Origin of the sequence: Arthrobacter oryzae (assembly GCF_003634095.1) — a bacterium.
GTDB classification, from domain to species: Bacteria; Actinomycetota; Actinomycetes; order Actinomycetales; family Micrococcaceae; genus Arthrobacter; species Arthrobacter oryzae.
The window spans coordinates 737,955-936,214 of sequence record NZ_RBIR01000001.1; the positions used below are offsets into that span (position 1 = coordinate 737,955).

Sequence of the window (198,260 nt, forward strand, 5' to 3'; positions counted from 1 at the left end):
CGCTGCAGGCGCCGAAGGGGTTGTTGAAGGAGAAGGAGCGCGGCTCGATCTCATCGATGGCCAGCGGGTGCTCGTTGGGGCAGGCGAGGTGTTCGGAGAACGCCCTGATCCGTTCGGGGTCATCTGCGTCGAGGTCGACGAATTCGGCGAGGACGCGGCCCTCGGCCAGGCCCAGCGCTGTTTCCACGGAGTCGGTCAGACGCTGGCTGATGCCCTCCTTGACCACCAGACGGTCCACCACCACTTCGATGGTGTGCTTGAACTGCTTTCCCAGCTTCGGCGGATCGCTCAGCTGGACGAGGTCGCCGTCCACGCGGGCCCGCGAGTAGCCCTTGGCAGTGAGTTCCTTGAAGAGGTCCACGAATTCGCCCTTGCGGCCGCGGACCACGGGCGCCAGCACCTGGAAGCGGGTGCCATCCTGAAGCTCAAGCAGTTGGTCCACGATCTGCTGCGGGGTCTGCTTCGCAACGAGCTCCCCGCACACCGGGCAGTACGGCCGGCCCACACGGGCCCAGAGCAGGCGCATGTAGTCATAAATCTCGGTGATGGTTCCCACGGTGGACCGCGGGTTTTTGCTGGTGGACTTCTGGTCGATTGATACCGCCGGCGACAGGCCCTCGATGAAGTCGACGTCTGGCTTGTCCACCTGGCCGAGGAACTGCCGGGCGTAGGCGGAGAGCGATTCGACGTAGCGGCGCTGGCCTTCGGCGAAGATGGTGTCGAACGCAAGGGACGACTTGCCGGAGCCGGACAGGCCGGTGAACACGATCATGGCATCGCGCGGCAGGTCCAGGTCCACGTTGCGCAGGTTGTGCTCGCGCGCGCCCTTGACCACGAGGCGTGTCATGTCCGGGCGTTTCAGCTCGGGGCGCGACGGGGCCGGGTCCCGGACTGCCTGCGGTTCGACGGCGGACTGGACTTCAACGGCTGGATCTTCAGCTACAGCTTTAGGCACGAATCTAATGCTAATCGAAAACTTCTTCGAAAAACTATTCCGCGCGCCGCGGGCATCCCGCGGAGCTGCTACTGGCGGTCGTAGGCCGCGGCGAGCAGCTGCACGGCCTCCGCGAAGCTCGCGCCCTGGGCTTTCGCGGCCGCGGCGAACTCGGCGGCGGCGGCGGACAGCGAGCTCCAGGCGGCGTCGCGGGCACAGACCACGGTGCCGTTCCGGCCCCGCGTCACCACCACGCCGGCGGACTCGAGTTCCTTGTAGGCGCGCGCCACGGTGTGGGGTGCCACGCCCAGTTCGCCGGCAAGGCTCCGCACGGCCGGCAGCCTGGTGCCCGGCGCGAGCGAACCGTTGTCGGCGCGTTCGATCACGTACAGCCGAAGCTGTTCGAAGAGCGGGACGGAGCTGGCCGGGTTGGTCCGCCAGGCACCGGGAAACCGTTCCCCCGCGGTGTCTGCGGGACTCACAGCTCCTGCTCCCGTACGGCCGTGATCTGTTCGCGACCGGCGAACTGTGCCTCGTACAAATCCGTGTAGAGCCCGCTCCTGGCCATCAGCTGCTGATGGGTCCCGTGTTCAACGATTCGTCCGTGGTCCATGACAAGAATTAGATCAGCGTCCCGGACCGTGGACAAACGGTGCGCGATGACGAAGCTCGTATGTCCCTGCCGGAGCTTCTCCATGGCGTGACGGATCTGCACCTCCGTACGGCTGTCTACGGAACTCGTCGCCTCGTCCAGCACCAGGATGCTGCGGCCGGCGAGTTGGGCCCGCGCGATCGAGATGAGTTGCCGCTGCCCCCTGCTCAGGGAGTCGCCGTCGTTGCCCAGCAAGGTGGCGTAGCCGGCCGGCAGCGACCGGACGAAATGGTCCACGTGGCTGGCGCGGGCCGCCTCGACGATCTCGGCGTCGGTGGCGCCGGGCCGTCCGTACTCGATGTTTTCCCTGATGCTGCCGGTGAAGAGCCAGGCATCCTGTAGGACCATCCCGAAGGTGGATCGCAGCTCGTCCCGGGGAATTCCGGCGACGTCGGTTGAATCCACCAGGATCCGTCCTGAGTCGAGCTCATAGAAGCGCATCAGGAGATTCACTACCGTGGTCTTGCCTGCCCCGGTGTGTCCCACGATTGCCACGGTCTGTCCTGGTTCCACAGTGAAGGACAGGTCCTTCACGACCGGCGTGCCGGGGCTGTAACTGAAGCTGACGTGCTCGAAGGTGACGCGGCCTGCCACGACGTCCGGATTAAACGGGATCTGGTCGACCTGGCCGGCCGGGACTTTGCGCCCGTTGGGTGATTGCCCCCGGGCAGATGACCTGCGCCGGACATGGATCCTTCGCGGAGCGTCGGCGCCCCGATGCTTCCCCGCGCCGTTGGCCGCCGCGGCCGGCACCGCGTTGTCCGGCGGGATCTCCGGGGCGTCAAGCAGGTCAAACACCCGCTCCGCGGAGGCGAGGCAGGACTGCAGGAGGGTCAACATGCCGCCGATTTGGCCCATCGGCTGGCTGAAGAGGCGCGAGAACTGGATGAAGGCCTGGATGCCGCCGATCGTCATGACACCGGCGGTAACCTGCAGGGCCCCCACGACAGCCACCGCCACGTAGTTGAGGTTGGCGACAAAGACCATCAGCGGTTGGACGATGCCCGACAGGTACTGCGCCCGGGCGCTGGAACGCGTCAGTTTGTCGTTGCAGTCCCGGAAGCTCTCCGCCGACGCCTCCTGACGGCCGAAGGCTTTGACCACCTCGTGCCCCGTGAAGAGCTCTTCGAGTTGGGCATGCAGGGCCCCCGTGCTGGCCCACTGCTGCGTGAAGTGCGCCTGGGAATGCCGGGCCACCACGACGGTAATGGCTGTGGAGAGCGGCACGGACAGGACCGCGATCAGTGCCAGCAGGGGCGAGATCCACAGCATCATGGCGAGGGCGGCCGTGAGCATCAGGACGGACATGATCAGCTGGTTGAGGAGCTGGTTGAGGGCCTGGGAGATGTTGTCGACGTCGTTCGTCGCGCGGCTGAGCACCTCGCCGCGGCGCTGTTCCTCGAAATGGCTGGACGGCAGGACATGGAGTTTTGTCTCCACGGCTCCGCGGAGCCCGTAGCTCACCCGTTGCACGGCGGTGGCCGTCAAGGCGCCCTGGATCCAGCTGAAAAGTGACGCCCCGGCGTACATGGCGGAAACCGCCAGCAGCAGGGACGCCAGCTTCTGCTCGTCGAGGGAACCGCCGACGAATCCGGCAACGACGACGTCGGTGGCGTCACCGAGGAGTTTAGGGGCGGCCACGTTGAGGGTCACGAAGGCACACGTGGCCGCGATGACACCGGCCATGCGCCACTTCAGCGGACGCAGCAGGCCCAGCAGCCGGCCGGCGGCCCTCCACTTGGTAGGTGTCGCGTCCTTCGGTCCGGCAGCGGTCCCGGCCGCCGCCGCGGTCGCAGCAGTCCCCGCGGCCGCAGCAGTCCCCGCGGTCTTGGCCCGGAACGCTCCGAAGCGGCTCACGGGGTTTCCTCCAGGACCAACTGGGATGAGGCAATTTCCCGGTAGCTTGGCGAGGACTCCATGAGCTCACTGTGCGTGCCCTGCGCAACGAGGCAGCCGTCTTCCAGGACTAGGATCAGCCCGGCGTCCAGGATGGTGGCCACCCGTTCGGCCACGATCAGCACGGTGGCCGAACGTAACAGCGGCTCGATCGCCGCCCGGAGCCTGGCATCAGTCCCGTAGTCCAGGGCCGAGAAACTGTCGTCGAACAGGTAGACGGGAGCATCTTTGAGCAGTGCCCGTGCTATGCACAGGCGCTGGCGTTCACCGCCGGAAAAGTTGGTGCCGCCCTGGCTTACGGGCGCGCCGAGCCCGAGGGGCAGGGCACGGATAAAGTCGCCGGCTTGGGCGGCCTCGAGCGCCTGCCACAAGTCGTGGTCGGTGGCCGTGGGCGAGCCGAACCGGAGGTTCTCCGCGACCGTGCCCGCAAACAGGTAGGACTGTTGCGGAACAATGGCGATGAGGCTGCGCAAGGCATCCAGCGGCATGGCCCGCACGTCGCGTCCGCCGATGCTGATCTGCCCGGCCGTCGCGTCGAGGAATCTGGGCAGCAGGTTCATCAGAGTGGTCTTGCCGCTGCCGGTCGCCCCAATGATCGCCGTCGTCGTCCCCGGGACCGCGGTGAAGGAGACGCCATCGAGAACAGGCGCCTCCGCGCCGGGATAGGCGAAACCCACGTTCCGGAACTCGACAGCATGCCCGGAGCGTGCGGCGCCGCGGGGAAGAGCGCCGCCGGGCCGCGCGGTGACGTTGCCGTCTCCCGCCGGAGCAGCCGGGTCCGTGATGGCCGGCTCGGTGTCCAGCACCTCGCGGATCCGCTCCGCGCACGCAGTAGCCCTGGGAGCCGTCATGAACACGTACATCGCCATCATGATGGCGATCAGGATTTGCAGGATGTAGGACATGAACGCGGTGAGGGCGCCCAACCGCATTTCGCCGGCATCGATCCGGTGGCCGCCGAACCAGACGACGCAGACGGAGGAGAGGTTGACCACCAGCATGATCATCGGCATCATCCCCGCCACCAGCAGGGCAGACTGCAGGTTGTTCCGGGTGAGGTCCTTGTTGGCCTCGTCGAAGCGGCGTTCTTCGTGCCCTTGGCGGACGAAGCCGCGGATGACATTCGCGCCGATGATTTGCTCGCGCAGCACCCTGCCGATCCGGTCGAGAAGCCCCTGGCCCTCGCGGTAAAGCGGTATCAGGCGGCGCACGATCACGGTCATGATCAGCGTGAGGATAGGGATGACCGCGACCACGATCCAGGACAGCGCGACGTCCTGGTGCACGGCCAGCGCGATGCCGCCAATGAAGATGGCGGGGGCGGCGATCAGCATGGTGAAAATCAGGACGGCGAGGTTTTGGATCTGGGCGACGTCGTTGGTGGCCCGGGTGACGAGGCTGGGGGCGCCGAAGTTGCCCACCTCTTGGGAGGAAAACGACTGCACCTTGGCGAAAAGCTCCCGGCGCAGCTGGCCGCCCAGCTCCATGGCGACGCCGGCGCCCAGGTAACCTGCCGCGATGGCGGTTGCCACCTGGACGGCGGCGATTCCGGCCATCCAGCCGCCGAGATAGAGGATCTCCCCCGTGTCGCCGGCGATGATGCCGTCGTCGATGATGGCGGCATTCAGGGTGGGCAGGAGCAGGTTGGCGGTGGTCTGCACAAGCTGGAGCACAACTATTGCCAGCACGCTCCCCTTATGCGCGGACAGCAGCCGCACCATCAGGCCTGTAAGCACCGAACCTCCATCGCTAGCCAGGGCCCGGAATAGGAATCAGCCTAACGGCCGCCCCCATGCCGCCACGTCATTGTAAGCCCCAATCCGGAGTGCTTCGTGTCAAGCGCAAACACGCAGATCACCCGTGTTTTTGCGCCACCGCAAACGTGCGCCGGAACGGGAACACCGTCCCGTGCCGGCCCCCGGGATATGCGGTGTCCAGGAGTGCCGAATACTCGGACTCGAACTCCCGCGCCGCGTCCTCCGGCAGCGCGGCCAGCACGGGTCTGAGGCCGGTGCCGCGGACCCACTCCAGCACCGGGTGCGCGCCGGGGAGCAATTGCAGGTACGTGGTTTCCCAAGCATCGGCCGCGCAGCCGGCGTCGAGCATGATCTGCAGGTATTCCGCAGCATCCCCGACGACATCGTCGTGGCGCAGGACCCCGGCGAGCCGCCCTGCCCAGGCCGGGGACTCCGCCAGCTCCCGCATCAGGGTGTGGGACGGGGCGTTGAAGTTCCCCGGCACCTGCAGCGCAAACCAGGCGCCCGGTTTGAGGGCATCAAGCCATGCCGGCAACAGCTTCCGGTGGCCGGGGACCCACTGCAGGGCGGCGTTGGTGACCACCACGTCCGTGTCTCCGGACGGGAGCCAGTGCGCGATGTCGGCGAGCTCATAGGAGAGATTTGGCGTCCCGCCCGCGTACTCCTTTGACGCGACCAGCATCTCCGGTGACGAGTCCAGGCCCACTACCTGCGCCCCGGGCCACCGGGCCGCGAGAGTGGCAGTGAGGTTTCCGGGACCGCAGCCGAGGTCGACGACGTGCCGCGGGGCCTCGGCATGAATGCGCCCCGTCAGGTCAAAGAAGGGCCTGTCCCGGTAATCCCCGAACTGCACATATTTTTCGGGATCCCATTTCACGGCTACCTCCAGTCCCCGGCACTGTTGTCCTCCTCGAAGCCTAGCCCCGGCCCGAAGGCCAGCCAAGGAGGCAGGCCTCCGGCTTGCGCGCCGCGCTTTCCGGGCGGTGCCGCGGGCACCGCCCGGGCACTAAGCTGGAAAGCGATGAAACTCGTTGATCAGCTCCCCGCCCCGGCCGCCCGAATTCCCGGCAGGACGGCCCTGGACCCGGATGAGCTTTACACGCGTTTTGTCGAGTGGACCGAGACACGCGGCCTGGCCCTCTACACCGCCCAGGACGAGGCGATCATGGAGCTGGCCGCCGGCTCCAACGTCATCCTGGCCACACCCACCGGGTCAGGGAAGTCCCTCGTGGCCATCGCCGCGCACTTCCAGGCCATGGCCCGCGGGGCGCGGAGCTATTACACGGCCCCGATCAAAGCCCTGGTCTCGGAGAAGTTCTTCGCCCTTTGCGAGATCTTCGGGGCCGAAAACGTCGGCATGATCACCGGTGACTCCGGCGTCAACCAGGATGCCCCGATCATCTGCTGCACGGCTGAGATCCTGGCCAACATCGCCCTCCGCGAGGGAGCCGCTGCCGAGCTCGGTTCGGTCATCATGGACGAATTCCACTTCTACTCGGACCCGCAGCGCGGCTGGGCCTGGCAGGTGCCGTTGCTGGAGCTGCCCCAGGCGCAGTTCCTGTTGATGTCCGCGACCCTCGGCGATGTCAGCCGTTTCGAAGCCGGAATCACGGAGCTGACCGGCCGCCCGACGACCACGGTCAGTTCCGCCGAACGTCCCATCCCGCTGCACTACTACTACGAGCAGACTCCGGTCCACGAGACCCTCGAAGAGCTTCTCGCCACCAAGCAGGTCCCGGTCTACGTGGTCCATTTCAGCCAGGTCGAGGCAATCGACCGGGCCCAGAACCTGATGAGCATCAATGTCTGCACCCGCGAGGAAAAGGACAAGATTGCCGAGCTCATCGCCGGGTTCCGCTTCGCCGCGGGCTTCGGGAAAACCCTCAACAGGCTGGTCCGGCACGGGATCGGCGTCCACCATGCCGGCATGCTGCCGAAGTACCGCCGGCTTGTCGAGCAGCTCGCCCAGGCCGGGCTCCTGAAGGTCATCTGCGGCACGGACACCCTCGGGGTGGGCATCAACGTGCCTATCCGCACCGTCCTGCTGACGGCCCTGAGCAAGTACGACGGCGTCCGCACCCGGCTGCTGAACTCCCGCGAGTTTCACCAGATCGCCGGAAGGGCCGGACGCGCCGGCTATGACACGGCCGGCACCGTGGTGGTCCAGGCCCCGGAGCACGTGACCGAGAACGTGAAGGCGATGGCCAAGGCCACGGCCAAGTTCGGCGATGACCAAAAGAAGCTGCGCCAGGTGGTGAAGAAGAAGCCCCCGGAGGGCTTCGTCTCCTGGGGCGAACCGACGTACAAACGGCTCGTGGAGTCCGTGCCCGATCCTCTCACGTCGAGTTTCACCGTGACGCACGCGATGCTGATGAACCTCATGGAACGCCCCGGGGACCCGTTCCAGGCCGCCCGCCGCCTGCTCACCGAGAACCACGAGACCCGGTCCTCGCAGCTGCAGCTCATGAAGAAGGCGCTGGGCATCTACCGGGAACTGCTCGCGGCCGGCGTCGTGGAGCGGATCCCGCCCGAGGAACAGGGTGCGGATGGCCGCACGGTGCGGCTCACGGTCCACCTGCAGGCGAACTTCGCGCTCAACCAGCCCCTGTCCCCGTTTGCCCTTGCGGCCCTGGAGCTGCTGGATCCGGAGTCGCCGTCCTACGCCCTGGACGTCGTGTCCGTGATCGAAGCGACCCTGGAGAAGCCGCGCCAGATCCTGTCCGCCCAGCAGAAGAAGGCGCGCGGCGAAGCAATCGCCGCCATGAAGGCCGACGGCATCGAGTACGACCAGCGGATGGCGATGCTCGAGGAGGTCACCTACCCGCAGCCGCTCGCAGAAATCCTCGGCGAGGCCTTCGACGTCTACCGCAAGGCCGCGCCGTGGGTGGGCGATTTTGAGCTCGCACCCAAATCCGTGGTCCGGGACATGTACGAGCGCGCCATGAACTTCGGCGAATTCGTCCAGTTCTACGGCCTGGCCCGCTCCGAGGGGATCGTGCTGCGCTACCTCGCCGACGGTTTCAAGGCGCTCCGCCAGACCGTCCCGCAGGACGCACTCCGGGAGGACCTGGAAGACCTCATCGCGTGGCTGGGCGAACTGGTCCGTCAGGTGGACTCGAGCCTCCTTGACGAGTGGGAAGAACTCACGTCGGGCGCCGCGCCCACCCCGCACGATGCTCCCCCGCCCCCGCCGCCGTCGCTGACCTCCAACATCCGGGCCTTCCGGGTGATGGTGCGCAACGAGATGTTCCGACGCGTGGAGCTGTTCGCGGACGAGGCCGCCACCGCCCTGGGTGAGCTCGACGCCGGTTCCGGCTGGGACGCGGAGCGCTGGGAGGATGCCCTGGATGACTACTTCGACGAACACAATGACATCGGCACCGGCCCGGACGCCCGCGGCCCCGGGCTGCTGATCATCACCGAGGAGCCCGGGGTGTGGAAGGTCCGGCAGATCTTCGCGGACCCGGCCGGCCACCACGACTGGGGCATCTCCGCCGAGGTGGATCTGGAGGCTTCGGACGAGTCCGGGACCGCCGTCGTCCGCGTCACGGACGTCAACCGGCTCTAGACTGCCGGCCGGGTGGCGGCCTGCCGGGGCCGGGGCCGGACCCGCACCCGGCGTGGGCCCCCGGACCGGGGCCAGTGCGCGCCGCGAGTAAACTCGAATAATGAGTGTAATCCGGCCTGCCGCAGCGCAAGACGTCCCAGCCATCCTGCAGATGATCCACGACCTCGCCCTCTACGAGAAGGAACCGGACGCCGTCCGGAACACCCCCGAAATGCTCACCGAGGTCCTCTTCGGAGAGAACCCCCGGGTCTTCGCCACCATGGCGGAGAACGCGGCCGGCGAGGTGCGGGGCTTCGCGCTCTGGTTCCTGAACTACTCCACGTGGGAAGGGGTCCACGGGATCTACCTGGAGGACCTTTACGTCAGGCCCGAGGCCCGTGGCGAAGGCCACGGCAAGGCCCTGCTGCAGCACCTGGCGGCGACCGCCGTCGACCGCGGCTATGCCCGCGTCGAGTGGAGCGTGCTGGACTGGAATGAGCCCTCCATCAACTTCTACAAGAAGCTCGGCGCAGCCCCGATGGAGGAATGGTCCACCTTCCGCCTCGCCGGTCCGGCGCTGACGGCCTTTGGCCGCGCCCGCTCCGACTCCCGCGCGGAGGCCGGACGTGGCTGACCTTCCCCTGACGGGGCTCATGGGGGCCGCACTCCTGGAGGCGTCCGGCGCCCGGAACACCGTCCGGCATAGCGTCCGGGCACGCCACACCTACCGTGGAATGCACACCGCGGAGCACTTCTTCCAGGTGCCGCTGGACCACTTCAGCGAGGCCGGTCGCCGCGGCGAGTCCGTCACGGTGTTCGCCCGCGAGTATGTGTCCACGGAGCACAGCGAGGCAGACGCCGCCGGGCTGCCCTGGCTGCTCTTCCTGCAGGGCGGTCCCGGCGGAAGGGGCAACCGCTTCCCGTCCCTCGGCGGCTGGAGCAAGGCCGCCGCGCGGAACTTCCGGATCCTCATGCTGGACCAGCGCGGCACGGGCCTGTCCTCGCCAATCGACCGCAACACCCTGCCCCTGCGCGGCAGCTGCGAGGCACAGGCCCGCTACCTGACGCACTTCCGCGCCGACTCAATCGTCGCGGATGCCGAGGCCATCAGGGCGGCCCTGGGATCCGCCCCCTGGACCGTGTACGGCCAAAGTTATGGCGGATTCTGTTCGCTGAGCTACCTGTCGTTCGCCCCCGAAGGGCTCCGCGAAGTGCTCGTGACCGGCGGCCTCGCCCCGCTCGGCGGCTCCGCGGAGCGGGTCTACCGGGCGACCTTCCAGCGGGTCGCGGCACGCAACGCCGAATACTTCGCCTGGTACCCGGAAGACCGTGCCGCCGTCACCCGGATCGCCCGGCACCTGAGGGCCACGGAGGAATTCCTGCCCGACGGCGGCCGGCTCACCGTGGAGCGGTTCCAGATGGTGGGCTCGTTCCTGGGCGGCAACACCCGGGTGGACGCGCTGCACCACCTTCTGGAGGATGCCTTCGTGGCCACGCCCGACGGCGACCGCCTCTCGGATGCCTTCCTGGAACAGGTCCGCGGCCTCGTCTCCAGGGCCGCAAACCCCTTGTACGCCCTGATGCACGAGTCCATCTACGGCCAGTCCGGGGCCACCGACTGGGCCGCCTGGCGGGTCCTGGCGGACTTCCCGGAGTTCAGCCCCGACGCCGCCGAACCACTCCTGACCGGGGAAATGGTCTACCCCTGGTACTTCGAGCAGGACCCGGCCCTGCGCCCGCTCAGGGACGTGGCCCGGTTGCTCGCCGAGAAGGATGACTGGGCGCCGCTCTACGATCCGGAACAGCTGGCGCAGAACCGCGTGCCCGTCGCCGCGGCCGTCTACACCGACGACATCTACGTGGACCGCGACCTCTCCCTGGAAACGGCCGCGTCTGTCCGGGGCCTGCAGGTGTGGGAGTCCGGTGAATTCCACCACGACGGGATCGCGGACGACGGCGAGGCGATCTTCGGCCGCCTGCTGGGCATGGCCCGGTCAGACGGCCGCTGAGCCGGCACAGGGCCCGTTGCCGGCAGTCTGCCAACGAGTACGGCGCTGGACCCTTGGAGGTCCAGCGCCGTACTGTTATGCGCCGTACTGTTATGCGGCCGGGAACCCGGCAGTGCGCTGCTAGTCGACGTCGCTCAGGCTCTTCCGGGCGTCCTCTTCCAGCCGGGCATCCAGCTTGGCTTTGGTCGCCTTGGAACTGATCAGGCTCGCGATCACCGCGACGATGATGGTGCCGATGATCACGCCAAGCGAAACGTAGGTGGGGATCTCGGGGGCCCATTCAATGTGCTGGCCGCCGTTGATGAACGGCAGTTCGTTGACGTGCATGGCGTGCAGGACCAGTTTGACGCCGATGAACGCCAGGATGACGGACAGCGCGTGCTTGAGATAGATGAGCCGGTTCATGAGCCCGCCCAGCAGGAAGTACAGCTGGCGCAGGCCCATGAGCGCGAAGATGTTCGCGGTGAAGACGATGAAGGCGCTCTGGGTGAGGCCGAAGATGGCCGGGATGGAATCGACGGCGAAGAGCAGGTCCGTCATGCCGATGGTCACGAAGACGATGAGCATCGGGGTGAAGACCTTCTTGCCCTCCACCACCGTGCGGAGCTTGCCGCCGTCGAACTTCTCGGACATCGGCAGGACCTTGCGGATCCGCGCGATCAGCGGGTTTTCCTTGTCTTCCTCGTCCTCGCCCTCGTCCTGCGCCTGCTTCCAGGCGGTCCAGAGCAGGAAGGCGCCGAAGATGTAGAAGACCCAGCTGAACTGCTCGATCACGATTGCGCCGAGCATGATGAAAATGCCGCGGAGGATCAGGGCAATGATGATGCCCACCATGAGCACTTCCTGCTGGTACTTACGCGGTACCGAGAAGCGGGCCATGATGATGATGAAGACGAACAGGTTGTCGATGCTGAGGCTGTATTCCGTCACCCAGCCGGCGATGAACTGGCCGCCGTATTCCGGCCCGGTGAAGGCGAACATGGCTCCGGCGAACACCAGGGCCAGGGCCACGTAGAACGTGACCCACAGTCCGGCTTCTTTCATGGAGGGTTCGTGAGGGCGTTTGAGGACCATCAGCAGGTCGATGGCGAGGATGACGCCGAGGACGACAAATGAGCCGATCTCGAACCACAGGGGAAGTTCGGGCACGGGAGGCCTTTCGTAGGGTACAGCTAAGCGGTGTAAGTCTCTCCGACCGCCGGCACATGGTGTTGGCCTGGCTGCCCGCTACGCCCGGCGCGGCATCGTAGCCGTGCGTGTTGACGATCGTAGCGCTGGGATACTCCCCTACGTTTGATCGAGTTTACCCTAGGCGTGCCCCGCCGACTGCATCTGGCGCAGCTCCTTCTTCAAGTCGCCCACCTCGTCGCGGAGCCTGGCGGCGAGCTCGAACTGCAGCTCACCGGCCGCGGCGTGCATCTGTTCCGTCAGCTGTTCGATCAGGCCCACAAGATCCTCGGCCGGGGCAGCTGCCAGCCCGTCGTGCCTGATGGTGGAAGCGCCCTTGCCCTTGCCGCGGTTCTTGCCCGCAGCGGCCAGCAGCTCGCGGGTGTCCGCGTCTTCCTTGGCGAGCTGGTCCGTGATGTCCGCGATCTTCTTCCGCAGCGGCTGGGGATCGATCCCCCGCTCGGTGTTGTAGGCAACCTGGATGGCGCGCCGGCGGTTCGTTTCGTCGATGGCGTGGGCCATCGAGTCGGTGATCCGGTCCCCGTACATGTGCACCTGTCCGGACACGTTACGGGCGGCACGTCCGATCGTCTGGATCAGGGAGGTCGAGGAGCGCAGGAAGCCCTCCTTGTCCGCGTCCAGGATGCTGACCAGCGATACCTCGGGGAGGTCGAGGCCTTCCCGCAGGAGATTGATGCCGACAAGGACATCGAAGACGCCCATCCGCAGCTCGCGCAGGAGTTCCACGCGGCGCAAGGTGTCGACGTCGGAGTGCAGGTACTCGACCTTCACGCCGTGGCCCAGCAAATAGTCGGTGAGGTCCTCCGCCATCCGCTTGGTCAGCGTGGTGACCAGGACACGCTCGTTCTTCGCGGTTCGCGTGCGGATCTCGCCCAGCAGGTCATCGATCTGCCCCTTCGTGGGCTTGACGATGACCTCGGGGTCGATCAGCCCGGTCGGCCGGATGATCTGCTGGACAAAGCCGTCGGACTTGCCGAGCTCGTACTTGCCAGGGGTGGCGGAGAGGTAGACCGTCTGGCCCACGCGCTCTTGGAACTCGTCCCATTTCAGCGGGCGGTTGTCCATCGCCGAGGGCAACCGGAAGCCGTGGTCCACCAGGTTCCGCTTGCGGGACATGTCGCCCTCGTACATGGCGCCGATCTGGGGGACCGTGACGTGCGACTCGTCGATCACCAGGAGGAAGTCGTCCGGGAAGTAATCGATGAGGCAGTGCGGCGCGGTCCCGCGGGCGCGGCCGTCGATGTGCGAGGAGTAGTTCTCGATGCCGTTGCAGAAGCCCATCTGCTGCATCATTTCCAGGTCATAGGTGGTGCGCATCCGCAGCCGCTGTGCCTCGACGAGCTTGTTCTGGCTTTCCAGGACCTTGAGCCGCTCCGCCAGTTCGTCCTCGATCCGGGTGATCGCGCGGGCCATGCGTTCCGGGCCGGCCACGTAGTGCGACGCCGGGAAGACGTACATTTCGGTCTCGTCCCGGAGGACCTCTCCGGTGAGCGGGTGCAGCGTGTAGATGTTTTCGATCTCGTCACCGAAGAACTCGATCCGGATGGCCAGTTCCTCGTACATCGGGATAATTTCCACGGTGTCGCCGCGGACCCGGAATGTGCCGCGGTGGAAGTCCATGTCGTTTCGGGTGTACTGCATGGCCACGAATTTCCGGAGGAGGTCGTCACGGTTCATTTCCGCACCCTTGCGGAGGGTCACCATGCCGGCAATGTACTCTTCAGGGGTGCCGAGGCCGTAGATGCAGGACACGGTGGCAACCACGATCACGTCGCGACGGGTCAGCAGCGCGTTCGTGGCCGAGTGCCGGAGCCGTTCGACTTCCTCGTTCACGGAGGAGTCCTTCTCGATGAAGGTGTCCGTCTGCGCCACGTAGGCCTCGGGCTGGTAGTAGTCGTAATAGGAGACGAAGTACTCCACCGCGTTGTTGGGCAGCAGCTCGCGGAATTCGTTCGCCAGCTGCGCGGCCAGCGTCTTGTTCTGCACCATCACCAGGGTGGGGCGCTGAACCTGCTCGATCAGCCACGCCGTGGTGGCGCTCTTACCGGTGCCGGTGGCGCCCAGCAGCACCACGTCCTTCTCGCCGTTGCGGATCCTCTCGGTGAGTTCGGCGATCGCCGCCGGCTGGTCGCCAGCGGGCTGGAACTCGCTAATGACCTTGAAGGGTGCCACGACACGATTGATTTCCTGGGCAAGGCTCATGCATCTAATCTACCGCCGGCCTCCGACAGGATGTCCTGATTCAGCTTTGGGCAGTACCAGGGCCGATTCCGGTGTCCGCGGGGCGTTTGGCGCCGGTGGCGCCGGCATGGGCGCCAGTGGCCGCAGGCTTGTCCGAGGCGGTGTCCGCGGGGCGTTCGGCGCCCGTGGTTCCGACGTCGTCGGCATGCGACGGCGGCTGCCAACCCGTGCGCTGGACCCAGGCTTCCATCCGCGGCCAGGCATAGTCGGTAAACCAGCCCTCCTTGTCCGCCGCGTACCCGGCGGTAGACTTGTCGACGTCATGAAGCCCGGCCACCCGCTTCTTCTCCGCGACATAGTCAGCCCGCGCCCCGGCATCGGCGCGGAGCCAGTCACGGAAGCACAGCGCGTACCGCCAGCCCGGCGACCCGGCGACGCGGATGTGCAGGTTTGCCGGCCGGCCGGGATCGGCGTTGCCGTGCAGCCGCTTGCCCCAGTCGGCCGGATCCGGATGCGAGGGTTTGGGGTTGTCCGAAATAATGCCGGGCCAGCGCGGAAAACCGGCCCCCGCCAGCAGCGGCGCGATCCGGTCGGCGGCGTCGAGGTCGCGGACACTCAACTGCAGGTCGATCACGTCCTTGGCGTCCAGCCCCGGCACCGCCGTCGACCCGATGTGGTCCACGGCAAGAACGTCCTGCGCAACGGCGGCGCGGAGCCTGCCGATCAGCCGGCCGGCCTGGGCTGCCCAGGTCGGATCGGCGGGGGCCAGGACGGGCCCTTCCGTCCGCGGGGCAATCCTGTGCCCCTCAAGGTTCAGCGCGAACGGCGCCAGCCGTCCGGCCCACAGGGCGTCGATTGCGTCCCGAAGCGCCTCCGGGGTCCCCGAGTTGTCCAGCACGACGTCCGCGGCGGCCAACCGCGCTTCGCGGCTCGCCTGCGCGGCCATCCTGGCGTGGGCCTCCTCGACGCTCATCTTGCGGTGTTCGGCCATGCGCCGGACCCGGACGTCATCCGGGGCGTCCACCACGATCACCAGGTGGAAGTTCTGCCCTTGTCCGGTTTCCACCAGCAGCGGGATGTCCTGCACCACCACGGCACCGGCCGGGGCGGCGGCGACCAGCGCCGCGGCCCGCTCCCTCACCAGGGGGTGGATGATGCCGTTGAGCACGGCCAGGCGTTCGGGATTGCCGAAAACGAGGGCGCCCAACCGGGGGCGGTCCAGCCGGCCGTCCGGGGTCAGGACGGCGGCGCTGAAAGCTTCGACCACCTTGGCCAGCCCGGGCGTGCCCGCTTCTACGACCTCGCGGGCAAGCGCGTCGGCGTCGATAAGTACCGCGCCGAGCTCGCGGAGGCGCGCAGCCGCCAGGGACTTCCCCGAAGCGATCCCGCCGGTCAACCCGATCTTCAACACGACACCAGCCTAAACTGAACCGGTGGCAGATGAGACGGATTACCCCCGGAGCAGGAATTCCGCCTACACCACCCTTGCCGCGGGCCCCGGGTTCCGGCACGAAATCGAGGTCAAGAGGTCCCGGTTCATTACCGTCCTGGCGCGCGTGTCGGACGACGACGCCGCCCGCACCGTCTTGGCCGGCCTGCGCCGGGAATTCCATGACGCGCGGCACCACTGCTTCGCCTACGTGCTCGGTCCCGACCGGGACGTGCAGCGCTCCAACGACGACGGCGAACCGTCAGGAACGGCCGGCATCCCGATGCTGGAGGCGCTGCTGAAGCGTGAGACTGCGCCCGGCGTCGCCGACCTGAGCGATGTCGCCGCGGTGGTGGTGCGGTACTTCGGCGGCATCCTGCTGGGCGCCGGCGGCCTGGTGCGCGCCTATTCGGAATCGGTGTCCGGCGCGCTGGAGCTCGCCCCGCTTGTGCGTCGCCGCCGGCTGCGGATCTGCTCGGTGCGGGTGCGGCATGCCGTGGCCGGTCGGCTGGAGAACGACCTGCGCGCCGCGGGGTATGTCATGGCCGAAACCGCCTACGAGGCGCAGACTACTGTCCTGAGGCTTGCGCTGCCGGATGATCCGGAGGCGCTGGCCCGCGCCGCGGAACGCGTGGCCGCCATGACTGCCGGCAGCGCTTCGCTGCGGCCCGGAGAAACGGAGTGGATCGATGTCCCCATCAGCTGATCCGGCCCCCGCTGTCGCCCTGCTTGACGTCACCGAGTCCGTGCTTGAACAGCTCCTGGAGCTTGCGCTCCGGGACGCCGACGCCGACGAGGTCACCCCGCCTTTGGGCACTGCCGCCGGCTGGAACACCGATCGGATCAGCTGGTTCCGCGAGTTCCACCGCGCGGCTGCGGCCGGCTTGGACGGCCCCGCACGGCAGAAGAGCTGGGCCATCAGTTGCGACGGTCAGCTGGCCGGGTCCATCCGGCTGATGCGGGCCGGAGCGGAGGCTGCGGGTTCTGTTCCAGCGGTTCGGGCGGCTGCCGGAGAGGCCGGGGCGGCAGTGCCGGCGGAGGGCGCCGGGGAAGGCAGCGCGGGCGGCGCGGTGCTGGAAACCGGCATCTGGCTCGCCCGGGGCTTCCGCGGCCGCGGCGTCGGCCGCGAGGCGCTGCGGCTGGTGAAGGCCCGGGCTGCGTCCGACGGAGCGACCGCCCTGGTGGCCGAGACTACTGCCGGCAACGTCGCAGCCCTCGCGTTGCTGAAGTCCGCGGGCGCCGAACTGGTCACCGGTGCCGCCTCAGACACAGAGACCGTGCCGGTCAAGGGCCGCATCCCGCTAACCTGAAGGTTCAGCTCCCGGGCCGGCTTGCATTCCCGCCACTGGCTGACCGTACTGCCCGCGTGACCAGGTGCCGAGACCAGAACTGGACATGTCCCAAAAGTGCGCACCCGAGGAATGGACATGTCCCGTGCCCAGGGTCAGTCCTGAGCAGAATACCCAAATGCCCCTCGGCCGACCCCAGGAATGAGCATGTCCCCAACAGCCAGCCCCCGGAATGAGCATGCCCCAAGTGCTGGGCCCGAGGAATGAGCATGCTCCCGGGGAGAGCGGCCGAGGAATGGACATGTCCCGTGCCCGGGGCCAGTGCTGAGCAGAATACCCAAATGCCCCTCGGCCAGCCCAAGGAATGAGCATGTCCCCAAGGGGTGGGCGCCACGGCTGAGCATGTCCAGTGGAGCCCGCAGCCACGGAGCATGTCCCGACAACGCAAAAGTGGCCGCCCCCGAGGGGACGGCCACTTTCACTGAATTACTGGAGCTGCAGCGCACGGGGAAACCGGTGCGCTGCATTCCTGAGCACCGTGACGGTGCTGCTTCAAGCTACGAACTGCCTAGACCCCGGGGAGCGGACTCCCCGGGGCACAAGGGCAATTAGTTGCCGGTCAGCTTTTCGCGCAGAGCTGCAAGAGCCTCGTCCGAAGCAAGCGTGCCTGCACCGGTCTCGGTTGCAGCCGGCTCGGAGGAGTAGCTCGTGGTGCCGGAGTCGCTGTCACCGGACGTTGCAGCAGCAGCGTCGTCGGCAGCGTGCTGGGCAACCTGCTTCTTGTGGGCTTCCCAGCGGGTCTGGGCGTCAGCGTACTGCTGCTCCCAGGCGGCGCGCTGGTTCTCGTAGCCTTCAAGCCACTCGTTGGACTCCGGATCGAAGCCCTCCGGGTACTTGTAGTTGCCCTCTTCGTCGTACTCGGCGGCCATGCCGTAGAGTGCCGGATCGAATTCGGTGGACTCGGCGTCGACGCCCTCGTTGGCCTGCTTGAGGGACAGCGAGATGCGGCGGCGTTCGAGGTCGATGTCGATGACCTTGACGAACAGCTCGTCGCCAACGGAGACAACCTGCTCGGCCAGCTCAACGTGGCGCACGGCGAGCTCGGAGATGTGGACCAGGCCTTCGATGCCGTCTTCAACGCGAACGAACGCGCCGAACGGAACCAGCTTGGTGACCTTACCCGGGACAACCTGGCCGAGGGCGTGGGTGCGGGCGAAGGTCTGCCACGGATCTTCCTGCGTAGCCTTGAGCGACAGGGAGACGCGCTCGCGGTCCAGGTCGACCTCGAGAACCTCGACGGTGACTTCCTGGCCAACTTCGACAACCTCGGACGGGTGGTCGATGTGCTTCCAGGACAGCTCGGAAACGTGAACCAGGCCGTCTACGCCGCCCAGGTCCACGAAGGCACCGAAGTTGACGATGGAGGAAACGACGCCCGGACGAACCTGGCCCTTTTCCAGTTTGTTGAGGAACGTGGAGCGGACCTCGGACTGGGTCTGCTCGAGCCATGCACGGCGGGAGAGCACAACGTTGTTGCGGTTCTTGTCCAGCTCGATGATCTTGGCTTCGATCTGCTGACCGATGTACGGAGCGAGGTCGCGCACACGGCGCATCTCGACCAGGGATGCGGGCAGGAAGCCGCGCAGACCGATGTCGAGGATAAGACCACCCTTGACAACCTCGATGACGGTACCGGTGACAACACCGTCTTCTTCCTTGACCTTCTCGATGTCGCCCCAGGCGCGCTCGTACTGAGCACGCTTCTTGGAGAGGATCAGGCGGCCTTCTTTGTCTTCCTTGGTGAGCACCAGGGCTTCGACCTGATCGCCAACGGAGACGACGTCTCCGGGGTCAACGTCGTGCTTGATGGAAAGCTCGCGGGAGGGAATGACACCTTCGGTCTTGTAACCGATGTCGAGCAGAACTTCGTCGCGGTCGACCTTGACGACGGTACCTTCGACGAGGTCTCCGTCGTTGAAGTACTTGATGGTGGCGTCGACAGCTGCGAGGAAGTCCTCAGCGGTACCGATGTCGTTAATGGCGACTACGGGGGTACCGGGCTTCTCGGTGGAGGTGATGGTCATGTAGTAGGGGCTCCGTTGTGGATAGTTAGTCGGTCAGGCAAACCGCTTCGCCCGCATTATGGAATGCAGGCAAAGAATGCGGCTTCTCAGCAAGTGATCCGCCGGGTCATCCTGATTTTGTGAAATGGTGATGCGGGCACGTAGTACACGCCCGTTTAGTCTAGTCGTTTCCGCCAACGCGGGTCAAAGCGCACGGGCCCCCGCGCGGCGGCCGCACCCCGGAAACGCAGGAGGCGTAGCCGCCGACGGCGGGCAGGCCGGCTAGAAGTGCGTGGGGCAGTGCGGTGAGCGTTCGACGGCGAACATGAGACGCGCCGTCAGCGCCGCCCCGGCGGTGTGCTCGGTGATCCTGCCTGCGGCCTTCAGGGTCACCGGACACACGGCACCCAGATAAATGGAGCCGAGGTCCGCGACATCCAGTGACAGGTCCGGCGCCGCCTCCGGAGCCGGCGTCACCGAGGCCTCTCCCCCGCTGACGCTGAGGGCGAAGGTGCCGGCGGCGTGGCCGAGGCTGTCCCGCACGGCGAGAACCAAGGTTCCGTCGGCCGAATAGCGCCGGGCACCCAGAACCCGCACGGTGTCCAGGATGCGCAGCCACAGCATGTCCCGGTGGTCGGAGGACTCGACGCAGCGTGGGTCCTCCAGCGCCCAGGTCAGGGGATCATCCACCGGCGCTTCCTGCCAGCTGATCCGTTCCACGAGGTCCATGCTTCCGAGGAACTGCCATAGCTCCAGGTAGGCGGCGTCGGTCGCCGCCACGAGGTCCACGACCTCCACGGTGTACGGCTTGGTGTCCCAGCCGGCGAACTTATAGGAGACGTACCCGTCCACGGTGCCCGCGGCGTCGTAGTGCAGCGCGCATCGAATTGCCTCGTCCTCGCTGCCGTCGCGGCCGAGCACGCCCGAGGACCGCAGCCGGTAGGCCTCCTGCCGCGAGATCGATCCGGGCAGGGTGCCGTGGAGCCGGGCGAAGACCTTCGGGGCGAGTTCCAGCAGGACCTTCCGGTCCGCGATCTCCACGGAGCCGGAAGGTTCGTGGTGCAGGCGGAAACGCGGCCCGGTATCGACCTTGATGCTCCGCTCGAAGGTGGCCACACCGTACCCGAACCGGCCGTAGATGGATGCTTCCGAGGCCGTGAGGGCCGCCAGCGCGACGCCGTCCGCCTTGGCCGCCGCGAGGTCACCGGTCATCATTCGCCGGAGGAGTCCCTGCCGGCGGTGGGTTCCGCGCACCGTGACGGCGGTGATCAGCTGGGCTTCTAGCTGGCGGCCGTAGCCGATGTTCAGGTCCTTGCGCAGGGTGGCAAAGGTGGCCACGGGGACGTCCGCCGCCAACGCGTGGGCCGCGACGGCGCCGGTCTGGTAGATGCCGGTCATCTCGCGGTTGTCCACCAGATACATGGCCATGATCTTGTCCATGAAGTCGTCTTTGCGAGGCTCGTCGTAGAAGCCGATCCCGACACCCCGCAGCCACGCTGTACCCTGCGCATAGTCCGCCGAGTCCTTATCGGACACGCGGAACCGCCTGAGCTCGTACTTTTCTGCCATGTGTTTCTCCCCCTGAGAATCCTGCCAATCCTGTGGCGCCGGCGGCGCCGGAACCGGTATACCGTTAGTGCCCCGCCTCGTACCAGCTGGAGCCGACGCCGATCTGGACGTCCAGCGGGACGCTCAGGTCCGCGGCCGAGCCCATTTGCTCGATCACGAGCTTCTCGACAACCTCGCGCTCGCCCTTGGCGACTTCGAGGACCAGTTCATCATGGACCTGCAGGAGCATCCTGGATTTGAGGCCCTGCGCCGCCAGGGCGCCGGAAACGCCGAGCATGGCGCGTTTGATGATATCCGCGGCGGACCCCTGGATCGGCGAGTTCAACGCCACCCGCTCCGCATTCTCGCGCAGCTGGCGGTCAGTGCTGGTGAGGTCCGGAAGGTAGCGCCGGCGGCCCTCGATCGTGGCGGTGTAACCGTCGATCCGCGCCTGGTCCACCACGCCGCGAAGGTAGTCGCGGACGGCGCCGAACCGGTCGAAATAGTCCTTCATCAGGGTCCGCGCCTCGTCAACGGAGATCTCCAGCTGCTTCGACAGACCGAAGGAGGTCAGACCGTATGCGAGGCCATAGGACATCGCCTTGACCTTCGAACGCATGGCACTGGTCACCTGGTCGGTGGGCACGTGGAAGATGTTGGAGCCCACGAACCGGTGGAGGTCCTCCCCGTCCTTGTAGGCCTGGATGAGTCCGGCGTCCCCCGACAGGTGGGCCATGATGCGCATTTCGATCTGCGAGTAGTCGGCGGACAGCAGGCACTCGTACCCCTCGCTGACCACGAAGATGCCGCGGACGCGCCGTCCCTCCTCGCTGCGGATGGGAATGTTCTGCAGGTTGGGATTGTTGGAGGAGATCCGGCCCGTGGCGGCGACGTTCTGCGCGTAGGTGGTGTGGATCCGGCCGTCCTCCGCGACGGACTTCTTGAGCGACTCCAGCATCTGGCGCAGCTTGGATGACTCCCGGTGCGCCATCAGCTGGACCAGGAACTCGTGCCCGGTCTTCTCCAGCAGGTTCTTGAGGGAGGCGGCATCGGTGGTGTAACCGGACTTGATTTTCTTGGTTTTTGGCAACTGGAGTTCGTCGAACAGCACGGTCTGGAGCTGCTTCGGGGACCCAAGGTTGACCTCGTGGCCGATCGCGGCGAACGCGAGCTCCTGGGCGTTGTCGATCACCTTGGCGAGGTCCGAGAGCTGCTCGTCCATCCGCGGCATATCAATGGCTATTCCCGCGAGTTCCATATCGGCGAGAACGCGGCTGACCGGCAGCTCCAGGGTGGTCAGCAGGTCCTGGGCCCCGCGTTCAGTCAGTTCCGACTCGAAGTAGCGGCTCAGGGCCTGGACCACTGCGGCCACGTGGACCAGCGCGCCCGCCGCGGCGGCATCGTCGCCGTCGAACGCCAGCTCAAGCTGGCCTGCCTTCGCCGCCTCCGTGGACACGGCGATGTTGAGGTGATGCTGCGCCAGCTCCGCGAGCTCGTAGCTGCGGCGGTCGGGCTGGATCAGGTAGCCGGAAATCGAGGTGTCATCCACGACGCCCTCCAGTTCCAACCCGCGCGCTCGCAGGGCCTTCAGGGCGGCCTTGAATCCGTGCATCACTTTGGGTGCCTGGGCGTCCCGCAGCCACGCTGCCAGAACGTTCTCGGCGGCTGCGTCCTGGCTGGCCAGGTCGATGTAGACGGCGGCGCCGTCGCGGACGATCGCGACCGCGGCCGCGTCCTCGCCGATGCGGCCGGGTACGACGTCGACTGCCACAGCGGAGCGCGTGCCGGCACCGGCCGCGAGGAAGTCGGCCAGCTCGGCGGCGTCCGCTGGGATCAGGAAGTCCGGGGTTTCGAGGCTTTCCCGCTCGGATTCGGTAACTTCGCTGCCATACAGGGCAAAGAGCCGGGTGCGGATGGTCTTGAATTCGAGGGCGTCGAACAGCTCCTCAAGGGCGTCCTGGTCAGGCCGGGGGTCGGCGAGCTCGTCGAGTGTGACGGGCAGGTCCAGGTCAGTGTGGAGCCTGTTGAGCCGCCGGTTGCGCTTGACGTCCTCAACGTATTCGCGGAGGGAGTCACCCACCTTTCCGCCGATCGCGTCGATGTTCTCCAGGACTCCCTCAAGACCGCCGTAGAGGTTGATCCATTTGGCTGCCGTCTTGGGGCCGACGCCGGGAACACCGGGGAGGTTGTCGGCGCTCTCGCCCACCAGGGCGGCGAGGTCCGAGTACTGCGCGGGGCTGACGAAATACTTCTCCTGGATGGCGTCCGCGTCCATCCGGGGAATGTCGCTGACCCCCTTCCTGGGATACAGCACGAAGACGTTGTCCGTGATGAGCTGGAAGGCATCGCGGTCGCCCGATACCAGCAGCACCTCGTAGCCGGCCTTTTCGCCCATGGCTGCCAGGGTGGCCAGGATGTCGTCAGCTTCCCAGCCGGGCATCTTGATGGTCTTGATGCCCCACGCGCCCATGACCTTGTCGATGAGGTCGATCTGGCCGCTCATTTCCCGGGGGGTCTCGTTGCGTCCGCCCTTGTACTCGCTGTATTCGGCCTTGCGGTGCGTCGTGTCGTCGGAGACGTCGAAAGCCACGGCCACGTGGGTGGGCTTTTGCTCCTTGATCAGGTTGATCAGCATGGACGTGAAGCCGTGGACGGCATTCGTGTGCTGCCCGGTGGCGGTGGAGAATTTGTCCGCGGGCAGGGCGAAGAACGCCCGGAACGCCATGGAGTGCCCATCCAGCACCAGAAGCCGCGGCTGGTCCGTAATGGGTATCACAGGGGCCTCGGTGGCGGAAACCGACGCAAAGGCCCGACTCGATTTTCCGGCGGCCTTGGCCGCAGGCACTGATTCCTGCGCCGTTGCAGGAAGCATGTCTGCTGCACTGCCTGCCGATAGGGGGGCAGCTGTAGCAAAGGGGGCAGTGGCAATTGGGGCTGTGGCAATTGGGGCAGTGGCCGGTTTGGTAGTTTCACTCACAGGTGCCAGCCTAGTTCCCATGATGGACAATTTCACGCCCGCCCCCTACGCCGCCGAGCTCGCGGCGGCCGGAGTTCCCGAAGAGATGCACGACTGGCTGGGTGAGTACGGCATTGGCGCCCTGGTGGTGAAGATGGGAATCCACTTCCTTGAACTGAGCCCGGAGCGCACCGTGGCCACCATGCCGGTGGAAGGCAACACCCAGGTTGCGGGCATTCTCCACGGCGGCGCGCACGTGGTCCTGGCCGAAACCCTTGGCTCCTTCGCGGCCGGAATGCACGCGGGTCCCCACCGGCAGGCGCTGGGGATCGAGGTCGGCGCGACGCACCACCGGGCGGTTTCGCAGGGAACAGTAACCGGCACGTGCACGGCCATCCACCTCGGCCGGACCCTCACGACTCACGAGATCGTCATGACGGACGAGCAGGGCCGCAGGCTCTCCACGGCCCGGATCACGAACCTTATCCGCGACATCGCGCGTTAGGAAACGCTAGGTGGCCCTGCCGGGAAACCGGTAGCGCAACTCCACGATGCCGCGTCCCATGGTGCGGGAAGTTACCAGCTCCAGTGGCGGCGTCGGACCTGTCATGGGCAGCAGCGGCTTTCCGCTGCCCAGCACCACGGGAATGACGGAGAGAATGAGTTCATCCAGCAGCCCGGCGTCAGCGAATTGCGCCGCGAGGACTCCCCCGCCCACCACCCAGACATTCCGGCCGGCAGCCTCGTCCTTGAGGTCTTGGACGAACTCACGGACGTCGCCACGCACGAACGTGACGTTGGCGCCCTTCGGGGCGGAGTGTTCGTGGCGGGTGAAGACCCAGCAGGGCGTGCCGGGGTAGGGCCAGTTGCCGGGTTCGTGGTCGCGGAGCCAGGCGTAAGTCTCCCCGCCCATGACGATGCAGCCGACGTCGGCGAAGAACGCGTCGTAGCTGTCCTGGCCGCCGTCAAAGCCGTCAAACTGCATCAGCCACGTCAGGTCGTCATCGTCGGTAGCGATAAAGCCGTCGAGTGAGGATGCCACGAAGTACTGGAAGCTCGCCATGGCCCCAGCCTAGCCAATGCATCCCGGGGTTCCCATCCCCGGGGGCGCCCAAATGCCCGCCGCAGCAGGCGGGAGGCCGCCACCTTGGACGCCCCGCGACGGGGCGCGTGTGGCCGCGGCCTACTTGTGGTGGAAGTAGGGAATGATCAGGTACAGCCCGAAGAGGATCGCGGCGGCGCACACGGCGAAGCACGTGTAGGCGAGTGGACGGGTCCAAGACGGCGCGGGGCTCCGGGTGTCCCCCGCGATGGCGGTGAGCCGGACGCCGAGGGAGTAGAGGACCACCACGGTTAGCGCGGACACGAGCGTGGTACCGGCCACGCTGAACAGTTCCAGCCATTTCATCGCTGGACACCCCCGTTCTTGATCGCCTTGGCGGCGGACTTCTTCTTGCGGAACTGCACGGCCTGGCCGACTTCCTCGATCTGGACGGCGTTGTGGTGGCCCACATGGGACTTCCGCGAACGGACGAACATGTACGCCACGGCGGCGGTGCCGGCCATGGCAGCGATGACCACTCCAATAACGCCGGTCTGCACGAGCAGGGCGGTCAGGGCGCCGACGATTCCGGCAGCCGGCAGCGTGAACAGCCAGCCCAGGGCAATCCGGCCGGCGGTCCCCCACCGCACCGTGGTCCCGCGGCGTCCCATACCGGATCCGATGACCGAGCCGGAGGCCACCTGCGTGGTGGACAGGGCGAAGCCGAGGTTGGACGACGCGAGGATGGCTGTGGCGGTGCTTGTCTCGGCGGAGAATCCCTGGGCGGGCTTCACTTCGGTCAGTCCCGAGCCCATGGTGCGGATGATCCGCCAGCCGCCCGCGTAGGTGCCGATTGCAATCGCGAGGGCACAGGCCGTGATAACCCACCACTGGGGGCCGGAACCGGCGGCCTGGGTGCCGGCGGAGATCAGGACGAGGGTGATGATGCCCATGGTCTTCTGGGCGTCGTTGGTGCCGTGGGCCAGTGCCACGAGGCTGGACGTGAAGACTTGTCCGGTCCGGAATCCGCCCCGCTTCTGCGTGAGCTTATCCCCGGTTTCCGGATCATGGCGGGAAGTCAGGGCGTAGGCCAGGCGGGTGCACAGGTACGCTACGCCGCCCGCGATGATCGGGGCGAACACCGCCGGAAGAATGACCTTCTGCAGGATGGACTCGAAGTTGATCGAGTGGATGCCGATGCCGGCGATCGCGGCGCCGATGAGGCCTCCGAAGAGCGCGTGGGAGGAACTGGAGGGCAGGCCCTTAAGCCACGTGATCATGTTCCACAGGATGGCGCCCATGAGGCCGGCGAAGATGATGTCCGGGGTGATCTGGACGCCGTCCGCGCCCTCCTTGATGATGCCGCCCGAGACGGTCTTGGCGACTTCGGTGGAGAGGAACGCGCCCACAAGGTTCAGCACCGCCGCCAGGGCGACAGCCGTCTTTGGTTTGATGGCGCCGGTCGCGATGGGAGTTGCCATGGCGTTCGCAGTGTCATGAAATCCGTTGGTGAAGTCGAAGAACAGCGCCAGCGATATTACTAGCGCCACCATTACGGTGGTTTCCACCTGTTGCCCAATCTGCAGTGTCCATGGTCAGCAGTTCCATCCCCCGATGCCGCGTAACCACAAAATAATCATCCCATGCCTATCCGGATGAATGCTCAGTGGCCACGAACGCAGCTTGAAACCTTATCGATGGTACGTGGGAAAGACGGCAGTGCAAAACATGCCAGAAGACCCTAAATCCCGGCACCCCCGCCGGGGACCGGCTTTCCCGGAGACGGCGCGATACTCGTCACAGCGCGCTAGACCGCCCGGCGCACGTCCGGGGCCGGACCGGCGTCGAGCATGGAGGCAATCTTGTCCTCCAGTGCGGCGAGCGTAGCCTCCGGCAGGACGATGAGCCCGTCGAGCTCACGGCGGGCGCGGCGGTAGGCTGTCTGGCGTTCGGCCGGCGTCGCCGCAGCGTCCGACGCGATCCTCAGGAGCTTTCGCGCGGTCTCCAGGCGCTGGCGTTCCGGGCCGCTGAATTTGCTGTCCCTGATCCGCTTCGCTTCCCGTTCGGCCACGTCGAAGGCAAGCTCGAAGCTGGTGACCGCCGCCCGGTACTCCGCGAGCCTTCCGACCGTCCTGATGTCCCCTGGTGCGGCGGGGCACAGGCCGTCGGCCTCACGCTTGGCCCGCAGGAAAGCCACGGTGAGGGGCTCCCGGACGTCGGTCATGACGGGAAAGTCGATCAGCTTCCCCACGTCCAGTTCGTAGTCCAGCCAGCGCCTGTTGACGGCATCGTGCGCCTTCATGAGCCCCAGCACCTCGGTCTGGCTGGCCTGCTCCGCCTGCGCCGCCTGGTTTTTGAGCGTGTAGAGCTCAATCCGACGGCGGTGCCGGCGCTCCGCGGCTTTGGACCAGGACCGAGCCCACCCGCCGATCAGCCCGCTCATGGGGAAAACGAGCCACCAGGAATGGCTGAGAAAGTTAAAGAACGGGTCCACGGCAACATCCTCCCATCCGTCGGCGGCGGCGGAAAGCCCCCTCGGCGGAGGGGGCTTCCCAGCCTAATGCGGCCGGTCCGTTGCGACGGTCCGTTGCGGGCCGTGCCGCGGCGACGGACTGCTTGCCGGCGTCAGTCCTCGTGCTTGACCTTGTGCACCCGGGTGACGATGGTGGGGCACGGCACGTTCAACAGCACGGCGTGGGCCGTGGAGCCGAGCACCGTCCGGGACAGCCCGCCGCGCCCGCGGCTGCCGATCACCAGCAGCCTGGCGTCCCCGGCGATATCAACGAGCGCCTTCGCCGGTTCGGTGTTTGTCTCGAGCCGTTGATGGACCACGAGGTCGGGGTATTTGTCGCCGAGACCGGCCACCGATTCGGCGAGCACAATCCGGTTCTCTTCGACAATGCTCTCGGCCAGCCCGCTGGAGGGCAGTTGTTTCTCGAGCCACCGGGCCGGGCTCTTGAACGCCAGGACCACGCTGAGTTCATCTCCGCCCAGGTCAGCCTCTGCGGCCGCGAAGGCAACCGCCTGTAGCGACTCCTCGGAACCGTCCACCCCAACCACCACGCCGGTGCCCCCGGCGCCAGGTTTCGCCGGCACCACCGCTACCGGGCATTCCGACGCGGCGACAACCTGCAGCGCGCGGTCCGTCATGGGACCGCCGTCGACCCGGCGCTTCTCATGCCCGCCAACCACGATCATGGCTGCCTCCTTGGAGACCTCCCGGAGGACGGAGCCGCCGCTGCCATGGCGCAACTGGATGTCCACCTTGACGTCCGGGGCTTGCTCGCCGGCGCTGGCTTGCGCCTTTTGCAGAAGCTCCATCCCGGATTCCTTGATGAGCTCGTGGTACTGGAAATCCGGGGACATCCAGCGGTCATCCACCGCATGGACCGCGATGACCGGAAGCTTGTCCCGGCCCGCACGCTGAAGGGCCCAGGTCAGTGCGGCGTCGCTTCCCGCGGACCCGTTGATACCGACGACGATTGCTTTACTCATTCTGAACCCTGCTCTTCTGAAGTGGAGTGATGGTTGCACACCGCGTAACCCGGCAAGTCTCCTGACACTTCAGTGTGCTCCGCCTGCCAAAACCCGGCTTAGGGCCTTAAGCCCCCCACTTGGCGCGCTTCGCCGCGCCGCCGGCTCCGCCGGAACCCGCCGGCGCCCCACCCGGCGCCTCGCCCGGCAACGCCTAGAATCCCGTGGGCTCCGTCTCAAACTCGGGTTCCCGGGGCGGCCCCTCATGGTGGACCGGGCGCAGCGCCGCGGCATGTTCGAGCCAGATGAGCGCGTCGTAGCGCTCCCCCATTCGGGTCGGAACGTAATTACCCGCTTCCCGTTCCGGGTGGTACACGACGCCGATCGCGCGGTGCCCGAGCCATGTCGAAAGCCAGGGCCCCGACCTGTCGTCCCCGAACTCCAGCACGGACGGCACGCCCAGCGCCTGGTGCAGGAAGTCCTCGTGGCTGCCCGGACGGGCCTCCGGGACCGTGAAGACCCGCTCCGGCCGGCCCCACGCGTCCGCGGCGATCACGGTCCCCCGGTGCGCTGCGAAGCCGACCAGCAGGACTCCTTCGTCCGCGTGGCGTTCCCGCAGCAGCTGGCCGACATTGACCAGGCCGTCCTGGGCCATGTCGGTGGCCCGCGCGTCCCCGACATGCGTGTTGTGCTCCCAGACCAGGCCCTTCGACGCCGGGCCGAGGTGCTTGCTGACCCGGTCGATGGTGTCCGCCATGTGGTGGTCGCGGACGTTCCAGGACTGCCGGTCCCCGCGGACCATGATGCGGTAGTAGTGCTCCGCGTTGGCGGCGACTTCGGCGTTTTGGACGGCGTCGAAGGCGTCCTCGTCGTGGGGGCCGGGGCTGAAGGCCCGGTTCCTGACCTCGGCCAGGAGGGCCACGACGTCGGCCTCGCAGGACTGCGGCACCAGCCGCGTGCTCCACGCGTACTGGTGCGGATCCTCGTGATGCGGCAGGAAGCACTGCCAGGCCCGCATGGCCGCGGGCACGGCGTCGGGGACGTTCTCCTGCAGCCAGCCGATGATTTCCCGCAGCGAATCCCAGAGCGAGTAAACGTCCAGCCCGTAGAAGCCCACGCGCTTGTCCATGGGCCGTCCCAAGTTCCAGGTGCGCAGCCAGTCCAGGAACGCCGCGATTTCCTCGTTGGCCCACATCCAGGTCGGCCAGCGTTCGAATCCGGCCAGCATCGCGTGGACACCCTGGTCCTTTCCGTCCTTGCCGCGGACCCACCGGTTGATGCGCCAGCAGTCCGGCCAGTCGCCTTCGACCCCGATCCAGTTGTAGCCCTCCTCCGCGATCAGCCGCCGGCTGAGGGTGTCCCGCCAGGTGTAAAACTCGTGGGTTCCGTGGGACGCCTCGCCGATCGCGACAAACCGGCAGTCCGCAGCCCGCCGCACCAGGCCGTTGAGGTCGCGATCGCTTTTCAGCGGCCGGGCGAGGTCATGGATCTCCCTCAGCACGGTTGTCCGGGTGACGGCGCCGGGATTCATCGCGGATCCTCGATGTCAATCGACTCCAGGTGCTCAGGGACCCGGGCGTGCCAGCCGAGTTCGTGTTTGATCCGGAGACGCAGGGCATCGGACGCGTCGGGTTCGCCGTGCGTGATGTAGGTCATGCGGGGCTCCTTCGTTGCCGCTTTCATCCACGCGATGATGCCGTCGGAATCGGCATGCGCGGAAAGGCTTTCCATCTGGATCACTTCGGCCCGCACCTTGATGTCTTCGCCGTAGATGCGCAGCTCGCGTTCGCCGGCCGCCAGGGTGGCCCCGCGCGTGCCGCCGGCCTGGTAACCGCTGAGGATGATGGCGTTTTTCGGGTCGGGGCCGTAGGCCGCGACGTGGTGCAGGATCCGGCCGCCGGTCAGCATGCCGCTGGCCGAGATGATGATCATGGGCCCGCCGCGCAGGTTCAGTAGCTTGGACTCATCCACAGTGCGCGTGAGCTTGGCCAGCTTGTACATTCCCGTGTACTCCTCCCGTTTGAGCCGGTGTTCCTCGGGATGGCGCTGGTACATTGCCGATGCATCGATGGCCATGGGGCTGTTCAGGTACACCGGGATGTTCGGAATCGCCTGCTTTCGGAGGAGCCGTGAGAGATACAGCATGAGCGTCTCGGCACGGCCGACGGCGAAGGCGGCGAACATGATGACCCCTCCGCGTTTCGCGACACGGTTGATAATCTCCCCCAATTGCTGCTCCGGATCCTCCGCGGAGTGTTTCCGGTTGCCGTACGTCGACTCCGTCACGAGGACGCCCGTTTCACCAAGGGGGCGTGGCGGGTACATGAAGGGGTCATCGGCGCGGCCCAGGTCCCCCGTGAAGTGCACGGAATGGGCGCCGAGCCGCACGTGGACCTGGGCGGCCCCAAGGATGTGCCCGGCCGGCATGAACGTCAATTCCAGCCCGCCCCCGAGGTCAAGGGGCTCGTCAAACCCGCGGATCCTGAAGCTGTTGAGGGACGCCACGGCGTCGGCGGCCGTATAGAGCGGCAGCGCAGGATCGTGTGCGGCAGATCCCCGGTGCGAGGCATACCGGGCCTCCTCCTCCTGCAAGTGGCCGCTATCCGGCAGGAGGAGTTTGCACAGATCCGTGGTGCCGTCCGTGGCGTAGACGGGCCCGTCGAACCCGTCCCTGACGAGGGCGGGGACGTAGCCGGTGTGGTCCAGGTGCGCATGGGTCAACACGACGGCATCAATGGACCGGGGCGGCACCGGGAACGGCGACCGGTTGCGCTCGCGGCTGCGCTTATAGCCTTGGAAGAGGCCGCAGTCCACCAGCACGCGCCTGCCGCCGGCGTCGATCAGGTAGCGGGAGCCGGTGACGGTGTCGGTAGCGCCCAGAAATTTCAGGCTCGGATGCTGGTCTTTCATGGCGCTCCCGTGGACCTCCACCCAGTAGATCTGTACATTGCGCGGACCTGTGACGTGCGCAGACCTGCAGCTGGCGGTGCATGCCCCAGCTTCCGCCCGGGCCCGGTGGGTGCCAAGGGCCGAAAGTCACGTCCGGGCCGGCACCCAAGGCCCAGCGGTTCCGGGCGAAGCGCCCGGGCCGGGACCGCCCCGGTAGGATTTCCTGACGGGTCCTGCCGGGCCCGAGGCCGGAAGCCCGGCGCAGCCCAGTGGCAAGGACACACCATGAGCAACAGATCCGCGGGGCACCAGCATCCCGACCGCCCGTGGACGCGCCACTACAGCCTCGGAGTTCCCGCCGACCTCAAGCTCCCCACAGGATCCCTTGTGGACCTCATCGACGCGTCCGTCCGGCGCTACGGGTCAAAGACAGCACTGGAGTTCTTCGGGGCGCGTACCAGCTACCGCGAGCTCGGGTCCGCCATCAGCAAGGCGGCCGCGGGTCTGAAGAAGCTTGGCGTGCGGGCCGGCGACCGGGTGGCGCTGGTTTTGCCGAACTGTCCGCAGCACATCATCGCGTTCCATGCGGTGCTGCGGCTGGGCGCCGTCGTCGTCGAACATAATCCCCTCTATACCGACCGGGAGCTCCGGCATCAGTTCGAGGACCACGGCGCCACCGTGGCCGTGGTGTGGGACAAAGTCGCGGACAAGGTCCGGCAGTTGCCGTCCGACGTCGGGCTGACGGGCATTGTCTCCGTTGAGTTGATACCCGCGATGCCCCTGCTGCAGCGGCTGGCGCTGCGGCTCCCGGTGCCCGCAGCACGCAAGGCCCGCGCCGCACTGGCCGCCGGCAAGCACCGGCCCCGGCCCGCGTCGGCGCCGGACGGCCGTCAACTGCTGCCCTGGAAGGAACTCCTTGCCGCCGGCGAGCTGAAGAAGAGGCACCCTCGTCCGGCCGCAAGTGATCTGGCCGTCATCCAATACACCAGCGGCACCACCGGCCAGCCCAAAGGCGCCATGCTCACCCATGCCAATCTGCAGGCCAACGCCGCACAGGGCCGGGCTTGGGTGCCCGGGCTCAAAGAGGGCAGGGAAACGGTCTACGCGGTGCTGCCGATGTTCCACGCCTACGGGCTGACCCTCTGCATGACGTTTGCCCTGAGCATCGGCGCGAAGCTTGTGCTGTTCCCGAAGTTCGATGTTGACCTCGTGCTGAAGGCACACCGGAAATCGCCGGCCACGTTCCTGCCGGCGGTGCCACCGATCTACGACCGCATCGCCGCCGCCGCGGCCGAACGGGGCATTGCGCTGGAGGGCATCCGGTTTTCGATTTCGGGGGCGATGAACCTGCCGACGGCGACAGTGGAGACCTGGGAGAACGCCACGGGAGGCTATCTGATCGAGGGCTACGGGCTGACGGAGACCTCGCCCATCGCCCTGGGCAACCCTTTCGGTCCCAGCCGCAAGCCCGGAACCGTGGGGGTCCCTTTTCCGCTGACCGACATCCGGGTGGTGGACCCGCGGAACGTCCTCCTGGACCGCGCTCCGGGGGAGGAAGGCGAGCTGCTGATCAGGGGGCCGCAGGTGTTTGCCGGTTATTGGAACCGGCCGCAGGAGACCGAGGAAGCCCTGCTGGAAGGGGGCTGGTTCCGCACGGGTGACATCGTCTCGGTGGACAAGGACGACTTCGTGACCGTCCGGGACCGGATCAAGGAGCTGATCATCACGGGAGGCTTCAACGTCTCCCCCACGGAGGTGGAAGACGTCCTCAGCGAATACCCCGGCGTCCTGGAGGTGTGCGTGGTGGGCCTGCCCCGCCCGGGCGGCGGCGAAGACGTGGTGGCCGCCGTCGTCCCGGCTGCTGGTTCCGGCGCCGACGTCGACCCGCAGTCGCTGCTGGCATTCGCCCGGGAGAACCTGGCCGCCTACAAGGTTCCGCGCCGCGTCGCGGTGGTGGATCAGCTGCCGCGCTCGCTGATCGGCAAGGTCCTGCGCCGCGAGGTCCGTAACTCGCTCGCGGCCGGCCGCTAATCCGGCGGTCTACTGCCGCGGGCCCACTCCGGGATTGAGTCTCGCGATGGCTGCCGACAAGACCGTGGCGAATCCGCACCACACGGCGTAGGGTGCCAGGGACGCCCCGGCGGCGGGGTTCAACCGGTGCGTCCGCCGGACCAGGTCGGCGCTGCTTACCGTCAGCACGGCGCACTCAGCCGCCGCGAGCCACGGCTTGCGGGTACGCCAGAAAAGCCAGCTCCACGTTGCATTCAGGAGGAGGTTGGCGGCCAATGCGCCCCGGTAGGCGGTGAGATCCCGGCGCGTGGCCCCGGCACCGGAGGTCCCTGCCGCAGCTGGGCTGTCCAGGGCGGCGGCGGAGCTCACGGCAAGGTCCGCGTAGAGTGCTGTCCACACCACGGGAAAAGCTATGGCGGGCGGCTGCCATCCGGGTTTGCGGAGCTCCCGGTACCAGCGGCTGCCAGGATCGGTCGCAATCCCGCCTGCCGCCGCCGTTGCGGCGGTGGCCGCCGCAGTCCACACGAGCGTCTTCAGTTTCATGGCCGGTCCTCAATTCCCCTGATTCGTGTCCGTTTCGCCGTGTCAGGGTGCAGGCGCGCGCTAATGAACCACATGCTACTGAACCGCGGCGCCGCCGTCGACGGCGGATCGCTTGCGGCACTCCGGGCAAGCTGGTAGGCCTGAAGGTAGGGTGCATAGTGGCACATAAGCGCGCCGTCCTCTCCGGACCGCGGTTGCAGAAGGGAAGTACACGTGACTCGCAAGACTCCTCGCATCGAGGAACCGTCCGAGAAAGAGCTTGTTGTCGAGAACGGGCCGAAGAGCTGGGCCGCCGGCGTCCCGGGCGTGTACCACTCCATGAAGCCGGCCATCGAGCAAATGGGCCTGAACCGGACCCGCAAGACCGTCATGGCCATGAACCAGAAGGACGGCTTCGACTGTCCGAGCTGCGCCTGGCCGGACCCGCACCACCGCAAGGCGTTCGAGTTCTGTGAGAACGGGGCCAAGGCCGTTACATGGGAAGCCACCCCCATCACGATTCCCTCGAGCTTCTGGGCAGAACACCCGGTCAGCGAGCTACGGGGCCGCTCCGAGTATTGGCTGGGCATGCAGGGCCGGCTCATCGAGCCCGTCTACAAGCCCGCCGGAGAGGACCACTACAAGCCGGTCAGCTGGGACGAAGCCCTCCGGATTGTCGCGGACAAACTCAAGGGGCTGGACTCCCCCGACCACGCTGCGTTCTACACGAGCGGCCGCACCTCGAACGAGGCGGCCTTCCTCTACCAGCTGCTGGTCCGCGGCTACGGCACCAACAATCTGCCGGACTGCTCCAACATGTGCCACGAATCCTCGGGCTGGGCCATGGGCCAGACCATCGGCATCGGCAAGGCCACCGTCAGTTTCGACGATTACGCCAACGCGGACCTGATCATCATCATGGGCCAGAATCCGGGCACCAACCACCCCCGGATGATGACTGAGCTTGAGAACTGCAAGCACAACGGCGGCGAGATCGTCGCCGTCAACCCCCTTCCCGAGGCGGGGTTGCGCCGCTACAAGAATCCGCAGCAGGTCAATGGAGTCGTCGGTCACGGCGTCCAGATTGCGGACCAGTTTTTGCAGATCCGGATCGGCGGGGACATGGCCCTGCTGCAGGCCGTGTCCAAGCGCGTGCTCGACGCCGAGGCCAAGAACCCGGGCACCGTCCTGGACCACGCATTCCTGGCCGAACACTGCGAGGGGCTTGAGGAACTCAAAGCACACCTGTCCCGGCTGGATGAACAAGCCGTGCTTCAGGCCACCGGGCTGCGCAGCGAGGACATCGACGAGCTCGCCGCCCGCTACCTCAAGGCCGAGAAAGTCATCATCACCTGGGCCATGGGCATCACGCAGCAGAAGAAGGGCGTGGCCACGATCAAGGAGATCATCAACCTCCTGCTGCTGCGCGGGAATATGGGCAAGCCCGGCGCCGGAGCCTCGCCCATCCGCGGGCACAGCAATGTCCAGGGCGACCGCACCATGGGCATCTGGGAACAGATGCCGCAGTCCTTCATGGAAGCCCTCGGCAAGGAGTTCGACTTCGAGCCGCCCCGCGACCACGGCACGGACGCCGTCGAAACCATCAACCAGATGCGCGCCGGCCAGATCAAGGCCTTCGTCGCCCTCGGCGGCAACCTTGTGGCGGCCATCTCGGACACCAATGCCGCCGAGGCCGCAATGGAAAACACCGAGATGACGGTCCAGATCTCGACCAAACTGAATCGGTCCCATACCGTGACCGGCCTCGAGGCCCTGATCCTGCCGACCATGGGCCGGACCGAGATTGATATACAGGAATCGGGCCCGCAGTTCGTGTCCGTCGAGGACACCGTCTGCGCCGTGCACCCGTCCTGGGGCAGCGTCGAGCCGGTGTCACATCATTTGCTCTCGGAGCCGGCCATCCTCAGCCGGCTGGGCAAACTCCTGGTCGGCGACAAGATCAAGGCCGACTGGGACGGCTACGAAAAGAACTACGACCTCATCCGCGACCACATCTCGCGGGTCGTGGGCGGCTGCGAAGACTACAACGAACGGATCCGGCAAGAGGGCGGCTTTGTCCTCGCGAACGGTCCCCGCGACTCGCGCACGTTCCCCACACCGACCGGCAAGGCCGTGCTGACCGTCAACGACCTCGAACATGTCCAACGGCCGGCGGGGACCCTGATCCTGCAGAGCATGCGCTCCCACGATCAGTTCAACACCACCATCTACTCGCACAACGACCGGTACCGGGGCATCAAGAAGGGCCGCCACGTGGTGTTCGTGAACCCGGACGACCTCGCCGAACTCGGCCTGTCGGACGGGCTGTACGTGGACATCCACGGGGTGCACGAAGACGGCGAGGAGCGCGTGGTCCGCAAGTTCCGTGTTGTGTCCTACCCGACGGCCCGGGGCTGCGCGGCCGCGTACTACCCCGAGGCCAACGTGCTCGTGCCCCTGAACCACACGGCCGAAGGCAGCAACACCCCGATCTCGAAGGCCGTAATTGTCCGGCTCGAGCCGAGCCGGGACCAGACCCCGGAGGGCACGGCTGAAGTCCCCGCAGACGTGGCGTCGCACTAGGCACCCGCTTGCACAGGCCGGGGCCACGGGACATGCCCAGTCCCCGCCCCGGCCACCGGACATGACACCACCATGCCCACCCCTGCACCCCAGCAATGAGCATGTCCCGTGGAATGGGACCCGGACGCGAAAGGCCGCGTTCCCTTTTTCGGGAACGCGGCCTTTCCACATAAGCGGCCTCTCCTGCCACCGCGGCGGGCTACCGGGGCCAGCTGCCCGCAGCTGTGCGCGGCGCCGTCGGCGGCCTATCGCCGGCAGGCGCCCGCATCAGACGCCAGCCCGACGCCCGAGGCAGGCGCCCGCGTTATTGGGCCCGTTTGCTCCAGCCGCCTTCATCCGGACCGCCCGACTCGCCATGCTCACAGAGCTCAATGACTTTGTTCGAGGCGGCGTGCACGGCCTCTTGCGTGCCCTTGCGGCCGTTGGTGGACGCGGTGCCCGCAGCGTAGCCAACGATGAATGCACTGATGGCGTCTGCGTGCGGCCCGACGGCTTTGACCGATTCCTCGGCGACCTGGACGATCTTGTCGTGGTCGACTTCCAGGTCAAGGATCTGCAGCGCCTGGATGAGCCGACTGCTCCAATGCCGCAGCGAGCTGTCTTCGTCTCGGGACAACGTCATTGCTACTCCTTCTCGCGGGTGAATGGATCGTCTAACCCTCAAGGGTTAGCATCCGGCCCGGCGTTGCGCAACGCGACTCAGCGCCCGGCGAACGAGTGGACCTGCTCAACTCCAGAGGGCCACATGGAACTTGGGCCCCCGCCGCTCCAGCCCCCGCGAGCCGCCCGGGGCGACCATGGCCGCGGTGGCATCGGCCGTTGCGGCGAACTTTTGCAGGGCCCGGGCCATGGAGGTGGCCCGGCGGCGGTTCAGGGTGCTGGCCCACCAAAGTCCCGGGACCGGTGTCCCGGCCACGGGCACGCGGATCAGGGCTCCGCTGCGGATTTCGGGCTGGACAATGTGGCCGAGCGCCATCATGGTTCCTTCACCGGCCCGGACGGCGGCGAGGGCCTCCGTTTCGCTGCTTAACCGGATGATCTCCGGCGCCACTCCTTGCGACGCCAGCCAGCGGCCCTCTTCGCTGGCCGCCTGGACGCCGGCGGGACCGGCAAACCACGGCCTGCCCAGCAGCTCGGACAGCGCCACCGGCCCGGGGAGCGAGGCGAGGGGGTCCCGGGCGGCCGCCACAACCACCCGCTGGTAGCGCAGGAACGGGGCCGAATCGAGGCCGACGTCGGCAGCCCCGTTGGGTGCCGGGGGCCGGGCTCCCAGGGCGACGTCGTAGACACGCTCCAGCATGAGCGGGGCAATATCCTCCGCGTCCTCGACCACCACATCGACGGAGGCGCCGGGAACCCGGCGGGTGAAAAGGTCCAGCAGGCGCCCTGCCGCGTGCTCCGCGAAGGGCGCCGTCGCCACGATTTTCAGCCGCCCGGTCTCGGTCTGGGCGTGCGCCACCTCCCACCGGGCCTTGTCCGCGAGGCCCACAATGTCCTGGGCGTACTCGGCAAGGGCACGGCCGCCTGGGGTCAGCGCGATCCCGCCGTGGGCGCGGACAAAGAGCGGGTCACCGAGGTCCTGCCTCAGCGCGGTGAGCGCCGCAGATACGGCCGGTTCGCTGACTCCGAGCTGCGATGCGGCGGCATGAAGTGAGCCCAGCTTGGCCACCAGGGCGAAGGTCCGCAACTGTCCCAATGTCATCGCCACGGCATCATAACCTTTCGCTTATGACGATATTGACACTCCTGTTCGGCCGGGGCAAGACTGACCTCAATCCGGCGCTCGACAGGCGCTACACCATGCCGACGGCGGCCATTCGGAGTGTGAGGTAGGGACTATGCAGATTCCGGCTCCATTTGACTACGTGCGTGCCACCACAGTGGACAACGCCCTGGAACTTCTCGCCCGCTACGGTCCGGAATCCCGCGTCGTGGCCGGCGGCCACAGCCTCCTGCCGATGATGAAGCTGCGCCTGTCACGGCCCGAATGGCTGATCGACATCAACGACCTCTACGAACTGGACTTCATCCTCCGGGACGGCAACAAGCTCAGGGTCGGCGCCCTGACCCGCCACACCACCTTGCTGGAGTCGGAGGAAGTCGCCGCGCTGTTCCCGATTGTCCGGGACGCGGAACAGGTGATCGCCGACCCCGTCGTGCGCAACCGCGGCACTATTGGCGGCTCGCTCTGCCAGGCTGACCCGGCCGAGGACCTGTCCACCGTTTGTGATGTCCTGGCAGCCGAGGCAGTGATCCGCGGGACAGGCGGCGAGCGCATCTTGCCGATGGCAGAGTTCCACCGGGGCCCCTATGAAACGGCGGTCGGGCCGGATGAGCTGCTCTGCGAACTCAGGTTCCCGGTCCGTCCCCGTTCCGGCAGCGCGTATGAAAAGGTCGAACGCCGGGTCGGGGACTGGGCCGTCGGCGCCGCCGGCGCCGCCGTCTTCCTCGCCGAGGACGGGACCGTTGAGGACGCCGCCGTCGGGCTCACGGCCTTGGGGCTTGACCACCCGGTGGCCGAGGCCGCGGGCGTGCTCCGCGGCAAGCGTCCGGACGAGGGATTGTTCGCTGAAGCCGGCAGGGCGGCGGCGGCGGCCTGCAATCCCGTCGCGGACCAGCGCGGCCCGGTCGACTACAAGCGGCATCTCGCCGATGAGCTTACGCGGCGGGTATTGCGGCGGGCCTGCGCCCGCGCCGCCGCCCAGATGCAGGAAGGCTGAACCCGATGCAGATCAGCATGACCGTCAACGGCACCGAGGTCACAAGTGAGATTGAGCCCCGAGTGCTGCTGGTCCACTACATCCGGGAGGTCCTGGGCCTCACGGGGACGCACTGGGGCTGCGACACGAGCAACTGCGGGACGTGTGTGGTCCTGATGGACGGGCAGCCCGTCAAGTCCTGCACCGTCCTGGCCGCCATGGCCGCGGGGCACGACATCCGCACCGTGGAGGGGCTGGCCACCGGCGGCACCCTCGACCCCGTCCAGCAGGGCTTCATGGAGGAGCACGGGCTGCAGTGCGGCTTCTGCACCCCGGGGATGATGCTGACGGCCCGAGCGCTGCTGGATAAGAACCCGCACCCCGGCGACTCCGAGATCCGGCAGGCCATTTCCGGTCAGATCTGCCGGTGCACGGGGTACGCAACGATCGTCCGCTCGGTGCAGTGGGCAGCCGCCCACCCGGCCGGCGGCGCCGGCGAGGACACAGCCGCAGGGGACGCCGTCGAAGGCACGGACACCGCCCTTGAGGACACTGCGCAAGACACAGAGGTGAAAGCATGACCGTCATCCATGACCGGCCGTCCAACCCGGCCGCCGGCGACGCGGACCGCCCGATCGGCTACGGCCGCATCCAGCGCAAGGAAGACCCGCGCTTCGTGCGCGGCAAGGGCCACTACGTCGATGACATCGTGCTGCCCGGAATGCTTCACGGTGCCATCCTGCGTGCTCCCGTGGCTCACGCCCGGCTCGTCTCCATTGACACCACCAACGCGTTGGCCCATCCGAAAGTGGTGGCCGTCATCACGGGCAACGACCTGCTGGGCCTCAAGCTCGCATGGGCTCCGACGCTTTCCGCGGATGTCCAGGCCGTCCTGGTCACCGACAAGGTCCGGTTCCAGGGGCAAGAGGTCGCTTTCGTCGTGGCCGAGGACCGGTACGCCGCCCGTGACGCCCTGGAACTGATCGACGTCGAATACGACGTCCTTCCCCCGCTGGTGGACGCCCGCAAGGCGCTGGACCCGGACGCGCCGGTGATCCGCGACGAGATCGAGGGCCGGACGGACAACCGGATCTTCGACTGGGAGATGGGCGACAAAGCCGCGACCGATGCGGTGTTCGCCTCCGCTGACGTCGTGGTCGGCCAGGAGATGGTGTACCCGCGGGTCCATCCCGCGCCGATGGAGACCTGCGGCGCCGTCGCCGATTTCGACGCCGTAAGCGGCAAACTGACGCTCTATGAGACCACCCAGGCCCCGCACGCGCACCGGACCCTGTTCGCGATCGTCGCCGGCATCCCCGAGCACAAGATCCGGATCGTCTCCCCCGACATCGGCGGCGGCTTCGGCAACAAGGTCGGGATCTATCCCGGCTACATCCTCGCCGTCGTCGGCTCGATCGTCACCGGCCGGCCGGTCAAATGGGTGGAGGACCGCTCGGAGAACCTGATGTCGACCTCGTTCGCCCGCGACTACATCATGCAGGGCGAAATAGCGGCGACCAAGGAGGGCAAGATCCTGGCACTGCGCACCCACGTTCTGGCCGACCACGGCGCGTTCAACGCCACCGCCCAGCCCACCAAGAACCCTGCCGGCTTCTTCTCCATCTTCACCGGCAGCTATGACCTTCAGGCAGCCCACTGCTCGGTCACCGGCGTCTACACCAACAAGGCGCCCGGCGGTGTGGCCTACGCGTGTTCCTTCCGCGTCACCGAGGCCGTCTACCTGGTCGAGCGGATGGTGGACGTCCTGGCCCGCAAGCTGAACATGGACCCGGCGGAGCTGCGGCTGAAGAACTTCATCAAGCCGGAGCAGTTCCCTTACGCCAACAAGACCGGCTGGGTCTACGACTCCGGCAACTACGAGGCCGCGATGCGGCTCTCGATGCAGCTGGCCGGGTATGAGGACCTGCGGCGGGAGCAGGCCGAAAAGCGCGAACGCGGGGAACTCATGGGCATCGGGGTGTCCTTCTTCACGGAGGTCGTGGGCGCGGGTCCACGCAAGCACTTCGACATCGTGGGCCTCGGCATGGCCGACGGCGCCGAGCTGCGCGTCCACCCCACCGGCAAGGCCGTGGTGCGCCTCTCGGTGCAAAGCCAGGGCCAGGGCCACGAGACCACGTTCGCCCAGATCGTCGCCGAGGAACTGGGCATCCCGCCTGAGGACATCGACATCGTGCACGGGGACACGGACCAGACCCCGTTCGGCCTCGGCACGTACGGCAGCCGTTCGACGCCGGTCAGCGGCGCCGCCGTCGCCCTCGTGGCACGGAAGGTGCGCGAGAAGGCGAAGCTGATCGCCGGTGCCATGCTCGAGACCCGTCCGGAAGACCTCGAGTGGGAGAAGGGACGCTGGTTCGTCAAGGGCGACCCCAGCGCGGGAAAGACCATCGCCGAGATCGCCATGGGCGCCCACGGCACTGTGGCGCTGCCCGAGGGCGTGGACGGAAACCTCGACGCCGAGGTCACCTACGACCCGCCCAACCTGACGTTCCCGTTCGGCGCCTACATCTGCGTCGTCGACGTCGACCCCGGCACGGGACAGGTGAAAGTCCGGCGCTTCATCGCGGTGGACGACTGCGGGACGAGAATCAACCCGATGATCATCGAAGGCCAGGTGCACGGCGGACTGACCGACGGTGTGGGCATGGCCCTGATGGAGATCATCGAGTTCGACGAGGCCGGCAACTGCCTGGGCGGGTCCTTCATGGACTACCTGATCCCCACGGCCATGGAGGTGCCGGACTGGGAGACCGGCTTCACTGTCACACCGTCCCCGCACCACCCGATCGGGGCGAAGGGAATCGGCGAGTCCGCCACCGTCGGCTCACCGCCGGCGATCGTCAACGCCGTCGTGGACGCCCTGGCACCCTACGGCGTGACGCACATGGACATGCCTTGCACCCCGGCCCGGGTCTGGGCGGCCATGCAGGGCCGGGCGAGGCCGCCGATCTGATGGCCGCCACCTCCGAGGCCCTGGCCGCCAGGGCGGAAGAACTCGCCGCCCGCCGTGAACCGTTCGTCCACGCCACGGTGGTCCGCGCCCAGCGTCCCACGAGCACCCATGCCGGGGACACCGCATTGGTGCTGCCCACCGGGGAGATCCAGGGCTTTGTGGGCGGACACTGCGTCGAGGCGTCGGTGCGCGAGTACAGCCTGCAGGTTCTGGCCGCCCAGGAGCCGCTCCTGCTACGGGTATTGCCCGGAGAACCCTCCCGCACCGTCGAGGAAGGCGCCGTCGAGGTCTCCAACCCGTGCCTGAGCGGCGGCGCGATCGAGATTTTCCTCCAGCCGCGAATTCCGGCGCCCCGGGTCCTGGTGGTAGGCACGACGCCGGTGGCACAGGCCCTAGCGACGCTCGGCCCCGGCGTAGGCCTCGACGTCGAACTCACGGACGGCGAATCCGCGAACCCCGGCGGCGACGATGCGGCATTGATTGTCGCCTCGCACGGCAATGCAGAAGAGGGCGCCCTGGAGGCGGCCCTGCGCGCGGGTGTCCCCTACGTTGCCCTGGTGGCCAGCGAAACGCGCGGTGCCGCCGTGCTCGGATCCCTCGACGTCGACGACGCCCTGCGGCGGCGGGTTTTCACGCCGGCCGGTCTGCAGCTTGGTGCCCGGACCCCCGGGGAGATCGCGCTGTCCATCCTGGCCCAGCTGATAGGCGAGCGGTCCAAGGCCAGACGCCCCGGCCCGGCGTCGGCTGGAAGCGCCACGGCGGCTTCCCGGCCCTCGGCGCCCGCCGAGACAGGTCCAGAAACGGCTTCCGGGCCATCGGCGCCCACGGAGGCAGAACCGGCGGCAGTACCGGGGATCGCGACCGATCCGGTGTGCGGCATGTCCGTACCGGCCGTCGAGTCGTCCCTGCATCTGGACTACAACGGGGTGACCGTGTACTTCTGCTCTCCCGGTTGCCGGGCCGCCTTCCGCAAGGATCCGGAGCGCTATGCCCTCACGAGCTGAACTCCTGGGCGCCACCGGAGACCCCGGGACCCGGACCGCAGGCATCATCCTCGCCGCTGGCGCGTCCCGGCGTCTTGGCCGGCCCAAGCATCTCCTGCCTTACGGCCCGGGGGTGCTGCTGGACGCCGTCCTGGCGACCGTCCGGGACTGCGCCCTGAGCCAGACCCTGCTGGTCCTGGGCGGCGCGGCGGCCGAAGTACAGCGCACTGTGGACACCGGCGGCTGCGACGTGGTGCTCAACCCGGATTACGGCGAAGGGTGCGCGTCCTCGATCGCCACGGCCCTGGCTGCCGTCCGCCCGGACGTGGATGCCGTGGTCCTGCTGCTTGGCGATCAGCCCGGTATCCGCGCCGCCAGTGTCCGCGCCGTGCTCCGCGCCCTCCAGCCGGCAGGGGTCGGCGCCGCAGCGGCCGCGGTGGCCGCGGTGGCCGCGGGCACTGTCCCAACGGCCCAACCTGTCCGGCCTGTCCAAGCCGGCATCGCGGTGTGCCGCTACGACGACGGCGTGGGCCACCCGCTGGGGTTTGCCCGCCGCCTGTTCCCGGACGTGGCCGCCCTGCACGGAGACAAAGCGATCTGGAAACTCCTCGACCAGCGGGCGGACGACGTCGTAGAGGTCCGCGTTCCGGGTCCCGTCCCCCCGGACGTGGACACGGAGGAAGACTACCGGCACCTCCTGGCAGGGCTGCGGGGGGTCACATGAGCACTGCGGCACGGGCCGGCGCTGAGGAGGACGTGCAGCGCCGGGTCCCGGATGTCCCGTCGCTGATGACCGCGCTGGACCGCAAGAACTACCTTGCCGACGTCGGGCTGGCGACGGCGTTGTTCCTGGCTGTCCGCCTGCCGCAGCCCATTCTGCTGGAGGGCGAGGCGGGGGTCGGGAAGACGGAGGCCGCAAAGGCGCTGGCCGAGCTCCTCGACACCCCGCTGTACCGGCTGCAGTGCTACGAGGGAATCGATGCCGGTGAAGCGCTTTACGAATGGAACCACCAGCGCCAGCTCCTCGGCATCCGGCTGGCCGAGGTCCGCGACGCGGCGGTCACGGAGACGGACCTCTTCGCTCCCCAGTACCTGCTCCGGCGGCCGCTGCTGCAGGCGCTGGAGCATCCCGGCCCGCGGCCGGCAGTGCTTCTTCTCGATGAGATCGACCGCGCCGACGCCGAATTCGAGGCTTTCACGTTTGAGCTTCTGGCAGAGTCCGCGGTTACCATCCCGGAGCTGGGCACCATCCGGGCCACGCATCCGCCCATCGTGGTCCTGACGTCCAACCGGACCCGGGACCTTCATGACGCCCTGACCCGCCGCTGCCTGTACCACTGGATCGACTACCCCGGCCCGGCCCGCATCGCCGAGATTGTGCGCCGCCGGGTGCCGGCGAGCAGCGGCCCGCTGGCACTCCAGGCGGCGGCCGTGATCACCCGGCTGCGGACCCTGGACCTCGCCAAACCGCCCGGCATTTCCGAGGCCATCGACTGGGTGTCCGCGCTGGCCGTGCTGGGAGTCGAACGCATCGATCCCGGGACGGCCGAACAAACGTGGGGCTCCATCGTCAAGAACCGCGACGACCTCGAACTCGTCGGCTCCCGCGGGGCAGCCTGGCTTGTGGAGGGCACCGATGGGTGAAGACATCAGCGCCGCCGCGCCCCCGCCTCCGCCGCGGATCGAGGCAGCGGCCTTGTCCGCCGCGTTCGTCACGGCTGCCCGGCGGGCCGGCCTGTCCGCATCGCCGGACCGGGCCGCGCGGCTTGCCGAGGCACTGCACCTAATTCCGCCGCTCCAGCTTGAACAGCTCTACTGGACCTGCCGCGCGGTGCTCGTGTCCGCGCACGAGCAGGTGCCCCTGTTCGACGCCGTCTTCGCAGCCGTGTTCCGCGGCGCGGCCGTCGCCGCCCAACCCGGGTTGACGGCAGTCCCGGCCGTCCCGCCGCCCGGGCCGGATGTCCGGAGCCGGCCCTCAGCGCCGGACGCCCGGACGCCGGGGACCGCCGCCGGCAAGACCCCGCACCCGCGCGTGGCACTGCCGGGCCAGGAACCTTCAGAACCCGGGGGCGCCGATCGGAACGCCGTCCTTGCCATGGCGTCCGCGGACGAACACCTGCACGAAACTTCCTTCGCCGAACTCTCTGCCGACGAAGTGCTGGAGGTTCGGCGCCTGGCAGCGGCGCTGCGGCTGGCTACGCCGCTCCGGCTGAGCCGCCGCACGCGGGCATCGGCGCACAGCAGCGCGAGGCTGGACGTGCGGGCGACGGTCCGCGCCGCGCGCAGGTCCGGTTCGGATGCGCCGCGGCTGCTGTATTCCCGCCGCCGCCAGCAGCGCCGCAAACTGGTGTTGCTGTGCGACGTGTCCGGGTCCATGGAGCCCTACACCCGGGTCTTCGTGTCCCTGTTGCAGGGCGCCGTCACCGGCGCAGGTGCCGAAGCGTTTGTTTTCTCCACCCGGCTGACCCGGCTGACCAGGCAGCTCGCCCGGCGCGATCCCGACGAAGCCCTGGCCCGCGCCGCTGTCTCCGCGCCGGACTGGGCCGGCGGGACACTGATCGCGGAGAGCCTCCGCCGCTTCGTCGATGAGCACGGCCGCCGCGGACTCGCGCGCGGAGCTGTGGTGGTGGTGATTTCGGACGGCTGGGCCGGCGAAGATCCTGAGCAGGTGGCAACGCAGATGGCCCGCCTGCGGCGGCTCGCCCATCGGATCATCTGGGTGAATCCCCGCAAAGCGGCACCGAATTACCAGCCCCTCGTGGGCGGCATGGCGGCGGCACTCCCCTACTGCGACGCTTTCGTCAGCGGCCACAGTTACAGCGCTTTGGCTGATGTGGCTGCCGCCATCCGCGGCAGCGGCCAGGTTTCGGAGGAATTGCACGTATGAGCGAGAGGCAAGGGAGCAGCTAATGCAGATTGACAGCACGTTTTCAGTGGTGGCACCGATAGACCGGGTGTGGGACACCCTCATGGACTTTGAACGGGTGGCCGGCTGCCTTCCAGGCGCCAAGATCCTGAACAAGCTCTCCGACGACGCCTACCAAGTGGGCATGACGGTGAAGCTCGGCCCCGTCACGATGCAGTACAGGGGTCTGCTGAACGTCCTCGAACGAGACCCCGCCGGACACCGCGCCGTACTCGGCGGCAAGGCCCAGGAGACCCGCGGACAGGGCACCGCCGAGGCAACCGTGACCTTGGAGCTGGCCGCGGACGGTGCGGCCACGCGGGGATCCGTCAGCGCCGACCTCGCGCTGTCCGGCAAGGCCGCAGCCATGGGCAAGGGCGTGATCGGCAGTGTCACGGAGCAGATGATGTCCCTCTTCGCCGGCAACCTGCAGGCCATGCTGGCCGAGGAAGCTCCCCCGGCGCCGGGGGGCGTTCCGGAACCGGAAGCAGTTCCGGAACCCGTACCGGCGTCGGCCGCGATTCCGGCCCGGGTCCCTGCCGCAGGGACTACGACGACGACGGCCCCTGCCGCTGGACCCGCGGCCCCGCGCCCACCGGCCGAACACGCCGCACCGGCCGGCAGTCTTGATGCCCTGAGCCTGGCCAAGGGCATCGCCGCGGATCAACTCTCCAGCCCGGCGAAGGTCCTGGGCATCGTCGCCGTGGTGGCGGTCATCGCCTACTGGGCCGGCCGGCGTTCAGCGTTCCGGCTGCTCCGGCTGTGCGGCAGGCTCTAAGGGGCGTCGATGCGCGACGTCCTGTCGGCCATCTTGCCGGACTGGCGGAGGGGCGCCACCGCCGGGCTGGCCACGGTGGTGAACACCTTCAAATCCGCGCCACGGCTCCCCGGTGCGGCCATGCTGGTGACGGCCGGCGGCGACGCTGTGGGCTCCGTCTCCGGCGGCTGTGTCGAGGGTGCCGTCTACGAGCTGGCCAGCCAGGTCAAGGACGACGGCCAGCCCGCCCTGGTGCGCTACGGGATCAGCGACGACGACGCCTTCGCGGTGGGTCTGACCTGCGGCGGGATCATCGACATCTTCGTAGAGCCTGTCTCCCGGCAGCACTTTGCCGAACTCGATGACGTCGCGCAGGACATCGCGGCCGGGCGGCGGATCGGCGTCGCCACAGTCATCGAACACCCTGAAGCCGGCCGCGTGGGGCGGCACCTGATCGTCAGGCCGGGCGGGTGGGAGGGAGACCTCGGCTCGGAGCGTACCAATCACGCGGTGGGCGATGACACCCAGGGCCTGCTCGCTGCCGGGCGGACGACCATCCTGACTTACGGTGTTGACGGCCAGCGGCTCGACACCGGCATGCGCGTCTTCTTCGCAAGCTACGCGCCGCCGCCACGCATGGTCGTCTTCGGCGCCATCGACTTCGCGGCGGCACTGTCGCGGCAGGGCGCCTTCCTGGGGTACCGGGTGACAGTCTGCGACGCGCGTCCCGTCTTTGCCACGCCCGCGAGGTTCCCCGACGCCGCCGAGGTGGTCAACGCGTGGCCGCACCGCTATCTGAAGGACCAGTTTGACCAGGGACTGCTGGATGCCAGGACCGTGCTGTGCGTCCTCACCCACGATCCGAAGTTCGATATCCCCGTCCTGGAGGTGGCCCTGAGGGGCGGTCCCGTGGCGTTTGTCGGCGCTATGGGATCCAGGCGCACGCACGAGGACAGGATGGCACGGCTCCGGGAGGCGGGACTGAGCGAGGCCGAACTGTCCCGGCTCCACAGTCCCGTGGGCTTGGATCTGGGCGCCCGCACACCCGAGGAGACGGCTGTATCCATCGCCGCGGAGTTCATCGCCCAGCAGTGGAACGGCAGCGGGGAGCCGTTGCGGGAAATCGATGAACGGATCCACCATGACGAACAGCTGTGACGGGGCAGCTTCGGCCAACAGCGCCTGAGCAGGCAAGCCTGCGCCGAAGAGCCCCATCCAGAGAAACGATCAAGGGGGAAACGATCCGGAGCGCCCGTGACCGCGGACGAGGCAGCCCGGCGCTAGTCCCCGGGCCCGGACGCGTGCCGCGCCGCCTGGCCCGGATTCCGGCCAGCGCCCGGATTCTTGTCAGCCCACGGATTCCCGTCAGCGCCCGGCGGCGGCAGGGACGGCCGAGAGCAGCTCACGGTACCGGGCTGCGTGCCGGTCAAGTTCATCGGCGTCCGCCCCGTGCGCCGAGTGCAGGATGAGGGGCTCGGCCATGTCCAGCCCGCACAGGTGTGCGGTGGCATGGAGCGGGCGCAGGAGCTCGTCCATCGTGAAGCGGTTGTGCCCCGACGGCGCGTAGGACGATTCCGGGCCTCCGGTGGACAGGGCGAGCTGGAGTCGCTTGCCGTGGAGGGCGTCTCCTCCCGTGCCGTACGCAAAGCCGTACGTGAGAACCTGGTCCATCCATTCCTTCAGCACTCCAGGCACCGAGTACCAGTGCCAGGGGAAGGCCCAGACGATGGTGTCGTGCCCGCGCAGCAGCTCCTGCTCCCGGGCCGCATCGATCCGGCGATCCGGATACGCGGCGGAGAGATCGTGGACGGTGACGTGTTCCATGTCCTTGACGGCTGCGGTGAGATGCGCAGTGATCCGTGAGCTCCCGAGGTCAGGGTGGGCAACGAGGACGAGCGTGCGGTGGAGGGTCATGGAAGATTCGTGCTTCTTTCAGAATCGGGTTCGAGTCCTACCAAGGCCGCGCTGACCCGCCAGAGGCGGTCGGCATCGACTTGGCTGTAACTGCGCTTTGAGGATTTCTTCGGTGTGCTGTTGGCAAAATACTGGCCGGACACGTTTTCCAGCCCAGGCGCCGAGGCGAGATAGAGCGAGGTTTGAGCGCCCTGCTCGGGAGTTTTCATCCACCGCTGCACCAGCGGGGTCAGGAACTCCTGGAGCGGGCCCGGGTCCTCGGCTCCGAACGCCGTAGCCACCACTCCGGGGTGGAGCGCGTTGGCGGTGACGCCGGTACCGCGGAGCCGGGCGGCAAGTGCGTAGGTGAACAGGACGTTGGCCAGTTTCGACTGGTTGTACGCCCGTTGCCCGGAATAGGACCGCTCGGCCTGCAGGTCAGCGAAGTCCATGCGTCCCATGGCCTGGGCGCCGGATGAAACCGTCACGATGCGCGCCGGGCCGCCCTCGCCCAACCGCTCAAGGAGAAGGTTGGTGAGCAGGAACGGCGCCAGGTGGTTAAGGGCAAAAGTGTATTCAAGCCCGTCAACGGTCACGCGCCGGGTGTTCCAGAATCCCCCCACGTTGTTGACCAGCACATCCAGGCTGTCGAAGGTGCGCAGCACCTTGCCGGCCAGGCTTCGGACCTCCTGCTGGGAGGAGAGGTCGGCTATGAACACCTCGACGGGTGCCGTGGCCACGGCGCGGATCTGCTCCGCTGCCTGGGCGGCCCTGCCTGCATCGCGTCCCGTGATGGCAACCCGCGCTCCCCGGGCGGCCAGGCCCAGGGCCGTCGCTTTGCCGATCCCGCCGGTGCCGCCGGTGATCAGAACAGTCTTTCCAGCCATTGATGGCATTCCGGCCCCCGCTCTTTGGACACTTCGGTGAATAGGCATAGACAGAAGTGTCTACGCCCGAACGAAGTTATCAGACAGAACTGTCTGTGCACAATCGGGCCCGGGTCTGCGCACTAGCCGGACTCAAGGCTGGCGGCCGGGCTGTACGGTAGGGGCCCCGGCCCGCCGTCGGGCGTAAGCTCGTCCCATGGCGAGATACTTCGATGTGCATCCCGAAAACCCCCAGCAGCGTTCGATCCACCAGGCGGTGGAGATTGTGCGCTCAGGCGGCCTGATCGCCTACCCCACCGATTCCTGCTATGCCCTGGGCGCGCAGGTGGGCAACCGGGAGGCCCTGGACCGGATTAGGAGCATCCGTCAGCTCGATAGCAAGCATCACTTCACCCTGGTCTGCAAGGACTTCGCGCAGCTGGGCCAGTTTGTCCAGATCGATAATGACGTCTTCCGGAGCATCAAGGCCGTCACGCCCGGCAGTTACACGTTCATCCTGCCGGCCACCCGGGAGGTCCCCAAGCGGCTGCTGCACCCGAAAAAGAAAACAGTTGGCGTGCGCATCCCGGACAACCACGTGGTCCAGGCACTGCTGGCCGAACTCGGCGAACCGCTGTTGTCCAGCACCTTGCTTCTTCCGGATGAGGAGGAGCCGCTGACCCAGGGCTGGGAGATCAAGGAGCGGCTGGATCACGTGGTGGATGCCGTGATCGATTCCGGCGACTGCGGTGCAGAGCCGACCACCGTGATCGACTTCTCCAGCGGCGTCGCAGAAGTTGTCAGGCGCGGCATGGGCGATCCTTCCCGCTTCGAATAGGCCGGAAGTTAGGTGCCGCCCGGGTGGTGCCGGCTAGGCCAATTCCGCCGCACGCGCTTTCCGGTTCCGTAGCCACCGGCGGACCAGATCGATGGCTGCGACGAGTCCTGCGAGGGGCGACAGCACCGCTACGGCGTAGACGAACAGCAGCCACGTCAAAGTGGTCACCGGCGTCTGGCGGGAGCTCAGCAGCGATAGTCCGCCGAAGAGGCCAAGGACCCAGAACAGAATGACCCCCGACAACACTGCTGCCGCGGGGAAGTACTCGTTCGTGACGACTTTCTTCAAAGTTTCCATGGGCCCTCCTCACACCCGGCGGTCGGACTGCCCGCCAGGGTCCTTCCAAGTATGAGGCCCGGGATGGCGGATTTTCCCGAGAATCCCGGCCACGTGACGAAGCTAACGCCCTGCTCTTCGCGCCCGCTCCCGGCCCTTCAAGCGGCGGTCACCCGTGCCGTCAGAGCCGGGCCGCCGGAACAGGTGACTCGGTGCGCATGAAGCCCCCGGCAGGCATGGCCGAACCGGCCGCCTCCGTCCTGCAGGCCGCACGGGCCAGGGCCCGGCAACAGAGGAAACGGTAGGCCCAAAAGACGGCGTAGTACCGTCTGTCCGGTCGACAGCGTCAGACCGCCGCGCGGACGCGCTGGAGGAACGAATCCAACACGCGCCCGGCGTTTTCATGCATACGCCGCGACTCGGCGGCCGGCAGTTGCCGGTTCTTGGGCCCGTTCAACCGCTCGCCCAGATACAGCAGCGCCGCCAGCACCTCGGAGAGCTCGGAGTTGCCTTCGGCACGCTGCCGCAGCAGCCTCAGATGGGCCTCTTGCAAGGCCGGACCGGGCGTGCAGCCAAGGTCGCGGTCAAACAGCCGTCGGCAGCGGTCGTAGGCCGCCAGGCCCTCCGCTGGCAGGCCCGCCTGTTCGTAGGCTGTTACCAGCACCGTCCACGCCCGTTCGTTGAGGGGCTCAGCCCTGATGGCCGCCTGAACGAGGTTGACGGCGTCGTCCGGCTTGTCCAGAAGGGCCGCCGTCTCGGCGGCAAGGATCTGCAGCGCGACCCTTTCGGCCATATGGCGGGTGCGCGCCTCGTCGGCCCAGTCGGAGGAAAGCTCAAAACCGAGCAGCGGCGCGGCGGACATCTCGAGGGCCTCAAGCAGCAGCGGATAGGCCTCATCGGGGGGCAGCTCGCCGGCATCCCGGACCATTCCACGGAACCGGAACAGGTCCAGGTCCACAAGGGTCGGATCCAGGACGTACCCGCTGTTTGCGGTGCGCAGCGGACCGGTTTTGGTCTGGCCAGGCTGAATGGCCCGCCGGATACCACTGATATAGCTCTCGAGCGTCGCCACCGAGCCGTCACTGGCACCCGCGCCCCACAGCAGATCGATGAGGCGGGTTTTAGACACGGGCGTTCCAAGGTTCAGCAGCAGAATTTCCAGAATATGCCGGGGTTTGCAACCCCCCATGTCGGCAGCGGTGAGCGCCACGCCGTCCCGGCGCACTTCAAAGGATCCAAATAAGCGGACCGAAATGGAGGGGGCACTTTCCAATAGGCTTTCCACGATATTCTCCGATTTCCCCAGATCAAACGTCCTCAACCGTCTGCGGATAGCCGGACCAACCGAAACCAGGCCGTACTGAGACTCTGTTCCCACCGGCTTTCCATTGACACCGTGACATGCCGCACGTGGCGCAACAAGGCATGCTGCTACCCGATCTTTCGCCCGGAGAAAGACGCGTACAGGCGTCAGTACCGCTGGGTGAATCGGCGGAGCCGCAAACAGGTATTTGCAGCGGTAAACAAGTAATCCTCCGCGGCGGCCGCAGCCAAACGCAAGTAGTCCAGGTGTCGGCGAGAACCCGCTCCCGAACGATTTTCCGGCGCATTTTTCGGCGCACGGAACCGGCTTTTGCGGCGGAAGATTTCGCTATTGGTTGTCTGTCATCTCCGCCGGCACTGCCACCAAATTCACTTCCGCGCCGTCGCGGAGCACGGCAAGATCCAGGGGCTCCCCGATCGCTTCGGCAAAGAGGAGTTTCTGCAGGCTTTCGGCGTTGGAAACATACATCTGGCCGACCTTCAGGAGGATGTCGCCGGCCCTCAGTCCGGCGCGTTCGGCGGGTGAGTCGGGGAGGACTTCGACCACCAGCAGGCCCTCCCTGCGGCCCGTCCGGACCACGGCCCGGGGCTGGAGCTGGACGGGGGTGTTCACCAGGCCAAGATAGGCCCGGCGGACGCGGCCGTCTTTGAGCAGGGAAGCGATGATGCGCCGGGACGTGGCGTTGATGGGGACCGCCAGGCCGAGCCCCACCCCGGCAACGGCCGTATTGATGCCTACGATCCGGCCGCGGGCGTCCGCCAGCGCACCTCCGGAGCTGCCCGGGTTGAGCGCCGCGTCGGTCTGGATGACGTCCTCGATCACGCGTCGGTTCCGTCCGGACCAGACGGGAATGGACCGGCCCAGCCCGCTGACGACGCCGGCCGTGACGGAGCCTGAGAGCCCGAGCGGATTGCCCACGGCGATGACCAGCTGGCCGACCCGGAGCAATTCGGCGTCGCCCATGTCGGCAGGGGCCGCGGTGGGAGCCCTTCCATGGACCACGGCAAGATCGGAAAGCGGGTCGGCCCCGACCACCTCCACAGCCGAAGCGGTACCGTCAGCGAAGGCCGCATGGCCGGACTCCGCACCACCCACCACATGGGCGTTGGTGAGCAAGTACCCGTCCGTGGTGAAGAGCACGGCCGACCCGGCGCCTACCCTGCGCCGGCCGGAGCGACCGCTGCCGGACATTTCGAGCGCGGCGACATGCGGTGTGACAGCTGCGGCCACGCGGATGACGGTCGCGGAATAGGAATCCAGCGGGTCCTCGGACACGTCGGATCCCGATGCCCTGCTGATAGCTTTCGCCACTGCGCACCTCCTGCGATCCGGTACTCATCCAAGTCAACCACCGACGCACCGGCAGTAGTCCTGGCGCGCCTACGCCGTCAGAGAAATACCCCGGATGGGGCTCCGGTGTTTCAGGGAGCTCAGTTCAGGGTCTCAGTTCAGGGGCCGCAGTTCAGGGGTCACCGCGCCATACTCACGGCGCAACACTCACCGCGCACGGGCTGCAATAGTTCAGCCGGGCGAGGATCCGCGGCTAGGCTCGGACGTAGATCCGCACAACAGCCCAGGAGACCCTCCGTGTATCCAGCGTCCGCTTCCTCTGCTCCGCTGCCCCCGCAGGGTCTGACCTGGGGCATCAAGCGCAGCTTCATGGAATACATCGCCGGACTCCCGGACGGTGCAGTCTCCGCGTCCGGCGGCGCGAGCCTGACTGACTCCGGGCAGTTTTGCTTCGCCCCCGCAAGCTCCGAGTTTGACCCTGCCCGGGGCACGGGTGTGCTGCGCTTTCGCGGCGACGTCCGCGTCGCCGGCCATCATGGAATGATGTTTGTCCGCTTGTTGGATCCATGGGTCGAGTTCACGGCGGGCCACGGAGTCCTTTCCATCAGCACCGGCGACGGCGGCGCCAACGAACGCACGGACGTCGGCACCCTTCGCACTGCCGCGCCCCGCAACATGGACGGGTTCCTGGTCTGGGAGCACGTCGACGTCGCCGTGTCCGAGGCCGGTTCGGAACTGTTCGACGGCCAGTACGCTGCCGGCCAGGCGATGGATCCGCTCGTCATCCGGGTTCCGGCCTAGTTACGGCAGACCCCGCGCCGGCCTCAGCGGGGCCGGGCAGGACGCACTCTCACCGGCGCAAGAACCTGGATGAGCGCGACGGCCGTGATGGAACCGGCCGCCATGATGGATGCGAGCACGACTATCTGGAAACGACCCGCTTCCAAGGGCGAAAGTCCGCCGAAGATGGCACCGACGAAGGCCCCCGGCAGCGTGACCAGGCCGGTGGTTTTCGTCTGGTCGGTCGAGGGGATGAGTGACGAATAGACGGCGCGCCGGGCCAGCTCCAGGGTCGACTCCCGCCGGGTCGCGCCCAAGGCCAGCCAGGCCTCAACCTCGTCCCAGTGTTCGTGAACTGCCTCGGCGAAGTGCCGCCCGGCCAGCGTGGCAATCGTCATCGCATTGCCAATGACGATCCCTCCGATGGCCAGCGCGTACCGGGGGGTGAACGCAATTGCACCCGTGCCGAAATCGATTGCCAGGGTCACCACGATGCCTGCGGCCATCGCGCCGCCCACCAGCCCCAGCCGGCTCCAGGCCCAGCCGAGGCGCCGTGCCGCGGTCACCGCCGCCACCATGAACATCACGAGAAGGGCGGCTCCCACCCACACGGGGCTGGTGATGACTCCGCCGAGGATCAGGCTGATGCCGGCCAGCTGCGCGGCTCCGCGCAGGATCGCCAACGCAGGCGCAGCGCGGTGCGGGATCCGGAAAGCCGCCAGCAGCGCGACGGTCACCGCCACGAGAAGCCCGACGCACAGCAACGTCGGCAGGTAGTCGGTGGCCCGGGTCATCAGCCCAGCCTATAGACCACCCGCGGGCGGCACTCCCAACCGGACAGACCCGCGTGCCGCACCTGGCCCCGGATGCTGGGCACCGGACCGTCCGTCTGCAAGGATGTGAACTGCCGCGGCGCTGCCGGGGCGGAAATTTCGTCGAAGGAGACCGTCCATGGTGGAACTCGTGGTCACGGAGCAGTCTGCCCGCCAGCACGTGCTCAGTGCCCTGGCGGCAGACCACGGAATTGCCTGGGATGCCCGCTGCCGGGAGGCCTTCGCAGAACGCTTCGACCGCCACTTCCCGTCCTTGTTCCGGCTCTTCCACGACCTTTACGGGGCTCGGCCCGACTGGCTGGACCAGCTGACGGAACTCGTGGGGCAGTCCGCCCGGTCGTGGGCGCAGAGGCCGGCGGATCTCAAGGCCCTCGACGCCGAACGTGAACACAACAGCGGCTGGTTCCAGGCCGGCACCATGCTCGGCGGCGTCTGTTATGTCGACCGGTACGCGGAGGACCTCACGGGCGTCCGGGCCCGGATTCCCTACTTTAAGGAATTAGGCCTCACCTATCTGCACCTGATGCCGCTGTTCCTGGCCCCGGAACCGCATTCCGACGGCGGGTATGCCGTCTCGAGCTACCGGGAGGTCAGCCCCGGACTGGGCACCATGGCGCAGCTTCGCGACCTTGCCGCCGAGCTGCGGGCGAACGGCATCAGCCTGGTGGTCGATTTCATCTTCAACCACACCTCCGACGAACATGAGTGGGCCCGGAAAGCGGCCGCCGCGGACCCGGCGTTCAGCGGCTACTACTGGATCTTCCCGGACCGGTCGATGCCGGACGCCTTCGAGCAAACCGTGCGCGAGATCTTCCCGGACGACCACCCCGGCTCCTTCGTCGAAATGCCCGACGGCCGCTGGGTCTGGGCCACGTTCCACAGCTTCCAGTGGGACCTGAACTACGCCAACCCGGCCGTCTTCCGGGCCATGGCCGGCGAGATGCTCTTCCTGGCCAACCAGGGCGTGGAAATTCTGCGGATGGATGCCGTCGCCTTCATCTGGAAGCAGTTGGGCACGCCGTGCGAAAACCTGCCGGAGGCCCACACCCTGCTGCAGGCGTTCAACGCCGTGTGCCGGCTGGCCGCGCCATCGCTGCTTTTCAAGTCCGAGGCGATCGTCCATCCCGATGAAGTGGCCCGCTATATCGACCCCGCGGAGTGCCAGCTTTCCTACAATCCCCTGCAAATGGCGCTGATCTGGGAGGCGCTGGCAACCCGTGATGTGTCGCTGCTCTCGCAGGCCCTGGGGCGACGGCACAATATCCCGGCCGGCACGTCCTGGGTGAACTATGTCCGCAGCCACGACGACATCGGCTGGACATTTGCCGATGAGGACGCCGCGGAGTTCGGCATCAATGCCTTCGACCATCGCCGGTTCCTGAATTCCTTTTACGTTGGACGCTTCCCCGGAAGCTTTGCCAACGGCGTGCCCTTCCAGGACAACCCCCGCACCGGGGACTGCCGGATTTCGGGCACGACGGCATCCCTTTGCGGGATGGAGGGCGCACCCGCCGCCGCGGTGAACCGGATCCTGCTGGCTCACTCGGTGGCCTTGAGCACCGGGGGCATACCCCTGCTGTACCTCGGCGACGAGGTCGGCCAGCTCAACGACTCAGGGTATGCCTTGGAGGAGGGCCACGGAACGGACAGCCGCTGGGTGCACCGGCCGCACTACCCGGCAGCAGACTACGCGCTGCGCGAAGACCTGGAATCGCCCGCAGGGGCGGTCTACGCCGGACTGCGCCGGATGATTTCCGTGCGCGCCGCGACGCCGGAATTTGCCGGCACCCGGCTGATCGGTTTCACCACGAACAACCCGGCAGTCCTGGGCTACCAGCGCCCGGGAGACGGAACACTGATCCTGGCGCTGGCCAACTTCAGTGACGGCCCGCAGGAAGTGTCGGCGCTGACGCTCTCCGGCTTCGCGGCCGACGCCGTCGACATTCTCACCGGCGCCGGCGTGCGTCTGGGCGCCGGAGTAGTCCTGAACCCCCAGCAGTTCGTCTGGCTCAAGGTGACGCCGCTGTTGTAGAGTCCCTGCTTGCCGACGCGAGCCGGGTATCAGGTCGCCGGGTAACAGCCGCGGCGCGGCTGGGAAGGCGCTAAGTGGGAGGTCGTGCCCGGCCGCACGCTGGTTGAGGAGAGCGTGCGGCCGAAATCTGGGGACTAACGGCTGCCAGGGTGCCCGGCTGTCCGTATCCGGATCCTTCGTCAACTTTCCCGCATCCCGCTGAGAACAGACTGAGAGCGTCCCGCCCCGGAGCGGACCATACTGCCGCCACCTGCCTGGGACCGGCCGGGCAGGGCAGTGGGCGGGAGCCGCCGGCAATGCGAGCCGGAATGGTTGTCCGTTGCCATGCATTGCAGCATCCTTGGAGCATGGCACTGCGCAGGTGGACCACGCTGGGACGCCCCGGCCGGGGCGGGACCCGTTGGGGCGTACGGAAACGCTCGACGGCGGTCGCCGTCGCAGTCGTGGCCATGGCATTAATGCTTGGCGGCGTCGTCCTGCTGGTGCTGCTGCAAGCGTCCCTGGTCAGGGCGACCGACGCGGCGGCCCGGCAGAGGACCTTGGACGTGATGGCCGAAATGGAGGATCTGAACGTCGCGGATCTCAGGGCTTACGTCGTTGAAACTGCGCATGCGGGCCAATTCGTCCAGGTACTGGACGCCGGGGGGTCCGTCATAGCCGCCTCGGATCCCGAAATCGCCAACGCCCCGCTCTCCGCCCAGCGGCCCGCCCCGGGCCAGACCATCACCCAGGACGTCTCGAGCCTTCCGAGCATCGGGGACAACGACGATTACCACATCGTCTCGGTCGGAACGCGGACCGGAACAGGGAACCACACCGTGGTTGTGGCCCAGGCAGAACAGATACAGGCGGACACCATTTCCACGGTCGCGTGGTTCATGCTCGGAGCAACCCCGCTGCTGCTGCTCACGGTGGCAATTTCGGTGTGGCTGCTGGTGGGCCGGTCCCTCCGCCAGGTGGAACGAATCCGGGGCCAGGTGGCCAGGATCAACGCGGAGCGGCTGGACGGACGCGTCGACGTGCCACCAACCAACGACGAACTCCATGCCCTGGCACTGACCATGAACACCATGCTGGACCGGTTGCAGGCCTCGGACAGTGAACAGCGGAGGTTTGTCTCCGACGCCAGCCATGAGCTCCGCAGCCCGCTGGCCACGCTCAAGGCCGGAGTGGAGATCGCGGCCGCGGACCCCACAGGGGCGATGTGGCTGCAAATGAAGGACGTCCTTGCCGAAGAGACGGCCCGGATGAGCTTCCTCGTGGAGGACCTGTTGACGCTGGCGAAGGCAAACGACGGCGGCCTGAAAATTGAGCAGAAGGACGTCGACCTAGACGACGTCCTGGACCAGGAAATTCGCCGGCTGCGGTCCACCAGCCGGAAACAGATTTCGGTGGATCTCGTGCCGGCCCGGATGCGCGGCGACGCCCGCCGGCTGGCGCAGGTCCTTCGGAACGTCCTGGATAACGCCGAGCGCCACGCCCTGACCCGGATCGCCGTTGACCTCCATACCTCCGGGGACCAAGTCGTCATCACGGTCGATAACGACGGCGACCCCATTCCGGTGGTGGACCGGGACCGGATTTTTGAACGTTTTGTCCGGCTCGACGGAAGCCGCTCCCGTGAAGGCGGCGGAAGCGGACTGGGCTTGGCCATAGCGTCGGGGATTGTGGCCGCCCATCACGGGACCATCCGTGCCACGGATGCCCCGGAAGGGCTCTGCAGGTTTGAGATTGCCTTTCCCGCTCCCGATGCGGCAGCGCAGACTGCTGCGCTCAGCCCCGGCGGTGCCCGGCGTCACGGGAACCAGACGTCGGGTCGGCGCTGAGCAAATAGCCCATGCCGCGGACCGTGGTCAGGGTGCGGAGTCCAAAGGGGACATCGATCTTGCGCCGAAGGTAGCCGATGTAGACCTCCACAACGTTGTCCGCACCCTCAAATGCCGGGTCCCAGACGTTCTGCAGGATCTCCGTTTTTGAGACGATCTGGCCATGCCGGCGCATCAGGTAGAGCAGCAGTCCGTACTCCCGGGCAGTGAGGCTGATGGCTGTCTCCCCGCGCCGCACACTGTGGCTGCCGGGGTCCAATGACAGGGTGCCGAGAGTCATGATCACGGGCCTGGCCGGCGCGCCTCGCCGGATCAGCGCCCTGATCCGTGCCACCAGCACCAGGAAGCTGAAAGGTTTCGTGAGGTAGTCATCGGCTCCCAGGTCGAAGGCATCGGTCTGGTCGTATTCACCATCCTTGGCCGTGAGCATCAGCACCGGCGTCCAGACTTTGCGCCGCCGGAGTTCCTTCAGCACGTCATAACCGTTCATCCGCGGCAGCATGAGGTCCAGCAGGATCGCGTCATAGGCATTCTCGACCGCCGCCGAGAGTCCGCTCACGCCGTCATGGGCGACGTCGACGACGAACCCTTCGTTCCTCAGGCCACGGCGGACTGTTTCCGCCAAGGCCTGTTCATCCTCAACCAAAAGAATCCGCAATCCGGGACCCCTCTCCTTGAGAGAAGTATGGCCCTTTCCGGGCCGGTCCGGGAGGATTCCACCGTGTCCCGGCGCGTGCAGGGCGCTTCCCGGGCCAGCCCCGCCATGCCCCGGTGAGCACGTGCGGGCGGTGCAGGTCCGGCGGCGCCGCCGGCGGCCCCCACGAGGTGTCATGAGAGTCACTGGCACGACTCCCCCGGTCCCCAGCATTTACCCGGCGTCATGCTGTACGGTTCAATTCCGAAGAGCCGGAGAGACTGCCGGACGAGATACCCAGCTATGGAAATGAGTACCACCAGGTGGCAACCGATTATGACGAAGTACGCTCCGACGTCGCGGAATCCCGCAACGCTTCCCTGGAGGCCCTTCGTTCTGCGAACGCGCCCGACGCCCGCAGCGTTGTCCGGGAGCTCGACGAAGCCGATACCTCCGAAGGCGTGGAGCTTCCGGGAGCGGACCTGTCCGGGGAGGAACTGACCGTCACGGTCATCCCGCAAAAAGAGGATGAGTTCACCTGCTTTTCCTGCTTCCTGGTGCGCCACCGGTCCCAGCTCGCCAAGGAGAAGGGCGGCCACGCGTACTGCGCGGACTGCCTTAGCTAAACCCTGGAGCCGGAGTTCAGCCGGCGGGCCCCCAAACCGTCCCCCCGAATTCACTCCTGTCACAGGCTTCACAATCGTGTCGGGAAGGCGCCGGACATGGCCCGCCGGTACAGGGTCGGCTACGCTCCTGATTGACGATGCGGCGAGTGCCGGCACGTGGCCGGAGGCTGATCCATGCGTAACCCCAACAGTAAGTTGGCGGACCCGGCTGCTCCGTGGCCGTCACGCACTTCCGCCACCGCTGGAGAGTCTGTCCAGGAACCTTCCGAGGGCGTGTCCGCGTTGCCGGCTGAGCGGCAGTCCTTCCCGCCCGCACGGGGCGAAACGCAGCCCCGCCCGGGGAGCCTAAAGCGCGAATGGTCCAAGGCGTTCACGCTGATGCTCCTGGCCCTCCTCGCCGGGGCTGCGGCGACCGTTGTTGGCGTGCGCGTTGTCACGGAACAGATCCAGCGGGCCACCTTCCAGCACCGGCTCGAGTCCCAAGCTGTCACCGAACTGCAGTCCGGCCTCGATGCCCACGAACAGGCCGGCCTGCAACTGCTGTCCGCGGCGCCCGCCGACACCTCGGCCTTTTTGCGGCAGCAAGAGGACATCTCCGCCCGGTTCGATGCCGCCGCCGGAATCCTGCCGGACGATCACGGCATGCGTGCCACAGCCGGCGAGGCACGGGCAGCGTGGCAGGAGGGCCTGTCAGCGCACGGCCTTTGGGGCGAACAGGTTGCCAGGCTGCGCGGCAACCACCTGGCTGAGGCCCCCGCGTTCGCGGCCTCCGGCGCCCGGACCCGCGCCTTGCTGGCCGACGTCCGCCGCGCCTCCCTCGACGCGCTCGACGGCGACATCGCCTACGGGGCGCAAGTCCAGCAAATGGTGGTGGGCGGCCGAGTGGCCCTCTTTGCACTGGCCGGGGCCGGCGTGTTCTTTTTCCGCCGCAGGATGACCAAACACCTCATGCGCCCCGTGGAGGAGCTGTACCGCGGGGTCCAGAAACTGCAGTCCGGCGATTACAGCCACCGGATCGACGTCGTCCGCAATGACGAGCTGGGCCAGCTGGCCGCGGCGTTCAATTCCATGGCGGCCACGGTCCATGACAACCATCTGGAACTGACCTTCCGGGCCACTCACGACCCCCTCACGGGTCTGGCCAACAGGGCGGTCCTCACCGAACGCCTCTCGGCCGCGTTTGGCACGGGTCCAAGCCATCCTTCTGGCACCGCGAACGGGGCGTCCCGCCGCGAGGGCCTGTTGATCATCGATGTCGACGATTTCAAGGACGTCAACGACTCGCTCGGCCATGAAGGCGGCGACGCCTTGCTTATCCAGCTGGCCCAGCGCCTGCGGGGCTGCGTTCGGGCCGGCGACCTCGTCGCCAGGCTGGGCGGGGATGAATTCGCGATTGTCGTGATGGACGATCGCGGCAGCGCCACGGGCGACGTCGCAGGCCGCGTCCAGAGTGCCCTGCGGGATCCGTTCTCCATCGATGAAGTCCGGCTCAAGGTCACCGTCAGCATGGGTGCCGCCCAGCGCAGCGCCGAAACGGCGGATCCGGCCGAGCTGATGCGCCAGGCGGACTTTGCGATGTATATGGCCAAGCATGGCGGCAAGGGGCGCTACCAGCTCTTCGATGCCCGGGGCTATGACGAAATGACTTACCGTGCCGCGCTGCGGGCCGATCTCGCCGCGGCGGTGCAGTCCGGCCAGCTGCGCCTCGACTACCAGCCCGTGGTCGAACTCGAGACAGGGGCAATTGTCGGGGTGGAGGCCCTGGTCCGCTGGGAACACCCCACCCTCGGCCGGCTGGGGCCCGCGGACTTCATTCCCCTGGCCGAGGAAACCGGAGAGATCGGCGCTATCGGCTGCTGGGTGCTCGACACCGCGAGCCGCCACGTCGCGGGCTGGCGCCGCTCCCCCGGCACGGCCGCAGACATCTGGGTCTCGGTCAATCTCTCCACGCTGCAATTGTCCAGCGACCGGAATCTCGCCGCCCTGGAGCGCATCCTGGCAAATCCCGCGGCGCAAGCCCACAAGGTAATTCTCGAAGTCACCGAATCTGCCCTGGCCACAAGCTCCGACGGCGGCGTCGGCGCCCTCAACCGGCTGAAGAGCTTCGGCGTCCGCATCGCAATCGACGACTTCGGGACCGGTTTCTCGTCGCTGAGCACTCTGGCGGCGCTACCGGCGGATATCCTCAAGATCGACCGTGCCTTCCTGGCCGGCCTGCCCGGGGACGCGCCGGCCGCAGCCATGCTCGAGGGCATCCTGGAAGTGGCCCGGAAGCTGAACCTCGACGTCATAGCCGAGGGCATCGAGGAGACCGGGCAGCTGGACCTCCTGCGCTCCCTCGGCTGCGAAATGGGGCAAGGATTCCTCCTCGCCGCCCCGAGCCCGTCCCCGGTTCTCGAAGCGCTCCTTGCCTCGGGGGCAGCTCTCCATCCACCAGTGGACACGGACGCGCGGGCGGAGGGCGCCTAAGGCTGCGGGGCCCTCAGACGGCGGGGAAGACCAGCGAGGGCTCGTCCGCTGTGGCAAGGGTCAGTACGGCCTCTTCGACCGTTTCGTGGTCCTCGAGTTCCCGCTCCACGCGGCGCAACGCCACGGCGACATCATGCTCCCGGCGATCGCCCTGCATGTCCACTGCCGCCACAAGGTAGAGCTTGCGCGGTCCTACGAACTCTAGATGCAGGTACGTGACGCGCTCGATCTCCGGGTGCTCCAGCAGGCGCCGGGCCATGGTGGTTTCGATGTCGCTGGTGACCGCCTGGCCTACAAGGAAGCGCCGGTTCCGCTCGATCAGTACCACCGCGACTACCGCCAGGAGGATGCCCACCAGAATCGACCCTACGGCGTCCGGCACGGAGGATCCTGTGATCTGGTGCAGGAACATTCCGGCGAAGGCGATGAGCAGGCCCAGCAGCGCGGCCGAGTCCTCGGCGAAGACGGCACGCAGCGTGGGGTCTGAACCCTTGAGAACCTGCTCGAGGGTGTTCCGGTCAAGCTCGCGCGCCGCCTTCCGGCTCTGCCGGAACGCTTGGTTGAAGGACACGCCCTCCAAGACAAAGGCGACCGCCAGGACCATGTAGGCGACCGTGTAGTCACCCGCCGGTTCCGGTGTGATGAGCTGCTGGACGCCATGCATCACCGAGACCACCGCCCCGGCCGTAAACAGGCCGAAGGCCGCGATCATGGACCACACATATGCCTCGCGCCCGTAGCCCATGGGGTGGGTCTTGTCCCGCTTCCGCGCGGCCTTCCGTTCCGCGACCAGCAGGAAGACCTGGTCGCCCGTATCGGCCCAGGAATGCGCTGCCTCGGCCGTCATGGAAGCCGAGCCGGAGATGAGTGCGGCCGCGGTTTTGGCCGCCGCGACGAGTACGTTCGCGGCAAAGGCGATCAGCACCGTCAGCGATGCGGGCTTGGATTTGTCATGCTTCACGCGGTCTTCCCTTCTGCGGCCGTTCGAACACATGCCAGAGACCACGCTACAGGCCCGGCCCGGCACCTGCTCCCGCGGCGGCGCAACAGCGTCGAGCACCCGGCGGCGATTGCGGCCGCCGCTGCGTTGACGGGCACCGGATCCATTCGTGCCATTCCTGCCGGATCCATTGACGCCGGGCAGGCGCACAATGAAATGAGTACGATCCATTGCTCGTTGTTCCGTGGTTCTTTAGGGAATCGTTGTTGAGGGCATGCCTCTCAAGGGAACAGTCTGATAGGGGTGTGCGCCATGAATGCCGGCCGGAAGCTCTCATCGCTGGGGTTTGTTCTGATCTTGCTGGGAACCGCCGGGTGTGCGGGCGGAACCGGAACCCCGCCGCCGGCGCCCGGGTCGGCGTCCGCATCCGGTTCCGGTTCCGGAATCAGCCCGACGGCGGGCCCCGGCACCATCACGATCAAGGACTTCACCTATGGAGACCCGCTCACAGCGGCGCCCGGCGCGACGGTCACCATAACCAACATGGATAGCGCTGCGCACACGGTCACGGCGGACGACGGCGCGGCGTTTAACACTGAGGTCAAGGGCGGCGGCGGCACGGCCACCTTCATGGCCCCGACGAAGCCCGGCACCTATGCCTATCACTGCACCTTCCATCCCGGAATGCACGGGACGCTGATCGTCAAATGAGCACCCAACGCCAGCCCGCACAGTCTGCGAAGGTTCGCGGCTCCGGCATGACCCTGCGCATCCTCACGGCCGTTGCCCTGTTCATCGACGCCGGCATCCACATCCACCTTGCCCCGGGCTACCAGGCGGGAAACCCCGGAGGGATCGGCCAGGGCAACCTCTTTCTGCTCGAATCAGCCGCGGCCTTGTTCGCAGGGTTGTACGTCCTGATCCGCGGCAGCCGCGCCGCCTACGCCGTCGCATTCGTGGTTGCGCTGAGCGCCTTCGCCGCCGTCGTTTCGTACCGCTACGTCAACATTCCCGCGTTCGGGCCCTTCCCGCCCATGTACGAGCCAATATGGTTCTTCGAGAAGTCCCTCAGCGCGGTGGCCGAGGGCGCCGGAGCCGTTCTGGCAGCTATCGGCTTCGTCCGGGCCGGACGAGCCACTCCCCGCCGGCGCGCCGCCTCCCACCGGTGAGCGGACCGGACGGCGGCAGGTGCCGGCACTGTCCGGTCGGCCGGTGCGTCGCCCGCGAAATTGCTAGCATGTCGGGGGAGGTTCAGGCTGAAATCGTTCGCAGAAGGTACGAAGCTGAGGGGCGCGTCGCCCGCGGGCACATGGCCCGAAGACGCGGCCCCCGGGGCCGCTGGTCAAAGGCGCATGGGGTCAGCGGGCGCGGGCGCCACGCGGGCCGTGGCCGACGCCGTGGTTGCCGTCGCCGCCTATCTGGCGGGCTGGATCTGGCTGGGCTGGATCTGGCTGGGCGCGGCGGCGGCCGATCCCGGGCCCTGGTTCCTGGCCCTGGCGGCGGGTGCCGTCGTGGTGCTGCGGGCGGCCGGATCCGTGTTGCGGCGCAAGCCCCGGTTTTCAAGCCCCGCGGACCGCGTCACCCTGGGCCGGGCGGCCGTTGTGGCCTGTTGTGCAGCGGTGACGACCGACGGTCTGCTGGCCGGAGCCCTGCCCGGCGGGCTGGTCGTTGTGCTCGGCACGGCGGCGTTCCTGCTCGATGCCGTGGACGGACGGGTTGCCCGGCTTACGGGGTGGGCAACGGCCGAGGGCTCTCGGCTGGATTCGGATACTGACGGCGCGCTTGTCCTGGTGTTGTCCTGCGCCGCAGCGGGAGTTTTCGGTCCATGGCCGTTGGCTATCGGCCTGATGTACTACGTGTTCCTTGCGGCGGCGTGGTTCCGGCCCTCCCTGAAGACGCCGCTGCCGCCCAGCACCGTCCGCAGGGTGATCGGGGCCGGCCAGCCCTCGGCCCTATTGTTTGCTTTGTTGCCCGGCGTCCCAACCTGGCTGGGCGCTACGGTGCTGGGCCCGGCGTTGGGGCTGCTGGCCTATTCGTTCGGCCGGGACGTCATCGAGTTAGAACGGCTCCGCGGCGTGGGCCCCGCAGCCGCGGCTGTCTCCCCCGGACTCTCCGGCGGGACTCCGCCCGGCGCATGACGCGCTCCGGACTGTCCGCCCTAGCAGGCAGGTCCAGGCATCCGGTGGTCCGGCTGGAATTCAGGAGTTAGCCGGTCACGGGTCCGTCCGGCCGTCGGGAGTAGGCTTCGGCTCGAGGTTCATTGTCGCCGGACCCTGGATGACCGCGCCGTCGGCGGCAAACCGCGAGCCGTGGCAGGGACAGTCCCAGGTCGTGTCCTCTGCGTTGAACTCGACCGTGCAGCCCAGGTGCGTGCAGATGGCCGAGACCGCGTGGAGGTCTCCTGCGGCGTCGGCATAGACGGCGGTCTTGTGAGCGCCGATCTCCACGACGGTACCGTCGCCAGGACGCAGGCCCGCGAGGGCCGATTCGTCGCTTCTCACGGATTGTTCAGGTTGTTCAGGTTGTTTGCGCTGTTCCGGTTGCGCCTGCTTCCCGGCAGCGTGGCTTTCCGGAGCCGTCCGGGTGGTATCAAAGGCTGCCGCCCACGGATTGAACTTCCCGCAGATGGTGTCCGTCAGGATCAGCGCCCCCGCCGTTCCGTTGGTCAGCCCCCATTTCCGGAGGCCGGTGATGACGTGAAGGTGCGCCGACGTCGCGGACAATTTCCCCGCATAGGGAAGCCCGTCGAGCGGCATCGTATCCTGCGTTGACCAGCGGAAGCTGGTCTGCCCGGCGCCGAGGCGATCCCGGGCAAATGCCGCGAGCCGGCGGTACCGGTCGGCGGCGTCGCCGGTCTGCGAGGCCAGGTGCCCCTCACCGCCGGTGAGAACGTAACTGGAGCCGTCGACGTCGATCGCCAGGATCGAGCGCATGGGCTCGTCGACGCTGATGAAGGTCCCCGCCAGTGGCGCGGCGTTCGCCTGGCTGGCGATGAGATAGGAACGGTGAAAGTAGCACCGTTCGGCGAAGATGCCCGGATCGCCGATGGGAAAGTTGGCGGCCACGATCACCTCGGCAGCCCTGACCGTCCCGCGCCCGGTCTCAACGACGGCGGGCGTGCCGTCGCGGACCGAGGTGACCGGCGAGTTTTCAAAGACGTGGCTTGCGTTTCCGTCGATGGCCCGGGCAAGGCCCTGGAGGTATCTGACCGCGTGAAACTGTGCCTGGTCGCTGAACCGGACCGCACCGCTGACGGCGAACGGCAGCGGCACATCGGAGGTGAAAACTGAAGGCAGGCCGAGGCGCGCGGCCAGGGCGGCCTCCTCGCGGACCGTGGCAACGGCGTCGTCGGATTCCGCGTACGTGTAATTGGACACCCTGCGGAAGTCGCAGTCGATGCGCTCCTCCGTCACGAGGCGCGCGATGTGCTCGATGGCGGCCTGGTTGGCCTGTCCGTAGCTGCCCGCGGCCTTCGTCCCGTGCCTGTCAGCAAGCTCGGTGTAGGCCAGCCGATGCAGGGAAGTGATCTTTCCCGTGGTGTGCCCGGTGACGCCGGTACCGACGCGGGCCGCCTCAAGCACCGCGACGTTGTGCCCGGCACGTTTGAGGGCCAGCGCCGCAGTCAGGCCGGCAATCCCTCCCCCAACCACCGCCACGTCGACTTCCAGGTCCTCCGCCAGCGAGGGGTACGCGGTGGTGCCGGCGGTGGCGATCCAGAGGGAAAGCTGTCGGCCTTCGAGCCGCTCACTCACGGCACAACCGTTCGCCGGACATGCTTTGCCGCGGCCGGCATCCGGACGCGTGCCAGCACCAACGCCGGAGAGGGACGGAAGGCGACACCCCGGTGTTCATTCGGAATCTAGAGGCCGTCGAGTGCTTCGAGGCGGCCGGAACGAACCGCGTCGGTGAAAGCCTGATAGTCCTGCTCGTTCTGCTCGGCGTAACGCTCGGAGAAATCGGTGATGGAGACGTCGAATTTGTCGCTCTTGCCCAGGTACGCCGCGATCGCGATCGGGTCGCCTGAGCGGGCGTGTGCCCGCGCCAGTGTCCAGCCGCATGCGGTGGCATAGAAGCCCATGCCGAGCGGTTTCATCGCTTCCACAACGGCGGAGCCCTTCATGTCGCGCAGTTGGCGCCAGTACAGGTACCGGTTGTCCTGCGCGCCCCGGGTCCAGCCCAGGAAGATGTCACTCGCTGCCTGCATCATCCGCTGCCCCTGCACCACGCGCTCGCCGGGCTGTTTGAACTTGCTCTTGGGCAGGTGATCCTCGAGCACTGACCTCGTGGCTTCCTTGACCTGCAGGAATAGCGGATCCTCTTGATCGCGCCCCTGGAGCAACGCGATGAACGCCCGCGTGCCGACGCTGCCGACGCCCACCACCTTGCGGGCGACGTCGATGATTTCGAAGCGCTCCAGCAGGTGGCGACGGTCATCCGGCAACGACGCCCGGTAGGACCGCAGCTGCTCATGAATCACCTGCTGAATCTCATCGGCAGACATGTCGAAGGACTCACCCAATTCCCTGGCGGGGATGACGATGGGCGGCTGGCTGACGATGCGGTATTTCCCGTCCACGAGCTCGCCTAGCTTGGAGAGTGCCTGCAGACTGTCCCGGGTGTGGGCCTTTGCGACGTTTGCCCGGGCAGTCTTTTCCATGCCTTGTGCCGCCTTCTTGAGGGCTTTCCCCTTCTGGGTGGACACGGCCAGATCGATGGTTTCCAGCAACTGTTCCTCGGACAGCTTCGCGTACCAGATGTCCAGGGTGCGCATCTGCGCGAATTGGGCCATCGCTTCGCGGTAGGACCGAACCGCCGTCAGGGTCACGTCGCGGGTCTCCTCCTTCGTGAAGGCGTTGTTCCGCGCCGCGATCGTGAAACTTGCTGACATGCGCTTGACGTCATATTCAAACGGTCCGGGAAGCGTCTCATCGAAGTCGTTCAAGTCGAACAGCAGCGTCCGCTCCGGCGAGGCAAACACGCCGAAATTGGACAGGTGCGCGTCCCCGCACAACTGGGACACGAGGCCGGCCCGCGGCGTGTCCTTCAGGTCGGCCGCCATGATTTTGGCGGCACCCCGGTAGAACGTGAAGGGCGAGACCATCATCCGGCCGTGCCGCACCGGCACGAGGTCCTGTTCGCGGGTGAGGTTCTGTTCCTCCAGAAGCGCGACCGGATCAGGACGGTCCGGGGCCGGAGTCCAGCCGGTGTGGCTGGAGACCGGAGTCTTCTTCCGGTACCCCTTGCCCTTCTCCGCCCGTTCCTCCACGCTCAGGTGCTTGACTTTGGTCTCGGCCATGCTCGGTGACCTCCCTTTGACGTCAGGAGCCGCCACCGGCACGAATTGCCTGGGTCAGCCCTGTTGTGCGCGCGAACGCGCCTTGGGTCGAGCTAATGCGATTGTGGCCCCGAACCGGCTCCTCGTCAACGCGTTGGCGGTGTCCTTCAGGCGCCCGCTAACGGATGCCCGCGGCCGTCCGTTCCGACGGCCCATGGCTGGCGATCGGTTCATCCCGTTCGGGTGATGTCTCCCCGGGCGGTGTCGGGCTACGTTGCAGAAGAGTCCTGGTGATCCGTTCGCGACGCCCGCTCGAGATACAAACCCCGCAACCAGATGGAGACACGACCATGGCCGAAGAAGAAGCACCCGTCCTTGACGCCCTCGCCGACATCACAGCGGTATCACTCGAACGCTCCATGTTGGAACCCCGCGAATTGATGCTGGCCCGCATCGCGGCGCTCGCAGCCGTTGATGCTCCGGCCGCCTCCTACCTGCTGAACGCCGGTACCGCCGTGGACGTCGGGATCACTCTGGAAGATGTTCAGGGGGTTCTCATCGCCGTGGCTCCCATAGTCGGCACTCCCCGGATCGTGGCGGCGGCCGGCAACCTCGCCAGCGCGCTGGGATTCGCCCTCGAGATGGCCGAGGCGGAACTCGAAGCGGAAGCCGAAGGCTGAGCGAGCGGTCGCCCGGAGTGGCGGAGTCGCTTGGAGTGGGCGGGAGTCGCCTGGGGTGGCGTCCGGCCGCGGCGGGACAGGCACAGTTCCTAACTGCCTCTGGTAGCTGCCTCCGGCCCGGCTCCCGCCGCGGGTTGCTCGCGGAAAGGCGGAGCGGGCGGTAGCGTTTGCATGGAACCGCGCGTGACGGCGTCGGCAGCCCGCTGCATCGAACACGATGCTCTGATCAGAGGCGACCATGAACAAAAACCGCCTGGAGGCGTTCAGCGATGGCGTGCTGGCCATCGTGATCACCATTATGGTGCTTGAACTTCATGTTCCGGCCGAACCCACGTGGGCGGCACTGCTCCATGAGCTTCCGACGTTGCTCAGTTACGTGCTGAGCTTCGTCTACGTCGGGATCTACTGGAACAACCATCACCACATGCTGCATTTGGCGGGCAGGATCAACGGCAGTGTTCTGTGGGCCAACCTGCATCTGCTGTTCTGGCTGTCCCTCATCCCTTTCACGACGCGGTGGATCAACGACACGGGCCTGGCGGAAGTGCCCGTCCTGGTTTACGGCCTGGACCTGCTGCTCGCCGCAATTGCCTATTACATCCTCAAGCTGGCCCTGATCCGCCAGCAGGGCCGGGGCGGCGCACTGGATGCGGCCATGGGGCAGGACTGGAAGGGCAAGGGCTCCCCCGTCCTGTACATCGCCGGGATGGGGCTGAGCCTGGTGAACCCGTTTCTGGGCATCGCCGCGTATACAGTGGTCGCGGCGATCTGGCTCATCCCTGACCGGCGCGTGGAACGCTTCATCGCCCACACCTGAGCACCACCAGCGGTCACTGCGCGCCGCTTTGGTCCAGTCCTGCCTTCAGGAACTCCAAACGGGCCGGGACTCGTTGGCGGGGCTCATTCCCGCAGATAGGTGGCGCAGATAGGTGGCGCAGATAGGTGGCGCTGTTCGTTGACGCGGTTCGTTGACGCTGTTCAGCCGCGCGGCCGCAGACGGGCATTGGGCAGCGCCGGGGCCGGGAGGGCCGCAGGCTCCCCGGTAGGAAACGGGCCGAACCACAGGTCCGGGCCGTCACCGGCCGCGTCGGTGGCTCGCGACGCCGGGCCTGAGACGTCCGCCCCGCCGTCCGCCCCGCCGTCGTCGGCGCCGATTTCGGCCTGCCACCTGGTCCGGTACGCGACGATCTCATCGTGGCTGCGCCCCACGAAGTTCCACCACATCACGATTTTTTCGCCCAGGGGCTCTCCGCCGATCAGGAGGACACGTGCACCGGTGCTGCCCGCGACCAGAGTCAGGGACCCGTGGCCGACCGGCAGGTACGCGAGGTTATTCTGCGGGACGGGATGTTCGTCCAGGATCAGGGTGCCCGAGTCCAGCAGCAGCCCATGTTCAAAGGACGCATCCGTTGCGAGCGTCAGTTCCGCCCCTGCCTCAAGGAGGAGTTCTGCCCCCAGCAGGGGCGTGTGGGTGGTGACCGGGGAGACGGACCCGGCGAGCGTGCCCAGGAAGACGCGCATCGTCCATCCGTTTCCGCTGACCGGTTCCGGACGGTAGTGCTCGAAGGTGGGCGCCATGTGCCGGGCGGTGTCCGGCAGCGCCACCCACAGCTGCGCGCCGTGCAGGACGGTCGTGTCCGGGGTGGAGAATTCCGAGTGGCTGATGCCGCGGCCGGCGGTCATGAGGTTCACTTCCCCGGGCCGCACCGCGGCATGGAAACCGGCCGAGTCCCGGTGCTCGATCTCCCCCGTGAACAGCCAGCTCACGGTCTGCAGCCCCGTGTGCGGGTGGCGCGGGACTTTCATGCCGCCGGATTCGCCGACCCGGTCCGGTCCGTAGTGGTCAAGGAAGCACCAGGCGCCGATGAGGCTTCGCTGGCGCTGCGGAAGGGTGCGCCGCACGTCCATCGCGCGCGGACCGCCCAGCGGGACCTGACGCGGAACCAGGAGTTCGACGCCGGTGCAGGTTCCGTCCGTTTCACAGAGGATTTCCTCGGGGGCAACTTCGGTATTGCTCATGATGACAGCCTAGTATCGTGCGCCCCGCGGGTCAGCTGCCGGAGCCGTCGGGCAGCGTGGCAACTCAGAGCCGGGGCCGCCGGTCAGAGCCATGCCGAGCGCCGCAACGGCGGTTCCTCGCCGCCCGGACGTTGGACCAGGACCTGGTTCACGCCCGTGATGCCCGATTCGAAGCCGAGGGCGCTCGCGGCCATGTAGAGCCGCCAGACCCGGGCGCGTCCAACGCCGGCGAGGCGCACTGCCTCGTCCCAGTGCTCCTCAAGGTTCCGCACCCAGGCCCGGAGCGTCAGCGCATAGTGGCGCCGCAAGGCCTCGACGTCCAGGACTTCCAGGTCCGCCGCTTCGAGTGCCGCGACCATGTCGGCGAGGCTGAGCATCTCGCCGTCCGGGAAGACATATCGGGGTATGAAGGAATCCGGATCCGGTGCGGTGGTTCCGGCGTTCCAGGAGATCGCGTGGTTGAGCAGCCGGCCTCCCGGACGGAGCAATCCCTGCAGCCGGGCAGTGTAGTGCTGGATCTGCTCGCGTCCCACGTGCTCGGACATGCCGATGGAACTGATCGCGTCATACGGACCGTCGTCCACGTCGCGGTAGTCCTGCACCCGGATTTCCACCCGATCGGTCAGTCCGGCATCTGCCGCGCGTTTGCGGGCCAGGGCGGCCTGTTCGACCGACAGCGTCACCCCGACGACGTCGGCCCCATAGTTCCGCGCGGCGTGCAGGGCAAAGCTGCCCCAGCCGCACCCCACGTCCAGCACGCGCATGCCGGGCTTGAGCCCGAGCTTGCGGCAGACCAGATCGAGTTTGGCTGTCTGGGCCGCGTCAAGCCCCGTCTCCTCCGACTCCCAGACCGCGCAGGAGTAAACCATGGACGGCCCCAGGACGAGCGCGTAGAAGTCGTTCCCGACGTCGTAATGATGGGAGATGGCCGCGGCGTCGCGCCCCTTGGAATGGCGCCGCCCGTGCCGGCCGACGCGGGCCTCCTCCGGCGGCGGCGCAGGATTCGGTCCCAGCGCGCCGAGCCGGACGGCGGTCCTGAGCAGAGCAAACACTTCGCCGGCAGTCGGCGGCCGGAACGGGCCGGGCTCGGCGAATTTCCCGGCCGAGCTGAGTGCCGAGAAGGCGTCGAAAATGTCACCGGGCGCGTCAACCTCGCCGGCCACGTAGGCGCGGCTGAGTCCGAGCTGCCCGGGCGACCACAGCATCCGGCGAAGGGCCCGCCGGGACCGGAAAACAACAACCGGTGCATCTGCCGGGCCCGCTTCCGTGCCGTCCCACGCCCGCAGCCGCAGGGGAATCCCGTCGGTGCCAAGAACGACTGCCAATGCGTCGGCAAGCCGTGATGCCGCTGTCGCGGATTTTGCCATGTCCCGTGCCTCGTTTCCGGTGTCTCGTTTCCGGTGGTGCGGGCCGCGCGCCCGCCAGCACAAATCTAAGGGCTAGGCGTGCCCTGAAACCAGAGCGGAGGCCCTGTTTACCCGTTGTTGACTGCCCGGAGGCGGACGACTCTGGCGCTCCAGGGCTCCCGTGCCTATCGTGTGTCCTATGTCTGAGTCTTTCTCGTCCCTCGTGGACACGTTCAAGAATGTGGGAGTGTCCAGGGCGTACGGACCCGCCGTGATGGTCGCCGGGGAAGAGATCATCCCCGTGGCGGTGGTGTCGTTCGGATTCGGCGGGGGCAGCGCCCCCGAAGACGGCCAGCCCGGCGCCGGCGGAAGCGGCGGAGGCGGCGGGGGTTTCGTGCTGCCCCTCGGTGTCTATGCCAAGGGTCCCTCCGGGCGCATGATGTTCCGGCCTAATGCTGTGGTGGCGCTTGTAGCCCTGGCTCCGCTGGTGTGTGCCGTAGGCGTGTCGATCCGCGGCATCCTTCGGGCTGTTCACTCCCGCGGCTAGCCGCAATCAGTCAGCCGGTGCTTCGGGCACGGCTGGGCTGCACCCGCGAGGGCTCTCCCGGCATCTTCGGGAAGTCCGGCGGGAACGGCAGCTCCCCCAGCCCTGCCTCGAGGTCCCTCTCCCACCATTCCAGGAGGAGATCGACGGAGCCGGCACTCGCATGCATTTCGGCCCACGGATCACCGGCCGCTTTGAGCCGCTCGGGCACGGTGCGGATGGTGAAGGTGTTCGGATCGGCGGTCCCGAGCTCGTCCCAGCGGATCGGGCACGAGACGGTCGCGTTCGCGAGGGCCCTCGGGCTGTAGGCCCCGGCCATCGTGCGGTCACGGTTCGCCTGGTTGAAGTCGACGAAGATACGGGCACCGCGTTCTTCCTTCCACCAGGCCGTGGTGACCTTCTCTGGCATGCGGCGTTCGAGTTCACGCGCTGCGGCAATGACTGCGTGGCGCACGTCCAGGAACTCCCGGGCGGGCTCAACCGGGGCAAAGACGTGCAGTCCCCGGCTGCCCGAGGTTTTGATGAAGGATTCAAGGCCGGCCTCGGCGAGTACGCGCCGCAGCTCCCGCGCAACCGGGACGGCGTCCGCGAATCCGGTTCCGGGCTGCGGGTCGAGGTCAATCCTGAGCTCATCCGGATTGTCCGGATTGTCGGCCCGGGACGCCCAGGGGTGGAACACGACGGTATTCATCTGGACCGCCCACACGGCGGCGGCGATTTCGTCGATGACCAGCTGCGGATGCGAGCGCCCGCTGGGGTAGACGACGGCGACCGAGCGGACAAAGTCCGGAGCACCTTTGGGCGGGTTCTTGGAGAAGAACTGCTCCCCGTCCACCGTGTCCTTGAACCGCTGGAGCGTCACCGGCCGCCCGCCATTCGCGGCCAGGAAGGCGTCGCCCACATCCACGATGTACCGGGCCAGGTCCAGCTTGGTCAGTCCCTGAGCGGGCCAGATGACCCTTCCCGGACTCGACACCCTCAACTCCCGGTCGCCCTGCGGACCGCTGACGGTGAGGTGCGTTTCTTCCCTGGCCATGGGGACAACGTACTCCCGTGTCCCGGGCAATTGAAGAGCGCGGGCGCACAGCAACCGCCGGACGGACTCGTCGGCGTAACGCAGAAGCGGAACAATCCGTGACCCGGCATGATGGATGCATGACCACCTCCGAGTCCCCGATCACCATCGACGTCGGTGATGCTGCGGTCTCCGGCGCGTTCGCCGAACCCGACGGCGCATTTGCCACCTTGGTTGTTGCCCACGGTGCCGGCGCGGGCATGGACCACCAGTTCCTGACGGGCTTCACCCGGGCCCTGAATGCTCTGGGCGTGGCCACCCTGCGGTTCAATTTCCCCTATCGGGAGGCCGGGAAGAAGTTCCCGGACCGGCCCCCGGCCGCAATTGCCGCCTGGCGGGCCGCACTGGATGCCGCCGCGGCCCGGTCCGGCGGAAGGCCGCTGTGGGCCGCCGGAAAGTCGTTCGGCGGCCGCATGGCCTCAATGGCGGTGGCGGAGGGCATGCCGGCCGCCGGCCTGGTCTATCTGGGCTATCCGCTGCACCCGCCGGGGAAACCCGAGAAAATTCGTGATGCGCACCTCTACGGACTGACCGTGCCGATGCTTTTCCTGCAGGGCACGCGGGACCCGTTTGCCACACCGGACCTGCTGGAGGCTGTGGCGGCCAGGATCGGGCCGGCCGCGACCGTCCAGTGGCGCGAGGGCGGCGACCATTCCTTTGCGGTCGCCGGCCTCAAGCGTGACGCCGACGAGGTGGGCGCGTCTCTGGCGGCCAGTGTTGCCGAGTTCCTCAAAACGCATGGCAAAAGTCCCGCCGGGCTGGCCTCCTAGCCTCCTAGCCTCCTAGCCTCCTAGCCAACGTTCCCGAACCGCCCGGCCCCGTGGCGCACATGCGCTTCAATGGCGTCGGCGGCAGCCGCGGACCCTCCCGCGTTGCGGACGATGTCGCTCATCGCGGCCACGTTCCGCCGGACCTGCGCGTCGGCATGGAGGGCGTCCACTCCGGCCCGCAGGGCTTCCGGTGTGACTTCCTCTGCGGCCAGGCGCCGGCCCAGGCCCAGTTCTTCGAGCCGGCGGGCGGTGGCCGCCTGCTCCGGCTGCTGCGGCACAGCCAGCATGGGGACGGCGAAATAGAGCGCCTCCATGGTCGAATTCATGCCCGCGTGGGTGATGAACACAGCTGCCTGGCGGAGGACCTGCAGTTGGGGAAAGAAGGGCCGGATCCTGACGTTCGGCGCGATGGTCCCCAGGTCTGCCACGCTGGTCTGTTCGCCGACCGCCATGGCAACGTCCCAGCCGCCCCCGCCGAAGGCGTCCAGGCACATCTTGAAGAAGTCCGGCTGGCAGTTCAGCGGAGTGGTTCCCAGCGAAATGAAGAGCAGCGGGCCCGTTCCCTCACGAATCCACTCGCCGTCGTCGTCCCGGCCGCCCACGCTCGGCCCGACAAACCGGAACCGGTCATCGAATGTCTCCCCCATGGGCTGGAACTCGCGGGGAATGAACACGATGTTGAACGGTGCCGGCGGACCGTCGAACATCCGCGGCGTCCGCACACCCTGCTCGGCCGCGAACTCCGCGAGCAGCCGGCCCATGGCCATCCTGACCTTGGCCATCTCATCGGCGCTCCCGGGTGGCGGGGCAGGCATGAGTGTCCGCAGCGAGAAATGTTCATTCGTGGCGTAGGTGGGCAGGAGGGCAATGGCCGGGGCGCCGATCTTCTCGGCCGCCATGCTGCCGCTGAGCGTCATCGCGTCGAAGCAGACAGCATCCGGCGGGTCCTGCCGCAGCAGCTCGACCAGGGCGGGAAAGCTGGACCTGATGTCCTCGAACACCTTGGTCATGATCGGCAGCATCACGTGCGCCGGCGGCCGCTGGCCGCCCCCCAGTCCTGGCAGTGACGCCAGCCAGTTGCCGCCGGACGCTCGAAAAGCAGCGCCGGCGCGGCGGATCCGCGGTTCGAAGTCCGTCGAGGTGAAGTAGGTGACCCGGTGCCCCCGGCTGACAAGTTCCGCCACCAGCGGCAGGGTCGGGTTGACGTGTCCGTAGGCCGGAATGGAGACGAACGCAAAGTGCATGGCCATCACTCTTCATCGCTGGGCTATGTCCCGCTTGGCCGGCGTCCAGGGGTCCCCGGCGGTCCGCCGGCGTCGTCCATCTTCATCATGCCCCCGTTGCCCGGGCGGCGCGAGTGCCAGTCGGTGGTATCAGCTCCGGGGCTTGGTCCGGGCTGTCGCGGGCGCCGTCCAGGGGTCTTCGGGCCAGGGGTGCTTGGGATAACGGCCGCGCATTTCGGCCCGGACCTGAGCGTAGGGTCCGGACCAGAATGAGGCGAGGTCGTCCGTCACAGCGAGGGGGCGGCGCGCCGGGGAGAGCAGGTGGAACAGGACTGGCACGCGTCCGTCTGCCAGCCGAGGCGTGTCGGCCCAGCCGAAGCACTCCTGCAGTTTGACGGCAACGACGGGCCGTCCGCCGGCGTCGGCGGCGTCCGGGTAGTCGATCCGGATTCTGGATCCGCTGGGGACCGCGAGGTGCTCCGGCGCCAGTTCGCCCAGCCTGGCCGCCTCGGGCCAAGGCAACAGCCGGCTCAGCGGGCCGGCGAGGTCGATCCCGCCGGTGGAAGCACCGCCGGCCAGGGTGCCGAGCTCCGGGGCCAGCCATTCGTCGAGCCGGGCCAGCAGCGCCGCTTCGGAGACGTCCGGCCAGGGCGCACCCAGTTCCCGGTGCAGGAGCGCCAGACGGCGGCGCAGGGCCTCCGCCGGCGTCGACCATCCGATGGTCGCCAGCCCCTCGCTTGCCAGGGCGCGTGCCACCGCGGCACGGCCCTCCTCCGCCGGAGGCCGTACGGGGGTGGACGAGAGCACGATCGCGCCGAGGCGGCGCTCCTGCCGGGCCGAGACGCGGCCTTGGCTGAACCGCGCCTCCAGCGTTTCGCTCAGGAGGTGCCGGGCGGCGGCTTCGGCGGTGTCCGCCATCAGCGGTGCGGCAGAGCGGATGACGGCGCCGGTCCCGGCGGCGTCGCGGCCCCGGGCGCGCGATACTTCGGCCACGCCCAGCCACTCGTGCCCGGACAGGGGGCTGCCGGCCGGTAACCCGGCCCGCGTTCCGGATGTGAGCAGATACTGGGCCGGGCCCTCGCCGGGAACCCGGCGCGCCACACGGTCCGGGAAAGCCAGTGCGACGACGAAGCCGATCGCCTCTGCGGCGCGCACGGTTCCGGCGGTCTTGGACGGCGCGACGCCGGACGCCTCCTGGCGGGCGATCCCCTCCATCCGCCGGACATCCTCCGTCCAGCGCCGGGACCCGGGATCCCGCCCGGTCCTCAACGCGGCCACCAGGCGCGTGAGGTCCGCGCCGGGGGCACGCTGGTCTCCCGAGACCAGCGCCACGGCCTCGGCCGCGGTGCGGTGCCCCACGGTCGCGGCCCCGTCAAGCAGGGCGCGGGCCAGCCGCGGGTCCGTCGGGACCCGGGCCAGGATCTTGCCCAGTTCCGTGGCGTGGCCGTCCGGCGTTACGGCGCCAAGATCGCGCAGCACTTCAACGGCTTCCTCCATGGCGGCGGCCGGCGGCGCGTCCGGCAGGCTGAGCCCCCGGCCGGCGGGAGCTCCCCAACACGCCAGGATCAAGGCGGCGCCGGTCAGGTCCGCCGCCGCAATCTCCGGAGTCTGGTGGGCCGGAGCGGCACCGAAGGCCCTCTGGTCATAGCAGCGAATCACCCTGCCCGGGCCCTGGCGTGCGGCCCGGCCTGCCCGCTGGTCCGCGGACGCCCGGGAGCAGGACACCGTGACGAGTCCGGACATGCCGCGGCTGGAATCGCGTCGCGGCTCGCGCGATAGCCCGGAGTCGATGACCAGCCGGACGCCCGGCACCGTGAGGGAGGACTCGGCGAGCGCCGTCGAAACGATGATCCGCGCCGTTGCGCCGGGCTGGCGCCCGGAGATGGCGCGGTCCTGCTCCGCCGGGCTGACCTGGCCGTGGAGCTCCAGGACGTCGGCCTGGCTCCGGCCCCGTAGCCTTGCGGCAACGTAGGAGACCTCCCACGCGCCGGGGACGAACACCAGGGCATCGAGATCCTGCCCGGCGGCCAGAGCGGCGGCGTGCCCCGCCGCTGCAGTGTCGGCCACGTGGTCCAGGAAGGCCCGGGTCACGCCGCGTTCATCGAGCCGCGGAGCCGCCGCGGGGGTCCACTCCAGGTCCAGGGGGAACAGTGCTGAGGGGCAGTCGATTACCGGCGCCGGGCTGCCGGCGTCGTCAATTCCAGCCGCGTCCCCGATCAGCGCGGCAAATCGGGGTGCATCGAGGGTCGCCGACATGGCGACGAGCCTCAGGTCCCCGCGAAGTTGGCGGACTTCGGCGAGCATGCCGACGAGGAGATCGGTCTCCAGACCGCGTTCGTGAACCTCATCGAGGATCACGGCATCGGTGCCTTCAAGCCCCGGGTCCGCGAGGAGGCGGCGCAGCAGGATCCCCGGGGTCACGAACTCGACCACGGTACCGGGGCCGCTCTGGCGTTCGCCGCGGACCGTGTAGCCCACGCGGTCCCCGACCCGGCTGGAGTCGAGGGCGGCCAGGCGACGCGCGGCCGAGCGGACGGCGACGCGGCGCGGCTGGGTGACGACAATGCTCGGACGTCCGGAACTCCCGCCCGCAGCGATGTTCGCGAGCAGCGGAGGCACCAGGGTCGTCTTGCCCGTCCCCGGCGGAGCCTGCACCACTGTTGAGGCCCCGGCGCCCCGCTGCAGTGCCGCCGCCAGGTCCGTCAGGGAGTCCGCAAACGTCAGGCCGGCGCCGATGGCGCGGAGGTCGAAGAGTCCTTTGGCGCAGGCAGGGTCCAGGGGTGTGGTCGCGGAAGTCACGCCTCCATTGTCTCCGGTATTCGATCCCGGCTGCGTCCGCCGGTGCATCGGGTGCCCGGATGCCCCGGACGGGTGCCGTCCCGTCTTCTTTCGCGGGGCGTGCCCGGGTCTACACGCGCGCGCGAAGGAGCGTCTGCCCGCTGGCGACAGCGCGGATTTCGACCCGGCGGATGTCAGCCACCGGGACATCTGTGGTCGCAGTCGGCGCGGCCACCGTGCCTGGTGTCGCCGTCCACGTGGCCACCTGCGTGGCGACCCCTGTGGAGTCAACAACCACCAATCCATACGCCTCCGCGGTCCGGGGACCGCCCGGCGCCGCCTGGGGCGGGAGCTCAACCGGGGACACGGTGTAGGTGCACTCCCAGTCGATGCGCGTTCCCCACGGCTGCCGGGTCAGGGAACCCTTGGCAACCAGTGCGCTGTCGACTACTGGGGTGAAGTTCAGCATCACCTCTGATGCCGGCTGCGTCTGCGCAGCCGGCGGGGCGGGGGATGTGACCGCAACTGCGACAGCACCCGACGCGGCAGCGGCTCCCAGCACCAGTCCGGTGACGGCCAGGCGCGCACGGCGCCGCCCCCGCTGGGCCCTTTTCGCAAGCCCCGGGAGCAGTCCTTGCGGCGGCCTCCCCGCGTCGGAGCGGCCGAGGGCCTGTGCCTCCTCGGGTGAAAGAACGGCCAGCAACGACGGGAGTCCGGCAAGCTCGCCCACGGCTGCCCTGCAGGCGGCGCAACCGGAGAGGTGTTCCTCGAACTCATGACGCTCGGAGGACACCAGGGACCCCAGCACATAGGCGGCATCCCAGCTGCGGTATCGATCGATTCCGGTGTGGCTCATGGAGTTACGCCTCCTTCCTGCAAGGCCAGCCGCAGAGCTCGCAGCGCGTAGTGCAGGCGGGACTTCACCGTTCCCTCCGCCAGTTGCAGGCTTTGCGCGATCTCGGCCGTTGTTTCCCGGCGGTAGTACGAGTGGATAATGACGGCTCGGTGTTCGGCCGATAGTCCGGCCAGGGCGTCCGCTACGAGCCACTCATCGAGGATCCTGTCGACCCGGTCCGCCTCTGGAATCTCCGGGAGCTCGTCGCCCCGGGTCTCGTGCCGGCGACGGGCGCTGCGCCGGTCATCAATGACCAGGTTGCGGGCCACCGTATAAAGCCAGGCCTTCACCGCAGCGTCCGGGCGTTGCAGAATCGCCGGGTGTTGCCAGGCGCGGATCAGTGTTTCCTGCACGACGTCGTCGGCCACTGTGCTGTCACCGGTCATTCTCATGACGAACCGCCATAGCGCCGGACCGTAGGCCTGGTGCAGCGAGCGCAACAGTTCGGCCTCCTGATCGGACATGTCCGCCTCCTTGCATGTACTACGACGCCGGCCGGTTTTCAGTTCACTGCCCTCAAACCCTTGCGTGCGGAAACCGGGGTCCGGGTTGAACCTCTGGGCGGCCGGGACCGTTCTAGGAACAGCCCGGCCGCGGAAGGCCGGCCTTCCCCCAGGAGCCCCCTATGAAGATTTCCCGCCGGGCGTATGCTGCCGCCGCGCTGGGCACGACGCTATTGCTCGGGGCCTGCTTTGCCGGGCACCCGGCAGTGCCGGCCTCTCCCCCTCTCCCTGCCCTTGTGACGCCGGCGAAGGCGAAGGCCGGCCCGTCGACGTCGCCTTCGACGCCACCCACGGGCACCGTCCGCCATAACGCCAACGGAGCCCGGCAGCCCGTGCCGGCACCGGCGGTGCCCGCCCAGCGGCTCGTGCCGGCAGCGCCCGCGCCGGCTCCCATCGTGCGGGCCCCGGCGCACAATGCTCCAGCCCCGGCGGTCCGACCGGTGCCTCCGGCGCCGCGCCGCGTCCTTCCGCTGGCGGTCCCGGCTCCACAACCCATGGTCCCGCCGCCCGCCCGGGTATCTCGCGGAAACGATCATGATGCCGACAACAACGGAGGGCCGGACGACGGTGACGGCAACAGGTAGGACTACACGGTCCCTTCGATGCCGCAGACAGGCGATGGTGCTCGCCGGGCTGCTGGGAGCCACGGCCGTGATGGTCAGCGGCGGCTGCGCCCGGCCCGTGAACCGCACACCAGCGGTGTCTCCGTCCGGCGCAGTGCCGTTCGGCTGGTTTCGCGCCGGCCCGGCTCCGGCAGGGTGGCAGTCCTTGGAACTTCCCGGTGGGACAGCAGTGCTATCCGTCCCGCCCGATGCAGCTCCAATTCCCGGGGACCCTGGCACCGTGTCCGCACGGGTCACTGGCCCGAGAAGTGAACTCAGGATCTATTTCAACGCCACACCGCAAGAAGGCGGGGAGTCGCTGTCCAACTGGGCCGGGTTTCGGCTCGCCCACCTCACCGGCGAGCACGCCGCATCCGCCACCCGACTGGCGAACCGTTCCGGAATGCCGTTCCGGGGCGGCACCGGTTCCTGCGTCGAGGACACGTACGTAACGCGCATAGGCGCGCACAAGTACCGCGAAATGGCCTGCCTTGTGACGGGAAGCAGGGGTGGCAGCGTGGTGGTGGTCGCCGCGCCCGCCGATTCCTGGGACCGTATCGGTGCCGAAGTGGAGCAAGCCGTGGACGCCTACGTGGCCGAATAGGGTGGCCGCCTTCGACGGCCGCTCGGCACTCGGATTCGGCCGCATAAATTCTGTCGGTTGGATTCGCGGTTGGATAAGACGGGTTGGACAAGACGGGTTGGATAAGACTCAGCGAAGACGGGAGACTGGATCATCTCGATCACGAAAGTGGGAACCACATGATCAACCTCAAGCAGGATGCCGACGGCTTCATCCGCATGCCCCGGCATTTTCCCGACACGGCGCTCATCACCATCACGTTCACCGACGGCTCTGCGCAGGTGTTTTCCGGACGCCGGCTCAACGGCATCTATGACGAGGCGCTTGCCGCTTTCCGGGCGCAGAATCATTTGGACGCCAAGGGATATTCGCGGGCCCCCAGGAAGACGGTTCACGCGGCGAACAAAATCGACTTTGTTCCGGTGCAGGCAGGAATGGCCCCTTAGGCCGGCCTCCTGCGCGAGTCCGTCCGGCGCTAAGCGCCGGACGGTTCAGGCGGACGGTTCAGGCGACGCCGATCGCGCCTGCCGCGTGCGCCGGGCGCCGGAGGGCTCTGGCGCGGATGCGCAGATCATTGTCATGGACTCGGCGGTCGACGCCGGGCACCGGAGTGGCGGCTGCTTTGGGCCGCGGTGCTGCCGGGGTGGCTGTGGAGGACGCCGGGCACAGGTCACTGATCAGCCCCATTCCGGCGTATTCACGCACGGCGGTGATGCCGGCCACGGCCGCGGGCTTGTCCGCAAAAGCCTTGGATACTGCAAGGACTGCCCCGTCCGGAGCCCTAAGCCGGAACCTGAAGCAGGCGTCGGCGTCAACAAATAATTCAAACGTGCCGGCCATGACGATCCTCCCGAAATGCAGGCTGCCCTCCCGGACATCGTTGCCCGGAATGGCTGGGCAAGTGTCGCCGCCGCCCGCTGGTTTGGTCCTAATGGACTGACGAGACGCCGTCAGCCCATGGTAAAAGTTTCGCCGTGGCCTTGAAACGCTCACAAGGCCACGCACGTAAATCCTGGGTAAACAGCAACCAACCAGGCTGCAAGCGGACGCGTGGTTGCGCCCGCATGGACTGGTGGCTGTGCTTTTTTGGCGCGTATGCCGCGCCGGTGATCCGTCTGCCTCGCGCCCAGCACAGTGCCGTGCGCGGGGGCGTCACGGTACCGCCTACAAGGGCGGCCAATGGTCGCGGCAGTAGTCAACTCGGCTGGCGCCCGGGGATGCCGGCGGGATGGGCCGGTCCCAAGTGAGCGCGCCGGCGTCACTGCGATCGAAAGGCTCCTTCGACGTGATGCGGCCTGCATCGTCGGGTCGCCAGGTCGTGCTTGAATCGTTGGACAACGTACCCCCCATTGTTCTTTGCTGGAGACGCACCGGCTCGAATCACGGACCGCCATGCGCCTTACGCAACACTAGCCGTGGGGACCGACACGGAAACAGGGACTTAGGACCGTATTCAGGATCGTCGACCCCATCTAGCAGGAGCGCCGCCCCGGCTCGTCGGCGGGGCAGGACCATCCCACCCTTGACATGCCCCGCGGCGGAGTCTACGACTGGCCTTGTCCAGTACATCCACCAGCCTAGGAGTAACCATGCCCTATGGAGTCGTGCACTTCTTCCCGGGAGGCACTAAGGAGCAATACGAAGCGTCGCTTGCGGCGGTCCATCCAGGCGAGGGGCGCCTGCCGGAAGGCCAGATCTTCCACGCCGGCGGGTCGTCCGCGGGCGGGTGGACCATCATGGCCGTCCATGACTCGAAGGAGAGTTGGGAAAAGTTCCGGGACACGATCCTCATGCCCCGGATGCAGCAGGGAATTGAGGGCGGCTTCGCCTCGCCGCCCGAAGAGACGGTCATCGACCTCTACAAGGTCCTGCCGTAACGCCCCGCACTTCACGAAGGGCCTTCATACGGGTCCAGGACGCGCGGCGCACGGAGCAGGCCACCCGCCTTCGTCGAGCTGGTGGCTGAGGAGCCCGGAGAGGGTCCCGTCGGCCCGCGCGGGCAAGTAGGCGCACCCGTCCCATTGGCCGTCCCGGCCTCGCAACGCCAGCGAGGTGGCAGCAAGGCCGGGACGGCGGAGGGTGCAACCCCCGCCGTCCCCGGACAGGACCGTCTTGGGCCCGTCAGCGGCCTCCGTCACCCCTCCTCCGTCAGCCGGCCCCCGTCAGCGGGCTTCCGTCAGCCGGCTTGGGAGGAGGCTTTGGGACGGACCACCAGGACGGGGCACGGTGAGTGGCTGGCCACCTGGGCGGAGACCGAGCCGATGTGCAGGCCTGCGAAGCCGCCGTGGCCCCGGGAGCCGACCACCACCAGATCGGCTTCCCGCGCGGCCTTAAGAATGGCCGAGGCCGCCGAGTCGTTCCGGACGGTTAACTTCACCACGTTTACACCGGCCGCGGCCTGCGCGGCGTCCGCGCTGAGGGCTTCAGCCTGCTGTTCCGGAGAGTCCTCGGCCACGATTTCGCCGGCCGCCGTCTCCAGCAGCGCCGGATACCACGACATCGGCGCTTTGTTCCAGACCGTTACCACCCGAAGCTCGGCATCACGGTACTTGGACTCTTGAATGGCCCATTCCAGGGCGTCGCGCGATTGCTTCGAACCGTCAAATCCAACCACAATCACAAAGGGATCCGCATTTGTCATGGTTACAGAATTTCACCGCCGCATTGTGGCGCCTAGAGGCCTCTGGCCCCGTCCCCAAAAGAAACCCCCGGACTCAATTCGGTCCCCTGCCGGGTCCACCTGTGTCGGATAACCTCCGTCATGGACGACGTCGACAGGCTCCGGTTAGACAATTCCCCGCTTGGCGGCCGTCTTGAGGGCATCACGCCTGCTACCCGCTCCGAGTTTGCGATAGATTGACCGCTCGTGCGTCTTGACCGTGTTTACGGAGATGTACAGGGCATCGGCAATTTCAGCCGCGGTCATGATGGATCGCATGTAGGCAAGGACTTCGCGCTCCCGCTCCGTCAGGCTCCAGTAGGACTGTGTTCGAAGTCCGCTCCCGCCCTGCGCATCGCGCGCCATGAGCGCCGCGATAAAGGACTCGTAGGCGGTTCCCCAGACGGCGTGCTGCACGAGCAAATCAGCGAGTTCGTCTCTCCGCTCGGCGAACGGCCGCAGGATTGATGCCGGCTCGGCCCGGTGGACTGCGTGTTCAAGCCGCTCGTGTGCCGCGGCCGTGTCGCCGGTCCGGTGAGCCACCAGCGCCTCGGTCAGGCTCAGGCAGACGTCGATATAGGCGTTCGACCGACGATCGGTCATCGACTCCGCACAGTGCTGGGCGCCGTCGATGTCCCCTCCCCGGCGCAACAGCTCTGCCAGCAGCGCATCCGCCAAGGCTCCGTGCCCTCCGGGGGCCAGCGGTTGAACGATCGCCAGCGCAGCGGCGGGATCGCCCTGAGCCTCCGTAACCGTTGCCACGGCGATGGAATGCAGGGCATCCGAGGACACGGCGAACAGTCCGCGTCCATGAAACGACTCCAGCGCCGCGAACGAGTCGGCGAGCCGGGCCGGATCACCAGAGGCACAGTCAACCAGCACCCGGTATGTGGCGGTGAGCGGGCCGGCCGGGAAGAGCTCGCCGCCTGCCCGCTGGGCCTTGGTGAGGCACGTCCGCGCGGCTGTCAGATCGTCCCGCCAGTAGCATGCGATGCCGCGTGCCAGCCAGGCCGGAGCGATCCGCTCTTTCGAAGTCCAGCCCAGCGCGTCTGCCCGTCCCAACACTTGCGTGGCATATTCGTCGGCGCTCGCCAGGTCCCCGGCCGCTGCGAAAGCCAACGCGAGATCCGCCTGGGCGCAGACTTCGATCGCTTCCAGTTTTTCGGGCTTACGGGTGCCCCTGGCTGCTGCGAGCAAGGCGGTCGCAAGATCGCCCCTGCGATGCAGTCGGAACTCGGCCTGGGCAAGCAGATACATGCCGGTCGAACAGTCGGCGGAACGGCCGTCATCCGGGGTGTCGATAGTTGACCGGCCATCCTCCGCCTTGGTGGCGTGAAGGCCCAGCCGGCCCCCGTCCGGCAACGGCTCGAAGAGTGCCCGGTAACCGTCCAGCCGTCGACGTCGACTGTCGTCAAGGACAAAAGTCCGCGATAGCGCACGCTCCGTCAGCTCGGACGCGGCGGCGGCGTCGCCGGCAAGGACTCGGCAGACAGCTCGGATCATCAGGATTTCGGGGTCCTCGCTCCATGGCGCCGGCAAGTCCTCGCAGAGCTGTTCGAGGGTCCGGGCGTCATTGCCGAGCACGAACTCAAGCCAATGGGCTCCGAGGGATATCACGGCCTCCCGGGGTGCGCGCCCCTGCAGTGCCTGGGCCACGCACTCAACGACGTCGGCGTCCTGGTAATACCGCGCCGCGACGCGGTGCAAACGCTCCGCCAGGAGGGGATCCCGCCGCTGAAGGATGCGCCGGCACTGAGCCGCGAAGAGTGATTGCCACTGGTACATTGATTCGCCGCCGCGGTAGTCATGCTCCGCAATGAAAAGGCCGTTGCGGAGGCATTCCTCGAGCAGCACACCGCCCTGGGGCCGGCCGGAGAGTTCGACGGCGAGACGACGGCCCAGCCAGTCGCTTGTAGTGGCCCGCAGGATGAACTCCGCCAGAGACGGCTCGAGCTGGTCGAGGATCTCCTCCGCGACGTAGTCGGCGAGGGGGATTTGAGTGGGGAAGGCGTTCGGCGTCGTGACCGGCACGTGGCGGGACTGCGCCAGCGAGACGAGCCTGGCGTGGACGGCGACGGGCCAGCCGGCCGTGACTGCCCATAGCGATCCCGCGTCAAAGGCCGCGCCCTGTCCAAACGAAAACGCGTAATGGCCGACTTCCTCCCGGGTGAAGGCGAGCTCCGGGGCGCGAAGTTCGCCAAGTCCCTCGCCATACCGGAACCTCTCCAGCTGGATGGGCGCATGCCCGCGTCCCGAGAGGACCAGCCGCAGTGAAGGGGGCGCCGAGGCCGCGAGCACCCCGACAATTCCGTTGGCGAGTTCGGGCCCGGCCAGATGAACGTCGTCGATCACCAGCACGATCGGCTCGGTGAGGTGTTCGAGCGCTCCGAGGAGGAGGTCGTAGGAGGCAGCCCGGTCGTGGGTCAGGCCTTGGTCAAGCGCCAGAAGTGCATCATTTCCAGGTAGCGGCAGCCTGCCCGCCGCCGATTGAATCGCCCCGACGACGCCGTGAAACAGTCGTGCGGGTTGGGTATCGAAGCGGTCAAGCGACAGCCACGCGCACGGCAGGGCACAGTTGCGGACCCAGTCGCCCAGAAATGTCGTCTTGCCGTAGCCGGCTGGTGCTGTGACGAGCGTCAGGCGGTGCGAGTCTGTGGACACGGACAACGCGTCTTCCAGGCGCGGGCGCTCCAGCGCTCCGAGGCCTCGCACAGGTGGCCGGATCTTGAACTGCGGACCAGGCACCCATTCGGGGTTTAGCATCTCTCCCACGTTGCACATGCTAGGCGGACGCGAAAGGGCTCCAACAGGGCGCAAAGACCCCTTGTGCGCTCCGGAGTAGCGCGACTTTTCTGCGGCCGTACAGGCCCAAATGCCGTGCGGCATGAATTGTGTGCCTCGGGGTATCATCAGTCATGGCTACGACGGACGGCCCCCCGGGTAATCCGATTTTCCTCCGCGACCTCGATAAGTCCAGCCGGCGGCGTGTCCTTATTCAGGCCGTTTCACGTATGGCCGCATTTACGGTAATCATCCTCGCCCTTTACTTCTTTATTCCGGTGGGCGGATTCAATGACGCCAATCCTGCGGCGGCCTGGATCCGTCTGGCAGGAGTTGTATTGATTTTTTTGGCAGCCTTGGCTGTCCAACTGCGGATGATCCTCGCGGCACATATCCCGCAAGTCCGGGCGGCCGAGGCAGTGGTCGAAACTGTTCTAATGTTCCTGTGCCTTTTCGGGCTGCTATACCTGTCACTGTCCCTAACGGACCCGTCGTCCTTTAGTGAGCACCTAACCCGGACAGACGCCCTTTACTTCACAACGTCCACGTTTGCCACGGTCGGGTTCGGCGATATTACTCCTGTAAGTCAATTGGCCCGCGCAGTCGTATCGGTGCAAATGGTTGCTGATCTGGGCGCTCTCCTCCTCGTCGCAAAAGTGGCATTTTTCGCGGCGGGCCGACGCCTGGGCCGTTAGCCCCTGTACCGCCCCCGTGATCATCCGGAGGAGGTGATGCCCGGTGTGCATGCTGGCGGATGGCGCACCAGGCAGAGCAAATGGGCTGGCGAACCGGGCTGCCGGGACGGGCTCTTATTCACCATCATCGGGACGTTCCCCACCCTGGCCCCGCGGCCCCCGGCATGGCCGGCCATTCTTCAGGCAGCCAGATCACCCGATGTGGGTGGGGTTGGAGCAGTCCGCCGAGTGGACAATGAAAATTGTCATGAGTGCCCAACCGCGGAACAGGAACAGTGCTTGTCTTACCTGCTTCCGGCTTAGTCAGGCGTCGACGGACGACCCGTTAGGGTCACCGCGGAGCCTGCCGCCATCGACTCATAGTTGGAGGTTGTTCCCGTGCCGGTATTCAGCAGCCTGGCCTTGGTGGATGCTCTGCTGACGGCCCTGACTCATCCGAATGCAGCCGCCCGTGGCCATGGGCCGGCGCGAAGTGTTGCTACTTAGGCGGAGCACCTCATGTCCCTCCACGAACAGTCACCGGGCGCAGACAGCCCGGAACAGGAAGAAATACTGCGCCTACGGGCGGAGGTCGCCCGGCTGCAGCGCGAACGGGACGACGCCAGGACGGCGCATCCGAGGCCTCCCAGGCAGCGTTCGGGCATGGGTCGGCACATAGTGGCAATCGTGTTGGTGGTCTTGACTGCGGTTTTGGCACTCGCCGCAGTCCCTGCCCTCTATCTGCGCAGTGAACTCATCGACACCGATCACTATGTGGCCACCGTGGCGCCCTTGGCCTCGGACCCAGCGATCCAGGCCGAGATTGCGAACAAGGTCACGCAACAGATCAGCGACTCCGTGGACTTCGAGGCCATCACCCGCGACGCACTCAACGAACTCAGCAAGACGGCGCCGCGCGCGGCTGCGGTGATCACCGGTCTGGCGCCGGTGATTGCGGAGCAGACCAGGAACCTCGTTCACTCCGCCGTGTCCAAATTCGTGGCCACGCCGCAGTTCCAGGATCTTTGGATCCAGGTGAACCGGGTGGCACATCAGGGCCTGGTGAACCTCGCCACCGGAAACACAGGCGGCACCGTCAGCATTGACCAGAACGGTACGGTGACGATCTCCACGAAGGAGATCATCGCCCGGGTCAAGACGCTCCTGGTCCAGCAAGGTGTCGGCATCGCTTCCAGGATCCCCGAGGTTGACGCGCAGATCGCCCTGTTCCAGTCACCCGAACTGGTCCGGGCCACGACCGCGATCAGGACGTTGAACCAGACCGCCCCAATATTGGGATGGCTGACGGTGATCAGTGCCGTGGGCGCCGTAGCCGTGGCCCCGCGTGGCCGGAAGCGGAGCACCACCAGCGGGGTCGGGTTGGCCGTGGCCATAGCCATGGCGGTGTTGGCCCTGGGCCTCGTGATCGGGCGCAGCATCCTCCTGAACTCGATTCCGCCGGACGCTGTCTCCCCCGCAGCCGCACAAAGCCTGGTGGAGACACTGCTGGTGCCACTGCGCACCAGCGTGCGCCTCGTATTTGTGGTGGGACTCATCATTGCGCTGGCCGCATTCCTGGGCGGCCACTCGCGTCCCGCGGAGTTTGTCCGGCACGGGCTGGCGACTGCCGGCGACTATATCAACGGCAAGGTCGGCGCGGGCCAGGCCAAACCATGGCAGCTCTGGCTGGCCCGCTACCGGCGGATACTGGAAGCCGTCGTCGTTGGAATCGCCGTGCTGGTGCTGATCTTTTGGCAGGACCCGACGGCGGCCGTCGCAATCTGGACGGCGGTCCTTGCGGTCCTGGCTATCCTCGTGGTTGAACTGCTTTGCCGCCCTGCCATTGCCCTGGGCACGGACGTCGAATCCACCGCGGTGACGGCCCCCGAGTCCGCAACCTCACCGGCGGCCGCCGGGCCGGCCGCCGCGCCTACTACCAGTACTACCGGCTCTGCCGCCTCTACCGGCTCTACCGGCTCAACCGGCAAGGATTCCGCCACGGCCGGTGGGGCCCCGGACAAGCCGAATCCCACGATTCCGCTCCCCTAACCGCCTTTAGGCAATAGCGGGCGAGAACGGAACCAGGTCTTCCCCGCCGCCGTGTACGACGACGCACGTGGACTCCGGCACTTCCCGCCAAGCGCCGCGCAGGTCCCCCAAGGGCTCGGATACAACCAGTCGCGCGTTGTCAGAGAGGACATGCAGCATGGGATTGTCCGGGTACTGCTCGCGGAGTGTCGCGACGTCGGTGCTGTGGAACAGCGACCGTGAACGGCCTTCGCTCGAGTAGCGGAACGCCCAAGTCGTCTCGCCGTCGGTGGTTGCCACCGTCATCTGAATCGGAAAGTCGACGCCGTGCCGCCTGCCGACGTCTTCAATCAATCCCACGGCAGCAGCGACAGCGCTGATCGGATCCTGTTCCAGGCCGAAGGTGAGCGCGAGGAAGAAGAACAGTTCCGAGTCCGTGGCTCCCTCGATCTGCGGAAAGAGCGAGGGTTCCACGGTCATGGCGAGATCGCGCTTCACCGCCGGGAAGTCCGCGATGAGCCCGTTGTGCATCCACAGCCAACGGCGATGGCGAAACGGATGGCAGTTAGTCTGTTGGACCGCCGAGCCGGTCGAGGCGCGGATATGTGCGAAGACGCGCCCGGATGACGCCTGGCCGGACAACTCGCGGAGGTTGCGGTCGTGCCAGGCCGGCTCCGTGCTGTGGAACAAACCTGGATACGGCGCCGATCCGTACCAGCCAACACCGAAGCCGTCCCCGTTGGTGGTTTCGACTCCCAACCGCGCGTGTCTGCTCTGCATCACGAGCGAGTTAGCGGGTTTGTACAAAAGCTCCTCGAGGTTGATCGGCGAACCCGAATACGCGAGCCAACGACACATGGCGTCCTCCCTCTCCTGTGGACTGAAGTCCATCACGGGTGCGCGGCCCGCACATCATCACCCCGGGGTGATTCGACGAGGCCCGGGCAGCCGCCGACGGCGAGTCTCCCGCCGTCGCGTGCAGCCCCGAGGATCACCCCCGGCGGGTGAGGCGCCCGCACGGCGCGAAGCCAACACTGGTGATACCTGCGGTGTTTGACCTGCCCAGGCGCAGGCCTATGAAGAGCGTCAAACCAAGGAGAGAGGGGCCTCCAATGTCGAGACCACTACCAGTCCTCGCGCGGATGATTACGCTCGTCGCAGCCATAGGGTTACTTGCCGGCTGCGGTAGCACAGGTACCAGCACCAGTCCCAGCCAGACCCCGAGCGTTTCGCCCGTTTGCGCTGCCGCCTCTGCCTACGAGTCTGCCTTGACGAATTTCAAGGACACCCTGAAACCAAGCTCCACCATTGAGCAGATCCAAACAGCTCGGAATCAGGTCGTGAAAGCCTTTGACGATATGGTCAGCGCTGCAGGGGACGCTGCCAAAGATCGGGTGGACGCAGTTAAGACGGCGGAACAAAAGTTCGCCGCCGCAGTGAAGGCCGTTCCCGACAGCGCAACCCTGACCCAGGCAATCGATTCCCTGCGGGCCGAAGCTGCGAACGTGCAAGGCGCGGTCGCCGACCTCACCAGCGAGGTCAAGTGCTAGCCCGGGCTGCACGCCGATCTGCGCAATACCCGTCCCCCGCCCCGGGCCGCGTTCACAAACAACACCGCGCCGAGTGAAAGTAGGGAAGCCACAATGAGTTTCTTCGAAGATTTCTGGAATATTTTCTGGTGGCTCTTCTGTGTATATGCGATCTTCGCTTTCCTGTGGGCGTTGTTCATGGTCATCGGTGACCTCTTCCGTGACCACGAACTCAGCGGCTGGTGGAAGGCCGTATGGATCTTCTTTCTCGCCTTCGTACCTTTCCTGTCGCTGCTGGTCTACATGATCGCCCGCGGCAAGGGAATGACGAAGCGGTCGATGGAACAAGCCCGTAAGAGCCAGGCGGAGACGGATGCGTATATTCGCCAGGTTGCCGCCGCGAGCCCGAGCGAGGAGATCGCCAAAGCCAAGACACTCATGGACGCCGGAACCATCAGCGCGGAAGAATTCGAAAGGATCAAGAGCAAGGCAGTCGCCTGACGCGGCGCACGCCTTCTCACCCCTAAACCAGGGCCAGACTGAACCAAGGAGGGCTCAATGGAGCCGGCATCATCGGAGTCCGAGCCACGCCCAGCCCTCCCCCGCAGCGTCACCATATTGCTGGCCCTGGCCAGCGCCTCCGTCGTGGCTTTCGGCCTGGGTGCGATGAGGGGAATCATCACACCGGTATTCTTTGCGTTCGTGCTCACTCTGTGTGTCCATCCGATCCGCCGCTGGATGCAGGCTCGGGGAATCTCCCGGGGCATCGCGACGGGCACCACGATTGCGGCCGTCTTCGGATTGCTCATCGCCTTCGCCGCCATCTTTTTGGCCTCCCTCGCCCAGTTCTCCGCGCTGCTACCGCAATACGCCCCCCAAGTGGCCCAGCTCGGCGCCAACATCGCCACAGCCCTGGAATCCATAGGCTTCGGCCCGGAGCAAACCCAGGCGGTCCTAAACGGCTTCACCCCGGGCAGTATCATCGGCTTCCTCGGCAGTCTGCTGGGGAACATCGCGAGCCTGGCGGGCAGCCTCGTTATCATCCTGACGATGCTCATCCTCATGGCCATCGACGGCTCGCGCGTACCCGTGATCCTGACCCATTTGAACTTCCACCGCCCGGCAGTCGTCTCCGCCTTCGTCGAGTTCGGGACCGGCGTGCGCCGTTATATGGTCGCCACCACGATCCTTGGGCTCGCCCAGGGCTTGTTCAACTTCCTTGTCCTGGTCATCCTCCAGGTCCCCGGAGCCCTGCTCTGGGGTTTGCTGTCCTTCATCTGCAGTTTCATCCCCAACATTGGCTACTTCATCGCGATCGTCCCGCCGCTGTTCTTCGGATTCCTCACGGGTGGCTGGCAGACCGTTGTGGCCATCATCGTCATCTATGGTGGAATCAACGGCCTGATCCAGTCCGTCATCCAGCCGAAGTACGTGGGCAACGCAGTGTCGCTCAGCGAGACTCTGACCTTTGTCTCCGTCCTTTTCTGGGCAGTGGTGCTGGGGCCGGTCGGAGCGATCCTCGCGGTTCCCCTGACCCTTTTTGCCCGCGCCCTCCTGCTCGATTCAGACCCGTCCATTTCATTGTGGCGGCCCTTGACGGGCGACAGAAGGGACGTGGCCCTGCTCCTCAAGCAAGAAGACGATGCGATCCGCGCCCGCCGCGGCCGGCCACGACCAGGCCGGCCGGACACGGGCAGTGTCCCGAAGGCATGACATGCTGTCGGGAGGCCGTCCGGGGCAGGTGAAAGCCACATGCTGAACACCATCACCAGCCTCCTGCTCTTCGCCGTCGCCGGGGCGATGAGCACCGTGCCCGTCAGTGTGACGATCATGATTCTGCTCTCGCCCAATCCACGCCGCGGCGCCCTTCCCTTCCTGATCGGCAGCCTCGTTGGTTCGATTCTGCTCGTGGGCCTGTCGGCGGTCGGGCTGCAGTCCCTGCCCGTCAGGCCACGCCTGCGCAGGGACGAACTAATGGCCCAGTTTGGCGTTCTGATCGGTGTACTTCTCATTGGCTACGCCGTATACCTCCTCGTGAGCAAAGGCGGGCGGGACAACGCCATGCTGGGCAAGGTGAAGTCGCGGTTCATCTCCGCCCGGCCTTGGGAATTCGTCGCCCTGGGCCTGGGCTTGAACCTGCGTCCCAAGGCAATCCTGCTGGCCGTCACGGCGGGCGCCGTGATCGGTGTCCAGGAACTGCCGCCGCTTGAAGGAAGCGTGCTGGTCCTCGCTTACGCCGCCGTGGCCCAGTCCGCCGTCGTCATTCCGGTCCTCGTGTGGCTGCGCTCTCCGGAACGCGCCCAGGCACCTTTGACCACGCTCTACAACTGGTTGCAGCGCCACGGCCGCAGGATCGCGGCGATCGTCACGCTGGCGATTGGGCTTTTCCTTGTGGGCTACAGCGTCCTCCAGCTCTGACCGGGAAGTCCGCACAGGCCGGCGGTCCGGACCTCGCACACCGGCTGCGGCGCTCAATCCAGAAACGCGCCTTCCCCGGCGCCGGATGGTCGAGGATCGGGGATCCGCATCATGCGGAAGGAGAGAAGGAGGCCGGCGAGGCTGGCCAGGATCGGAATCAGCAAGCCGATCTGGAGTGAGATGGGCCGCGCTTCGGTGTTGATGCGGACAATTTCTTCCTGGATCGGCACCGGCTGAGTGGCGAGGAGTTCATAGAGTTGGGTATTGCTGAGCACCTGCGCGTCCTCCTCCAGCACTTGGGCGACCTGCTGCTTTTCCGCGGGTGGGAGGACGGAGCTTGAGTTTGCCATGCTGGTGAAAATCAAGGAGAGCGACGCGAGCATAATGGCTCCGGCGAAGGCGAGGCCAAACGACAACCCGAAGGACCCTGCCGCTGAGTTCACGCCGGCGGCCTCGCTGACTCGTTCGTCCGAGATTGGCGACAAGGTGTAGTTGTTCAACTGCGAGACCAGCAGCCCGAGGCCACAACCGGCAATGATCAACGGGATCAGGAGCCACCAGCCGGAGTCCGCGCGCGGCACAACGGGGAGGACCGCGAGCAAGCCCACCATCAGGAGCATGAAGCCCCACCTGATGATGCCTGCCGGTCGCCGCGTTCCTGCCCTCTTGCCAGCGAGCAGGGCGATGCCGAACATGCTGAGCGAGAGCGGTGCAATGGACAATCCTGCTTGCATTGCGTTGTATTCGAGGACCATTTGAAGGTAGATCGGCAACACGATCATGGTGCCGCCGAGGGCGATCTGTTGGAGCATTTGCTGCGTGGCGCCGAACCGGAAGCCTTTCGACCGGAACAGTGTCGGGTCGAGCAGCATTGCCTTGTTGAGTCGCTCCCGCCGCTTGAGCCAGTAGTACAGCCCGGCCAGTCCGGCCGCCCCGATGATCAACACGGCTCCGACGGCCTCGCCGCCCTCCTGCCAGACCAGGATGCCGAGGACAATGCCTCCCATACCAACGACCGAAAGCACCGATCCAACGACGTCGAACTCCCGGGGTCCGGTATAAGGCACATCGTGAACGAGCTTGATTCCGGAGAGCACGACGGCGATGATGACGGCCTCGAGCAGGAAGGCGACCCGCCAGGAGAGAAAGGTGGTGATGAAGCCGCCGAGCAGGGGGCCGACGGCGGCGGCGATCGCCGCCGACGCTCCCACGAGGGCATAGACGCGTTTGCGGGCGTCGCCGTCGAAGTTTCCGTGGATGAGCGACTGCATGGCGGGAAGCAGGAGCGACGCGCCGAGCCCGCCGATCAGGGCCCAGAAGATCAGGATCGGCACGATGCTCTGGGCCAGTGTCATCGCCACGGCACCGACCGCATACCCGCACAGGCCCATGACGTAGGCGCGTTTGCGCCCGATCAGGTCGCCCACTTTGCCGCCAATGAGGATGAAGGCCGCGGACACCAGCGCCTCGATGGCGATCGTCGCCTGAAGGTCGCTGACCGTGCTGTTGATGTCCCTGACCACTGCGGAGATGGAGACGTTCATGATCGACGTGTCGACGACAAGCACGAACATCGCCATCGCCAACAGCAGGGCCAGCCTTTGGTTGAACGGCACCGGCTGGTCCCCCGAATTACTGGAAGCGGTCATCGGTGGCCTTCTCCCCGGTTCGCAGCGTCCGTGAACGTTTCACCACCGGACATGTCGCCTCCTCTGGCGTGGCCGGACAGCATCACGCGCGCGCGTGGTACCGCCAGATCACATCCCGCCAGAGCCCGCCGTGGTGTGATGCTGATGCAAAGCTAGCCGCCCGGCACCTGGACCGGATCATTCCTGGCGGGTGAGGTTTCAGCCCGAACAGCCCGTGGAAACCACGCAAGCACGTGATCCGCCCGGAATGGCCTAACGTAGAAGACTGCCCTGGCTTTGTTGCGGGCACATTTGTCCCGTCCCGCTCAAGAGTCCGATGCCCGGAGGCACCCCATGGTCCAACAGCTAACCGCCTTCGTGCTGACCTGCCTGGTGGTAGTCCTCGTGCCTGGACCGGACTTTGCGCTGGTCCTTCGGAACGCGACGCGCGGCCCTCGATCGGCAGCAACAGCGGCAGCCGGAATCATGGTGGGCAACACGATTCTTGCGCTGCTGGCCGTGCTCGGTATCACCGCGCTGCTGGGGGCCTCGGAGGTTCTTGGGACCGGGATCAGGATCGCCGGGGCGGCGTACCTGCTTTATCTGGGTGTCCGCGCCCTCGCGGAGGCGTTCGACAGGAAACCCAAAATACCCAATCAGCCCGCGGCCCGGGCGGCGGGACGCCAACTCGGTGGGCGATCGCCCTTCGTGCAGGGAATGGTGAGCAACCTGCTCAATCCGAAGGTCGCTGTGTTCTACCTTTCGCTGTTCCCGCAGTTCAATTTTGCCCCGCTACCACCCCTGGCCCAGCACGCCGCGATGGCCTGCATTTTCCTGCTGATAGCTCTGGCCTGGTACGTGTTGCTGCTATGTGGGCTCAAGAGGGTGACCGGTTTTCTCGCCCGGCCCCGGACCAGCCGGATGATCGTTGGGGGTTCAGGCGCGGTCCTGGTCGGCGTTGGTGGCACGATCCTGACGAAGACGCTAATCTCCGCCTAGCCGCGCGGGCACGGGCACGAGCACGAGCACGAGGGTCACCCACAACGGGTGAGGGGCCTATTGATTCGAACCGGGTTCTGGCGGCCGGTGGTCCGTTGGCCGGCGCACCGGATGCGGGCGGGCGCCGGGCGGTTCAGGATGCGGTCGCGGGGGCACAGGACGCGGGCCCGGCGGCACGGCGTGCAGGCCCGGCGGCACATGTTTGCGCAGATGAGGTAGCGGGGGCGGGTGTGCCGGCCCGGCATCCGGGGGGCCGGGCGGCAGGGGGCGGGGCATCTGTCCCGCGGGCCGTGCCCCGGCGACGTCAGGCGGTCTATCGTTTGGCGTGAGATCGGCAGTCGAGCGTGTCTCCACGGACTCTCCAGCTGCCTCTGGGGCATCGTCACGGCTCGATAAGGCGTCGGATTCCTTGCTGCTTGAGTCGGCCGCCAGGCCGTAATAGCGGTAGAGCTCCTGCTCCTGCGCTGCCGTGATCACCCCGCGGTTGCTGTCGATCCGGGGCCCGTTCTTGATCTTGTCCTTGCCGAAGGCCACCCTGATCACGGATTCCGCCAGGCTGGCCCCGGAGAGCGGGGCGAAGGACTCTGACATGCCGAACAGGCCGGTCCGCACGGTGACAAATGCCGGATCACCGGACTCGCCGTTGGTGAAGATCTGTTCCACGGAGCCGACTTTCTCGCCGTCGGCATCCACAACGATGCCTCCGTTGAGGACTATGTTGTCGATGTCCTCCAGGCTGAGCATGCAAGCACCTCCCTCGCCGATAGTGCAGCTCCGGATGCCCGGCCGGCCGCACTTCATTTTTGCCTGTTTGTCCGGATTCGGTAAGAGCCGACGAGGAAACGGGCGTTGACCACGGCCACGGCCGGACTCATGGCTGGCGGGGATGATTCACTAACGGGTCAATTTACGTCTGGGTCAATTTCTATCTGGGACGATTCACGGCTGGGACGATTCACGAGTGGGATGCCGCCAGTGCCAGTACCGCGGCCAGCACCGTCACTGGTGCGATGATGAGGCCGAACAGCGCGTACCCCTTCCACGTGATGAGGACATTCATTCGCACGAGCCGCTCGTGCCAGAGCAAGGTTGCCAGCGAGGCCCACGGGGTGATGAGCGGGCCCGCATTGACCCCGATCAGCAAGGCAGCCATTCGCTGCGGTGTCTGGGCCAATGGCTCCGCCAGCAGGTAGGCGGGCAAATTGTTCAGCAGATTTGAACCGGCGGCCCCCGTCGCGGCCAGCCGAAGCAAGTCCGGGAGGCTTTGGCGTTGCCCGGCCAGCCGGCCCAGCAGCACCGGAGCGCCCAGTTGCCGGGCGGTTTCCATCACCAGGAAGAGGCCGGAAGCGAACAGCAGCAAGGACCAGGGAACCAGGGAGATCCTCAGGACCCGGGGCCGCCGCAGCGCGAACACCAGCGCCAGCACCACGGCGGCAGCCACGGCAGGGATCCAGACCGGCATCCCTGACACCAGAGCCGGAAGCAGCAATGCCAGTACAGAGGCGCTCACCCCGAGTAGGACCCGGTCCGTCGCCGCGGCGTCCGATCCTCCGCCGGCAGGCTGATCCGGTCTGATCCGCCCCACCGGTATCCGTGAATACCGCTTGCGGAGGTCGCGCCGGAAGACGATGCCGATAAACACCAGGGGCACCAGAATGGCTGCGAGCGACGGGGCCCACATCAGGGCCGCAAAGCCGGCCGGGCTGATGCTGCCCAGGCTGTGCTGGGCCAGGAGGTTGGTCAGATTGGAAATCGGCAGCAGCAGGCTGGCCGTGTTGGCAAGCCACACCGTGGTCAGCGCGAAAGGAAGCGCCGGAAGCCCGGCCTGCCGGGTCACGCTGACCACCACCGGGGTCAGAAGCACCGCCGTCGTATCCAGGGACAGGAAGATGGTGCTCAGCGTCGCGAACACCGCCAGGAAGAGCCACAGGAGAATGCTGCGTCCCCGGCCCCAGTGCCGGAGCCGGCGGGCAGTCCACAGGAAGACCCCGGCCTCGCTGGCCAGTTCCGTCACAATGGTCATCGCGACGACGAAGAGCAGAATCGGCGCCACCCGGTCGATCAGAGCCGCGAGCTCGTCCAAGGGCAGGGCCCCGGCGGCCACCGCCACGGTCCCGGCAAAAAGTAGCACCGCTCCAATGATCGCCAGACGCATGAACGGATTCTATTCCCCGGCATAGGCCGCCAGCGCGGGAAACTCCCCTGGTCGCAAGGGCACGAGTTGTTGCGGAAACGTCTGGCGGTTCTTCGCGGATCAGATCAGGCGCAGACCTGCCGGTCAGAGCTCACGGTTCGGCCGCGGTGTCATCGCTTGCGGCTGGAACAGGCTGGTCCTTGATGTCCGCTGGCCCTGCCTGCGGCCGGCCCGGACGGTCGACGTCGGGAAGGCGGTCGACGTCGGGAAGGCGGTCGGCGGCGAGGTGGTCGGCGTCGACGGCGGCGAGGTTACGGATCAGGACAATGAGCCAGGTGAAGATCAGTGACGCGGCGATGAGCTCCACTGCGGTCAGGTTGTAGTAGCCGACGGGGAACCAGAGCACCGCGGCGACGATGATGGCTGCCAGGAACAGCCAACCAAGCGCGGCGAAGGCCGCCGGGAGGGAAGGGACGAGGGCGCGGATGCGGACAGCGAGGGACGCGAACACCACCACCATGCCGGAGGCAACCAGGGTGTGGAGCCCGAAACGATCGTCGACGGGGAACAGGCCGACGCAGGCGAGGAATACGCCCATAAGGATGATGCCGCCTTCGAGCAGCCTCACCCGATGACGTGCAGGCGGGGTAGTCGCCGTCGTCGCGAGAGTCATGGTGGCATATCCGGCGAGCGTGGTGACAACGACGCCGGCGATGATCAGGGTGATGTTGAATGCCGCGCCCGAGACGTCGGAGCTCGTGCCGAGGGCGCTCAGGTTCTCCTGCCACCACTGAGGGTCCTGTGCAGTGAGCATGCTGGCGAGGACACCGGTGACGAGGAACCCGGCCAGGAGTGCGGCGAGCCGGTAGGCAGTCATGCTGAGCGCCGAGAGGTACGCGATGTAGACACTGACGGCCCCAGTGGTCCCTACAAGGACTGCGGCTGCCACGGGATACAGGACCGCACCGATGAACGCCTGCTGGAAGATCGAGAAGAGCGCCAGCCAGCCGACCAGGAAAATACTCCCGTGAGCCAGCGCGAGCGCCGCGATGTCGATGGTATTGCGCGTCCGGCCGCCCCCGTGTCCCTGCGGTGACACGGCCGGCTGCCGCTGCAGGCACCCGGCCACCACAGCTCCGGCGCCAAGTATGGCCGTGCCGAGCGCGGCAATGTCACCGGCCGAACCGCGCCCGGACAACGACACGGGTTCCCGTCCGACGAGCAGAAACGCGACGCCGCCGAGGACCACAAAGCCCACGCACCCGATGAAGAGCGCCCGCGACTCCGCCGTGACGGCTGTGTGTCCATTCCGGCCTGGCATCACTCACTTCGATTCGCTGGCTATGTGGTAGACCAACGCTAGGACTACTTGGGCTCGGGGCCGTCACCCTGAAGGGGTGAAACCCATATCAGCGGATCACGGGCCTGGGCCGGGAAGGACATGCGGAACGATCAGCACCGGCCTGGCCTGCAGGCGGGTCAGGGAAACACTGACGGAGCCTTCCAGGAGCCGGGCCATCCTCGCGATCCGCCCGGGCCGCTGGCCGCCGACTATCAGCGCCGCCGCATCCGCGCTTTCGGCCAGGCGGCCCAGGGCCTGGGCTACTTCTCCGTTCAACACCCGGAAGGACCATGCTCCGCCGGGAGGGCCGAGGATGCCCTCGATGCTGGCCAGCATTTGCCCGGAGGGAAATTCGGCGTCGACATTGACGACGGGATCGAGCGAGATGCCCGGCCGCGAACCGGCGGGCTCCCACTCCGTGAGGTAGCTAGCCGGGTCCACGAAGGCGCAGATCAGGTGCGTGCCCATGATGACGGAGAGCCCCGCGGCGGCCCGGACTAGCCGTTCGTCGAAATCCCAGGGCACGCCGAGAACCAGCGGGCCGTCCGACCACACTCCGGCACCGGCCTGGCCGAAATCACCCAACGATTCCACGGGGACCATTCCTCCTGTCCCGCACCCGCTGGCCCGTTATGCCTTGAGGGCTTGCAGAGAATCCACGCCTTTCATTATGCCCATTCCCCGCCCCGCGGCGAAGGGTAATGGGACGCCGGATCATGCGGTCCGCGGGCGGCCGTCGGTTTCCCGGCCCGGCCGGACGCGGGACCTAACTCGCGGCCGCGGCCGCGGACCGCAGGGCCTGCAGCAGCGGCGTCGTCGGCCGTCCGATCAGTCCGGAGAGATCGCCCGTGACGGTGGCCAGCAGACCGGCTTGGGTGTCCGAGTCCAAGGCGGCGAGGAATCCCGCGGTGCCCTGGTCTAGCCCGGCTGACGTCAGGACCTCCACGAGCTCGGCGGCGGTGACGGGCTGGTAGACAACCTCCCGGCCCGCGATCTCGGTGAGCGCCGTCGCAAGTTCCTTGAAGTCCCAGGCGTAGTCGCCGGAGAGTTCATAAACGCGGCCCTCGTGCCCGGCGGAGCTGAGCACCACGGCGGCGGCGGCCGCGTAGTCGGCACGCGCGGCACTGGCCACGCGGCCGTCACCCGCAGCTGCCACGACGGCACCCGTCTGCCGGGCCGTGGCCACGGTCTGGACATAGTTTTCGGTATACCAGCCGTTGCGCAGGATCGTATTTTCCAGTCCCGACGCGCGGATGAGCTCCTCTGTGGCCTTGTGCTCAGGGGCCAGGATCAGGTCAGTGGTGTCCGCGGCCAGGACACTTGTGTAGGCGATGAAATTGACGCCTGCCGCCTTGGCCGCGTTGATCACGTTGGCGTGCTGCGCCACGCGGGAGCCCACTTCGCTGCCGGAGATCAAGAGGAGTCTGTCGACGCCCGTGAGCGCGACCTCCAGCGAGGCGGGATCGGAATAATCCGCGACGCGCACCTGGACACCCCGGGCCCGCAACTCCCCGGCCTTGCCGGCGTCACGCACCACCGCCACCAGCGCGGCGGGTTCGTGATTTGTGAGCAGTTCGTCGAGGACCAGCCGGCCCAGCTGTCCTGTGGCACCTGTTACTGCAATCGTCATGCTGCGCTCCTGGAATCCGCGGTGAAAGTTCATGAAGTTCTTGGCGGGCCGGGGAACCGGCTCCGCGCTGCACAACCGGTCCCGGGCCCGGGGCATTCCGGTGTTACGTTGTGCGACGCCGGTGGTTGCCCGACGTCAGCCGTGTGCGGCGATTGTGCCTAGGTCAACGTCCATGAGCGCTTGGAGAGCCCGAACCAGAACCCGTCGATCGCCGTCTTGGCCTGGATGTCACCGGAGCCGTAGGCCGCCCCGAGGGCAACATACAGGGGAGCCCAGTGCTCGCTCCGGGGGTGTGCTTCGCGGGCGACCGGGGCCTTATTCAGGAAGTCCAGGATGGAGTCGACGTCGCCGCGGGCCATGGCTTCCTCGGCCCAGTGGTCAAATTCGCTGGAGGCCGCCGGCGGGGTGGTGTCCGGTCCCCCGGCCGGGTTGAACCAACGCAGGTTGTGCGTGGTGAACCCTGATCCGACGATCAGCGTGCCCCGGTCGCGAAGCGGTCCGAGGGACTTGCCGAGGTCGAACAACCCCTGCGGATCGAGCGTCGGCATCGACATCTGCACCACCGGCACATCGGACGCGGGGTACATCTCTTTGAGCGGAACGTATGCACCGTGGTCCAAGCCGCGGCTTTCGTCGCGCTCAACGTGATGGCCGTGGCTGGCCACAAGCTTCTCCACTTCGGCGGCGAGTTCAGGAGCCTGCGGGGCGTCATAGGCCACCTCGTAGTACTTCTGGGGGAAGCCCCAGAAGTCGTAGACCAGGCCCGGATCACGGCCGGTGGCGCTGAGCGTCACCGGGGCGTTCTCCCAGTGGGCAGACACCATAAGGATGTCCTTGGGCTTGCCGAACGTGCCGGACCAGGCGTTGAGTTCGCGGGTCCACGTGGAGTCATCGGCCAGCGGCGGGGCACCGTGGCTAAGGAAGAGCACCGGAGGGCGGTCAGTGGTCTGAGTCATGGCACCATCGTAACGTATTTTGATTGAAGCTTCAAGCTTCTCGTTCACGGCCGGCCCTCGCCGGACACGGGTACACGGGTACGCGGGACCGGCCCGGCCGGCCCGGGCCCGGGTGCCCGGTCCGGGCGCAGCGCCACCGTCCGGCCGACCCGAAAGCGTCGCCGGCCCGTCCGGTGCCATTATGGGGGGCGTGACTATCGCAAAAACGATCCTGCTCTTCATTCTGGCCGCCGCCGCGGAAATCGGAGGGGCCTGGCTCGTCTGGCAGTCCGTCCGGGAGGGCCGGGACTGGTGGTGGGCGGGACTGGGCGTCGTCGCCCTAGGCATCTACGGCTTCGTCGCGACACTGCAGCCCGATGCGCACTTCGGCCGGATCCTCGCCGCGTACGGCGGCGTATTCGTCGCCGGCTCCCTAGTCTGGGGAATGGTCTTCGACGGCTTCCGGCCAGACCGATGGGACATCCTGGGTTCGGCGGTCTGCCTGCTCGGGGTCGCCGTCATCATGTTTGCACCCCGCGACGCCGGATAGCGGGCACACCGGAAGCTCAAAAGTCCCGCATGGTTGGCGCTCGCCGCCATTGGGCAAGAACTCCCCCGCCTTCGGCGCCCGCGCGGAACGGCGGCTCCGTGCCCTGTACGCCTAGCGGCCTGCCGTCTGTCCGAGTACCTGCCCGAGGATCCGGGCGCCTTCCCGGAAGGCGCCCGGATTGGGTCCGGCGTAGTTGAGCCGGATGAACGGCCCGGCCGGTTCGGCGGGAAACCAGTCGGCGCCGGCAGCGATGATCACCCCGGCGGCTTCACAGTCGCGAACGAGCTGGCCGACGTCGGTGCCGTCGGGCAAGCGCGCCCACAGGTTTAGTCCGCCCGTGGGCACGTGTGCAACGTGGGCCAGCGGGGCGTGCTCCCGCAGGCTGCTGACCAGCAGGTCCCGGCGCCCCTGGAGCTGGTGGCGCAGCCCCCGCAGGTGCGTGTGCCACGCCGGCTGCGTCACGACGTCGAGGGCGGCCGCCTGGAGCACTCCGCTGACGTACATCGACTCGGCTCCCCGGTCGGCCAGAATGCGCTCACGCGCCGGCCCGCGGGCTATCACAGCGGCCACCCGAATGGCCGGGGACACGCTCTTGGTCAGCGAACGCAGATAGACCACATGGCCGGAATCGTCGCGGGCGGCAACAGGTGTGGCCTCGGTGGTGATGCCGAAATCGTGCGCCCAGTCGTCCTCGACGAGGAATGCGCCGTGGGCGCGCACCACGTCCAGCACCTGCTCGGCCACTCGGGCCGGCCACTGCGCGCCGGTGGGATTGGCATAGTTCGGCTGCGCATAGAACAACCGGGCGCCTGTCTCATCAAAGGCCCGAGCCAGTTCTTGCGGGTCCGGGCCCCCGGGACCGCTGGGCACCGGAACCACGCGGACGCCGGCCTGCGCTGCGGCCAGAATGGCCCCCCAGTACGTCGGCGACTCCACCAGCAGCGGCTGTCCGCTGCCGACCAGCGCCCGGAAGACGGAACTGAGCCCGCTCTGGCTGCCGGGAAGCACGATCACATCGCCCGGTGTTGGCGGGGTGACTCCGGCCGGGGTGGCAGACCGGAGTTCGTGCGCGAACCACGACTGCAATTCAGGCATCCCCGCGGCGGGCGGCCGGGACAGGGCAGCGTCTCCCCGGGCCGCCCGGGTCAGGGCGGCCCGGACCAGGCGCTCGGGCAGCAGCTCGCGGTCCGGATAGCCGGAGTGGAAGGCGATGACATCGTTCGGCGCACTGCGCATCGCGGTAGAGACGGCCCGGAGCGGGGCGCGGGGCGTGCCCAGCGCGGCCGTCTGCCAGCCGTAGTCCGCGGGCCGCGCTGAACGGACGGCGCGCACAAACGTTCCCACCCCGGGGCGGCTCTCGATCAGGCCCTGCCCGGCGAGCGCGCGGAGCGCTTTCTGCACGGTCACGGGACTGGCCTGGTATTCGGCAACAAGGGACCGCGTCGACGGAAGCCGGGCGCCCGGCGCGGCCGTGGCAATCCACTCCCGGAGCCGTGCCACAATCCGGGCAGTGCTATCGTTGGACATGAGACACAATAGTAGCGCTACTCTGAGAATTGGCCAACCGATATCGGCCGGACCGGCCACCGGACTGTGGTGGGGCCTGGTCGGCGTCGCGGCCTTTTCCTTCACGGTTCCGTTTACCAGGGTGGCGGTGGCGGCCCTGCCGCCGTTGTTCATTGGATCGGGCCGGGCCGTCGTCGCCGCCATCCTCGCCGCGTGCGCCCTCGCGATAACCCGGCAGCGCCGGCCCCAGGGGGCCCAGTGGGCGCGGGTTGCCGTCGTCGCCGGCGGGGTCGTAGTGGGTTTCCCGCTGCTGACCTCCTTCGCCCTTGCCTCCGTTCCCGCCAGCCACGGCGCCGTCGTTATCGCCCTGCTCCCCGCTGCAACAGCCACGATGGCGGTGCTTCGCGGCCACGAACGCCCGCCAACCAGGTTCTGGATCATCACCGGTGCCGGCGCGGTCGCGGCGGTTGTGTTCGCGTCCGCACAGTCCGGGGGCCTCGGGCAACTGCATCTTGCGGACCTGCTGCTCTTCGGTGCCGTCGTGTGCGCGGCCATTGGATACGCGGAAGGCGGCAAACTGGCCCGGGAACTCGGCTCGTGGCAGACCGTCTCCTGGGCCCTCGTCCTGATCTCGCCGCTTATGGTGTGCATGGCGGTCGCCTCTATGGCCGGACAACCTCCGTCCGCTACCCCGGTACAGTGGGCCGCTTTCGCGTACCTTGGAGTCGTGAGCATGTTTCTAGGCTTCTTCGCCTGGTACCACGGCCTGGCGATTGGCCCCATGGCGCAGGTCAGCCAGATCCAACTGGTCCAGCCCGTGTTGAGCATCTGCTGGGCCGGGCTCATCCTGGGCGAGGACCTGACCTGGACCACCATCGTTGGCGGCGCGATCGTCATATTCTGCGCCGGACTGGCCGTCCGCTCCCGGCCCGGGACGGGCCGGCCGGTGGGGTCAGGGAAGCAGGTGCTGGCCGCGGCGAGTCGGTCCCGGTGACCAGGCCACCTCCTCCCCCGGCTCCTTCAAAGTCACCCTCGTCCCAAACCCCGCACCCGTTCCGCTACCGGTCCACGAACCGAAGGGAAGATCTCCGTGTACATCCCCGCACATTTCGCTGTCAGTCCCGATGCCATCAAGCACCTGCTCACCCGCCCGGCCGCGGCAAACCTGATTACCGCCACCGCAGGCGGCATACTTGCCACACTGTTGCCCTTTGTTTACGATCCCGAGGCCGGTGAACACGGCGCCCTCCACGGACACCTCGCCCGCAACAACCCGCAGTGGTCCGAACCCGCCCTCGGCGAATCTCTCTTCATCATCCAGGGCGCCGACGCCTACATCTCACCGTCGTGGTACGCATCCAAGGCCGAGCACGGCCGCGTCGTTCCCACCTGGAATTACTCCACGGCCCATGTTTACGGCAACCTCGTCATCCACGACGATCCGACGTGGCTCGCCAGCCATGTCCGTCGCTTGAGCGACCACAACGAGGCCGGCGCCGAGCGGCCGTGGACGGTCGACGATGCCCCCGAGCGCTACATCGCCGGCCAGCTGCGCGCAATCGTCGGCGTCGAGCTTCTCATCACCCGGATCGAGGCGAAGCACAAACTCAGCCAGAACCGGTCCGACGCCGACATTGACGGCGTGGTAGCGGGGCTGCGGGCCCGCGGGCAGATGGAAAGCGCCGCCGACGTCGAGACGGCCCGCGAGGGCCGCGAGGCCCGCGACGAGCCACGATGCCCCCACTCCGGCGCTCCGGCCGGCCCTGTTGCCTAAGCTGAGCAGCGGCCTGAGCAGCGGCGCCCGCTCAAGTGCGGGTCTGGAGCGCTCACAGGCGCCTAAGAGATAGGATCCGCCACGGAAACGCATTCCGGGGACCCTCACGCGGGACGTTTTCGCCGTGCTTTCGGATGGGCGCTACGCGGGAGGTCCTGCGCTACGGGGATCTCCGTAGCGCAGGACCTTTTCCGCGTCACGCGTCCGTTTCCCTAGCGAATTCCCCGGCTAGTGAGTGCGAGGAGCCCCTCCCGGGCCGTGGATTCCACGGTCCGTGCTCCACGGCCCCGGACGCTGGACCGGAGATGTTCGTTTTCTAGGCTTGGCGCAGCCCGAGGGTGTTGCCGTCAGGATCGAGGAACCAAGCAGCCCGGGCGGGGCCGAGCTGAGCGATGTGGCCCGTCGTCACCAAGGGACCTTCGGAATAGTCCAGGAATTCGACGCCCTTGGCGCCCAGGTCCTGGACCACGGCCTCGATATCCTCCACTTCGAAGTGCGCGAGGGTGTGCTCAGTGGCGACGGGCGGGCGCTTGAAGACGGAGATCTCGCTGGCGGCTCCGCAGCGGAATCGTGCGCCGGCAGGGGTCTCCCACAAAAATGTCAGGCCGAGGGTATCGCCGTAGAAGGACTTCGCCCGTTCCAAGTCCGTGACGGGGATCGTGGCTACAACCATCGTGGCAGTGATCATCAGTAACCTCCTCGGTAGACCCACCCGACCGACGTGATCGAACTGTCGCCGGGCGGGGGGAAATACAGGGTCCTAGTGCTTACCCCCGGATCGTCCCACTGTTCGGGGCCACGGGACAGGGCCCTCGGACCCGGCACCCGCCACCCGCCACCCGCCACCCTCGCTGCCCTGGGATCGGCATCCGGTATCCCGGCGGGTCCTTGCGCATGCGTGGGCGCTCACGACGCGGACGGGACGTCGGCGAGCGGATTCGGTCGCCGCCTAGCAGTCCTTTTCGCAACCCTTTCGGACAGGCGACACGCAACGAGTCAAGCGCTACGGTCATCCCCGTAGCGCATGACCTTTTCCGCATCCGGAGTCCGTTTCCGTAGCGGAATCCGAGAATGCGGCGGACGGACATGTTGACCCTCGTCAACGCGTACCAGCCCGGTCGCCGGAGTCCAGAAGGGCCCGCAACGGCAATGCACTCTTGCGCGCCGGATGAACGCAAACACGCGGCCGACAGGCGTGGGCACTGCTGGAGAACGAAAAACTCACCTGATTTGCCCCCTTGTGATCGATTCTGAAAACGTTTACAGTATTCAGATGCCGACGTGATTGGATTCACAGACGGCGCCTCAGGACGGTCCCGCAAGGGCCGGCACAACGGACCCGGCAGACTCAAAGGAGAGCACATCCATGGCAACCATCCATGACGTGGCCAAGCTCGCCGGCGTTTCAATCGCCAGCGTGTCCCGCATGCTGGCGGGCGAAAACGTCCGCAGCGCCGAGGCCATCCGGCAGGCCATCAGCGATCTCGGCTACCGGCCCAACGCCAGCGCCCGCGGGCTCCGCCTAGGCAAACATCACTGCATCGCGGTCATCGTCCCCGACATCGCCAACCCGTACTTCGCCGCCCTGGTCCGCGGCATCGAGGAACGCTTCATGACCCAAGGCTTCCGCATCATCGTCGCCAGCAGCGATGAGCAGTTCAGTGCGGAATCAGAACTGCTGGGCAACCTCGTCGATGCTGTCGACGCCATCGCAATTGTTCCTGCCGAGGAAGGAGAGCGGACCCGCAGGCTGCTGGCTGCTCTGAACAAGCCCGTGGTCCTGATCGACCGGTCCGTGGGCGATGAACCCGGCTTCGACCTCGTCAACGTGGACAACACCAGCGGGGCCAAGGCTGCCGCGGACTACCTGCTGTCCCTCGGCCACCGCCGAATTGGCATCATCAGCGGCCGCCAGGACACGGTTCCCGGCCGCGCCCGGCATCAGGCGTTCCTGGCGACCCTCGCCGCCGCAGGCGTCGACGTCCCGGTCGAAGCCATCAAAATCGGCGAATTCAGCCGTGACTTCGGCCGCCGCGCCGCCCAGGAACTGATCCAGCAGGGCCAGATCGGGGCGGCCCCGGGTGCCGGGGCCGCCGGTATCACGGCATTGTTTGTCGCCAACAACACGATGGCCCAGGGCGCCCTGCTGGCATTGCACGCAGCAGGGGTGTCAATCCCCCGGGAACTCTCCTTCATCTGCTTTGACGACTTCGACCTTGCCGAACTGCTCCCCGCACCGGTCACCGTCATCTCACGGCCCGCCATCGCCGAGGGCCATGCCGCTGCGGACCTTCTCCTGAGGCGCATTGAACATTTCGGCAGCACCAACCAGCCCCCGCTGGAGCACAAAGTATTGCCGGTCAGCCTGACCATCCGGCAATCCTGCGCCGCTCCTCCCTTCAACTGACCCCATCTCAACTCCGTCCCCTAAGGAACCCCCATGACTACAGCTGTGCCCGGAAACGGGAAAGTACTGGTGATCGGCAGCATCACCTGTGACCTGACCAGTTTCAGCGATCGCCTGCCGCAGCGGGGCGAAACTGTGCTCGGCAATGCGTTCACAATGGTCCTTGGCGGCAAAGGCGCCAACCAAGCGCTGGCCGCGGCACGTGCCGGCAGCCACGTATCCCTCGTCGGCTGCGTGGGCGATGACGCGTTCAGCGAGCTCGTGCTCGGAACCCTGGCCGAGGAAAAGATCGACACCCAGCACGTGCTGAAGACCGAGGGACCCACCGGCATCGCCCACATCCGGGTCGACGCCTCGGCGGAAAACGACATCGTCATGATCCCCCTGGCCAATTCCCGCCTCAGCCCGGGACACATCCGGCGGTCCTTGGGCAGCATTGCGCATCCTGCGGGTGTCGCCCTCATCCAGCTGGAGATCCCGCACGAATCGGCGCTCGAAGCGGCGCGCCAATGCAAGGCACGCGGCATCACTGTCATCCTCGACCCGGCCCCGGCACCGGCCGAGGCCCTGGACGCGGACTTCTGGCCCCATGTGGACATCGTCACTCCCAACGAGACCGAAGCGAGACTCATTACCGGGATCGCCGTCACTGACCGGGAATCCGCAATCGCCGCCGGGCGCTGGTTCACCGACCGCGGTGTGCAGCGGGCCGTCGTCACCCTCGCCGCCGCGGGCGCCGTCGTCGTCGAACGGACTTCCGCGGACAGCACGGCGGTGACCATGCAGGAGCCCTTCAGTGTGACCGCGGTAGACACCACGGCCGCGGGCGATGCCTTCGCCGGCGTCCTGGGCAGCGCGCTGGCCGAAGGCCTCGACTGGGACCAGTCCCTGCGCCGTGCCATGGCCGGCGGTGCGCTGGCCGTCACCGTGGCCGGCGCCAGCCCGAGTCTCCCCCAACGCCACGCCATCGACATTTTTCTCCAACGGCAGGCCGTCACGCGTTAGCCGCGGTCCCCCACCCACTCCACAAACATCGGTCCCATCCCTCCTCAACGCAGCGGAGCAACAATGCGCAAGAACAGCGGTACCCTCAACGCGGCCCTCTCCCGGGTCATCTCAGAACTCGGCCACACCGACGAGCTTGTCGTAACCGACGCAGGCCTGCCGATCCCGGCCGGCGTCGAACGAATCGACCTCGCCCTGAGCCCGAACGTCCCGCGCTTCCTGGAGTGCCTGGACGTCGTCCTCGCCGAAGTCCAGGCCGAGGGCGCCATCGCGGCGTCGGAAATCGCCGAACAGAGTCCGGAACTCCTCGAGGCCCTCAAAGCTCGACTCGGCAGCCACGGCATCCCGCTCGAACTCGTCCCGCACACTGAATTCAAGCAGCGGAGCAGGTCGTCCAAGGCGGCCGTCCGTTCCGGTGAATTCACCCCCTACGCGAATGTGATCCTCGTGGCCGGGGTGGTGTACTGACATGACGGTCACCCTCAGTGGCATCACCAAGTCCTTCGGGCCGAACCGCGTGCTCCGCGGCGTCGACCTCAGCATCGCCCCCGGCGAAATTGTCTCCCTCGTCGGCGAAAATGGGGCCGGCAAATCCACCCTGACCCGGATCATCGCGGGAGCCTACCAGCCCGATTCCGGGGAACTCTCCATCGACGGCAAGGTCCGGAAGTTCAGCGGCCCGCAGGACGCCATGGCGGCCGGCATCCAGGTCATCTACCAGGAGCTGAAGAACAACCTCTTCCCGCAGCTGGACGTCGCATCCAACATCTTTGCCCACGACGGCACCGGCGAGTTCGGCAAACTGTTCGTCAACAAGGACAGGATGCACGCCCGCGCCGCAGAGCTGCTGAGCCAGGTGGGGATCGACGTCGACACCCGCCTTCCCGTGGGGAAGCTCAGTTTCGGCCAGCAGCAGCTGGTCCAGCTGGCACGCTGCCTCAACCACTCGGTGAAACTGCTGATCCTCGATGAGCCCACTGCGGCCCTGGACGACCGGGAATCCGAGCTCTTGTTCGCCCAGGTGCGCAAGATCCAGGCCGCAGGCGTCGCGGTCATCTACATCAGCCACCGGCTCCCCGAAGTCTTCGCCCTGTCCGACCGCATCGTCGTGATGCGCGACGGCCGCGTCTCCACGACCGGAACCGCGGCCGAACTGACCGAGGCCGGCGTCGTCGCCGCCATGGTGGGCGGCGAGGTGGAAAACTTCTACCCCAAGGAACACCACGCCACTGACCGCGTCCGGCTCGACGTCCAGGACCTCGCATCGACCGGCGTCAACGGCGTGTCCTTCAAAGTCCACGCCGGCGAAGTGCTCGGCATCGGCGGCGTCATGGGCAGCGGCAAGGGCGAGGTGCTGCGGGCCCTTTTCGGACTCGAGAACGCGGCCGGCTCCGTCAGCATCGACGGCAAACCGCTGGCCCTGAAATCCCCGCAGCACGCCATCAACGCCGGAGTCGCCTACCTGACCCCGGACCGTCAGGCGGAGGGCCTCACCCTGGCCCAGCCCATCTCGCACAACGAATCCCTGGCCACCCTCGGCGCCATCACCCGGAACGGGATCGTCGCCCTGAAGCGCGAGCGGGACCGGTGCCAGGAAATCTCCACCCGGCTCAGCGTCAAATGCACCAGCGTTGACGACGCCGTGGGAACCCTGTCCGGCGGCAACCAGCAGAAAGTCCTCCTGGCCCGCTGCCTGCTGAGCAACCCCGCGATCCTGCTGATGGAAGAACCCACCCGCGGCGTAGACGTGGGCGCCAAGGCAGAGATCTATTCCATCATCAACGACGTCGCCGCCCAAGGCGTCGCCGTCGTCCTGGTCTCTTCAGACCTCCCCGAACTAGTCGAAATGTCGGACCGGGTGCTGGTCATGCGCGGAGGCAGCATCAACGCTGAACTGACCTCCGACGCCTTGACCCAGCAGTCAGTCCTGGAACACGCAATGGAGACCGTAACCCGATGAAAAAAATATCCCTGTTCAACGACCAGCTTCGGGCCGTCTGGATGCTCGCGTTCGTGGCGATAGCGCTCGTCTTCGCCACGCCGCTCTTCCTGCAGCCTTCCAACATGCTCAATGTACTGCTCACTGCCGCCGTCGTCGCCCTCATCGCCGCCGGACAAACCTACGTGATCATCCTCGCCGAGATCGATCTCTCCGTCGGCGCGGTGCTGGGCTTCAGCGCGATCACCACTGCCAGCGTCACCAGCCAGTCCGGCCCGGTGGCCGGGCTGGCCGCGGGCCTCGCCGTCGGCGCGCTGGCAGGCCTGATCAACGGTGTACTCGTCACCAAGGCCAAGATGCCCTCATTCATCGCGACTTTGGCCACGATGTCCATCTTTGCCGGGCTGACGCTGCAGTTCTCCCAGGGCAACCCGGTGAAGGTCACCGACGGAATGTTCCTGGCCCTGGGCCAGGGCAATCTCCTCGGCATCCCCACCCCCATCTGGATCATGTTGGTCCTCGGCGTGCTGTTCGGCTACGTCCTGGCCCGCACCCGGTATGGCCGTGAGCTCTACGCCACCGGCGACAACGCCGACGCCGCACGCCTCGCCGGCATCAGCACGGACCGGGTCAAGATCGTGGCCTTCATGATCTCCGGCGTCCTCGCCGCCACCGCAGGCTTCATCCTGACGGCACGGCTCGGCACCGCCCAGCCCACCGCGGGCACCGGCCTCGAGCTCGCCGCCATTGCCGCCGTGATCATCGGCGGCACCAGCCTCTCCGGCGGACGCGGCGCGTTGCTCGGCACTCTGGTAGGCGCCGTCCTGCTGGCAATGATCGACAACGGCCTCAACCTGCTCAACGTCTCCCCGTTCCTGCAAAGCGTCGTCAAGGGCGCCGTCATCCTGCTGGCCGTCTTCGTGGACCGGAACTCCGGGGTCCTGATGCGCATCTTCCGCGCCGGTCCGGCCAAGGTGGCGGCACCGGCAGCAGGACCGTCGACGGCGTCCGCCACCGGGGCGGACGCACCGGCACCGCTCCTCCCGAAGGTTGCCATGCTCTCCGTGGTGGGCCTGCTCGTGGTCGGTGCCGGCATCACCACGGCCGTCCGCGGCGCCGACGGCGGAAGCGCCGCAGCCCAGCAAAAGTCGGCCACCTTGGTCATTTCCACGCTCAACAACCCGTTCTTCGTCTCCGTCGGTGGCGGCGCCAAGGACCAGGCGGCCAAGCTGGGCGTGAGCCTGGACGTGCAGAACGCCAACAACAACGACACCTCCTCGCTGAACCAGGCCACCACCGCACTGGTCAAGAAGCCCGGCGTTCTGCTCCTGGACCCGACTTCGAGCGAGGCCGGCGGATCGATTACCGTCAAGGCCAACCAGGCCAACGTCCCCGTGGTTGCGTTCGACCGCGTCCCGGACCAGGGCAAGCTGGCCGCCTTCATCGGCTATGACGCCGTCCAGGCCGGCAAGAACGGCGCCAAGGCGCTCTGCGAGGCGGTCGGCGGCTCCGGCAAGGTGGCTGAACTCCAGGGACTGCTCGGCACCAGCGTGGCCCGGGACCGCTCCAAGGGCTTCAAGGCCGGAATGAAGGAATGCCCGGGCGTCGATGTTGTGGCCGTGCAGTCCGCGGACTTCGACCGTGGCAAGGCCCTGGACGTCACCACCAACATCCTGCAGGCGAATCCGGGCATCACCGGTATCTATGGCGCCAACGATGAAATGGCGCTCGGCGCGGTAGCGGCCGTGAAGTCGCGGGGCCTGCTGTCCACGATCAAGATCGTCGGAAACGACGGCATCGGCGACGCTTTGGCCGCAGTGAAGAGCGGCGAGATGTACGCCACGAACGCCGAGTCCCCGTTTGCCCTGGGCCAGGAAGTCGCCAAGATCGGCCATGCCGTCGCCACCGGCCAGAAGGTCGAAGAGTCACGGGTGCTACAGGGCCAGCTGGTTACCGGGAGCGGCGTCGACAAGTTCTGCTCGTACCTGCGCGGCATCGGCGACCTCGCCACCTGCAAGTAACCCCACGGATCCAAGGAGAACCATGACTGAACTGACTGCGGCCGGCCTGGCCGCGATGGTGGACCATACGTTCCTGCAATCCACGGGAACCCGCGCCGAAGCCGAAGACGCTGCCGTCGAAGCTGCCCGGCTTGGCGCCTACTCGGTGTGCGTCTCGCCGTCGATGCTTCCACTGTCCGCCACCAGTACACGGGTCACCGCCGTGTGCGGTTTCCCGTCGGGCAAACACCACAGCAGCGTCAAAGCGGCCGAGGCCCGTGATGCGGTGCGCAACAGGGCCGACGAGATCGACATGGTCATCGACGTCGGCGCGGCCCGCGCGGGTGACTTCGACGCCGTCGAACGGGACATCGCGGCCGTCCGAGAGGCCGTCCCGGCCCCCACCGTGCTCAAGGTCATCCTCGAGACCGCGGCGCTGACCGATGAGCAGATCGTGCGCTGCTGCGCGGCCGCCGAAAGCGCCGGAGCCGATTTCGTGAAGACGTCCACGGGCTTCCACCCGGATGGCGGCGCCACGGTGCACGCAGTGGAGCTAATGGCACGGACTGTTGCCCCGCGCCTCGGCGTCAAGGCGTCCGGCGGAATCCGTGACTGGGCTACCGCGCAGGCGATGATCACCGCCGGCGCCACCCGGCTGGGGCTCTCCGGCACCGCTGAGGTCCTCAGCGGCGGACGCAGCACCGGCTACTGAGCGTAGATCGCACTCGACCGTTCTGAATCGTGTGACTTCGCGGCGTTTTCGGACCGGCGACGCGTAAAAGGTCCGGCACTACGGGGATTCCCCCAGCGCCGGACCTTTTCCGCGTCACGAGTCCGTTGCCGGCGCGGAATCCCGGGGTTCAACGGCGGGCGAGGCAGGCGCCCGGATCGTGGACCGCCGCCGGTGCTCAGGAAGGAACCGCCAGGGACGCCCGGCGGAAGTCGGTGCGCCACACGTCAATGCCCTGGCCGCCCCCGTCCGTGACGACGTACTCGGGCCAGCGATCAAACGCGGAACAGGGATGGGATATCCCGAGATCCACGGTATCGGTGACCTCCAGAGCGGTCACGCCGGTAAGGACTGCGTGGTGGTCGAAGAGATTTCGCACCGCTGCGGTTGCACCATGCTTTGTGTGGCCGTCCGCCGTGCGGGCAGACAAGAGGGTCGGCAGTCCGGCGTCGTACGGAAGATCCCGTTTGCCCGCACCGACGACGGCGATGCCCTCTTCAGGGATGGACAGGACGACGGCGCGCACGGAAAGCGCCGGAATGAGGCCCGGAACGGGGCTGACGGCGGCGTACGTGCCGTGATCGTGGGTAACGTAGCACCCTGATCGGAGAATAGTCCTGGTTCCAGGGACCTGGCCACCGCCAGGAAGGAACTCCACGACGCGGTCCGGGAATGCAGACCCGCCCATTGAATAGATGGGGGCGGCTGTCTCAAAGAACTGCGCCGTTTCCAGATACACGTCCCGGACCAGCCGGCAATGCCGGTCAACCGCTGCCACCGTGTCCTCGGCCCTGCTGTTGGGCACGACGCCTTCGTACCCGGCAACGCCGGCAAGCTTCACGCCCGGCGTGGCCTGGACCAACCCGGCCAGGTGCAGGCCCTCGCGCACGCTGCGCACTCCCGTACGTCCGCCGGGCGTTCCGACGTCGATCAGCACCTCAAGGGCCACCGGCCCGCCGTCGAACGCCGCCGCCGCGGCCTTGATTCCGGCCTCCGAATCGACGAAACAACGGATTTCCCGGTCCGGATCTTCCTCCAGCCACGCGCGGATGCGCAGCAGTCCGAACGTGTCCACGATCTCATTGGCGACGAGAACGCGGTCATGTCCCCACGCCAGTACTGAGGCAACTTGATCCACGGTGGCGACGGTGAGGCCCACCGCACCGGCAGCCAGCTGACGCTCGATGATCGGTGCCGACATGGTCGTCTTGACATGCGGGGCGAGATCCACGCCCCGCTCACGGCACCAGACCGCCATGACCCGGATATTGTTCTCGAGGGCAACACTGTTGAGCCGCAGCTGCGGATACGCCGGGCCGGCGGGGAGCTTTGGCGTTGTCAGTGGCACTCGTCGGCCTCCGGGGCCGGCTCGACGTCCAGCGCCGGGTTCCGGTCGAAGAAACCCACGGGCTTGAGCCAGAATGCGACAGTGTCGACCGGCATGACCGGCCACTCCTCCGGCCGCGGGATGTGATGAATGCCGAAGACGTACCAAACGACGACGTCGGTATTTTCCACGGACCGGCCCTGCCGTACCCATTCGGGCATGCCCAGTCCGCCCGCCCCTTGATTCACGAACTCACCCGCCGGCCAGCGTTCGTCGGGATCGTTGGGCGTCACCCACACCGTGTGGCCGACCACTTCCGCGCGTTGGAACACCGGGGATGCCGGATCGAAAAACGAGGGGAACGACGCGCCGGGCACCAGCTTGTACGACACCCGGGTCCCAAGTCCGTTAGCCGAATTGTCGTTCGTCACGGCCCAGGTGCGCTGGGTCTCCCAGGAATAGTCATCGTGGCCCTCGGTGGTGATGGGGGTCTTCTTCTGGTGCAGGGCGAGCCCGTAGGGATTATCCGGACCCATCGGGACCATCTCGGTTTCCGAGCGGTAGACCGTGTTGGCGGTGCCGTCGATGTCCAGATCGAGCCGGGCCACCAGGAAGTGCTGGTGGAAGGGCGCGTAGGTCCGGTTGTCCACAAGCGTTCCGCTCGGGTGCTCCTGGCCTTCGGCGAAGTAGCTGACCACCATGATGCCCGTGGCCCTCACCTCGCACTCAATGTTCCCGTCCTGGTAGAAGCGCCAGTAGACGAGGTATTCGTAGTTGGCCACCGTGACGTGGAACGAGACCACCAGCCGACGCATGCGGCGCACCTCAACACTGCCATCGTGGTCCATGTGCTTCCACAACACCGCGGCGTCCTCTTCGTGGACGCAGATGGCGTTCTTAATGGTGTACGGCTCCCCCGCCGAATTGTGCATGACCGCGTCCAGATACCGCACTTCCCCGAGACAGTCGCAGCCCAGTTCCAGCGACGTCGTCATGAACCCCAGGCCCCATTCGCCGACGTCGAACGCTGTGCGGCGGTAGTGGTCCTCGCTCGGATCCCGGTAGGGAACGGCCATTTCGGCGAAGGACAGCCGGTTGGCGATCGGCCGCTCGCGGCCCGCGTCCCGGTAGCTGACCCGGTGAAGGGTCAGGCCTTCGCGATAATTGAACCCGATTCTCATGGACCAGTTCTGCCAGCTGATCCTGTTGCCGTCGAAACGGAAGGAAACGCCGTCGGGCTGGGCAATCTCCAGCGGCTTCACCGGCTCACGGGTGCTTGCGTTTCGAAGCCGCTCCGGGATCATGGCGGGGACATATTCGCCCATGATCTCTGGAGGGTCGACCGCAAAGGTGTCCTCAACGTCCAGTAGCTCCATCGTGGCCAGGTCAATGATGCAATGGAAGCCGTTGACCGGCCCGGCATAGGGGTTTGCGCCCGAACGCGCACGGACCCAGGTATCGGACCAGCCGATCCTGCGGCCCTGGTACCGTTCCGGGATCATCATCAGGCCGTAGGTCCAAACATCCATGAACACCAGAGACAAATCGGTGATGCCGCGCTTGGCAAGCGCAGCGATCACCCGCGGGTGGCTGCGCAGCGCTTCGTCAGCTTCTTCCCACTCGTCGACGGTCATGTTCGCCTGCACTCCAGGGATATGGGTGAAAGAGATGACAACCCCGCGGGTCAGGGATAGCCGTGCCTGGTAGGTGTTGTTTGAGGACCGTTCGAAGCAGTTCACGCCCACGATGCGATCGGGAGCGGCTCCATCGGGAGCGGCTTCGAAGGCCTCGACGGCGGCCTTGTCCGGCTCGATCAGCTCGATGGCTGCCAGCCGCCACGCCGGAAACGTGACGCCCTTCGCATCGGCGAGCAACGTTGCCGCTGCACGGAACTCGTCCGCGCCTAGCGGATCCAAGGGATGAAACTGGGCCGGAATTCTCATGGCGCTCTCCTTTGGGAATCTGGACGAAATCCGGATCAGCCGGGAAAAGGGCCCGGCCGTTTAGTACTGAAATTCTCGGGAAGCAACGGTCCGCGGGGCTTAGTTTGGTTCCTCCCGGATATGCCACGGTGAGCCATAGCCTTCGGGCTCGGGGGCGGCCATCAAATCCAGGAAGGGCTTGGACGGAAAGGCTTCAGGTCCCAGGACGCCTGCCCCTGCCCAGGTCCCGGCGGCGAGCAGCTCGAGAGCAATGACGGGATTGATGGCCGTTTGCCAAACTACACATTGGCTGGAGTAATTCGCCATGGTCCACGCGTTGTCGGCCACATGGTAGAGATACGAACTTCGTGGGCGGCCCTCCTTGTCCGTGCCCCGTACCAGGACCCCGGCGCACGTCTTGCCCGTGATGTTGGGGCCGAGGGTGGCAGGGTCCGGCAGGCACGCTGCAACAACGTCCCGCGGACTGACCAGCGCTCCTTTAACGTTCACCGGTTTGGTGGAGTCGAGGCCAAGCTTGTGAAGAACCTTGAGCACGTCGATAAATTCGTTGCCGAGGCCGTACTTGAAGTTCACCCTTTTCGCATCGATCCATCGCGGCATGAGGAGGACTTCCTCGTGCTCCACATTGACGCATTCGACTGGCCCAATCCCTTCAGGGAAGTCGAACAATTCAGGTTCGCTAAACGGTTCCGTGGTCCGCCAGCCATGCTCGGCCGAGTATATGACTGGCGGATTCAGGCATTCTTCAATTGTGGTCCAAATCGAGAACGAAGGGGCAAAGCCATATCCTTCAACCTGCAGGTTTGCCCCGTCCCGAACGGCCAATTCCTCAATCTCTGAGAACAGGAATTCCTTGGCATAGGCCGCAAACACATCCGACAAGCCCGGTTCGACACCCATTCCCACCAAAGCAAGGCGGCCGGCGGCTTCCCATTCGCCCGCCCGTTCAAATTGGAGGTCACCCAGCTTCACGCCTGGGAGTTGATACGGCAGCTCTGGATGCGGCGTCGAGAGCGACATGGCCATATCCAGGTACGATGCCCCGGCCTTCGCGGCGCCTTCAAAGATTGGCATTACGAAGCGGGGATCAACGGCGTTGAAGACGTGCGTGATGCCGTGCTGTCGAACGGCATCCGCAACGGCCGCCGCACTCGAGGCGTCCAACGACACCGCCTTGAAGCGCTGCCTCAATTCAAGAGGAACGGTCTGCACCACAGATTCCGCTCGCGCCGGATCGTAGTCGGCGACGACAAATGCCTCGAAGAAACTCCGCCGTGCCGCGATGCCGGCCGCTGCTCCGCCCACCCCGCCGGCGCCTATGCAGAGGATTCTCATTTGTCTGCACGCCGGGGCAGCGTCCAGCCGCGGAAGAAGTCCGGCTTCCGGATCCACCAGATCCCCATGAGCACGGCGCCAATCAGCAGGCCGCCGATGCCCACGACGGCCTCGGCCCCGATACCGAAGATCGTCACATTGTTGCCGCTTGCGTCTTTCAGCCAATCAGGCTGGGCGAAGTTGGACAGACCGTAGATAAAGACGGCCGCCAGCATGACGCTGCCGGCCAACGGGAAGAGTCCGCGCATGATGAAATTCCGGAACGACGACGTGAGTGTCTTGCGATAGAACCATACGCAGGCAAGGCCTGTCAGGCCGTAGTAGAACGCGATCATCAACCCGATCGATCCGATCAGGGCGAGAAGAAGCGACGGGCTGATGAACGTGAAAACGAGGAAGAAGAACGCGGAAATGACGCCCATACCGATGGTGGACCACGTCGGCGTCAGGTACTGCGTATGGATCCGCGCGAACCTTTCCGGGATCGCCTTGTGGACCGCCATCGAGAGCGACGTGCGCGCTGTCGGAAGGATGGTGGTCTGCGTCGAGGCGGACGCCGATGTCAGGATGGAGAACCCGAGAAGTGTCATGAGGATCGATCCCACCGGTCCCTCGCCGAACAGTGTCGGTCCGATGGCCGAAAATACGTCGGCCGAGTTGTCCGGGTTGGCCAGCCCGATGCCGGAGTCGCCGACGCCGGCGAAGGCCACGGCGGCGACCGTCACGATGGCATAGGTGGCCAACAGGAGAAACGTGCTGATGATCGCCGCGCGCCCTGGGGTCTTGTCGGGGTCCTTCGTCTCCTCATTCACCGAGACCGCGCTGTCCCAACCCCAATAGATGAAAATCGCGGTCAACATTGCCGGGGCAATAGTCTGGCCAAAGTCGAGCGTGAACGGATTGAACCAGTCCCATTGCGGGACGAGGGAGTACGGCTCGGCGGTTCCCGAATAGACCTTGACCAGCGCGAAGACCGCGAAAAATATCAGGATGATGATCTCAAAGGAGAGCAGCACGTACTGCACCCGGGCCGTGATCTCGATGCCCCGGTAGCAGATCCAGGTCATCACGGCGATCCACGCCAGGCCCGCAATCGTTGTGGCAACGACGTTGTTAGCCAGTTCCGCGATTCCCGGCAGCCCGAATCCGCCCACAAAAGTGAACGAATACGCGCCGGCGATCTGAGCCAGGTTGGACATGACGATCACGTCGGCGATGATAATTCCCCAGCCACCCATCCAGCCGGCGACCGGGCCAAACGCACGTGCCGCCCACGTAAAGGTTGTGCCGCAGTCCGGCTCCGCCTTATTCAGTTCCTGGTAAGCAACCGCGATGAGGTACATGGGGATGAAGGCCAACAGGACGATGCCGGGCGCCTTCACCCCTGCGAAGAGAGTGCCGCCGACGACGATGAATCCCAGGCTGGCCGCGAGGCTGTAGGCCGGGGCCGTGGATGCGACACCGACGACCACGCTCGATAGGAGCCCGAGCGCGCCGCCTTTCAGCCCCTTGCTGTCGACTTCCTTGGCCCCAGAATGAACGGTGCTTGCCATATTTTCTCCCTACCGAGGAAACCGGCAGCGCCGGCATAGCTGGAGTTAAGCACTTACCCAAAGAGGAACGGGATACCCCCGGGTAACAATGCACATAATCCAGCCTCAAGAGATTCCCCGCAAGAGGGCGGACTACTCCTTTTCCTTGGCGGCTTCCGTGAAGAGTGCTCCCTGTGCTGCTCCGGAACCCGACCTGCCGCCGCCCGCGCCACGCAGGAGGAACGCGATGCCGACGGCGACTACTGCGCCGGCCAGCGGCCCGGCGACGTACACCCAGTAGTCGGTGAAATTGCCGCTGGCGAGATCGGGCCCGAACGTTCGTGCCGGATTCATCGAAGTGCCGGAAATCGGACTGCCCCACAGGCCCGCGACGGCAATGTACGCGCCCACCCCGAACGCGCCCAGCAACCCGACATTCTGCGCCCCGGACGCGGTTCCCAGGATGACGCTGACCAGCACCAGCGTCAGCAGGGCCTCCATCCAGAACGCGGCGCCGGCCGTATACTCCGCCGCCGGATAGTTGGAACCATAAGTGGCGGACACGCCGATCACGGCCTGCAGCAACAGACAGGCCAGGGTTGCCCCGATCAGCTGAACGACGATATAGCCCGGCACCCGGCGCCACGGGAAGTCTCCGCGAAGCGCGAACGCGATGCTCACGGCAGGGTTCAGGTGCGCGCCCGAGATCTTGCCCATGAACAGGATGATGCCCATCACCATCAGGCCAGGGGCAACCACCGCCGCCGTGCGGCTGATGACACCAGGGAATGCCTGGCTCATCATCCCGCCCCCGGCGGCGACGATGACGAGCAGGAATGTGCCATAAAGCTCCGAAAACAGGCGCCGCCATTCCTGCCGCGGATCGTTGAAGTCCTGGATTCGCAGCAGGATGTTCTGCTCGACATTTCCTAGTTCGCTGGCGAGGTTGTGGTTGTGCGCCCGGTCATCGCCCGAGCCAACGCTTCCGCTTCCGTCTTTGCCCTGATTTTCCGCCATGGCGTGTCGCCTCCGCCGGTTCTGGAATCGTGCCGCGCCAATCTGTCAGCACAGAGCGGGCCGCACCTGAGAACCTTAATGTACCGCTGCCGGGGCCGGTTGTCAGCGGTGCGCGGGCGGCCGGCCACGAGCTGCTGGGCCGCCGGCCCGCGTCCTCAACTGTGGCCCTCCCAGCCTTCAAATTCGTGCGGACATCCGCCGGACAAAGTCCTACGATTCAGCCATGACGCAAGAAACGTGGCAAAAGTACTCGGAGTGGCCCCTGGTGGGCGCGGCCTTTCTTTTCCTTGCCGCCTACTCCGTTCTGGTCATTGTCGATCCCCCTGACCCCTACGCCGCCGCGCTGACGCTAGTCATCTGGGCAACGTGGATTGCATTCGGCATCGACTACATCGTGAAGCTGCTGCTGGCACCCCAGCGGGGCAGATGGTTCATCCGCCATCCCATGGACCTGCTCATGGTGGCGCTCCCTGTCGCCCGGCCCTTGCGGCTCCTGCGTCCCTTCACTTTGCGCAGGGTCATGGAACGGGCCCCGGGCACTGCCATCAGGACGCGCGTCATGGCCTACGTCATTGTCTCCGCCATTTTGTTGATCTATACCGTCGCGCTGAGCGTCCTCAGTTTCGAAAAGGGCGCCCCGAACGCGAACATCACCACAATGGGCGACTCCCTGTGGTGGGCGGTGGTCACGATCACAACGATCGGCTATGGCGATTATTACCCCGTAACCGTTCCGGGCCGATGGGCTGCGGCCGCGCTGATGGTCGGCGGGTTTGCAGTACTGAGCATGGTGACAGCAGCGGTGTCCTCATGGCTGGTTGAGAGCGTGACAGCCGCAACCAGCGGACGTAGCAAGGCCAACAACCTCAGCAGGGACGAAGAGATTGCCCGCCTCACAGCCCAGATCACCAGGCTCCATGACCAGCTGGCCCGGAGCACGAACGCAGTCGACAGTAATCCGGAGGATGGAACGGCCGGCCAGGAACCGCGCTAGGAACGGCACCGGCCACCGGGTGCGCCCGACGCCGACTCGCGGCGCGGCTTAGGGACCCACCTTTTCGATGGACACCGTTTCTATGATTCTGGTCGATGGCTCGCCGACCAACGACGGCGCCGTCACGCCGGTTTTCCACGTGTCGTTCTGCAGCCGGCCCAGGAAGTTTACGGCCGCCTCCTGCGTCTCGAAATCCATCTCCAGCATCACATAATCCTGCTGGTCCAGCGGACGCGAGATCCGGTATGACCGGACCCCTGACGCGGCACGGTTGAGCGGATCACTGTCAAACGCCCTCCTCCACATGTCGAAGTCCCGGACCTGGTGCTCGATCTGCAAGGTAATCACTGGGCGCTCCTGTCGACGGTGTTACACGCCTAACTCTAGGGCCGGAAGGCCCCGCAAAGTAAGGCTCGCGCAGCAGGGACAGTCCGACGGCGCCTACGCCGGCTGGGAGTCGGTGTTCGTCGTGCTGGTCGGGGCGCTGGCAGCATCGGCCTGGTGGCGCTGCCGGCGGCTCGCCAGCAGGAAGGGCACCGCGATCAACTCGATTCCGCCCCCGATCGCCAGCGATGCCGGGTAGCCGTACAGATCCGCGGCCCGGCCGAGCACCGGCTGCACCACCACACCGCCGCTCGATCCCATGAGGGAGTCGAAGCTGAGCACCGTGGCCCGTTGCTTCGAGGCAATCATGTCGTTCAGGTAGGCCTGCCGCACCGGGATTCCCGCCGAAGAAACAAGGGCCCAGAGCGCCAGCAGCACCAGGGCAGCCCAGAACACCTGGGTGAATCCGAGCACGGCCAGGATTGCCGCGTCCAGCACGCTGCTCACAATCAACACGGTGGTCCGTTTACGCACAAGGCGCCGGACCCGGGGCGCCATCCAGCCGCCGAAAACCTGCGCCCCGGCCACGATCGCCGCCGCGAGCCCCGCGACCGAATAGGCGTGAGGGTCCCCGAACAGCTCGAGCAGATACGGTTGCAGGGCGTAGAACACGTAGATCCCGACGCCGGCGGTGAAGGGCGCGGCCAGCATCACATAACGTACCGGCGGATTCTTCAAGCCGTTTTCGATCGAGGCAGCCAGCACGGCCCGGGTCGCCTGAACGGGATGGGTGGAGCCTTCCGGAGTGAACCCGACGTCGTGCATGAGCCCGAAGGCCACCGCGAACATGGCCAACAGCACGCCCACGCGGAGCAGGAACGGCACGCCCAGATTGGTCGCTTGCGCGATCACACCGCCGGCCACCGAGCCGACGAGCATCGCGAAGCCGGAGACCATCTGCCCCCGCCCCAGTACCGTCTCCATCCCGCCGTCATAGCCCGAGAAGCGCAAGGCATCGACCAGCCAGGCCTCGACCGCACCGGAGAAGAAGGTGAAGCCCAGGCCGAGCAGGACCGATACCACCGCCCACCACCAGAACGGGGCGGAAAATTGCCACAGCAGGTAGTAGAGGTAAGTCGATCCGGCCAGAGTCAAGGTGCCCAGCAGGAAAGAAACGCGGCGCCCCCAGGCGTCGGCAACCACCCCGGTAGGCACCTCGAACAGCACCATACCGGCCGTGAAGAAGGCATTCGCGGCAAAGGCTTCAAGGTTGCTCAGTCCGGCGTCGAGCAGGAAGAGGGTGTTGATCCCCCAGATGAACGAGGCCGCAAGGGTATTGCCCAGCGTCAACGTCAGATAGATGCGCTGAATCTTTCGGGCGGAGGCGTTCATCACGTCGCCGCCCCCGCCAGAGCGAGGGGGAAGCACGAGCCCATTCTCGTCTGCCGCGTCTGCGCGCGCCAGATGACGTTGACGTCTTCCGGCCGGGATGGTGCTTGAACGGAAGGCGGCTCCTCTCATCCCCGCATCATCGGGCACGGCCTGGCCGGGGCCGCCGGGCGTGCAGGACGAGCAGGACGGCAAGCCCTGCCAGGGTGACGGCGCCGAACGCGATGACCGCGGCCGAGATTCCAAACGCTTCGGCGCCCAGTCCCAGAAGTGCCGAACCGAACGGGGTGGTGCCGGCAAGCAGCAGCACGAACAGGCTCATCACCCGGCCGCGGAGCCGGTCCGGCGTGAGTCCCTGAAGACGGGTGTTGACCGTCGTTGTGAACACCGTGCCGCTGAGGCCCGCCAGCATCATGAGCCCCAGACTCACCGGGTACACGCGGGAGACGCCGAGGAGGACCAGTGTCAGGGCAAGAACAGCCCCGGAGGTGATCATGCGACGTTCGCTGCTGCCGCCGACGACCACCAGGCCAACACCGGCCACCAGCGAGCCGGCACCGAACGCGGACATCAGCGCACCGAAGCCTACCGACTCAACATTGAGCACATCGCGGGCCAGCAGCGGCGCCGCGACCGGCCAGTTGTAGCCGAAGGTGCCCACCACGGCCAGTGCGCCGAGGACAAAGAGAACGGCCGGGGTGTGGGCAACATAGCGGAAGCCCTCGCGCAGGGCGCCGTGGCGGGCCGGTCTGCTGCGGGAGAGGCGAAGCTCGCCGGTGCGGAGGGCCAGCAAGGCGGCAAGAGCCGCCGTGAAGCTCGCGGCGTTAATGAAAAACACGGCCGCGGCCGAAAGCCTTGCCACGGCCAGCCCACCCAGCGCGAAGCCGATCATCCGGCTGGAATTGAACTGCACGCTGTTCATCGCCACGGCCTCGGGCACCAGCGCGGAGCCCACCAGCTCCGGGACAAACGCCTGCTGAGCGGGGTAATTGAATGCGTTGGACACTCCGAGGGTGAAGGCCAGGAGGGCCAGCTGCCAGATCTGAGGGGATCCGGTCAGAGCCAGGAAGCCGAGCACAACCGCCTGCAGCGCGGCCAGGGTCTGGGCGGTGAGCATGATTGTCCGCTTCGGGAAACGGTCCGCCAGGACGCCGGCAGGCAGCACGAACATCAACAGCGGCAGAAATTGCAGTGTCGTGACCATACCCAGGACAGCTGCCGACCCGCTGATCTCCAGCACGATCCAGGCCATCGCCACCATCTGCATCCATGTGCCGGTGCCGGAGATCAACTGGCCCGTCCAGAAGAGGGCAAAGTTGCGCACCCGCAGCGCACGCAGGAGGTCAGCCGCGCGCTTGGGCTGCGGCGCCCCGGGCGCTATCCCGTCCGCCGAAGTGCCGGTCCTGTCAGGGGGCATCACGGAACCGCCTTTCCGCGGCGTCTTGGCCGGCAGCGCTCCCCGGAATCGAGGCTGGAAACTTTGGCTCCCGACGCTCCGCTAGGGCCAAGTCTAGGTAGAAATCGCCCACGAATGTCCAGACGGAAATCGTCTCGGCGCCCCGTCATTGGCGCCCCGGTTCCGCTACGTCCGCAGCCTCCCCGGCTTCCCGTCCGCCACGCCGCCGTCACGAAAAAGGGCTTAGTTCCCTGTCCTGATTACCCGGCCAAAGAATTCACTGGATACAGAGCAGACGTTGAGTTCAAGGTACGGCGGAGGGAACGTGATCCACGTGGGCGGTCTGATGGGCCGGTTGATGCAATGGGCATTGCTGGCAGGAGGCGACGCGGGCAACCCTCCCCCCGCCGGCGGCCAACGGGACGACGGCGCGAAAGTGCGGGTCCGCGACGCCGCCGTCGCCCATTTCGCGTCCGTCGGGTTCAGCAGGCCTGGCCTCGACGAGATTGCACGCGCTGCCGCGGTCACCGCCGATGACGTCGTGGCGCTGTTCGGAAGCGAGGAGGGACTCCGGCAGGCATGCGACGAGTACGTGCTCCAGGCCTTGGTCGGGTGGGCACATGAAAAAGCCACGTTGGAGGGCATGAGGCAGGTCATGATGTCCTACCAGGCCAATCCCGGCAGCTACCAGGCCCAAATCAGCTACCTTGGACGCGCCGTGGCCGAAAACACCCCGGCCGCGGCCCGGCTTGTCGACGTCCTGGTCGATGAGAGTGAATCGATAATCAGGGACAACATCAGGGATGGCACGATGCGCCCCTCCGATGACCCGCGCGCGCTGGCGGTCCTGATCGCCACCACGATGCTGGGCCTTGTCACCATGGCCCCGCACATCGAACGCGCCCTCGGATTGCCCGCCTCGCAGCAGCAGATGCTGCTCCGCCTGGCGTTGCCTGCCGGGGAGATCTACACCCACGGTCTGTACACCAACGACGCCTACCTGACACTTGTCCGCGATGCGCTCGCCGGGTCCCACCCGCCGCAACAGCAGGGGAACACCGGCTCGGGATCCGAGGGGACAGGATCCTAGGTCACGAAATCCCGACAGGACGGCGGGCGGGCGCCGCCCGCGGACGACCCCGGCCTTGAGCCGCGGGCTTCCCAGCTTTCTTTCAACTGGATACCGTACGTTTGGCGTGCACTTACCGGCCGGTTAGTTATCCGGCGCGCTGACTGGCGAAATCCCCGAGGAATGAAGGTTGTGGTGGCAAAGATCGAAGACGCGGCGGAGCGTGCGCCGGACGGCTTGGGCGGGACGCGGGCAAGGATCCAGTCGGTTGCCCTGCGCCTGTTTGCGGACCAGGGATACGAGTCGACGTCGATGCGGCAGATCTCCGAACAGCTGGGGATCACCAAGGCGGCCCTGTACTACCACTTCACCAGCAAGGAAGCCATTGTCCGGGCGCTGATCGAGACCATGCTGGCCGAGGTCACCGCCCTGGTGGAATGGGCCCGCGCGCAGGAGCCTGGCCCGGCCCTGCGCCGGGAGGTGCTTGCACGGTGGACCGCCATCATGCACAACCAGGGGCTGCGGATGTTCCGCTTCCTCGGCGCCAACTACCGCCTGGTCCGTGACATCCGGGGCGAACCTGGGCAGCCCGGCGGGATGGCCGCCGTCGTCGGCGAGTTGTTCGCCGTCCTGACCCCGCCGGACGCCAGCGTCGAAGACCAGCTCCGGGTACGTTTTTCCCTGCTCATCATCAACATGACCGGCATGGCGGCCCGCGACCTCGATGCCGCCGAAGAAGACATCCTCGACGCCGCGGCGCGGATCGCCACCGGGCTGCTGCCACCCGGATTTTGACCGCCGCACCCCGGAGTGCTGCCGGCCCGGCTGCCCCTGCCCACGCCCATGACCCATTTATGTTCCGAGTTACATTCCGATTTTCATTCCGACTCCTGATTGGAACCCCATGTCTGTGCCAATCCTGTCCGCCCGCGACCTGACCAAGACCTACGGGCGCGGGCCCGACCGCTTCGATGCCCTCAAAGGCGTCACTCTGGAGATCGATCGCGGTGATTCCGTGGCGATCGTGGGTAAGAGCGGCTCGGGCAAATCGACCCTGATGCATCTTCTCGCTCTGTTGGACTCCCCCGGCGGCGGCCAGATCCACGTGGACGGGACCGACGCGAAAACCCTGAACGGGCGTCGGCTCAATGCACTGCGGAACTCGATGTTCGGTTTCGTGTTCCAGCAGTTTTTCCTCAACCCGGCGTCCAATGTCCTGGAAAACGTTGTGCTGCCCCTCAAGATCGCCGGCGTCGGCGCCCGCGAGCGCCGGACCCGCGGAATGACCGTCCTCGAACAGCTCGAACTGACGGACAAAGCGCGCAATAAGGCCGGCGACCTCTCGGGCGGCCAGAAACAGCGGGTCGTGATCGCCCGGGCCCTGGTCAACAACCCCCAGGTCCTGTTCGCTGACGAGCCCACCGGGAACCTGGACACCGCCACCGGGCGCATCGTCGAGGACATCCTTTTCGACCTCAATGCCAACCACGGCATCACCCTGATCACGGTCACCCACGACCACGACCTGGCCGCCCGCTTCAACCGCCGTCTCTATATCCGCGACGGCCTGCTGATCACCACCGACGAGGAGCACGCGGCATGAAACCGCTCGAAATCCTGAAGACCGCCATGACCAACAGCCTCCGCAGCAAACTGCGCACGTTCCTGACCATTCTGGCCATCTTCGTCGGAGCGTTCACCCTGACCATCACCAACGGCCTCGGCACCGGTATCTCGAACTACATCGACAGCCAGATCGCCGCCGTAGGCTCCAACAACTCCTTCACCGTCGGCAAGACCGACACCAGCGGCAATCCCGGCTCCGGACCAAAGAAATACGACGCCAGCACCAGGGTCCTTGCGGCCGGCGGCCGGCCCGGCTCAACCCAGCTCGCCCTGGGCCAGTCCGATCTGAATGCCATCGGGGCCATCCCCGGCATCACCGGCGTCACACCGGTTACCCGACTCAACCCGGACTACATCCAGTGGAAGGGCCACGACAAGTACCAGCTGACCGTCAGTCCCCTGGCCGGGGCGCAGCCCCAACTCGCCGCAGGCACAGGCCTGGACGACTCCGGAACTCAGCCACAGTTGATCCTTCCCGCCAGCTACGTGGCGCCCCTGGGCTTCGCGGACAACAACCAGGCCGTCGGCCAGGACACCACGATCGGCATCACCGACGCGACCGGGACCAGGCACCCGATCACCGCCCGCATCACCGGCGTCGAACAGAGCGCCCTGCTGGGCGGCGGCGGCGCCTTCATCAACAAGGCCCTCTCCACCGCCCTCGCCGATGCGCAGGGCACCGGTGCACCGGCCGCGACAAAGACCGCCTGGGCAAACGCAACCGCCACTTTCGCCCCCTCGTCCGCCGCCCAGATTAACGACATGAAGGCCGGGCTCGCCGCCGCCGGCTACACCGCCCAGACCCTCGACGACCGGATCGGCACCGTCAAAACCGTCATCAACGGCATCATCGGGGTCCTGGATGCCTTCGCCGTCATCGCCCTGGTCGCCGCGGGCTTCGGGATCGTGAACACCCTGCTGATGTCCGTGCAGGAACGCACCCGGGAAATCGGGCTCATGAAGGCCATGGGCATGGGCAGCGGATCCGTCTTCGCGCTCTTCAGCACCGAAGCGGCTTTCATCGGCTTCCTCGGAAGCGCCATCGGCTCCGCCGCCGCCATCGGACTCGGCACCGCGGTCAGCGGCGCCCTCGCCCGAGGACCCCTCAGCGATCTGGCCGGCCTACACATCCTCGCCTTCGCTCCGGTCCCGGTGGCCAGCGTCATCCTCCTGGTCATGGCCATCGCCTTCGTCGCCGGAACCCTGCCGGCCTGGCGGGCCGCACGGCAGAACCCCATCGACTCCCTCCGCTACGAATAGGCCGCACGGCTGACGTTCTTTCGCCGGCACAGACCGCCGCACGGGCCGTGCGGCGGTCTGCCGGGGAGAGCGGCACCCCCGGCGGAGGGCCATCCCCTGAACGGACCCGCCGCCGTCCCCTGCGGCGGAAGTGATCAAAGGGGGTAACTGAAGCAAATAGACTCGGGCTGGAAAGCCGATGCCTGCCAGGATGTTTTCGGGCAGACTGGTGGCGTGAGCGCAATCCGGTGGGTGCTGCACGTCGATCTCGACCAGTTCATCGCGGCGGTCGAAGTGCTCCGGCGCCCGGAGCTCGCGGGCAGGCCGATCATTGTGGGCGGCCGGGGCGACCCAATGGAACGGGCTGTGGTATCGACCGCGTCCTACGAGGCCAGGGCCTTCGGTGTCGGTTCCGGAATGCCCTTACGCATTGCGGCCCGGAAAGTCCCTGACGCTGTGGTCCTGCCCGTAGATCACGAGGCTTACCTGACGGCGTCTGAAGCGGTGATGGCTACCCTGCGCGAGCAGCCCGGCGCGACGGTGCAGGTGCTGGGTTGGGATGAAGCCTTTGTGGGGATTGAGACTGAGGATCCGGAGGCCTACGCCCGGCAGGTGCAGGCCGCTGTCCTGGCGCGAACGCGCCTGCATTGCAGCGTGGGAATCGGCGACACCCTGGTCCGGGCCAAGGTCGCCACCGGATTCGGCAAGCCGGCCGGCGTCTTTCGTCTCACGGCCGGGAACTGGCTTAACGTCATGGGCGGCCGACCCACCAAGGAACTGTGGGGCATCGGGACCAAGGTGTCGGCCCGGCTGGCCAAACTCGGCATCAACACCGTCGCAGCGCTCGCCGCGGCCGACCCCCAGGACCTGGTCCCGGAGTTCGGCCCCCGGATGGGTCCCTGGTACGCGGAGCTCGGCCGCGGGGACGGCGCCAGCGTCGTGGACGACACCCCGTGGGTTGCCCGCGGGCACAGCCGGGAGACCACCTTCCAGAGGGACCTGACCGACCCCGCCCAGGTGGACGACGCCCTACGGGAGCTGACAGCCCGTGTCCTTGAGGATGTTCTGGCCGAAGGACGGCCCGTTATTGGGCTCACCCTGAAGGTGCGCTACGCGCCGTTCCTCACCACGACCCATGCCAGGAAGATTCCCGAGACATTCGACCGGAACGAAATCCTGGCGCGGGCCCTGGACCTCGCAGCCGGAATCGAAGCGGGCCGGCCCATCCGGCTCCTGGGCCTGCGGGCCGAGATGGCAATGCCCGACGATGCCCGGAAGGGGCACACGCCGACGCGCGGCGGCTGGTGACGGAGGATTGGCCGACGACGCCGAGCCCCTTCCCTCACATGCCTGCGGCCATGTGGAGCCCGGGCAGCAGCTCCGGGTGCGCCGGGACAAAGAGCCCGAAAACTATCAGCGCGACTCCGGCGATCCGGCTGAGGGCCGGCCCGTATTTCCACGTCTTCTCCAGGAAGATAACCGCAGTGAGCGCCGCCATCCACGCCAGGTTCATCACGCCAACTGCAATCAGGACCACCATGAGCCCCCAACAGCAGCCCACGCAGTACACGCCGTGGTACATGCCGACGCGAACATCGCGCAGGCGGCCCTTGTACCCGGACACGTGCAACAGGAAGGCGACGGGCGACCGGCAATGCCTGAGGCAGAAATCCTTCAGCGGGGTCAACTGATAGGCGCCGGCCGCCACCAGCACCCCGGCCCCCACCCAGGGAGCGATATCTGCCGCGTCTTCAGCCAGCAGGGCAGAGAGCTGCGCGGCCGCGTAAGCCACCACTCCGAATCCGATCCACGTCAGGAGGTAGCCGCTCACCAGGGCGGTGGTTCGGATGGCCCTGACCCGGCGGCTGCGGACGGCACGGATGGACCTGAGGTACGTGGACGTGAGGGGCGCCAGCGCCGGCAACATCATGGCAGCCATCATCAGCGTCCACACGCCCAGGAAACCCCAGAGCTCCAGTCCCATGGTTCCCGGGCCTGCGGACATGTCGGCTAGGCCTGCGAAAGTGAGGTACCACGCCAGCGCGGCGCACCCGATCAACGCCCATTCTGCGGCATGGCGGCTGGCTGTCAGGCCGCTGCTGCCCGGCACCTAATCGGACCAGGCGAAGGGGGCCGAGAAGGAGTTCTTCCCGGCGTTGTCCCAGGTCATCCCAAACACGTCTACGCTGGCGGCGCTGGACGTGCCGGCCGCCAGAGTATCGGCTGGGAATCCGACCCCGCTGATTTTCACGCCTAGCCCTGTGGAGTCCAGTGGAGACACAAAGTCCTCGACCTCCATGTGGACGGCGCTGCCAATGCGGACCCGGTGGGTTCGTCCGTCGTCGGCGTAGGCCATTTCGAGCGATTCCATGCCCGCCATTTCACCGATCAAGGGGGCGAGGCCAGCCATCGGGCCGCCGAGCTGTCCGCCGAAGACTCCACCGAGAGCTTCGGCCTGCTCAGCCGAGGCGGCGGCGTCCATCAGGACAGCGACCTTCCAGCCGCCGTCACCCATCAGGGCCGGAGTGTCGGCGACGACGCAGACTGTCAGGCCGCCGACGTCGACGCCGTTCACTTCGCCGGTGTCGACGTGGAAGGCCAGGGCCACGTTGCAGCGTTCGTTATCGGCCGGTGCGGTCAGCCCTGACGCCGAACACGGGCAGACCATATCGCAATTGCAATTCTCAAAATATGTGCCCTCGACATGCCACGGCATTTTGGGGCTCCTTTCAAAGAGGCCCCCCAAAAAATAAGTCTCCTCGCGGCCCTGAGCAGTGTCAACGGCTGGCGGCAACCCACGGTCAGGGCCCCGCCCGGCCCGCCCGGCGCTTCCAATCGAGGGTGCGCGACGGGCCGCAGGCATGCTGTGGTGTCAGCTCCAAAGATGCGTGACGGCGGTTAGGTGGCCGGCGTCACGACGTCCTCCAGCACTGACCTGTCGAAGAAGCGGACCTCGCCGGTTGCCTGGAAAAACACCGGAACTACTGAGGTGTTCGCGTCTTGCGCGGTTTCGTAGATCTCGGGCGCGCCGCCGTGCTTTCGCGCAATGGTTCCAATCAACTCAGTGCCGCGAACCCGAACGGTTCGATACTTGTAGCTCATTTGACCCCTTTCGCCTGCCAAGGCAAACCCTACTCCTGAACGGCGGACCCCGGGGGTGATCCGGCAGTTCTCCTGGCCTCCGCCGGGGTTCGCGTCATGAGCTGGCGGTCACGCGATCCGCTCGACGCCGGAGCCGCGCCTGTGGCCGGCAGCGTGGCTCGCCGTGGACCGCACGAGCGGCCCGGATGGCCGCTTCCACCCCGGCGTCGTGGTTCCCGCCCTCCACGTCCCCGTGGCCGGCTGCGGTTTCGGGGCGACCAGGGGCCGGCCCGTACCGGCGGTCAGACGCCCCATCAGCCAGTCCATGTTGTTGTAGACGCCGTATTTCCAGGCCGGCCAGGCGTGACCGCCGGGAGCCTCCTGCAGCTGAACGTCCATTCCCGCCTGCTTCATCGCTTCGTACACTTCAATGCCCTGCGGTCGATAGAAGCTGTCCGAGGCGCCAACAGTGACCACCCCGGCAGAGGTTGTGTAGCGGCGGGTTTTGAGCACATCCAGAGCGTTCTGTTTGGCGAACGCCGCCTCGTTGCCGCCGAAATACGCCCTGACGAGTTCGCTCCGGCCCTGATTGATCGTGGGTTCGTTTTCGCCCGAGCTGTCGATGAAGGTGGGGTAGACATTGGGGTAATTGGTGGCCAGCTGCATGGCGCAGGTCCCCCCGTAGGAGAAGCCGCCAATGGCCCATTGTCCGGGTGAGTAGGTTCCGGCACCGAAGGTCTTCTTGATCCAGTTCGGCACATCCTGGGTCAGGTACGTCGCACCCTTGCCTTGTCTGGAGTCGAGGCAGAGCGGCGGATACTTCGCGTTGATGGCCCCGGCGTCGGGCATGACGACCACGGGCGCCAGGCCCTTGTGATCTTGGGCGTAACCGTTCATGAACTGCGCAATCTGGGGACCCCGGAGCCAGTCGAACGATCCGCCTGGCACCCCGTGGATCAGGACAAGGACGGGCAGATTCGCCCTCGGGGATCCCAGGAAAGCCGGGGGAAGGTAGACGTAACCGGGCGCCTCGGGCAGATGCGAGATCGTGGCCGGGATGGAGGTTCGGATCACGACGCCGTCGCGTGGCATGTCGGCCGGCGGAGTCCAGGTCGCCTCCCGTGTGGGGGTGGGCGACATTCTCACGGCCGAAGGTTGTTGAAGTTTGAGTTGCGCGAGGGACTCGATTGCGACGCCTGAATCCTCAAAGAGGGACCCCAGGGTGGGGTAATACTGGAAGTCCTGGTTCACCAGGGACGCAGAAGCGAGAACAACGACGGCGGCAACCACCGGGGTAGAGATCCGGACCCAAAGACTCCGTTGGACCATCACTTTAGGAATGACGAGAATCATGGCCAGAATGCCTATGGCGATGAAGCAATAGACAGCAAGGGGCAGCGGTGCGCCCCAGAGATTCCAAAGCAGTTCTGAGACGAACCAGAGCCCGACTGTGAGCGCGAACGTCGAAGCAACTGCTATGGGAACTGCCCGCTGCAGGTGTCGGCGGGGTCCCACCAGCAGCCAAATCAGTGCCGCCAGCGCCAACACGTCGAGAACGACGGGAGCGGCACCGCTGGTCAGCGGCAGGCTATTGACATTGATCACCACGCCATATTACGAATCCGAACTGGGAAATTGCCGAAAGACCAGACAGGTTCCTCGTAGCCGCGGGACGGGACCGCGAACTTCATGCCGGCGGGCAAGACAGGAAAAGCGCGGCCTTGGGCCCGCACTGGCGCCCTCCAGCAGTCATTCGGGGAGATTAGCCAGGATGATTTTTTCCATGGTTTCCTGCAAGTAGTGCTGGCCATCCGCGCTGGGGTGGTCTCCGTCCGGCCCGATCAGTTCCTCAGCGTGCCCCATAATCCATTGCTCCTGGATGGGATCGACGAACACGGCGCCCGCCTCGGTTGCCGCGGCTCGGTCCTCATCACGGACTTGAAGGCGGGCCGGCTCGGGCGCGTTGGTGTACGACGGCGGTCCGACCACGACGATCTTGGCGTCGGGGGCTTTGGCGCTAATCTCAGCGAGAGTTTTGGAGACGGCCTCTTTCAGCACCGAACCGTCGGTGCCCATGTCATTTTCGGACCCGAAAACCAGCACCATTTGCGTCGTCTTTTGAACGCTTCCGTCGACCTGGGACAGGAATGTGGATCCGCCGTCACCTTGGCTGACGTAGCCGCTGCCGTTGACTGCCGCATCGACAATGGCGAGGGGACGCTTGCCTCCGCTGGTGCCGTTCCGGACCAGATTAGGCCATGCCATATCCGGGCTCGTTCCTAATCCCGTGCTGAGCGAGTCACCGATCACCACTATCCGCGCTGCGGGCGGAGGTACGGTACTCGACACCGACACCGTCGGCGTCGGCGTCGGCGTCGGCGTCGGCTGCCTGGAGTCGGGCGGGTGGCCCAGCAGTTGGGACGCGACGGGGGCGGCGGCCGCGGCCCCAACGGACAGGGCAGCGACGCCTGTGAGTACAAGAAGACTGCGGGCGTATCGCCGCAAGCGTGTTTTCAAGAGGCTGACCCAACGGACGTGAGGTGGTCGATAACGTGGTGTCCACCATAACAGGACCCAAAAAAGGACCCGCCAGCCTTTGCCAGCCTGTTCCATTCCCGCACCCAGTGAACTCCAAGTTCCCGCCGGTAGTATCGGGGAGTTTGTCGGGGATATTCGGAGGATTCGGTTGCGTCATTGGTTCTACGGGCTCAGCCTGCTGGAGGGCTGGCTTCCCGTCACTCTCTTTGCTCTGGGAGCCGCTTCGATCGTTTTCCTGCTGTGGCGCCGCCGCCGCCGCTGGTGGATCTTCGTTGCCGCTGCGCTGGCGGCTTCGGCGGCGGTGTGCCTGCTCCTGGCGTGGCTGCTGGTGCATGTCTTCTACGTGTGGCCGGAGGATCTTCCCATTGAGGTGGTGGGTTGGGCTGCCCTTGGGGTCTTCGGCGTTGTAGCCACAATCGCCACTTTTTCCTTGAGCGGCCGTTGGCGCCGCGTTCTTGCCCCGCTTGCGGGCCTGCTGGTGATCGCCGTCTGCGGTCTCCAAATCAACGCTTATTTCGGGCTGTTGCCCACCGTAGGGGACCTGCTCGGCGTTCCGTCGTCGACGCTCCTGCCCCTGGAGTCGGCCCTGGAAAAACACGGCGACCGGATCTCCGTGGAAACTGCACCGTTGTATGAGCACTGGCATGAGCCGGCGCATCTCGCGGCGAACGGAGCCCTGCGGTTCGCGCCGATCCCCGGGACCGTTTCCGGCTGGCACGGACGCGACGCCCTCGTCTTCCTGCCGCCGGCGTACCTGCTGAAGAATCGGCCCAAGCTGCCCGTCCTTGTCCTGGTGGGAAGCCAGCCCGGATGGCCGGGCGTGTGGACCGTCAGCGGTGGCCTCGTGGCGGCGATGTCCCATTTCGCGGCCCAGCATCACGGGCTGGCGCCCGTCGTCGTCATCCCTGACCCCAACGGCACGGAAGACGGCAACACGATGTGCATGGACACGACATTTGCCAAGACGGACACCTATATGAGCGTCGACGTGCCGGAGTGGATCCGTCACAACCTGGATGTCGATTCGAATCCGAAGCATTGGGCGATCGGCGGGTTTTCCTTTGGTGGTACATGTGCGGTGCAGATGGCAACCCGCCATCCGCAGATCTACCCAAACTTCATGAGCTTCTCCGGGGAGCGCGAACCCGCACTCGCCGTTTCCCGCCAGCAGACGGCCGATCAGGCATTCGCAGGAAATCTGGCCGCCTTCACGGCACAGGTTCCGCTGACGTTATTGGGTCAGCATCGGTACCCCAATATCCATGGTTTTTTCGCCGCGGGCGCCGACGACCCGGAATTCAGCGCCAACGCCACCGTCCTTGCCGCGGCGGCCACCAAGGCGGAGATGCATGTCCAATCCGACATCGTGCCCGGCGCTGGCCATTCGTGGGCAGTGGTGTTGGGTTCCATGCAGACCGCGATGGACTTCATGGCCGGCCCGCTCGGGTTGGCACCGTGAGCGTACTCCCCGGCCCCCGGCGGTGGCTGAGGGCTGCGGGGCGGCTGGCGCGCAAAGTCCCGCTGGCCCTAGCTCTCACCACGCTGCTCTGGGCCGCAGCCATCGCTACGGGGTCCATGCTTTCCGGTCCCCCGCCGGCCATCGAGCACGAGGTGCCGGTCAGCCTCCAGTCGCTGGCTCAGGGCAGGTGGTGGACAGTTTTCTCCTCGGCGTTCTTCTCCGGAAACCTTGCCTCCCATCTGCTTGCCAGCGCGGTGCTCTTAGGCTTCGTGGGCCTCGCCGAGGCGACCATGGGCACGCGGCGGACGGCCGTGGCCTTCATGGCAGGTCACCTTGGCGCGTTGGTCCTCTATTTCTCAGTGGTTCCGCTCGGAGTGGCGCTGGGAAGCGAATGGCTGGCCGGAATGCTGCACGCCCCGCTCGCCGGACCGTACGCGGCCTCGTTGGCCGCTGTCATCGCGGCCAGCCCGTTGATCAGTGCCCTGTGGCGCCGCCGGCTGCGTTCTCTGATCCTCGCAGTGACTCTGATGCTGCTGCTGTATATCGGGCACCCGCAGAACCTGCTGGCTTTCCTCGGCGTCCTCTGCGGATTCGGGTTGGCCGCCGTGATGAGCCCACGCCCGGCCGAGGCGCATTTCATGCGTTCGACCAGCCGCGAGACCCGGGCGCTGCTGTCGATGATAGTTGCCGTCTTCGCCGCGGGCCCGGTGATGGCCGGCCTGGCGCAGGCGCCGTCGGGTCCCCTGGCCATCCTGCGGAATCTCATTGTCAATCCGGTTCCCACCATCAACCAGCTGCAGGCCAATTGTCCTGCAGCCGTGGACCTGAGCTGCGCCCAGGTCATTCACAGCCCCGGCCTGGACGGCCCCGGAGGGGTAGCGCTGTCGCTGGTGCCACTGGTGTTGCTGCTCGTCTGCGCCGAAGGGCTTCGCCGCGGGAACAGGATCGCCCTCTGGGCGGCCATATCCGCTCACCTGGTGATCGGCGTGCTCTCGGCGGTGTACCTGCAGCTCTTTTCCCTGTTCGGTCTCTATACCCGCAGCGGCGGGCGGGTGCTCCCCGTCGGCCCGGGGGTGGTCGAGGTGCTGCCTGTGGTGCTCGTGCCCTTTGTGATTGCGGGTCTCCTCTACGCCAACCGCCGGCATTTCATCGTCGACACGGACCCGGTGCTGCGCAGGCGCACGCTCATTCTGCTCCCGTCCGTCTTCGCGGTGTTCGCCGGCGGCTACGTGGCCGCATGGTTTGCGGAGGACAACTATTACCGAAGGGCGGGGCTGCTGGCGCTGCTGACCACCCTGCCGCGGATGTTCCTGCCGTACCCGTTCTCCTTCCGATATTCCGTGTCGGTTTACCCGCATGGTTTCTTCTCTCCGTTGTTGTTCAGCTATGGAGGCGCAGCTTTTTGGCTCGTCTGCCTGGTCAGCGCCTTGCTCCTTTTCCTGAGCCGCCGGATAAGGAGCCACCGCCCCGAGAGCGATCTGGCAAGGGCCGGAGAGTTGGTGCGCCGGGGCGGAAACTCGCTGTCCTGGATGGCCTTGTGGCCGAACAATCGATACTGGTTCAACGCCGCCGGAACCGTCGGGATCGCCTACCAGATGCATTACAACGTTGCCCTCACCGTGGGTGGCCCGTTCGGAAATCCTGAGGACTTCGAGGCGGCCTCCCAGGAGTTCATTCTCTTCTGCACCGCCCAGTCCCTGACTCCGTGTTGGTATTCGGTCACCGACGCCAACTGGGACGCGCTGAGGAGCCTGGGATTTCGACGCGTGTCAGTGGCGGAGGAGACCATGCTGCCGATCCGGGGAATTGAGTTCAAGGGAAAGGAATGGCAGAACGTCCGAACTGCCCTCAACAAGGCGCAAAAGCTTGGGATCACGGCCCGATGGGACGTCTACAGCGCCCTCAGCGTCGGCCTGCGGACGCAAATTAATGAAATCTCCGAGGACTGGGTTTCCGAAAAAGCGCTGCCCGAAATGGGATTCACGCTCGGAAGCGTCGAGGAACTCAAGGACGACAACGTCCTCCTCTGCCTGGCCGTGGACGAGGAGGGAAAAGTGCATGGAGTCACCAGCTGGTTGCCCGTTTTCCGCGACCAGGAAGTGGTCAGCTGGACCCTTGATTTCATGCGCCGCAACAGCCAGGGGTTCAACGGGGTCATGGAATTCCTCATCGCCTCGGCCGTGCTCCGTTTCAAGGAAACGGTGGACACCATCTCGCTCTCCGGATCGCCCCTGACCCGCTCCGAAAAGGGGCCCTCCGCGCCCGGACCCGGGGAAGATCCGTTGGCCGCGGCGGACGGGACCCTGGTCGAACGTTTCCTGAAGCTGCTGGGAAATGCACTTGAGCCCGTGTACGGATTCCAGTCCCTCGCGGCCTTCAAGCAGCGGTTCCAGCCCCAGCACCGGGCGCTATACATGATGTATCAGGACCCCTTGCGGCTGCCATCGATCGGCAGGGCCGTCACCGAGGCCTACATGCCAAACCTGTCCGTGCGGCAGACCGCCCGGCTCCTGCGCGGCATCATGGGCTGACATCCGCCAGAACCACTCTGCAGCGGAGCCAAGCCGGCGAATCGACTTTGGAAGAATGTCAGGACAAACTCTTGACGTTGCCGTTAGAGCGCTCTAACGTTGAAGACACGTGATCCAGCCCACTGCCTGGAACGCTCCCAATTCAAAGTCCGCCAGTCCGGCCGGCCGAATCGAGGAAGTCAACAATGTCGTTGCACACAGCAAGCTCGCCCGTATCGGGCTCAAAACATCGCGGGTATCTTGCCCGCCTCACTGTCATCTCCACGCTGGGCGGGCTCCTGTTCGGCTACGACACCGGCGTTATCTCCGGCGCGTTGCTCTACATGCAGGATTCCCTCAGCATGAGCCCCGTTGAAGAGGCCACAGTCGTCAGCGCCCTGCTGTTTCCGGGTGCCGCGGTCGGCGCGCTGAGCGGGGGGCGGCTGGCGGATAAACTCGGCCGGCGCGGCACGTTGCTTGTCTGTGCGCTGCTCTTCCTCATCGGAGCCATAGGCTGCGCCATCGCGCCGACGGTTGGATTCATGGTCGTGGCCCGCGTCATCCTGGGCCTCGGCGTCGGGGCCGCCGCCGTGACGTGCCCCCTCTACCTTGCCGAAATGGCCCCGGCGCATCTGCGCGGACGCATGGTGACCATCAACGAACTGATGATCGTTACCGGCCAGATGCTCGCTTTTGCCATCAACGCGTTGCTCGATGCCGTCATCCACGACTCGGAGGTCTGGCGCATCATGCTTGGCGTTGCGTCCATCCCCGCCATCGCGCTCTTGATTGGAATGTACGTTCTGCCCGAGTCGCCGCGCTGGTTCGCCATCCGTGACAGGTTCGACGAGAGCCGCCGCATTCTTGACCTCAGCCGCAGCCCGGAGGAAGCCGACTTCGAGTACAGGGAAATTGTCGAGTCCGCGAATGGGGCCCGCGATGAGCGCTCCAGTGCCTGGCGCGATTTGAAGAACAATCCGTGGATGCGCCGGCTCCTCTGGGTGGGCATCGGCCTCGCCGCTGCCCAGCAGGCAACGGGCATTAATACCGTGAACTATTACGCGCCGACCATCCTCGAGCGCAGCGGCCTCGGCGTGAGCGCCTCGCTGGTGGCAACCATCGCCGTCGGGGTGACGTCGGTGCTGATGACCGTCCTGGGTATCTGGCTGCTGGGCTTCATCGGGCGCCGCCGCATGCTCGTCATTGGCTTCTCCGGGGTGGTGGCCTCGCAGGCTCTCCTCGCCGTCGTTTTCACGCTTCCCCAGTCGGACTTCGTCAGCTACACCATCCTGGCGGCGATGATGCTGTTCGTGGCCTTCGTCCAGTGCTTCATCGGAACCTGTGTATGGCTGCTGCTCTCCGAGATCTTCCCGCTCGCCATTCGAGGCTTCGCGATGGGCATTGCGGTGTTCGCCCTCTGGACCGTGAACGCGGCCATCTCCTTCCTGTTCCCGATCCTGGTCGTCGCTCTGGGCTCTACCGGGACGTTTACCGTGTTCGTGCTGGTGAACGTCGTTTCCCTCATCTTCGTGGCCAGGTTTGTGCCGGAGACGAAGGGACAATCGCTTGAAGAGCTGGAGGTGCACTTCCGCACCGGAGGCATTCCGGTCATCGTTCCCCCCGCCGCCCCCGGGGAAAAGGCGGTGGCTCTGTGAGCCCGGCGGCACCTGCGCGGGGGTTCTCCCCCGCCGGTCACTAGCCGCGGCTGGAGCGGTCCGAGGCCATCGCCGGCCCTACGCCGAACGCCGCCCGCATTGCTGCGGGCGGTTTTCGGCCGCTGGCGTGGGGGGCCGGAGGCCACCGTCCCTGCCGCGATACCCTTGCTGGCAGGAGGTTACTTGTCAAGGAGTGCTGTGAATCATCAGGGAAGGGCCAAGCGGGCCACCATTGAGGACGTGGCGCGCGAAGCGGGCGTATCCCGGGCGCTCGTATCCCTCGTGCTTCAGGGCTCACCAAAGGTAAGTCAACAAAAAAGAGAAGCCGTCGCCGTCGCCATGACCGCACTCGACTACCGGCCAAGCAACGCGGCCCGCTCGCTTGCCAGCGGACGGACGCGAACCGTGGGGGTGCTGCTGGACGACCTTGCCAATCCCTGGTTCGTGGAACTGCTTGACGGCATGCAGGGCATCTTCAGGGAACAACAGCTGCGGATGGTCCTCGGCGACTCCCGATACCTGTCCCGCCCGGGCGAAAGCCCGGTGTCGGCGTTCATGGAACTTCGCGTTGATGGGCTGATCATCGCAGGAGACATCGATGCCGATGAAGATCTCACACGCGCCACGCTGACCACGCCGGCCGTCGTGGTCGGAACCCGCGCCTTCGACCTCCCGGCAGCAGACCGTGTCACCAATGATGACGCCGCCGGCGCCCGCCTGGCCGTCGAACACTTGATTGGCCTCGGCCACGACGACATCGCTTTCCTCACCGCTCCCACCGGATCCGCCAGGGTGCGGGCCGACGCCTACCGGGAGACGATGACCCGGCACGGCCTGCAGGAGTGCATCCGGGTGATACCAACGGACATGAGCGAAGACGCGGGCTTTGCGGCCATGAGCAGCCTCGTCGACAGCGGCCGGATGCCCACGGCAGTCTTTGCCGCCAACGATATCCTCGCCGTGGGCGCGCTTTCGGCCGCCGACAATTACGGCATTCGTGTCCCTTCTCAACTCTCGCTCGTCGGATACGACAACACCTACCTGGCCGGGATCCGGCACGTCTCGCTGACCACAGTCGACCCCGTCAGCCGGGAAGTAGGCGTCCGCGCCGCCGCGTTTCTCCTCTCACGCATTGCCGACCCCTCGCTGCCGCAACGTACCGAGGTGCTGCCCCCACGCCTGGTCGTGCGCAACAGCACCGCTCACGCCACCCGCGCCTGACACCCCCGGCGCCCTGTGCTTGGCCGGCTCCGCCAGGGGTGTCCCGGTCAGCGGTCGTGGCCCGTCCCCGGGCGCCGTGCTGTCAGTTTGCCTCGGCGCCGACCCCTGCCTGGACGGCACCGCCGGCGAGCCGCAGCCAGGTATCCACCACGGTGTCGGGGTTCAAGGAGACGGAATCGATGCCTTCCTCGACCAGCCACTCGGCGAAGTCCTCGTGGTCGCTGGGACCCTGGCCGCAGATGCCCACATATTTGCCGCGCGCCTTGCAGGCCTTGATGGCCATGCTCAGGAGCTTCTTGACCGCAGGGTCGCGTTCATCGAAGCCGCCCGAGACGATTGCGGAATCCCGGTCCAGGCCCAGGGCCAGCTGAGTCATGTCATTGGAGCCGATGGAGAATCCGTCGAAGTGGTCCAGGAACTCGTTGGCCAGCAGGGCGTTGGACGGAATCTCGCACATCATGATCACCTCGAGGCCGTTCTCGCCGCGGACGAGGCCGTTCTCCGCCAACAAATCGATGACGCCGCGGGCCTCGTCCAGGGTCCGCACGAAGGGGATCATCAGCTTGACGTTGGTCAGCCCCATCTCGTTGCGGACAAATGACAGGGCCTCGCACTCCAGATCGAAGCAGTCCCGGAAGGACGGCTCCAGGTACCGCGAGGCGCCGCGGAAGCCGATCATCGGGTTCTCTTCGTGCGGCTCGTAGGCTGGCCCGCCAATCAGGTTGGCGTACTCGTTGGACTTGAAGTCGGACATGCGCACAATCACCGGTTCCGGCGCAAAGGCGGCCGCGATGGTGGACACGCCTTCGGCCAGGCGCCTGATGTAGTAGTCGCGCGGGCTGTCGTACGCGGCGATCCGGTCGCGGATTTCAGCGGCGACATCCGCCTGCTGCTCGTCCAGGTTCAGCAGTGCCTTGGGGTGGATGCCGATCTGGCGGTTGATGATGAATTCGAGCCGGGCCAGGCCCACTCCATGGTTGGGCAGCTGCGCAAAGGTGAAGGCCTGCTCCGGGGTGCCAACATTCATCATGACCTTGACGGGTGCCTCGGGCAGCTGGGTGATCTCGGTTTCCTCGACGCTGAACTCCAGGAGTCCTTCGTAGATCACGCCGGTCTCGCCGTCGGCGCAGGAGACGGTCACGTCGAGACCGTCGGAGAGCGCGTCCGTGGCGTCACCCGTGCCGACGACGGCGGGAATCCCCAGTTCCCGGGCGATGATGGCCGCGTGGCAGGTGCGCCCGCCGCGGTTGGTCACGATGGCGGAGGCGCGCTTCATGATCGGTTCCCAGTCCGGGTCGGTCATGTCCGCGACGAGGACGTCGCCGGTCTTGAAGGCGGCCATCTGGTCGATCGAGGTGAGGATGCGGACGCTGCCGGCGCCGATGCGCTGGCCGATGGCCCGGCCTTCGACCAGCACCCGGCCGGTCCCGTTGAGGCGGAAGCGGCTCAGGCTGCCGGCGGCCCGGCGGGACTGCACGGTCTCGGGGCGCGCCTGCAGGATGTAGAGGCCGCCGTCGATCCCGTCCTTGCCCCATTCGATGTCCATGGGGCGGCCGTAGTGGTTCTCGATGGCGACGGCGTGCCGGGCGAGCTGCTCGACGTCGTCGTCAGTGAGGCTGAAGCGGTTCCGCAGGGACGCCTCAACCGGCACGAAGTCGATGGTGCGGCCGATCTCGCGGCTGTTCGTGTAGGTCATCTGGAGGGCCTTCTCGCCCAGTCCACGTTTGAGGATGGCGGGCCGCCCGGCCTGCAGCGCGGGTTTGTACACGTAGAACTCGTCCGGGTTCACGGCGCCCTGAACGACAGCCTCGCCGAGGCCGTAGGAGGACGTGACGAACACGGCGTCCTGGAACCCGGATTCGGTGTCCATGGTGAACATGACGCCGGAGGCCCCGACGTCGGAGCGCACCATGCGCTGGATGCCGGCCGAGAGGGCGACCTCGGCGTGCTCGAATTTGTGGTGCACGCGGTACGCGATGGCACGGTCGTTGTAGAGCGAGGCGAAGACATCCTTGATGGCGAGCAGGATGTTCTCGATCCCCCGGACGTTCAGGAACGTCTCCTGTTGCCCGGCGAAGGAGGCATCGGGGAGGTCTTCCGCCGTGGCGCTGGAGCGGACGGCCCAGGAGAGGTCCTCCGAGCCGCCGTGTTTGTCCACCAACCGCTGGTAGGAGTCCCGGATCTGCGCCTCGAAGTCCGGCAAGAAGGGCGTGGCGCGCATCAGGGAACGGATCTCCTGCCCCGCCGTGGCCAGGGCCGTCACATCGTCAGTGTCCAGGCCGACCAGCCGGTCGGCGATCTTCTGGTCCAGGCCGGAATCGGCCAGGAAGGCGCGGTAGGCATCCGCGGTGGTAGCGAAGCCGTCCGGGACCTGGACGCCGGCAGATGTCAGGTTCTGCACCATTTCGCCGAGGGAGGCGTTCTTGCCGCCCACCCGGTCCAGGTCCTTGAGTCCGAGTTCTGAGAACCACAGGATGTCTGTCGTCATAGTTGCTGCTCCTTTGCAGATGATGCCATGCAGATGTGCCGCCCAGTTCACCGGGATGGCCGGTGAACTGGGCGCAAGTCCTGTCCACAGTGACAGGTCTTTGGCGCTCTTTCCACATGACGTGCGCCACACCAAGCTTGTGAAACTTTTCCCTAATGTTTGAGGTTCATCCGCTGCAAGATCGTGGCCGCCATTTCCTCGACGGACACGGTGGCTGAATTCAGGTACGGAATCCTGTGGGAGACGTACAACTGCTCGGCGCTGCGCAACTCGAAGCCGCACTGCCGCAGCGACGCATACGGTGAGCCTCGGCGCCGTTCGGTGCGGATCTGGCTCAGGCGCAGGGGGTTGGAGGACAGGCCGAAACATTTCTCAACGAAAGGCCGCAACGGTTTGGGGAGCCCTTCCCGTTCAAAGTCCTCGTCCACCAGCGGGAAGTTCGCGGCGAAGATGCCGTGTTGCAGCGCCAAATACATGGTGGTGGGCGTCTTGCCGCAGCGGGACGGCGCCACCAGGATGACCTGGGCCTTTTCCAGCGCCCGCAGGCTCTGGCCGTCGTCGTGTTCCATGGCATACTCGACGGCGGCCATCCGGGATTGATACCGCTCCGCGTTCCCGAGGCCGTGCGCCCGCCCCGGCTCTCCGCTAGCCGGCGTGCCCAGGGCCTGCTCCAGCTGACCGACGTGTGTCCCGATGAGATCCACGATGATTCCCTTGCACGTCGCCAAGGCCTGACGGATATCGCTGCTGACCGCGGTGGAAAAGACGATCGGCTGCAGGCCGGTCGCGGCGAGGCTGTCAATGGTCTTGACCACGGACCTCGCCTGCTCGGCCGTGGTGATGAACGGGACCGTGATGCGGTCAAAATTGTTCGCAGGGAACTGCGTCAGCAAGGTATTGCCGAGGGTTTCAGCGGTGATGCCCGTACTGTCCGAAAGGAAGTAGACAGGCCGACGATCGTCATTGGTCATGAACGCATTCTCCACCAGAGTGGCCCCGGCCCGGAATCGGGCCTCTTTGATGGGTCGACACGGTCCCTACCCGGCTTCCGGTCACGCACGTAGACTGCTCGCGTAAACACACCAACTGTCTCAGGAGATGGACATGAGCTACACAGGCACCGGTAACGAGAAGGCCGTTGCGGCAAGTGACCTCAACCGGACACATGTCGGACTGACCGTGAGCTTCCAGCCGGACGAATTTACCGTGGTCTTCGGCCGGATCGGCGCCATTGCACGCAAGGAGGGCGGGGTGACCATCGCGCTGGAGGGCGTGGACGGCACGGGGGCCCTTCCATCCCACTACAGCCTGCCTCCGGCCCAACAGGTCTACGTCCAGCCGGACATGCTCACCAACACGGAGTCGACCATCAAGGATATGTTCGGCAAGCTGCAGGAGAATCTACGGAGCCACAAGGGCGACCAGCGAACGGACACCGTTTAGGCCGCTACTCACGAGTGGCGTCGCCGCGCCAGGTCCGGGAGTGGGTGAGTCCTATCCCTCGCACTCCTTGCAGTAGAAATGGCCGTCCTTTTCGCGTGCGAGCTGGGAGCGGTGCCGGACCAGGAAACAGGAGGAGCAGGTGAACTCGTCTGCGGCCTGGGGAATTACCTGAACAATCAGTTCCTCGGCGACAAATTCCCCGCCGGGGGTCATGGCGTCATCCAGCGCGTCGGATTCGTCCAGCTCGCTGACGACGCTGCGGGCGTCCGGGGCGTTGGCGGACTGCAACGCCTCGAGGGAGCGGTCCTGTGATTCCTTGACGTCGGAACGTACTTCGTCGTAATCGGTTGCCACTGAGGTGCTTCTCTTTTCTTGCGTTCTTAGCTGACGCTAATGCAACGTAGCCCGGGGGTCCGGTATTCCGTGTTCCTGCGACTCCGGCCGGCGTCGCCCGGGAACGGACGGCGTCCCTCATGGCCGCGAAAACCGGGGCCGACGAAAAGCTACAAGCGGCTCCCAGCCGAATGCTAGGGCTCCTCACGGAACTGACGTACTCTGGCGGCAGCTCGGCGGCCCATAAAAGAGCTGTGCCGCCGAGCTCCAGAAGGGGATGAGATGAACGAGATCAGAGTCTTAATCGATGCCGAGCGAACCCGGATGCTCGGTGTGCTGGAAGAGTTGGACAACGAGCAGTGGAACGCGCCCAGCCTGTGCGCCGGCTGGCGGGTGCGGGACGTCGTCGTACACCTGCTGATGCCCTACCAACTGACGGTGCCGCGCTTCCTGGGCAACATGGCGGCCGCCGGATTCAAGTTCGACAAAATGGCTGACCGGTGGGCGAGGAGGGATGGCCGGCCGAACGGGCACATCGTGGATGCCCTTCGCCAGACCGCCCACGGCCGTTTCCGCATTCCCGGCGCCCAGCCCGAGGCGCCCCTATGCCACCTGGTCATCCATGCCCAAGACATCTATCGGCCCCTCGGCGTCGATCACATCATTGACAAGCAAAGTGCGAACATCGTCCTGGATCAGCTGACCAGTCCGCAGGCTCGGAGGGCACTCAAGCCCGGCCTGCTCGACGGGCTCGCCTTCACCGCCAATGACTCGGGCTGGAACTACGGCACCGGCGCCGCAGTGATAGGAAGCGCATCGGCATTGGTTACAACCCTCGCAGGCAGGCCGGCAGCCATCCACGAACTCAGCGGCAGCGGAACGGCCCAAGTCCGGCGGCGGCTCCTGACGGCATCATCCTAAACCGGCGAGTCCACGACGTGATCTCGGCCTTGAAAGCCTCGGGTCTCCTAGAGTATTGACCGTGGCGTCCTTTGGCGGCCGTCCCCTCAACACGCGAGACGGTTCCTGACCCCGGATGACCGTCGCCGAGCAGTGGCGGACCATAATGAGGGAGCGGTCCGCTGCCGCGACCAACTTGAAGAGATCGGAAGATATACCGTGACACGGACCCCGGACCGGCGGTCATTTCTCCTGGCCGCCGCCATGGCACTGGCCGGCTGCGCGCCCGGCCGCCAGGGACCCGGGCCCGCGGCGCACCCGCTTGCCGCTGGCGCGCGGGATCCCGCCAGACGGCCCTCCGCGGGGCTTACCGCGCACACAGGGGCAGCGCCGGGGCCGGTGCCGACCCGGAACCAGGTGACGGCGATGTATGCCGGACGCACCACGAAGTACTGGGGCTTGGAGGCGCCCGGCGTATTGACCCGCCTGCCCCCGGGAACCACCGGGGTGGCGCTGACGTTTGATTTTTGCGGTGGGGTAAACGGCAACGGAGCCGACCTGGCCCTCCTGTCCGTCCTGCGGCAGCAGCACGTCCCTGCCACCTTGTTCCTGAGCTCCCGTTGGATCACCGCCAACCCTGCCCTGGCCATGAACCTGGCCGGGGACCCGCTCTTCGAACTTGCCAACCACGGAACATCCCACCGCCCCCTCTCCGTCACGGGCCGGAGCGCGTACGGGATCCGGGGCACTCGAAACCCCGCCGAGGTCTACGACGAGATCATGACCAACGACGCCTGCCTCACCCAGCTCACCGGACGACGCTCCCGCTACTTCCGACCCGGCACGGCCTACCTTGATGACGTCTCCGCCGCAATCGTCCGTTCCCTTGGCCTCATACCGGTCGGATTCTCCATCAACGGCGACGCCGGCGCTACGTTCCCCGCCGCGACGGTCACCCGCGAGATCTCCCTGGCCCGGGCGGGAGACATCGTCATTGCCCACGGCAACCACCCCGGCGGCGGGACAGCCCCCGGCGTCGAGCACGCCCTGAAAGTCATGAAGGCCCGTGGCGACACGTTCCTCCCGCTCCCCCGGACCACCAATGCCTAAACACTGATGGCCGGAGGATGAATCTTCCTATACCTGGCCCTCACGAAACGCGACGGATCTAGGCCCTCCCGCCCCGGAGCGGTCCGTTATCGTCGGGGCTGCTGATCGGGTCAGCGTGCCGGAGCGCGACGTGCCACGTTCCGTCTTCCCTCCGGAAGACCGTCGTGACCCGAAGGATAAACGGACTTGCCTCCGCGCGCCCCGAAACCTTGGCCTTCCAGTGTTCGACTTCGTGGATGACGGCTGTGTCGGCCGATACCAGGCGGTACAAGCTATCGAAGGACCGGCACTCCCCGTCACGGAAGTGCGCTACGGCGAAATCCGTTCGCTCCTCAACATCGGCCCAGCCCCGGACGGCAGGGCCGAACGGGTTTGCGAGGACGATGTCCCTACCGTGGGAGTACAACCGTTTGATGTCCCGGGCGTCGCCTCTGGCGAAGGTGTCCAGCGCCTCATGGTACTGCGCGAGGACGGTGTCGAAATCCATGGCGTGCCTCCTGCCGGGATTTTTGGGAACGCCTCAATTCTAAGCCCGTGAAGCGTGGATGCGGCCGGGCGCAGGCGGACACTGCAGCGCAGCCGGACACTGCAGACATGCCCCTGACACTACATAATGGGGCTGGACCACTACTTCAGGGGCCCGAACACCAAGCGATCGCGGTAGAGAAGGAGGAGCGATGGCACGCATTTTCATCACCGGCTCAACGGACGGCCTCGGACGGGCCGCCGCGCAGTCCCTGATTGACAACGGCCACGAGGTCATCGTGCATGCACGCACCACCGACCGCCTGGCCGCGGTGAAGGACCTCCTGGACCGCGGCGCCACAAGTGTGGTGGGCGACCTGTCGGACATCGAGCAAACACGCGACGTCGCCGACCAAGTGAACCGAAGCGGCCCCTTGGATTCCGTGGTCCACAACGCGGGTGTGCTCAGCGGGGCACATATCTTTCAGGTCAACGTCTTGGCCCCGTACCTTCTGACCGCACTCGTTCACCGCCCGCGCCGCCTCATTTACCTCAGCAGCGGCATGCACCGCGGCGGCCGCGCCACGCTTTCCGGCATCGACTGGAGCGGACAGGCGCCACAAGTGTCCTACTCGGACAGCAAACTCTATGTCACTGCCCTCGCCGTCGCCGTCGCCCGGCTGTGGCCGGACGTTCTCAGCAACGCCGTCGATCCCGGCTGGGTACCCACCAAGATGGGTGGCCCCAGCGCCCCGGACGACCTGCGGCTCGGCCACCTCACCCAGGCATGGCTCGCCACCAGTAACGACCCGGAAGCGCAAACGAGCGGTGGCTACTGGCACCATCAGCAGCGGACGAAAGCGCACCCCGCCGTCTACGACCACGAATTCCAGAACGACCTCCTGAGCCGCCTGGCCAGTGTCACCGGAGAGCGCATCGCGTAGCGGCGGTGAGCCGCTTGAAGTGACCGGCCGGGAGCTGCCGCGAGCTGCCTGGGTCATCCTGGGCCGCCTTGGGCCCGGCTGGAAGACCTACGACGGCGCAGTGGGCTGGGAGGGAATCGAACCCCCGTGTGGCCAAAGACGCAGAATCCTGGCATAAACCGTTCAGCCCTTGGACCGAGGATACGAACGGAAGCTTGGATTTTCCTTGGGCCCTTCCACGACGCCCCAGCGTAGACAGGGTGACGGCAACCGCGACAGGCCCTGCGAGGGAAGAAGAGGGATCCCGGGCCGAAGGCAGGGCACTCACCCGCCAACCGGATCATTCGTCGTGCCTCAACCTGTTCCCGGAGCTCAGGTTCCGCAGAAGGTCCGGTATGGGCCGAAGCTGTCCGGGGCTGGTGCGGCGTAACGTTCGAGGCCGGGCCGCTCGTCGAAGGGTGAGGCTACTGCGTCCATCAGCTGCTTCAGCGGGCCCGTGTTTCCGGCAGTGGCGGCCGTCAGGGCCTCCTCCACGAGGTGGTTCCGCGGGATGTAGACGGGATTCACCCCGTCCATGGAGTCGGCATCCGGGGCCAAGGCACGCCAGCGCGCAACCCAGTCATCGAACGCCGCGGGGTCAGAAACCTGGCTCCGTGCGGTCTCAGCCTGGCCGCGCGCGGCCTTGCCGAGATGCCGGAAAAACGATGTGTAGTCGGCCCGTGATTCCTGAAGCAGAGCCACAAGTTCGTCCACGAGAGGCGAGGTCACTTCGTCGTCAAGCCCTTCATGTAACCCCAGCTTGGCCTTCATGCCGGCCGACCAGGTGCCACTGTACTGCCGCCGGAACTCGCCGAGCGCTTCCACCGCGAGATCCACCGCCTGCTCCTGGTCATCGTGGAGCAGCGGCAGGAGAGACTCCGCGAGCCGGGCAAGGTTCCACTCCGCCACCAGCGGCTGATTGCGGTAAGCGTAGCGTCCGGTCTCGTCGATCGAACTGTAGACGACGGCTGGGTCGAAGCCTTCCATGAAGGCACACGGCCCGTAGTCGAGGGTTTCGCCTGAGATCGTCATGTTGTCGGTGTTCATGACCCCGTGAACGAACCCTACGAGCATCCACTGGGCTACCAGTGCGGCCTGGGCTGATATGACCCCTTGCAACAGTGCGAGATAGCGGTTCTCCGCCTCCACGGCGGTCGGGTAGTGACGGTCCAGTGCATAGTCGGCCAGGCGGCGAAGAAGGCCGGTGTCACCCGTGGACCCGGCGTACTGGAAGCTGCCCACACGCAGGTGGCTGCTCGCAACCCGGGTAAGTATGGCGCCGGGTAGGAGCGTCTCACGCTGCACCGAACGGCCCGTCGCGACGACGGCGAGGGATCGAGTGGTGGGGATGTTCAGCGCGTGCATGGACTCGCTCACGATAAATTCGCGCAGCATGGGACCGACCACCGCCTGGCCGTCACCGTTGCGCGCAAACGGCGTGCGTCCCGATCCCTTGAGGTGGAGGTCCCGGAGCTGCCCGTCCGCGTGCCTGATCTCGCCGAGGAGGAGTGCGCGCCCGTCCCCCAGGCGGGATGCGTACCAGCCAAACTGGTGCCCGGCGTAGGCCTGCGCCACGGGGCTTGCTTCCGCCGGGAGGGCGTTTCCGATCAGCAGAAGCAGCCCCTCAGGGCTCCGGAGAAAGGCCGGATCGAGACTTAGCTCGGCGGCGAGGGGCTCGTTGAGCACCAGAAGGTCCGGGTCGGGAGCCTCCTCAGCACGCCAAGGAATGGCCATCTCCTTGAACTCCCGGGCGAAGTGGCCATCAAGTGTGACTGTTGAATGCGCGATGTCACTCATTCAATAAGGATACGGGCGGCCCTCCGGCACCGGTCCCGCCGGCCGTTCGCCGCGGCCGGCCACGGCCACAGTGCTACGTGCTGAGATCCCAGTGGACGCGGATTGCCTCTGCCACCGGCCCAGCGGTGACCTCGACCCGGAAAGCAACGGGCGCGGTGCCCGTCTCTTCGATCACCACGTCGTGGTAGGCGCGGCCGCACGCGGGGCACAGCGTGTAGAGATCCTCGTCCTCCGGCCACGCGGCCAGCCCCGCGGGCACAGGCTCGTTTCCGCCGATGTGAACGGGGATGCCTTGTGAGTTGGCCTGAATCAATCCCTCCTTGCTGACGGTATTGCCGCACACGCAGGTGATGGTGGTGACGTCGTGATCGATGACCTCGGCGAATTCGGTGTCCATGATGAGCTCCCCGGCGTTGGAAGAAAGCCTTCTGTTCGTAGATTACGCCTGCAGCGCCTCCGTGCCCTCCCCCCTCCTGCAGAAGGCTGATAGCGGTATTATGGCTCCTTCGGGGCCGGAACAGGGACCCGACCTCGGGCCGGAAGAAGCCGCATCGCGTCGAGCCTCGGCGGATGCTGCAGGTGCGGCGGGCCCCAACCTAAGGTGGGACAGCATTGGCGCAAGGCTCAAATTTCGGAAGTTTCGAAAAGAAGCGCGGCGTGCTTTTCGATGTGGACGGGACCTTGATCGACTCCAGCTATTTCCACGCCCTGGCGTGGTGGCAGGCGTTCCGGCGGGAGGGGCTGGACATCCAGATCTCCGCCATCCACCGCTGTGTCGGCATGGGCGGCGACAAGCTTTTAGATCACTTGGTCCCCGGCTGCACCCCGGCCATGCGGGAAGACCTGAAATCCGCGCACGGGGCCGTGTTCTCCACGTTCTGGCCTTCCCTGCGGCCCTTCGCCGCTGCCAGGGACCTCCTGGCCGCCTGCTCCGACGCGGGGCTTGCCGTGGGGTTGGCATCATCAGCGCAGGAGCGCGACCTGGACGTCACCCGCGGCCTCCTGGACGCCGGCCAGTTCATTGATGCCTGGACCAGCTCCAACGACGCCGACGAGGGCAAGCCCGCCCCCGACATCCTCCTTGCATGCCTGGAAAGGCTTAAACTCAGCCCGGCGGACGTCGTCTTCGTTGGTGATGCCGTCTGGGACATCAAGGCGGCTGCGGCGATTGGGGTTCCCGCCATTGCCCTGACCTGCGGCGGAATCAGCGAAGCCGAACTCCGGGATGCTGGCGCCGTGGAGGTGTACGACAACCCGCGGCACCTGTTGGAGAATCTGGAGAGCAGCAGCATCGCAAGGCTGGGCACCGGAGGGGTGAGGACCTGATCCCACGGCGCATGCGGCCGTGCCGCGGCTTGCGCCGCGGCACATTCGGACAGGACGTTGCCGGCAACCTCCCGCCGCCCGCCTGGTCTGGCAGGGACACCCGATCATTGCTAGCGTGGCGGAATGAGCGCGTCGAAGGCCGCCGCCGAGGTCCTGGACATTGCCGGTAACGAGGTTCGCATCTCGAGTCCGGACAAGGTGGTGTTCCCCGGGCCCGGGCTAACCAAGCTCGACTTGGTTCGCTACTACCTGGCCGTTGCGGATGGTGCGCTGCGGGGCGCGGGCGGAAGGCCCATGGTGCTCAAGCGCTTCCCGAAGGGGATCGGCGCCGAGCCTTTCTTCCAGAAACGTGTGCCTGAAAACCACCCCGACTTCATCGACACGGCAACGTTGCACTACGCATCGGGGACGTCGGCCGAAGAGGCCGTCATCCGGGATCCTGCGGGCTTGGCATGGGTGGTGAATCTTGGATGCCTGGACCTCAACCCGCACCCGGTGCGCGCCGAGGACCTCGAGCACCCCGATGAACTCCGGGTCGACCTGGACCCGATGCCGGGGGTCGACTGGCCGCAGATCGTTGACGTCGCCTATGTCGCGCGGGAGGTGCTCGACGACGTCGGACTGGTGGGGTGGCCGAAGACGAGCGGTTCGCGGGGGCTCCATATCCTGGTGCGCATCGCGCCCCAGTGGTCCTATCGCGACGTGCGGCTCGCCGCCGAGACCCTCGCCCGCGAAGTTGAGAACCGCGCTCCGGGCCTCGCCACGGCGCGGTGGTGGAAGGAGGAGCGCGGCGAGAGTGTGTTCGTTGACTTCAACCAGAACGCCAAGGACCGCACCGTGGCATCAGCGTACTCGATCCGGCCCCTGCCCGACGCCCGGGTCTCGACCCCGCTCACCTGGAACGAGGTTACCTCCACCCGGCCGGAACAATTCACGGTGCCCACGGTGCTTGAGCGCTTCGCAATGATGGGCGACCCCCACGCCGGGATCGACGAGGCGGTGGGGACACTCAACGGGCTCATCGCCTTGGCTACCGAGCTCGGTCCCGCCGAAAAGCCGCCGCGAGGGGGCGACGGTGCGGGCCACCGGCAGTCGGCGATGCCGCTTATCGAGGTGGCACGTACCAAGACCAAGCCCGAGGCGCTTGAGGCGCTAGACGAATGGAAGGCCCGGCATGCGGACCTGGTCCCGGCCCTGCATCCAGCCGACATACTCCTCGATGGAATGCGCGGATCGAGTTCACTCTGGTACCGGGTGCGGGTGAACCTTCAGCATGTCCCGGAAGATGAGCGTCCGCCGCAAGAGGATCTCATCTCTGACTACGACCCGTGGGCGGGCAAAGAGTGGCCGGGGCGCCCTGGGTCCTGACACGGTTCCGACACCGCAGGATGTCGGCTGCGGCGGTGAGCGCGGTCAGTACTCGCCTTTGATCACGAAGTAGGAGCCGCGAATAACGCCGGCCAGTTTGGATTTTTGGCGGGCGAACTTGAAGCGCGCCGCCAACTCCTCCGGAATTTCCATGCCGTCGGCGAGTTTGAATCCGACCGCTCGCTTCCCTCCGTCCTCGACGCTGTACATGACGTTGATCGCCAGCCCGGACTCGTAAAAAACGTAGGCCATCCGCAAACCGTCGACTTCGAAGGCGGTCGCTTCCAGCGGGCGGGAGCCGATGACGATGTCACGTTCTTCCCGGAGTATCGTGGTCACCCGATCGACCGCCTCCGGAACCTCGCTCGCGGGGCTCACTGTGAAGACGTGGCCGTATTTGTTCCGGTAATAGCGGGCCTCGTTGGCGCGCAGCCCGGCGAGCGCCTCGGCCACGGGAGACGATTCCAGGCCGGCAGTAGAAACGTGTTCGAAGTCAACGGTGTACGGCATGCACCCTCCAGGTAGGTCGTGTTCCGACCAATGCTAACGAAGTGTCCCCATCTTCGGAGGCTTGATCGAACATCCCCGGAGTCGCGGCTTGGGCGCGGCCGGTCCAACAGCGGAGCGACACCACGCCGTTGGGCATGTAACGCGCCAGATGCCCGCCGTCGAACTGGGTTAATGGCCGGGTCCGATGATGATCTTGTTTCGTTCGGATTCGTGCGCGCCGCCCTTCTTCGCCAGCGTGGAGCACGCCTCTTCGATGTCGCGGGCGAGCGTGTCGACGTGCTCGCGGCTCAACGTTTCCTTGACCAGGGCGCGCATGATCGTCACGTCTTGGGCGTTTGGCGGGAGTGTGTAGGCCGGAACCATCCAGCCGCGCTCGGCCGAGAGCTGCCAGGCAATGTCGAACTCGTCGTACCCGGGGTCGGAGGCGAGCCGGAACGCCACCAGGGGAAGTTGCTCCTCGTCGGCGCCGATGATCTCGAAGCGGCCCATGGCGTCCAGCTTCTCAGCCAGGACGCGGGCGTTGGTCTGCATGTTCTGCATGATGTACGTGTAACCGGCGCGGCCATAGCGCACGAAGTTGTAGTACTGGGCGAGAACCATCGACGAGCCGGTGGAGAAGTTCAGGGTGAAGGTCGAGTCGGTCTTGCCGAGGTAGTTCTCCTCGAAGACGAGATCCTTGGCGAGGTCCGCTTTCTCCCGGAAGATCAGCCAGCCGATGCCGGGATAGACCAGGCCGAACTTGTGCCCCGAGACATTGATCGAGCGGACCTGCTCGAGGCGGAAGTCCCACGCCGAGTCCGGGTAGAGGAAGGGCCAGACGAACCCCCCGCTGGCCCCGTCTACGTGCAACGGCACATCAAGGTCCCGCTCATTCTTGATCTGCACCAGCAGGTCGTTGATGCCGACGATGTCGTCTTTGTGCCCGGTGAACGTCGTCCCCAGCACGGCCGCGACGCCGATCGTGTTCTCATCGATATGGGCCTGCACGTCGTCGGGGCCGATCGTGTATTTCCCCGGCTGCAATGGCACGATCCGCGGCTCGACGTCGAAGTAACGGCAGAACTTCTCCCACACGACATGCACGTCGCCGCCGAACACCAGGTTCGGCCTCGACGTCGACGCGCCGGCGGCCTCGCGGCGCTTGCGCCAGTTCCACTTCAGGGACAGACCCCCGAGCATGATCGCCTCGGACGATCCCTGAGTGCGGGCTCCCGTCGTCTCACCGGGCGCGTGGAAGAGATCCGCGAGCATCCGGATACACCGTTGCTCGATCTCGGCCGTGCGGGGATACTCGGCGTGGTCGATGAAATTGCGGTGCAGGTTCGCGGCGATGATCTCCTGGGCCTGCGGCTCCATCCACGTGGTCACGAAGGTGGCCAGGTTCCGCGCCGGATCACCCTCCAGCGCCAAGTCCTCGGACACCAGGCGCAATGCATCCTGAGCAGGAATGCCGGTCTCCGGGAACTCCCGGCTCGGAACCTCCTGCGTGATGAACCGGTTGCCGAACAGCGCCGCCGCGGCATCCGCAGACTGCGAATTTGATGACATCACTTCTCCTATAGGGACTGGTGAAAAGCGGTTACGGGTGAGTTCCCCGGTCCGTTTGGACCGAGACGGCGGTGAATTCCGGACCCAGCATGAGAATCGCACCGGTGAGGAAGCACAGGGCTCCCACAAGTGTGCCGAGATTGGACAGTTCGGCGTTCCAGACGTCGCCGCTCGAGGGGATGACAAAGGCCGCGACCGCCGAGATGCCGAACGCAACTGAACCGGCCACGTTGATGACGGCGATCTTCCATGGCCGGGTCCTGTGCCGGCCGGGGATGGCGCCGCGGCCGGCATCCCGCAACGCCACACCGCTGGCAACGAGGAAGGCGATTGAACCCAGGGCGTCGGGTCGCCACACCCGCTGGTCGGTCAGCGCCGCGCTGAGATTATCCCGCACGGCGTTTCCGGTACTCCAGTTGAACCACAGTGTGCCGGCAAGTTGAACGGCGGCAGCGAGCCAGACGAGATTCCGCGGCGCCCAGACCCAAAGCGAGTGGCGCGCCGTGGCACGCACGGCCGGAAGCGCGTCAGCGGCTTCGCGGTACTGCAGGAATGCCGCAGAGGTGAAGAACAGCGAACCGACGAAGAATGTGGCGGCACACCAGCGCAATCCCACGGCCTCGGAGTATGACGGCACCGCCCCCAAAGCGAACAGACTCGAGCCAATGATGAACAACCATGCGATCCACCGGTCCCGTGTGGTCGAACGGCGCGCGCTCGAGATCTCAGTCATGGTCGGCCCCAGAGGAAGCCCGATGTTGGACGCTGCCTGGATCGTCAGGCGCCGCGGGCGCCCTGGGGCCCGGGACCGGGAGCACATTGATGATCACGAAGGACACCGCCACAGCCACCACCACCTGGGGTGTTACTGCCACACCGTCCACTCCGAGCAGCAGTGTGGCCAGCAGCGTCGACGTCAACGGCAGCCGCAGCATGGCCGCGCACATGGCTCCCATGCCCATGCCGATCGCTGCCGCGAGATCCATTCCGGGCAGCGCGCTCGCCGCAATACCCATCGCCGCACCGATGAACATCGACGGGAACACCGGCCCGCCGCGAAATGCGCTCAGCGACAGCCCGTAGACCAAGGTCTTGCAAACGATCAGCAGGACCAGCACAGGAAGCGAGTAGTCCGCGGCGTGTTCGACCAGCTGCGGAAGGCCGTCCTGCCCCGAGAACAACACCTGAGTGAAGCTGTTCCCGGAAATCAACTGGTAAATCATCGCGGTAAGGCCGATCAGCAAGCCAAGCGCAGACGTCACCAACACCCGATTCAGATGCACTACCGGACGAAGCGACAGCGCTACCCAGCGGATCAGCCACGCCAACAGCGCGCCGACCGCGCCCATGAGGACGGCCCACCCCATCGAAGCCAACGTCGGCGCCATCGCGGGCGGCACCACGGGGAGCGCCAGCGAGAAGCTGCCCAACCCGGTCCAGCCGTCCAAGCCGACGAACACCAGCGCCCCGACGCCGGAAGCGATCAGTCCCGGCAGGGCCACCAGGCTCAGCGTCAATCCACCGATCCCGGCGGCCTCCATGATGAGGAATGCACCAAGCACGGGAGACCCGAGCAGGGTACTGATCGCTGCGAAGCTGCCAGCCGACGCCATGATTGTCAGGGCCATCGGCGGAGCGTCCTTTTTCACTAGGTGCACCGCCAGCGCCCCGAGCCCGCCACCGATCGCGATCAGCGGCCCCTCGGGCCCCAGCGCCGCCCCCAGGCTGAGCGTGGTCAGCGCCGCGAGAATAATGCCCACGAGCTCCCGACCGCTGGGCGGACCGCCGCCCGTCTTGAATCCGAAGGCTGGTGAGTGGCCCCCGGTTCCCGGCAGATACCGGATGGTCAACGCCGTCAACAGCCCACACAGCACCAACCACGGAATCGGCCACCATGCAGGTGCAGGACCCCCGAGGACTTGATTCGGCAGCCCGTCGAAGACGTACTGCTGGACCGTCGCCACCAAAGCAAGAAAACCGTACGCAATGGCCGAGATGGGAACGCCCAGAACCGCCGCCAGCACGAGCGCAGCGATGTACGGCCTGGAACGGATCACTACGAGCGGATCGATGCCGGGCGCCGACGCGGCAGGCTGGCTCATCCCCGGCAACCCAGCACGCCAGTGACGATCCGGGCCACGGGTTCGTTGCGCCCGTGGTTACAGGTGAGCATCCTTCTCCTTCCGCTGCCGTCCGCGAGACGGCAGGAGCCTCTAGTGAGGTCTCAGAGGCGATAGAGGCTGGTCAATCACATGTTCCCCAAGCTAACGCTTCGGTCGGGTGCAGTCTTCACCCAATGCGGGTGAAAGAGGAGAGGAACACCGACGTCCGTCGCGGACATGGAAGGAGTGCACCCCCGGCGGGGCCGCGTCGAGGTCGAGCGGGGACAGCGTCGAGGCGTCCCGGCAGGCGGGGACCCCACGAGCGAGGGGCTTCAGTTACCCGGGACTTCTGCACCGCTGAGGGTGCGCAGTGCGGCACGGAGCCTGGTGTCGGCGTCGTTGGCGACGTCCCGGACGGCCGCGCTGTCGCTGAGCTTAACCATGGTCTGCGGGTCGATGGCCTCGATGGTTGTCTCGGCAGCGCCCTTGCCGCGGCGCACTAAGACGTTGCAGGGCAGCAGCGCGCCCATCGCCGGTTCCGCGGCGAGGGCCCGGCTGGCCAACCCGGGGTTGCAGGCGCCCAGGATTATGTAGTCGCCGAGGTCCTCGGCGGCATCGGCGCCGAGCTTGGCCTCAAAAGTTGCCCGTACGTCGATCTCCGAGAGGATCCCGAACCCCTGCCCGGCGAGGGCTTCGCGGGTGGACTGCACCGCTTCTTCCCAGCCCAGCGGGACGGTGACGATATGCGTGTAGCTCATGACTGCTCCTGCGCTAATAGTGGGGAGATCAGGCAAGGGACAGGAAGAGTTTTTCCAGGTCCTTAGTGTCCATGCTCGCATCCCCGCGGACAAGGCACTGCTCGAGGCCGCTCGCGATGATGGCGAAGCCCGCCCGGTCCAGGGCCTTCGAGACAGCGGCGAGCTGGGTGACGATGTCCTTGCAGTCCTTCCCCTCCTCCAGCATGCGCGTCACGCCGGCGAGCTGCCCCTGGGCGCGCTTGAGCCGGTTGATGATGGGGGTGAGTTCTGTCGAATCAAGTTCCATGGCGGACTCCAACGGTGGGCGGGACTTTGCCAATTATATACCCCGGCGGGTATAACGGCGAGTAGGCGTATGGCGGCATCCGGGCCGCCATGGTCCGCTTGCAGGATACCCCCGGGGGTATTATCGTTGTGAGTAGACCAACGGAGAATCCCCAGCCGAGGGAACTCCCCCGCCCAGCGAAAAGAGAGCCTCATGCTTATCGAGCGCATTTATGACGAAGACCTCGCCCAGGCCAGCTATTTCATTGGCTGCCAGGCAAAGGGTGAGGCGGTCGTCGTTGACCCCCGCCGCGATATCGACGTCTATCGCACCATGGCCGCGGCCAACGGGATGAAGATCGTGGCCGTCACCGAGACCCACATCCACGCGGATTTCCTCTCCGGCACCCGTGAACTGGCCGCCGCGACCGGCGCCACCGCCTACGTTTCCGGCGAGGGCGGGGCCGACTGGCAGTACGGCTTCGAGGCCGAGCGGCTCAACGACAACGACGTGATCACCCTGGGCAACATCACCGTCAAGGCGGTGCACACCCCGGGCCACACCCCCGAACACCTGTCCTTCCTGATCACCGACGGCGCGTTCGCCGACGCCCCCGGCTACCTGCTCTCCGGTGACTTCGTCTTCTCCGGCGACCTGGGCCGACCGGACCTGCTGGACGAGGCCGCCGGCGGCGTCGACACCCGGTTCGCCGGCGCCAAACAGCTCTTCGCGAGCCTACGCGACAAGTTCCTGACCCTGCCGGACCACGTCCAGGTCCACCCAGGCCACGGCGCCGGCAGCGCCTGCGGCAAGGCCCTGGGCGCGATCCCCTCCTCCACGGTCGGCTACGAGCGGCTCTACTCCTGGTGGGGCCCGTACTTGGCCGCCAACGACGAGGCCGGTTTCGTCGCCGAGCTCCTCGACGGCCAGCCCGACGCCCACGCCTACTTCGGCCGGATGAAACGCGAAAACCGCGAAGGGCCGGCCGTCATGGGCGAACGCGCCCCGCTGGCGGAGATCCCCACCGCCGACGTCGTGGCCGGGCTCGCCGCGGACACCGTGACGTTCGTGGACACCCGCCCCAACACCGAAGTCCATGCGGGCACCGTCACCGGATCCCTGAACATCCCCGCCGGCAAATCCACCGCTAGCTTCGGCGCCTGGGTGGTCAACCCGGAAACGGACAAAAACCCGCTGGTGCTCCTCGCCCCGGACCAGGCCTCCGCCCAGGACATGTGGGACCACCTGGTCCGGGTCGGCATCGACCAGGTCGCCGGCTACGTCACCAGCCTCGAAGGACTGCCCGTCAGCGTCCCCAAGCTGATCCAGCCCGAAGAACTCGAAGGCTTCGACGCCGCCATGGTCCTGGATGTCCGCAACCGGACCGAACACGCCGCCGGGCACATCCCGGGCTCCTACCAGCTCAGCGGCGGCCGGGTGATGTGGAACCTTGACCAACTCCCGGCCGAGGGCACGATCGTGAGTTATTGCCAGAGCGGGGTCCGCAACTCCGTCGCGGCCAGCGCCCTGCGCCGGGCCGGGTACGACGTCGTCGAACTCGACGGCAGCTACGCCGGATGGGCCGCCTGGCAACAGGCACGGGAATCTGTTGCCAGCAACTGAGCGAGGCAACACCTGAAGTAATTGAATAACAGAGTTGGCGGCGGCCGGGACACCCGGCCGCCGCCAACGCACTTCCCGGAGAACTGGAGATCACAGATGACGCCCGACAGCACCCCGTCACGGCAAGCCCGCACAGTCCCGCCGTCACGCCTACAGCCGAGCAACGTCACGCTGGGCCTGCATCAGAACCTGGCACAGTTCATACTCCTGGTCGCCGTCAACGCCCTCGTCGGCGGCACCCTTGGCCAGGAACGCACCGTCGTGCCCCTGCTGGCGGACCAGGTCTTCCACCTGGACCGCTACACCTCCGCCCTGACCTACATCCTGGCCTTCGGACTCGCCAAGGCCGCCACCAATTACTTCGCCGGCACCCTCTCGGACCGCTTCGGCCGAAAGCCCGTCCTCGTGACCGGCTGGCTCATCGCCGTCCCCGTCCCGCTTCTGCTGATCTTCGGCCCCTCCTGGGACTGGATCGTCGCCGCCAACGTCATCCTCGGCATCAGCCAAGGCCTCACTTGGTCCACCACCGTGGTCATGAAGATGGACCTCGTCGGCCCGTCCCGCCGCGGCCTGGCCATGGGCCTCAACGAGGCCGCCGGCTACCTTGGCGTCGCCGCCACCGCCCTCGCCACCGGCTACATCGCCGCGACCTACGGCCTAAGGCCCGGGCCCTTCCTGCTCGGCGCCGCCTACATCGCGTTGGGCCTGGGACTGTCGGTGTTCGCCGTGAAGGAAACCCGGGGCCATGCCCGGCTCGAGGCGGCCAGCCACACGGCGGCCCATGCCGGCGCCCACGGGGAACTGAGCAACCGCGAAATCTTTACCCTAACCAGCTTCCGGGACAAGTCACTGTCGTCGGTCAGCCAGGCCGGCATGGTCAACAACCTCAACGACGGCCTCGCCTGGGGCCTGTTTCCGCTCCTGTTTGCCGCCGCGGGACTAAGCATTGGACAGATCGGGATCCTGGCCGCCGTCTACCCCGCCGTCTGGGGCGCAGGCCAGCTCGTCACCGGAGCGCTCTCGGACCGAATCGGGCGCAAACCCCTGATTGTCGGGGGCATGCTCATCCAGGCCGCAGCGCTGGGGATGGTCGCGTTCGGCACCGGTTTCGGGCTCTGGCTTGCCGCCGCCATCCTGCTGGGCGCCGGAACCGCAATGGTTTACCCGACCCTACTCGCCGCCATCGGCGACGTCGCACACCCCCAGTGGCGGGCACGCTCAGTGGGCATCTACCGGCTCTGGCGCGACGGCGGATTCGCCGTCGGCGCCCTGCTCGCCGGCATTCTCGCGGACGCCTACGGCATCCCGGTGGCTGTCGCCGTCGTCGGCGCCCTCACCGCGTTGTCCGGCGTCCTCGTTGCCGTCCGGATGCGCGGCACGGACCACAAACCCGCGCACTAAGAAACCGTGCGCAGGCCGGGCGATGCCGGCATGGGGCCTCCCGCTGCGCCCCTCCGGGGACAAGCAGTGCGGAGCAAGTATGTTGAGGAGCAGTAAAGCGCCGGAGGACATGTCCTCCGGCGCTTTACTGTATTCCGATTTCGATTCCGATTGCGGCGGCCCTCAGGAGACGAGAGCCTGCACTGCAACGTACGCAGCGATCCCCAGCACCAGAATTCCAAAGCCGCGCTTGAGCGCCTTGTCCGGGATCCGGGTGCCGATCCGCCCTGCCGCCAGCGAGGCGACCATCGCGGCAACAGCGAACCCTGCCGTGACGGCCCAGTCGATCTGCAGATCACCCAGGTGCGCCGCAAAGCCGGCGGCCGAGTTGATCACGATGATCACCAGGGACGTACCGACCGTCAGCGCCATGGGGAGCCCCAGAACCAGCGTGAGCGCCGGGACGATCAGGAAGCCGCCCCCGACGCCGAGCAGACCGGTCAGGAACCCGACGACGGCGCCGGTGGCGACCGCTCTGGGCAGGCAGCTGCGCCAGTTGACGCCGCCGCCAGGCAGCGCGCAGGCGCCGCCCAAGGATGTCGACGGCATCAGCATCCGGATGCCGGCGAAGACCATGATTGCGGCAAAGGCCAGGAGCAGGCTGTTCGGGTCCAGGAGCCGGTTCACCGCCGCGCCGAGGTAGGCGGTCACGGTCCCCGCCGCGCCGATGATCAGCGCCAGTCGCCAGTTCACGCCGTTCCGCAGCCGGGGCACCACCGCGACGGCGGAAGACGCGCCGACGACGACCAGCGAGGTCGGAATCGCCGCGGCCAGGGGCAGCCCCACGCCGTAGACCAGGGCGGGGACGGCGAGGATGGATCCGCCACCTCCCACCAGGCCCAGCAGGCCGCCGACGAGCAGACCGAACGCCGACGCGGTGAGGATCATGCCCTGGCGTCCAGGTTCTGCAGGGCCTGGTGCGCGGTGGGCTCGCTCGCGGAGCGGTTCCACGGCATCTTGGAAAGCACCTGACCCATGGCGCAGCTGTTGGTGGCCGCGGAGAATGTCAGGCCCGCGCCGATGCCGCCGGCAATCAGTCCGAGTTTGGGCGAGACGAATTTCGCCGCGACGATGCTGGCGAGCACCAGGGATCCGGCGGTCATCCGGACCTGGCGCTCCAGGGCCCAGGCGCCACGGCCGCGGACAACGTTCCCGCCCGCGGCGGCGTAGGCGGGGACTCCCCCGGTCAGCACGCTGGCACTGGCCAGGCCGACGGAATCCAGGCGCTTGCGGGCCTGCTCGGCCCGGTTACCGGACTGGCAGACGAGGACCACGCGGGTGCCCATCTTTGCCGCAAATTCTTCCGCATGTTCGCTGAGCATGGACAGCGGCACATGGTAGGAGCCGTTGATGTGCAGGGCATCGAACTCTGCGCCGCTGCGCACATCAATGATCATCAGATCGTCGTGGTTGTCTTCCCAAGCCTTCAGGGTCGAGGCATCGATGGACTTGGGGGCGGAACCAACGGCATTGGTCGTGTTCAAGGAGGTCATAATCTCTTTCGGTATATCTTGGAGCATTTTTGGTGGCGGCCCGCGACTGCGGCCGGCCGCCCTCCACCGACCGGATCGCCGCGTCAGCGACAGGGCCGGCAGGTGGAAGCCCGGGCGGCATGAGGGGGGACATGCCGCCCGGGCAGTCCGGTGGGGTCAGCCGGCGGGGAGCCCCGCGGCTGTCCAATCAAGCATTCCGCCGGGGACGGTGTAGGCCGTAAAGCCTGCGGCTGCCAGCTGGTCAGCGGCTGCCGCACTCCGGCGCCCGCTGCGACACACGGCGATGACTGGACGGGACTTGTCAAGGTCGCCGAGACGGCCAGCCAGTTCGCCAAGGGCGATGTGCGTCGCACCGGGGATCATGCCTTCGGCAACTTCAGCTGCTTCGCGGACATCCACAATCTGGGCATCGCTGCCGCTCCTGAGCTGTTCCGCGAGCTGCTGCGGGGTGATTTCCATGGGCTGGACCTCTCGGTGGGCGTACTGATGATGGACACCGCCGGCCCAAGCCCCTTCATGGCGCCCGGGAGCCCGCGCGGCGTGCTTCCACTTCCATCATGATACCCCCGGGGGTATTTCGCAACTCGGAGCAGATGGGAGGATGGGCGCATGGAACTGCACATCACAGGCGACCCCGCCGCCGACCAGCTGCTCAGCAACGACGCGTTCGCCCTTCTAGTAGGCATGCTGCTTGACCAGCAGGTGACCATGGAGTCTGCGTTTGCCGGACCCGAAAAGATCCGGACGCGCGTCGGGTCCATGGCCCCTGCCGTAATCGCCGACTTTGACCCGGCAGGTTTCGTTGAGATCTTCAAGGAGCGCCCGTCCGTCCATCGCTTCCCTAGCTCCATGGCCGGCCGCGTCCAGGACCTCGCCGCGACCGTGCAACGGGATTGGAATGGGGACGCAACTGCCATCTGGAACCAGGACGCACCGGACGGTCAGGAAGTGCTGCGCAGGCTGAAGGAATTGCCCGGCTTCGGGGAGCAAAAGGCGAAGATCTTCCTCGCACTGCTCGGCAAGCAGTGCGGGCTCCAGGCCAAAGGGTGGCGTGAGGCTGCTGGCCCCTATGGCCAGGAGAGTGCGTTTCTTTCTGTCGCCGACATCGTCGATCCCGAGTCGCTGCAAAGGGTTCGCGCCAGCAAGCAGGCCGCGAAGGCCGCCATCAAAGCGGCGAAGGCATCCGAGCGCTGACACGAATGGCAGGATCCAGGACATTCCGATGAACTATTTCAGGCGGGCGGCTCCACAGGTGTCGGTTACCGACGCTGCGGGTGCCTATTCCGGGCCGCGGATATCGAGCTGGGGATCTTCGGGTTCGGCTTCCGACGCTACCCGGTTTGTGGGCCGCTTCGGCGGGATCTGTGGCGTCACCAGCCTGCGGGTTCCGCTCCAAAGTGCCGGCGGTGCGTCGATGAGGTAGGCCAGCCGGTAGGCAACGCCCTCATAGTTAAGCCTCCACCCGCGGAAGTGCGGCCACGCCTGTTCCGCTGAATGTTCCACCGGGTATCCGACCGACTTCAGCATCTTCACGGCCTCCTGGAATTCGGCAAACGTCAGCTCGGTCTTCGCGTCCGGATCCACGTCCTCCACGACTGGAATGGACAGCGCATGCGCGATCTGGTTCAGGCAGGAAAATCCCATCCGCAGGAGCAGCCGCGCCCTCAGGGTCGGCGCGGTGCCGGGGCTAAGGGAGAGCTGCAGGGCGGCACTGTCCATGACGCTGAGCAGCGCGATCAGCCAGTTCGACTCCGGCAGCGGCGACCGGAGGGTACAGAGAGTCAGATAGGTGCTGTGGGACTCGGCAACGTCAGCCGCCCACCGCTCCCAGGTGCCGTAAAGGGTGCCCAGCTCTGCTGTGCTGTCCACGGTTGAGAGTCCGAAACGGGTCCGGACAAGGAGCTCCGGGCCCCATGCCGGGGAACCGGCCCGTGAAACGAGAAGCGTAACTTCGGATTCCCGTCGGTTGAACGCTGCGTACAAAGTCGGCAGATACCCGATCTGGAGCGCAATGACTACCAGGCCGGTAAACGCCGCTGAGTACACCAACAACGTATTTCCCAACTCATCCGGGGGCGCGTAGCCGAGCGTGAATAGCGCCGAACCCGCTTCGCTGAAGGCCCGGCCCGGTTGACCCTGGACAAAGGGAAGAAGCATCAGGGCGAAAGAGAGGTAAAACAACATCATCCACATGCCGAGCCTGATGAACAAGGACATCGGCGCCTGCCAGGCAAGGAGCCTATCCAGCCGCCGATAAGTCCGTATTGGACGACGAGCCAGACTGAAGACCCCTTTGGCTGCCAGGGCCGCGCCGGCGGAGAGCCTGTCCTTGTGCTGCCGCGGCACGATCAGAGCGCCGATAACACTCGTCCAGGTCCAGACCAGAATGAGCACACCGGCCGAAAAGCCCACCCACCTAACCACTTCAGCCATGCGATTCCTCACCGATGCTTCACGCACGTCGTGCCAACTACGGGCCCGGACAATCACCGGAGGCCCGGTCCTACCGTACGGGTTCTTGCCGATCTCGGTGCGGACCCGGGCCATGGCAACACATGACCACCGTGATCACCATCCGCCCACCGGTGGACCCCGGTAACTTTGAATGCGGTCATCAGCGGCTTACACCCCCGGCGGCAGTACCAAGCGTGTTCTAGTGTCCGTATTTTGGGATAGAAATCTCAGCATACGGCCAAATGCTTTAGGCTCAGATCCATGAGCAGCGGCGACCCGAACATGCAGCCCTTTGTCGATTGGACCTGGTGTGACGGCCACGCCGGGCGATTCGTTCTCGTGGATGCCCGCTGGTATCTGGACGGCTCCTCAGGAAGGGACGCTTACGATGCCGGCCATATCCCGGACGCGGTCTTCGTCGACATGGATAAGTGGCTTTCCGGGCCGGCGTCGAAGGATGCCGGGAGGAATCCGCTGCCCGATCCTGGAGTGTTTGCCCAAGGGATGCGCGAGGCCGGCATAAATGACTCTGACACCGTGATCGCCTATGACGACGCCGGCGGAGTCATTGCCGCCCGAATTGTGTGGATGCTGAGGTCCTTGGGTCGCAGCGCCGCGGTCCTGAACGGGGGCATCGCCAGCTATCCGGGAAAACTTTCTAAGAGGGTTCCGGATAGACGGGAAGGTAACTTCTCCGCCCATGCCTGGCCTGAGTTCCTGCTGGCCGATATCTCGGAGGCATCGTCTGATAAAAACATGGTCATGGACGCGAGGAATCGTGACCGCTTCGAGGGTCACCAAGATCCTGTTGACCCCCGCCCGGGGCACATTCCCGGCGCCGTGAATGTCCCCTGCCGCGAGAACCTCGACTCCACGGGGACCCTGATCCCCGAGGTGGAGCTCCGCGAGAAATTCGCCCGCGCCGGCATAGTCTCCACCGAGAACACGATTGCCTATTGCGGATCCGGCGTGACCGCCTGCCACAACCTGCTGGTCCTGGAGCACCTGGGACTGGGCAAAGGCAGGCTATTCGTCGGCGGCTGGTCCCAATATGGGCACGCCACGAGCAGGCCTGTCGAAACTGCCCAACCCCTCCCGGGGCAGTCTCCCCTGCGCCGCTCGTAGAGGGTTCGACTGCACAGCAATCCCACAGGCGATCCACGTGGAGGACACAGCCGGCTTGCTCATTATTAATGGAACCGGGGCAACCGTGGATGTGGCGGCGGCCGCGACTTTTCCGGCCCGTACCTGCGAAACCGCGGCCGCCATGCCCAGCGGCGTAACCAGTAAATCTGCCGGTCCGAGCTCCGAACAGCGAGGTGCCACCATGTCACCAAAACGCGAACCACGGTTCTGGAAGCGTGAAAATGCTTCCTTGATCGTCCTGGGCATCGGCATTCTCTTGGTACTGATCGCCGCCGGGATAGTTGTATGGGTTATCAATATTGCCCCGGTCATCTCTCGCATCACAGGATCCTAGGGGAACGGGGGCTCGCTGGAGCCCCCGGCTGACCTACGCCAGTGAACTCGCGGAGGCGGTGCCGGCTGTGACCGCCGCGCGCTCTTGACGCGGCCTTGGCCACAAGCGTATACAAGGGCCATCCCGGTGTCGTCGCGGGGGTTACGACCGCAAAGCAATCGCGGGCAGCCCGGGGCCGTCTTTGTGAACCACGACGGAGCAGCGAAGTGAGGTGTGAGCGATGACCGGATTGGCTGCCCTCCGGTTCGTGGCGCTCGGCTGGGCAGGCTTCGTCGCCGCGGAAGTAGGGATCGCGGACGACTGGGGGTACTACTTCGGCGTTTTCGTGGTTGTGCTGGCCCAGTGCGCCGGCGTACCGCTTCCCGCCGTGGCCGTACTGCTTGGGGCCTACGCCTCGGCACGCCATGGGGATCTGAACCTTGCTACCGTCATCGCGGTCGGCAGCCTGGGCGCCATGCTCGGGAGCACGATTGGCTATGTGCTTGGGCGGGTGGGAGGTCGTCCGTTGTTGCTGCGGCTTGCGAAGCGCTTCCACGCCGACGAGAATCGCATCGCCCAACTGGAGTCATTCTTCGAGCGGCACGGCGGCTCAGCCTTGTTCTTCGGCCGCTGGGTCATTGTCGTGCGGCTCTGGGGAGCCATTGCCGCGGGCGCTGCCAAGATGCCGTGGCCCAAGTTCCTGCTTTGGACTATCACAGGGTCCATTGCCTGGGTCGCGAGTCTCAGCGTTCTCGCCTATCTGGCCGGAGCCGTAGCCCTTGCCATCGGTGACGCTCTCGACATCGGCGGCTGGGTACTGGTCCCCTTCGTCGTGCTTGGCCTGGTGCTCGTCTGGCGCCGGCGCCGACGCCGGAAGCTCAAGCCAGCCGAAGGGCCAGGGGACGCCCTGCCCGACGCCGAATGAAGCCGCGGCCAGCTGCCCCGCGCGGGATCAACCCGGCCCCCACACTTGATCCCCCGGCCCCTGCATTCCCGGCTAGACGGCTGTTCCTCACTGCCCTAGGAGAAATTATGAAGTTGACCGGCAACACCATCCTCATAACGGGCGGTACGTCCGGCATCGGCAAAGGCTTTGCGCAGCATTTCCTGGGACTTGGCAATACGGTCATCATCTGTGGACGTCGTAAGGATCGCTTAGAGCAACTCAAAGCCCGGAACCCGGGCCTCGCAACCTTCCAATGCGATCTGACGGACGCGGCGTCTCGGGAAAACTTGGTTCGGCACGTCATTCAGGAATGCCCCGACCTGAACATACTTATTAATAATGCCGGCATACAACTGACGGCTGACCTGGCCAAGCCGGTCGATTTGGCGGCGGTGGAGCAGGAAATTGCAACAAACCTGATTGCTCCGCTGCATCTGTCGTCGCTCCTGGTGGAGCAGCTCAGGGCCCGGCCCGAGCCGTGCATCGTGAATATTTCCTCCGGCTTGGCCTACACGCCCCTCGCGTTTATGCCGGTCTACTGTGCCACCAAAGCGGCCGTTCACTCTTGGTCACTCTCATTGCGTAAGCAGCTTGAAAAAACCGGCATCGCCGTCTACGAGATAGCGCCCCCGTCAGTGGATACCGAGCTTGGCCACGAACGGCGCGAGGATAAGAGTCAAACCCATGGCGGTATGCCAGTGAATGAATTTATTAGTGAAGCGTTAAAGGCCCTGGAAAATAATGTTTTGCAAGCAGCCATTGGCCCGGCGGCCAGCATGATGGATCAAAGAGATGCATTATTTGAGCGACTCAATTCTCACTTGTAAATAGGTGCAGTCAGGCCTAGGACTGCAGAAATGGGCCGGTACCGGCCGTCGGCATCTCCCGGCAGCTAGACGACTCGGTCGCGTCGGGCGAAGGTCAGGTGGATGACACCGCTGGGTGAGGGTGCTGCCTCGATGTGGAATCGTTGCTCGAGTCCCTCGAGACCGTCCCAGAGTCGTTCGCCGCGCCCGAGAAGGATCGGGACAAGAACGATGTGCATCTGGTCGATCAGGTCGGCCTCAAGGAACCGGCGGATCGTGGTGACGCCCCCGCCGATTCTCACGTCGAGGTCGCCGGCGAGGGCGCGTGCCTGTTCGAGCGCCTCGGCGGGCTCGGCGTCCACAAAGTGGAAGGTGGTGCCGCCGTCCATGGTCAGTTGCGGCCGTGGGTGGTGGGTGAGGACGATCACCGGGGTGTGGAAGGGCGGGTTGTCGCCCCACCAGCCCTGCCACTCCTCGTCGGCCCACGGGCCGCGCTGAGGCCCGAACTTGTTGCGGCCCATGATTTCCACGCCGATGCCGGAGGACCATCGGCTTGCGAAGGCTTCGTCGATTCCATTCGAACCTTCGCCCTCGCCTGGGAGCCCCATCTGCCTAAAGGTCCGCGTCGGAAAAGCCCACTCGACCAGGCGCATCCCGGCGTGCCCGAAAGGTGCGTCCAGCTCCTGCCCTTCACCGGTACCGAATCCGTCAAGCGAGACGGAGAAGTTGTGAACGCGAACGAGTGACATCGGGCTCCTTGGTCGTGGTCATGGTCGGGCGGCGGAGGCGGCGGGCGAAACGGTCAGCCTCAACCGCTTACAGTCTGCACCCGCTGCGCCGACCGTAGCTCAGGTTGCAGCTGACCTGCAAGCAGTTCAGGGAGGCGCATGGCGCCGGAGCGAATCCGCAACCCGGCAGCAGACGGATCTATACGCGCATGGCAGGCTCATTCAGGGAAATCCGGGGGCGCCCGATATGAGCTCGGGGCCTGAGCGAGTCGCCCCAGCGTCACAAACAAAGAAAAGCTCGTGAAATTCTCGAATTGTGAACGTTTCCGGGAGGTTACTTCCTTAGCCCTTCGAGTCCTAAGCGAGTACCTCAACTCGATTCACGGGTACCACTGGATCCCTGCCCTCAGCAGAGCCACTGACGTCAGACCCTCTTCCGGACGTGTGAAACAGGTGCGTAGCCCCTTGGACAACCGCGTGACGGCGGTCGGAATGCGCAGGTAGCGACTACCCGGTTGCTCCCGCTGCAAGGTGTCGTACTTTTTTGTCACCAGCCCCTTGGCTGATAGCCGGAATCCAATATTTCGGCCTTGGTCCGTAGACGGACCCCTCCGACGCCACCGCATAGACACAGGCGCCAATTCCATCTTGATGGCAACTTCCACACATCTGATTAGGGGTAGAAATGCGTGTTCTAGTCACCGGAGGAGCGGGGTTCCTCGGCTCCCATCTGTGCGAAACATTACTGAAGCGCGGCGATTCCGTTGTCTGCGTCGACGATCTCTCGACCGGCCGGCGGGACAACTTGGCGAAGTTCGCAGACCATCCAAAATTTACTTTTGTGCAGCTCGACGTCAGCACGGCCCTCAACATCAAAGGCCGGCTGGACGCGGTAGCGCACCTGGCCAGCCCGGCATCACCGCCGGACTACCACCGGCTCCCGCTAGAAACACTGGCCGTGGGCAGTAGAGGCACCGAAAATGCCCTGAAACTCGCGGAGAGGAAGACAGCCCGTTTCATCCTGGCCTCCACCAGCGAGATCTACGGGGACCCCACTGTCCATCCCCAGAATGAGCAGTACTGGGGCAACGTCAGCTCTATCGGCCCCCGCAGCGTCTATGACGAAGCCAAGCGTTTCGCCGAGGCCCTCTCCATGGCCTACTCCCGCACCAGGGGGGTCAACGTAGGGATCGTGCGCATCTTCAACACCTTCGGACCACGGATGCGCGCAGAGGATGGACGCGTCGTCTCCAGTTTCATCGCCCAGGCATTGAACGGGGACCCCCTGACAATCTATGGCGACGGCCAGCAGACCCGCAGTTTCTGCTATGTGGACGACCTGATCCGGGGCCTGGTGGCCATGATCGACAGCAACGAAACGGGTCCCATCAATCTGGGAAACCCCGTTGAACGTACCGTGCAGGAATTGGCCGAACTGGTCCTGGAGATTACCGGTTCTTCCTCGAACATCGAATTTCACCGGCGGCCCGTGGATGATCCAACCCGCCGCCGCCCGGACATCAGCCTCGCCGCAAAGGTGCTGGGCTGGCAGCCTCAGGTCTCCACCGAGGAGGGTCTGGAGCAGGCCATCCAGTATTTCCGCTCCCACGCCGGCGAAGTGTCGGCCGCAGCCGCGGAAATCGCCGGCGCCCAATTCGAAGGGATGTCCCAAGCCTCGCATCAGGCGGCGCCTTCGGTCATGGCCGAGCCTGCCTAGCCCCCGACCGACCACCAACTGCGGTCTGTTCGGCCGCACACGCGTTCTTTAGGAGACCAGCATGCGTATCACTGTGATTGGCACAGGTTATCTGGGCGCTGTACACGCCGCCGGCATGGCAGCCTTCGGCCACGATGTCTTGGGTGTGGACGTCGACGCCGCGAAAATTGACCGTCTCGCCCACGGAGTGGCCCCTTTCTACGAGCCGGGCTTTCCCGAGTTGCTGCGGGAGAATCTCGACTCGGGTCGGTTGCGGTTCTCAACGTCACTGGAGGAGGCGGCCGCGTTCGGCGATGTTCACTTCATCTGCGTCGGTACTCCGCAGAAGCCCGGCTCCACTGCCGCGGACATGAAATTCGTTGACGCCGTCATCGAGGGCATGGCACCGCATCTGCTCCGTCCGTGCCTCATCGTGGGCAAGTCCACCGTGCCTGTCGGAACGGCGGCCCGGCTCACGGACTTGGTCGCGCGGCTCTCCCCGGTGGGAGGACACGCACAAGTGGCGTGGAATCCTGAGTTCCTGCGGGAAGGGTTCGCTGTCAATGACACCCTCCACCCTGACCGGCTCGTCGTCGGAGTGTCCTCATCCGGGGCCGAGGCGACGCTGCGGGAGGTGTACGCCACCATCCTTGAGGCCGGCACGCCGTACGTCGCAACTGACGTGGCTACTGCCGAACTGGTGAAAGTCTCAGCCAATGCGTTCCTGGCAACCAAGATCTCATTCATCAATGCCATCTCCGAGGTCTGTGAGTCCGTGGGGGCAGACATCGTCCCCCTTGCTGCGGCGCTAGGCCACGACGCCCGGATCGGCAACCGATTCCTCGCCCCGGGCGTGGGCTTCGGCGGCGGTTGCCTGCCAAAGGACATCCGCGCCTTCCTGGCCCGCGCCGAAGAGTTGGGAATCGACGAAGTCCTTGGATTCCTTAGAAACGTCGACGACATCAACGTCAACCGGCGCCGGAGCGCCGTTAATCTGGCCCGCGGGATGCTCGGCGGCTCCCTCAGGGACAAGCGAATCGCCGTCCTGGGCGCCGCCTTCAAACCCAACAGCGACGACATCCGGGACTCGCCGGCGCTCAGCGTCGCCAACGCCCTCCAGGGTCAAGGGGCCCAGGTCCGCGTCCATGATCCCGAGGCAATCGAAAACGCCCGCGCCGCCTACCCGTTGCTCAACTACACCTCCGAGGTCCACAAAGCCTTCGAAGGCGCGGAGTTGGCAGTTCACCTCACAGAGTGGCAGGAGTACCGGGACCTCGACCCGCTACACCTCGCCACGCTCGTGACCACACCGCACATCCTCGACGCCAGGAACGCGCTCGACATCGACCACTGGCGCGCGGCCGGGTGGACGGTTCGGGCCATGGGCCGGCCGGCCAGATAGGCCAACACGACAAGGAGGACGCACCATGAATAAACCCACAGCCCTGGTCACCGGCGGGGCCGGCTTTATCGGCAGCCACTGCAGCCTCGACCTGATCCTCAATGGCTACGACGTCGTTGTAATCGACAACTTCATCAACAGTTCACCGGCAGCAATTGAGCAGGTGCAGCGCGTTACCGGAGGGCACATCACCCTCCACGACGTTGACCTGGCCGACCAGGCGTCCCTGCGAGAGGTCTTCCAGATTCATCGCGTCGACGTCGTCGTTCATTTCGCGGCGCACAAGGCCGTGGGGGACTCCATGAATCGGCCGTTGGAGTATTACTCCAACAACGTCACCGGACTGCTCAACCTCCTTAACGCCATGGAGGAGGCGGGCGTCAGGCACTTGGTGTTCTCCTCGTCCTGTTCCATCTACGGGGACGCGAAGGAACTGCCGCTGACGGAAGATTCACCCGCACGTCCGACGAACCCGTACGCGCAAAGCAAGTGGATGTGCGAAAAGATCCTGGCGGACCTGTGCAGCCGGCACGCGGAATGGTCCGTCACCGCGTTGCGCTACTTCAATCCGACCGGCGCCCACGAAAGCGGCGAAATCGGCGAGGACCCAACCGGCATCCCGGGAAACATCGTGCCCTTTCTGACCCAGCTCGCCGCCGGCCGCCACGACGAATTGCACGTGTTCGGTTCCGACTACCGCACCGTCGACGGGACCGCCGTCCGGGACTACATCCACGTCATGGACGTGGTCGAAGGTCACCGCCTGGCACTCGAAACCGGCCCCCTCCCGGGATTCCGCCGCTACAACCTGGGCACCGGCGTCGGAACCTCCGTCCTGGAACTCATCCGGGAATTTGAGAAGGTCACGGGGAACACCATCCCCTATCGCATCGTCGGTCGCAGGCCCGGCGATGTGCCCGAGCTTGTTGCCTCCCCGGCACTTGCCAATGCCGACCTCGGTTGGACGGCCCGCCGGAACCTCACCGAAATGTGTCGGGACGCCTGGAACTTCCAGGAAAAGCACCCGAGCGGATACGCGAGCGCCGCCATGAGCGGGGGTGGAACCACATGACCGCGAAGACGGCGGCCGCGCTGGTCCAGCCACAACCTCCCGGTTCGGACACGAATCGCGTCAGTCCCAAGGCGCCACGCCGCAAGCATTCCGGGGCTGTCGCTACCAGCACCATCGTCACCTCCACGCCCCACGGTCCGCTCCTCTCCGGTCCGCGCGCGCCGCGGCTGGCGGACAACAAGGAACTCTACGTTCCGGTCCTTGCGGCAGGACGGCGAAAGCTGATTGCCGCCCTGACCCTCGGATGGTGTGTCGCGTTCGCCGCCTTCTGGTTCTGGTGGCTGGAGCCCGAGCACAACGTCGGGTGGCCGGGTCTGGTGCTCAACTCGGTGCTGCTGTTCTATCTGTCCTATCTGCCCAGTTATTTCCTCATCGCCGTGAACCGGCTCCGGCAGATAGATCCCGCACTGCCGATCCCCGACGTGCGGGTCGCGTTCGTCGTGACCAAAGCCCCGTCCGAACCGTGGGACGTAGCGCAAAAAACTCTCTTGGCGATGCTCGATCAGGAATTTCCACGCCCCTACGACGTCTGGCTCTGCGACGAGGACCCGGCCCCGGAAGTCCTCCAGTGGTGCTCAGACCTGGGAGTCAGAGTCTCTACCCGGCGCGGAATCGCCGACTACCATCAACAGCAGTGGCCCCGGCGGACCATGTGCAAAGAAGGCAACCTAGCCTACTTCTACGACACAACGGGATATCAGGAATACGACGTCGTGGCGCAGCTCGACTGTGACCACGTGCCGGCAAAGAACTACCTTGCCGAAATGGTCCGGCCCTTCGCCGACCCGAGCGTGGGCTACGTGGCGGCCCCCAGCATCTGTGACACCAACGCCGCCACCTCCTGGTCCGCCAGGGGGCGGGTACACAAAGAAGGGACCTTTCATGGCCCGTTCCAAGCCGGGCATGTCGGGGGCCTTGCCCCGCTCTGCATCGGGTCCCACTATGCGGTGCGTACGGCAGCGCTGAAGGACATCGGCGGGATCGGCCCGGAGCTGGCAGAGGACTTCTCCACCAGTTTCCTCCTCAATTCCGCCGGCTGGCAGGGGGCCTTCGCGCACGACGCCGAGGCCCACGGGGACGGGCCGCACACCTTCGCGGCAAAGGCCGTACAGGAGTACCAGTGGTCCCGCAGCCTGGTGGTGCTGCTTCTGGAGACACTCCCCCGCCACCTGCACCGGTTTCCCTGGCGGCTCCGGCTGCGATTCATCTTCGCCTTGTCCTACTACCCGCTGCTGGCATTGACAACCATCGCGGGGCTGACGCTGCCTGCCGTTGCCGCCGTGACCGGTGTCCCTTGGGTCAACGTCAGCTACATTGAGTTCCTTGTCCGCTGGGCGTTCATCTCGGTGTGGCTGGTACTGATCACGGTCCTGGTCCGGCGGTGGGGCCTCTTACGTCCCCGGGAAGCCCCCGTCATCAGCTGGGAAAACTGGCTCTACACCCTCGCCCGTTGGCCCTTCATCGCCAGGGGCGTCCTTGCAGCCGTCCGGCAAAAGATCCGTCCACGGGCAGTGGAGTTCAAGGTCACGCCCAAAACCCGCGGCAGCTTCGAGCGGCTGGACTTCAGGCTCCTCACCCCCTACTACGGCATATCGGTTGTCTTGAGCGCAGCAGCCCTGACGGGTGAAACACTCACCGCGGCCTACGGCTACGTCTTCCTGTGCCTGCTGGCTGCCCTCTCCTACGCCGTCGTGGCCTTGGCCGTCCCCCTGCTACACGCCAGTGAAAGCGCCGCGGCGGCGAAAGCCCCATTCACCTCCGCCATCCGGGCGACCGTCGCAGTCCCCCTTGCCATCACGGCGGCAGTCTGGATACCCCTTCTCGTCGCCATCGCACAGTTCCCGCCCTTCATCCGGCCCTTCCTGATCTGAGATCTTGGAGATTCAGGAGCAGTCCAGGCCGGTTCAACCCGAATCGGTCTGGACTGTGACCGTCCCCTTCCGGTGCCGCTCCGCACCCCGACGAACGGTTCCGCAAAAATGCCCCCCATGAAGACGCAATGGCTGAACGGACGCATCCGCATGCTGCCGTGGACGCTGCCCTCCCTGGTCGCCACGTCCGTCGCGGTCCTGGGAATCATTGTTGCAACAGCAGCCATCACGCGCCCTGCCACCTCACCGGAGCTCGAGATCCGTGGCGCCGACATCTCCTTCACACTCCAGGAGGAAGCCAACAACCAAATCCTCAGCGCCAACGGCCAGACGGCCCCGCTGGAGACGATCCTCGCCCAGCACGGCGCCAACTACGCCCGGCTCCGCGTCTGGGTCAACCCTCCCAAGGGCACCAGCGATCTGGTATCCGCGCTGACACTCGCCCGCCGCGCCCACGCCGCCGGTCTTCACATACTCCTAGACTTGCACTATTCGGACTCCTGGGCGGACCGGACCACCCAGCAAACACCGGCGGCATGGCAAGGACAGACTCTGGAGCAGCTTCGCAGCACCGTGGAAACGTACACCCGCGACGTCGTGGCGGCGTTTGCACGGCAGGCGACCCCCGTCGCCATGGTCCAGATCGGCAATGAAACCACCCATGGGATGCTCTGGCCCACCGGACAGATCTACAAACAAACCGGGGAGGACTGGACCGGATATGCCGAGCTGGTCAAGGCCGGCATTCGCGGGGCGAAGGAAGCAAGCCCCGGCAACAGCAACATTCCACTGATCATGCTGCACTCCGACACCGGCGGAGACCGAGGAGCTTCGACCTACTACTTTGACCACCTGCGGCAACAGGGAGTCACGTTCGACGTCATCGGGTTGACCTACTATCCGTTCTGGAACGGCTCCCTCGCCAGCCTTCAAGAAAACCTGCTTGTCCTGGCCGACCGCTACTCCAAAGACATCCTTATCGCCGAAACCGCCTACCCATGGACCCTCTCCAGCGGCGGCGGCGTCCAAAGCGTCGTCACCTCCCGCGACGCCCTCCCGGACGCAGCCGCTTACCCTCCAACACCGCAGGGACAGGCGCACTTCTTTGAAGCCCTCAACCAGATACTGCGCGAAGTCCCCAACGGCCACGGGGTCGGGTACCTGATCTGGGAACCCGGCTGGCTCCCCGGGGTCCCGGCAGACGCCCGCACCGGCAACTCGCACAGCAACCTCACGCTCTTTGACTGGTGGGGCCACGGGCTACCGGCGCTGGACGCCTTCCGACCGACGGGAACCGCGGGTCCGTGACCCGGCCGAAACCCCGCACCACCACGCCGCCCGCGACCAAAGGCACAGCGGTCCCCATGACCAGAGCTGCCCTGCACACGTCACCGACTCACATGAAGGAGATCTCATGCGCAAAGCCGTTATCCCCGCCGCCGGTCTGGGGACAAGGTTCCTGCCCGCCACCAAAGCCATGCCTAAGGAAATGCTGCCCCTCATTGACCGGCCCGCGATACAGTACGTCGTCGAAGAAGCCGTCCGGGCAGGACTGACCGATATCCTCATGATCACTGGAAGGAGCAAGCGGGCCCTGGAAGACCACTTCGACCGCGAGCCGTTCCTTGAAGACACGCTCGAAGCCAAGGGCGACTACGCCAAGCTGGCCGCCGTCCGGCAGTCCTCCACGCTGGCCGATATCCACTACCTGCGCCAAGGCGACCCAGCCGGTCTGGGCCACGCCGTGCTCCGCGCCCGAAAGCACATCGGCAACGAACCCTTCGCCGTCCTGCTCGGCGATGACCTGATAGACGAACAGGACGGGATCCTCGATGAGATGACCAGGCTGCAGGAGCTCACCGGCGGGTCGGTGATCGCCCTCATGGAGGTCGAACCGTCACAAATCAGCGCCTACGGCTGCGCCGATGCCCTCCCCGCACCGGGCGGACACCTACAAGTGAGGAGACTGGTGGAGAAACCGGGTGCCGCGGCAGCACCGTCCAACCTGGCCGTCATCGGCCGCTACGTGCTGCACCCGCGGATCTTTGACGTCCTGGCCCAAACCCCGCCCGGACAGGGCGGCGAAATCCAGCTGACCGACGCACTTCAAACCCTGGCCACAGCGGACGGTCCGGGATCCGGGGTATTCGGCGTGGTCTTCCGGGGACGGCGCTTCGACACCGGCGACAAACTCAGCTACCTCAAGGCCGTCCTTACCCTCGCCCTCGAACACCAGGATCTCGGTGCCGGCATGCGGGACTGGCTGGACGGGATCATGGCCCCGTCTCTGCCATAAAGGCACGGCCGCAGCGCATAGTTGCACCGGGCATTCCTGGACTGGCTGCTCGTCTAGCCTCCGTGGGGAACTTGGCCGCCGCGGAAACGGCTCAGTCTGCCGCAGTCCCAGGCCTCCGGGCTGATACGTCGTCGGTCCGGCCGGGCCACACGCGTTCCGCCAGTGCGAGGACCGGGAGCAGGGCCGGGTTGTCCGAGGCCCCGCGCCAAGCCATCCGCAGATAGATCGGCAGGGTCTCGTCGAGCACCCGCAGGAAGTGCACATGCGGGTCGGTTACGTTCTCAGCCACGGAAGAAACCGTCAGGGAGCACCCGACTTCGGCGCCCACCAAGGCCATGGCCGTCCATGAATCGGGCGCCCTTTGCACGATGTCGGGATCGAACCCGGCTCCGAGGCTGAGCCTGCGCAGCCGGTCGCCGAGGACAGAGCCCTCGTGCGGGGGAAGTGCCACGAACGGCTCCCCAGCAAATCCGCCGTCACGGCAAAGCTGCCGTGCCCCGGGATGCTGACCCGAAGGCCTTCGGCGGCCGTCATGTTCTGCACCTCAGGCGGCTGATCATTTGTGCTGGTGGCTCAGGTCCGGGTGTCCCCCGGCCTCTTTGTCGAGGGAGGGAACCGGTACGGGGGTGGTTCGGATGGACATGGTGTCCAGGTTCGGCAGTGCGTGGCCGAGCCTGTGCTCGGCGGCCAGCACGATCTGATCCGCCGCCGTGAGGGCCATGTCAGCGACCACGATGGCGGCATTGCCCTGGAGCCGGTGGCCGACCCACCGCAGCTGGAGCGCGGAGACGCTGAGGACTCCGGGCGTTCCGGCCAGAGCCGAGCCGGCACGGTCCAGGAGGTCAGGCTCAATTCCGTCCATCAGCCGGCGTCCGATGCTCTTGATGGTTCCCCAGAGGAGAACGATGATGGCTGCGGCGATCAGGAGGCCCACGATCGGGTCGGCCAGGGGGAAACCGGCCCACACCCCGAGGACGCCCAGGACTACCGCCAGCGAGGTAAACCCGTCCATCCGGGCGTGCACCCCATCGGCGACCAGGGCCGCGGAGCCGATCTTTCGTCCGATGCGGATCCGGTAGATGGCAACGGCCTCGTTGCCCGCAAAACCGATCAGGCCCGCGACGGCGACCCACGCCAGATTGGTGAGGGGATGGGGGTGGATGAGCCGGTCGACGGACTGCCATGCGGCAACGATGGCCGAGAGCGCCACGACGCCGACAATGAAGAGACCGGCGAGGTCCTCGGCCCGGCCGAATCCGTAGGTGTAGCGCCGTGTGGCGACCCGGCGGGAGAGAATGAACGCGATCCACAACGGCACGGCGGTCAGGGCGTCGGAGAAGTTGTGGATCGTGTCTGCGAGCAGCGCCACCGAGCCGCTGAACAGCACGACGATGAATTGGAGAATGGTCGTTCCCAGCAGGATGAACAAGCTGATTTTCACGGCCCGGATCCCGTGCGCACTGGCCTCGAGCGCGTCATCGATGGAATCGGCAGCATCATGCGTATGCGGGACGAACAATCCGTAGAAGAACCCCTTGATTCCCGTGGGGTGCTCATGTGAATGCCCGTGGTCATGAGAATGCCCATGATCATGCGGGTGGCCATAGTCAGCGGCATGACCGTGGTCATGGTCTGGGTGATGGTCATGGCCGTGTTCGACGTCGTGGCCGTGACCGTCCGTACCGGCGTGCCCGTGATGAGGGTCGTGAGGGGTGCTCAATGCTTTTCCGCGCTTTCCGTGTGGTGATGGCGGGGAGTGCCGCCAAGGGAATGTTCGGCTTGAAAGATCGCGTCGGAGACGAGCTGACGTGCGTGCTCGTTCTCCAGCCGGTAGAACACCCGGGTGCCTTCCTGGCGTGTGGTCACCAGCCGGCCCAGGCGCATTTTGGCCAGATGCTGGGAGACGGCGGCGGGAGACTTATGCACGAGTTCAGCGAGCCGATTGACCGGCAGCTCACCCTCACGGAGGGCAAGAATGATGCGAATCCGTGTCGCGTCGGCAAGCATCGCGAAGACCTCCACCGCGAGTTCCACGAATTGGCTGTCCGGCTCGCGCCCGCAAATCTTATTATCTGCATCCATACGTAGATTCTTCCACACCGGCCCGCTGCGGTGAGACATGCGCGGCGGGGCTGACCAGGCAGTCGCCCGACCAGCCCCGCCAGGCGCTACAGGCCGAAGCCGGGAGGGGCTCACATTTGCACAGCGTGGAGCTTGGGGTGTGTCAGGACATGGCGCTTCTGGGGTAGTGATTTGCAAGAACCGAGAGCGTCAGTCTGTGGTGGCCGCCGGTGCGGTGACGGGTTCCTCAACGTAGTCCCGGGTCTGGTGACTGCTCAGGGCCCAGAATGCCAGGGTGATCGCTGTAAGGGCGGCCCCGCCGGTCATGACTGCGCTCCATCCGCCGAGCTGCCAGAGGGCAGCCGCCAGTGCGGATCCGGCGGCTCCGCCGATGAAGTTGCTCACCACATACGCGGTGTTGAGGCGGCTGCGGGCGCCGTGGTCCACTGCGAGGACGCGGATCTGGCTCAGTGTCGCTATTGCCCGTGCGGCGATGTCGAGCAGCACGATTGCCACGAGCAGGACGATGATCGAGCCGGCCCCGATGCCGGCGATGAGGAAGCAAAGCAGGGTCAGCGCCAGAGCGGCGCTGATGGCACGGGTGGACCAGCCGCGATCGTGCAGGCGTCCGGCGCGTTGCGCCGCGATGGCGCCGGCGATTCCGGCCAGGCCGAAGAGCCCGATCGTAGTGACGGAGTACGAGTACGGCGGGGACGCGAGCAGGAACGTCAACGCGGTCCAGAAAAGCGTGAGGACGCCGAATCCTGTTCCCGCCACCAACAATGCCATCCGGACAGAGGAGTGGCGTTTGATCACGCCGAAGATCGAGCCGAGCAGGGCTGCATAGCCCAGAGTCGCCCTCGGAGCCAGCGGCGGGATGCTCCGGCGCAGGAGCGCGGCCGTTGCGAGGGCCAGGACCGCGGCGACGCCGTAGGTCGTCCGCCATCCGAATGCCTCGGCGAGGAAACCGCTGATCGTGCGGGAGGCGAGGACTCCAATCATCAGCCCCGAGGCGACCGTGCCGATCGCGTGGCCGCGTTTTGCCGGTTCTGCGAGATCTCCCGCCAGCGGGGTCAGCAACGGCCCGGACACCGTGGTCAGCCCCACGAGAACCAGCGCCACGAGCAGTACCTCGAACGTCGGGGCGACTGCCGCAGCGGTAAGGGCGGCCGCGCACAGGAGCATCATGAGGGGCAGGAGGCGTCGACGGTCCAGTACATCACCGAGGGGAACGATGAAGAACGCCCCGACGGCGTATCCGATCTGTGCTGTTGTGACGAGCAAGCCGGCGGCCCCGGATGAAATCCCGAACGACGAGCCAATGTCCTGCAGAAGCGGCTGGGCCCAATAGAGGTTGGCGACGGCGGCGCCTCCGGCCACCGCGAAGACCAGGATCATGGCCCGGCTGATACCTGCAGGTGCGTTGGTGGTTGACATCAAAGTTGTCCTTTTGCTCTTTCGGATGTGAGGCCCCGACGTGGCGGGCAATGGCGCTGTCGCGGCCGCGGTGCTGATGGATGTCATTGGGTGATGGATCTCCGTCGCAGGGCCGTGTTCGGAGCCAGGATCGCTCCACCCATTCGACGATGCCGTACCTGCCGGGTGCGCGGTAGGACCTGGCGAGACATGGTCTGACAGGTCCTGTTTCGCACCCTGCGAAACCCCTAACGTCGAGGAGGCGGGTACTCCGCACACCGTCCTCTTCCGAAGGAGCGTTCCGTGAATGCCACGACCACCGTCTCGTCCGCGCCGGCGCTCCGTCATTCCCGGGCTGCGCTGTTCGCCGCCGTCACCGGCTTCTTCGTCATCACGCTCGACGCCGTCGTAGTCAACGTCGCGCTCCGCCAGATCAGTCTGGACCTCGGCGCGACAATAACCGGCCTGCAGTGGATCGTTGACGGCTACACCCTCTTGTTTGCGTCATGCCTCCTTTCCGCCGGGGCGTTCTCCGACCGGATCGGTGCTCGGCGCGCCTACGGCATCGGCATGGCAGCCTTCGTCATCACTTCGCTGGGCTGCGGGCTCGCGCCCACCGTCGGCGTGCTGATCCTGGCCCGGATCCTGCAGGGAACAGCGGCCGCGGTGATGCTGCCGGCGTCGATGGCGCTGATCGGCGAGGCCTTCCCGGACCCGGCGAAGCGGGCACGCGCCGTCGGCATGTGGGCGATGGGCGGGGCCCTCGCGTCAATCTCCGGGCCCGTGCTCGGCGGGCTCCTCTCCCTCGTCGACTGGCGGCTGATCTTTCTGATCAACCTCCCGGTCGGCGCCGCGGCGCTGATCCTGCTCGGGCGCGTCCCGCGTTCGGCGCACCGAACCGTTCCCGTCGACTGGGCCGGCCAACTCACCGCCTTCGCCGCCATGGGTGCCCTGACCTACGGTGCCATCGAGGCCGGCGCGGCCGGGATCACGGCCCCGTTGACACTCATCGCCTTCGCTGCCGCCGGCGTCGCCGGCGCGGGCTTCGTCATAGCCGAGCGCCGCGGACCGCACCCCATGGTTCCGCTCCCGCTGCTGCGCGACCGCACGATGGCCGTCTCGATCGGCATCGGGTTCTCGTACATGGTCGGATACTTCGGCCTGCCCTTCGTGATGAGCCTCTACGCACAACAGGAGCGCGGCCTCTCCCCCGTCGAGACGGGCGCGCTCTTCGTTCCGATGATGCTCGGCGGCGCGATCCTGACACCGTTTATCGCCAGGCTCTCCGAACGCCTCGGCGCACGCACACTGATCATTGGCGGACTGACGCTCATGGCGGCAGGACTCACCGTCATCGCGCTCCTGCCGGGCGGGACGCCCATCTGGGTCCTCGCCGCCGTGATGATCCTGGTGGGCCTCGCCGGCCCGCTCGTCATCCCGACCATCACAGCCGTTCTGCTCAACAGCTTCGACAGGCAGCGCGCCGGCACCGTGAGTGGCATCTTCAACACCAGCCGCCAGATCGGCGGCGCGCTCGCAGTTGCGGTGTTCGGATCCTTGCTCGCCCGCTCCACGACATTTCTCCAAGGCTTCTCCACCAGCCTGCTGATCGCCGCCGGCCTCGCCCTCGCCATGTCCGTCCTCGCGACCCGTCTGCCGCGGCGATGAACGACCGTAAGCACTGGGAGGACCTGACAGGTCCTGCCAGGAATCACGGAACCGGGCCTACCCTTAAACTTATGGATTCCCGCGCCGAGATCAGCAGCTTCCTCACCTCCCGCCGTGCCAAGCTCACCCCGGAGCAGGCCGGCGTCCCGCTCTACAGCGGGGCCCGCCGCGTTCCCGGCCTACGACGGGAAGAAGTCGCCCATCTCGCCGGGGTCAGCGTGGACTACTACGCACGGCTCGAACGCGGCAAGATCACCGGAGCATCGCGCGAAGTCATCGAGGCAATAGCCCGCGCCCTGCAGCTCGACGAGGACGAACGCGACCACCTCCTGGACCTCGCCCGGCTCACCCAGGGCCGTGCCCCGCGCCGGAAACCCTCCACCCGCACCACTGTCAGGCCTGGCATCCAGAGCGTCCTCGACTCCATCGATGCCCCGGCGTTTGTGCAGAATGCACGCCTGGACCGCCTCGCCTCCAACCGGATCGGCCGCGCCCTGTATTCCCTGCCCGAGGACGGGTCCCGGGACCGCTTCAACTACGCGCATTACTTGTTCCTGGACTCACGGGCCCCGCGATTCCACCGCGATTTCGACACGGCCAAACACAACGTCGTCGCGCTCCTCCACGCCGCAACAGCCCGGGACCCTTACGACAAGGAGCTGATCCAGATCATCGGCACCCTTTCGACCCAAAGCGAGGAGTTCCGCTCTCTCTGGGCCTCCCACGACGTCTTTCGCTACCGGTCCGGGGCGAAAATGCTCACGCACTCCGCCGTCGGCGACCTCGAGTTCGGCTACGAATCATTCGAGCTCTCCACCGACCCGGGCCTGGTCATGCTCGTCTACACCGTCCAGCCCGGATCCGCGACGGCGGACGCCATGCGAATACTCGCCAGCTGGACCGCCCCCGCCATCCCCATCCACTGAGCCAGTCGCCCGCAGAGAACGGAACCTGAGTTAAAGCTGGTCGAATCAAGGACGATGCCTGTGACTTAGAGCTCTTCGCTCGTTCCTTGCCAACGCTCCCCCACTGTCCTGCAGGGTGCAGGCAAGTTCCGAAGACGGAGGGACCGGCTGCGCTGAACATGTCAGCGCTGCCGGTCCCTGTAGGTGTGCTCCGGCCGGTCATATAACACCGGCCAACGCGATCAGGTCAGTTGGACGGGAAGTTGTAGGAGGCGCCGGAGGCGTGGTGCGTTTCCGGCCAGCGGGAGGTGACCACCTTGCCGCGGGTGTAGAAGGAGACGCCTTCGGGGCCGTAGATGTGCTTGTCGCCGAACAACGACGCCTTCCAGCCGCCGAAGGAATAGTAGGCCACCGGCACCGGCAGCGGCACGTTGATACCGATCATGCCGACGTCCACGGAGCGCTGGAACTTCCGGGCGCTGGCGCCGGAGGAGGTGAAGATCGCCGTGCCGTTGCCGTAGGGGTTGGCGTTGATGAGCTTGATGCCCTCCTCCAGGTCTTCCACTCGGACCACGACCAGGACTGGCCCGAAGATTTCCTCTGTGTAGGCGCTCATTTCGGTTTTGACGTGATCGATCACGGTGGGGCCCACCCAGAACCCGTCCTCATGGCCGGGGACCACGAGGTCGCGACCGTCCACCACCATGGCGGCCCCGGCCTGCTCGGCCTCGGCGATAGTCTTGATGATGAACTGACGGGAGTCGGAGCTGATGACCGGGCCCATGTCGGCGTCGGGCACGGTGCCGTTCTTGACCTTGACGTCCAAGGCACGCTCCTGAACCTTTTTGACCAGCAGGTCGGCGGCGTCACCGACGGCGACGGCGACCGAGATGGCCATGCAGCGCTGGCCGGCAGAGCCGAAGGCTGCGGCGGCCAGGTGGTCGGCGGCGTTGTCGAGGTCGGCGTCGGGCATCACGATGGCGTGGTTCTTCGCGCCGCCCAGGGCCTGGACCCGCTTGCCGTGCGCGGTGGCGACTTCAAGGATGTGCTTGGCGACCGGGGTGGAGCCGACGAAGGAGATGGCGTCCACGTCCGGATGAGTCAGCAGGCCGGAGACCACCTCGCGGTCGCCGTGCAGGACCTGGAAGACGCCGTCAGGCAGGCCGGCCTGCTTCCACAGCTTGGCCAGCAGCATGGCCGCGGACGGCACCCGGTGGGAGGGCTTGAGGATGAAGGCGTTGCCGGTGGCGATCGCCATCGGGGCCATCCACAGCGGCACCATCACCGGGAAGTTGAACGGGGTGATGCCGGCGACGACGCCGACGGGCTCGCGGAAGGAGAAGACGTCGATCCCGGTGGAGACCTGGTCCGAGTAGTCGCCCTTGAGCAGCTGCGGGATGCCGCACGCGAATTCGATGACCTCCAGGCCGCGGCCGATCTCGCCCTTGGCGTCGGAGAGGACCTTGCCGTGCTCGGCGGTGATCAGCTCGGCCAGCTCGTCCACGTGCGCCGCGACGAGCTCACGGAACTTGAAGAGCACGCCGGTGCGCTTGGCCAGGGAGATGTCGCCCCAGGAATCGGCGGCGGCGCGGGCGGCGGCGACCGTGGCGTCCAGGTCTTCCCGGTTGGCGAGCCGCAGTTCCGCGGAGACGGCGCCGGTCGCGGGGTTGTAGACGGCCTTAGTGTCGGTCCCGGTGCCTGCTGCCTCGGCTCCGCTGATGAAGTGGCTGATGGTGGTGACGGTCATTACTGCTCCTGTAGTAGGTGGTGTTCCACGGGGTGCACCGGTTCGACGTTCCGTGGCAGTCCTGAGGCGAGGGATTCCTGGATGGCGAGACGGACGGCCAGGTTCTGCTCGGTGAGTTCCCGATGCACCACCTCGTGTCCCGCGTTGCGGGCCCAGACGCTGAACCTCTCAATTTCGACCTTGAAAGGGTCTTCGGCGATGTCGAAGACCTCCGTGCTTCCGTCCCTGAGCGAAACGGTCACCCTTGCCGGGTCCCCGGGGTCCGGGTCGAACGCCTTGTCGAGCGTGATTTGGCCCTTGGTGCCGATGATCTGGAACGTGTTCGTGCGAGGTCCTTCGAAGCCGCAGTCGAAGGTTCCAAGGACGCCGTCGTAGTCCAGGATCGCGGCGACGCTTGTCTCGACATGGTCCGTTGGGCTCGTTCCCTTGGCATAGACGCTGGAGGGCAGGCGTCCCATGACCATGTTCATGATGTCGATGGCATAACACCCGACGTCGTTGACGGCGCCGCCCTCGAGGCCCGTTTGCAGGCGCACGTCTCCCTGGCTGCGGTCCATGACGAAGTGGAACCGCGCATGCATCGAGACAACCTGGCCGATCCGGCCGGCGTCGATGAACTCACGGACTTTTTGGTGTTGCGGATGGAATCGGTACATGAAGGCCTCCATGAGGCTCACGCCGTTCCGCTCGCAGGCCTCGACGACGAGGGCGTAGTCTTCAAGGCTTCCGACCAGTGGCTTCTCGCAAAGGATGTCCTTGCCTGCCTCGGCTGCCTCGACGATCCACTTAGCGTGGAGACCGTTGGGGAAGGGTAGGTAGACGGCCTCGATGCTCGGATCGGCCAGCAGTTCCTCGTGCGATGTGTAGACAGTCGGGATGCCAAAGCGGGCGGCGACGTCGGCGGCCCGCCCGCTGGGGCTGCTGATCGCCGAGACGGCCGCGTTGCGGGCTTTTTGCATCGCCGGCAGGAACCGGTCCTGGGCTATACGGGCAGTTGTAAGGACGCCCCAGCGCACCGCGCTCATGGGGCGAGCCCGGCTTCCAGATCCCGGAGGAAGGCTACGGACTGCCGGACATCCCGCACGGGGCCTTCATCGGCCGGTTCGGTTTCCAGGATGGTGTCCTGTTCCATCGTGAACCAGCCGCCATACCCGGCCGCGAGGAGGTCCCGGACGATACCGGCGATTCCGACGTCTCCCTGTCCCAACGGGACGTACATTCCGGTCTTGACCCCGTCAGTGTAGGAGATTTCACCGTTCTGAACCCGTTCGGCGACGGTCTTGCGCACATCTTTCAGATGCGTGTGGCCGATCCGGGAGGCGTAGTCGCGGGCGAGCTGTCCGGGGTCCGTGCCGCCGATGAGGAGATGCCCGGTATCAAGGCACAGATTTGCAGCGGTGTCGTTCAGGACCCGGTTGACGTCCGATGTCGTTTCGATCATGGTGCCTACGTGGGGGTGCACGACGGCTTGGATGCCCCGATCGGCCGCCGCCTTGACGATGGCGTCGAGGTTGCGCCCGAACAGGTTCCAGCCGTCTGCGTCGAGTTCGTGGCGCTGGTCATAGCCGGCGACGCCGGTTTCGGCGGCGAGGACCATGATGCTGGCGCCCGCTGCCTGGTAGGCCTCCAGTTCTGCGGAGACAGCTTTAAGCGGGTCCTTGGCGGCGTCGTGCAGGATGACGGGAAAGAATCCTCCGATGGCCTGCAGGTTGTGCCGCTTGAGTACTTCCGCGCGTTCGGTTGCCTGTTCGGGGAGGAAGCCTGCCGGGCCGAATTCCGTCGCGGTGATGCCCAGTTCGGTCATCTCGGACAGCACGCGGTCTGCTTCGAGTTGGTAGCCCCATCCGGGGACTTCGCACACGCCCCAGGAAATGGGGGCGGCGGCTAGGCGGCTGGTGATGGTGCTCAATCTGATCCTCCGTATACGTTTTGGTCCCAGTCGATGACCGAGCCGGTGACGACTCCGCTCCGGTTGGAGAGGAGAAAGACTACAAATTCGGCGATCTCGTCCACTTGTCCGAGCTTGCCCATGGGCACAGAAGCGTTGGCCTTTTCCAGCCAGTCCTCTTCTGCGCCGTGGAATTTCCGCTGGGTTTCGGCCTCGCCCTCGGTGGCGGTCCAGCCGATGTCCAGGCCGTTGATGCGGATCTTGTCCCAGCGGTGGGCGTGTGCGGCGTTCCGGGTTACCCCGGCCAGTCCGGCCTTCGCCGCGACGTAGGGCGCCAGGTACGGTTGGCCGCCGAGTTCGGCTATGGAGATGATGTTCACGATGTTGCCGGGCGCTCCACGCTCCCGCAGGTGCTTGATCGTTTCGGCCATGATGAAGAACGGGGACTTCAGGTTTACGGCGATGTGCGCGTCGAAGAGCTCCGGGGTGGTGTCCAGCATGGTTCCGCGGGTGGTCAGGCCGGCGGCGTTCACGGCGCAGTCGATCCGGCCGAAGGCGGAGATGGTTTCCAGTACCGAGGCCCGTGCCTGTTCCACGTCTGCCAGATCGGTTTTGATGAAGCGGGCCGCGACGCCGGACTTCGTCAGTTCGGCGGCCAGGTCTTCGCCTGCCTCGGTGTTGCGCCCGGTCACGGCGACTCCGCCGGCGCCCTCGGCTGCTGCCCGGCGGGCAATGCCGGCACCCAGACCCTGAGTGCCGCCGCTGACAAGGACAACCTTGTCTTTGAGAAGTGGACTGTTCATTCGTTACTCCTCGCCGATTTTTACGGCGCGGCCGGATCTGGCGGACTCTTCGGCCGCATTGGCCAGGATGAGCGCCATCACCCCGTCATCGAATCCCGGGCTGCAGGCTGTGCCTCCGCGGATGGACTGCACGAAGCTGTCCAGTTCGTTGCGGTAGGCCTGGGCGTAGCGTTCCAGGAAGAAGGGCAGGTAGGCGTCGGACTCTTCGGTGCCGGTTGCGTTGTATTTGCGCACGGTGGTCGGAGTCATGTTGCCGGCGGTCAGCAGGCCCTCGCTGCCGAATGCTTCCAGCCGCTGATCGTGGCCGTAGGCACTGTGGCGGGAATTGGTGATCGTGATGAGCTCGCCTCCGCGTCCGCGCAGGCTAATGACCACCGAGTCGAAGTCGCCGGCCTCTTCGATGTAGTCGCAGAAAAGGTTCGAACCGGTGGCCGAAACTTCGATAATGTCCGGGACGAAGAACCGGGCCATGTCGAGGTCGTGGATGCTCTGGTCCCGGAAGATCCCGCCGGAGGTGAGGATGTAGTCCTTGGGCGCGGGGGCGGGGTCCCGGCTGATGATGGTCAGCTGCTCCAGGCGTCCGATTTCGCCGGCCTCAACCCGTGCGCGGACGGAGGCGAAATTCGGGTCGAAGCGACGGTTGAAACCGAGCATGAGCGGGGTTTTGGTCCCGCGGATCTGGTCCCGGCAAACGCGGACGCGGTCAATGTCCAAATCGATGGGCTTTTCGCACAGGGCGGCGACACCGGCGGCGACCGCCCGGGAGATCAGGTCGACGTGGGTGCTCGTGGGCGAACCGATAATGACGGCGTCGAGGTCCTTGTTGGCGAAGACCTCATCAGCGGTTTCGACGGCCTGCGCCCCGGTTGTGGCGGCGAGTGCCTGGGCGCCTTTGATAAACGGGTCGGCGATCCACGCCAGCTCAAGATCGGGGTGGGCGGCGATGTTGCGGGCATGGACCTGGCCGATGCGGCCTGATCCGAAGAGTGCAACCTTGAGTGGTCGGTCAGCGGACATGCGTGATGGTCCTTTCTTGTTCTCCGCCGGCGAAGGATTCGTCCGCGGATGATTGATGGTGGCTACTCGTGATGGTGGAGCCTCCGCTGTTCACGGTGTGGCCACCGCCGCGGGGGTGCGGCCGGCCAGGACGTCGACGGCGCCCTTGGCGGCGTCGCGGACGGTGTGAACCATTCCCTGACGGGTGAAACCCATCAGGTGCGGGGTCAGCACGACGTTGCCGTGGTCAAACACGGGGTGGTGTTCCGGGGGCTCGGGATCAAAGACGTCCAGACCGAGACCAGCCAGCTGACCGGTGAGGAGGGCACCGTGCGCCGCCTCCAGATCAACGAGGCCGCCCCTGCTGCAGTTGATGAGGATGGCACCGGACGGCATCAGTGCGATGCGTTCGGCGTTGATGAGGTTGTGGTTTTCCGGCGTCAGCGGCACGTGCAGGGTGACGAAATCGCTGCGGCGCAGCAGGTCCTCCACCGTCTCGCAGCGGATGCCGGCCGGGACCTCGGCGAACGGGTCAAAGGCCAGGACGTTGAGGTCAAAGGCTTCGGCGATTCGGGCGACGCGGCGCCCGATGCGGCCGTAGCCGATGATGCCAAGGGTGAATCCTTCGAGGTCGCCGACGTTGACGGACGACCTCTCCTCCCAGCGGCCGTCCCGGACCAGCGACGTCAGGGTGGACAGCTTCTTGACGAGTGCGAGGAGGTGGGCGAAGACCCCCTCAGCGACGGATGCGGTGTTGCTTCCCGGGGTGATCACCACCGGGATGCCGCGGCGGTTTGCCTCGGCGACGTCGACGAGATCGGTACCGACGCCCGTCCGGGCAATCACCTTCAAGGCGGGCATGCGGTCAAGGAGTTCACGGTCCACGGGGTAGGCGGCGCGGACGATGGCGGCATCGGCCCGGGCGAGATCTTCTTCTGTGGGGTTATGAATCATTTGTTGGTGGGGCGCCAGCACCGGTTCGACCAGTCCGGCCTCCACGTCGCCGAGAGCTACGACTATTTGGGGTGCGGTTATTGAAGCCATCGTCATCCTTGAAGATGTGAGGGTGCGCCCCGGCCGGCCCTTGGAGGGCCGTGGGGTGACTATACGAATGAGGGGGTGGGTCAGATGCCGAGCAGGCTGGACTTGCGGATGACCAGGTGCGGGACGATGGGCTGGTGGACGAAGCCGCCGCCAAAGTCGTGTGCCTGGATGCGCTGCAGGAGCGTTTTCGCCCCGGTGACGCCGATCGTCGAGCTGTCGGGATCGACAGTGGTCAGACCGAGCCGGGGCATGGCGCCGAGGGAGATGTTGTCGTAGCCGGTGATCCCGACCTGAAGTCCGCGTTCATCTGCGGCGGTCATCGCTCCCAGGGCTGCCAGATCGTTGATGCAGGCCAGTGCCGTGGGCCGCAGCCGGCCGGACGAGCCGAGGGCCCGTTGAGCTGCCACGTATCCGGATTCCTGGGAGAAGTCCGCATCAACAATGTGGATGTTTCGTCCGAGACCATGGCGTTCCATGGCCTCGGTGTATCCGCTGGCGCGTGCGGTCCCGACTGAACCGCCGAGCCCGCCCAGGTGTGCGATGCGTTCATGGCCCTGGTCGATGAGGTGGTCCACAACCATGGAGAAGCCGTGGGCGTCGTCGCTCCGGACTACATCGGCTGTGTCGATGTAGTCCGGGCCTCCGCCGGCGAAGACGACGGCTCCGCCCGAGACAACGCGGTTAAACGGTGCCTTGTCCGGGACGGTACCAACGACGAGAAGGCCGGCGACCCGCAGATCGCGGAAGGCCTGGAGGATGGACAGGTCCACTCCCCCGCCGGCCGCCGCCGACGCCGTGACCGCGCTGAAGAGCACGGTGTGGCCGGCCTCTTCCAGTACCGGCCGGGCGGCGTCGACGACATCAAAGGCCCAGGGGTTGTGCAGATCGCTGACCAGCACGCCGATTGTTCCGTTGCTGCGGGTTGAGAGCGACCTCGCGGCCGTGTTGAGCTCGTAGCCCAGCTCTTCCACAACGTCCAGCACCCGCTGGCGGCGTTCGGCGCTGACCCGGGGAGAGTCGCGCAGCACGAGGGAAACCAAGGACTTCGATACGCCGGCACGTTCGGCCACGTCCAAGATCGTTGGCCGCCGGCCAGATGCAGTCGCCATGGTTAGCTCCGCGCCGCAGTTGTGCCGTGGATTTCCTCGATCTTCTGCCACTGTCCGGACAGTGAGGACGCCTCGGCGGCGCTGACGATCGCCGCGGCGGAGGCGGCATCATGGATGTTCGAATTTTCCTGGGCGCCTCCTGCGACGGCGACGAGGAACTTCTTCGCTTCGATGACCTTGAGATCGTCGAAGCCCATGCTGTTGCCCGGTCCGGGCTGGAAGCGGGCGTAGTCGCCGTGACGCGGGCTGGCGTTCACGGTGGTGTAGCCCTGCTCGTCGTTGTTGCGGCCCAGGCAGACTTTGAGTTCGTTCATGCGTTCAAAGTCCCATTTGAGCGAACCTTCGGTTCCGTAGACTTCGATCTGGTAACCGCATTCCGGTCCCACGGCGACGCGGGAGGACTCGATGGTGCCGACGGCCCCGGCGCCGCGGGCGGACGGGCCGAAGCGGACCAGCGCTGCTGCGTAGTCCTCATTTTCAACCTCACCCATTTCCCCGTTTTCGATCACCGCGAAGTGTGTAGCCGACCCCATGGCGAGCTTTGGCCGCTGCGTGTAGACCGTGCTGGTCAGCGCAGTGACCTCGGCGATGGGTCCGACTACATACTGGCACAGGTCGGTGGCGTGGCTGAAGAGATCGGCCAGCACGCCGGTGCCGGCGAGTTTCCGGTCGAAGCGCCAGGACAGGGCGCCGTTGGGTTCGGAGGCGTACCCGGAGAAGAACACCGCCCTGACGTTGGTCACCCGGCCCAGGCGCCCGGAGGCGACGAGCTCGCGGGCGTGCTCCACGGCGGGGGCGTGCCGGTAGTTGTAGCCGATGGAGGTAACTACGCCGGCTTCCACGGCTGCTTCCTGCACAGCGGCCGTTTCCGCATAGCCGCGCCCGACCGGCTTCTCGATCCAGAAGTGCTTGCCCGCCTTGGCGGCCGCGATGCCGATTTCCGCGTGGAGGAAGTTGGGTGCGCAGATGGATACGACGTCCACGTCGGGGTGGTTGAGGACATCGTGGTAGTCGGCGGTGCCCTCGGCGAAGCCGAGGACATCCTTTGCGAACTCGATTCTGCTGGGTTCGGTGTCGGCGGCGATGACGAGCTTGGTCGTCAGGCCGAGTTCGGGGTAAACGTACGGTACGGCCTGGTAGGCGCGCGAGTGGAGCTTTCCCATCCATCCGACGCTGATGAGGCCGACACCGATGGTGCGGGTTTCTGTGCTCACGTTCTTGCCTTTCTTTCTAAAAACGTTGTGGTCAGTTGCGGGCGGTGTCGAAGGCGTCGCGGAACGCCGCCGCCATGATGGTCGAGTCGGAGCCGATGGCGACGAACCGGAAGCCCTGCCGGACATACTTGGCAGCTCCCGGACCGTCCACGGCCAGGATTCCCGCCGCCTTGTTGTGCTGTTGCGCCGCGGAGACGACGCGCTGCAGGGCCTCCTGAAAGACGCTGCTGTCCAGCTGCAGCGGGACGCCCAGCGCGTAGGACAGGTCCAGGGGTCCGACGAAGACGACGTCGACGCCGTCCTGGGCCGCGATGTCTTCGACGGACGCCAGCGCTTCCAGGGTTTCGATCTGGATGATGCCGAGGGTTTCCTGGCGGGGTTCGGTAAGGGTCCGGCGGTCCATGCCCCAGCGGCAGGACCGGTTGTAGGTGGCCACGCCGCGGTCTCCGTGGGGCGGATACAGCATGTGCCGGACCGATTCTGCGGCCTGGTCGACGGTGTTCAACCGGGGAACCATGATCCCCGCGGCTCCCTGGTCCAGGACGCGGCCGATCCGGATGCGGTCCCCGGATTCGACCCGGACGATGGTCGGAACGCCGTAGCTCCCGGCGGCAATGACGCCGTCACGGACCGCGTCTTCACCACCGGAGCCGTGTTCAAGGTCGATCAGCACCCAGTCGGCGCCCGCCGCAGCGCAGACTTCGGCGGCCGTTGCCGAGGACATTCCCACGAAGGTGCCGACGGTGACTTCGCCGTCGGATAGGCGTCGGCGCAGCTGCCCGGCGTCCAGCGGTCCTGAATTGATTGGTTCGTTGCTCATCCGAACCACCGCTGGCGGCCGCGTGCCTGCTCGTAGTCGGCGCGCAGGGTGCGGACCCATTCCTGTTCGGATACTTCCGCGGGAGCCACATCCCACCAGACGTCGCCGCCGGGCAGGTCCACGTGGGGCACCGTGGGGACCACGATCACGACGGGACCTTGCGTGTCGCGGGTGGAGGCCAGTGCGTCCCTGACCTCCGCCGCGGTGGTGGCCCGGATGGCCAGTGCGCCGAGGCCCTCGGCGATCTGCCGCAGGTCCACCTTGAGGTACTCGCCGTCGAGGCGGGCCTTGGGGGCATCGGCGGCTGCCACGCTGCCTCCGGCTGTGCGGTAGCGGAACTCGTTGCCGAATTCCTTGCCGGTGCGGTTCATCTGCAGCCGGTGAATGACCTGGTATCCGTGGTTTTCGGAGACGATGACCGTGACGTTGAGCCCTTCCTGCGCCGCGGTTAGGATCTCCGTGGGTGCCATCAGGAACGTGCCGTCGCCGATGAAGGTGACGACGCGGTTGTCATTGTTGCCTTCGGCCAGGCGGACGCCCATGCCGGCCGCGATCTCGTAGCCCATGCAGGAGAATCCGAACTCCAGGTGGCAGTGCCGGTTCCCCGTGGCATCCCACACCTTCTGCAGGTCACCCGGAGGTCCGCCTGCCGCGGCGATGACGGTGTCCCCGGAACGTGCGTGTTCCTGCATGATCCCGATCAGCTGCGGCTGGGTGAGGACCGCTGCGGTCACCGGTGCGTGCGGGTGATCCTCAGCGTTGTAGGGGGTGTCTGCATCCAGCCACTGTGTCCGGATGGGCGCCCAGCGGGCTTTCTCCGTTTGGACGGTGTCCTGCCAGGCATCAGGCGTGCTGTGTCCTTCCAGCGCCTGGGCCAGGGCTTCGAGCCCCAGCCGGGCGTCGGCGAGGATTCCGGTGGCACCCTGCTTGCGGGTGTCGGCGTCCACGACGTTCAGTGCGGCGAACGTGACGTCGTCGTATTCGAAGATGGACTGAGAGCCGGTGGCGAAGTCGGTGAGGCGCGTTCCCACGCTGAGCACCAGATCGGCCTGCTTGACCAGGACGTTGGAGGCGAAGTTGCCTTCGAGCCCGACGCCGCCCACCTGCCACCATTCATCCTTGGTGACTGCACCCTTGCCGCCGAAAGTTTCCACCACCGGAATGCCGGCTTGGCCGGCCAGACGCTCGAGTGCCGCGTGGGCGTCCGAGTAGTGAATGCCACCGCCGGCGATGATTACCGGGCGACGTGCGGCCCGGATGAGCTCTGCCACCTCCTCGATCTCTGCCGGGTCGGGCAGGGGGCGACGGATCTTCCAGTCCCGGGGGGCGAAGAAGTCGGCCGGGAAATCGTAGGCGTGGGACTGCACGTCCTGGGGCAAGGACAGGACCACCGCGCCGGTATCCGTGGGACTGGTCAGCACGCGCATGGCCTGTGGCAGGGCCGTCAGGAGCTGCTCGGGACGGGTGATGCGGTCAAAAAAGCGCGAAACCGGGCGGAACGCGTCGTTGACGGTGGCATCCGCTTCGGTGGGGTGCTCGAGCTGCTGCAGCACCGGACCCTGATGACGGGTCGCGTACGTGTCCCCGGGGAGGAGGAGCAGGGGAAGCCTGTTCACGGTTGCCAGTCCGGCGGCGGTGACGAGGTTGAGGGCGCCCGGACCGATGGAAGCCGTGACGGCGAGGACGGCCTGGCGCCGGCTCGCCTTGGCAAAGGCAGTGGAAATGTGGGCCATGTACTGTTCGTGGCGGCCCTGGATGAACGGCATGTCATCGGCCATTTCGTCAAAGGCCTGGCCTAGGCCGGCGACGTTGCCGTGTCCGAAGATCCCAAGGGCTGCAGGGACCAGGCGGCGCCTGACGCCGTCGGTAACGGAGTGTTGAACCGAGAGGTATTTGATGACCGCCTGGGCGGTAGTGAGCCTGATGGTCTGTGGGTTAGTGGTCATTGCCTTATTCCAGTAGGTGGTGGGTTACCAGGGGCGTCCGTGCAGGATGACCGTTTTTTCCTCGGTCATTTCCTGCACTGCGGAGCGGACGCCTTCCTTGCCGATGCCGCTGCCCTTGAGCCCTCCGTAGGGCATGAGGTCGGCCCGCCAGAGGGGCGTCCAGTTGATGTGGATATTTCCGGCGTCAATCTGGCGCATGGCCCGGATGCTTCCGGCGATATCGCTGGTGAAGATTCCGGCGCCGAGACCGTAGTCGTTGTCATTGGCCATGGCAATGGCCGATTCGATGTCCGACGCCGAGGAAACGGCGACGGCGGGTCCGAAGAGTTCGTTGCGGCTTAGCGGAGAGCGGGGGTCCACGCCCGCGACGACGGCCGGGGTGACGACTGCTCCCTGGCGGTCCCCGCCGGTGAGGACTTTGGCCCCTGAGTGGCGGGCTTCATTAATCGAGGAGTGGACGCGCGCCGCTTCCTCTTCTGAGATGAGCGAGCCGAGGCGTGTGCCCTCTTCCTTGGGGTTGCCCACCGCGATCGCCTCCACCTTGGGCACGAGTGCGTCCAGGAAGTCTGCTTCGACCCGGCGGTCAACGATGACCCGCTGCACGGAGATGCAGACCTGGCCGGCGTTGATGAAACCGCCTGCCGCCACGGCGCTGGAGGCCAGTTCAATGTCAGCGTCCGGGAGGATGATGACCGGGCAGGAGGCACCGAGCTCCAGGGACAGTTTCTTGACTCCTGCGATCGAGCTGATGCGGGTGCCTATGGCGGTGGACCCGGTGAACGAGACTTTCCGTACCCGCGGATCAGTGACGAGCACATCGCCGAGGGTGCTTCCGGGGCCGGTCAGGACAGACAGCGCCTCCGGCGGGAGTCCGGCGTCCACGAAGCACTGCGCCAGCTTCAAGGCGGTCAGCGGGGTCGCGCGGGCAGGCTTCAGCACCACGGCGTTGCCGGCTGCCAGAGCGGGGGCGATTTTGTGCAGCACCAGCAGCGCGGGGTAGTTGAAGGGCGTGATGGCCACGACGATGCCGCACGGCTGCCGGAGGGTGAAGCCGATCTTGTCCAGCCCGGTGCCCGCGTTGGCGTCCAGCGGAAGGGTGGAGCCGTACAGCTGGCTTCCTTCGTAGGCAGCCAGGCGGATGATGTTGCCGGAGCGGCTGGCTTCTCCCCTGGCTTCGGTGATCGGCTTCCCGGTTTCCGCACTGATGGTCTGGGCAATGTCCTCGGCGCGTTCATCAGCCAGCGCCGCGGCGCGCAGGAGGATGTCCACCCTCACGTGCGCCGGCGTGGTCCTTTGCAGGTGGGCGCCGATCTCGGCGCGGTCGAGGGCGGCCTGGGCGTCCTCAACCGTAGCAACGGGGACCGTGTCAATGATCCGGCCGTCAAAGGGTGACCGGACTTCCTCGGACCTGCCGTCGGCGGCGCCGCGCCAGGTTCCGGCGATTAGCATTTGCATGGTTGCTCCATCTGGGTGGACGAGCGGCCCTACCGATCCTGCGGGAATCGGGGTTTGCCGTTCGAATTGAATGTGATCTGTCGTCTCCAGCGTTGCGCCGGAGCCTTGGAGGTGATGGCTAGTGCCGTGCGTGTGAGCCGATGCCCTGGCGTTCTGAGTCGACTTCGGCGACCTCTGCCTGGACTTCCTTGACGATGTCGCCGTGGCCGCCGAGTTGTTCGAGTTCGTGGGCGAGTTCGGCGAGTTCGGCGCCGCCGGCCATTTGGGCGGTGAGTTCGTCGAGGGTGATGTCCTTTTTGTCGTAGTAGCCGATCGACTTGCCGCGCTTGAGCAGCAGGAACCGGTCCCCGACGGGGAAGGCGTGGTGCGGGTTGTGGGTGATGAAGATGACCCCGAGGCCGCGGTCGCGGGCCTGCAGGATGTAGCGGAGCACCACGCCGGACTGCTTCACGCCCAGGGCTGCGGTGGGTTCGTCCAGGATCAGGACCTTCGCGCCGAAGTACACGGCGCGGGCGATCGCGACGCACTGGCGTTCACCGCCGGAGAGCTGGCCGATGGGCTGCTCGACGTCGCGCAGGTCGATGCCCATCGCGGCGAGTTCCTTGAGCGTGATCTCCTTCATCTTCTCGACGTCCATGCTCTTGAACGGGCCAAAACCGGAGGTCAGCTCGGAGCCGAGGAAGAAGTTCCGCCAGATCGGCATCAGCGGCACCACGGCGAGGTCCTGGTAGACGGTGGCGATGCCCACGTCCAGGGCGTCACGGGGGGAGGAGAATTTCCGGTCCTCGCCCATGACCTTCAGGGTTCCGGCGTCGTGCTGGTGCAGCCCGGCGATGATCTTGATCAGCGTGGACTTGCCCGCGCCGTTGTCGCCCAGCACGCAGGTGACGCGGCCGTTGTCCACCGCCATGGTGACATCGGAGAGGGCGATGATGTTCCCGTAGTGCTTGGCGACCCCGTCGAGGGAGAGCAGGTGCACGGGGGTGTGGGTGAGCGGGTC

At 66.4% G+C, this 198,260-nt stretch carries 177 protein-coding genes and 1 pseudogene (1 of these 178 only partly in view); 81 read left to right on the forward strand and 97 right to left on the reverse strand.

Going from position 1 to position 198,260, the window contains the following annotated elements; all coding sequences use genetic code 11:
* From uvrA to C8D78_RS03505, 5 genes are all read right to left on the reverse strand, one after another.
* Positions 1 to 955, reverse strand: partial view of an excinuclease ABC subunit UvrA gene (gene uvrA / locus C8D78_RS03485; RefSeq protein WP_120950446.1) — the 5' end (the start) only. 1,994 nt of this gene lie to the left of the window's left edge; the window shows 955 of its 2,949 coding nt (coding positions 1-955); its start codon is at positions 953 to 955; its stop codon lies beyond the left edge, outside the window.
* Between the two features lie 68 nt (positions 956 to 1,023).
* Positions 1,024 to 1,416, reverse strand: coding sequence for a GntR family transcriptional regulator (locus C8D78_RS03490; protein ID WP_120950447.1), 393 nt, complete (start codon positions 1,414 to 1,416; stop codon positions 1,024 to 1,026).
* A complete protein-coding gene (locus C8D78_RS03495) occupies positions 1,413 to 3,272 on the reverse strand; it encodes an ABC transporter ATP-binding protein (protein ID WP_120950688.1) in 1,860 nt (619 codons plus the stop codon). The genes C8D78_RS03490 and C8D78_RS03495 overlap by 4 nt, the downstream gene beginning before the upstream one ends.
* 167 nt (positions 3,273 to 3,439) lie before the next feature.
* Positions 3,440 to 5,203: an ABC transporter ATP-binding protein gene (locus tag C8D78_RS03500; RefSeq protein WP_208641873.1), complete on the reverse strand. Its 1,764-nt coding sequence runs from the start codon at positions 5,201 to 5,203 to the stop codon at positions 3,440 to 3,442.
* A gap of 133 nt (positions 5,204 to 5,336) precedes the next feature.
* Complete coding sequence (locus C8D78_RS03505) at positions 5,337 to 6,116, reverse strand: trans-aconitate 2-methyltransferase (protein ID WP_120950448.1); 780 nt, start codon at positions 6,114 to 6,116, stop codon at positions 5,337 to 5,339.
* 144 nt (positions 6,117 to 6,260) lie between these two features.
* Here C8D78_RS03505 and C8D78_RS03510 point away from each other — a divergent pair, with 144 nt between their 5' ends.
* The 3 genes from C8D78_RS03510 to C8D78_RS03520 all read left to right on the forward strand — a co-directional run bounded on the left by C8D78_RS03510 (position 6,261) and on the right by C8D78_RS03520 (position 10,795).
* Complete coding sequence (locus C8D78_RS03510) at positions 6,261 to 8,807, forward strand: DEAD/DEAH box helicase (protein ID WP_120950449.1); 2,547 nt, start codon at positions 6,261 to 6,263, stop codon at positions 8,805 to 8,807.
* A 100-nt stretch (positions 8,808 to 8,907) separates the two neighbouring features.
* Positions 8,908 to 9,420 carry a GNAT family N-acetyltransferase gene (locus tag C8D78_RS03515; protein ID WP_120950450.1) on the forward strand — a complete coding sequence of 171 codons (513 nt, stop codon included), beginning with the start codon at positions 8,908 to 8,910 and terminating at the stop codon, positions 9,418 to 9,420.
* Between the two features lie 19 nt (positions 9,421 to 9,439).
* Positions 9,440 to 10,795 carry an alpha/beta fold hydrolase gene (locus C8D78_RS03520; protein ID WP_120950690.1) on the forward strand — a complete coding sequence of 452 codons (1,356 nt, stop codon included), beginning with the start codon at positions 9,440 to 9,442 and terminating at the stop codon, positions 10,793 to 10,795.
* A gap of 120 nt (positions 10,796 to 10,915) precedes the next feature.
* Here C8D78_RS03520 and C8D78_RS03525 read toward each other — a convergent pair whose 3' ends face one another.
* The 3 genes from C8D78_RS03525 to coaE form a co-directional block, all read right to left on the reverse strand.
* The gene (locus C8D78_RS03525) at positions 10,916 to 11,944 is read right to left on the reverse strand and encodes a TerC family protein (protein ID WP_120950451.1); all 1,029 of its coding nucleotides are present in this window, start codon (positions 11,942 to 11,944) and stop codon (positions 10,916 to 10,918) included.
* 159 nt (positions 11,945 to 12,103) lie between these two features.
* Entirely contained in the window at positions 12,104 to 14,185 is a 2,082-nt protein-coding gene (gene uvrB / locus C8D78_RS03530) for an excinuclease ABC subunit UvrB (protein ID WP_120950452.1), read from the reverse strand.
* A gap of 40 nt (positions 14,186 to 14,225) precedes the next feature.
* Positions 14,226 to 15,575, reverse strand: coding sequence for a dephospho-CoA kinase (gene coaE, locus C8D78_RS03535; RefSeq protein WP_120950453.1), 1,350 nt, complete (start codon positions 15,573 to 15,575; stop codon positions 14,226 to 14,228).
* 22 nt (positions 15,576 to 15,597) lie between these two features.
* On the opposite strand from coaE, the gene C8D78_RS03540 reads away from it, so the two are divergent.
* Both C8D78_RS03540 and C8D78_RS03545 read left to right on the forward strand, forming a co-directional pair.
* Positions 15,598 to 16,299, forward strand: a complete 702-nt coding sequence (locus C8D78_RS03540; RefSeq protein ID WP_120950454.1) for an IMPACT family protein — start codon at positions 15,598 to 15,600, stop codon at positions 16,297 to 16,299.
* Positions 16,283 to 16,903: a GNAT family N-acetyltransferase gene (locus C8D78_RS03545; protein ID WP_120950455.1), complete on the forward strand. Its 621-nt coding sequence runs from the start codon at positions 16,283 to 16,285 to the stop codon at positions 16,901 to 16,903. The genes C8D78_RS03540 and C8D78_RS03545 overlap by 17 nt, the downstream gene beginning before the upstream one ends.
* A gap of 587 nt (positions 16,904 to 17,490) precedes the next feature.
* Here C8D78_RS03545 and rpsA read toward each other — a convergent pair.
* The 3 genes from rpsA to polA all read right to left on the reverse strand — a co-directional run bounded on the left by rpsA (position 17,491) and on the right by polA (position 23,218).
* Positions 17,491 to 18,966 carry a 30S ribosomal protein S1 gene (rpsA, locus tag C8D78_RS03550; protein WP_120950456.1) on the reverse strand — a complete coding sequence of 492 codons (1,476 nt, stop codon included), beginning with the start codon at positions 18,964 to 18,966 and terminating at the stop codon, positions 17,491 to 17,493.
* A gap of 261 nt (positions 18,967 to 19,227) precedes the next feature.
* Positions 19,228 to 20,514: a GNAT family N-acetyltransferase gene (locus tag C8D78_RS03555; protein ID WP_120950457.1), complete on the reverse strand. Its 1,287-nt coding sequence runs from the start codon at positions 20,512 to 20,514 to the stop codon at positions 19,228 to 19,230.
* Positions 20,515 to 20,578: 64 nt separating this feature from the next.
* Positions 20,579 to 23,218 carry a DNA polymerase I gene (gene polA / locus C8D78_RS03560; protein ID WP_244208253.1) on the reverse strand — a complete coding sequence of 880 codons (2,640 nt, stop codon included), beginning with the start codon at positions 23,216 to 23,218 and terminating at the stop codon, positions 20,579 to 20,581.
* A gap of 271 nt (positions 23,219 to 23,489) precedes the next feature.
* Here polA and C8D78_RS03565 point away from each other — a divergent pair, with 271 nt between their 5' ends.
* Entirely contained in the window at positions 23,490 to 23,954 is a 465-nt protein-coding gene (locus C8D78_RS03565) for a hotdog fold thioesterase (RefSeq protein ID WP_120950459.1), read from the forward strand.
* 6 nt (positions 23,955 to 23,960) lie between these two features.
* On the opposite strand, the gene C8D78_RS03570 is transcribed toward C8D78_RS03565, so the two are convergent.
* From C8D78_RS03570 to C8D78_RS03600, 7 genes are all read right to left on the reverse strand, one after another.
* Positions 23,961 to 24,512 carry a dihydrofolate reductase family protein gene (locus C8D78_RS03570; RefSeq protein WP_120950460.1) on the reverse strand — a complete coding sequence of 184 codons (552 nt, stop codon included), beginning with the start codon at positions 24,510 to 24,512 and terminating at the stop codon, positions 23,961 to 23,963.
* Between the two features lie 120 nt (positions 24,513 to 24,632).
* Entirely contained in the window at positions 24,633 to 24,857 is a 225-nt protein-coding gene (locus C8D78_RS03575; RefSeq protein ID WP_120950461.1) for a hypothetical protein, read from the reverse strand.
* Positions 24,854 to 26,059: an inorganic phosphate transporter gene (locus C8D78_RS03580; protein WP_120950462.1), complete on the reverse strand. Its 1,206-nt coding sequence runs from the start codon at positions 26,057 to 26,059 to the stop codon at positions 24,854 to 24,856. Before C8D78_RS03580 ends, C8D78_RS03575 begins: the two co-directional genes overlap by 4 nt.
* A gap of 239 nt (positions 26,060 to 26,298) precedes the next feature.
* Positions 26,299 to 26,985: a hypothetical protein gene (locus C8D78_RS03585; RefSeq protein ID WP_120950463.1), complete on the reverse strand. Its 687-nt coding sequence runs from the start codon at positions 26,983 to 26,985 to the stop codon at positions 26,299 to 26,301.
* A gap of 131 nt (positions 26,986 to 27,116) precedes the next feature.
* Entirely contained in the window at positions 27,117 to 27,986 is an 870-nt protein-coding gene (locus tag C8D78_RS03590; RefSeq protein WP_120950464.1) for a universal stress protein, read from the reverse strand.
* A 193-nt stretch (positions 27,987 to 28,179) separates the two neighbouring features.
* Complete coding sequence (locus C8D78_RS03595) at positions 28,180 to 29,496, reverse strand: erythromycin esterase family protein (protein WP_120950465.1); 1,317 nt, start codon at positions 29,494 to 29,496, stop codon at positions 28,180 to 28,182.
* Positions 29,493 to 30,875 (reverse strand): MBL fold metallo-hydrolase RNA specificity domain-containing protein, encoded by a 1,383-nt coding sequence (locus C8D78_RS03600; protein ID WP_120950466.1) that lies wholly within the window; start codon positions 30,873 to 30,875, stop codon positions 29,493 to 29,495. Before C8D78_RS03600 ends, C8D78_RS03595 begins: the two co-directional genes overlap by 4 nt.
* A 264-nt stretch (positions 30,876 to 31,139) precedes the next feature.
* Between C8D78_RS03600 and C8D78_RS03605 the strand changes: the two genes are divergently transcribed.
* Positions 31,140 to 32,885 carry a long-chain-fatty-acid--CoA ligase gene (locus C8D78_RS03605; protein WP_120950467.1) on the forward strand — a complete coding sequence of 582 codons (1,746 nt, stop codon included), beginning with the start codon at positions 31,140 to 31,142 and terminating at the stop codon, positions 32,883 to 32,885.
* Between the two features lie 9 nt (positions 32,886 to 32,894).
* On the opposite strand, the gene C8D78_RS03610 is transcribed toward C8D78_RS03605, so the two are convergent.
* Entirely contained in the window at positions 32,895 to 33,407 is a 513-nt protein-coding gene (locus C8D78_RS03610) for a TspO/MBR family protein (RefSeq protein WP_120950468.1), read from the reverse strand.
* A gap of 213 nt (positions 33,408 to 33,620) precedes the next feature.
* Here C8D78_RS03610 and C8D78_RS03615 point away from each other — a divergent pair, with 213 nt between their 5' ends.
* Entirely contained in the window at positions 33,621 to 35,969 is a 2,349-nt protein-coding gene (locus C8D78_RS03615; protein ID WP_120950469.1) for an FdhF/YdeP family oxidoreductase, read from the forward strand.
* 304 nt (positions 35,970 to 36,273) lie between these two features.
* Here the strand turns inward: C8D78_RS03615 and C8D78_RS03620 are convergent, their stop codons facing one another.
* Complete coding sequence (locus C8D78_RS03620) at positions 36,274 to 36,591, reverse strand: DUF6457 domain-containing protein (RefSeq protein ID WP_120950470.1); 318 nt, start codon at positions 36,589 to 36,591, stop codon at positions 36,274 to 36,276.
* A gap of 105 nt (positions 36,592 to 36,696) precedes the next feature.
* Positions 36,697 to 37,671, reverse strand: a complete 975-nt coding sequence (locus C8D78_RS03625; RefSeq protein WP_120950471.1) for a LysR family transcriptional regulator — start codon at positions 37,669 to 37,671, stop codon at positions 36,697 to 36,699.
* Between the two features lie 136 nt (positions 37,672 to 37,807).
* Between C8D78_RS03625 and C8D78_RS03630 the strand changes: the two genes are divergently transcribed.
* Genes C8D78_RS03630 through C8D78_RS03670 form a run of 9 tightly spaced genes read left to right on the forward strand, consistent with a single transcriptional unit; the run spans position 37,808 to position 47,442 of the window.
* Positions 37,808 to 38,689, forward strand: coding sequence for an FAD binding domain-containing protein (locus tag C8D78_RS03630; RefSeq protein WP_120950472.1), 882 nt, complete (start codon positions 37,808 to 37,810; stop codon positions 38,687 to 38,689).
* A gap of 5 nt (positions 38,690 to 38,694) precedes the next feature.
* Positions 38,695 to 39,249 carry a (2Fe-2S)-binding protein gene (locus tag C8D78_RS03635; protein WP_120950473.1) on the forward strand — a complete coding sequence of 185 codons (555 nt, stop codon included), beginning with the start codon at positions 38,695 to 38,697 and terminating at the stop codon, positions 39,247 to 39,249.
* Positions 39,246 to 41,639, forward strand: a complete 2,394-nt coding sequence (locus tag C8D78_RS03640; protein WP_120950474.1) for an aerobic carbon-monoxide dehydrogenase large subunit — start codon at positions 39,246 to 39,248, stop codon at positions 41,637 to 41,639. Before C8D78_RS03635 ends, C8D78_RS03640 begins: the two co-directional genes overlap by 4 nt.
* The gene (locus tag C8D78_RS03645) at positions 41,639 to 42,643 is read left to right on the forward strand and encodes an XdhC family protein (protein ID WP_120950692.1); all 1,005 of its coding nucleotides are present in this window, start codon (positions 41,639 to 41,641) and stop codon (positions 42,641 to 42,643) included. Before C8D78_RS03640 ends, C8D78_RS03645 begins: the two co-directional genes overlap by 1 nt.
* Positions 42,627 to 43,346 carry a nucleotidyltransferase family protein gene (locus C8D78_RS03650; RefSeq protein WP_120950475.1) on the forward strand — a complete coding sequence of 240 codons (720 nt, stop codon included), beginning with the start codon at positions 42,627 to 42,629 and terminating at the stop codon, positions 43,344 to 43,346. Before C8D78_RS03645 ends, C8D78_RS03650 begins: the two co-directional genes overlap by 17 nt.
* Positions 43,343 to 44,266, forward strand: coding sequence for an AAA family ATPase (locus tag C8D78_RS03655; protein WP_208641851.1), 924 nt, complete (start codon positions 43,343 to 43,345; stop codon positions 44,264 to 44,266). The genes C8D78_RS03650 and C8D78_RS03655 overlap by 4 nt, the downstream gene beginning before the upstream one ends.
* Complete coding sequence (locus C8D78_RS03660; RefSeq protein ID WP_120950476.1) at positions 44,259 to 45,509, forward strand: vWA domain-containing protein; 1,251 nt, start codon at positions 44,259 to 44,261, stop codon at positions 45,507 to 45,509. Before C8D78_RS03655 ends, C8D78_RS03660 begins: the two co-directional genes overlap by 8 nt.
* A gap of 22 nt (positions 45,510 to 45,531) precedes the next feature.
* A complete protein-coding gene (locus C8D78_RS03665) occupies positions 45,532 to 46,305 on the forward strand; it encodes an SRPBCC family protein (protein ID WP_120950477.1) in 774 nt (257 codons plus the stop codon).
* Between the two features lie 9 nt (positions 46,306 to 46,314).
* Positions 46,315 to 47,442 carry an XdhC family protein gene (locus tag C8D78_RS03670; protein ID WP_120950478.1) on the forward strand — a complete coding sequence of 376 codons (1,128 nt, stop codon included), beginning with the start codon at positions 46,315 to 46,317 and terminating at the stop codon, positions 47,440 to 47,442.
* Between the two features lie 207 nt (positions 47,443 to 47,649).
* Here C8D78_RS03670 and C8D78_RS03675 read toward each other — a convergent pair whose 3' ends face one another.
* Both C8D78_RS03675 and C8D78_RS03680 read right to left on the reverse strand, forming a co-directional pair.
* Entirely contained in the window at positions 47,650 to 48,198 is a 549-nt protein-coding gene (locus C8D78_RS03675; protein ID WP_120950479.1) for an NAD(P)H-dependent oxidoreductase, read from the reverse strand.
* Positions 48,195 to 49,064, reverse strand: coding sequence for an SDR family NAD(P)-dependent oxidoreductase (locus C8D78_RS03680; protein ID WP_244208222.1), 870 nt, complete (start codon positions 49,062 to 49,064; stop codon positions 48,195 to 48,197). Before C8D78_RS03680 ends, C8D78_RS03675 begins: the two co-directional genes overlap by 4 nt.
* Before the next feature lie 196 nt (positions 49,065 to 49,260).
* Here C8D78_RS03680 and C8D78_RS03685 point away from each other — a divergent pair, with 196 nt between their 5' ends.
* A complete protein-coding gene (locus C8D78_RS03685) occupies positions 49,261 to 49,881 on the forward strand; it encodes an L-threonylcarbamoyladenylate synthase (RefSeq protein ID WP_120950481.1) in 621 nt (206 codons plus the stop codon).
* A gap of 33 nt (positions 49,882 to 49,914) precedes the next feature.
* On the opposite strand, the gene C8D78_RS03690 is transcribed toward C8D78_RS03685, so the two are convergent.
* From C8D78_RS03690 to C8D78_RS03700, 3 genes are all read right to left on the reverse strand, one after another.
* Entirely contained in the window at positions 49,915 to 50,178 is a 264-nt protein-coding gene (locus C8D78_RS03690) for a hypothetical protein (RefSeq protein WP_120950482.1), read from the reverse strand.
* A gap of 325 nt (positions 50,179 to 50,503) precedes the next feature.
* Complete coding sequence (locus tag C8D78_RS03695; protein ID WP_244208223.1) at positions 50,504 to 51,442, reverse strand: AfsR/SARP family transcriptional regulator; 939 nt, start codon at positions 51,440 to 51,442, stop codon at positions 50,504 to 50,506.
* 366 nt (positions 51,443 to 51,808) lie between these two features.
* Positions 51,809 to 52,792, reverse strand: coding sequence for a S1C family serine protease (locus C8D78_RS03700; protein ID WP_120950484.1), 984 nt, complete (start codon positions 52,790 to 52,792; stop codon positions 51,809 to 51,811).
* A 276-nt stretch (positions 52,793 to 53,068) separates the two neighbouring features.
* On the opposite strand from C8D78_RS03700, the gene C8D78_RS19650 reads away from it, so the two are divergent.
* A complete protein-coding gene (locus C8D78_RS19650) occupies positions 53,069 to 53,572 on the forward strand; it encodes an HtaA domain-containing protein (RefSeq protein ID WP_167467840.1) in 504 nt (167 codons plus the stop codon).
* Positions 53,573 to 53,595: 23 nt separating this feature from the next.
* On the opposite strand, the gene C8D78_RS03710 is transcribed toward C8D78_RS19650, so the two are convergent.
* A complete protein-coding gene (locus tag C8D78_RS03710) occupies positions 53,596 to 54,345 on the reverse strand; it encodes an ABC transporter permease (RefSeq protein WP_120950485.1) in 750 nt (249 codons plus the stop codon).
* A gap of 157 nt (positions 54,346 to 54,502) precedes the next feature.
* Here C8D78_RS03710 and C8D78_RS03715 point away from each other — a divergent pair, with 157 nt between their 5' ends.
* A complete protein-coding gene (locus C8D78_RS03715; protein ID WP_120950486.1) occupies positions 54,503 to 56,416 on the forward strand; it encodes an alpha-amylase family protein in 1,914 nt (637 codons plus the stop codon).
* Between the two features lie 347 nt (positions 56,417 to 56,763).
* A complete protein-coding gene (locus C8D78_RS03720; protein WP_120950487.1) occupies positions 56,764 to 58,242 on the forward strand; it encodes a sensor histidine kinase in 1,479 nt (492 codons plus the stop codon).
* Here the strand turns inward: C8D78_RS03720 and C8D78_RS03725 are convergent.
* Entirely contained in the window at positions 58,190 to 58,900 is a 711-nt protein-coding gene (locus C8D78_RS03725; RefSeq protein WP_120950488.1) for a response regulator transcription factor, read from the reverse strand. The genes C8D78_RS03720 and C8D78_RS03725 overlap by 53 nt on opposite strands.
* Before the next feature lie 299 nt (positions 58,901 to 59,199).
* Here C8D78_RS03725 and C8D78_RS03730 point away from each other — a divergent pair, with 299 nt between their 5' ends.
* Complete coding sequence (locus C8D78_RS03730) at positions 59,200 to 59,502, forward strand: DUF4193 domain-containing protein (RefSeq protein ID WP_120950489.1); 303 nt, start codon at positions 59,200 to 59,202, stop codon at positions 59,500 to 59,502.
* A gap of 273 nt (positions 59,503 to 59,775) precedes the next feature.
* Positions 59,776 to 61,971 (forward strand): putative bifunctional diguanylate cyclase/phosphodiesterase, encoded by a 2,196-nt coding sequence (locus tag C8D78_RS03735; protein ID WP_244208224.1) that lies wholly within the window; start codon positions 59,776 to 59,778, stop codon positions 61,969 to 61,971.
* A gap of 13 nt (positions 61,972 to 61,984) precedes the next feature.
* Here the strand turns inward: C8D78_RS03735 and C8D78_RS03740 are convergent, their stop codons facing one another.
* Positions 61,985 to 62,932 (reverse strand): cation diffusion facilitator family transporter, encoded by a 948-nt coding sequence (locus C8D78_RS03740; protein ID WP_208641852.1) that lies wholly within the window; start codon positions 62,930 to 62,932, stop codon positions 61,985 to 61,987.
* Positions 62,933 to 63,223: 291 nt separating this feature from the next.
* Here C8D78_RS03740 and C8D78_RS03745 point away from each other — a divergent pair, with 291 nt between their 5' ends.
* From C8D78_RS03745 to C8D78_RS03755, 3 genes are all read left to right on the forward strand, one after another.
* Positions 63,224 to 63,622 (forward strand): cupredoxin domain-containing protein, encoded by a 399-nt coding sequence (locus tag C8D78_RS03745; protein WP_120950490.1) that lies wholly within the window; start codon positions 63,224 to 63,226, stop codon positions 63,620 to 63,622.
* Positions 63,619 to 64,080 (forward strand): hypothetical protein, encoded by a 462-nt coding sequence (locus C8D78_RS03750; protein ID WP_120950491.1) that lies wholly within the window; start codon positions 63,619 to 63,621, stop codon positions 64,078 to 64,080. Before C8D78_RS03745 ends, C8D78_RS03750 begins: the two co-directional genes overlap by 4 nt.
* A 183-nt stretch (positions 64,081 to 64,263) precedes the next feature.
* Positions 64,264 to 65,049: a CDP-alcohol phosphatidyltransferase family protein gene (locus tag C8D78_RS03755; RefSeq protein WP_208641853.1), complete on the forward strand. Its 786-nt coding sequence runs from the start codon at positions 64,264 to 64,266 to the stop codon at positions 65,047 to 65,049.
* A gap of 75 nt (positions 65,050 to 65,124) precedes the next feature.
* Here the strand turns inward: C8D78_RS03755 and C8D78_RS03760 are convergent, their stop codons facing one another.
* Together C8D78_RS03760 and C8D78_RS03765 are read right to left on the reverse strand one after the other, a co-directional pair.
* Complete coding sequence (locus tag C8D78_RS03760) at positions 65,125 to 66,663, reverse strand: FAD-dependent oxidoreductase (RefSeq protein WP_120950492.1); 1,539 nt, start codon at positions 66,661 to 66,663, stop codon at positions 65,125 to 65,127.
* Positions 66,664 to 66,770: 107 nt separating this feature from the next.
* The gene (locus tag C8D78_RS03765) at positions 66,771 to 68,207 is read right to left on the reverse strand and encodes a DUF2252 domain-containing protein (protein WP_120950493.1); all 1,437 of its coding nucleotides are present in this window, start codon (positions 68,205 to 68,207) and stop codon (positions 66,771 to 66,773) included.
* Between the two features lie 329 nt (positions 68,208 to 68,536).
* Here C8D78_RS03765 and C8D78_RS03770 point away from each other — a divergent pair, with 329 nt between their 5' ends.
* Both C8D78_RS03770 and C8D78_RS03775 read left to right on the forward strand, forming a co-directional pair.
* Complete coding sequence (locus C8D78_RS03770) at positions 68,537 to 68,866, forward strand: carboxymuconolactone decarboxylase family protein (protein WP_120950494.1); 330 nt, start codon at positions 68,537 to 68,539, stop codon at positions 68,864 to 68,866.
* Positions 68,867 to 69,104: 238 nt separating this feature from the next.
* On the forward strand, positions 69,105 to 69,683 hold the full coding sequence (locus tag C8D78_RS03775) for a TMEM175 family protein (protein WP_120950495.1): 579 nt from the start codon (positions 69,105 to 69,107) through the stop codon (positions 69,681 to 69,683).
* A gap of 161 nt (positions 69,684 to 69,844) precedes the next feature.
* Here the strand turns inward: C8D78_RS03775 and C8D78_RS03780 are convergent, their stop codons facing one another.
* Positions 69,845 to 70,885, reverse strand: coding sequence for a pirin family protein (locus tag C8D78_RS03780; protein ID WP_120950496.1), 1,041 nt, complete (start codon positions 70,883 to 70,885; stop codon positions 69,845 to 69,847).
* Positions 70,886 to 70,968: 83 nt separating this feature from the next.
* Entirely contained in the window at positions 70,969 to 72,252 is a 1,284-nt protein-coding gene (locus C8D78_RS03785) for an SAM-dependent methyltransferase (RefSeq protein ID WP_120950497.1), read from the reverse strand.
* A 178-nt stretch (positions 72,253 to 72,430) separates the two neighbouring features.
* Here C8D78_RS03785 and C8D78_RS03790 point away from each other — a divergent pair, with 178 nt between their 5' ends.
* Positions 72,431 to 72,778, forward strand: a complete 348-nt coding sequence (locus tag C8D78_RS03790; RefSeq protein WP_120950498.1) for a hypothetical protein — start codon at positions 72,431 to 72,433, stop codon at positions 72,776 to 72,778.
* A gap of 10 nt (positions 72,779 to 72,788) precedes the next feature.
* Here C8D78_RS03790 and ligD (C8D78_RS03795) read toward each other — a convergent pair whose 3' ends face one another.
* Positions 72,789 to 73,811: a non-homologous end-joining DNA ligase gene (ligD, locus tag C8D78_RS03795; RefSeq protein ID WP_120950499.1), complete on the reverse strand. Its 1,023-nt coding sequence runs from the start codon at positions 73,809 to 73,811 to the stop codon at positions 72,789 to 72,791.
* A gap of 119 nt (positions 73,812 to 73,930) precedes the next feature.
* Here ligD (C8D78_RS03795) and C8D78_RS03800 point away from each other — a divergent pair, with 119 nt between their 5' ends.
* Positions 73,931 to 74,620, forward strand: coding sequence for an alpha/beta hydrolase family protein (locus C8D78_RS03800; protein WP_120950500.1), 690 nt, complete (start codon positions 73,931 to 73,933; stop codon positions 74,618 to 74,620).
* Between the two features lie 20 nt (positions 74,621 to 74,640).
* On the opposite strand, the gene C8D78_RS03805 is transcribed toward C8D78_RS03800, so the two are convergent.
* The 4 genes from C8D78_RS03805 to C8D78_RS03820 form a co-directional block, all read right to left on the reverse strand.
* A complete protein-coding gene (locus C8D78_RS03805; RefSeq protein ID WP_167467841.1) occupies positions 74,641 to 75,864 on the reverse strand; it encodes a macrolide family glycosyltransferase in 1,224 nt (407 codons plus the stop codon).
* A gap of 129 nt (positions 75,865 to 75,993) precedes the next feature.
* Positions 75,994 to 78,642 (reverse strand): ATP-dependent helicase HrpB, encoded by a 2,649-nt coding sequence (gene hrpB / locus C8D78_RS03810; protein ID WP_244208225.1) that lies wholly within the window; start codon positions 78,640 to 78,642, stop codon positions 75,994 to 75,996.
* A 109-nt stretch (positions 78,643 to 78,751) separates the two neighbouring features.
* Positions 78,752 to 79,477, reverse strand: coding sequence for an anti-sigma factor family protein (locus C8D78_RS03815; RefSeq protein ID WP_120950503.1), 726 nt, complete (start codon positions 79,475 to 79,477; stop codon positions 78,752 to 78,754).
* A complete protein-coding gene (locus tag C8D78_RS03820) occupies positions 79,474 to 79,980 on the reverse strand; it encodes a sigma-70 family RNA polymerase sigma factor (protein WP_120950504.1) in 507 nt (168 codons plus the stop codon). The genes C8D78_RS03815 and C8D78_RS03820 overlap by 4 nt, the downstream gene beginning before the upstream one ends.
* 882 nt (positions 79,981 to 80,862) lie before the next feature.
* Between C8D78_RS03820 and C8D78_RS19655 the strand changes: the two genes are divergently transcribed.
* Both C8D78_RS19655 and C8D78_RS03835 read left to right on the forward strand, forming a co-directional pair.
* Complete coding sequence (locus C8D78_RS19655; RefSeq protein ID WP_167467842.1) at positions 80,863 to 81,225, forward strand: hypothetical protein; 363 nt, start codon at positions 80,863 to 80,865, stop codon at positions 81,223 to 81,225.
* A 158-nt stretch (positions 81,226 to 81,383) separates the two neighbouring features.
* A complete protein-coding gene (locus C8D78_RS03835; protein ID WP_120950507.1) occupies positions 81,384 to 81,650 on the forward strand; it encodes a hypothetical protein in 267 nt (88 codons plus the stop codon).
* 58 nt (positions 81,651 to 81,708) lie between these two features.
* On the opposite strand, the gene C8D78_RS03840 is transcribed toward C8D78_RS03835, so the two are convergent.
* Positions 81,709 to 82,044 carry a YegP family protein gene (locus C8D78_RS03840; RefSeq protein ID WP_120950508.1) on the reverse strand — a complete coding sequence of 112 codons (336 nt, stop codon included), beginning with the start codon at positions 82,042 to 82,044 and terminating at the stop codon, positions 81,709 to 81,711.
* A gap of 749 nt (positions 82,045 to 82,793) precedes the next feature.
* Between C8D78_RS03840 and C8D78_RS03845 the strand changes: the two genes are divergently transcribed.
* On the forward strand, positions 82,794 to 83,081 hold the full coding sequence (locus tag C8D78_RS03845) for a hypothetical protein (protein ID WP_120950509.1): 288 nt from the start codon (positions 82,794 to 82,796) through the stop codon (positions 83,079 to 83,081).
* Positions 83,082 to 83,380: 299 nt separating this feature from the next.
* Here C8D78_RS03845 and C8D78_RS03850 read toward each other — a convergent pair whose 3' ends face one another.
* Both C8D78_RS03850 and C8D78_RS03855 read right to left on the reverse strand, forming a co-directional pair.
* Complete coding sequence (locus C8D78_RS03850; protein WP_120950510.1) at positions 83,381 to 83,845, reverse strand: universal stress protein; 465 nt, start codon at positions 83,843 to 83,845, stop codon at positions 83,381 to 83,383.
* A 144-nt stretch (positions 83,846 to 83,989) separates the two neighbouring features.
* Positions 83,990 to 86,626 carry a LuxR C-terminal-related transcriptional regulator gene (locus C8D78_RS03855; RefSeq protein WP_244208254.1) on the reverse strand — a complete coding sequence of 879 codons (2,637 nt, stop codon included), beginning with the start codon at positions 86,624 to 86,626 and terminating at the stop codon, positions 83,990 to 83,992.
* A 152-nt stretch (positions 86,627 to 86,778) separates the two neighbouring features.
* Here C8D78_RS03855 and C8D78_RS03860 point away from each other — a divergent pair, with 152 nt between their 5' ends.
* Entirely contained in the window at positions 86,779 to 87,339 is a 561-nt protein-coding gene (locus C8D78_RS03860; protein WP_120950512.1) for a potassium channel family protein, read from the forward strand.
* A gap of 642 nt (positions 87,340 to 87,981) precedes the next feature.
* A complete protein-coding gene (locus C8D78_RS03865; protein ID WP_147429537.1) occupies positions 87,982 to 89,367 on the forward strand; it encodes a hypothetical protein in 1,386 nt (461 codons plus the stop codon).
* Between the two features lie 6 nt (positions 89,368 to 89,373).
* On the opposite strand, the gene C8D78_RS03870 is transcribed toward C8D78_RS03865, so the two are convergent.
* The gene (locus tag C8D78_RS03870) at positions 89,374 to 90,204 is read right to left on the reverse strand and encodes a class II glutamine amidotransferase (RefSeq protein ID WP_120950696.1); all 831 of its coding nucleotides are present in this window, start codon (positions 90,202 to 90,204) and stop codon (positions 89,374 to 89,376) included.
* Between the two features lie 410 nt (positions 90,205 to 90,614).
* On the opposite strand from C8D78_RS03870, the gene C8D78_RS19915 reads away from it, so the two are divergent.
* The 4 genes from C8D78_RS19915 to C8D78_RS03890 all read left to right on the forward strand — a co-directional run bounded on the left by C8D78_RS19915 (position 90,615) and on the right by C8D78_RS03890 (position 93,293).
* Complete coding sequence (locus C8D78_RS19915) at positions 90,615 to 90,896, forward strand: hypothetical protein (RefSeq protein ID WP_244208226.1); 282 nt, start codon at positions 90,615 to 90,617, stop codon at positions 90,894 to 90,896.
* Positions 90,897 to 90,989: 93 nt separating this feature from the next.
* Complete coding sequence (locus tag C8D78_RS03880; RefSeq protein ID WP_120950514.1) at positions 90,990 to 91,376, forward strand: SHOCT domain-containing protein; 387 nt, start codon at positions 90,990 to 90,992, stop codon at positions 91,374 to 91,376.
* A gap of 57 nt (positions 91,377 to 91,433) precedes the next feature.
* Positions 91,434 to 92,588, forward strand: a complete 1,155-nt coding sequence (locus C8D78_RS03885) for an AI-2E family transporter (RefSeq protein WP_120950515.1) — start codon at positions 91,434 to 91,436, stop codon at positions 92,586 to 92,588.
* A 39-nt stretch (positions 92,589 to 92,627) separates the two neighbouring features.
* Positions 92,628 to 93,293, forward strand: a complete 666-nt coding sequence (locus C8D78_RS03890) for a GAP family protein (protein ID WP_120950516.1) — start codon at positions 92,628 to 92,630, stop codon at positions 93,291 to 93,293.
* Positions 93,294 to 93,346: 53 nt separating this feature from the next.
* Here C8D78_RS03890 and C8D78_RS03895 read toward each other — a convergent pair whose 3' ends face one another.
* On the reverse strand, positions 93,347 to 94,942 hold the full coding sequence (locus C8D78_RS03895; RefSeq protein ID WP_120950517.1) for an MFS transporter: 1,596 nt from the start codon (positions 94,940 to 94,942) through the stop codon (positions 93,347 to 93,349).
* A 333-nt stretch (positions 94,943 to 95,275) separates the two neighbouring features.
* Here C8D78_RS03895 and C8D78_RS03900 point away from each other — a divergent pair, with 333 nt between their 5' ends.
* A complete protein-coding gene (locus C8D78_RS03900; RefSeq protein WP_120950518.1) occupies positions 95,276 to 95,920 on the forward strand; it encodes a LysE family translocator in 645 nt (214 codons plus the stop codon).
* A gap of 57 nt (positions 95,921 to 95,977) precedes the next feature.
* On the opposite strand, the gene C8D78_RS03905 is transcribed toward C8D78_RS03900, so the two are convergent.
* The 6 genes from C8D78_RS03905 to C8D78_RS03930 form a co-directional block, all read right to left on the reverse strand.
* Positions 95,978 to 96,664, reverse strand: coding sequence for a PRC-barrel domain-containing protein (locus C8D78_RS03905; protein ID WP_120950519.1), 687 nt, complete (start codon positions 96,662 to 96,664; stop codon positions 95,978 to 95,980).
* Between the two features lie 211 nt (positions 96,665 to 96,875).
* A complete protein-coding gene (locus C8D78_RS03910; RefSeq protein ID WP_120950520.1) occupies positions 96,876 to 98,075 on the reverse strand; it encodes an SLC13 family permease in 1,200 nt (399 codons plus the stop codon).
* 130 nt (positions 98,076 to 98,205) lie between these two features.
* Entirely contained in the window at positions 98,206 to 99,375 is a 1,170-nt protein-coding gene (locus C8D78_RS03915; RefSeq protein WP_120950521.1) for a hypothetical protein, read from the reverse strand.
* 96 nt (positions 99,376 to 99,471) lie between these two features.
* The gene (locus tag C8D78_RS03920; RefSeq protein ID WP_120950698.1) at positions 99,472 to 99,990 is read right to left on the reverse strand and encodes a universal stress protein; all 519 of its coding nucleotides are present in this window, start codon (positions 99,988 to 99,990) and stop codon (positions 99,472 to 99,474) included.
* A 172-nt stretch (positions 99,991 to 100,162) separates the two neighbouring features.
* Positions 100,163 to 101,026: an SDR family oxidoreductase gene (locus C8D78_RS03925; RefSeq protein ID WP_120950699.1), complete on the reverse strand. Its 864-nt coding sequence runs from the start codon at positions 101,024 to 101,026 to the stop codon at positions 100,163 to 100,165.
* 158 nt (positions 101,027 to 101,184) lie between these two features.
* Positions 101,185 to 101,982 carry a dioxygenase family protein gene (locus tag C8D78_RS03930; RefSeq protein WP_120950522.1) on the reverse strand — a complete coding sequence of 266 codons (798 nt, stop codon included), beginning with the start codon at positions 101,980 to 101,982 and terminating at the stop codon, positions 101,185 to 101,187.
* Between the two features lie 190 nt (positions 101,983 to 102,172).
* Between C8D78_RS03930 and C8D78_RS03935 the strand changes: the two genes are divergently transcribed.
* The gene (locus C8D78_RS03935; protein ID WP_244208227.1) at positions 102,173 to 102,511 is read left to right on the forward strand and encodes a YnfA family protein; all 339 of its coding nucleotides are present in this window, start codon (positions 102,173 to 102,175) and stop codon (positions 102,509 to 102,511) included.
* A 111-nt stretch (positions 102,512 to 102,622) separates the two neighbouring features.
* Here C8D78_RS03935 and C8D78_RS03940 read toward each other — a convergent pair whose 3' ends face one another.
* Positions 102,623 to 104,038: an aminotransferase-like domain-containing protein gene (locus C8D78_RS03940; RefSeq protein ID WP_120950524.1), complete on the reverse strand. Its 1,416-nt coding sequence runs from the start codon at positions 104,036 to 104,038 to the stop codon at positions 102,623 to 102,625.
* On the opposite strand from C8D78_RS03940, the gene C8D78_RS03945 reads away from it, so the two are divergent.
* Positions 104,037 to 105,011 carry a DMT family transporter gene (locus tag C8D78_RS03945; protein ID WP_120950525.1) on the forward strand — a complete coding sequence of 325 codons (975 nt, stop codon included), beginning with the start codon at positions 104,037 to 104,039 and terminating at the stop codon, positions 105,009 to 105,011. The two genes, C8D78_RS03940 and C8D78_RS03945, sit on opposite strands and share 2 nt — an antisense overlap.
* A gap of 96 nt (positions 105,012 to 105,107) precedes the next feature.
* Positions 105,108 to 105,791: an FMN-binding negative transcriptional regulator gene (locus C8D78_RS03950; protein WP_120950526.1), complete on the forward strand. Its 684-nt coding sequence runs from the start codon at positions 105,108 to 105,110 to the stop codon at positions 105,789 to 105,791.
* Positions 105,792 to 106,107: 316 nt separating this feature from the next.
* Here the strand turns inward: C8D78_RS03950 and C8D78_RS03955 are convergent, their stop codons facing one another.
* Positions 106,108 to 106,479, reverse strand: a complete 372-nt coding sequence (locus C8D78_RS03955; protein WP_120950527.1) for a VOC family protein — start codon at positions 106,477 to 106,479, stop codon at positions 106,108 to 106,110.
* A 678-nt stretch (positions 106,480 to 107,157) separates the two neighbouring features.
* On the opposite strand from C8D78_RS03955, the gene C8D78_RS03960 reads away from it, so the two are divergent.
* From C8D78_RS03960 to deoC, 6 genes are all read left to right on the forward strand, one after another.
* The gene (locus C8D78_RS03960; protein WP_120950528.1) at positions 107,158 to 108,198 is read left to right on the forward strand and encodes a LacI family DNA-binding transcriptional regulator; all 1,041 of its coding nucleotides are present in this window, start codon (positions 107,158 to 107,160) and stop codon (positions 108,196 to 108,198) included.
* Between the two features lie 33 nt (positions 108,199 to 108,231).
* Positions 108,232 to 109,203 carry a ribokinase gene (locus C8D78_RS03965; protein WP_120950529.1) on the forward strand — a complete coding sequence of 324 codons (972 nt, stop codon included), beginning with the start codon at positions 108,232 to 108,234 and terminating at the stop codon, positions 109,201 to 109,203.
* A 63-nt stretch (positions 109,204 to 109,266) separates the two neighbouring features.
* A complete protein-coding gene (gene rbsD / locus C8D78_RS03970; RefSeq protein ID WP_120950530.1) occupies positions 109,267 to 109,671 on the forward strand; it encodes a D-ribose pyranase in 405 nt (134 codons plus the stop codon).
* Between the two features lies 1 nt (position 109,672).
* Positions 109,673 to 111,163, forward strand: coding sequence for a sugar ABC transporter ATP-binding protein (locus C8D78_RS03975; protein ID WP_120950531.1), 1,491 nt, complete (start codon positions 109,673 to 109,675; stop codon positions 111,161 to 111,163).
* On the forward strand, positions 111,160 to 113,163 hold the full coding sequence (locus tag C8D78_RS03980) for an ABC transporter permease/substrate-binding protein (protein WP_120950532.1): 2,004 nt from the start codon (positions 111,160 to 111,162) through the stop codon (positions 113,161 to 113,163). The genes C8D78_RS03975 and C8D78_RS03980 overlap by 4 nt, the downstream gene beginning before the upstream one ends.
* 22 nt (positions 113,164 to 113,185) lie before the next feature.
* The gene (gene deoC, locus C8D78_RS03985) at positions 113,186 to 113,854 is read left to right on the forward strand and encodes a deoxyribose-phosphate aldolase (RefSeq protein WP_120950533.1); all 669 of its coding nucleotides are present in this window, start codon (positions 113,186 to 113,188) and stop codon (positions 113,852 to 113,854) included.
* 196 nt (positions 113,855 to 114,050) lie between these two features.
* Here the strand turns inward: deoC and C8D78_RS03990 are convergent, their stop codons facing one another.
* From C8D78_RS03990 to C8D78_RS04010, 5 genes are all read right to left on the reverse strand, one after another.
* On the reverse strand, positions 114,051 to 115,220 hold the full coding sequence (locus C8D78_RS03990; RefSeq protein WP_244208228.1) for an alanine racemase: 1,170 nt from the start codon (positions 115,218 to 115,220) through the stop codon (positions 114,051 to 114,053).
* Complete coding sequence (locus C8D78_RS03995; RefSeq protein WP_120950534.1) at positions 115,211 to 117,142, reverse strand: primary-amine oxidase; 1,932 nt, start codon at positions 117,140 to 117,142, stop codon at positions 115,211 to 115,213. Before C8D78_RS03995 ends, C8D78_RS03990 begins: the two co-directional genes overlap by 10 nt.
* 99 nt (positions 117,143 to 117,241) lie before the next feature.
* Complete coding sequence (locus C8D78_RS04000) at positions 117,242 to 118,477, reverse strand: saccharopine dehydrogenase family protein (protein ID WP_120950535.1); 1,236 nt, start codon at positions 118,475 to 118,477, stop codon at positions 117,242 to 117,244.
* Positions 118,474 to 120,030: an APC family permease gene (locus C8D78_RS04005; RefSeq protein ID WP_120950536.1), complete on the reverse strand. Its 1,557-nt coding sequence runs from the start codon at positions 120,028 to 120,030 to the stop codon at positions 118,474 to 118,476. Before C8D78_RS04005 ends, C8D78_RS04000 begins: the two co-directional genes overlap by 4 nt.
* A gap of 132 nt (positions 120,031 to 120,162) precedes the next feature.
* Positions 120,163 to 121,026: an MIP/aquaporin family protein gene (locus C8D78_RS04010; RefSeq protein WP_120950537.1), complete on the reverse strand. Its 864-nt coding sequence runs from the start codon at positions 121,024 to 121,026 to the stop codon at positions 120,163 to 120,165.
* A gap of 223 nt (positions 121,027 to 121,249) precedes the next feature.
* Between C8D78_RS04010 and C8D78_RS04015 the strand changes: the two genes are divergently transcribed.
* Complete coding sequence (locus tag C8D78_RS04015; RefSeq protein ID WP_120950538.1) at positions 121,250 to 122,020, forward strand: potassium channel family protein; 771 nt, start codon at positions 121,250 to 121,252, stop codon at positions 122,018 to 122,020.
* A 48-nt stretch (positions 122,021 to 122,068) separates the two neighbouring features.
* Here the strand turns inward: C8D78_RS04015 and C8D78_RS04020 are convergent, their stop codons facing one another.
* The 3 genes from C8D78_RS04020 to C8D78_RS04030 form a co-directional block, all read right to left on the reverse strand.
* On the reverse strand, positions 122,069 to 122,368 hold the full coding sequence (locus tag C8D78_RS04020; protein WP_120950539.1) for a hypothetical protein: 300 nt from the start codon (positions 122,366 to 122,368) through the stop codon (positions 122,069 to 122,071).
* Positions 122,369 to 122,461: 93 nt separating this feature from the next.
* Positions 122,462 to 123,736 carry an MFS transporter gene (locus C8D78_RS04025; RefSeq protein ID WP_208641875.1) on the reverse strand — a complete coding sequence of 425 codons (1,275 nt, stop codon included), beginning with the start codon at positions 123,734 to 123,736 and terminating at the stop codon, positions 122,462 to 122,464.
* A 136-nt stretch (positions 123,737 to 123,872) separates the two neighbouring features.
* A complete protein-coding gene (locus tag C8D78_RS04030) occupies positions 123,873 to 125,150 on the reverse strand; it encodes an MFS transporter (protein WP_120950541.1) in 1,278 nt (425 codons plus the stop codon).
* 277 nt (positions 125,151 to 125,427) lie between these two features.
* On the opposite strand from C8D78_RS04030, the gene C8D78_RS04035 reads away from it, so the two are divergent.
* The 5 genes from C8D78_RS04035 (at position 125,428) to C8D78_RS04055 (ending at position 130,371) form a co-directional block, all read left to right on the forward strand.
* Positions 125,428 to 126,219 carry a TetR/AcrR family transcriptional regulator gene (locus C8D78_RS04035; protein ID WP_147429539.1) on the forward strand — a complete coding sequence of 264 codons (792 nt, stop codon included), beginning with the start codon at positions 125,428 to 125,430 and terminating at the stop codon, positions 126,217 to 126,219.
* Between the two features lie 174 nt (positions 126,220 to 126,393).
* The gene (locus C8D78_RS04040; protein ID WP_167467844.1) at positions 126,394 to 126,993 is read left to right on the forward strand and encodes a TetR/AcrR family transcriptional regulator; all 600 of its coding nucleotides are present in this window, start codon (positions 126,394 to 126,396) and stop codon (positions 126,991 to 126,993) included.
* Between the two features lie 109 nt (positions 126,994 to 127,102).
* Positions 127,103 to 127,801 (forward strand): ABC transporter ATP-binding protein, encoded by a 699-nt coding sequence (locus C8D78_RS04045; RefSeq protein ID WP_120950544.1) that lies wholly within the window; start codon positions 127,103 to 127,105, stop codon positions 127,799 to 127,801.
* Positions 127,798 to 129,084: an ABC transporter permease gene (locus C8D78_RS04050; RefSeq protein ID WP_120950545.1), complete on the forward strand. Its 1,287-nt coding sequence runs from the start codon at positions 127,798 to 127,800 to the stop codon at positions 129,082 to 129,084. Before C8D78_RS04045 ends, C8D78_RS04050 begins: the two co-directional genes overlap by 4 nt.
* A gap of 213 nt (positions 129,085 to 129,297) precedes the next feature.
* A complete protein-coding gene (locus tag C8D78_RS04055) occupies positions 129,298 to 130,371 on the forward strand; it encodes a DNA polymerase IV (RefSeq protein WP_482762623.1) in 1,074 nt (357 codons plus the stop codon).
* A gap of 34 nt (positions 130,372 to 130,405) precedes the next feature.
* Here C8D78_RS04055 and C8D78_RS04060 read toward each other — a convergent pair whose 3' ends face one another.
* The 5 genes from C8D78_RS04060 to C8D78_RS20045 form a co-directional block, all read right to left on the reverse strand.
* Positions 130,406 to 131,068 (reverse strand): DUF2182 domain-containing protein, encoded by a 663-nt coding sequence (locus C8D78_RS04060; protein ID WP_244208229.1) that lies wholly within the window; start codon positions 131,066 to 131,068, stop codon positions 130,406 to 130,408.
* Between the two features lie 105 nt (positions 131,069 to 131,173).
* On the reverse strand, positions 131,174 to 131,779 hold the full coding sequence (locus C8D78_RS04065; protein ID WP_120950547.1) for a DUF1326 domain-containing protein: 606 nt from the start codon (positions 131,777 to 131,779) through the stop codon (positions 131,174 to 131,176).
* A 182-nt stretch (positions 131,780 to 131,961) separates the two neighbouring features.
* Complete coding sequence (locus tag C8D78_RS04070) at positions 131,962 to 132,165, reverse strand: hypothetical protein (RefSeq protein ID WP_120950548.1); 204 nt, start codon at positions 132,163 to 132,165, stop codon at positions 131,962 to 131,964.
* Positions 132,166 to 132,273: 108 nt separating this feature from the next.
* Positions 132,274 to 133,749 carry an alpha/beta hydrolase gene (locus C8D78_RS04075; RefSeq protein WP_147429541.1) on the reverse strand — a complete coding sequence of 492 codons (1,476 nt, stop codon included), beginning with the start codon at positions 133,747 to 133,749 and terminating at the stop codon, positions 132,274 to 132,276.
* Between the two features lie 144 nt (positions 133,750 to 133,893).
* Complete coding sequence (locus C8D78_RS20045; protein WP_120950550.1) at positions 133,894 to 134,757, reverse strand: SGNH/GDSL hydrolase family protein; 864 nt, start codon at positions 134,755 to 134,757, stop codon at positions 133,894 to 133,896.
* Between the two features lie 73 nt (positions 134,758 to 134,830).
* Between C8D78_RS20045 and C8D78_RS04085 the strand changes: the two genes are divergently transcribed.
* The 4 genes from C8D78_RS04085 to C8D78_RS04100 all read left to right on the forward strand — a co-directional run bounded on the left by C8D78_RS04085 (position 134,831) and on the right by C8D78_RS04100 (position 141,527).
* The gene (locus tag C8D78_RS04085; protein WP_208641854.1) at positions 134,831 to 136,141 is read left to right on the forward strand and encodes an alpha/beta hydrolase; all 1,311 of its coding nucleotides are present in this window, start codon (positions 134,831 to 134,833) and stop codon (positions 136,139 to 136,141) included.
* On the forward strand, positions 136,138 to 138,672 hold the full coding sequence (locus C8D78_RS04090; RefSeq protein WP_120950552.1) for a phosphatidylglycerol lysyltransferase domain-containing protein: 2,535 nt from the start codon (positions 136,138 to 136,140) through the stop codon (positions 138,670 to 138,672). Before C8D78_RS04085 ends, C8D78_RS04090 begins: the two co-directional genes overlap by 4 nt.
* 185 nt (positions 138,673 to 138,857) lie before the next feature.
* Positions 138,858 to 140,306: a sugar porter family MFS transporter gene (locus tag C8D78_RS04095; RefSeq protein WP_120950553.1), complete on the forward strand. Its 1,449-nt coding sequence runs from the start codon at positions 138,858 to 138,860 to the stop codon at positions 140,304 to 140,306.
* A gap of 198 nt (positions 140,307 to 140,504) precedes the next feature.
* Positions 140,505 to 141,527 carry a LacI family DNA-binding transcriptional regulator gene (locus C8D78_RS04100; RefSeq protein WP_120950554.1) on the forward strand — a complete coding sequence of 341 codons (1,023 nt, stop codon included), beginning with the start codon at positions 140,505 to 140,507 and terminating at the stop codon, positions 141,525 to 141,527.
* Between the two features lie 82 nt (positions 141,528 to 141,609).
* On the opposite strand, the gene ppsA is transcribed toward C8D78_RS04100, so the two are convergent.
* Together ppsA and C8D78_RS04110 are read right to left on the reverse strand one after the other, a co-directional pair.
* The gene (ppsA, locus tag C8D78_RS04105) at positions 141,610 to 144,015 is read right to left on the reverse strand and encodes a phosphoenolpyruvate synthase (protein ID WP_120950555.1); all 2,406 of its coding nucleotides are present in this window, start codon (positions 144,013 to 144,015) and stop codon (positions 141,610 to 141,612) included.
* 152 nt (positions 144,016 to 144,167) lie between these two features.
* Positions 144,168 to 144,986: a pyruvate, water dikinase regulatory protein gene (locus tag C8D78_RS04110; RefSeq protein WP_120950556.1), complete on the reverse strand. Its 819-nt coding sequence runs from the start codon at positions 144,984 to 144,986 to the stop codon at positions 144,168 to 144,170.
* Positions 144,987 to 145,119: 133 nt separating this feature from the next.
* On the opposite strand from C8D78_RS04110, the gene C8D78_RS04115 reads away from it, so the two are divergent.
* A complete protein-coding gene (locus tag C8D78_RS04115; protein WP_120950557.1) occupies positions 145,120 to 145,458 on the forward strand; it encodes a hypothetical protein in 339 nt (112 codons plus the stop codon).
* Between the two features lie 51 nt (positions 145,459 to 145,509).
* Here C8D78_RS04115 and C8D78_RS04120 read toward each other — a convergent pair whose 3' ends face one another.
* A complete protein-coding gene (locus C8D78_RS04120) occupies positions 145,510 to 145,812 on the reverse strand; it encodes a DUF4193 domain-containing protein (protein ID WP_120950558.1) in 303 nt (100 codons plus the stop codon).
* A gap of 261 nt (positions 145,813 to 146,073) precedes the next feature.
* Here C8D78_RS04120 and C8D78_RS04125 point away from each other — a divergent pair, with 261 nt between their 5' ends.
* Positions 146,074 to 146,712, forward strand: coding sequence for a maleylpyruvate isomerase family mycothiol-dependent enzyme (locus tag C8D78_RS04125; protein ID WP_120950559.1), 639 nt, complete (start codon positions 146,074 to 146,076; stop codon positions 146,710 to 146,712).
* Positions 146,713 to 146,910: 198 nt separating this feature from the next.
* Positions 146,911 to 147,801 (forward strand): polysaccharide deacetylase family protein, encoded by an 891-nt coding sequence (locus C8D78_RS04130; RefSeq protein WP_244208231.1) that lies wholly within the window; start codon positions 146,911 to 146,913, stop codon positions 147,799 to 147,801.
* Between the two features lie 58 nt (positions 147,802 to 147,859).
* On the opposite strand, the gene C8D78_RS04135 is transcribed toward C8D78_RS04130, so the two are convergent.
* Positions 147,860 to 148,288, reverse strand: coding sequence for a YybH family protein (locus tag C8D78_RS04135; RefSeq protein ID WP_120950560.1), 429 nt, complete (start codon positions 148,286 to 148,288; stop codon positions 147,860 to 147,862).
* Between the two features lie 190 nt (positions 148,289 to 148,478).
* On the opposite strand from C8D78_RS04135, the gene C8D78_RS04140 reads away from it, so the two are divergent.
* Positions 148,479 to 149,210, forward strand: coding sequence for an SDR family NAD(P)-dependent oxidoreductase (locus tag C8D78_RS04140; protein ID WP_120950561.1), 732 nt, complete (start codon positions 148,479 to 148,481; stop codon positions 149,208 to 149,210).
* Positions 149,211 to 149,561: 351 nt separating this feature from the next.
* Here the strand turns inward: C8D78_RS04140 and C8D78_RS04145 are convergent, their stop codons facing one another.
* Both C8D78_RS04145 and C8D78_RS04150 read right to left on the reverse strand, forming a co-directional pair.
* Complete coding sequence (locus tag C8D78_RS04145) at positions 149,562 to 151,025, reverse strand: protein adenylyltransferase SelO (RefSeq protein ID WP_120950562.1); 1,464 nt, start codon at positions 151,023 to 151,025, stop codon at positions 149,562 to 149,564.
* A 73-nt stretch (positions 151,026 to 151,098) separates the two neighbouring features.
* Positions 151,099 to 151,422: a hypothetical protein gene (locus C8D78_RS04150; protein WP_120950563.1), complete on the reverse strand. Its 324-nt coding sequence runs from the start codon at positions 151,420 to 151,422 to the stop codon at positions 151,099 to 151,101.
* 260 nt (positions 151,423 to 151,682) lie between these two features.
* Here C8D78_RS04150 and C8D78_RS04155 point away from each other — a divergent pair, with 260 nt between their 5' ends.
* On the forward strand, positions 151,683 to 152,351 hold the full coding sequence (locus tag C8D78_RS04155; protein WP_244208232.1) for an HAD family hydrolase: 669 nt from the start codon (positions 151,683 to 151,685) through the stop codon (positions 152,349 to 152,351).
* 123 nt (positions 152,352 to 152,474) lie between these two features.
* A complete protein-coding gene (gene ligD, locus C8D78_RS04160) occupies positions 152,475 to 153,719 on the forward strand; it encodes a non-homologous end-joining DNA ligase (protein ID WP_120950565.1) in 1,245 nt (414 codons plus the stop codon).
* Positions 153,720 to 153,764: 45 nt separating this feature from the next.
* On the opposite strand, the gene C8D78_RS04165 is transcribed toward ligD (C8D78_RS04160), so the two are convergent.
* The 6 genes from C8D78_RS04165 to C8D78_RS04190 form a co-directional block, all read right to left on the reverse strand.
* The gene (locus tag C8D78_RS04165; protein WP_120950566.1) at positions 153,765 to 154,229 is read right to left on the reverse strand and encodes a phage tail protein; all 465 of its coding nucleotides are present in this window, start codon (positions 154,227 to 154,229) and stop codon (positions 153,765 to 153,767) included.
* A gap of 168 nt (positions 154,230 to 154,397) precedes the next feature.
* Positions 154,398 to 155,777 carry a glutamate decarboxylase gene (gene gad / locus C8D78_RS04170; protein WP_120950567.1) on the reverse strand — a complete coding sequence of 460 codons (1,380 nt, stop codon included), beginning with the start codon at positions 155,775 to 155,777 and terminating at the stop codon, positions 154,398 to 154,400.
* A gap of 31 nt (positions 155,778 to 155,808) precedes the next feature.
* On the reverse strand, positions 155,809 to 156,510 hold the full coding sequence (locus C8D78_RS04175; RefSeq protein ID WP_120950568.1) for a YrhK family protein: 702 nt from the start codon (positions 156,508 to 156,510) through the stop codon (positions 155,809 to 155,811).
* On the reverse strand, positions 156,503 to 157,879 hold the full coding sequence (locus C8D78_RS04180; RefSeq protein ID WP_120950569.1) for a chloride channel protein: 1,377 nt from the start codon (positions 157,877 to 157,879) through the stop codon (positions 156,503 to 156,505). The genes C8D78_RS04175 and C8D78_RS04180 overlap by 8 nt, the downstream gene beginning before the upstream one ends.
* Before the next feature lie 332 nt (positions 157,880 to 158,211).
* Positions 158,212 to 158,637 carry a DUF302 domain-containing protein gene (locus C8D78_RS04185; RefSeq protein ID WP_120950570.1) on the reverse strand — a complete coding sequence of 142 codons (426 nt, stop codon included), beginning with the start codon at positions 158,635 to 158,637 and terminating at the stop codon, positions 158,212 to 158,214.
* A 28-nt stretch (positions 158,638 to 158,665) separates the two neighbouring features.
* Positions 158,666 to 158,923 carry a metal-sensitive transcriptional regulator gene (locus tag C8D78_RS04190; RefSeq protein ID WP_120950571.1) on the reverse strand — a complete coding sequence of 86 codons (258 nt, stop codon included), beginning with the start codon at positions 158,921 to 158,923 and terminating at the stop codon, positions 158,666 to 158,668.
* 192 nt (positions 158,924 to 159,115) lie between these two features.
* Between C8D78_RS04190 and C8D78_RS04195 the strand changes: the two genes are divergently transcribed.
* Together C8D78_RS04195 and C8D78_RS04200 are read left to right on the forward strand one after the other, a co-directional pair.
* Positions 159,116 to 160,525, forward strand: a complete 1,410-nt coding sequence (locus tag C8D78_RS04195) for an MBL fold metallo-hydrolase (protein ID WP_120950572.1) — start codon at positions 159,116 to 159,118, stop codon at positions 160,523 to 160,525.
* 96 nt (positions 160,526 to 160,621) lie between these two features.
* A complete protein-coding gene (locus C8D78_RS04200) occupies positions 160,622 to 161,926 on the forward strand; it encodes an MFS transporter (protein ID WP_244208233.1) in 1,305 nt (434 codons plus the stop codon).
* Between the two features lie 162 nt (positions 161,927 to 162,088).
* Here C8D78_RS04200 and C8D78_RS04205 read toward each other — a convergent pair whose 3' ends face one another.
* The 3 genes from C8D78_RS04205 to C8D78_RS04215 form a co-directional block, all read right to left on the reverse strand.
* Positions 162,089 to 162,853: a sulfite exporter TauE/SafE family protein gene (locus C8D78_RS04205; protein WP_120950573.1), complete on the reverse strand. Its 765-nt coding sequence runs from the start codon at positions 162,851 to 162,853 to the stop codon at positions 162,089 to 162,091.
* Positions 162,850 to 163,458, reverse strand: coding sequence for a rhodanese-like domain-containing protein (locus tag C8D78_RS04210; protein WP_120950574.1), 609 nt, complete (start codon positions 163,456 to 163,458; stop codon positions 162,850 to 162,852). The genes C8D78_RS04205 and C8D78_RS04210 overlap by 4 nt, the downstream gene beginning before the upstream one ends.
* A gap of 156 nt (positions 163,459 to 163,614) precedes the next feature.
* Positions 163,615 to 163,917 carry a rhodanese-like domain-containing protein gene (locus tag C8D78_RS04215; protein WP_120950575.1) on the reverse strand — a complete coding sequence of 101 codons (303 nt, stop codon included), beginning with the start codon at positions 163,915 to 163,917 and terminating at the stop codon, positions 163,615 to 163,617.
* A gap of 150 nt (positions 163,918 to 164,067) precedes the next feature.
* Between C8D78_RS04215 and C8D78_RS04220 the strand changes: the two genes are divergently transcribed.
* A complete protein-coding gene (locus C8D78_RS04220; RefSeq protein ID WP_120950576.1) occupies positions 164,068 to 164,652 on the forward strand; it encodes an HhH-GPD-type base excision DNA repair protein in 585 nt (194 codons plus the stop codon).
* An 84-nt stretch (positions 164,653 to 164,736) separates the two neighbouring features.
* On the opposite strand, the gene C8D78_RS04225 is transcribed toward C8D78_RS04220, so the two are convergent.
* Positions 164,737 to 165,891: a hypothetical protein gene (locus C8D78_RS04225; protein ID WP_120950577.1), complete on the reverse strand. Its 1,155-nt coding sequence runs from the start codon at positions 165,889 to 165,891 to the stop codon at positions 164,737 to 164,739.
* 282 nt (positions 165,892 to 166,173) lie between these two features.
* On the opposite strand from C8D78_RS04225, the gene C8D78_RS04230 reads away from it, so the two are divergent.
* The 4 genes from C8D78_RS04230 (at position 166,174) to C8D78_RS04240 (ending at position 169,144) form a co-directional block, all read left to right on the forward strand.
* Positions 166,174 to 167,037, forward strand: a complete 864-nt coding sequence (locus C8D78_RS04230) for a sulfurtransferase (protein ID WP_120950578.1) — start codon at positions 166,174 to 166,176, stop codon at positions 167,035 to 167,037.
* A 37-nt stretch (positions 167,038 to 167,074) separates the two neighbouring features.
* Complete coding sequence (locus C8D78_RS19565; protein ID WP_147429543.1) at positions 167,075 to 167,392, forward strand: hypothetical protein; 318 nt, start codon at positions 167,075 to 167,077, stop codon at positions 167,390 to 167,392.
* Between the two features lie 220 nt (positions 167,393 to 167,612).
* Complete coding sequence (locus C8D78_RS04235) at positions 167,613 to 168,296, forward strand: DedA family protein (protein ID WP_120950579.1); 684 nt, start codon at positions 167,613 to 167,615, stop codon at positions 168,294 to 168,296.
* A 107-nt stretch (positions 168,297 to 168,403) separates the two neighbouring features.
* Positions 168,404 to 169,144 carry an SDR family oxidoreductase gene (locus tag C8D78_RS04240; RefSeq protein WP_120950580.1) on the forward strand — a complete coding sequence of 247 codons (741 nt, stop codon included), beginning with the start codon at positions 168,404 to 168,406 and terminating at the stop codon, positions 169,142 to 169,144.
* Positions 169,145 to 169,209: 65 nt separating this feature from the next.
* Here the strand turns inward: C8D78_RS04240 and C8D78_RS04245 are convergent, their stop codons facing one another.
* Positions 169,210 to 169,872 carry a dihydrofolate reductase family protein gene (locus C8D78_RS04245; RefSeq protein ID WP_120950581.1) on the reverse strand — a complete coding sequence of 221 codons (663 nt, stop codon included), beginning with the start codon at positions 169,870 to 169,872 and terminating at the stop codon, positions 169,210 to 169,212.
* 664 nt (positions 169,873 to 170,536) lie between these two features.
* Here C8D78_RS04245 and C8D78_RS04250 point away from each other — a divergent pair.
* From C8D78_RS04250 to galU, 6 genes are all read left to right on the forward strand, one after another.
* The gene (locus C8D78_RS04250) at positions 170,537 to 171,568 is read left to right on the forward strand and encodes a UDP-glucuronic acid decarboxylase family protein (RefSeq protein ID WP_120950582.1); all 1,032 of its coding nucleotides are present in this window, start codon (positions 170,537 to 170,539) and stop codon (positions 171,566 to 171,568) included.
* Between the two features lie 61 nt (positions 171,569 to 171,629).
* The gene (locus C8D78_RS04255; protein WP_120950583.1) at positions 171,630 to 172,949 is read left to right on the forward strand and encodes a UDP-glucose dehydrogenase family protein; all 1,320 of its coding nucleotides are present in this window, start codon (positions 171,630 to 171,632) and stop codon (positions 172,947 to 172,949) included.
* 25 nt (positions 172,950 to 172,974) lie between these two features.
* Complete coding sequence (gene galE / locus C8D78_RS04260) at positions 172,975 to 174,021, forward strand: UDP-glucose 4-epimerase GalE (RefSeq protein WP_120950584.1); 1,047 nt, start codon at positions 172,975 to 172,977, stop codon at positions 174,019 to 174,021.
* Positions 174,018 to 175,892, forward strand: a complete 1,875-nt coding sequence (locus C8D78_RS04265) for a glycosyltransferase family 2 protein (protein WP_120950585.1) — start codon at positions 174,018 to 174,020, stop codon at positions 175,890 to 175,892. The genes galE and C8D78_RS04265 overlap by 4 nt, the downstream gene beginning before the upstream one ends.
* Positions 175,893 to 176,009: 117 nt before the next feature.
* Positions 176,010 to 177,200 carry a glycoside hydrolase family 53 protein gene (locus tag C8D78_RS04270; protein ID WP_208641855.1) on the forward strand — a complete coding sequence of 397 codons (1,191 nt, stop codon included), beginning with the start codon at positions 176,010 to 176,012 and terminating at the stop codon, positions 177,198 to 177,200.
* 106 nt (positions 177,201 to 177,306) lie between these two features.
* Complete coding sequence (gene galU, locus C8D78_RS04275; protein ID WP_120950586.1) at positions 177,307 to 178,188, forward strand: UTP--glucose-1-phosphate uridylyltransferase GalU; 882 nt, start codon at positions 177,307 to 177,309, stop codon at positions 178,186 to 178,188.
* Positions 178,189 to 178,279: 91 nt separating this feature from the next.
* Here galU and C8D78_RS04280 read toward each other — a convergent pair.
* A pseudogene (locus C8D78_RS04280) lies at positions 178,280 to 178,645 on the reverse strand (LysR substrate-binding domain-containing protein); the annotation flags it as partial.
* Between the two features lie 99 nt (positions 178,646 to 178,744).
* A complete protein-coding gene (locus C8D78_RS04285; RefSeq protein ID WP_208641857.1) occupies positions 178,745 to 179,707 on the reverse strand; it encodes a cation diffusion facilitator family transporter in 963 nt (320 codons plus the stop codon).
* Positions 179,708 to 179,761: 54 nt separating this feature from the next.
* On the opposite strand from C8D78_RS04285, the gene C8D78_RS19795 reads away from it, so the two are divergent.
* Positions 179,762 to 179,935, forward strand: coding sequence for a hypothetical protein (locus C8D78_RS19795; protein WP_208641858.1), 174 nt, complete (start codon positions 179,762 to 179,764; stop codon positions 179,933 to 179,935).
* Here C8D78_RS19795 and C8D78_RS04290 read toward each other — a convergent pair.
* The gene (locus tag C8D78_RS04290) at positions 179,905 to 180,270 is read right to left on the reverse strand and encodes an ArsR/SmtB family transcription factor (protein ID WP_120950588.1); all 366 of its coding nucleotides are present in this window, start codon (positions 180,268 to 180,270) and stop codon (positions 179,905 to 179,907) included. The genes C8D78_RS19795 and C8D78_RS04290 overlap by 31 nt on opposite strands.
* Before the next feature lie 189 nt (positions 180,271 to 180,459).
* The gene (locus C8D78_RS04295; RefSeq protein ID WP_120950589.1) at positions 180,460 to 181,686 is read right to left on the reverse strand and encodes an MFS transporter; all 1,227 of its coding nucleotides are present in this window, start codon (positions 181,684 to 181,686) and stop codon (positions 180,460 to 180,462) included.
* Between the two features lie 282 nt (positions 181,687 to 181,968).
* Here C8D78_RS04295 and C8D78_RS04300 point away from each other — a divergent pair, with 282 nt between their 5' ends.
* Both C8D78_RS04300 and C8D78_RS04305 read left to right on the forward strand, forming a co-directional pair.
* The gene (locus C8D78_RS04300) at positions 181,969 to 183,333 is read left to right on the forward strand and encodes an MFS transporter (RefSeq protein ID WP_120950590.1); all 1,365 of its coding nucleotides are present in this window, start codon (positions 181,969 to 181,971) and stop codon (positions 183,331 to 183,333) included.
* A 71-nt stretch (positions 183,334 to 183,404) separates the two neighbouring features.
* Positions 183,405 to 184,259 carry a helix-turn-helix transcriptional regulator gene (locus C8D78_RS04305; protein ID WP_120950591.1) on the forward strand — a complete coding sequence of 285 codons (855 nt, stop codon included), beginning with the start codon at positions 183,405 to 183,407 and terminating at the stop codon, positions 184,257 to 184,259.
* 226 nt (positions 184,260 to 184,485) lie between these two features.
* On the opposite strand, the gene C8D78_RS04310 is transcribed toward C8D78_RS04305, so the two are convergent.
* The 12 genes from C8D78_RS04310 to C8D78_RS04365 all read right to left on the reverse strand — a co-directional run.
* Positions 184,486 to 185,985: a CoA-acylating methylmalonate-semialdehyde dehydrogenase gene (locus C8D78_RS04310; RefSeq protein WP_120950592.1), complete on the reverse strand. Its 1,500-nt coding sequence runs from the start codon at positions 185,983 to 185,985 to the stop codon at positions 184,486 to 184,488.
* Positions 185,985 to 187,010, reverse strand: a complete 1,026-nt coding sequence (locus tag C8D78_RS04315; RefSeq protein WP_120950593.1) for a Gfo/Idh/MocA family protein — start codon at positions 187,008 to 187,010, stop codon at positions 185,985 to 185,987. The genes C8D78_RS04310 and C8D78_RS04315 overlap by 1 nt, the downstream gene beginning before the upstream one ends.
* The gene (locus tag C8D78_RS04320) at positions 187,007 to 187,894 is read right to left on the reverse strand and encodes a sugar phosphate isomerase/epimerase family protein (RefSeq protein ID WP_120950594.1); all 888 of its coding nucleotides are present in this window, start codon (positions 187,892 to 187,894) and stop codon (positions 187,007 to 187,009) included. The genes C8D78_RS04315 and C8D78_RS04320 overlap by 4 nt, the downstream gene beginning before the upstream one ends.
* Positions 187,891 to 188,676 carry an SDR family oxidoreductase gene (locus tag C8D78_RS04325; RefSeq protein WP_120950595.1) on the reverse strand — a complete coding sequence of 262 codons (786 nt, stop codon included), beginning with the start codon at positions 188,674 to 188,676 and terminating at the stop codon, positions 187,891 to 187,893. Before C8D78_RS04325 ends, C8D78_RS04320 begins: the two co-directional genes overlap by 4 nt.
* Positions 188,677 to 188,679: 3 nt before the next feature.
* A complete protein-coding gene (gene iolG / locus C8D78_RS04330) occupies positions 188,680 to 189,693 on the reverse strand; it encodes an inositol 2-dehydrogenase (protein WP_120950596.1) in 1,014 nt (337 codons plus the stop codon).
* A gap of 90 nt (positions 189,694 to 189,783) precedes the next feature.
* On the reverse strand, positions 189,784 to 190,716 hold the full coding sequence (locus C8D78_RS04335) for a hydroxyacid dehydrogenase (protein ID WP_120950597.1): 933 nt from the start codon (positions 190,714 to 190,716) through the stop codon (positions 189,784 to 189,786).
* Between the two features lie 80 nt (positions 190,717 to 190,796).
* Positions 190,797 to 191,825 (reverse strand): LacI family DNA-binding transcriptional regulator, encoded by a 1,029-nt coding sequence (locus C8D78_RS04340; RefSeq protein ID WP_120950598.1) that lies wholly within the window; start codon positions 191,823 to 191,825, stop codon positions 190,797 to 190,799.
* 2 nt (positions 191,826 to 191,827) lie between these two features.
* Positions 191,828 to 193,039 (reverse strand): Gfo/Idh/MocA family protein, encoded by a 1,212-nt coding sequence (locus C8D78_RS04345; protein ID WP_120950599.1) that lies wholly within the window; start codon positions 193,037 to 193,039, stop codon positions 191,828 to 191,830.
* Between the two features lie 31 nt (positions 193,040 to 193,070).
* On the reverse strand, positions 193,071 to 193,859 hold the full coding sequence (locus tag C8D78_RS04350; protein WP_208641859.1) for an HpcH/HpaI aldolase family protein: 789 nt from the start codon (positions 193,857 to 193,859) through the stop codon (positions 193,071 to 193,073).
* Positions 193,856 to 195,805, reverse strand: coding sequence for a 3D-(3,5/4)-trihydroxycyclohexane-1,2-dione acylhydrolase (decyclizing) (gene iolD / locus C8D78_RS04355; RefSeq protein WP_120950600.1), 1,950 nt, complete (start codon positions 195,803 to 195,805; stop codon positions 193,856 to 193,858). The genes C8D78_RS04350 and iolD overlap by 4 nt, the downstream gene beginning before the upstream one ends.
* Positions 195,806 to 195,829: 24 nt before the next feature.
* Positions 195,830 to 197,260 carry an aldehyde dehydrogenase family protein gene (locus tag C8D78_RS04360; protein WP_120950601.1) on the reverse strand — a complete coding sequence of 477 codons (1,431 nt, stop codon included), beginning with the start codon at positions 197,258 to 197,260 and terminating at the stop codon, positions 195,830 to 195,832.
* A 118-nt stretch (positions 197,261 to 197,378) separates the two neighbouring features.
* A partial coding sequence (locus tag C8D78_RS04365; protein ID WP_244208234.1) for an ATP-binding cassette domain-containing protein occupies positions 197,379 to 198,260 on the reverse strand: 882 nt, incomplete at its 5' end.

What these genes read in the sequence shown, in the direction of transcription:
- C8D78_RS03495 (WP_120950688.1), bottom strand. Translation starts at nt 3,272, where the DNA reads ATGGCCGGTGTCATCGCGGCCACGTGTGCCTTCGTGACCCTCAACGTG.
- C8D78_RS03500 (WP_208641873.1), bottom strand. Translation starts at nt 5,203, where the DNA reads ATGGTGCGGCTGCTGTCCGCGCATAAGGGGAGCGTGCTGGCAATAGTT.
- C8D78_RS03510 (WP_120950449.1), top strand. Translation starts at nt 6,261, where the DNA reads ATGAAACTCGTTGATCAGCTCCCCGCCCCGGCCGCCCGAATTCCCGGC.
- C8D78_RS03515 (WP_120950450.1), top strand. Translation starts at nt 8,908, where the DNA reads ATGAGTGTAATCCGGCCTGCCGCAGCGCAAGACGTCCCAGCCATCCTG.
- C8D78_RS03520 (WP_120950690.1), top strand. Translation starts at nt 9,440, where the DNA reads ATGGGGGCCGCACTCCTGGAGGCGTCCGGCGCCCGGAACACCGTCCGG.
- uvrB (WP_120950452.1), bottom strand. Translation starts at nt 14,185, where the DNA reads ATGAGCCTTGCCCAGGAAATCAATCGTGTCGTGGCACCCTTCAAGGTC.
- C8D78_RS03545 (WP_120950455.1), top strand. Translation starts at nt 16,283, where the DNA reads ATGTCCCCATCAGCTGATCCGGCCCCCGCTGTCGCCCTGCTTGACGTC.
- rpsA (WP_120950456.1), bottom strand. Translation starts at nt 18,966, where the DNA reads ATGACCATCACCTCCACCGAGAAGCCCGGTACCCCCGTAGTCGCCATT.
- C8D78_RS03555 (WP_120950457.1), bottom strand. Translation starts at nt 20,514, where the DNA reads ATGGCAGAAAAGTACGAGCTCAGGCGGTTCCGCGTGTCCGATAAGGAC.
- polA (WP_244208253.1), bottom strand. Translation starts at nt 23,218, where the DNA reads ATGGCGTTCCGGGCGTTCTTCGCCCTGCCCGCGGACAAATTCTCCACC.
- C8D78_RS03565 (WP_120950459.1), top strand. Translation starts at nt 23,490, where the DNA reads ATGATGGACAATTTCACGCCCGCCCCCTACGCCGCCGAGCTCGCGGCG.
- C8D78_RS03570 (WP_120950460.1), bottom strand. Translation starts at nt 24,512, where the DNA reads ATGGCGAGCTTCCAGTACTTCGTGGCATCCTCACTCGACGGCTTTATC.
- C8D78_RS03575 (WP_120950461.1), bottom strand. Translation starts at nt 24,857, where the DNA reads ATGAAATGGCTGGAACTGTTCAGCGTGGCCGGTACCACGCTCGTGTCC.
- C8D78_RS03590 (WP_120950464.1), bottom strand. Translation starts at nt 27,986, where the DNA reads ATGAGTAAAGCAATCGTCGTCGGTATCAACGGGTCCGCGGGAAGCGAC.
- C8D78_RS03595 (WP_120950465.1), bottom strand. Translation starts at nt 29,496, where the DNA reads ATGAATCCCGGCGCCGTCACCCGGACAACCGTGCTGAGGGAGATCCAT.
- C8D78_RS03600 (WP_120950466.1), bottom strand. Translation starts at nt 30,875, where the DNA reads ATGAAAGACCAGCATCCGAGCCTGAAATTTCTGGGCGCTACCGACACC.
- C8D78_RS03605 (WP_120950467.1), top strand. Translation starts at nt 31,140, where the DNA reads ATGAGCAACAGATCCGCGGGGCACCAGCATCCCGACCGCCCGTGGACG.
- C8D78_RS03610 (WP_120950468.1), bottom strand. Translation starts at nt 33,407, where the DNA reads ATGAAACTGAAGACGCTCGTGTGGACTGCGGCGGCCACCGCCGCAACG.
- C8D78_RS03620 (WP_120950470.1), bottom strand. Translation starts at nt 36,591, where the DNA reads ATGACGTTGTCCCGAGACGAAGACAGCTCGCTGCGGCATTGGAGCAGT.
- C8D78_RS03625 (WP_120950471.1), bottom strand. Translation starts at nt 37,671, where the DNA reads ATGACATTGGGACAGTTGCGGACCTTCGCCCTGGTGGCCAAGCTGGGC.
- C8D78_RS03630 (WP_120950472.1), top strand. Translation starts at nt 37,808, where the DNA reads ATGCAGATTCCGGCTCCATTTGACTACGTGCGTGCCACCACAGTGGAC.
- C8D78_RS03635 (WP_120950473.1), top strand. Translation starts at nt 38,695, where the DNA reads ATGCAGATCAGCATGACCGTCAACGGCACCGAGGTCACAAGTGAGATT.
- C8D78_RS03640 (WP_120950474.1), top strand. Translation starts at nt 39,246, where the DNA reads ATGACCGTCATCCATGACCGGCCGTCCAACCCGGCCGCCGGCGACGCG.
- C8D78_RS03645 (WP_120950692.1), top strand. Translation starts at nt 41,639, where the DNA reads ATGGCCGCCACCTCCGAGGCCCTGGCCGCCAGGGCGGAAGAACTCGCC.
- C8D78_RS03650 (WP_120950475.1), top strand. Translation starts at nt 42,627, where the DNA reads ATGCCCTCACGAGCTGAACTCCTGGGCGCCACCGGAGACCCCGGGACC.
- C8D78_RS03655 (WP_208641851.1), top strand. Translation starts at nt 43,343, where the DNA reads ATGAGCACTGCGGCACGGGCCGGCGCTGAGGAGGACGTGCAGCGCCGG.
- C8D78_RS03660 (WP_120950476.1), top strand. Translation starts at nt 44,259, where the DNA reads ATGGGTGAAGACATCAGCGCCGCCGCGCCCCCGCCTCCGCCGCGGATC.
- C8D78_RS03665 (WP_120950477.1), top strand. Translation starts at nt 45,532, where the DNA reads ATGCAGATTGACAGCACGTTTTCAGTGGTGGCACCGATAGACCGGGTG.
- C8D78_RS03670 (WP_120950478.1), top strand. Translation starts at nt 46,315, where the DNA reads ATGCGCGACGTCCTGTCGGCCATCTTGCCGGACTGGCGGAGGGGCGCC.
- C8D78_RS03675 (WP_120950479.1), bottom strand. Translation starts at nt 48,198, where the DNA reads ATGACCCTCCACCGCACGCTCGTCCTCGTTGCCCACCCTGACCTCGGG.
- C8D78_RS03680 (WP_244208222.1), bottom strand. Translation starts at nt 49,064, where the DNA reads ATGGCTGGAAAGACTGTTCTGATCACCGGCGGCACCGGCGGGATCGGC.
- C8D78_RS03685 (WP_120950481.1), top strand. Translation starts at nt 49,261, where the DNA reads ATGGCGAGATACTTCGATGTGCATCCCGAAAACCCCCAGCAGCGTTCG.
- C8D78_RS03690 (WP_120950482.1), bottom strand. Translation starts at nt 50,178, where the DNA reads ATGGAAACTTTGAAGAAAGTCGTCACGAACGAGTACTTCCCCGCGGCA.
- C8D78_RS03710 (WP_120950485.1), bottom strand. Translation starts at nt 54,345, where the DNA reads ATGACCCGGGCCACCGACTACCTGCCGACGTTGCTGTGCGTCGGGCTT.
- C8D78_RS03715 (WP_120950486.1), top strand. Translation starts at nt 54,503, where the DNA reads ATGGTGGAACTCGTGGTCACGGAGCAGTCTGCCCGCCAGCACGTGCTC.
- C8D78_RS03720 (WP_120950487.1), top strand. Translation starts at nt 56,764, where the DNA reads ATGGCACTGCGCAGGTGGACCACGCTGGGACGCCCCGGCCGGGGCGGG.
- C8D78_RS03745 (WP_120950490.1), top strand. Translation starts at nt 63,224, where the DNA reads ATGAATGCCGGCCGGAAGCTCTCATCGCTGGGGTTTGTTCTGATCTTG.
- C8D78_RS03750 (WP_120950491.1), top strand. Translation starts at nt 63,619, where the DNA reads ATGAGCACCCAACGCCAGCCCGCACAGTCTGCGAAGGTTCGCGGCTCC.
- C8D78_RS03755 (WP_208641853.1), top strand. Translation starts at nt 64,264, where the DNA reads ATGGGGTCAGCGGGCGCGGGCGCCACGCGGGCCGTGGCCGACGCCGTG.
- C8D78_RS03765 (WP_120950493.1), bottom strand. Translation starts at nt 68,207, where the DNA reads ATGGCCGAGACCAAAGTCAAGCACCTGAGCGTGGAGGAACGGGCGGAG.
- C8D78_RS03770 (WP_120950494.1), top strand. Translation starts at nt 68,537, where the DNA reads ATGGCCGAAGAAGAAGCACCCGTCCTTGACGCCCTCGCCGACATCACA.
- C8D78_RS03775 (WP_120950495.1), top strand. Translation starts at nt 69,105, where the DNA reads ATGAACAAAAACCGCCTGGAGGCGTTCAGCGATGGCGTGCTGGCCATC.
- C8D78_RS03780 (WP_120950496.1), bottom strand. Translation starts at nt 70,885, where the DNA reads ATGAGCAATACCGAAGTTGCCCCCGAGGAAATCCTCTGTGAAACGGAC.
- C8D78_RS03785 (WP_120950497.1), bottom strand. Translation starts at nt 72,252, where the DNA reads ATGGCAAAATCCGCGACAGCGGCATCACGGCTTGCCGACGCATTGGCA.
- C8D78_RS03790 (WP_120950498.1), top strand. Translation starts at nt 72,431, where the DNA reads ATGTCTGAGTCTTTCTCGTCCCTCGTGGACACGTTCAAGAATGTGGGA.
- ligD (WP_120950499.1), bottom strand. Translation starts at nt 73,811, where the DNA reads ATGGCCAGGGAAGAAACGCACCTCACCGTCAGCGGTCCGCAGGGCGAC.
- C8D78_RS03800 (WP_120950500.1), top strand. Translation starts at nt 73,931, where the DNA reads ATGACCACCTCCGAGTCCCCGATCACCATCGACGTCGGTGATGCTGCG.
- C8D78_RS03805 (WP_167467841.1), bottom strand. Translation starts at nt 75,864, where the DNA reads ATGCACTTTGCGTTCGTCTCCATTCCGGCCTACGGACACGTCAACCCG.
- C8D78_RS03815 (WP_120950503.1), bottom strand. Translation starts at nt 79,477, where the DNA reads ATGAGCCACACCGGAATCGATCGATACCGCAGCTGGGATGCCGCCTAT.
- C8D78_RS03820 (WP_120950504.1), bottom strand. Translation starts at nt 79,980, where the DNA reads ATGTCCGATCAGGAGGCCGAACTGTTGCGCTCGCTGCACCAGGCCTAC.
- C8D78_RS03835 (WP_120950507.1), top strand. Translation starts at nt 81,384, where the DNA reads ATGATCAACCTCAAGCAGGATGCCGACGGCTTCATCCGCATGCCCCGG.
- C8D78_RS03840 (WP_120950508.1), bottom strand. Translation starts at nt 82,044, where the DNA reads ATGGCCGGCACGTTTGAATTATTTGTTGACGCCGACGCCTGCTTCAGG.
- C8D78_RS03845 (WP_120950509.1), top strand. Translation starts at nt 82,794, where the DNA reads ATGCCCTATGGAGTCGTGCACTTCTTCCCGGGAGGCACTAAGGAGCAA.
- C8D78_RS03850 (WP_120950510.1), bottom strand. Translation starts at nt 83,845, where the DNA reads ATGACAAATGCGGATCCCTTTGTGATTGTGGTTGGATTTGACGGTTCG.
- C8D78_RS03855 (WP_244208254.1), bottom strand. Translation starts at nt 86,626, where the DNA reads ATGCTAAACCCCGAATGGGTGCCTGGTCCGCAGTTCAAGATCCGGCCA.
- C8D78_RS03860 (WP_120950512.1), top strand. Translation starts at nt 86,779, where the DNA reads ATGGCTACGACGGACGGCCCCCCGGGTAATCCGATTTTCCTCCGCGAC.
- C8D78_RS03865 (WP_147429537.1), top strand. Translation starts at nt 87,982, where the DNA reads ATGGGTCGGCACATAGTGGCAATCGTGTTGGTGGTCTTGACTGCGGTT.
- C8D78_RS03870 (WP_120950696.1), bottom strand. Translation starts at nt 90,204, where the DNA reads ATGTGTCGTTGGCTCGCGTATTCGGGTTCGCCGATCAACCTCGAGGAG.
- C8D78_RS03880 (WP_120950514.1), top strand. Translation starts at nt 90,990, where the DNA reads ATGAGTTTCTTCGAAGATTTCTGGAATATTTTCTGGTGGCTCTTCTGT.
- C8D78_RS03885 (WP_120950515.1), top strand. Translation starts at nt 91,434, where the DNA reads ATGGAGCCGGCATCATCGGAGTCCGAGCCACGCCCAGCCCTCCCCCGC.
- C8D78_RS03890 (WP_120950516.1), top strand. Translation starts at nt 92,628, where the DNA reads ATGCTGAACACCATCACCAGCCTCCTGCTCTTCGCCGTCGCCGGGGCG.
- C8D78_RS03895 (WP_120950517.1), bottom strand. Translation starts at nt 94,942, where the DNA reads ATGACCGCTTCCAGTAATTCGGGGGACCAGCCGGTGCCGTTCAACCAA.
- C8D78_RS03900 (WP_120950518.1), top strand. Translation starts at nt 95,276, where the DNA reads ATGGTCCAACAGCTAACCGCCTTCGTGCTGACCTGCCTGGTGGTAGTC.
- C8D78_RS03905 (WP_120950519.1), bottom strand. Translation starts at nt 96,664, where the DNA reads ATGCTCAGCCTGGAGGACATCGACAACATAGTCCTCAACGGAGGCATC.
- C8D78_RS03910 (WP_120950520.1), bottom strand. Translation starts at nt 98,075, where the DNA reads ATGCGTCTGGCGATCATTGGAGCGGTGCTACTTTTTGCCGGGACCGTG.
- C8D78_RS03915 (WP_120950521.1), bottom strand. Translation starts at nt 99,375, where the DNA reads ATGCCAGGCCGGAATGGACACACAGCCGTCACGGCGGAGTCGCGGGCG.
- C8D78_RS03925 (WP_120950699.1), bottom strand. Translation starts at nt 101,026, where the DNA reads ATGACGATTGCAGTAACAGGTGCCACAGGACAGCTGGGCCGGCTGGTC.
- C8D78_RS03930 (WP_120950522.1), bottom strand. Translation starts at nt 101,982, where the DNA reads ATGACTCAGACCACTGACCGCCCTCCGGTGCTCTTCCTTAGCCACGGT.
- C8D78_RS03945 (WP_120950525.1), top strand. Translation starts at nt 104,037, where the DNA reads ATGAGACACAATAGTAGCGCTACTCTGAGAATTGGCCAACCGATATCG.
- C8D78_RS03940 (WP_120950524.1), bottom strand. Translation starts at nt 104,038, where the DNA reads ATGTCCAACGATAGCACTGCCCGGATTGTGGCACGGCTCCGGGAGTGG.
- C8D78_RS03955 (WP_120950527.1), bottom strand. Translation starts at nt 106,479, where the DNA reads ATGATCACTGCCACGATGGTTGTAGCCACGATCCCCGTCACGGACTTG.
- C8D78_RS03960 (WP_120950528.1), top strand. Translation starts at nt 107,158, where the DNA reads ATGGCAACCATCCATGACGTGGCCAAGCTCGCCGGCGTTTCAATCGCC.
- C8D78_RS03965 (WP_120950529.1), top strand. Translation starts at nt 108,232, where the DNA reads ATGACTACAGCTGTGCCCGGAAACGGGAAAGTACTGGTGATCGGCAGC.
- rbsD (WP_120950530.1), top strand. Translation starts at nt 109,267, where the DNA reads ATGCGCAAGAACAGCGGTACCCTCAACGCGGCCCTCTCCCGGGTCATC.
- C8D78_RS03975 (WP_120950531.1), top strand. Translation starts at nt 109,673, where the DNA reads ATGACGGTCACCCTCAGTGGCATCACCAAGTCCTTCGGGCCGAACCGC.
- C8D78_RS03980 (WP_120950532.1), top strand. Translation starts at nt 111,160, where the DNA reads ATGAAAAAAATATCCCTGTTCAACGACCAGCTTCGGGCCGTCTGGATG.
- deoC (WP_120950533.1), top strand. Translation starts at nt 113,186, where the DNA reads ATGACTGAACTGACTGCGGCCGGCCTGGCCGCGATGGTGGACCATACG.
- C8D78_RS03995 (WP_120950534.1), bottom strand. Translation starts at nt 117,142, where the DNA reads ATGAGAATTCCGGCCCAGTTTCATCCCTTGGATCCGCTAGGCGCGGAC.
- C8D78_RS04000 (WP_120950535.1), bottom strand. Translation starts at nt 118,477, where the DNA reads ATGAGAATCCTCTGCATAGGCGCCGGCGGGGTGGGCGGAGCAGCGGCC.
- C8D78_RS04005 (WP_120950536.1), bottom strand. Translation starts at nt 120,030, where the DNA reads ATGGCAAGCACCGTTCATTCTGGGGCCAAGGAAGTCGACAGCAAGGGG.
- C8D78_RS04010 (WP_120950537.1), bottom strand. Translation starts at nt 121,026, where the DNA reads ATGGCGGAAAATCAGGGCAAAGACGGAAGCGGAAGCGTTGGCTCGGGC.
- C8D78_RS04015 (WP_120950538.1), top strand. Translation starts at nt 121,250, where the DNA reads ATGACGCAAGAAACGTGGCAAAAGTACTCGGAGTGGCCCCTGGTGGGC.
- C8D78_RS04025 (WP_208641875.1), bottom strand. Translation starts at nt 123,736, where the DNA reads ATGAACGCCTCCGCCCGAAAGATTCAGCGCATCTATCTGACGTTGACG.
- C8D78_RS04030 (WP_120950541.1), bottom strand. Translation starts at nt 125,150, where the DNA reads ATGCCCCCTGACAGGACCGGCACTTCGGCGGACGGGATAGCGCCCGGG.
- C8D78_RS04045 (WP_120950544.1), top strand. Translation starts at nt 127,103, where the DNA reads ATGTCTGTGCCAATCCTGTCCGCCCGCGACCTGACCAAGACCTACGGG.
- C8D78_RS04050 (WP_120950545.1), top strand. Translation starts at nt 127,798, where the DNA reads ATGAAACCGCTCGAAATCCTGAAGACCGCCATGACCAACAGCCTCCGC.
- C8D78_RS04060 (WP_244208229.1), bottom strand. Translation starts at nt 131,068, where the DNA reads ATGTCCGCAGGCCCGGGAACCATGGGACTGGAGCTCTGGGGTTTCCTG.
- C8D78_RS04065 (WP_120950547.1), bottom strand. Translation starts at nt 131,779, where the DNA reads ATGCCGTGGCATGTCGAGGGCACATATTTTGAGAATTGCAATTGCGAT.
- C8D78_RS04070 (WP_120950548.1), bottom strand. Translation starts at nt 132,165, where the DNA reads ATGAGCTACAAGTATCGAACCGTTCGGGTTCGCGGCACTGAGTTGATT.
- C8D78_RS20045 (WP_120950550.1), bottom strand. Translation starts at nt 134,757, where the DNA reads ATGGAACAGGCTGGCAAAGGCTGGCGGGTCCTTTTTTGGGTCCTGTTA.
- C8D78_RS04095 (WP_120950553.1), top strand. Translation starts at nt 138,858, where the DNA reads ATGTCGTTGCACACAGCAAGCTCGCCCGTATCGGGCTCAAAACATCGC.
- ppsA (WP_120950555.1), bottom strand. Translation starts at nt 144,015, where the DNA reads ATGACGACAGACATCCTGTGGTTCTCAGAACTCGGACTCAAGGACCTG.
- C8D78_RS04110 (WP_120950556.1), bottom strand. Translation starts at nt 144,986, where the DNA reads ATGACCAATGACGATCGTCGGCCTGTCTACTTCCTTTCGGACAGTACG.
- C8D78_RS04115 (WP_120950557.1), top strand. Translation starts at nt 145,120, where the DNA reads ATGAGCTACACAGGCACCGGTAACGAGAAGGCCGTTGCGGCAAGTGAC.
- C8D78_RS04125 (WP_120950559.1), top strand. Translation starts at nt 146,074, where the DNA reads ATGAACGAGATCAGAGTCTTAATCGATGCCGAGCGAACCCGGATGCTC.
- C8D78_RS04135 (WP_120950560.1), bottom strand. Translation starts at nt 148,288, where the DNA reads ATGGATTTCGACACCGTCCTCGCGCAGTACCATGAGGCGCTGGACACC.
- C8D78_RS04140 (WP_120950561.1), top strand. Translation starts at nt 148,479, where the DNA reads ATGGCACGCATTTTCATCACCGGCTCAACGGACGGCCTCGGACGGGCC.
- C8D78_RS04145 (WP_120950562.1), bottom strand. Translation starts at nt 151,025, where the DNA reads ATGAGTGACATCGCGCATTCAACAGTCACACTTGATGGCCACTTCGCC.
- C8D78_RS04150 (WP_120950563.1), bottom strand. Translation starts at nt 151,422, where the DNA reads ATGGACACCGAATTCGCCGAGGTCATCGATCACGACGTCACCACCATC.
- ligD (WP_120950565.1), top strand. Translation starts at nt 152,475, where the DNA reads ATGAGCGCGTCGAAGGCCGCCGCCGAGGTCCTGGACATTGCCGGTAAC.
- C8D78_RS04165 (WP_120950566.1), bottom strand. Translation starts at nt 154,229, where the DNA reads ATGCCGTACACCGTTGACTTCGAACACGTTTCTACTGCCGGCCTGGAA.
- gad (WP_120950567.1), bottom strand. Translation starts at nt 155,777, where the DNA reads ATGTCATCAAATTCGCAGTCTGCGGATGCCGCGGCGGCGCTGTTCGGC.
- C8D78_RS04175 (WP_120950568.1), bottom strand. Translation starts at nt 156,510, where the DNA reads ATGACTGAGATCTCGAGCGCGCGCCGTTCGACCACACGGGACCGGTGG.
- C8D78_RS04180 (WP_120950569.1), bottom strand. Translation starts at nt 157,879, where the DNA reads ATGAGCCAGCCTGCCGCGTCGGCGCCCGGCATCGATCCGCTCGTAGTG.
- C8D78_RS04185 (WP_120950570.1), bottom strand. Translation starts at nt 158,637, where the DNA reads ATGAGCTACACGCATATCGTCACCGTCCCGCTGGGCTGGGAAGAAGCG.
- C8D78_RS04190 (WP_120950571.1), bottom strand. Translation starts at nt 158,923, where the DNA reads ATGGAACTTGATTCGACAGAACTCACCCCCATCATCAACCGGCTCAAG.
- C8D78_RS04195 (WP_120950572.1), top strand. Translation starts at nt 159,116, where the DNA reads ATGCTTATCGAGCGCATTTATGACGAAGACCTCGCCCAGGCCAGCTAT.
- C8D78_RS04200 (WP_244208233.1), top strand. Translation starts at nt 160,622, where the DNA reads ATGACGCCCGACAGCACCCCGTCACGGCAAGCCCGCACAGTCCCGCCG.
- C8D78_RS04205 (WP_120950573.1), bottom strand. Translation starts at nt 162,853, where the DNA reads ATGATCCTCACCGCGTCGGCGTTCGGTCTGCTCGTCGGCGGCCTGCTG.
- C8D78_RS04210 (WP_120950574.1), bottom strand. Translation starts at nt 163,458, where the DNA reads ATGACCTCCTTGAACACGACCAATGCCGTTGGTTCCGCCCCCAAGTCC.
- C8D78_RS04215 (WP_120950575.1), bottom strand. Translation starts at nt 163,917, where the DNA reads ATGGAAATCACCCCGCAGCAGCTCGCGGAACAGCTCAGGAGCGGCAGC.
- C8D78_RS04220 (WP_120950576.1), top strand. Translation starts at nt 164,068, where the DNA reads ATGGAACTGCACATCACAGGCGACCCCGCCGCCGACCAGCTGCTCAGC.
- C8D78_RS04225 (WP_120950577.1), bottom strand. Translation starts at nt 165,891, where the DNA reads ATGGCTGAAGTGGTTAGGTGGGTGGGCTTTTCGGCCGGTGTGCTCATT.
- C8D78_RS04230 (WP_120950578.1), top strand. Translation starts at nt 166,174, where the DNA reads ATGAGCAGCGGCGACCCGAACATGCAGCCCTTTGTCGATTGGACCTGG.
- C8D78_RS04235 (WP_120950579.1), top strand. Translation starts at nt 167,613, where the DNA reads ATGACCGGATTGGCTGCCCTCCGGTTCGTGGCGCTCGGCTGGGCAGGC.
- C8D78_RS04240 (WP_120950580.1), top strand. Translation starts at nt 168,404, where the DNA reads ATGAAGTTGACCGGCAACACCATCCTCATAACGGGCGGTACGTCCGGC.
- C8D78_RS04245 (WP_120950581.1), bottom strand. Translation starts at nt 169,872, where the DNA reads ATGTCACTCGTTCGCGTTCACAACTTCTCCGTCTCGCTTGACGGATTC.
- C8D78_RS04250 (WP_120950582.1), top strand. Translation starts at nt 170,537, where the DNA reads ATGCGTGTTCTAGTCACCGGAGGAGCGGGGTTCCTCGGCTCCCATCTG.
- C8D78_RS04255 (WP_120950583.1), top strand. Translation starts at nt 171,630, where the DNA reads ATGCGTATCACTGTGATTGGCACAGGTTATCTGGGCGCTGTACACGCC.
- galE (WP_120950584.1), top strand. Translation starts at nt 172,975, where the DNA reads ATGAATAAACCCACAGCCCTGGTCACCGGCGGGGCCGGCTTTATCGGC.
- C8D78_RS04265 (WP_120950585.1), top strand. Translation starts at nt 174,018, where the DNA reads ATGACCGCGAAGACGGCGGCCGCGCTGGTCCAGCCACAACCTCCCGGT.
- C8D78_RS04270 (WP_208641855.1), top strand. Translation starts at nt 176,010, where the DNA reads ATGAAGACGCAATGGCTGAACGGACGCATCCGCATGCTGCCGTGGACG.
- galU (WP_120950586.1), top strand. Translation starts at nt 177,307, where the DNA reads ATGCGCAAAGCCGTTATCCCCGCCGCCGGTCTGGGGACAAGGTTCCTG.
- C8D78_RS19795 (WP_208641858.1), top strand. Translation starts at nt 179,762, where the DNA reads ATGAGAATGCCCATGATCATGCGGGTGGCCATAGTCAGCGGCATGACC.
- C8D78_RS04290 (WP_120950588.1), bottom strand. Translation starts at nt 180,270, where the DNA reads ATGGATGCAGATAATAAGATTTGCGGGCGCGAGCCGGACAGCCAATTC.
- C8D78_RS04295 (WP_120950589.1), bottom strand. Translation starts at nt 181,686, where the DNA reads ATGTCAACCACCAACGCACCTGCAGGTATCAGCCGGGCCATGATCCTG.
- C8D78_RS04305 (WP_120950591.1), top strand. Translation starts at nt 183,405, where the DNA reads ATGGATTCCCGCGCCGAGATCAGCAGCTTCCTCACCTCCCGCCGTGCC.
- C8D78_RS04310 (WP_120950592.1), bottom strand. Translation starts at nt 185,985, where the DNA reads ATGACCGTCACCACCATCAGCCACTTCATCAGCGGAGCCGAGGCAGCA.
- C8D78_RS04315 (WP_120950593.1), bottom strand. Translation starts at nt 187,010, where the DNA reads ATGAGCGCGGTGCGCTGGGGCGTCCTTACAACTGCCCGTATAGCCCAG.
- C8D78_RS04325 (WP_120950595.1), bottom strand. Translation starts at nt 188,676, where the DNA reads ATGAACAGTCCACTTCTCAAAGACAAGGTTGTCCTTGTCAGCGGCGGC.
- iolG (WP_120950596.1), bottom strand. Translation starts at nt 189,693, where the DNA reads ATGTCCGCTGACCGACCACTCAAGGTTGCACTCTTCGGATCAGGCCGC.
- C8D78_RS04335 (WP_120950597.1), bottom strand. Translation starts at nt 190,716, where the DNA reads ATGGCTTCAATAACCGCACCCCAAATAGTCGTAGCTCTCGGCGACGTG.
- C8D78_RS04340 (WP_120950598.1), bottom strand. Translation starts at nt 191,825, where the DNA reads ATGGCGACTGCATCTGGCCGGCGGCCAACGATCTTGGACGTGGCCGAA.
- C8D78_RS04350 (WP_208641859.1), bottom strand. Translation starts at nt 193,859, where the DNA reads ATGAGCAACGAACCAATCAATTCAGGACCGCTGGACGCCGGGCAGCTG.
- iolD (WP_120950600.1), bottom strand. Translation starts at nt 195,805, where the DNA reads ATGACCACTAACCCACAGACCATCAGGCTCACTACCGCCCAGGCGGTC.
- C8D78_RS04360 (WP_120950601.1), bottom strand. Translation starts at nt 197,260, where the DNA reads ATGCAAATGCTAATCGCCGGAACCTGGCGCGGCGCCGCCGACGGCAGG.